The sequence below is a fragment of the Streptomyces sp. 8N114 genome (assembly GCF_052245835.1).
In the GTDB taxonomy this organism is placed as follows: Bacteria; Actinomycetota; Actinomycetes; order Streptomycetales; family Streptomycetaceae; genus Streptomyces.
This window is the reverse complement of record NZ_JBQQBT010000005.1, coordinates 286,463-449,894: the sequence shown is the minus strand read 5'-3', so window position 1 is coordinate 449,894 and position 163,432 is coordinate 286,463. Positions and strand designations below refer to the sequence as shown.

The window sequence follows — 163,432 nt, the reverse complement described above, 5'->3', positions numbered from 1 at the left end:
ACCTCTCGGACGGAGTCCCCCGGCCTCCGGCCGGGAGGTGCCCCCAGGTGAGCAGTTCCCCGCGCCCCTGACGGGGCGCGCCGCCCCTGAGTCCACCCGCAGGGTGTCCGGCGATGGGTACAGGGGCGCCTCAGGGTGTTCCCGGATGGAGCCGGGGCGCTCAGCCGCGAAGGTGAAGTCATGACTCCCATGCCGCTCTCCCCCAGCCGTCAGTCCACCCCCCACGCCCCCTCCCGCCGGACCCTGCTGGCGGGGGTGCTCTCCGGCGCGGCGGTCGCCACCCTCGGCACACCGGTGCCGGTCGCGGTCGCCGACAGCGAAGGCAGGGCCGGGCGCCCCACGCTGCCTCCGCCCGACGCCCGCGCGCTGCGGGCGGCCATCGACGATCTGGACCACCCCCGCGCCTCCGGCGTCCAACTGCGGGTCAGCGGCTCGGCCGGACGGTGGTACGGCACCTCGGGGGTGTCGGACCCGGCCACCGGACGGCCCGTCGGGCTGAACGACAAGGTACGCGCGGGCAGCGTCACCAAGGCGTTCGTGGCGACGGCCGTGCTCCAACTCGCCGACGAGGGACGGCTGAGCCTGGAGGCCCCCGTACGGCACTACCTCCCCGCCCTCCTCCCGGAGCGCTTCGGCTCGATCACCGTGGCGCAGCTCCTCAACCACACCAGCGGGCTGCCCGACCACGTCGGGCTGCCGGACATGAGCACCCCGCAGGACGTACTGCGTCACCGGTTCGACCGGTGGACTCCGCAGCAGATCGTGGCGACGGTCACCGGCGGCGAGCCGAAGTTCCGCCCGGGCACCAAGCAGGAGTACCGCGGCATCAACTACGTACTGGCGGCGCTGGTCATCGAGCAGGTGACGGGCCGGCCGTACGGCATCGAGATCCGGGACCGCATCCTGCGTCCGCTGCGGCTGGGGCACACCTCGTTCCCCTCGGCCGAAGGCAACCCGCGGCACATCCGCGGGCCGCATATGCACGGCTGTCTGGAGCTGAGCGACGGCTCGCTCACGGACGTCACCGAGTTCGACATGTCCGTCTCGCACGCGGATGGCGAGATCGTCTCCAGCACCGGTGACCTGCACCGCTTCCTGTCCGCGCTGTTCTCCGGCACGCTGCTGCCACAGCGGCAGCTGCGGAGGATGTTCACGCTGCCGCCCAAGCATGTGCGGATGCTCGACGGCAGCCCCGCGCGCTACAGCACCGGGCTGCAGACGGCCACCGTGAACGGGGTCACCCTGTGGGGCAAGACGGGTGAGCAGTACGGGTACGCCTCCGGCATGTTCGCCACCCGCGACCAACAGCGCCGCCTCGTCTGGTCGTTCACCCCCGTACGGCTTGGCGCGGACCCGTCGCCGATGAGCCAGCGGATCGCTGACGCGGCGACACTCCGCTAGGTTGGCCGCTGCTCCGGCGAGGGGGTGCCCCTGTCCGACGGTTGCGGACTGCGGGTCCGTCGTGGCCGCTCGCGCAGTTCCCCGCGCCCCTTACGGGGCGCGTCTCCCCGTGCTGCGAAGCTTGGGCAGTCTGCTCCCCCAAGCTCTTCGAGCAGGGGGTACCCCCAGGGCGCAGGGTGGGCAAGCGCAGCCCCCATGCGGGGCACTCAGGAACCGCCGACCAGCCGCTCCGAGAGGATCTGCTGAAGCTCCCGCGCTGCGCGGGTGGGGGAGACATCGGCGCGGTGGGCGACGGCGATGGTCCGGTGCAATCCCGGCGCGGCGAAGCGGGTGATCCGCAGGCCGGAGCGGGCGGCGACCATGCTGGGGACGACGGCCAGCCCGAGGCCCGCGCGGACGAACCCGAGGACGGCGTCCATCTCGCCGCCCTCCACACCGAAGACGGGTTCGAAGCCCGCGTCCCGGCACGCGGCGACGGTCAGCTCCCGCAGGTCGTAGCCGCGCCGGAACATCGCCAGCGGGCGGTCGCGCAGGTCCTCGACGCGGATCCGGGAGCGGCGCACCGGCGCAGGCCCGTCGGGGGACGAGACGACAACCAGCTCCTCACTGAGCAGCTCCGCCGTGGTGAGCACCGGCCCCTGGCCGGCCAGCGGGGTGATGATCAGCGCCAGGTCCAGCTCGCCCGCCGCCAGCACCCGCACCAGATCCTGGGAGCCGTCCTCGTGGACGACCAGCTCCACGCCGGGGTACCGGTCGTGGAAGGCGCGCAGCACGTCCGGGACCAGGCTGGCGCACAGGCTCGGCGGCGCCCCCAGCCGCACCCGGCCGCGCCGCAGCTGCGCCACCTCCTGCACCTCGCGGCGTGCCGTCTCGGTGTCGGCAAGCACCCGCCGGGCCAGCGGCAGCAGGGCCTCGCCCGCGTCGGTGAGCGAGATATGGCCGCGTGCCCGGTGGAAGAGCTCCGCGCCCAACTCCCGCTCCAGGGACCGGATCTGCTGGGAGAGAGAGGGCTGTGCCACGTGCTCGCGCTGGGCGGCCCGGGTGAAGTGACGTGCCTCGGCGACGGCGACGAAGTAGCGGAGCTGCTGTAGCTGCATACGGCAAGCATACGGATCGGCGATAGACAGTCTCTATCGTGCGCAGCCGTGCTATGTCTTGGACTGATGCCGGGCCCGGTCCCTACCTTCATGGCCATGGCGACGGTTACCCGCACTCCCACCTCCCAGGGCCCCGGTCCCGGCCCCCGCCCACCGGCCGGTCGGCGGCGGGGCGGCTTCCTGCGCACCCTGTGGGGCTCCACGATCGGCAAGAAGACGGTCATGGCGGTCAGCGGGCTGCTCATGCTGGCCTATCTGCTCGTCCACATGTTCGCCAACCTGAAGGTCTTCTTCGGCCCCGAGGAGATGAACGGCTACGCGCACTGGCTGCGCACCTTCGGGGAGCCGCTGCTGCGCCACGGCTGGTTCCTGTGGATCGCCCGCGTGGTGCTGCTCGCGGCCGTGGTGCTGCACGGCGTCAGTGCCTACCAGCTCAGCAGGCGCGACATCGCGGCCCGCCCCGTCAAGTACCGCCACAAGCGGGGCGGGGCCAGTTATGCGACCCGCACCATGCGCTGGGGCGGGATCATCCTGGCGCTGTTCATCGTCTGGCATGTGCTCGATCTGACGACCGGAACGGTGAATCCGCGCGGCCAGGAGGGCCACCCGTACGAGAACATCGTCGCCGGCTTCCAGAACTGGTACGCGAACGTCATCTACATCGTCGCCATGCTCGCGGTCGGGCTGCACATCCGGCACGGCTTCTGGAGCGCCGCGCAGACCCTCGGTGTGACCCGCCCCAGCGCCGCACGTCTGCTCAAGGCCGGCGCCAATGTGCTCGCGCTGGTCATCACGGCCGGCTTCCTCTCCGTACCGATTGGCGTCATGACAGGAGTCGTGAGCTGAGATGACCACCCCCTATCAGAGCTACCTGACCGGCGAGGAGATCGCCGACACCAAGGCGCCCGACGGGCCGATAGCCGAGCGCTGGAACCGGCGCCGCTTCACGGCGAAGCTGGTCAATCCGGCCAACCGCCGCAAGCACACCGTCATCGTCGTCGGCACCGGTCTTGCGGGCGGCTCGGCGGGGGCGACCCTGGCGGAGGCGGGCTACCACGTCGTCCAGTTCTGCTACCAGGACTCTCCGCGCCGCGCCCACTCCGTCGCGGCGCAGGGCGGAATCAACGCCGCGAAGAACTACCGCAACGACGGCGACTCGACCCACCGGCTCTTCTACGACACCGTCAAGGGCGGTGACTTCCGCTCCCGCGAGTCCAACGTGCACCGGCTGGCGGAGATCTCCACAGAGATCATCGATCAGTGCGTGGCCCAGGGCGTGCCGTTCGCCCGGGAGTACGGCGGGCTGCTGGACACCCGTTCCTTCGGCGGGGTCCAGGTCTCGCGTACCTTCTACGCCCGCGGCCAGACCGGGCAGCAGCTGCTGCTCGGCGCCTACCAGGCACTCTCGCGGCAGATCGCCGTCGGGAACGTGGAGATGCACCCCCGTACGGAGATGCTGGATCTGATCGTCATCGACGGGCGGGCCCGCGGCATCGTCGCCCGCGATCTGCTGACCGGCCGTATCGACACCTACTTCGCCGACGCGGTGGTGCTGGCGACCGGCGGGTACGGCAACGTCTTCTACCTCTCCACCAACGCCAAGAACTCCAACGCGACCGCCGTCTGGCGTGCGCACCGCAGGGGCGCGTACTTCGCCAACCCCTGCTTCACCCAGATCCACCCGACCTGCATCCCGCGCTCCGGCGACCACCAGTCCAAGCTGACGCTGATGAGCGAGTCGCTGCGCAACGACGGCCGGATCTGGGTGCCCAAGGCAGCCGGCGACGACCGCGCGCCGCAGGACATCCCCGAGGAGGAGCGCGACTACTACCTGGAGCGGCTCTACCCCTCGTTCGGCAACCTCGTCCCCCGCGACATCGCCTCCCGCGCCGCGAAGAACGTCTGCGACGAGGGGCGCGGTGTGGGCCCCGGCGGTCAGGGGGTCTACCTCGACTTCGCGGACGCCATCGCCCGGCTGGGCCGAGCGGCCGTCGAGGAGAAGTACGGCAACCTCTTCGAGATGTACGCGCGGATCACCGCCGAGGACCCGTACACCCGTCCGATGCGCATCTATCCCGCCATCCACTACACGATGGGCGGGCTGTGGGTCGACTACGACCTGATGACCACCGTCCCCGGCCTCTTCGCCGTCGGGGAGGCCAACTTCTCCGACCACGGCGCCAACCGGCTCGGTGCCTCCGCGCTGATGCAGGGCCTGGCCGACGGCTACTTCGTGCTCCCGGCGACACTGGGCGACTATCTGGCCCGTCACCCACACGAAGACGTCGATCCCGAACACCCCGCCGTCCACGAGGCGGTGTTCGCCGTCACCGACCGCCTCTACGCCCTGCTGTCCAACAACGGCGACCGCTCCCCCGACTCCTTCCACCGCGAGCTCGGCGAGCTGATGTGGGACGAGTGCGGGATGTCCCGTACGGAGGAGGGGCTGCGCAAGGCGCTGGAGCGGATCCCCGAGCTGCGTGCCGAGTTCTGGCGGCGGATCAGGGTGCCCGGTTCCGGCGAGGCGCTCAACCAGTCGCTGGAGAAGGCCAACCGGGTCGCCGACCATCTGGAGCTGGCCGAGCTGATGTGCCTGGACGCACTGCACCGCACCGAGTCGTGCGGCGGCCACTTCCGCGAGGAGTCCCGTACGGCGGACGGCGAGGCAGCGCGCAAGGACGAGGAGTTCTGCTACGCCGCCGCCTGGGAGTTCACCGGCGTCGGCGAGGCCCCCGTGCTGCACAAGGAGACCCTCCACTTCGAGTACGTCCACCCCACCCAGCGGAGCTACACGTGAACCTGACCCTTCGGATCTGGCGGCAGCCGGACGCCTCGGCGGACGGCGAGATGCGCACCTACGAGGTGGCGGACATCTCCCCCGACATGTCGTTCCTGGAGATGCTCGACACCCTCAACGAGACGCTGATCGAGCACGGCGAGGAGCCCGTCGCCTTCGACCACGACTGCCGGGAAGGCATCTGCGGCGCCTGCGGCATGGTCATCAACGGCCAGGCCCACGGGCCCGAACGCACCACCACCTGCCAGCTGCACATGCGGCACTTCACCGACGGCGACACCATCGACATCGAGCCCTGGCGGGCCGCGGCCTTCCCCGTCGTACGGGACCTCGTCGTCGACCGGTCAGCCTTCGACCGGGTGATCGGCGCCGGCGGCTACATCACGGTGCCGACCGGCGCCGCGCCGGAGGCGCACTCCACCGCCGTGCCGAAGCCCGTGGCGGACGCCGCCTTCACACACGCCGAGTGCATCGGCTGCGGCGCCTGCGTGGCCGCATGCCCGAACGGCTCGGCCATGCTGTTCACCTCCGCCAAGGTGAACCACCTCAACGTGCTGCCGCAGGGCGCCCCCGAGAGGGAGAGCCGGGTGCTCGGAATGGTGGAGCAGGTGGACGCCGAGGGCTTCGGCGGCTGCACACTCACCGGCGAGTGCGCCACGGCCTGCCCCAAGGGCATCCCCATGCCGTCCATCGCCGCGATGAACCGGGAGTACGTGCGCGCCGCCGCCAAGAGCTGATCTCCCCTTCCCTGTGGGGTGCACATACAGTGGGCGCGATGACCACCCAGCGGCCCACCCTCCCCGAACTGGCGCGCCAGGCGCTCTCCTCCGTACAGCGTGGCTACGACCTGCTGGCGCCGAAGTTCGACCACACGCAGTACCGGACCCCGGACAGCGTCCTGGACGCCACCACCCGTGCCCTGAAGACGATCGGCCCGTTCACCGACGGCCTCGACCTGTGCTGCGGCACCGGCGCAGGCACCCGCGTGCTCCGCGAGGTGTGCACGGGCCGGGTGGCCGGCGTCGACTTCAGCGCGGGCATGCTGGCGGAGGCCAGGTACAAGAACGCAACCGCGGCCCAGCCTTCCCCGCACTGGGTGCGGGGCGACGCGCATGCGCTGCCGTTCCGCCGCGCCGCCTTCGATCTGGTGGTCAGCTTCGGTGCGTTCGGGCACTTCCTGCCCGCCGAACGCCCGCATCTGTTCGGGCAGGTACGCGAAGTCCTCCGGGAGGGCGGCACGTTCGCGTTCCCGATGGCGGCCCCGCCGCGCCCGGGTACGGCGGCGTACTGGGCGCTGCTCGGGTTCGACGCCGCGATGCGCGTACGCAACGCCGTCTGGCGACCGCGCTTCGTCATGTACTACCGCACCTGGCCGCTGGCAGAAGTCCACCGCGATCTCCTCGAAGCAGGCTTCGACGTCGCCCTGCACCCGCTCACCGAACTGGGCCACCGCGACGACGGCTCCCCGCGCTGCCGCCTGGTTCTGGCGACAAAGCGCTGATTGTCAACTTGACCCGGCCCTGAAGGACCGGGCTTGGAGGTAGCGCCCAACTGGCTGCTGGGTTGGCTCCTCCGTCCAGACACCCCTATGGGGTGGCAGGGGCGCGTGACTCACGCCCCGCATTCCGCACGGTCTCGCCACGGGTGGCGATGTTGCGGGAAGCATTCCGGTCGGCGTGGGCAACGACCCCGCACCCCCGGCAGATGAAAAGCCCCTGGTCGACACGGTTGCGCTTGTCGACGTGGCCGCACTCGGCGCACGTTTGCGACGTGTACGCGGGATCAACGAAGACCAAGGGCACGCCTGCCCGCTTGGCCTTGTAGACGATGAAGTCTCCGAGCTGGGCGAATGCCCAGGAGTGGAGTGCGACCCTCCCCCAGCCTCCGGCCGGGAGGTACCCCCAGGGCTTGCGGAGCCGTACTCTCTGCCGGATTCCCTTGAGTTCTTCCAGAGAGATTCCGGCCGAGGTGCGTTCAGCCTCGGTCACGATCGTCTTGGAGACGCAGTGGTTGATGTCCCGCGCCCGGCGGGATTCCTTCCGGGAGCGCTGTTTGAGCCGCCGTTTGGCGGACTTGGTGCCCTTTTTCTGGAGCTTCTGGCGAAGATCGAGCTGTCGCTTGCGGTAGCGGTTGAGCTTGCGTCCGGCGGCCTGGTAGCCGGTGGAGGTGGTGGCGATGTTGACGATGCCCAGGTCCACACCGATGAAGCCGTCCGGCTCGTACTGCTCGGCCTCGGGCACCTCGCACGTGGCAACCAGATACAAGACGCCGTCCCGCTCGATGAGGTCACTCTCACCCTTGCGGTACTCCCGCAGGACCTTCAGGGCGCCCGGCGAGCAGACGAACGGTACGCCCTTCAACCGGCCGCTCGTGGTCCAGATGCTCACCGTCCGCGCGTCGTACTGCCAGCTCAGGCACCGGTCGTCGTACGGCTGCGCCGCCCCGGGACGAAAAGCAACCGGCTTGGAGGCAGCCCTGACGCGCCGCCGGGAGCCCTTCCGCCCGAGGTTCCCGGCGCGGAGATTGGCGTGCAGGGCTGTGTACGCATCGCGCACCTTCTTGATCACATGCTGCGCGGCCTGCGCCCCCAGCCCACGCTCTTTCAGCTGCGCGTAGGTGTGCCTGCGCAGCTCATACTCCCGCGGCACACCACGCTCAAAAGCCACGCCGGACACCCAGTTCGCCGCATCATTGACCGCACCCAGCGTCACCGAGACCGCCGCCGCCTGCACGGCATCCGGCACCAGCTTGACTTGCACCACGACCTTCACACCAGCAGCGTAGAAGCGACCACTGACAACGCCTCCACGCCAACCAAGCTGCGGCGCTCCCCGCCGCCAGCTCGGGACGCGATTCCTCCCGGGCATGAACGCTCGGGTTCCTCGCAAGATCACGCTGAACGCCGTCGGCGGGCTCGTCCTCACCCTGCTCGGCATCGGCGCTGCGGCGTTCCTGTTCCTGGGGCCGTGGAAACCACAGGACCACCTGGGCATCCTGCACGGCGCCGCCAAGATCGTCGCCATCGGCCTGGTGGTGGCGGGCACGACACTGATGGCCCGCCGACGCGGCAGCGCCGACAACGGCTGACCGCCCTACAGATAAATCCGCTTCTTGCACTTCGTGCAGTGCTTCGCCCCTCGGGGCACTTCGTGCTGACAGGGCCTCTTCAGGTTGTCGGCCAAGGGGTGCTCCCTTCGGGGATCAGTCACAGCCACGCCCCCGGTTCGAACCGGTACGGGCGCGTGATGATCTCCCGGTAGGTGAGGTGCTCCGGGTTGTCCTTCAGATGGCGGGTGACCCAGTTCTGGGGTACCGACTGGCTGGTATGTGGGTCGGCGGTCTGCTGGCAGACAGCGCACTGCATGGTGAAGGTCACCGGCTCGGCGTCCGGCTCCGTATCCGGCACGAGCCGGAACTCACAGAACCGGAAGGTCGCGCGGGTCACGTACGCACCACCGGCTTCCTCCTGTGCTCCGGGTGCCTCCGCAGCAGTACGGCACAGTCGGTGACCCGGCTCCAGTCCCCCACCATGCGCGCCACTTCCCACTCCCGCTCCAGCCGCGCACACTCCGCGCAGGCTGCGCTGTCCTTCGTGGTCACGATGCTGCCTCTGGTACGCGGCGCGCCTCCTCCAGCCGCCGCGCCACCGCGCGCGGGGGCTTCAACGTGTCAGACGGGAACGGAAGGTCGGTGACAGCCCGTTGAACCGCAAAGAGTTGGACCCGGACAGCTCTCCTCAGGCAGCTTTCGGAGCGCGCTTACGCAGCATGCGGGAGGCGCGCGGCTGGAAGCAGGAAGAGCTGGGAGAGAAGACGGGGTATTCCAGCACGCATATTTCAGCCGTCGAAACTGGTCGCAAGATGCCGACCTTGCGCTTCTCGCGCAGCGCGGACATTGCCTTCGGCATCGCGGACACGACGGACACGTTCGAGCGCCAGTACCGCGAACTCCGCCACGGCAGCCTGTTGGAGGGCTTCCCGCAGTACGTCGACTATGAGAGCCGGGCGGCGGAGATCCGGGTCTACGAAGTGGGAGTCATCCCCGGTCTGCTCCAGACTCCGGAATACGCAAGGGTGACCGCAGACAGTGTCGTGAAGCGCGGAGCGATCACAACGGAGCAGGCCGACGAGCGAGTCGCCCTCATTGCGCAGCGACAAGCAGCGCTCGTCCGGACACCTCCGCCGCTGGTCTCTGTCGTATTGGACGAAAGCTGCATCCGTAGGCCCATGGGGGAACCCGCCGTCCTCAAAGCCTAATTGGACAGAGTCATCGAGTTCGCAGAGCAGCCGAACACCATGCTCCAAGTCGCCCCCTTCACTATGGGCGCCCGCCGTCCACTCTCGCTGCCGCTCTACATCCTGACGATGGCGGACCGGTCGCTGATGTCGTACGCCGAATCCGCGCAACGGGGCCATCTCGAACGGGACAACAGGTTCGTGCTGCCCATACTGACGGCCTACCATCAGCTACAGGCCGAAGCCCCCTCCCAGGCGGAATCCATCGCCATGATCAGCCGGTTACGAAGGGACACGCTGTGACGACCGAAACCCCCCGCTGGCTCACTTCCTCCTACAGCGAGAACGGCGGCGCCTGCGTGGAGGTCGCCACCAACCTCGCCGCCTCGAACGGCACCGTCCCCCTCCGCGACTCCAAGAACCCCACCGGCCCCGCCCTCAACCTCCCCGCCAACACCTTCGCCACCTTCGTCGCAGGCATCAAGACCGGCGAACTCGGCACCGTCTGACGCAGCGCAGGTGGACGCGCCCCGAAGGGGCGCGGGGAACTGCGCGACCAGCCTGGGGGTACCTCCCTGCTCGAAGAGCTTGGGGGAGAACCCGCAGCCCGCAAGCATCCGACAGGGGCACCCCCTCTCCGGCGCACGCGTGTTTGACTAGCCGCATGCAGATGAAGATCGACAATCCATGGGGCATCAGCGTCTACGGCGCCGCAAGTGTGAACGCGACGCCCGATCTTGTGCGGCTGCGGATCGCCGTGGACCGCACCGAGCAGACGGCCGGGGAGGCGTTCGGCTCGGCGCGGGAGGGGGTGGCGGCGCTACGGCGGACGTTCCGGGAGCACGGCGTGCCGGACACGGCGGTCTCCTCGTCGCGGCTGGGGCTGCGCACGGAGTGGGAGGGCTACAACGCGAGCCGCAAGTTCCTGGGCTACCGCTGCCAGGCGGACTTCTCGGTGACGCTGACAGAGATGGACGCACTGGAGCCGCTGCTGGTGGCCGCCGTGGAGGCGGGCGCCAACCGGGTGGACGGGGTGGACTTCGACGTACGGGACAAGCCGGGGCTCCGCGCCCGGGCCCGCACGGAGGCGGTGGCCGCCGCCCGCCGCAAGGCCGAGCTGTACGCGGAGGCGGCCGGGGTCACGCTGGGCGCGGTGGTACACGTCGAGGACGTGGACCCGGAGGGCCCCCTCGCCTCCCGATACCGCGGCCACGCCGTCGACGCGCCATCGGGCGAGGGGGATCTGTCGCCGGGTCAGGTCACCGTCCAGGGCGCCGTCCTGCTGGGTTTCGCCCTGGCGTGAGCCCTCAGCGCACCGGGTGCCCCGCGTCCCGCAGGGTCTCCTTCACCTCGCCGATCCGCAGGTCGCCGAAGTGGAAGACGGAGGCGGCCAGTACGGCGTCGGCTCCCGCGCCGATGGCGGGCGGGAAGTGGTCGAGGCGTCCGGCGCCGCCGGAGGCGATCACCGGGATGGTGACGTGCTTACGGACGGCGGCGATCATTTCCGTGTCGTAGCCGTCCTTGGTGCCGTCCGCGTCCATGGAGTTGAGGAGGATCTCCCCCGCGCCCAGCTCCGCGGCGCGGTGCGCCCACTCGACGGCGTCGATGCCGGTGCCGCGACGCCCGCCGTGCGTGGTGACCTCGAAGCCCGCCCCCTCGGCACGGCGCCGGGCGTCGACGGAGAGCACCAGCACCTGGCTGCCGAAGCGTTCGGAGATCTCGCGGATCAGCTCCGCGCGTGCGACGGCCGCGGTGTTGACGCCCACCTTGTCGGCCCCGGCGCGCAGCAGCTTGTCCACGTCCTCGGGGGTGCGCACCCCGCCGCCGACGGTCAGCGGGATGAAGACCTGCTCGGCGGTGCGCCGTACCACGTCGTAGGTGGTCTCGCGGTCGCCGGAGGAGGCGGTGATGTCCAGGAACGTCAGCTCGTCGGCGCCCTCGGCGTCGTAGACCTTGGCCATCTCGACCGGGTCGCCCGCGTCGCGCAGGTTCTGGAAGTTGACGCCCTTGACGACCCGGCCGCCGTCCACGTCCAGGCAGGGGATGACTCGGACCGCGAGGGTCATGTTCCTTGTGCTCCTTGCTGGTCCCGGTACGCCTCGACCTCCACCTCGACCACGAGGCTGGGGTCGGCGAACCCGGACACGATGATCATGGACGAGACGGGCTTGACCTCGCCGAACAGCTCCTTGTGGGCACGGCCCACCTCCTCCACGTCCCGCGTGTGCGCGAGGAACATCCGGGTCCGCACCACGCTGTCGGCGCCGAGCCCGAGGCTCTTCAGGGCTTTCAGCGCGACACCGAACGCGTTGATGGCCTGCTCGAACGGTGCGCCCGCAGAGATGACGCCGTCCACGACCGAGGTGCAGCCGGCCACCAGCACCAGTCCGTTGGGCAGCTCCACGGCGCGGGAGTAGCCGAAGGGCTCCTCCCACGGCGCATCGGACGTGATCCGGTGTATCGAGCCCATCAGGCAACCGCCTCCAACGCCTCTTCAAGGGTGAACGCCTTGGCGTACAGGGCCTTACCCACGATCGCGCCCTCGACTCCTTCGGGCACCAGCCCCGCGATGGCCCGCAGGTCGTCGAGGGAGGAGACACCACCGCTGGCGATGACCGACCGGTCGGTACGCGCGCACACGTTCCGCAGCAGCTCCAGGTTGGGGCCTTGGAGAGTGCCGTCCTTGGCGATGTCGGTGACGACGTAGCGGGCGCAGCCCTCGGAGTCCAGCCGGGCCAGCGTCTCGTAGAGGTCGCCGCCGTCCCGGGTCCAGCCGCGGCCGCGCAGCGTGGTGCCGCGTACGTCGAGGCCGACGGCGATCTTGTCGCCGTGCTCCGCGATGACCTTGGCGACCCACTCGGGGGCCTCCAGCGCGGCCGTACCGAGGTTGACGCGGCGGCAGCCGGTGGCCAGCGCCGCCGCCAGGGAGGCGTCGTCGCGGATACCGCCGGACAGCTCCACCTTGATGTCCATGGCGCGGGCGACCTCGGCGATCTGCTTCCGGTTGTCACCGGTGCCGAACGCGGCGTCCAGGTCGACCAGGTGCAGCCACTCGGCGCCGGCGCGCTGCCAGGCGAGTGCCGCCTCCAGCGGGTCGCCGTAGGAGGTCTCGGAGCCGGACTCGCCGTGTACGAGGCGGACGGCCTGCCCGTCGCGGACGTCCACGGCGGGCAGCAGTTCAAGCCGGTTGCTCACGGCGCTCTCGCTCTCTCGGCTCACAGGGTTTCGATCCAGTTTCTCAGCAGCTGGGCTCCGGCGTCACCGGACTTCTCGGGGTGGAACTGGGTGGCCCACAGCGGCCCGTTCTCCACGGCGGACACGAACCGGTCGGCGTGCGTCGTCCAGCTCACCACCGGCGGCTTGAGGGCCGGGTTGGTGATCTCCAGCTCCCAGTCGTGCACGGCGTAGGAGTGTACGAAGTAGTAGCGCTCGTCCGCGGACAGCCCGGCGAACAGTTGCGAGCCTGCGGGCGCCTCGACGGTGTTCCAGCCCATGTGCGGGACCGGGTGCGCGGCGTCGTTCTTGAGCGGGCCGACGGTGCCGGGCCACTCGTCCATGCCGTCGGCCTCCTGGCCGTGCTCGATGCCCCGGGAGAAGAGGATCTGCATACCCACGCAGATCCCCATCACAGGCCGGCCACCCGCCAGCCGCCGTCCGATGACCCAGTGGCCGCGCGCCTCGACCAGCCCCTCCATACAGGAGGCGAACGCACCCACGCCGGGCACCAGAAGGCCGCCGGCGGACATCGCCTTGTCGTAGTCGCGGGTGATCTCGACATCGGCGCCGGCTCGCTCCAGGGCACGCTCGGCGGAGCGCACATTGCCGAAGCCGTAGTCGAAGACCACGACGCTCTTCCTGCCGTTCGTCGTCATGATCACCAGTCCACTCGCAGAATCCCCGCCACCAGGCACATGGCGGACGCCAGGGCGAGCAGCACGATCACGCCCTTGGGCAGCTGCTGCTTCCAGAACGAGATCGCCCCGCCCGCCAGAAACAACCCGACGAAGATGAGTAGGGCGGACAGCCCTGTCATAGCGCGCCCTTCGTGGACGGAATCCCCGTCTGCCGCGGGTCGATCTCACTGGCGTAGCGCAGGGCGCGGGCCAGCGCCTTGAACTGGCACTCCACGATGTGGTGCGCGTTGCGCCCGTACGGCACGTGGACGTGCAGGGCGATCTGGGCCTGGGCGACGAAGGACTCCAGGATGTGCCGGGTCATCGTGGTGTCGTAGCTGCCGATCATCGGGGCCATGCCCTCGGGCTCGGTGTGCACCAGATAGGGGCGGCCCGACAGATCGACGGTCACCTGGGCGAGCGACTCGTCCAGCGGCACCGAGGCATTGGCGAACCGCACGATGCCGCGCTTGTCACCGAGGGCCTGCTTGAAGGCGGCGCCCAGCGCCAGCGAGGTGTCCTCGATGGTGTGGTGGCTGTCGATGTGCAGATCGCCCTCGGTCTTGACCGTGAGGTCGAACAGGCCGTGCCGGCCGAGCTGGTCGAGCATGTGGTCGTAGAAGCCCACGCCCGTGGAGACGTCCACATCGCCCTTGCCGTCGAGGTCGATCTCGACCACGACAGAGGTCTCCTTGGTGGTGCGCTCCACCCGGCCCTTGCGCGTCATCAGTCGCTCTTCTCCTTCAGCTCCTTCGTCACGGCTCGCACCGCGTCGAGGAATGCGTCGTTCTCCTCCGGCGTGCCCGCCGTCACCCGCAGCCAGCCGGGGACCCCGTTGTCCCGGACCAGTACGCCGTGGGCCAGCAGCGCTTCCCACACGGCGTGTGATCCGGCCGCGCCGTCGAAGCGGCCGAACTGTACGAAGTTGGCGTCCGAGGCGGTGACCTCGCAGCCGATGGCCCGCAGTTCGGTCACCAGCCGGTCGCGTTCGGACTTCAGCTGCTCGACGTAGCCGAGCAGGGTGTCGGTGTGCTCCAGCGCGGCCAGCGCCGTGGCCTGGGTGACGGCCGACAGGTGGTACGGCAGCCGCACCAGCTGGACCGCGTCCACCACCGCGGGCGCCGCGGCCAGATAGCCGAGCCGCAGCCCGGCGGCGCCGAACGCCTTGGACATGGTGCGCGAGAGCACCAGCGTCGGACGGCCCTCGATCAGCGGCAGCAGCGAGGGGTGGTGCGAGAACTCGCCGTACGCCTCGTCCACCACCACGAGCGCCCCGCGATCGGGCCGCGCCGCCTGCGCGGCGTCGTACAGCGCCAGCACCGTCTCCTCGGACACGGCCGTGCCGGTGGGGTTGTTGGGCGAGCAGATGAAGACGATGTCCGGCTTGTGCTCGGCGATGGCGGCAACCGCGGCTTCGGTGTCGATGGTGAAGTCGTCGTTGCGCGGCCCCGACAGCCAGCCGGTGCCGGTGCCGCGGGAGATCAGCGCGTGCATCGAGTACGACGGCTCGAAGCCCAGCGCGGCACGGCCAGGGCCACCGAACGCCTGGAGGAGCTGCTGGATGATCTCGTTGGAGCCGTTGGCCGCCCACACCTGCCGGTGGTCGACGGTGTGACCCGCCGTACGGGACAGATAGCGGGCGAGCTGGGTGCGCAGCTCGACCGCGTCCCGGTCCGGGTAGCGGTTGAGCTCGCGTGCGGCCTCGGTGACCCGCTCGGCGATCCGCCTCACCAGCTCCTCGGGGAGCTGGTAGGGGTTCTCGTTGGTGTTCAGCCGTACCGGCACATCCAGCTGGGGCGCGCCGTAGGGAGACTTGCCGCGCAGCTCGTCCCGGATGGGGAGATCGTCAATGCCGGTCACGAGACCTCGGGGACCTTCCATGCGCTGTGCTTGTCTTGTTCGCCTCCGGCAAAACGTGCCTTCAGCGCTTGGCCGTGTGCGGGCAGATCCTCCGCCTCCGCCAGGGCGACGACATGGTGGGTGATCTCGGCCAGCGCGTCCCGGGTGTAGTCCACGACGTGGATGCCGCGCAGGAAGGACTGGACCGACAGGCCGGAGGAGTGGCAGGCACAACCGCCGGTGGGCAGCACGTGGTTGGAGCCCGCGGCGTAGTCGCCGAGCGAGACGGGCGCATACGGGCCGACGAAGACCGCGCCCGCGTTGCGTACCCGCGCCGCCCAGGCCGCGGCGTCGGCGGTCTGGATCTCCAGGTGCTCGGCGGCGTAGGCGTTGACGACGGCCAGGCCGGCTTCGAGGGAGTCCACGAGCACGATGCCGGACTGCCGCCCGGCCAGCGCCTCGGCGATGCGTTCGCTGTGCTTGGTAGCGGGCACCTGCGTCTTCAGCTCGGCCTCGACGGCCTCGGCCAGCGCCTCGGAGGGGGTGACCAGGACGGCGGCGGCCACCACGTCGTGCTCGGCCTGACTGATCAGGTCGGCGGCGACGTGGGCGGCGTCGGCGGTGTCGTCGGCGAGGATCGCGATCTCGGTCGGGCCCGCCTCGGAGTCGATGCCGATGACGCCCTTGAGCAGCCGCTTGGCGGCGGCCACATAGATGTTGCCGGGGCCGGTCACCAGCTGGACCGGAGCGCATTCCGCGGTGCCGTACGCGAACATCGCCACGGCCTGCGCACCGCCCACCGCGTACACCTCGTCCACGTCCAGCAGCGCGCAGGCGGCGAGGATGGTGGGGTGCGGCAGGCCGTCGAACTCGGCCTGTGCGGGCGAGGCGACGGCCAGCGAGCGGACGCCCGCCTCCTGCGCGGGCACCACGTTCATCACAACGGACGACGGGTAGACGGCGCGACCGCCCGGTACGTACAGCCCCACGCGCTCCACCGGCACCCAGCGCTCGGTGACGGTGCCGCCGGGCACCACCTGCACCGTGGAGTCGGTGCGCCGCTGGTCGCGGTGGACGATCCGGGCGCGCCGGATGGACTCCTCCAGGGCCGCACGAACGGCCGGATCCAGCTCTTGAAGGGCCTTGCTCAGCGCCTCTGCGGGCACCCGGGACTGGTCCAGGCGCACCCCGTCGAACTTCTCCGTGTACTCGATCACCGCCGCAGAGCCACGATGCCGTACGTCGTCGCAGATGGGCCGCACCTTCTCCAGGGCGGCCTCGACGTCGAGCTCGGCACGGGGCAGCAGGTCACGGTCGAGCACGCCACTCGCCTGGGAGGCGAGGGCAGCACCACGCAGATCGATTCGGGAGATCACGTACTCAAGTCTCTCAGACCCTCAGCGTGCCCCGGTCGTCCGTATCAGAGGCTGATACAGGTCACACGCGACGATCGTCGCCTCCCGCGTTCATCCGGTCACGGAGCGGGAAAGGGAGCGGTACGACCATCGTGTTCGAACACCGGGCGGGACGACCGCCGCGTTCGCACGCCAAGACACAAGTGACCGAGGATCAAGGGGGGACAAGCGTGAGCGAGCCAGCGGACTCCGGCGAGCCGCCTCCGGGGCTGCGGCTGACGACTGCCGAGTGGGGCCTGTGGCAGGCGTTCCGCAACGGCAGCGAGCAGGATCTGCGCAGCGGCGAACCGGAGCTGGACGACCCGAACGGGGACCACGAGTGGGGCCCGGATCGTACGGTCAGGGCCCGGGTGATCGCGCTGCTGCTGCTGCACGGGCCGCCGCCGCTGCTGGGCCGAGTGGCCTCGCTGCATCTGACCGGCGCGTTCGTGTCCGGCTGCCTGGACCTGGCGGGCGGCACCGTGGAGTCGTACTTCGAGCTGCGGCAGTGCCGGTTCGAGGAGGAGGTGCGGATGCCGGAGGCGCGGGTGAACACCGCGCGCTTCGTCGACTGCTACCTGCCCCGTCTCGAGGCGGCGCGGCTGACCACCGAGGGCGATCTGCACCTGCCCAGGTGCAGCATCCCGGAGGGCATCAAGCTGACGGACGCCACGATAGGCACCGACCTGCTGCTCAACGAGGCCACCGTGGGCAGCGGGCGACGGAACCGTGCCATCGCGGCGGACGGCGTCAGCGTCTCTCAAGAGCTCCAGGCCAGCCTGCTGGTCACCGACGGGCAGGTCAGCCTGCGCGGCGCCTCCGTCGGCAGCTCGCTGCACATGTTCGGCTCGGTGCTGCGCAACCCGCGCGGGCGCTTCGCGCTGTACGCGCCGCAGATGACCGTCGAGCAGGTGGCGAGCTTCGCCGACGCCGGCCGCGGCAGCGCCCCGCAGATATACAGCGCCACACCGCCGACCGGCACCCGCTACGGGCTCGGCTTCGCTCGGCCAGGGTGGGACCCCCATCGCACCAAGCACTTTCAGTGCACCGGCGGGATAGTGCTGGACGACGGACGGTTCGGCTCCTCGCTGGTGATCGAGAACGCCCGCCTGGAGATGCAGCGCGACCAGGAGCTGTCGCTGCGGCGCATCACCACTCCGGAGCTGACCTTCACCCCGCAGCTGCCCGAGCGCGGCCTGGTCGTGCTGTCCGGGGCGAGCGTGGAGAAGCTGATGGACCGCGCCTCCAGCTGGCCGGGCGACCACCGGCTGTGGATGGCGGGCTTCACCTACCAGCACGCCATCCCCAAAGAGGGCCACTTCAACGTCCGCGAGCGGCTCCAGTGGATCAACGCCGCCACCGCGGAGTACGCACCCGAGCCGTACGAGCAGCTCGCGGCGATGTACCGGAACAGCGGCGAGGACACCAACGCGCGCCTCGTCCTGCTGGCCAAGCAGCGCCGCCGCCGTGAGACCCTGCCGCTGCCCGGCAAGCTCTGGGGCGTCCTCCAGGACTGGACGGTGGCGTACGGCTACCGGCCGGGGCAGGCCGCGCTGTGGATGGCGCTGCTGTGGCTGACCGGGGCGATGCTGTTCCAGGCGCACCGCCCGCCCGCGCTCAAGGGCGACGAGGCACCGCACTGGAACGCCGCGCTCTACACGCTGGACCTGCTGCTGCCCGTCATCACCTTCGGGCAGGACACGGCATGGGACCCGGGCGGCGGCTACCAGTGGATCGCCGCGGGGATGATCCTGGCGGGCTGGGTGCTGGCGACGACAGTGGCAGCGGGCGCCACCCGGCTGCTGCGGCGGCAGTAGGCAGGGGTGTGCCCACCGGCCGCGGCGCTGGTGGGCGCGCCGGTCGCGGCGCGGGGGCGCGGCGGCAGCGCCGGGAAGGGCGCGGAAGGCGCTTCGTAAGGCGCACCGGGCCCCGCAGCGGGCGCCGGAGGCTTTAGGCTTACCCGTTGTGACAACCGCGCTTCCGCTCTTCCCGCTCAACTCGGTGCTGTTCCCGGGCCTGGTGCTGCCGCTGAACATCTTCGAGCCGCGGTACCGCGCGCTGATGCGTGATCTGCTCGCGCTGCCCGAGGACGCGCCGCGCCGCTTCGGTGTGGTCGCCATCCGGGACGGCCGCGAGGTCGCACCCGCGGCCACCGGTATGCCCGACTCGGCGCCCCCGCAGGGCACCGACCCGACGGCCGGCTTCGGCCCCGACCCGATCAAGTCGTTCTACACGGTCGGCTGTGTCGCCGACGCCTCCACCATCCGCGAGCGGGTCGCGGGGCTGGGCGCCCCGGAAACCGCGGACGCGCCCGAGGAGGCGGCGCCGGGCGCCGACCCGCGCACCAGCACCACCGGCTACGAGGTGCTGGCGACCGGCACCACCCGGTTCCGGCTGCTGTCGGTCGACTCCTCAGGGCCGTATCTCATGGGCGAGATCGAGGAGTTGCCCGAGGAGGAGGGCGACGAGGCGGGCGCGCTTGCCTCCGGGGTACTGCGTGCCTTCCGCGCGTACCAGAAGCGGCTGGCCAGCGCCCGCGAGCGCACCCTGGCCGCGGGTCAGGAGCAGGACCTGCCGGACGACCCGTCGGTCGTCTCCTACCTGGTCGCGGCGGCCACCGTGCTGGACACCCCGGCCAAGCAGCGGCTCCTCCAGGCGCCGGACACCGCGACCCGGCTGGCCGACGAGCTGAAGCTGCTGCGCCGGGAGACCGCCGTGATCGGCAAGCTGCCGTCGCTGCCCGCGGCGGACCTGACCCGGAACCCGACCAGCCAGAACTGAAGGCCCGTCCGGGGCGAGGGGCGGAGAGCATGGCGAAGAAGAACAAGCGTCAGGGGTCGGCGACCCCCGCGATCGTCGCGGCCACCGAGGCGGGCATCGCGTTCGAGACCCACGCCTACGAGCACGACCCGGCAGCTCCCTCCTACGGCGAAGAGGCCGCCGAGGCCATGGGAGTGCCGCCCGAGCAGGTCTTCAAGACGCTGGTGGCCGAGGTCGACGGCGCCCTGACGGTCGCCGTCGTCCCGGTGTCCGCCTCGCTGGACCTCAAGGCCCTCGCGGCGGCGGCCGGCGGCAAGCGCGCCGCCATGGCCGACCCCGCGGCGGCCGAGCGTACGACGGGCTATGTACGCGGCGGTATCTCCCCACTGGGCCAGCGCAAACAGCTCCCCACGGTGCTGGACGCTTCCGCTGAGGAGTACGCCGCGATTTGCGTCTCGGCCGGCCGCCGAGGGCTGGAAATCGAGCTTGCCCCCTCGGACCTGGCCAAACTGACCGGCGCCGTGGTGGCCCCGGTGGCCCGCACCTAGGGCTGACCCGCCCATGGGGGCTGCGCTTGCCCACCCTGCGCCCTGGGGGTACCCCCTGCTCGAAGAGCTTGGGGGAGCAGACTGCCCAAGCTTCGCAGGTGAGAGCGCCCCGTCAGGGGCGCGGGGAACTGCGCGCCCAGCCACAAACCCACCCGCAGCCTGCGGGATCGAGCAAGGGGCACCCCCTGCCCAGAAGCGGTCAGCTCTTCCAATGCTGCGGGGCCGCGACAACCGCGCCGGAGGCGTCATCGCGGGGGCCGAAGAAGGCGGTCACCAGCAGATGGACGAGGACGGCGGCGAAGGGCCAGACCAGCAGCAGGCCATAGGCGTGCAGCTCCAGCGGAGCGTCGAAGGTGGCGCCCTTGCCGGCTGCCTGCGCCGCCGCGGACAGGTTGGTCTCGGGGCCGAGCCAGATACCGGTCCGCCATCCCAGTACGGAGCCCAGCAGTCCGCCCACGCCGAGTCCGACGACGAGACCGACGCCGCCCTTTCTGCGGAGCAGGAAGACGGCGATGCCCGTCACGATGCCGAGTGCCAGGCCGAGCAGCCCGAAGACGCCCTCCGCGCCGATGGCTTCCTCGCCCTCGGGGTGCTTGAAGAGGACCAGCTTCCCGTCGGTGTAGAGCGGCACCCGGGGCGCCAGCCACAGCCACAGGATTCCCAGCAGCACCCCGACGACGGCGACGGCCACGGCGCAGACGGCGGCGTCCCGCAGCTCGCGGCGTACGAGCGGCCCGCCCTCGCCGCCGTAGCCCGCGCTCACCGCGTGCGGCGGCGCGGGGGGCGGGGCCGAGGCGGCGGTGCCGGGCTGGTCACCCGGTCCGGCCGGGGGCGCGGAGGGGTGCGAGTGGTCCGGGTTGTGAGAGGAGGGCGTCGGTACGGTCACCCCGCCATCGTGCCAGGCCCGCCCCGTACGGAAGGCCCCGGCCCGCTCAGCGCATGCCGCGCGGGGTCAGCGGGTGGCGGCCCAGCGGTAGGCGCGGGTGGCAAGGGCGAGCGAGAGCACCCCTACGGCCGCGCACACGGCCAGGTCGGCCACGACATGCCCCCAGTCGGGGTGCGGCTCGAAGGTGCGGGCGAAGGCTTCCACCCCGTACGTGGACGGCAGCAGATCCCGCGCCCACCGGACCGCCAGCGGCAGCCCGCCCGCGGGCAGCACTCCCAGCAGCAGCGCCGCCGACATTCCCAGCTGCCCGCCCAGTGTGGCCAGTTCGGGGCGCGGGGCGAGCAGTCCCAGCGCCGCTCCCAGCCCGGCGAGCGCGGCACCGGCGAGCGGGACGACGGCCACCAGCACCCACAGCCCGCCCAGCGGAAGCTGGAAGAGCACGCTGCCCGCCACCGCCGTCACCACCACACCGGGCACGGTGAAGGACGCGTAGGCCGCCGCGGCCCCCAGCACCACGGACGCTGCCGGTACCGGCAGCGTCGCGTAGTGGTCGAGCCCGCCGCCCGCGCGGAGCTGCCCGAAGTACTGCGCCAGCAGATTGAGGGCGACGAAGGCGACGACCAGCACGCTGGACCCGGCGACCACGGCCCGCGCCTCGGCGCCGCCGTCCACCACGCCGCGCATCAGAACCATGATCCCCAGCGACTGGAACGTCGCGACGAACAGCAGCGGAATCCGAGCCACCCGGGCCCGGGAGAGCTGCGCACGGTAGACGGCGCCCAGCGCGGGCCACAGCCGCGCCCGCGGCGCCAGCGGCACATCCGGACCATCCGGACCCTCACCGGCACCGGCGCCCACAGAGGAACCGCCACTCGCATCGGCATCGGCTCCGGCACCGGCGGCTGCGCGGTAACCGTCGATTCCCGCGACACCGTGCCTCACCGCGTCGCCGTCGGTCCTCGTAGGGCTCGTCACCGTCGTCCTCATCGTCGCGCCTCTCCCCCGGCTCCCGACTCCGGCTCCGGCTCCGGCTCCGGCCGGGGAGGTAGCCCTCTCCGCCCTCATGCTTTGACCAGGCCCTCGGCGCCGTCCTGGCCGACGGCCCGGCCGCCGAGCGCCACATAGACGTCCTCCAGGCTCGGGGTGGCGAGCCGGAAGTCGTCGAGCGCGGCGAACGCCGCCCCCGTGGTGACCTGCGCGACCGCCTCCCGAGCCGCCTCGGGCGACAGCCGCAGCGTCCAGCAGCGACCGGTGACGACGGCGTCGGCGGCGAGCGCGGCGACGTCCGGAAGCTCCACCGGAGCCCGCTCGCGCCACACCAGCTCCAGCCGCACCTCACCGCCGACGGTCGCCTTGAGCCCGCCGGGGGTGTCGCAGGCGATCACCCGGCCCCGGTCCAGCACGGCGACCCGGTCCAGCACGGTCTCGGCCTCGATCACGTTGTGGGTGACGAGCAGTACGGTCGCCCCGCGCTCGGCACGGCGCCGGTCGACGGCCGCCCACACCGCGCGCCGCGCGTGCGGGTCCATACCGGTGGTCGGCTCGTCCAGCACCAGCAGCCGCCGGTCCCCCACCAGCGCCGCCGCCACACACGCCAGCCGCCGCTGCCCGCCGGAGAGCTTCTTGATCGGCCGGCCTGCCAGCTGGGTCAGCCCCAGCTCGGCCAGCACCTCGTCGCGCGCCGCGCGGGCCGCCGCGGTCGCCATCCCGCGCAGCCGCGCGGTGGTCTCGGTGGCCAGCCCCACGGTCAGCTCGTCCAGCGCGGTGGACTCCTGGCCCAGATAGGCGAGCAGCCGTGCGGCCCGCTCCGGATGGCGTACCAGGTCGTGGCCGAGCACCTGGACCGCTCCGGCGTCGGGCCGCAGCAGCCCTGTGAGCTGGCGTACGAGGGTGGACTTGCCGGCGCCGTTGGGGCCCAGCAGGCCGAAGATCTCGCCCTGCCGTACCTCCAGGCAGATGCCGTCGGTGGCCCGGACGGCAGGGGCCGCCGGTGTGCCCCGCCGGGCCCGCACCGGGGGGTAGGTCTTGACCAGGTCCTCGACGCGCACGGCGGCCCGGGTCGGCGTCGTTCCGCTTGCCACCGAGCTGTCCACCGCCTGCCGAGTGCCCGTTCTCACGACCTATGAGGGTACGCGTCCGGGTTGCGGCGCCCCGCTGCGGGCCCTTCCGGCCCGGTCAGTCCCCGGCAGGGGCGTGTTCGGCCGAAGTGTCGGAACGGGCGTCGACCTCGCGCCAGAAGCCCGCGCGGATCGCGTAGCGGTCGTGTTCGTCGATCTGGTCGTCCTTGTGCGCGAGCAGCCCGAACCGGGCCGCGTAACGCAGCAGTTCGCCGTCGATCCGGTGCGGGATGCGCGGGTACTCGCCGGAGAGCTGTGCGAGATGGCTGTCGTTGGTCAGCCGCTCGATCCAGCGGCGGGCGAAGACCTGGCCGACCTCGAACGGGTCGCCGCTGACCGCGGTGATGTCCTCCTCGCGGTCCGCCCAACGCTGCTCGGCGGTGGTGAGCTGGGCGAGCATCGGCAGCGCCGCCGTCTCGGGCGACTCGCCGGGGGCGGCCCGCTCGACCCAACCGCGGTCGGACGACCAGCGCAGCGTGGCGCCCGGCGGCCCGGCCTGTGGGCCCGCCTGCTGACCGTGGCGGCCCAGGTCCGCCAGATCCTTGGGCGTGGGGACGCCCTCGGTGCGGTTGGGCGCCGAGCCTGCGGTCGCATGCCGCTTGTCGCCTTCGGCGCCGGTGTCCGGCTCGGCTCCCACGGCGTCCCCGGCCCGCGGCTCGGCCGGGGCAGGCGAGGGCGGCTGACCGGGCGGCCCGGGGGCCACGTGGGGTGCGGCCGGATGACGGTCCACGGCGTCGCCGTTCTTGGCCGTCTCCGGCAGCGGCGCGGAGAGGATCGCGGCGATCTCCGGGCGGGGCGCGGGCTGGGGTGCGCAGGGCGCCGTGAGGTCCTTGGCGCGGACGACGGGCGTGATCCACGTACGGTCCAGCACACGCCGCTCGTCCGCCTCGGCGACCAGGTCCTCGGACTGGTTGTAGTCCCCGTCGGCTGCCTGGACGGCCCACAGATGGACGGCGACGCCGTGCTCCTTCGCGGACATCAGGCCGGGCAGCAGATCGCCGTCGCCGGTCACCAGCACGATGTCGGAGCAGGCGCGGTTGCGGGCGAGTTCGGTCAGCTCCGCGTGCATGGCGGCGTCGACGCCCTTCTGCGCCCACCGCCCGTCACTTCGGGTGAGGGCGCCGAGCCGTACGGTCACCCTGGGCATCACGCGCAGCCTGCGGTGTTCGGGCTGGGGCACGCGGTCCGGGGCGCCGTCGAACCAGTAGATGCGCAGCAGCGCGCACTGCGTGTCCGCCTCGGCCTGCTGGCGCAGTGCCTGGATGAGACCGGCGTGGTCGACGGTGATCCGCGAGCGGGTGGGCTCCCGGGCCAGGAGGCTGGCGGCGGCGCCCAACAGATAACCGGCGTCCACCAGGACGACGCAGCGGTCCACGACGTTCCACCCACTCTCGGTCATGACGCACAGCCGAGGCTGTGCCTTCGCCACGCGGCGCGTGCCGGCCGGTCCCCCGTGTCCTTCGAGTCTGCCCGACCGTACGGGGGTTATCAGCCGGAACTCGATCATCGGCGTGGCGCCGCCCGGCACTCACTCGCGGTAATTGTCCGACATGCGTGGCATTTCGGGGCGTGCAAACCTGAACGAGAGGGCGGTCTTCCTCGCAGCCGGCCCTCGTCGCGGGAGGCGATCATGGCAAAGAACAAGAACCGTCAACAGCTCCGGCAAGGCCGCTCCGCCGAGGAGCAACGACGCGAGAGGGAACGCGCCAAGGCAGCCGCCGCCGAGCGCGCCCCCGCAGACCTCCGCAAAGTGCGGGAACGCCGCTTCGGCCACAACTGAGTGAGCCGCCTCAATGCGTGAGGGCCCAGCCTTGGGTCCTCACGCATTGTTGGGCGGGCCCCAGGGGCTACCCCGCGAGGCAGGAGGGACCCAGCAATTCCTTGAGGTCACCGAAGAGCGCGGGGTCAGGAGTTACCCGGTGCCGATCAAGCCGCAGCACCGTCGTCTTACGCGCCCCCTCCAAACGGACCCGCACCTCGCTGGACCCGCGATGCTGGGTAAGCACATACCCGAGCTTCTCAACAAGCGGCGGCGTCACCTTCACGGTCGGAATCGTGATGGTGACCGGCGCCGACGCCGACGCCTCACTCAGATCCGGAACCTGCAACTCCATCGCGACCAGCCGCGGCACATCCTCCCGCTTGTCAAGCCGCCCCTTGACGAAAACGATGGCGTCCTCCACCAACTGCGTGGAGACCAACTGATACGTGGCGGGGAAGAACATGCAGTCGATGGAACCCGCCAGGTCCTCCACGGTGGCAATCGCCCACGCATTCCCCTGCTTGGTCATCTTCCGCTGGAGCCCGGAGATGATCCCCCCGATGGTCACGATCGAGCCGTCCGAATAGTCACCGCCGGTCAACTGCGCAATGGCGGCGTCGGCCTTCTCGTTCAGTACGTGCTCCAGCCCGAAGAGCGGATGGTCGGAGACATAGAGCCCCAGCATCTCCCGCTCCTGGGCGAGCAGATACGTCTTGTCCCACTCCTCCTCGGAGAACTGGACATCCAGCCCGAAGCCGGGCCCCGAATCCGCCGCGTCGTCCCCGCCCAGATCGCCGAAGAGGTCGAACTGCCCCTCGGCCTCCTTCCGCTTCACCTGCACCACGTTGTCGATCATCGGCTCGAACTGCGCGGTGAGGCCCTTGCGGGTGTGCCCCATCTCGTCGAAGGCACCGGCCTTGATCAGCGACTCGACGGTGCGCTTGTTGCAGACGACGGCCTCGACCTTGTCCAGGAAATCGGGAAAAGAAGAGTATTTACCTTTTGCTTTCCGGCACTTGACGATCGAGTCCACCACATTCTGGCCCACATTCCTGACGGCCGTAAGACCGAAAACAATGGTGGAGTCGTCCTTCGAGGTGAAGTTCGCCTCCGACTCGTTGACATTCGGCGGCAGCACCTTGATGCCCATCTTGCGGCACTCGTTCAGATAGACCGCCGACTTGTCCTTGTCGTCCCGCACCGAAGTCAGCAGCGCGGACATGTATTCGGCCGGGTAGTTGGCCTTCAGATACGCCGTCCAGTAGGTGACCAGCCCATAGGCGGAGGAGTGCGCCTTGTTGAACGCGTATCCGGCGAACGGCACCAGCACGTCCCAGACGGCCTGGACGGCGGCGTCGGAGTAGCCGTTGTCCCGCATGCCCTTCTGGAAGTTCACGAACTCCTTGTCGAGAACCTCCTTCTTCTTCTTGCCCATGGCCCGGCGCAGCAGGTCGGCCTGTCCGAGCGAGTAGCCGGCCAGGACCTGGGCGGCCTTCTGCACCTGCTCCTGGTAGACGATCAGGCCGTAGGTGATGTCGAGGACCTCCTTGAGAGGCTCCTCCAGTTCCGGGTGGATCGGAGTGATCTCCTGCTGGCCGTTCTTCCGCAGCGCGTAGTTGATGTGGGAGTTCATCCCCATCGGGCCGGGGCGGTACAGCGCCGAGACGGCGGAGATGTCCTCGAAGTGGTCGGGCTTCATCATGCGCAGCAGGGAGCGCATGGGGCCGCCGTCGAACTGGAAGACGCCCAGCGTGTCACCGCGGCACAGCAGCTCGAAGGTCTTGGGGTCGTCCAGCGGCAGGTCCAGGAGCTTGAGGTCGACGCCCTTGTTCTTGCGGATCATCTTGACCGCGTCGTCCATGATGGTGAGGTTGCGCAGCCCCAGGAAGTCCATCTTCAGCAGGCCCAGCGCCTCACAGCTGGGGTAGTCCCACTGGGTGACGACCGTGCCGTCGTTCTTCGGCGAGAAGATCGGCGCGTGGTCGATGACCGGCTCGCTGGACATGATCACGCCCGCCGCGTGCATGCCCATCTGCCGTACCAGGCCCTCGATGCCCATGGCGGCGTCGATGACCTTCTTGACGTCCGGCTCGTTCTCGTACATCGACCGGACCTCGCCCGCCTCGCTGTAGCGGGGGTGTTTGGGGTCGGTGATGCCGGAGAGCGGGATGCCCTTGCCGAGCACATCGGCGGGCATCGCCTTGGTGATGCGGTCGCCCATCGCGTACGGGTAGCCCAGCACGCGGGAGGCGTCCTTGATGGCGGCCTTGGCCTTGATGGTGCCGTAGGTGCCGATCATGGCGACCTTGTCGGCGCCGTACTTCTCCGTCACATAACGGATCACATCGCCGCGCCTGCGCTCGTCGAAGTCGATGTCGACGTCGGGCATGGTGACGCGCTCCGGGTTGAGGAAGCGCTCGAAGATCAGCCCGTGCACCACCGGGTCGAGGTCGGTGATGCCCATGGCGTACGAGACGATGGAGCCCGCCGCCGAGCCACGTCCCGGGCCCACCGCGATGCCGTTGTCCTTGGCCCAGTTGATGAAGTCGGCGACCACGAGGAAGTACCCCGGGAAGCCCATGTCGATGATGACCTTCATCTCGTAATCCGCCAGCTCCTGGCGGTCCTGGGGAACGCCTTCCGGGTAGCGGCGGGCCATGCCGCGCCGCACCTCCTCGCGGAACCAGGAGATCTCGTCGTACCCCTCGGGCACATCGAACTTCGGCATCAGGTTCTTAGGCTCGAACATGCCCTCGGTCTCGATGCGTTCCGCGATCAGCAGCTGGGTGTTGCGGCAGCCTGACTGCCAGGCGTCCGAGGAGTCGATGGCGTACATCTCCTCCGCGGACTTGAGGTAGTAGCCGGCCCCGTCGAAGCTGAAGCGGTCCGGATCGGAGAGGTTGCTGCCCGTCTGGATGCACAGCAGGGTGTCGTGCGCCGCCGCCTCGTGCTCGTAGGTGTAGTGCGAGTCGTTGGTGACGACGAAGGGCGCGTTGATCTTCTTCGCGATGCGCTCCAGACCGTCCCTGGCGCGCTTGTCGATGTCGATGCCGTGGTCCATCAGCTCGACGAAGAAGTTCTCCTTGCCGAAGATGTCCTGGTACTCCCCGGCGGCCTTCAGGGCCTCGTCCTCCATGTCGAGGCGGATCTTGGTGCTCACCTCCCCGGAGGGGCAGCCGGTGGTCGCCATCAGGCCCTCGGCGTACTCGGCGAGCAGTTCGCGGTCCATCCTGGGCTTGCGGAAGAAGCCCTCCAGGCTGGCGCGCGACTGGGCGCGGAAGAGGTTGTGCAGCCCCGTGGCGTTCCTGGCCCACATCGTCATATGTGTATAGGCACCGTTACCCGACACATCGTCCCGCTTCTGGTGCGGGGTGCCCCACTTGACCGGGCGGGTGTTCCTGCGGTGGTCGGGCGCCAGATATCCCTCGATACCGATGATCGGTGTGACCCCGGCGTCCTTTGCGGAGTGGAAGAAGTCGTAGGCCCCGTGCAGGTTCCCGTGGTCGGTCATCGCGATATGCGACATGCCCATCTCGTTGCAGGCGTTGAACATGTCCTTCAGCCGGGCTGCGCCGTCGAGGAGCGAGTACTGCGTGTGCACATGCAGATGTGTGAAGGGCTTGTCGGTCACGACGAAGGCCACCTCCGGGCGCGGGCTTCTGGGGCGGCCTAGGAGTCTACGGCCCGCCACCGACAGCCGCGGAAGAACCGACCGGGCACCCCGCCACGTCAACGTACGTTAGACACTCGGTTCCTCGTACACCGGTCCATCCCTACCGCCTTACGGAGCGCACCCATGACCACGGCAGGCCAGGCAGCAGAGCGCGGCGAGACCATCCTGCGAGTCTTCGACACCGCTTTCGGCGACCTTCTCGCCGCCGACCCGGCGGCCTTCCGTACGAAGTTCCGCAAGATGGCCGCCTCCGCGTTCGCCTTCTACCGCGGCACGGCCTGCCTGTTCTATGCCGATCTGCACGAGGAACGGGACGGCGGCCCGTTCCTGGACGAGCGCACCAGCCGGGTGTGGATCCACGGCGACCTGCACGCCGAGAACTTCGGCACGTACATGAACGCCAACGGCCGCCTGCTGTTCAACGTCAACGACTTCGACGAGGCGTACGTAGGCCCCTTCACCTGGGACCTCAAGCGCTTCGCGGCCTCCGTGGCGCTGCTGGGCTACAGCAAGGCGCTCAGTGACGAGCAGATCACCGCGCTGGTGACCACCTACGCCGACGCCTACCGGGACCGCATCCGCGTCATGGCCTCCGGCACCGCCGAGAGCGAGCCGCCCACCCTCACCCTGGAGACCGCACGCGGCCCCGTGCTGGACGCGCTGCGCGCAGCCCGTGCCAACACCCGCTTCGGGCTGCTGGGCACCATGACCGAGATCCGCGACTGGGAGCGCGGCTTCAGCCCTGGCGGCGGGTCCATAGAGCTGGACAAGGAGACACGGGACGCGGTCCTGGAGGCGTTCGGCGCCTACCTGCACACCCTCCCGCCGCACGAGGGCCGTGAGCGGCACGGCGCCCACCGTGTCAAGGACGTGGTGGGCCGCCGCGGCATCGGCATCGGCAGCGCGGGGCTGCCCTCGTACAACATCCTGCTGGAGGGCCACAGCGACGCCCTCGAGAACGACCTGGTCATCTATATGAAGCAGGCGCAGACCCCGGCCGTCTCGCGGCACATCACCGACCAGGCCGTGCGCGACTACTTCCAGCACGAAGGGCACCGCACCGTCATCTCGCAGCGTGCCCTCCAGTCGCACGCCGACCCGTGGCTGGGCTGGACGGAGCTGAACGGCGCGGGCCAGCTGGTGGCCGAGGTCTCGCCCTACGCGGTGGACCTGGACTGGTCGGAGCTGTCGGACCCGGACGAGATCGCGCAGGTCACCGCCGACCTCGCCCGCGCGACGGCGACCATGCACGGCGCTGCGGACGAGGCGGAGAGCGGCCACAGTCTGGTGCCGTTCTCCACCGAGCGCGCCATCGACGCGGCGATCTCGGCGGACGAGGACGGCTTCCGCGAGATGCTGGTCGACTTCGCCCACACGTACGGCGCCCAGGCACGCCGCGACCACCAGATCTTCGTGGACCTCTTCCGCAACGGGCGCATCCCCGGGGTCTGAGCCCGATCGCTCCGAGCCCGATCACGGAAGCCCGACCGCAGAAACCCGACCGCAGAAGCCCCTCTCGCAGAGGCCCCGACCGCAAAGCTCCGAGCAATGCGGGCCACCGGATCCGGCCCTTTAGAGACCGCTTACGCAATCCCATGGCACACTCGGTCACCATGGGAGCAGCAGGGGTAAGGACAGCACGCGCGGGGCTTTTCACAGCCCTGTGCGTCACCCTGTCCTCCGGCGCCCATGTGCTGCTCTCCGGCTCCCCCGTCCCGCTGCGCCCGTTCCTCGTCGTCTCCGCGGTGATCTTCGCCCTCGCCTTTGCGCTGGCCGGGCGGGAGCGGAGCTTCGTGCGGATCGCGGCGCTGCTGATCCCGCTGGAGCTGGCGGCGGACACCGTCTTCACCACCGGCCAGCACGCCTGCTACGGGCAGGCCGGCGGACCGGTGACCGGGCCGCTGCGCTCGGTCGGCGTCGATCTGCTCTGCGGTGGCGGCAGCGTCGGCACGCCCCTGGCGCGGATGGCCGCGCGGGGCGGCGAGGCCGGCGCGTACCCGCTGGGCGTCCATGGTGTGCCGGGCGCGGCGCTGCCCTGGCTGCTGCTGGCCGCGCACGTAGGTGTGGGCCTGCTGGCCGCCCTGTGGCTGCGGCGCGGCGAGGCGGCCCTCGCCGGGCTGCTGCGCGCCGTGGCGGCCACTGCCTTCCGGCCGCTGCGGCTCGCGGTTGCCGTCCGCCGTACCTTCCGGGGCGGCGGCCCGGCCCTGCCGCGGCGTACGCCGGAGCCTGGTGAGCCCCGCACGCTGCCGCTGCTGACCCACTCCGTACACCGTCGCGGGCCGCCTGCGCTCGCCACCGCCGCACCGGCGGTCTGAGCAGGGTTTTCTTTCGCGTACGGACATACGGAGAAGAACAGTCATGAGCAAGCGCAACAGTTCGGAAGCCAAGCGCGCCGCCCGCGAGCGGCTGCGTATCGAGCGGGAGAAGCAGGCCAAGAAGGAGCGGACGCGGCGGCAGTTGCTGGTCGCGCTCTCGGTGGTCGGGGTGCTGGCCGTGGTGGCCGGTATCGGCGTTTTCGTCGCCAAGCTGAACGACCAGGACTCCAGCGGCGACGACTTGGCCGTCACCACCGGCGGCGCCAAGGCCGAGAAGACCATCGACGTCTACGAGGACCTGCGCTGCCCGGCCTGCGCCAGCTTCGAGCAGGCGGTGGGCGAGCCGCTCCAGAAGGGTGCCGAGGAGGGCAAGTACAAGCTGCGGATCCACCTCGGCGCGATCATCGACGGCAACATGGGCGGCACCGGCTCCAAGAACGCCGCCCGCGCCCTGGGCGCCGCCAAGGCCGTGAGCACCAAGGCGTTCGCGGACTACAAGGCGCAGCTGTACTCGGCCAAGTGGCACCCGGAAGAGCAGGGGCCCGACAAGTTCGCCGACAACAACTACCTGCTCAAGGTCTCGGACACGGTCCCGGAGCTGAAGGACAACAAGGCGTTCGAGAAGGCCGTCAAGAGCAAGAAGAAGTACAACAAGTGGGCCAAGGACATGATCGCCAGCTTCAACGGCGCCGAGGTCCAGAGCACCCCCACCATCAAGATCGACGGTAAGCAGGTGCAGCCGCAGGACGTGCCCGCCAAGCTCAAGGACATGGGCGTCGACCTGAAGTCGGGCAAGGAGAAGAAGAAGTAGCAGTAGCGGCCGGCAGCCGTACGCGTCGAGGGGCGGATCGCATCAACTGCGGTCTGCCCCTTGGTCTTACTGCTGCGTAACATGACCGCTCGTGACTTCTTCCGACTCCACGAGAACCACTTCGCCGAGAACCGACTCTTCGGATACCGAACACTCCCTGCCCGTAAGCCCCGTGGGCGCGGGGCCCGCGCCGCGGCGCCGTGCCGTGGTCGCCGCCGGCGCTGCAGGTGCCGCGCTGCTGCCGCTCACGGGCGCGCTGCCCAGCGCGAGCGCGGCCGACGCCGGTCCCTCGTTCGTGCACGGTGTGGCCTCGGGTGATCCCCTCCCGGAAGGGGTGCTGCTGTGGACCCGGGTCACCCCGGAGCCCGGCGCCGTCCCCGGCTCGGGCAAGGGCGCACCGGTCGAGGTGGCCTGGGAGGTGGCCGAGGACCGCGGGTTCACCACCACCGTGGCGCACGGCACCGTGAAGGCGGAGGCCGCCGCCGACCACACCGTGAAGGCCGATGTGCGCGGACTGCGCCCGGCCACCACGTACTACTTCCGCTTCACGGCCGGGGGTGTCCACTCCCCCACCGGCCGCACCCGTACCGCCCCCGCCGAGGGCACCGAGGTCTCCAACCTGCGCCTCGGGCTGGTCTCCTGCGCCAACTACGAGGGCGGCTACTTCGCCTCGTACCGGCATCTGGCGGCCCGTTCCGACCTGCACGCGGTGCTGCACCTGGGCGACTACATCTACGAGTACGGGCACGGCGAGTACCCCACGGGGGACGCCGTCGTACGGACCGTGCAGCCGCCGCACGAGATCGTCTCGCTCGCCGACTACCGGGTCCGGCACGGCCACTACAAGTCCGACCCCGATCTGCAGGCCATGCACGCGGCGCATCCACTCATCGCCATCTGGGACGACCACGAGTTCGCCGACAACGCCTGGTCGGGCGGTGCCGTCAACCACGATCCGGCCGCCGAGGGCGACTGGGCGGGGCGAATAGCCGCGGCGAAGCAGGCGTACTTCGAGTGGCTTCCGGTGCGGCCCTCCACCGCGGGCACCACCTTCCGCACGCTGCGCTTCGGGCGGCTGGCCGAGCTGCACCTGCTGGATCTGCGCTCGTACCGCGACGCACAGGCCAAGGTGGGCGACGGCACGGACATCGACGATCCGGACCGGACGCTGACCGGGCGCAAGCAGCTGGACTGGCTGAAGAAGGGCCTGGCGGACTCCCCGGCCCGCTGGAAGCTGGTCGGCAATCCGGTGATGATCTCCCAGGTGGCCTTCGGCTCCGTCCCCGCCGAGTTCCTCGGCCCGCTCGCCGAGTGCCTGGGCGTGCCCGAAGAAGGGCTGGCCATCAACACCGACCAGTGGGACGGCTACGCGGACGACCGGCGCGAACTCCTCGCGCACCTGCGCGACAACCGGGTCACCGACACCGTCTTCCTGACCGGTGACATCCATATGAACTGGGCCAACGAGGTACCACTGCGCGCCGCCGACTACCCCGAGGAGGCCCCGGTCGCCACGGAGTTCGTCATCACCTCCGTCACCTCCGACAACCTCGACGACACCCTGCACGTCGCCCCCGACACCCTCTCGGGCATCGCCGAGACGGCCGTCCGCGCCGCCAACCGCCATGTGCGCTGGGTGGACATGGACTCGCACGGCTTCGGGGTGCTGGACGTGGACGCGGCGCGGGCACAGCTGGACTACTTCGTCCTGTCGGACAAAGCCGACAAGCACGCCACCGCCACACTGCGCCGCTCCTACCGCACCGCCTCCGGCTCACAGCGCGTCGAGCGCACGTATCAACCGATACGCTGAGCCGCCGTCCGCCCGTACGCTGATCCCATGACAGGGGGCAGGCGCGGAAGGCGCGGGCAGGTCGTCGACGGCCGCTTCGAGCTGCTGGAGCGGCTCGGGGCCGGGGGCATGGGCACGGTATGGCGAGCGCGGGATGTCGCGCTGCATCGCGAGGTGGCGCTGAAGGAGGTCCGGCCCCCGGCCGCCGATCCGGACGACCCGGAGGCGGGGCTGGAAGGCTCGGAGGGCTCCCGGGCGCTGCGCGAGCGGGTGCTGCGGGAGGCCCGTGCCCTGGCCCGGCTCAGCCATCCGTACGTGGTGACGATCCATCACATCGTGGACGAGGGGCCCTACCCCTGGCTGGTGATGGAGCTGGTGGCCGGCCCGTCGCTCGAACAGCGGCTGACCCAGGGTCCGTTGGAGCCGCGCGAGGCGGCGCGGCTCGGCCGGGAAGTGCTCTCCGCGCTGCGTACCGCGCATGCGGCGGGCATCCAGCACCGCGATGTGAAGCCCGGCAACGTGCTGCTGCGCGAGGACGGTTCGGCGGTGCTCACCGACTTCGGTATCGCCGCGCTCCAGGGCTCGGCCACGGTGACGGCGACGGGCGAGTTCCTGGGCTCCCCGGAGTTCATCGCCCCGGAGCGGATCCGGGGCATCGACGACGACCCGGCGAGCGACCTGTGGTCACTGGGGCTGACGCTGTACCTGTGCACGGAGGGCCACAGCCCGCTGCGCCGCGCCACCACGCTGGCCACCATCGCCGCCGTGCTCGACGACCCGGTTCCGCCGCCGGTACGCAGCGCAGCCCTGGGGCCGGTGCTGGAGGCCGTACTCGTCAAGGACCCCGCGGCCCGGGCCGGCGCCGCGGAGCTGGAGCGGATGCTGACCGACGTGGCGAAGGGGCGGGAGGCGACACCGTATCTGCCGACCGAGACGTCGATGCCGATCCGCGCGCCCTTCGTGCCTCCCGCGCCGCCGACGCCTGCACCGTCAGCGTCACAGTCCGGCACACCCGCCACGGTGCCGATGAGCACGGACACCCCGGGGAAGAGCCGCAACCGCGTCGCGTTCGCTGTGCTGGGCGCCGTCGTGGCGGCCGCTCTCGTCGCCGTCGGCACCTTCCTGCTGACGCGGCCGGACGGGAGGTCCGCCGGCGCGGACGAGGGCAAGCGCAGCGCGCGGCCCGCCTCGTCGGCCAAGGGGCCCTCTCCCTCGGCCACAAAGCCCTCCCCGGCGGCCGAGGGGAGCACCGGGCCGACCAAGGACCCGGCGTCCAGCGCCTCCCCCACGGGCCCCGGCTCCCCCGCCAACACCTGGGTCGCCCAGCTCGGTTCGGTCGCCAAGTCGGACGGCACCGGCGAGCGCGACAAGATGCACGCGACCCTGGGCCGCCATGGATGGGGGGTGCGCTACATGGACAGCAGCCGCTATGCCTCACTGCGTCCGGGCTACTGGATGTTCTACGCCCCCGGCCCCTCCGGCGGCTTCCGAAGCGGTCAGGACGTGGCGGACTGGTGCGTCGCGCGCGGACTGACGTCGTCGAGCCAGTGTGTGGGCCGCTATGTCAGCGACGACGCCGCCGACCGCCGCTACATCTGCGCCCCGGACAAGAGCCGGGATACGGGGCGCTGCGAGCGCTGAGGCTGTCGCCTACAGCGTCTCCAGGAACCCCAGCACCGACCGCCAGGTGCGCTCCGCGGCCTCCTCCTCGTAGTCCTCCAGTCCGGCGTGGGTGTACAGGTGCCCGGCACCCGGGTATCTGTGCACCTCCACGTCGGCGCCGGCCCGCTGCATCCGCAGATACCAGGCGGTCAGCCAGTCGTGCGGCTCGAAGGCGTCGGGGTCCCCGACATGCAGCTGTACGGGCAGCTCGTCCACCGCTGCGTCCTCCGGAATGTCCGACGTCCCGGAGAACAGCACCAGGCCGCGCGCCTTCTCGTCGGCCAGTGCGAGGGTCTGGGCGATGGAGCCGCCCATCGAGAAGCCCGCGTAGACCAGGCCCTTGCCGGAGTGGGGTGCGGTGGCGGTCACGGCCCGCCGCAGCAGCTCGTCGCGGTCGGGGCTGCCCTCCTCCTCGCGCATCCGCATCCCTTCCTCGACCGAGGAGGCGGTCCGCCCATCGAAGAGGTCCGGGGTGATCACCTCGTGCCCCGCGGCGCGGAGCCGCTCCGCCGCGGCGTGCACGTCCGCGGTGAGCCCGCACACGGAGTGCAGGAGAACGATCGGTACGGGTGCCACAGATGTCACTTCCTTCACAAAGAGCCCCCGGCGAGAGCCCTGGAGCCGGGTACTCCACATGGTGCCAGGTACGGTCGTCGGTGGTCCCCGGGCGGTCGCAGCCGCCGCGCGGCCACCCTCCCCGGTGCCGCGACCGGGGCCTTTGCCAGGAGACCTAGGAGAAAGGCGACCATGGAGAACGTGCTTCGGCCCGTCATCGTCTTCGGTGGCGCGCTCGTGCTCTCGTACGTCCTCGCCTGGGCCGTCGACCGGCTGATGGTACGCCTCGACGTCCGCCACCCGGAGACCCCGATGTGGGGGCTGCTGCGCAGCGGTCGCTTCCCGTTCCAGGCTGTGCTGTTCGTCGCGCTGGTCAGCGCCTTCTTCGACAGCACGCAGCTGGCCAAGAACCACAGAAGCGGTGTCGACCGGTGGCTGACCATAGTCCTGATCGCGGCCTCGGCCTGGCTGATCCTGCGGATCGTCGCCGCGATAACGGAGACGATCGCCACCCGGTACGTGGGCGCCACCCACGACCCGGCGCGCGGGCGCCGGGTGCGCACCCAGCTCACGCTGATCCGGCGGCTGATCACCGCCGTGGTGACGGTGATCGCGGTGGCGGCGGTGCTGCTCCAGTTCCCGGGGATGAAGACGTTCGGCACCTCGATGCTGGCCTCGGCAGGCGTGCTGGGAATCGTCGTCGGTATCGCGGCCCAGTCGACGCTGGGCAACCTGTTCGCCGGGCTGTCGATCGCCTTCGGCGACATGGTGCGGATCGGCGACGAGGTCGTCGTGGACGGCGAGATGGGCACCGTCGAGGAGATCACCGTCTCGTATCTGGTGATCCTCACCTGGGACGAGCGGCGGATCACGATGCCGGTCTCGTACTTCACCAGCAAGCCGTTCGAGAACTGGTCGCGCGGCGGCCCCCAGCAGACCGGCACCGTCTTCCTCCAGCTCGACCACTCGGCACCGATCGCCGAGCTGCGCGCCAGGACGGAGGAGCTGGTGCGGGCCAGCGACGAGTGGGACGGGCGCAGCTGGAGCCTGGTGGTCACCGACAGCACGCCCACCACCATCGAGGTGCGGGTCGCGGTGACGGCACGCTCCTCGGACGATCTGTGGACGCTGCGCTGCTCGCTCCGCGAGGAGCTGATCACCTGGCTGAAGACCTACCACCCGGAGGCGCTCCCGGGCATCCGGCACATCCAGCAGGAAAAGCTGGTCTGAGGCTTCCCCGCGCCCCGAAGGGGCGCGGGGCTGTGTTCATGTGCGGCTCCGCCGCGTGGGCGCGACCAACCCGCAGCCCGCAGTCGACAGGCAGGGGCACCCCCTCCCCGCTCAGAGCCCCCGAAAACTCCGCACATCCAACTGGTGCAGCACCCGATCAACGACCTCCGGATCCACGCCGGCCTCACCGCGCGCGGCAATGACCTCATGCCGCGCAGCGGACAGCAGCTCGCCCTGGAGCCGCCGCATCTTCTGCGCCCGGGCCACGCGCTTGCTGTGCGCGGCCCGGCGCTCCTCGCCGACGATCTCGGGAGAGATCCGCGCGCCCACGTCCCAGGCCCTCCGCAGCAGCGCCTCGGAGACCTCTTCCGGCAGCTCCTCGACCTCTTCGATCTCCTTGAGCCGCTTGCGGGCCGCCTTGGCGACGCGCAGCGCCAGCTGCCGCTCCAGTTCCCGCTCGGCGGCGCTGTCGGACTGCACGTTGAGCCGCCTCACCAGCCGGGGCAGGGTCAGCCCCTGGAAGATCAGGGTGACGATCACCACCGCGAAGGCGATGAAGATGATCGCCTCCCGGCCGGGGAACGCGCCGCCCCCGGCCTCCGGCTCGACGGACAGCGGGACGGCCAGCGCCAGCGCGACCGAGGCCACCCCGCGCATTCCGGCCCACCACACGACGACGGTCTCCCGCCAGTTGCGCGGGATGTCCTCGTCCAGGTCCTTGCGCTGGTGCAGCCGCTGCGCCAGCCAGGCGGAGGGCAGCAGCCACAGCAGCCGCAGGATGACGACGACGCCGACGACCGCCAGAGCCGCGGGCAGCAGCTGCCGCCAGTCCTCCTGGACGGTGTCGAAGATGGTGTGCAGTTCCAGCCCGATCAGCCCGAAGGCGATCCCGGTCACCAGCGTGTCCACGATCTGCCAGAACGTCTGCCCCGCCAGCCTGCCCTGGACATCGTCCGCGTCCACGGCGTGCCCGGAGGCCAGATAGAGCGCCGTCGTCAGCACAGCCAGCACGCCCGAGCCCATCAGCTCCTCGGCGAGCACATAGGAGGCGAACGGCACCAGAAGGGTCAGCCCGGTCTGGAGCGTGGCGTCCCCCAGGTAGCTCATGAGCTTGTTGGCGAGCCAGCCCAGGGCGAGCCCGACGGCGAGGGCCACGACCCCGGAGAGCACCAGCTCGCCGGCGGCGACGGGCAGCGAGAACGAGCCGGTCACGGCGGCGGCGATCGCCACGTGATAGAGGGTGATCGCCGTCACATCGTTGAACAGGCCCTCGCCCTCCAGCGCGGAGACCAGCCGCCGCGGCAGTCCCACGTTGCCCGCGACAGCGGTGGCGGCGACCGGGTCGGGCGGCGCCACCAGCGCGCCCAGTGCCACAGCGCCCGCGACGCCGAGCCCGGGTACCAGCGCGTTGGCCACGGCGGCCACCGCAGCGGTGGTGACGAAGACCAGCGCCACCGCCATCAGGAAGATCGGCCGCTTGTTCGCCGCGAACTGCCGCCAGGACGTACGCTGCGCCGCCGCGTAGATCAGCGGCGGCAACACCAGCGGAAGGATGTACTCCGGCGGCAGCGTGACGTTCGGGATGGAAGGGATCAGCGCCAGCACTCCGCCGAAGATCGTCATCAGCACCGGCGAGGGCAGGCCCAGCTTGTCCCCCAGCGGGACCATGAGGACGGCGGCGAGCAGCAGTGCGAAGAAGAGGGCGAGCTGATCCATGAATCAGGAGCTCTCGGCCCGCACCTTGTCCAGTGCGGCCTCGAGGTCTGCCGGGTAGGCGCTCTCGTACTCGACCCAGCCCCCGTCACCGGGGTGTTCGAAACCGAGCCGTACCGCGTGCAGCCACTGCCGCTCCAGCCGGAGCCGTTTGGCCAGCGTCGGGTCGGCCCCGTAGGTGAGATCGCCGACGCAGGGGTGCCGGTGGGCTGCCATGTGCACCCGGATCTGGTGGGTACGGCCGGTCTCCAGCTTGATGTCCAGCAGGCTGGCGGCGCGGAACGCCTCGATCAGGTCGTAGTGGGTCACCGAGGGCTTGCCGTCGGAGGTGACGGCCCACTTGTAGTCGTGCTGCGGATGGCGGCCGATGGGTGCGTCGATGGTGCCGCTGAGCGGGTCGGGGTGGCCCTGGACCAGCGCGTGGTAGCGCTTGTCGACGGTGCGCTCCTTGAACTGCCGCTTGAGCAGCGTGTACGCCCGCTCGGACTTGGCGACGGCCATCAGCCCCGAGGTGCCCACGTCCAGCCGGTGCACGATGCCCTGCCGCTCGGCGGCGCCGGAGGTGGCGATGGTGTACCCGGCGGCGGCCAGCCCGCCGATGACGGTGGGACCGCTCCAGCCGGGGCTGGGGTGGGCCGCGACACCGACCGGCTTGACGATCACCACGATGTCGTCGTCATCGTGGATGATCTCCATGCCCTCGACCGGCTCGACGACGATCTGCACCGGCTGCGCCTGCCGGGGCATCTCGACCTCGATCCACGCCCCGCCCTGCACCCGGTCCGACTTGCCCGCCGGCGCCCCGTCCAGCAGCACCTTCCCGCCAGCGGCCAGCTCCGCCGCCTTGGTCCGCGAGAAGCCGAACATCCGGGCGAGCGCCGCATCGACGCGCTCGCCCTCCAGGCCGTCGGGTACGGGCAGGGTTCGGGTTTCAGGAAGCGTGCTCACCTGATCGAGTATGCCGGACGCCGCCGTACGGCCCACACGCCCGCACCCCGGCCCACGCTCACCCGGGCGGCTCGCCCCGGAGTGCGGCGCCCCCATCCGCGGCCGACGGTGTCACGTGAGCCTCGGGACACCGTCGAGCACCCCCGGAGGGAACGCCCGATGACGCCGCGCAGGACACCGAAGCACCCCGCGCCGGGCACCGGCACGGAGCCGGGCATCCGCCGCAGCCCAGCGCATCGCCGCGCCATAGCCGTGGCCACCGCCATGGCCACGGCGGCCCTCACCCTGGCGCCGGTCGAGGTCGCGACAGCCCAAGGCATCACGGGCCCCTGCGCCATAGCGCCGGGCAGCGGCACCGACGAGGGCCCGCTCAACCCCGCCTACGTGCGCCCCCACGGCCACAAGCGGGCGCTGATGCTGATGGTCGACTTCAGCGACCACCCGGCGGCGACCCCGGCCCACGAGCGCGCCCGCTTCTTCTCCCGGTACGGCGACCGCTTCTGGGACCGCGCCTCGTTCGGGAAGTACCGCCTGAAGACCGACACCAGCTCCGACTGGATACGCATGCCGCGGCCGTGGTCCTCCTACGGAATCACCCGCGGCATACCGACCGGCCTGATGCGCGGCTACGTCCAGGACGCACTGGAGGCCGCACAGCGCCAGGGCACCGATGTGCACGGTGCCGACCTGGTCTTCATCGTCGCCGACAGCAATCTGCCCGCTGCACCGACCGTCTCCCAGGCGCACACCTTCGACGGGCTCAGGGCGGCCGGCACCCGGGTGCACGGGGCGGCCCTCATCTTCGGCCGCGCCACCGACGCGGCGCTGTGGCAGCGCGGCAACTTCGTGCACGAGGCCCACCACCTCTACGGCCTGCCCGACCTCTACAACGTCGCCGAGAACGCCTCCGTCGAGTACGCGGGCGGCTGGGACACGATGAGCATGGCGGGGATCTCCGACCTGCTGGGCTGGCACAAGTGGAAGTTCGGCTGGCTGCCCCGCTCCCGGGTCGGCTGCGTCACCTCCGCAGGCACCACCGAGCACACCCTCTCCCCGGTCAGCACCGCCGACGCGGGCCTGACCGTCGTACGGACGGGGCAGCACAGCGCGATAGTCGCCGAGGCACGCACCCGCCACGGGCTTGACCGGGACATCTGTGCGGAGGGCGTGCTGCTCTACACCGTCGACTCCGGCAGACCCACCGGCGAGGGCCCCGTCCGCGTCGTCGACTCCCGGCCGCACAGCGGCGGCGGCGCTGCCTGCGCCGACCGGCTGCCGACCGAGCTGGCCGAGATGTCGGACGCACCCTTCACCCCGGGCGAGAGCCACACCTTCCGCGGCGGAATACGGTTCACCGTCACCAGGGCCACCGGCCACGGCGGCTACGGCATCCGCGTCCACGTACCGGACGACAGCGACTGAGGGCCGCGGCCGACGGCAGACGCGGGGCTCAGTCCCGGTGGACGGTCCCGTCCGGGTCCAGACCGCGGAAGGAGAGCAGCACGATCAGGATGCCGCCGCACACGATGGCCGAGTCGGCGAGGTTGAAGACGGCGAAGTGCTTGGGCGCGATGAAGTCCACGACGGCGCCCTGGAAAACGCCCGGCGCACGGAAGATCCGGTCGGTCAGGTTCCCGCACGCGCCGCCCAGCAGCAGGCCGAGCGCGATCGCCCACGGGGTGCTGTAGAGCTTCCGGGCGATCCGGGCGATCACCACCACGACGGCCACCGCGATCGCCGTCAGCAGGATGGTCAGCGCCTCGCCGATCCCGAAGGCGGCGCCCGCGTTACGGATGACGTTCAGCTGGAGCCAGGAGCCGAGCAGCTCGATCGGCGCGTGGTTCTCCAGCTTGGCGACCACGGCCAGCTTGCTGACCAGATCGAGCGCGAAGGCAAGACCGGCCACCCCGATCAGCACACCGATCCGGCGCCTGCGCTCTACGGGAGCGGCTGACTCCCCCTCGGGGCGCTCCCCTTCCGTGCGCTCGCGTTCGCCGCCGCCGGCCGCGCCTTCGTCGGGGCCATCGACAGGCCGCTCCACCTCAGTCACGCTTTGAGGGTACGACACGCGCGGACGGCGGCGTTCACGGCGTTCTCCGGCGGTCAGCGGCGCTCCTGCTTCTGCTTGCACTCCACGCACAGCGTGGCCCGCGGGAACGCCTGCATCCTGGCCTTCCCGATCGGCTTGCCGCAGTTCTCGCACAGCCCGTACGTCCCCGCGTCCAGCCGTTCCAGCGCCCGCTCGCTCTGGTAGAGCATCTCGCGCGCGTTGGCGGCCAGCGCCATCTCGTGCTCGCGGGTGATGTTCTTGGTCCCGGTGTCGGCGTCGTCGTCACCGGCGCCGTCGCCCGAGTCCCGCATCAGCCCGTTGAGCGCCTCCTCCGCGGAGATGATCTCCTGCCGCAGCCGCTCGGCCTCGCTCCGCAGCCCGGAACGTGCCTCCTCGACCTCTTCCGGGGACCAGGGGTCCTCGTCGGGGCGCACCGGCAGTTCACCGGGGGCCGCAGCGCCCTCCCCGTTCCGCGCCGAGGGCACTGCCTCGGCCTCCGTCACTGCCGGAGTCTTCTTCGCAGCCACCGTCCCTGCTCCCGTCGTCGTCTGTGCGGCCTGCCCGGCGGGCGCCTTCGCGGCGCCCTCCCGGCGGTCCGCTGCCGCTTCGGCCGCCGTCACTTCCGCGGCGGCCGCTTCGGCCCCCGCCCGTTCCCCCGCGGTCCTCTTCGCCGCGGCCTTCTTCGCCGGAGCCTTCTTTGCCGGTGCCTTCTTCGCCGGTGCCTTCGCCCCCGCATTCTTCGCCGATGTCTTCTTCGCCGGTACCTTCTTGGCGGCCGACTTCTTCGCCGGTGCCGCCTTACCGGGAACCTTCTTCGCTGCCGCGGTCTTGTCCGTGGTCTTCTTCGATGCTGCCGTCTTCTTCGCGGCGCTCTCCTCCGCCACCATGACCGCGGCCCCTTCACATTTTGTGATCTTGCTCGCGAAACGTGACCGGAACGATAAATCGACTTCAAGCACACGGCAACGGGGCACGCCGGTCTGCAACCTTTGTGCCCCGCCCGGGCGCTCGAAAACCGCTCCGTACCCGCGGGCGAATCCCCGTACACTAGGGGCGGCGAGAGGCGTTGATGGGGACGAGTAGCGTCCGTGAGCGGCCCAGAGCGATCCGGGGACGGTGGGAGCCCGGAGGCGAGCGCGGCGTGAAGATCACCCCGGAGCCGTCGGAAGAAAACCCGGAAGAAGAGGCTTCCGGGCGAGTAGAACCGGCAGCGCTGACCCAATGAGGGGACGGTGGGCACGGCCCGCCGTCAAGGAGGGTGGTACCGCGGGTCCGCCGCCGGCCAGGCAGGCGAGCTCGTCCCTCCGACGGAAGTGAAGACGCGCAGCATCTTCCCGATGTCCGCCGGAGGAAGAAGACCCGCCGATGCAATACAACCAGGTGCCCGCCCAGGTCGACCTGCCCGCGCTGGAGCGCGCCGTGCTCGACTTCTGGCGCGAGAGCAAGGTGTTCGCCCGCAGCCTCGAGATGTCCGAGGGCCGCCCCGAATGGGTCTTCTACGAGGGCCCGCCCACGGCGAACGGCATGCCGGGAGCACACCACATCGAGGCTCGCGTCTTCAAGGACGTCTTCCCCCGCTTCCGCACCATGCGCGGCTACCACGTGGCACGTAAGGCCGGCTGGGACTGCCACGGCCTGCCCGTCGAGCTGGCCGTCGAGACGGAGCTGGGCTTCAACGGCAAGCGGGACATCGAGGACTACGGCATCGCCGAGTTCAACGCCAAATGCCGCGAGTCGGTGACCCGCCACACCGACGCCTTCGCCGAGCTGACGACCCGGATGGGCTACTGGGTCGACCTGGACGACGCGTACCGCACGATGAACCCCGAGTACATCGAGTCGGTCTGGTGGTCGCTGAAGCAGATCTTCACCAAGGGCCTGCTGGTCCAGGACCACCGCGTCGCCCCCTGGTGCCCCCGCTGCGGCACCGGCCTGTCCGACCACGAGCTCGCGCAGGGCTACGAGACGGTGGTGGACCCCTCGGTCTACGTCCGGATGCCCCTCACCTCCGGCCCGCTGGCCGGCGAGGCGTCCCTGATGGTGTGGACGACCACCCCCTGGACGCTGGTCGCCAACCTGGCCGTGGCCGCGCATCCGGACGTCACCTACGTCGTCGCCTCCGACGGCAAGGACAAGATCGTCGTCGCCGAGCCGCTGCTGGACACGGCGCTCGGCGAGGGCTGGCACATCACCGGCGAGCGCTACACGGGCCGTGAGATGAACGGCTGGCGCTACCAGCGCCCCTTCGAGCTCATCGACATCCCCGGCGCCCACTTCGTCGTCAACGACACCTACGTCACCACCGAGGACGGCACCGGCATGGTGCACCTGGCGCCCTTCGGTGAGGACGACTTCCGGGTGGCCCGCGCCAACGGCATCACCCCGGTCGTGCCCGTCCGCGCCGACGGCACGTTCGAGCCGGACGTGGACCTGGTCGGCGGCCAGTTCTTCAAGAAGGCCGACGAGGCCCTCGTCGCCGACCTGGACTCCCGCGGTCTCCTGTTCCGGCACGTGGCCTACGAACACAGCTACCCCCATTGCTGGCGCTGCCACACGGCCCTCATCTACTACCCCCAGCCGTCCTGGTACATCCGTACGACGCAGGTCAAGGAAGCGCTGCTGCGGGAGAACGAGGCGACCAACTGGTTCCCCGACTCGGTCAAGAACGGCCGGTTCGGCGACTGGCTGAACAACAACGTGGACTGGGCACTGTCCCGCAACCGCTACTGGGGCACCCCGCTGCCCATCTGGCGCTGCGAGGAGGGCCACCTCACCTGCGTCGGCTCGCTGGCCGAGCTGAGCGAGCTGTCCGGCAGCGACCAGTCCGGCCTCGACCCGCACCGCCCCTATATCGACGCGGTCACCTTCGGCTGCCCCGCGGAAGGCTGCACGCTGGAGGCGGCACGCGTCCCGGAGGTCATCGACGCCTGGTACGACTCGGGCTCCATGCCCTTCGCCCAGTGGGGCTACCCGTACAAGAACAAGGAGCTGTTCGAGAAGCGCTACCCGGCGCAGTTCATCTCGGAGGCCATCGACCAGACCCGCGGCTGGTTCTACACGCTGATGGCCGTCGGCACCCTCGTCTTCGACAAGTCGTCGTACGAGAACGTCGTCTGCCTCGGCCACATCCTCGCCGAGGACGGCCGCAAGATGTCCAAGCACCTGGGCAACACCCTCGAACCCATCCCGCTGATGGAACAGCACGGCGCGGACGCCGTGCGCTGGTTCATGGCCGCGGGCGGCTCCCCCTGGGCCGCCCGCCGGGTCGGCCACGGCACCATCCAGGAAGTCGTCCGCAAGACGCTGCTGACGTTCTGGAACACCGTCGCCTTCCAGGCCCTCTACGCCCGTACGGCCGGCTGGGCACCCTCCGAGTCCGACCCGGCGCCGAACCTGCGCCCGCTGCTGGACCGCTGGCTGTTGAGCGAGCTGCACGCACTGATCGACCAGGTCACCCTCGCCATGGACAGCTACGACACCCAGCGCGCGGGCAAGCTGCTCTCCACCTTCGTCGACGACCTGTCCAACTGGTATGTCCGCCGCTCCCGCCGCCGCTTCTGGCAGGGCGACGCCGCAGCGCTGCGTACGCTGCACGACGTGGTCGAGACCGTCACCAAGCTGATGGCGCCGATCACCCCGTTCCTGACCGAACGCGTCTGGCAGGACCTCGTCGTCCCGGTCAGCCCTGGGGCCCCCGACTCGGTCCACCTGGCCTCCTGGCCGCAGGCCGACCTCAGCCGGATCGACCCCGAGCTGTCCCAGGACATGCTGCTGGTCCGCCGGCTGGTGGAGCTGGGCCGCGCCTCGCGCGCCGAGTCCGGCGTCAAGACCCGGCAGCCGCTGTCCCGCGCGCTCATCGCAGCGCAGGGCTTCGAGACCCTCTCCCCCGAGATGCGCACCCAGATCACGGAGGAGCTGAACGTCGAGCAGCTCGCCTCCCTCTCGGAGGTCGGCGGCTCGCTCGTCGACACCACGGCCAAGGCGAACTTCCGGGCGCTGGGCCGCCGATTCGGCAAGGAGACCCAGACGGTCGCCAAGGCCATCGCCGAGGCCGACGCCGCCGCGCTCTCGTTGGCCCTGCGCGAGGGCACGGCCACCGTGCAGGTGAACGGCGAGACCGTCGCCCTCAGCCCCGAGGAGGTCATCATCACCGAGACCCCCCGTGAGGGCTGGTCGGTGGCCTCCGACTCCGGGGCCACCGTCGCGCTGGACCTGGAGATCAGCCCCGAGCTCCGGCGGACAGGGCTGGCCCGCGACGCCATCCGGCTCATCCAGGAGGCCCGCAAGAACTCCGGGCTCGATGTCGCCGACCGGATCGAGCTGCGCTGGCAGTCCGACGACGAAGACGTGGCCCGTGCCCTCGCCGAGCACACCTTCCTGATCGCGGAAGAGGTCCTCGCCGAGGAGTTCGCCCAGGGCGACCCGAACGAGATCGAAGGCCCGGACTTCGAAGACGAGGCCCTGAACCTGAAGTTCCGCCTCCGCAAGCGCTGAGGGAAACAGCCCCCGGGCGGGGCCGCTCCCTGGGAGGGAGCGGCCCCACCCGGACGGCCGCAAACGGAAAGAGCACGGCCGCAAACCGTAAGAACATGGGCGCGGACCAGCGACAAACGGGCCGGGCCCCGAGAGCGGAAGATGCTCTCGGGGCCCGGCCCGTCAACAATGGGCGCTCAGCGCACCGACACCGGCGTCAGCTTTCGTCCTCGTCGATGAGGAAGCCCCGCATCGGTGAGGGCGCCTGCTGGGCCGCCTGCGGCCCACCCTGCGGCCGCACCGGCGCCATCGGCTGCGTCATGGCAGGCGACATCTGCTGCTGCCCGCCGTAGGACTGCCCGGCACCGCCCTGGGTGTGCGGTCCACCGCCGGGGCCACCACCGTGGCCGCCCATGGAGTGTCCGTTGCCGCCCATCGACTGGTGCCCGCCCATGGAGCCGCCACCGCTGGTGGCCGCTCCGGCGGGGGCACCGGCCCCGGCCGACGCCATCGACGGCGTGGGCGCGGGCAGCGACGCGGTCGCCGGCGTCCGCGGCGGCGCGAGCGAGTCGTCGGCCTGGTTCTCCAGCTGCCGCAGCTGGCTCTCCAGGTACGACTTCAGCCGCGTGCGGTACTCGCGCTCGAAGCCGCGCAGGTCCTCGACCTTGCGCTCCAGCGTGGCGCGGGCGGACTCCAGAGAGCCCATGGCCACGCGGTGCTTCTCCTGCGCGTCCCGCTCCAGCGCATCGGCCTTGGCGCGCGCGTCCCGCTCCAGACCCTCGGCGCGGCTGCGTGCCTCGCCGACGATCTTGTTGGCCTCGGAACGGGCCTCCGCGATCGCCTGGTCCGCGGTCTGCTGTGCCAGCGACAGCACGCGGGCCGCGCTGTCGTTGTTCTGGCCGCCGCCGGGCATCTGCGGGCCGCCCTGCGGGCCACCGGGACCCATGGGACCGCCCTGCTGCGGGCCGGGGCCACCGGGACCCATCGGACCGCCCTGCGGACCCGGACCACCGGGACCGCCGTGTCCACCGGGGCCGCCGGGGCCCGCGGGGAGCTGTGCCTGTCCGCCGGGAAGCTGCGGCGGGCCGCCCATGCCCTGCTGCTGGGGCGGGACGGGCTGCGGTCCGGATATGGCGGCGGGCACGGGGGCCCCGCCTTGCTGCTGCTGCCTGTCCTGAGGTTCAGGAGGCTTTCGCATGCCGCCCTGTTGCTGTTGCTGGTTCTGCGCGGCCGCGCGTGTGGCCGCAGCCAGCTTGGCGCGCAGGTCCTCGTTCTCGCGCAGCAGCCGGGTCAGCTCGGCTTCGACCTCATCGAGGAAGGCATCGACCTCGTCCTCGTCATAGCCTTCACGCAGACGGACGGTCGTGAACTGCTTGTTCCGCACGTCCTCGGGGGTCAGTGGCATCTCTTCACCTCAACGTAAGTCGTCGGCATATCGGCAAGACCATTCCGATCGTTCACAGCCTGGCCACGACGTTGATCAGGATGTAGACGATGATCATGAGTACGAAGAAGGACAGGTCGAGCGCCACGCCCCCGAAGCGCAGCGGTGGGATGAACCGCCGCAAAAGCTTGAGTGGCGGATCGGTGACAGTGTAGGCGGCCTCCAGAACGACCACCATCGCCTTGCCGGGTTGCCATGAGCGGGCGAACTGGAAGACGTAGTCCATCACCAGCCGGAAGATCAGCACGAGCAGGAAGCAGTACAGCGCAATTTGGACCACGTCCAGTGCGGTTCTCATCTGCGCGTCCCTCTCCCCTGGGGCTCTCGTGCGGCCTTGGCGGCCTGTTCCTGGATCCTGCGTCTCAGCTCTGGTTGAAGAACCCGCCCTCTGCGATGCGGGCCTTGTCCTCCGCCGTGACATCGACGTTAGCAGGAGACAGCAGGAACACCTTCTGCGTCACTCGCTCGATACTGCCGTGCAGACCGAAGACCAGACCAGCCGCAAAGTCGACAAGTCGCTTCGCATCGGTATCGTCCATCTCCGTCAGATTCATGATCACCGGAGTGCCCTCACGGAAGTGTTCCCCGATGGTACGGGCTTCGTTGTAGGTCCGAGGGTGCAACGTGGTGATCCGGTACGGCTCACGTTCGGACACGACCTTGGGCATGATCACCGGGGCACTCTTCTCGACATTCTGGCGTTCAGGTGTGATGGATGACACCGGAGCAATTCTCCCGGCTCGTCCGCTTTCTGCGGCAACCGGAGGGGGCGACTCCGGCTCCCGTTCCCGCTGCGCCGGAGGGTGAGCAACCCTCACCGGCTCCTCGGGTTCGGTCTTTTGGAGGGAATGGTGTGATTGTTCCGACTCGTACCGCCGACGGTCACGTTCGGGCTCGGGCTCGGGCTCGAACTCGTCGTCAGGGTCGAATCCCCGGCCGTCGTACCCATCGTCCTCCACGAGGCCGAGGTAGACCGCCATCTTGCGCATCGCGCCGGCCATTCTCTGCGTCCTCCGCTCTGTGGTGGATCGACTCCGCCCCCGTCAACCGGTGGCCCTGGGATGATCCACGCAGCCTCTCCGACCGGCCTTTTCCGGCGGAAATGACCATATATTCTGCTGTGGCCCAACTCGCTTCGCGACGTTACCGGAGCCGGGGTCGGTCTCCGAGTACCGCACTGCCGACGCGCACATGTGTCGCACCGGCAAGCACCGCCTCTTCGAGATCCGAACTCATTCCCGCCGACACCATCGTTGCAGCAGGATGCGCCGCTCGCAGGGCGGTTGAGATTTCCCACAGCCGGTCGAAAGCCGCCCGCGGCCGCCCGACCAGCGGTCCGGTCAGCGGTGCGACGGTCATCACTCCGTCGAGCCGCAGACCTTGGGCAGCTGCCACCGTCTCCGCGAGATCCGTCACACCGTCGGGTGCCACACCGCCGCGCTCCCCCACCGAGCCTGACTCGGCGTCAAAGGCGACCTGGATCAGACATCCGATCTCTCGCTCCGTGCGCACGGCGGCGTTGGAGAGCGCGGTGACGAGCCGGGCACGGTCCACGGAGTGGACATGGTCGGCATAACCGGCAACGGACCGCGCCTTGTTGGTCTGCAACTGGCCGACGAAGTGCCAGCTGAGCCCGGTGTCCGCACATGCGGCCGCCTTCGGCGCGGCTTCCTGGTCGCGGTTCTCCGCGACCTCCCGGACCCCCAGCTCGGCCAGCAGCCGCGCATCACTGGCGGGATAGGTCTTGGTGACGACGATAAGAGTGACGTCCTCGCGCTTACGCCCCGCCGCGAAACAAGCGCCTGCGATGCGCTCCTCCACCCGGGCGAGATTCGCGGCCAGCTCGGCCCTGCGCGCCGTCTCAGCGGATTCTGGCGACTCCTGGGACTCTGGAGCCCCAGACCGCCCAGAAGCCCCAGAGGGCGCAGCAGCGGACTCTGCGGACACGCTGGGCTCACCGGACACCGAGGACTCCGGAGGCTCAGGGAACATCTCTGCCGTCACTTCTCAGCTCGCCTCGATCCAGACATAACTCGCAAGCCTTCCCGTCGTCTTGTCCCGGCGGTACGAGAAATGATCAGCGGACTCCAGCGTGCATACGGAAGACTGTTCGCACCGGGTGACCCCTGCCCGGGCGAGCTGCGCCCGTACCCCGGCGGCCATGTCGACGGCGGGCGTTCCCTGCCGGGTCGTCGCGTACGTCTCGGGGACGGCCGCCGCGAGCTCGGCACGCATCTCGTCGGGCACCTCGTAGCATCGGCCGCAGACAGCGGGACCGGTGCGGGCGACGATGCGTCCCGGCTGCGCGCCGAGCTCGGCCATCGCCTCGACCGTCGCACCCACCACACCCGCCAGTACGCCGGGCCGCCCCGCGTGCGCCGCGCCCGCGACTCCAGCGACCGGGTCGGCCAGCAGCACCGGAGTGCAGTCCGCGGTCAGCACCGCGAGCGCGAGCCCCCGGCGCGCCGTCACCACCCCGTCCACGGGCGGCGCGTCCGCACCGAACGGGCGGTCCACGACGGCGACGTCGCGCCCGTGCACCTGATGCATCCAGACCACCTCGTCGGGCGACAGTCCGAGCACCCGCGCGGCCCGCTCCCGGTTGGTCCGTACAGCCTCGGGGTCGTCACCGACCGCGCCGCCGAGATTGAGCTCCTCATACGGAGCGGCGCTCACCCCGCCCCACCTGTCGGTGAAAGCGAAGTGCGCGCCGCTGACCGTCTCTTGCGCAGCTATCACTTCAGGAAGTCCGGCACATCCAGCTCTTCCGCCTGACTGTCGTGGTACGGGCGGGCCGGCGGCACCTGCGGGGTGGCGGCCGGAGGCGGCACCTCGCTCACCGGCGCGGGCTCCGGGCGGGGCGGGGCCTCATCCTCGCGCGGCGGGGCGACCGAGCCGAGACCGCTGAACGAGGGGCGGTCGGGCTCCGGGTCCGCGGAGGTGGCGGACGGCTCGTCCTTGTACGAGGACGAGGAGGAGGCGGCGGACGACGACTGGCCGAGCGCCTTCTCCCCCTTCTTGGAGGGCGGCTGTCCGCCGTCGAACCCGGCGGCGATGACGGTGACCCGCACCTCGTCGCCGAGCGCGTCGTCGATGACGGCGCCGAAGATGATGTTCGCCTCGGGATGGGCCGCCTCGCTCACCAACTGGGCGGCCTCGTTGATCTCGAACAGACCGAGGTCCGAGCCGCCGGAGATGGAGAGCAGCACGCCGCGCGCCCCGTCGATGGACGCCTCCAGCAGCGGCGAGGAGATGGCCATCTCCGCGGCGGCCACCGCGCGGTCGTCGCCGCGGGCCGAGCCGATACCCATGAGCGCCGACCCGGCCTCGGACATCACGGACTTGACGTCCGCGAAGTCGAGGTTGATCAGGCCCGGGGTGGTGATGAGGTCGGTGATGCCCTGGACACCGGAGAGCAGCACCTGGTCCGCCGACTTGAAGGCGTCCAGCACACTGACCTGACGGTCCGAGATGGACAGCAGCCGGTCGTTCGGAATGACGATCAGGGTGTCGACCTCGTCGCGCAGCCCCGCGATACCGTCCTCGGCCTGGTTGGCCCGGCGACGGCCCTCGAAGGTGAAGGGACGGGTGACGACACCGATGGTGAGGGCGCCGAGCGAGCGGGCGATGTTCGCCACGACGGGCGCGCCACCGGTGCCGGTGCCGCCGCCCTCGCCCGCGGTCACGAAGACCATGTCGGCCCCCTTGAGGACCTCCTCGATCTCCTCGCGGTGGTCCTCGGCGGCCTTGCGGCCGACGTCCGGGTTTGCGCCGGCGCCGAGGCCGCGAGTCAGCTCGCGGCCCACATCGAGCTTGACGTCGGCGTCGCTCATCAACAGGGCTTGCGCGTCAGTGTTGATCGCGATGAACTCGACGCCCTTGAGACCGACCTCGATCATCCGGTTGATGGCGTTCACGCCACCGCCGCCAATACCGACGACCTTGATGACTGCGAGGTAGTTCTGCGGTGCTGCCACGTCGAAGGCCTCTCGCCTCGAGTTACGTATCCCTGTGGGGCGGTTCGAACGCCGACCCGAACCCTAAGTCTGAAGTTTAGGGTTACCAGTGCCTGTCTTACTTGGACTCTTCGCAACGGACACTAAGTCGACAAGTGCTGGGTGTTCAACGAACACGCCGAACCTCCCGTTTTTCTTTTCACCCTATGTGATCAGACCGAGCAGTAGCCATCCAGGGTGCTCACCAGCAGCAATACGCGTCAACTGGGACGAGTGGCTCCCGGTGAGGACATCAGCCTGATCATGTGTGGCAGCTCGGGTCAACTGACACGGCCACGGAGCGGCGGAGTCCAACCGTTCGCCGAACCCGGCTGGAGGTACGGGGGTTACGGCTTGCCCGGCGCATCTCACATACCCGGAACGGGGCTGCGCCCACGAAGGGGCGCTGGGAACTGCGCGCCCGGCCATGGGGGTCCCTCCCTGCTCGAAGCAGCTTGGGGGAGCACCCGCAGTCTGCGGACATCAGGCAGAGGCACCCCCTCCCCCAGCACGAATTTGCGCCGGGGGCAGTCAACTGTCCGAGGCGGCGGGGGCGCTGGGCGCTGTGACGTCGAAATGGGTGGCGTTCTTGGCGGCTTTCATCAGGGCCGCCAGCGCCTTGGCCTTCGCCGCGCCGAGCTCCGCGCTTCCCCACCGCACCGTGCGACCCTCCGTCAGCTCCAGAGAGATGTCGTCGTAGGAGCGGACCGTTACGGTGCGGACAGCGCGGTGGACGGAATCGGGGAGCGAGTGCGTGACCCGTGCCGCTTCACGCCGTAGCCGCGCCGCTGAGAAGTACCGCTCGCCCTCCGGTTCCTTCGGTTCCAGCACGAGAAGCGGAACGCCTTTCGGCGGTTTGCCGACTGTGGCGAATCGCACGCCTTCGGAGTCCACTTCCCGGTATTTACCGGCGCTCTCCAGAAGCAGTTCCGGGCGTCTTTCGGTCACGGTGAGCGTGACGCCGTGCGGCCAGGACCGTTCGGCCGTCACCTCCCGCACGCGCGGCAGCGCCTGGCGTACGCGTCGCTGCACGGCCGCCTTGTCGACGGTGATGAGCGGCGCGCCGGTGGGGACCTCCGCTGCGCGGGAGACCGCGGAGTCGCTCAGCGCCCGGGTGCCGGTGACGGAGACGCTCTCGACGCGCAGCCACGGTGAGCCGTACAGGACCCAACTGCCGAAGCCGCCCAGTGGAACGGCGAGGGCGAGCAGCAGGACCAGGATGCGCCGCCACCGCAGTCGCGTCCTGAGCCCTGCCGGGCGCGGCGGATTCTCCCGGTCGTGGTCGCCGGTCCCGGAGCGGGCGCCGATGCCGGGGCCGGGGCGCCCGCGCTGTTCGGCGCCCCGGCCCCGCGGGCGCGGGGCACCCGCCTCGTCGGATACCTCGGACTCCCTGGACGCCTTGGGCATCTTGGACGCCTTCGGCTTCTTGGTCGCCTTGACGGCTTTGGCAGCTCGGACCACAAGGACCACCCTGCTTTCTGTGAGCCGCCGCTTCCGCGCCGCGCCGTATCAGCCCTGGCGGCGCGCGGCGATCGCCTCGTACACCATGCCGACAAGCAGTTCATCGGCGTCCGGACGGCCGAACTCGGCTGCCGCGCGCGACATGGCGGTGAGGCGCTGCGGGTCGGCGAGGACCGGGAGCACATTGCCCTGGATCCACTCCGGCGTCAGCTCCGCGTCGTCGACGAGGAGTCCGCCCCCCGCCTTGACGACCGGCTGGGCGTTGAGCCGCTGTTCGCCGTTGCCGATCGGCAGCGGGACGTAGGCGGCGGGCAGCCCGACGGCCGACAGCTCCGCTACGGTCATCGCGCCCGCGCGGCAGAGCATCATGTCGGCCGCGGCGTACGCGAGGTCCATCCGGTCCACATACGGTACCGGCACATAGGGCGGCATTCCGGGCATCTGGTCCGCGTGGGGGAGCTCGTTCTTGGGGCCGACCGCGTGCAGGACCTGGATGCCGGCGCGCTGGAGGTGCGGAACGACCTGCTGGACGACCTCGTTGAGCCGGCGGGCGCCCTGCGAGCCGCCGGAGACCAGCAGCGTCGGCAGGTTGGGAGACAGCCCGAACGAGGCGCGCGCCTCGGGCCGTACGGCGGCGCGGTCGAGGGTCGCGATGGAGCGGCGCAGCGGGATACCGACGTAGCGGGCGCCGCGCAGCTTGCTGTCGGGCGTGGAGACGGCGACCCCGTGCGCGTAACGGGAGCCGATCTTGTTGGCGAGCCCAGGGCGGGCGTTGGCCTCGTGCACGACGATCGGCACACCGGCGCGCTTGGCGGCCAGATAGCCGGGCAGCGCCACATAGCCGCCGAAGCCCACGACGCAGTCGGCCTTGGTGCGCTCCAGGATCTGCTCGGCGGCCTTGATGGTGCCGCGCAGCCGCCCGGGCACGGTGATCAGCTCAGGCGTGGGTTTACGCGGCAGCGGAACGGCCGGAATCAGCTCGAGTTGGTAACCGCGCTCCGGCACGAGCCGCGTTTCCAGGCCGCGCTCGGTACCGAGGGCCGTGATCCCCACGGTCGGGTCCTGCCTGCGCAGGGCGTCCGCGAGGGCGAGCGCGGGCTCGATATGGCCGGCGGTCCCCCCACCGGCGAGTACGACGTGCACGCTGTTTCACCGCTCTCCGGACGGCGGCCTTCCGGCGCGCCGTCTCATCGTCTTCTCTCTCTTCCGGCCGGGGGTGCTCCGCGAGCGCAGCACCCCTGCCAGCCCTCCCCGAGACGTGCGCTGCCACAGGGCGGGCTGCCGCACGGCCAGGGCAGCGCGTGCTGCCGGGTCGCTGCGCGCGAAGGCGATCAGCAGTCCGACAGCGAACATCGTCGGCAGCAGGGCGGACCCACCATAGGAGAACAGCGGAAGAGGGACTCCGGCGATGGGCAGCAGACCGAGCACCGCACCCACGTTGATCACCGCCTGCGCGATGATCCACGTCGTCACTCCTCCCGCGGCATACCTGACGAAGGGTTCCTCCGTGCGTCCGGCCACGCGGATACCCGCATAGCCTAGAGCCGCGAAGAGGGCGAGTACCGACAGCGTCCCCGCCAGTCCGAGTTCCTCCCCGGTCACGGCGAAGATGAAGTCGGTATGGGGTTCGGGGAGTTGCCCCCATTTTTCCACACTCGCCCCCAGTCCGGATCCGAACCATCCGCCGGAGGCCAGCGCATAGATTCCGTGGACGGCCTGCCAGCACTGGTCGTCGGGCCCGGGATCGGTGGCACCGATGCAGCCGAGCCGGGACATCCGGTTGGGGCTGGAAGTGACCAGCAGCGCGGCGGCGGTGAGCCCGGCCACGAGTACGCCGGTGAACAGCCGGGTCGGCGCGCCCGCCAGCCACAGCAGTCCGAACAGCACGGCGGCGAGGATGAGCGCGGTGCCCATGTCGCCGCCGAGCATGATGAGCGCGAGCAGCAGCAGCGCCCCGGGCACCAGCGGCACCAGCAGGTGCTTCCACTGGGTGAGCATCTTCCGCTCGCCCTTGCGCGCGAGCAGGTCGGCGCCCCACAGGACGAGGGCCAGCTTGGCGAACTCGCTGGGCTGGAGCTGGAACGGGCCGCCCAGATAGATCCAGTTCTGGTTGCCGTTCACCTCCTGCCCCACCCCGGGCACCTGCACCAGGATCATCAGGAAGACGGAGACGAGGAGCAGCGGATAGGCCAGCGCCCGGTGCAGCCGGACCGGCATCCGGGAGGCGGCCAGCAGCAGCACCGTGCCGAGCGCCGCGGCCACCAACTGCTTGCGGAAAAAGTAGGTGGAGGCCAGTCCGGACTGGAGGGCCTGGATCTGCGAGGCGGAGAAGACCATCACCAGGCCGAGGACGGTGATGAGGAGACTGCCGCCAAAAATCAGGTAGTACGCCGTGAGCGGACGGTCCCAGGCCCGCTTGGCGCGGGCGTAGAGCCGTTGCGGTCCCGAGGTGCCCGGAGGTGTGCCGGGGTGCCTCGGCGGACGCACTGGCGCGGGTTGGCGGCTCGCGCGCCGGGGCGTGGGCGGTTTGGCGGATCGCGCCGTCATCCGTATCCCCTCCGTCTCGCCCGCGTCCTCGGCTGGCGGGGAGCGGGGTCAGTGCTCGCTGTGGCCTGCGGCGGTGCTGTGACCTTCGGCGGCGGCGAGGGCCCTGACCGCCTCGGCGAACGCGTCGCCGCGCGCGTTGTAGTTGACGAACATGTCCATCGAGGCGCACGCGGGGGCCAGAAGTACGGTATCGCCGGGCCGCGCCAGCGACGTCGCTCGGCGGACGGCCTCCGCCATCGCCCCAGTGTCCGTGCGTTCGAGGTCGGCCACGGGAACATCGGGCGCGTGTCGCGCCAGCGCTTCGCCGATCAGCTGCCGGTCGGCGCCCAGCAGTACGACGCCGCGCAGCCGGGGTGCGGATTTGGCGACCAGTTCGTCGAACGTCGCGCCCTTGGCCAGTCCGCCCGCGATCCACACGATCGACTCGTAGGCGGCCAGTGACGCCTCGGCCGCGTGGGTGTTGGTGGCCTTGGAGTCGTCGACGTAGGAAACGCCGCCCACCTCGGCGACGTGGGTGATGCGATGGGCGTCCGGGCTGAAGGCGCGCAGTCCGTCGCGTACGGCTGCGGGCGGTACGCCGAAGGCGCGGGCGAGGGCCGCTGCGGCGAGGGCGTTGGCGATGTTGTGCGGCGCCGGGGGATTGATGTCGCCGGTCTCGGCGAGTTCCTGCGCCTGCTGCTGCCGGTCGGGGACGAAGGCCCGGTCGACCAGCACGCCTTCGACCACGCCGAGTTGGGAGGGCGCCGGGGTGCCGAGGGTGAAACCGATGGCGCGGCAGCCCTCGACCACATCGGCGGCCCGCACCAGGTCCTCGGTACGGGGCTTGCTGTTGTCAGCCACGTCGTCGGCGTTGTAGACGCAGGCGACCTGGTTGCCCTCGTAGATCCGGCCCTTGGCGGCGGCGTACGCCTCCATCGAGCCGTGCCAGTCGAGGTGGTCGGGGGCGAGGTTGAGCACGGCGGCGGAGTGCGGGCGCAGGCTCGGGGCCCAGTGCAGCTGGTAGCTGGACAGCTCGACGGCGAGCACATCGAGGTGGCCGAAGGGCTCCTGCTCCAGGACGACGTCGATGAGGGAGACGCCGATATTGCCGGCCGCGGCCGTCCGCAGCCCCGCCGCGCGCAGAATACTGGCGAGCATCTGGACGGTGGTCGTCTTGCCGTTGGTGCCGGTGACGGCGAGCCACGGCGGAGCGTCGGGGCCGCGCAGCCGCCAGGCCAGCTCCACATCGCCCCACACCGGTACGCCCGCCTCGGCCGCAGCGCGGAAGAGAGGGCTGGCGGGCTTGAATCCGGGGGTGGTGACGATCAGCTCGGTGCCCTCGGGGAGCGTACGGTCGTCGCCGAGCCGGACCGTGACCCCGAGCGCCTCCAGTTCGGCGGCCTGGCGGCGGGGGCCCTCGCCGTCGCCGCCGTTGACGGCCGTGACGCGGGCTCCCAGACGGTGCAGCACCTTGGCCGCCGGCATGCCGCTGACGCCGAGCCCGGCGACGGTGACGTGCTTGCCGGACAGCTCCTCGGAGAGCTTTGTCAGGTTCGTCCGGTTCGCCCTGTCGTCGGAGGTCACTTGCTCGCCGCCCAGCCCGCGTAGAAGATGCCGACGCCGACGATGGCGCACATGCCCTGGATGATCCAGAACCGGACCACCACAAGGACCTCGGACCACCCCTTCAGCTCGAAGTGGTGCTGGAGCGGGGCCATCTTGAAGACCCGCTTCCCGGTGAGCCGGAAGGAGCCGACCTGGATCACGACGGACATGGTGATCAGCACGAACAGACCGCCGAGGATCGCCAGCAGCAGTTCGGTGCGCGAGCAGATGGCCAGCCCCGCCAGCGCCCCGCCGAGGGCGAGGGAGCCGGTGTCGCCCATGAAGATCTTCGCGGGCGAGGTGTTCCACCACAGGAAGCCGAAGCAGGCGCCCATCAGCGCGGCGGCGACGACGGCAAGGTCGAGCGGATCTCGTACTTCGTAACAGCCGGGTCCTGCGGTGGCGATGTGTGCGCAGGACTCCTGGTACTCCCATACGCAGATGAACACATAGGCGCCGAAGACCATCACCGAGGCGCCGGTCGCCAGACCGTCGAGGCCGTCGGTGAGGTTCACACCGTTGGACATGGCCAGGATCATGAACAGCGCCCAGACCACGAACAGCACGGGCGGCAGGGCCCAGCCGAAGTCCTGGGTGAAGGAGAGCTTGGTGGAGGCGGGCGTGAGCTGACGCGCGTCCTCGAAGCTGAGCGCGAGGAGCGCGAAGGCGATACCGACGATCAGCTGGCCGGCCATCTTCGCCTTGGCGCGCAGCCCCAGGCTGCGCTGCTTGACGATCTTGATGTAGTCGTCCAGGAAGCCCACCAGGCCCATACCTGCGAACAGGAAGAGCACCAGCACACCGGAGAAGGTGGGCTGTTCGCCCGTGATGAGCTTGGTCAGCACATAGGCGAGCAGCGTCGCCAGGATGAAGGCGATACCGCCCATGGTGGGGGTGCCGCGCTTGCTGTGGTGGTTCTGCGGGCCGTCGTCGCGGATGAACTGGCCGTAGCCGCGCGAGGCGAGCAGCTTGATCAGCAGGGGGGTCCCGATCAGGGACAGGAAGAGTCCGATGACCCCGGAGAAGAGGATCTGCTTCATCGTCATCGGGCGGAGCCCTCACCCTCCCTGGTCCCGTCCTCGAGGAGGGCGGCCGCAACCTTCTCCAGGCCCACCGACCGGGAAGCCTTCACCAGTACGACATCCCCCGCGCGCAGCTGACCGCGCAGCAGGTCGACGGCCGCCTCAGTGCCGGACACATGCACCGACTCCTCACCCCACGAACCCTCGTTCTTGGCACCCATGTCGAGCCAGGCGGCCTCCCGGCCTCCGACTGCCACGAGCTTGCTGACGTTGAGCCGGACGGCGAGCCGTCCGATCGCGTCGTGCTCGGCGAGCGCTTCGTCGCCGAGCTCGGCCATCTCGCCCAGCACCGCCCAGGTCCGGCCCCCCCGGGCCTTCGCCGCCTCCCCCATGGCCGACAGCGCACGGAGCGCGGCCCGCATGGAGTCGGGGTTGGCGTTGTAGGCGTCGTTGACGACCATGACGCCGTCGGCGCGCTCGGTGACCTCCATCCGCCAACGGGAGAGCGTGCTCGCGGAGGAGAGCGCGTCGGCGATGTCCCCAGCGGGCATGCCCAGTTGGTGGGCGACGGCCGCCGCGGCGAGCGCGTTCGACACGTGATGCTCACCGTACAGGCGCATGGTCACATCGCCGCACCCGGTAGGTGTGTGAAGGGTGAAAGCTGGTGTGCCGCGTTCCGTCAAACGCACGTTATCGGCCCGTACGTCCGATTCCGGGTCCTCGCCGAAGAACAGCACCCTGGCCTCGGTACGCGCGGCCATGGCGCGGACGTACGGGTCGTCGGCGTTGAGTACCGCCACTCCCCCGTCGTCCGCCGCCGGCAGCGTCTCCACCAGTTCGCCCTTGGCCTGCGCGATCTGCTCACGGCCGCCGAACTCGCCGATGTGCGCCGTGCCGACGTTGAGGACGACACCGATCCGCGGCGGTGTCAGCTCGGTGAGGTAGCGGATGTGGCCGATGCCGCGGGCGCCCATCTCCAGCACCAGGTGCCGGGTGGTCTCGTCGGCGCGGAGGGCCGTCAGGGGCAGGCCGATCTCGTTGTTCTGCGAGCCTTCCGGCCACACCGTGGGGCCCAGCCGTCCCAGCAGCTGGGCGATGAGGTCCTTGGTGCTGGTCTTGCCGCTGGACCCGGTCAGCGCCACGACCTGGGTGCCGAGCTTTCGCACGGTGTGCCGGGCCAGGGCGCCCAGGGCGCGGGGGACGTCGTCGACGACGATCGCCGGGGCGCCGACGGGACGGGTGGCGAGCACGGCGACGGCACCGGAGGCGACGGCGGAGGCGGCGAAATCGTGGCCGTCGGCACGCTCACCGGCGAACGCCGCGAAGAGCGTGCCGGGGCCCGCCTCCCGGGAGTCGATCACCACCGGCCCGGTGATCCGCGCTTCCGGGTCGGTTATGTCGTGCTGCCGTCCGCCGGTGAGGGCGGCGATCTCTGCGAGGGAGAGGGGGATCATCGGTTCTGGTTGTCTGTCCGGTGATTCGTGGAGAGGGGGGCGGAAGAGCTGGAGGAGCAGGAGGGAGACGAAGGGGCGGGTGCCGCCGGTGCGGCGGCCGCGGAGGAAGCCTGGGGGTGCGTGTTGCCGGCCGCGGGGTGCTCGGCGGCCCGGGCGCGGATGGCGTCGTACAGGACCTGGACGTCGTCGAAGGGGCGCACCACGCCGGCGATGTCCTGGCCCTGCTCGTGGCCCTTGCCCAGGACGAGGACGGTGTCGCCGGGTTCGGCGCGGGCGACGGCGGCCCGGATGGCGGCGGCCCGGTCCTCCTCCAGGAGCACGGTGCCGCGCTCATGGGTCGGGACCTCGGCGGCGCCGCCGAGCATGGTGGCGAGGATCGCGAGGGGGTCCTCGGAGCGCGGGTTGTCCGAGGTGAGCACCGCCGTGTCGGACAGTCGGGCGAGCGCGGCGCCCATGGCGGGGCGCTTGTGCGGGTCGCGGTCGCCGCCGCAGCCCAGGACCGCGTGCACGGAGCCCTCGGTGACCTTGCGGACGGCGTAGAGCACGGACTCCACGGCGTCCGGTTTGTGCGCGTAGTCGACGATGGCGAGGTAGTCCTGCCCCGCGTCCACCCGCTGCAGCCGACCGGGGACGCCGGGGACCGCGCCGATGCCCTCGGCCGCCGTGTCCGGGTCGAGGCCGGCGGCGACCAGCGCGGTGAGCGCGGCCAGCGCGTTGGCGACGTTGAAGGGCCCGGCGATCGGAGCGCTGGCGAGCACTTCCCGGCCGCCGGGTCCCACGGCCGTGAACGTCGAGCCCAGCGGGCCGACCTCCACGTCCTCGGCTCGCCAGTCCGCGTCGGGGTGGCCCTCGGCGGAGAAGCTGGTGACGGGGAAACCTTCTTCCGTCAGCTCGCCCAGCAGCCGGAAGCCGTACTCGTCATCGAAGTTGACCACTGCGGCCCGCGAGCGCTCCGGGGTGAAGAGCTGCCGCTTGGCCTGGAAGTAGTCCTCCATGTCGGGGTGGAAGTCGAGGTGTTCGGGGCTGAGGTTGTTGAACACCGCGACGTCGAAGACACAGCCGTCGACCCGGCCGAGGACCAGTGCGTGGCTGGAGACCTCCATCGTCACCGAGCTGACGCCGCGCTCGCGCATCACCGCGAAGAGCGCCTGGAGGTCGGTGGCTTCCGGCGTGGTCCGCTCGGACTTGATCCGCTCGTCACCGATCCGCGACTCGACGGTGCCGATCAGCCCGGTCAGCCCCCCGTCCTTCTCCGCGGCCTTCCGCAGCCCGCCGTCCACCAGATAGGCGGTCGTCGTCTTGCCGGAGGTGCCGGTGATGCCGATCTGGAGCAGGTCCTCGCCGGGGGTCCCGTAAATGGTGGCGGCCAGCTGTCCCATCCGGCCGCGCGGGTCGGGCACGGTCAGCACCGGCAGCCCGGTGGCCGCGGCGCGCTCCGTGCCGCCCGGGTCGGTCAGTACGGCGACGGCGCCCAGGCTCTGCGCCTGCTCCACGAAGTCCGCACCGTGCAGCCGGGCGCCGGGCAGCGCGGCGTAGATGTCGCCGGGGCGCACGGCACGCGAGTCGTGGGTGATCCCGGTGACGGACGCCGCGGTGTCCCGTCCGGCATCGCCTTCCGGTGCACCGGTGGAGCCGGACGCCGGAGCGCCGGGCTCGTCGGCATCCAGCAGTCGGGCCAGCTCCGCGAGCGGGACGGGTACGACCCGCGCGGGGCGGGGCGGCCCGGGGAAGGACTCGGTGGAGGTCTGATCAGCTTGTGGCACGGCGGTGAGCGTACCGGGCGGGACGGTCGCGCCGCGAAGCGAGGGGCGTGGCGGCGCTGATCCCGCGGGGTTGTACGCGCTGTCAGTGATCGTTCTCACGTGGTGCATGGCTCAGCCGTTCCGGCCCTTGCCCGCGAGCACGGGGAGCCGCGCGGGCTTGGCCCCGGTCGGGGGGATCTGGAGGCTCTTGAGGGAGAACTTCATGACCTTCTTGTAGACGGGACCGCATACGTCGCTGCCGAAGTAGCTGCCCTTCTTCGGGTTCTGGACAGCGCAGTAGACGGTGATCCGCGGCTTGTCGGCGGGCGCGAACCCGGCGAAGGAGGCGGTGTAGCCGTGGTAACGCCCGGTCTTCGGATCCACCCGGTTGGCCGTACCGGTCTTACCCGCGACGCGGTAGCCGGGGATCTTGGCCGTGGTTCCGGTGCCCTCCATGTCGGCCACCACGGACTCCAGCATCCTGGCGAGAGTCCTGGCGGTCTTCTCGCTGACGACCCGGCGCTTCTCCGGCGGCTTCGCGGGCTCGTAGCGCCCGTCGGGGCCCGTGGTGCCGCGTACGACCGTGGGTTCGATCCGCTCGCCGCCGTTGGCGATGGTGGAGTAGATGGAGACGGCCTGGACGGCGTTGAGGGAGAGGCCCTGGCCGAAGGGGATCGTGTACTGCTGGGAGGCGCTCCACTTGCCGGGATCGGCCAGCAGGCCGTCCGTCTCGCCGGGGAAGCCCAGCCCGGTGGGCCGGCCGATGCCGAACTTCCGCAGATAGCTGTGGAGGACCTGGTTGGCCTGCCGCTGGGTCTTGCCGAGCTGCTCGGTGGCGAGGATGGTGCCGATGTTGCTGGACTTGGCCAGGACACCGTTGAGGGTCAGGTGCCAGGTGGGGTGGTCGATGTCGTCGGCGAAGGCGCGGTCGGCACGCTTGAGCCGGTTCGGGACGGTGACGGCCGTGGTGGGGGTGGCCTTGCCCTCCTCCAGAACGGCGGCCATCGACATGACCTTGCTGGTGGAGCCGGGCTCGTAGGCGTCCTGGACCGCGGGGTTGCCGAAGGAGTCCACCTTCGCGCTGCGGAGGTCGTTCGGGTCGAACCCGGGCGCGCTTGCCATGCCGAGCAGCTGGCCGGTCCTGGTGTCCTGGACGATGACGTAGCCGCTGTCGGCGTGCGACTTGGCCACCTGGTCGGAGATGGCGCGCTGCGCGGACCACTGAATGTCCCGGTCCAGCGTGAGCTCTATGTCGGAGCCCGGCCTGGCCACCTGCTCACGGACTCCCGCCGTGGGGACCTGGCGACCGCCGGACTGGGCGTAGGTGATCTTGCCGTTCTCGCCCACCAGCTTGTCGTTCAGCATCGCCTCCAGCCCGGCACCGCCCTTGCCGTCGGAGCTGACGAAGCCGAGCACGCCTGCGGCCAGGTCCTTGTTCGGGTAGACGCGCTTGGCGTGCTTCTCCTGGTAGATCCCGGCCAGCACATTGGGATTCTCGCCCTTGGGCGCCCCGCTCGCCTCGGTGGCGAGCCGTGCCTTGAGTTTCTTGATCTTCCGCCAGGTCTGCGGGGTCTGCTGGCGGGCGAGCAGCACATAGCGGGTGCCCGGCCGGGAGAGCTTCCCGGCCAGCTCCGCGCGGTCCTTGCCCAGCAGGGGGGCCAGGAGCTTGGCGGCCCGCTCGGGGGCGTCCTTGATCTTCGTCTGCTTGGGGCTGAACAGATACGGGTCGGCGGTGATGTCGTAGGCGTCCACGGTGCTCGCCAGCGCGGAGCCGTCCCGGGCCGTGATGGCGCCGCGCTCGGCGGCGAGCGGGACGGTGATGTAGCGGTTGACCGCGGCCTTGTCCGCGAACGCGCTCGCATCGATGGCCTGCACCTGGAGCAGCCGAACGGTGAAGGCCAGGATGACCAGCGTCAGCCCGACGGCGATCAGCCGCAGCCGGGGCCGCGGGTTCACCAGCCGCAGCGGCGCCGACCCGCCGCTCTGCGGGGGACGCCCCCCGCCACCACGCCGCGCCGCCGGCGGCCGGGCGCCCTTGGACGTCGTGCGGGCGGACGTACCCGATGTCGTACGGGACGTCGTACGGGAGGAGAGGGCGGCCGGGCGGCCGGGGTGGGGGAGGCGGCGCGGGGTGTCCTCCTGGCCGCGCTCGGCGCTGCGGCGCTGGTCCGGCGCCTGGCGAGGGGTCCGGCCCTGGTCCGGCGCCCGGCGGGGGGTCTGGCGGGCGCCGCGGCCCGGCTCGCGGGGGCGCTCGGTCACGGGCCCTCCTGCTCGGTGTCCCCGGCGGACGCGCTGTCCGGGTTGCCGCGCACGGTGCCGTCCGGGTTGAGGAAGACGGGGTTGCCGCTGGGGACCAGGCCCTGCTCGCGGGCGCGCTTGGCCAGCTGGTCGGGGGCCGAGTAGCCGTCCACCTCCTGCTGGAGGGCCTGCTGCTGGTCCGTCAGTTCCTCGGTCTCCTTCTCCAGCCGGTCCAGCTGGAAGGAGCCTTTGTTGAGGGAGGCGTTCAGCAGCAGCAGAGCCAGCAGCCCGCTGCCCAGCAGCAGGACGACCAGCAGGACGAACGGGGCGCGTGCCGCCGGGGTGTTCCCGACGGGCATCAGTCTGGCCAGCCGCGCGATGCGCTGCTGTGCGGTCATGTCGCCTCCCTCGTGCAGCGGGCGGTCATGTCGCCTCCCTGATGCGCTGGACGGCCCGCAGTCTGGCCGGTGCGGCTCGGCGGTTCTCGGCGATCTCCTCGTCGGTGGGCAGCTCGGCGCCGCGGGTCAGCAGCCGCAGCCGGGGCTGGTACTGCTCGGGTACGACCGGCAGCCCGGGCGGGGCCGAGTTGCGGGAACCGGTGGCGAACAGCTGCTTGACCAGCCGGTCCTCCAGCGAGTGGTACGCGAGGACCACCATCCGGCCGCCGACGGCGAGCAGGTCCAGCGCGTCGGGCAACGCCCGCTCCAGCACCGCCAGCTCCCCGTTGACCTCGATGCGCAGCGCCTGGAAGGTCCGTTTGGCCGGATTGCCGCCGGTGCGCTTGGCGGCCTGCGGCAGGGCTTCGCGGATCACCTCGACCAGCCGGGCGCTGCGGGTGAACGGTTCCTTCGCGCGTTCCCTGACGATGGCCTCGACGATTCGGCGGGCCTGCTTCTCCTCGCCGTAGGAGCGCAGGATGCGCACCAGATCGCCGGGCGGATAGGTGTTGAGCACCTCGGCGGCGCTGAGCCCCTTCGTCTGGTCCATGCGCATGTCCAGCGGGGCGTCCTGCGCGTAGGCGAAGCCGCGGTCGGCCTCGTCCAGCTGGAGCGAGGAGACGCCGAGGTCGAACAGGATCCCCTGGACGCGGGGGACGTCCAGCCGGGCCAGCACCTGCGGCAGCTCGTCGTAGACGGCGTGCACCAGGGTGGCGCGGTCCGCGTAGGGGGCCAGCCGCTCGCCCGCGAGTTCGAGCGCGGCAGTGTCCCGGTCCAGGCCGATGAGGCGGGCCGAGGGGAAGGTGGCCAGCAGCGCCTCGCTGTGGCCGCCGAGGCCGAGGGTGCAGTCGACGACGGTCGCTCCGGGCTCGGCGAGGGCGGGGGCGAGCAGGTCCAGGGTGCGCCGGAGCATCACCGGGTTGTGGAGTTCGCCGACGGGCCGCTCGTTGGTGGTCACTGTGCCCTCTCAGATCTGGCGGGCACCGTGCACATGCTCCTTGGTCCCCGCCCGCTCGAAGGGGAGCGGCCACCCGCGCCGAACGGGCGCCGGAAGCCGGGAGCGGGAGGAGGCCGAGCCGCACGTGCGCGCCCGCACACGCGAGGGGAATCGGGGTCCTTGGGGAGCGTTCGTCGCCTCCCACTTCGCGTCACTTTAGTCCACTCGTCCCCTCGGTCAACTACGGGACCAGGCGCGTCCACCTTCGGGATCAGGCCCATCCTGACAGCGGCTGACACCTGCTTCGTGACCGCGATGTGCGCCGGACGAGGGAGACGGGTGGGGGCCCTGTGGGTTACCTCACACCACGGTGAGCCGCCCGTTTTCGCCACTCTACGGACAGGCCGCCCGCCGCAGGAGCGTCTAACGTCGTACACATGTCGATATCCGCGCCCCGGCCCCAGCCCGCACCGTCCGTGATCGACGAGCTCGTCGCAGCGAACCTGGATTACGCGCACGAGTTCAGCGACCCCGGGATGGACGCCCGCCCGGTCCGCAAAGTGGCCGTTGTCGCCTGCATGGACGCCCGCCTGGACCTGCACGCCGCGCTCGGCCTGGAGCTCGGCGACTGTCACACCATCCGCAACGCGGGCGGCGTCGTCACCGACGACATCATCCGCTCCCTCACCATCAGCCAGCGCGCGCTGGGCACCCGTTCCGTGGTGCTCATCCACCACACCGGCTGCGGACTGCTCAACCTCACCGAAGATTTCCGGCACGAGCTGGAACTGGAAGTGGGCCAGCGGCCGTCCTGGGCTGTCGAGTCCTTCAAGGACCTGGACCAGGACGTGCGTCAGTCGATCGAGCGCGTACGGACCTCACCGTTCCTGCCCTACCGGGACGATGTACGCGGCTTCGTCTTCGACGTGACGACGGGTCTGCTGCGCGAGATCGCCCCGGCCTGAGCCCGGACCGAGCCGGTCCGGCTCTTGGGGGGCCGCTGCCCGGAACACCCGGGAGAGTGACGGGAGGCCCTGTCGCCGTGAAGAATACGCAACAGCGCACATTGCAGGGCCCGGTGGAGCGGACGCGGGGGCGTACGCGGCGGGCACGTACGAACGGGCAAACGGGGATGGGGCCGAGGAGGGCCGGTGACGACCTATGACGAGCGGGCGAACCTGAGCGATCTGAGCGCCACGGCGGGCGAGGTGCGCCGCTGTGTCGAGTCGGTGATCGAGGGAAAACCCGAAGTCGTCCGGCTTTCGCTGACGGTGCTGCTGGCGGAGGGGCACCTGCTGATCGAGGACGTGCCCGGCGTCGGCAAGACGATGCTCGCCAAGGCGCTGGCCAAGGCCATCGACTGCTCGGTACGCCGCATCCAGTTCACGCCCGATCTGCTGCCCTCCGACATCACCGGGGTCAGCGTCTACGACCAGCAGCGCAAGGACTTCGAGTTCAAGCCCGGCGCCGTCTTCGCACAGATCGTGATCGGCGACGAGATCAACCGCGCCTCCCCCAAGACCCAGTCCGCACTGCTGGAGTCCATGGAGGAGCGCCAGGTCACCATCGACGGGCAGACCTACGAGCTGCCCGATCCGTTCATGGTGGTCGCCACCCAGAACCCGGTGGAGATGGAGGGCACCTACCCGCTGCCCGAGGCGCAGCGGGACCGGTTCATGGTGCGCGTCTCCATCGGCTATCCGAGCCCGGCCGCCGAGCTGGAGATGCTCGATGTGCACGGCGGCGCCTCCCCGCTGGACGACCTCCAGCCGGTGGCGCACGCGCACGACATAGCCAAGCTGATCGAGACCGTACGGGGCGTGCACGTCTCGGACGCGGTACGGCGGTACGCGGTCGAGCTGGTGGCCGCCACCCGGGCGCACGCCGATCTGCGGCTGGGGGCCTCGCCGCGCGCGACACTGCATCTGCTGCGGGCCTCCAAGGCGTCGGCGGCGCTGGCCGGGCGCGAGTTCGCGCTGCCCGACGATGTGCAGTCGCTGGCGGTGCCGGTGCTGGCGCACCGCCTGCTGCCCACCGCGCAGGCGCAGTTGAACCGCCGTACGGCCGAGCAGGTGGTGACCGAGATCCTGGGGCGGGTGCCCGTGCCCGCCGTCGGCCCCGGCCCCGCCGCACCCGGAACGGCACCGGGCGGGCCCGGCATGCCGGGTCCCTACGGGCAACCCCAGCCACCCGGACAGCAGCCCCCGCCGGGTCGGCCGCACACCGGGCAGCCGCGGGGCTACTGATGGCCTACGGACCGGCCCCCAGCGCACCGCCGGCCCCCGGCGCGGAGCCGCACGGCGGTACGGGGCCGTACGGCGCCGGGCCCTATGGCGATGCGGGAGCGGCCGGTGGTCCGGGCGGTTCGGGCGGCGGCGCGGAGGGCGGCCGGGGCCGGGAGGAGAGCCGGGGTTCGCTGCGGCTGGCGTTCGGCGGGCTCACCACCCGCGGCCGCTCGTTCCTGGCGGCCGGTGTGGCGGCGGCGCTGTGCGCGTACGTGCTGGGCCAGGACGAACTGCTGCGCGTTGGCGCGCTGCTGGCGGTACTGCCGCTGGTGTGCGTACTTGTGCTGCACCGCACCCGCTACCGCGTGGCGGGCTACCGCAGGCTGTCGCCCTCCCGGGTGCCGGCCCGCTCGGAGGCCCGCGTGCATCTGCGGATCGACAACGTCTCGCGGCTGCCAACCGGGCTGCTGATGCTCCAGGACCGGGTCCCCTACGTGCTCGGCCCGCGCCCCCGGTTCGTACTGGACAGGGTGGAGCCGGGCGGGCGGCGCGAGGTCTCCTACCGGGTCCGCTCCGACCTGCGCGGACGCTATCCGCTGGGCCCCCTCCAGCTGCGGCTGACGGACCCGTTCGGGATGTGCGAGCTGACCCGCTCCTTCAGTACGTACGACACCCTCACCGTCGTACCGCCCATCGAGGCGCTGCCGCCCGCGCGGCCGGCCGGTGAGACCACCGGTTACGGCGAGGGGCGGCAGCGCGCCCTGGCGCTGTCCGGGGACGACGATGTGATCCCGCGCGGCTACCGGCACGGCGACGACCTGCGGCGGGTGCACTGGCGGTCGACGGCGCGCTACGGCGAGCTGATGGTGCGCCGCGAGGAGCAGCCACAGCAGGCCCGCTGCACCGTACTGCTGGACACCCGCCGCGCCGCCTACCCCGGCTCGGGGCCCGATTCCCCCTTCGAGTGGGCGGTCGCGGCTGCCGCCTCCGTCTGTATGCATCTGCTGGAGCGGGGCTATTCCGTACGGCTGCTGACCGACACCGGGGCCGCCGCGCCGGGGCCGGAGAGCGGGGGCTTCCTCTCGGAGACCTCGGACACGGCGGGGCTGCTCCTGGACACCCTCGCCGTCGTCGAACACTCGTACGAACAAGGGCTGTCCGGCGCCTATGACGCGCTGCGCGGCGGAACGACGGGGCACGAGGGACTGCTGGTCGCCTTCCTTGGAGCACTGGACGAGGAACAGGCACTCACGGTCGGCCGGATGCGGCAGCGCTCCAACCGCGCCGTGGCCTTCCTCGCGGTGCCCACCGGAGCCCAGCACGCGGGTGGCGCCGCGCCGCCGGCCACACCCCGGACCGAGGAAGCGACGGAGCGCGCACTGCGCGAGGCCGGGTGGAGCGCACTGCCCGGCGGGCCCGGAACGCCGCTGGCCACGCTGTGGCAAGAGGCCGACAACGCCGGTATGAGGGGGCTGGAACGATGAGCGGAAGGGGACGGCTCGCAATCTGCGCCGCGCTGGCGACCCTGGCCGCGTCCTGTGCGCTGCTGCCGCTGGTGGACCCGGCGACCTGGCTGCTCCAGGCCGCACTGCTGACAGCCGTACAGACCGGGGTGGGAGCGGCCACCCGCCGGGTGCCGCTGGCCCGGCCGGTGACCGTGCTGACGCAGGCCGTCATCTCCCTGCTGCTGCTCACCGTCGTCTTCGCGCGGGAGCACGCACCGGCCGGTTTCCTGCCCAGCCCGGCGGGGCTCGCACACTTCGGCACGCTGTTCGACCAGGGCATCCAGGACGTGAGCCGGTACGCGATACCGGCGCCCCTCACCGACGGCATCCGGCTGATGCTCGTCGGCGGCGTGCTCGTCATCGGACTGCTGGTGGACACGGTCGCCGTGACGTACCGCAGCGCAGCGCCCGCCGGGCTGCCGCTGCTGGCCCTGTACTCGGTGGCCGCCGGGCTCTCCCAGGGTGGCGCCCGCTGGCTGTGGTTCCTGTGCGCCGCGGGCGGCTATCTGCTGCTCCTGCTGGCGGAGGGGCGCGAGCGGCTGTCGCAGTGGGGCCGCGTCTTCGCCGACCGCTCACGACCGGGCGCGGCACCGCATCAGCCCGGCAGCGTCGGCGGCCCCGCCATGGCGCCGGTACGCACCGGGCGGCGGATCGGCGTGCTGGCGCTGGGCATCTCGCTGGTGGTGCCTGCCGCGCTGCCCTCACTGAGCGGCGGACTGCTCGACAACGTGGGCACCGGTGGCGGGGGCGGCGGCAACAAGGGCGGCGGCACGGTCTCCGCCGTCAACCCGGTCGTCGCCCTCAAGAACAGCCTCAACCAGCCGCAGAACCGCACCGCACTCGTCTACTCGACGGACAGCGACGAGAAGGACCTCTACCTGCGGATCGTCGCGCTCGACAAGTTCGACGGCGCCCAGTGGAAGCCTTCCGAACGGCGCATCGGCGAGATCCCGGACCCGCTGCCCAGCCCACGGGGCCTGGGCCCTGACGTACGGACCCGCACGGTCAGCAGCACCATCCAGGCCAGCGACGCGTACGCACAGGACTGGCTGCCGATGCCGTACCCCGCGAGCCGGGTGCAGGTCGACGGCAAATGGCGCTTCGAGCCCGAGGGCCGCACCCTCGTCGGCTATGACAAGCAGACCACCCGCGGCCTCCGCTACAGCGTCGACAGCCTCCGCGTGCAGCCCACCGCCGGGCAGCTGCGGAACGCCCCTGCACCGCCGCCGGCCCTGAAACGCGAGTACACGGCCGTCCCGGACTCGCTGCCGGCCGTCGTACCGAAGACCGCACGCAAGGTCACCCGCGGCGCGAAGGACGACTACGACCGCGCCGTGCTGCTCCAGGACTGGTTCGCCGGCAAGGGCGGCTTCACCTACGACACCGAGGTGGCAGCCGGCACCGGCGCCAACGCCATCGCCGACTTCCTGAAGCAGAAGGAGGGCTTCTGCGTCCACTTCTCCTTCGCCATGGCCTCCATGGCCCGCACCCTGGGCATCCCGGCCCGGGTCGCGGTCGGCTTCACCCCGGGCACGGCGCGCGGCGACGGCAAGATGGAGGTCGGCTTCCAGGACGCGCACGCCTGGCCCGAGCTGTACTTCGAAGGTGTGGGCTGGACCCGTTTCGAACCCACCCCCACCCGGGGCACCACCCCGCCCTACGCCCAGCCGGACTCGCCGGACACCGACCAGAACCCCAGCGAGGAACTGCCCGACCGCAGCCAGGACGACCAGCCCTCGGCCGGCCCGTCGCCCTCGGAGGAATGCTCCGCGCAGGAGAAGCAGTCCGATCCCGAGTGCGGGGCCGCGGCACCGCTCCCCCGCTCGGGAAGCCCCGACGAGGGCCCGCCCCTGGGCACCATCGCCGCTTTCGGCTCCGCCGGGCTGGCCGTGCTGGGGTTGCTGCTGCTCCCGATGCTGTTGCGGACGCGGAGACGCTCCCGGCGGCTACGCGCCCCGGGCGCCGGCAGCCCGGAGGCCGTACTGGTCGCCTGGCAGGAGCTCATCGACACCGGGTGGGACTACGGAATCCTCCCCGAGGACTCCGCCACCCCGCGCACGGCCGCCGCGCGGCTGGCCCGGATCGGGCAGCTCGGGCCTGACGACGCCGAGGCGGTGCAACGGGTCGCACTCGCGGTGGAGCAGGTGCTGTATGCACCCGTTCCGCGGGCGACCGCCGGGATCGCGGACGAGGTCCACCGCATCCGCGCCGGGCTCCGCGCCGCGGCTCCCCGCACCGTGCGGATCCGCGCCCTGCTCCTGCCGCCCTCGACGGCCCGGCTCCTGTGGTCCGCCTCCCGTCGGATCAGGGCCCTCCGAGCCCGCTGGACCCGAGCCCTGAGCCGCCGCCCCCGCCTCGCCAAGTAACTCTTGCCGGGTGGGCCCTTTCGGCCGCCGAACGCAAGTCAGCCGCCGGAACGCAAACAGCCCGGCGGTGCCGGACCCACCTCTACCGAGGAGTCCGGCACCGCCGGGCTGCTGCGTTGTGGCTGATCAGCGCTGCGGTGGAAAGGAGGCCGCCGCTGCGGTGGAAAAGGAGGCCCCTTTTGCCGCCCCCTCACCCCCGGTGGAGGGGCGGCAAAAGGGGCGGGGGGACGGATATGTGCGGCGTCAGTGGTGGCCGTGGCCCTCGTCGCGGCGGCGCTGCCACCGCTCCTCGATGCGGGCCATCATCGACTTGCGGCTCCGTGGCTGCTGCCGGCGACCGGATCCTGACCCCTGCGAGGGCTGGCCCTGGGCCTGCCCTTCGCCCTGCTTGGGGGCCTTTCGCCATCCTGTCACCGCGAGGACCGCGCAGCCCAGCATCACCAGGAAGCCCACGACGCTGACCCAGATCTGCTGAGCGACCATTCCGGCCATGAGGAGCGCGATACCCACCAGAAAGCCCGCAACCGCTTGGTAGACCCGCTTGCGGGTGTACCGGCGCAGCTCACTTCCCTCGAGCGCTGTCGCGAACTTGGGATCTTCGGCGTACAGCGCTCGCTCCATCTGCTCGAGCATCCGCTGCTCGTGCTCAGAGAGCGGCACGGAGTCCTCCTACTCGTCGGTCGCGGGGGCGACCGGATGCGACTCTTTCAGGATAGGCAGGGAATCGCCCCCGTGAAACCCGCCCCTCTACGCCAATTCCTCCCACCACACCCGATATAACGGACGGGGTGCCCACGGCGTGTTCCGTTCATTCCCGCACCACCTTTCCGCCATGCCGGACGGTGTGCCTCGATCATACGGCGCGTAGCGGTTGATCGGGCGGTCGCGAAGAGAGCCCCGTAGAGACCCGTTCAAAGCCCCCCGCGCAGCGCGGGTGCTCCTCAGCGGCCGGCGACCCGGGACGGGACCTCGGCGAGCACGTGCAGCTGGCTGGCGACCGACTGGAAGTCGGGCAGCTCGGCGGCGGCCGCCTCCAGCCTGGCGAGGGCCTCCAGCGCGTCCGGCTCGGTGTCCACGAGCGCGCCGGGCACCAGGTCGGCGAAGACCCGTACACCGTGGACGGAGATCACCTCCAGCCCGGTGCTGGTCACCAGCGCGGTGAGCTGCTCGGGGGTGAAGCGGCGGGGCATGGGGTCGTTCTCGCCCCAGCGTCCGCCGGGCGAGGTGAGGGCGTGCCGGGCCTCCGTGAAGTGTCCGGCCAGCGCCCGCGCCAGCACGGCTCCACCCAGCCCCGAGGCCAGCACACTGAGGGTGCCGCCTCCCTCACGCAGCGCGGCGACGGCGTTGCCGAGGCCCTCGGCGGGGTCGTCGACGTACTCCAGGACGCCGTGGCAGAGCACCACATCGGAGGCGCCGCGCTCGGCCACGTCGAAGAGGCCCCGCACATCGCCCTGGACGCCGCGTACCCGGTCGGCCACGCCTGCCTCGGCGGCGCGGCGCTCCAGCGCGAAGAGGGCGTCGGGGCTGGGGTCGACGACGGTGACGCGGTGGCCGAGCCGGGCGACGGGCACGGCGAAGTTGCCGGTGCCGCCTCCGGTGTCGAGCACCTCGAGCTCGGCGCGGTCCGCCAGTTTGGCGCGCTGGTCGAGGGCTCCCCTGAGGACGTCCCAGACCACTGCGGTCCGGAGGGTTGCGCTGGGGCGGGACATGCGGTGCTCCTCGGCTCAGGGACGGGCGGGTTCCACCCTATTGCCTCCGGCCGTGGCCCGCGGATCTCGGCCCTCGCTGTTCCGGTGAGGGGGTGCCCCTGTCCGTCATCCGCGGGCTGCGGCCGCTCCCCCAAGCTCTTCGAGCAGGGAGGTACCCCCATGGCTTGGCGCGCAGTTCCCCGCGCCCCTTCGGGGCGCGTCTCCCTGTGGCTCATCCCGCTCGCCGGTCCCAGGACGGGGAGGGGGGTTCGTCGGTGGCGGCCGTGCGGGGGCGGGGCAGGGCGGGTTGGGTGATCAGCATGCGTTCCACGAGGCGGAGGAACATCCCGGCGTAGTGGACCAGATCGTCGGCGTCCCGCCAGCTCGCGGCGCCGGCTATGCCGGCTTCGGCGCGGGCGCGGCGGGCGGCGCCGGAGGCGAAGAGGGCTGCCCACTCGGCGAGTTCGGGGGCGACCTCGGGCAGCACCTCCCAGGCGCTGCGGATGGCAGGGCGGCGCACCCGGCGGGGGCCGGATCCCCGCTTGCGGGCCGGCTCGAGCTCCGGCCTGCCGCGGACGGCGAGGACGGCGGCGGCTGTGCGCAGCGCGGCGAGGTGGGCCGTGGCGTACCGCTCGTTGGCGGTCTCCATGGCGATCGCCTCGTCCAGGCCGTGCTGGGCCTGGGCGAGCAGGTCGAGCGCGGCGGGCGGGGCGGTGGCCCTGCGGAGCACGGGGTGGATGTCGTGGGGGTCGCGAGTGGTGTCGGGGTGGCTGGTGGGCGGCGCTGTCGGCTGCGGGGGCACGGGGCGCGCTCCCGGAGAAGGTCGCATCACGTGAATCAACCTCCCGTCGGTTGATGCCGGTTCGAGAACCGGTCGTATGGGCACATCGTGCCGCATGCCACTGACAATCCATGCTGACCTGCGCAAACGCCGCGCGGGGCGACGAGGAGCGGGAGGCGATCGGCGGAGAACGGCCGCCGGTTGGCGTGCGGGCCACTGTCTGCGGCATACTTTGAACTGACCAGTCAGTTCAAAAAGCGCCGTGCCCGGCACCGGGGACCGGGCACGGCGCGCACCAGAGCGGGAGCGGGACTGCGATCGACTGCTGACGCGGCCGACAGACCCGGCACTGCGGTACGCGACATGGAGCGGGAGGGGCTGTGGCACAGCTGCGGGGAGCCGCCGTATCGGCGGAGGACTTCGGGCTCGACGGGCCGCGCGGCCCGGTCTTCGGCGGGGTGGGCTTCAGCGCGGAGGCAGGCTCACTGATCGCGGTGACCGGCCCGTCGGGTTCGGGCCGCACCTGCCTGCTGCTGGCGCTGACCGGCCGGATGAAGGCGAGCCGCGGCCACGCCGAGGTGGCCGGGCACCCGCTGCCCAAGCGGCTCGCGGCCGTACGCCGGATCAGCGCGCTGGGCCCGGTACCCGGCGTCAACGACCTGGACCCGGCGCTGACCGTCACCGAGCAGCTGCGCGAGCGGGTGCTGCTCCAGCGGCGGTTCGACAGCCCGCTGCGTGCGCTGCTGCGCCCCCGCAAGGAGCGGGCCGCGGCGAGCCGGGCGCGGCTGGAGGCGGCCCTTGGGACCGCGGGCCTCGATCTGGACGCCCTGCCCAGGGGCGGGCGCACGGCCGTACGGGATCTGGACCGGCCGGCGGAGCTGCGGCTGTCGGTGGCGCTGGCGCTGCTGGGCGAACCGCGGCTGCTGGCTGTCGACGACGTGGATCTGAAGCTGTCGGAGAGCGAACGCGAGGCCGTCTGGGGGCTGTTGCGGGCGGTGGCGGAGCAGGGCACCACCGTGCTCGCGGTGTGCAGCGAGCCGCCGGCCGAGGGCGCGGTGGTGGTCCGTACCGAGCAGGCCCGCGCGGTCGACGGCCGCAACACGCCCAGGACCGAGGCGGGTGCCGCCGGAGGGTCCGGCGACGCGCAGGACGACGGGGACGACGACGGGGAGAAGGAGGGGGCGGACGATGCGCTCGCCGAGGCTAGCCGCGCTTGAGCTGAAGCGGTTCGGCAGGGGACGGCTGCCACGGGCCGCGATGGCCGCGATGCTGCTGCTTCCGCTGCTGTACGGCGCGCTGTACCTGTGGTCGTTCTGGGACCCGTACGACCGTCTGGACAAGGTGCCGGTGGCGCTGGTGAACGAGGATCAAGGCGCCACCGTCAAGGGCGAGAAGCTGAGCGCGGGCGACGACATCGTCAAGGGCCTGCACGACAGCGACTCGTTCGACTGGCACGAGACCAGTGCGGCGGACGCGCGCAAGGGGGTCGAGGACGGGCGGTACTACCTGTCGCTGACGGTGCCCGCCGACTTCAGCAAGCGGGTTTCCTCCAGTTCGGGCGACTCCCCCGAGACGGGCGCGCTCAAGGTGCGCACCAACGACGCGAACAACTACATCGTCGGACAGATATCCCGCACCGTCTTCTCCGAGGTTCGCGCCAGCGCCTCCAGCAAGGTGTCGCGCGGCTTCTTCGACAAGATCTACGTCTCCTTCTCCACTCTGCACGGCAAGACGGCGAAGGCCGCCAAGGGCGCCGACGACCTGGGCGAGGGCATCGGCAAGGCGAAGAAGGGTGCGGGCAAGCTGAAGAACGGGCTCGGCGACGCGGAGGACGGCAGCGGCCGGCTCAAGAGCGGCACAGCCGAACTGCACAAGGGCTCCGGGAGCCTGAAGACGGGCGCGGGCCAGGTCGCCGAGGGCACCCAGAAGCTGGCCGACAAGGTGAACGGCGCCGCCGGCAAGGTGCGGCCGTTCCTCAACGCGCACAGCGGTGACATCGGCAAGGCCGCACGCGGGGTCGCCCGTACCAGCAAGACCCTCAAGCAGAACCTCGGCAAGCTGCCGGGCGCCGCACAGCGCGCGCAGACCGACTCACGCGCGGCCGCCGACGCGCTCTCGAAGCTGTACGAGGCGCGCTGCGGCAAGGGCGCCCCGGGCCCGGTTGCTCCGGGCGAGCCCAGCCCGGACGTAACCCCTCCAGGTGGTGACGGCGGTACGCAGCTGCCCGGAGGGGGTGACGCCTCGCCCAAGGCACCGCAGCCCTCCCGCTCCGCCCTCCCGCCCGGCTCCTGCCCGCAGTTGAAGAAGGCCGTGGGCGCGGCCGAGCGGTCGGCGCGGGTCGCCGCGAAGGTCAACGGGTACGTCAAGAACGAGAAGAACCTCGACGAGCTGGGCCGTAACCTCGGCGACCTCAACCGGGCGGCGAACGACGTCGCCAAGCGGGCCCCGCACCTCCAGCAGGACGTGGACAGCGCCGTACGGCAGATCAACAAGCTCAACAAGGGCGCCCACAAGGTCGAAAAGGGCGCCGGGAAGCTGCACTCCGGGCTCGGCACGGCAGAGACCGGAGCCGCCGCGCTCGACACCGGCCTGGGCAAGCTCTCCAGCGGTGCCGCCTCGCTCGACGGCGGCCTGTTCAAGCTGGCCGACGGCTCGGGAAAGCTGGCCGGCGGCCTGCACGACGGCGCCGAGCAGATCCCGGACTACGACAAGAAGCAGCGCGACGACCGTACGGGCGTGATGGCCGACCCGGTCGACCTCGCCTCGCACAAGGCCCACACGGCGCCCAACTACGGCACCGGCTTCGCGCCGTACTTCATCCCGCTCTCCCTCTGGGTCGGCGCGATGATCGCCTACATGCTGCTCCAGCCGCTCAACAAACGGGCGTTGGCGGCGGGCGCCCCGGCCTGGCGGATCGCGCTGGCGGGCTGGCTGCCGGTGGCCGCGATCGGGGTGGCGCAGGTGGCCGCGCTGATGAGCGTGCTGCACTGGGGGCTGGGCCTGCAGATGGCCCGCGGCCTGGCGACGGTGGGCTTCCTTGCGCTGGTGACGGCGTGCTTCACGGCCGTCGTCCAGTTCCTCAACGCGCGCTTCGGGCCCGCGGGCCGGATCCTCGTCCTGGCGATGCTGATGCTCCAGCTGACCTCGGCGGGAGGTACGTACCCGATCCAGACCAGCCCCGGCTTCTTCAACGCGCTCCACCCGTTCCTGCCCATGAGTTACGTGGTGGAGGGGCTGCGGCATCTGATCACCGGCGGGGAGCTGTGGCCGGTGTGGCGGGCTTGCCTGGTGCTGCTGGCCTTCACGGCGGGCGCCCTCGCGCTGACGGCCGTCACCGCGCGCCGTAAGCAGGTGTGGACGCTGGACCGGCTGCGTCCGGAGATCTCGTTGTGAGGGCAGGGTCGTTCCGAGAGGAGAATGGCCGCATGACGAGTGCCCGCACCACCACGCCACGCAGCCGCAGCGCCACCAGGGACAAGCTCTTCCAGGCGGCGGTCACCCTCATCGCCGAACAGGGGTTCTCCTCCACCACCGTTGAGGAGATCGCCGAACGGGCGGGGGTGGCCAAGGGCACGGTCTACTACAACTTCGCCAGCAAGACCGAGCTGTTCGAGGAACTGCTACGGCACGGGGTGGAGTTGCTCACCGCCGGTCTGCGGCAGGCGGCGGAGGAGACGGCGGGCCGGGGCGGCAGCCGAGTGGACGCGCTCGATGCGATGGTCCGCGCGGGGTTGCAGTTCATCGACCACTACCCCGCCTTCACCCAGCTCTACGTCGCCGAACTGTGGCGCACCGGGCGCGCCTGGAACGACACCCTGCTGATGGTGCGTAAGGAAGCGGTCGCCGTGGTGGAGGGCGTACTGCGCGCCGGCGTCGCGGAGGGAGAGCTCAGCGAGGAGATCGACATCCAGCTCACCGCCGCCGCGCTGGTGGGGATGGTGCTGGTGGCCGCGCTGGACTGGAAGGCGTTCCAGCCGGAGCGTTCGATCGAGGACGTGCACGGGGCGCTGTCCCTGCTGCTCCAGGGGCGCGTCGCCGGGAGCCGGCCCCGCTGACCACGGAACCGGCCCCCTGTGCGGGACGGCCCCCCTCTGCGCGGGGCCGCCCCACTGTGCGGGGGGTGGCTTCCGGAAGGGCGCCGAGCACCGTTCCGCGGCCCCGTGTCAGCGGTGCGGCCCCCTGCCCTTCCGTCGGGCCTCACTCTGCCGTCCGCACGGATGAGCGCCCATCCGTGCGGGTACTCAAGATCTCGCCTGAGTACGGGTACCTATTCCGTCCGGTAGGGGGTCCCCCTGGCCGCCGCGGGCGCCGGACAAGCTGGTCGGTAAGGTCGGGGGCATGGTGCGGGTTGTGGTGGTCGGGGCGGGGATGGGCGGGATGGCGGCGGCGGCGCGGCTGGCCGTCGCGGGGCACGAGGTCGCGGTGTACGAGCGGAGCGGGACGTACGGGGGCGCCGTACGGCAGTACGCGCGCGAGGGCTTCACCTTCGACACCGGGCCGGGGCTGCTGCATCTGCCGGCCGTCTACCGGGACCTGTTCGTCAAGACCGGCCGCGAGCAGCTGGAGGACCGGGTGGAGCTGGTCCAGGTGCCGGTCACCGCCCGCCATGTGTTCGCCGACGGCGGCGGTGCCGTATCGCTGCCCAACGCCTCCCGGGGCAAGGTGATCTCCGCTCTGGACGAGGCGCTGGGCACAGGCGCGGGCGAGCGCTGGGCCGGGATGCTGACCCGGGCCCGCGAGGCGTGGGAGGCCACGCGCCGCCCGCTGTTGGAGGAGCCGCTGCGCGACGAGCCCTCGTCGCGGGGCACGCTCAGCCGGGACGGCGCCTATCCGGCGCTGCGGAAGAGGGGCCTGCTTCACCGGCGTACGCCGACGCTGGCCGAGGCCGCGCAGGACGAACTGCGCGATCCACGGCTGGCTGCGATGCTGCGCGGCTGCGTCTGGGCGCACGGCCTGGACCCGGCGTCGGCTCCGGCGAGCGCCGCCGTACTCGCCTACATCGAGGACACCTTCGGCACCTGGTACGTACGCGGCGGCATGCGTGCCCTCGCCGACGCGCTCTACGAGCGGTGCCTGGAGCGGCGGGTGGCCTTCCACTTCGACAGCGCCGTGACCGGCGTACGGGAGAAGGACGGGCGGGCGGCCGGGGTGGACCTGGCCGACGGCTCGGTGGCCGACGCGGACGTGGTGGTCGCCGGCGGCGGTCCCGCCGCGCCCGGTGGTGAGGGCGGTACGGAACAGGGCACGGCCCGGTTCGCCGTGCTGCTCGCGCTGCGGGGCGCCCGCCCCGAAGGCACGGCGCACCGCACGCTGGTGCACCGCGCCGAGGCGCCGGGGCAGCCGGTGACGGTGCTGCGGCCGGACGATCCGGCGCTGCGCCCGGACGACGCGCACGAGACGGCGGTGCTCACGCTGCCGGTGGCTCCGGGCTCCGCTGCCGACGCCGCTGCGGCAGCGCGGCTCGTCGAACAGCTGCTGGCGGCGACGGACGCGGCGGGGCTGGGGCTGAGCGAGCGGCTGCTGTGGCACGAGGTGCGCACTCCCGCCGACAACGAGGCGGAGACCGGCGCTCCGGGCGGCCGGGTGCCGCCGCCCGCGCTGCCCGGCGCCCGCGGCGCCTTCCTGTACCCCGCCAACCAGACCCGGCTGCCCGGGCTCTACACGGCGGGCGGCTGGTCCCATCCGGGGGGCGGCCTGCCTGCGGCGGGCATGAGCGGCGCCATGGTGGCGGGGCTGGTGCAGGACCCGGAGTGGCGCGGCTCGGTCTGAGCTCGCGCCCCGCCTTGTAGCGGCCGGTCTGTTCCCGGACCCCACCTGCCTGGCTCGGCGCGCTCCCCGCCCCCGCCTGTCCCGGCGAACTCAGTACTGGCCGCTGCCGTAATAGTCCTGCGGATACTGCGGCGCCTGCTGCGGATACGGCTGCGGCTGCGGCTGGGCGGCCGGGTCGTCGCCGTACTGGTCGCCGTACTCGTTCCCGTAGCCGTACGGGGCGGGCGGCTCGGCCGGGGGCAGCGGTGCGCCGGCGTCCCGCTGCTGGGGGACCCAGACACCGCCGGGGGGCGTCTCGGGCACATCGGGGTAGTACGGCTGCTGGGGCGGCGGCGCCGGGTAGCCGTGCTCTTCGCCGTAACCGCTGTAGCCGCCGTACGGGTCGGCGTAGTCCTGGTAGGCGGGGTAGCTCTGGTACTCGGCGGATTCCACGGCCCCGGAGGGGTCCGCGTATCCGGCGTACTGACCGGCGTACTGCTCGCCGGTCCCGTCCCCGTAGGCGAACGCCTGGGTCTGGTCCGGCGCGGGACCGGGTGCCGATGCCGGCATGGGGCCCGGGGACTGGCCGAAGACCGAGGTCTCTTCCTCGTAGCCGTCGGTGCCGCCGTACGTGGGGTAGCCGGCGTAGGCGTATTCGGTACCGGTTCCGCTTCCCGCCCCGAACTGGGCGGCGGGCTCGGGCTGTCCGTAGTCCTGCTGGCCGTAACCCTGCTGACCGTAGTCGTCGACCGGGTCCGGCATGGGCATCGCGCCGGGGGCCGGGGGGATGCCGGGGCCGTAGGTCTGGAGGTCGGAGACCTGGAGCGAGGGGGTCTCCGGGCCGGGCGCGGCGCCTGTCCGGCGGCGCCTGCTGGAGCCGGGGCCACCGCCGAGCGACCACCCGGCGGTGAACCCGCTCCGCACGGAGAGGGTGACGAAGGTCTGGCCGACGGCGAAGGCCGCGATGCCGACGCCGATCACGATGATCGACGGCAGCACGGTGCCCACCACCACGCCCAGGAAACCGGTGAAGGCCAGCGCCCGCCAGCGCAGCCGGGCCTTGTACTGGAGCAGGACCTCGCCCAGCAGCCACAGCGCAACAACGCCGAACGCGATATAGAGGACCGTCCAGCCCATCTACGCCCCTCTTCCCGCTCCCGCCGCCCCATGGGCGGATCCGTGGCTCAAGCCCCCTTGCGAAGGCCCAGGTTAGCCCTCTCCCGAAGGCCGAGATTCTGGTGGATCTCCAGCGTCGCCGTGGAGTGGTTGAGCGTGATGAAGTGCAGCCCCGGGACGCCTTCGGCCATCAGCCTCGCACACAAGTCTGTGGCGTACTCGATTCCGACCGAGCGTACCGCTGCCGGATCGTCCTGGACCGCGTGGAGGCGCTCGATCATCTCGGTCGGCAGGGTGGCGTTGCTCAGCTGCGCGAACCGCTCGAGTTGCTTCACGTTCGTGACGGGCATGATCTCCGGGATGATGGGCGTGTGACAGCCTGCCGCGGCGACCTTGTCGCGCAGCCGCAGATAGTCCTCGGCCCGGAAGAACATCTGGGTGATCGCGTAATCGGCACCGGCTTTGCACTTGTTCACGAAGTGCCGGACGTCGCTTTCCCAGTCGGTGGAGCGCGGGTGCATCTCGGGAAAGGCCGCCACGCCGACGCAGAAGTCGCCGGACTCCTTGATCAGCTCGACGAGTTCGGAGGCGTAGTTGATCCCGTTGGGGTGCTTGACCCACTCCCCCAGCGGGTCGCCGGGCGGGTCGCCGCGCAGCGCGAGCACGTTGCGGATGCCCGCGTCCGCGTACTGCCCGATGACGTTGCGCAGCTCGGCCCGCGAGTGGTTGACGGCGGTGAGGTGCGCGACCGGGGTCAGTGTGGTCTCGGTGGCGATGCGCTCGGTGTTGCGGACCGTGCCCTCACGCGAGGAGCCACCCGCGCCGTAGGTGACGGACACGAAGGTCGGGGACACCGCCTCGATGCGCCGCAGCGCGTCCCACAGGGTCCGCTCTCCCTTCTCGGTCTTCGGCGCGAAGAATTCGAAGGAGAAGGACTGCTCTCCGCTCGCGAGCAGATCACGCACAGTCGGCGGACGGTCTGTCCTGGGAGCTGAGATACCGATGGCCATGGATGCAGGCTAGCGGCCTGACCTGTAGAGCGGCTCGACGCTGACACGTTAAGGGATGATCTGTCCGGTTCCCGGATGGCCGATGTCCACCTGTTGGACAGGCGGCCACCCCGTGCTACAGGAACGGCCGGCTCACTGCACGGAGAGGTACGGATCGCCCTCGGCCGCCTCCCGCAGCCGCTCCGCCAGCGAGGCGGCTGCAGCCCCCGGGTCGTCGGCCCGGGTGAGCGCCCGGACCACCACCACCCGGCGGGCCCCGGCCTCCAGCACCTGGTCCAGGTTGTCCGCGTCGATCCCCCCGATGGCGAACCACGGCCGTGCCGCCGGATTCGCGACGGTACGGGCGGCGGTGTGACGGACGAGATCCAGCCCCGGTGCGGGGCGGCCCGGCTTTGTCGGCGTCGGCCAGCACGGACCGGTGCAGAAGTAGTCGACGCCGGGCTCGGCCAGCGCCGCGTCCGCCTCGGCCGCGGAGTGGGTGGAGCGGCCGATCAGCACCTCCTCGCCGAGCAGCGCGCGGGCGGCGGGGACCGGCAGATCACCCTGGCCGAGGTGGAGCACATCGGAGCCGGCGGCGTGGGCCACGTCCGCGCGGTCGTTGACGGCGAGCAGCGCTCCGTGCCGGCGGCAGGCGTCGGCGAAGACGGCCAGCTGAGCCAGTTCCTCCGCGGCCTCCATGCCCTTGTCGCGCAGCTGGACGACATCCACACCGTTCGCCAGTACCGCGTCCAGGAACTCGGGCAGGTCGCCCTGCTCCTTCCGGGCGTCGGTGCACAGATACAGCCGTGCGCCGGCGAGCCGCTTCCGCGCTTCGGCAGACGGGGCGGAGCCGGTGGACGCGGCGGACGGGGCGGTGCTGCGGGACATGGTGCGGTGGTTCCCCCCATGAGGGGGTGCGTGGACCCGCGAGCGGGCCCACGCACCCGGTGGTGTCGTGTTCTTCAGCGGTGGTTCTTCTGCTGTGCCCGGGGCCGGACCCGGGCGGCGGCGTCAGACGGCGAGTGCCTGGGCGCGGCGCTTGACCTCCGTGCCCCGGTTCTCCCGCAGGGCCGTCACGGGCGAGCCGGGCAGGGACTCGTCCTCGGTGAACAGCCATTCGAGCATCTCTTCGTCGCTGAAGCCGTCGTCCTTCAGGAGCGTGATGGTGCCCGCCAGGCCCTTCACGATCCGGCCCTCACCGATGAAGGCGGCCGGAACCTGGAGCACCTTGTTTCCGGACTCCGCTTCCCGCCGTACGGCGAGCAGCTGGCCTTCCTTCACGAGCTGCCGTACCCGGGTCACTTCGACGCCGAGCTTCTCGGCGACGTCGGGAAGGGTGAGCCAGGCGGGGACGAGAGCATCGGTCTTTGCGTCAATCTCGGTCACGGGTTCCAGACTGCCATCTGGGACCGGCGGCCACTACCGCGCCGCCTGCTTCAACGCCACGGCCGCGTCGCGGACCAGCGCCGGGTTCACGGCCGTACCCTGCTGAATCAGCTTGCGGCCCTGCGCGAGATCGCGCGGACGGCCGACGGCCAGCAGCGCGGCCAGCCGCTCCCCGCGCAGCCAGCACACGCTCCAGGCGGCGCCCTCCGGAGAGCCGCGCCACACCAGTTCGTCGCCCGGACCGTGGTGGCCGATGTACTGCACGAAGCGGCCGAACTGCTCGGACCAGAAGTAGGGCACCGGGTCGTAGGCGACGCTGTCGGCCTCCCCGTCGGCGTGCCCCTCGGCCAACAGGTTAGCCGCGACCGTACGGGGGCCCTGCAGCGCGTTGTCCCAGTGGTGGATCAGCAGCCGCTCGCCGTAGCGAGCCGACGGGAAGGAGGCGCAGTCGCCCACGGCGTAGATGCCGGACACATGGCTGCCGTGGACCGAGGCGCGCAGCCGGGCGTCGGCGGCCACGGAACCGTCGGGGGCGAGGTCGACGCCACAGCCGCGCAGCCAGCCGGTCGCGGGGCGGGCCCCGATCCCGACCAGCACCGCGTCGGCCGCCAGCCGCGTACCGTCGGCGAGCAGCACCTCGCCGCGCTCGACCGCCTCGACGGCCACCCCGGTGCGCAGCGTCGCCCCGGCCTCCGCGTACCAGGCCCGCATCGGCTCGGTGACCTGCGCCGGGAGCGCGCCGGGCAGCGGTGTCCGAGCGGCTTCCACGACGGTGACCTCGCAGCCCCGCTCGCGCGCCGCCGTCGCGAACTCCGCACCGATCCAGCCGGCGCCGACCACCACGATCCGGCCCCGCTCGGCCAGCACCGGGCGCAGCCGCCGCGCATCGTCCAGGGTGCGCAGCATGTGGACGCCGGGCACCCCCTCGCTGCCGGGCAGGGTGACCGGTTCGGCGCCGGTCGCCAGCACGAGGCGGTCGTAGTGGACGGGCCCCGCGTCGGTGACCACCAGCCGTTCGTCACCGCTCAGACCGGTGACGGTTCTTCCCAGCTCCAGCTCGATGCCGAGCCCGGCGAAGTCGATCTCGAAGAGCGGCGCCTCCGCCTCCCCCGTACCGAGCAGCACGGCCTTGGACAGCGGCGGCCTGTCGTACGGCGCGTGCGGCTCGGCCCCGATGAGCCGCACGGAACCGGGCCAGCCCTGTTCGCGCAGCTGCACGGCGGTCTGCACGCCGGCCATCCCGGCGCCCACGATCACGATCCGCTGCTGTTTCTGACTGTCACTCACACGATCACTGTATGCCGGTCGAGTCGTGCGACCATCGGTCACCGGTCGTAGGCCCGCCGGTGGAGCGTCCCTGAGCGCACCGATGGCCCTTACCCGGCTCGCGCGCACCGCAGTAGGGTGGGTGCGGTAGTTACGGCATACGCGGGAGCCCGGACGCACTGGGCTGAGAGGGAGGCTGCGGCGGCCTCCGACCGTCCGAACCTGATCCGGGTCATTCCGGCGAAGGGAGCAGCAGCGCCCATGCGCGGCACGGCAATTCCGGCAGCAGCCCATCCGAGTCCCGATGTGCTCGTCCTGGGCGGCGGCCTCATCGGCCTGGTCACCGCCTGGCGCGCCGCAGGGCGCGGCCTGGCGGTCACCGTCGTCGACCCGGAGCCCGGCGGCGGCGCCGCACGGGTGGCGGCAGGCATGCTCGCGGCCGTCACCGAGCTGCACTACGGCGAGGAGACGCTGCTGGAGCTCAACCTCGCCTCGGCGGCGCGCTATCCGGACTTCGTCGCCGAACTGGAGGACGCCACAGGGCTGGAGACCGGCTACCGGGCCTGCGGCACCCTCGCGGTCGCGCTCGACGCCGACGACCGCGCCCATCTGCGCGAGCTGCATGCGCTCCAGCAGCGGTGCGGGCTGGAGTCCCAGTGGCTGACCGGCCGCGAGTGCCGCCGCCTGGAGCCGATGCTGGCGCCTTCCGTACGCGGCGGAGCCCGCGTGGACGGCGACCACCAGATCGACCCGCGCCGACTGGCGACAGCGCTGCTGGACGCCTGCGAACGCGCGGGAGTCGCCTTCCACCGCTCCCGCGCGCTGCGGCTGCTCACCTCGCGGGACCGCGCCCTGGGCGCCACTCTCGAGGACGGCACGGAACTGCACGCCGGGCAGACAGTTCTCGCGCTGGGCTCCCACAGCGGCACGCTGGAGGGCCTGCCCCCGGAGGTGGCACCGCCGGTCCGCCCGGTGAAGGGCCAGGTCCTGCGGCTGCGGATGCCGCCCGCCACCCGGCACGGCGCCTTCCTCTCCCGTACGGTCCGCGCCGTCGTCCGCGGCGGTCCCCTCTATCTGGTGCCGCGCGAGGACGGCGAGCTGGTGGTGGGCGCCACCAGCGAGGAGCTCGGCTGGGACACCACGGTCACCGCGGGCGGCGTCTACGAGCTGCTGCGGGACGCGCACGAACTGGTGCCCGGCGTCACCGAGCTGCCGCTGGCCGAGACCCGCGCCGGGCTGCGTCCCGGCTCCCCCGACAACGCGCCGCTGCTCGGCCCCACCACGCTGGCCGGGCTCCATCTGGCCACCGGCCACTACCGGCACGGCGTACTCCTCACCCCCGTCACCGGCGAGGTGCTGGCCGAACTGCTGACCACGGGCGCGCTGCCCGAGCCGGCCCGCCCCTTCACCCCACAGCGCTTCGCCTCCTCCCGCCCCCGTGCGCTCCAGGAGCAGCCCGTATGACCTCCACCACCAGGACGCTGACCGTCTCCGTCAACGGCGAGCCCCGCCAGGTGACCGCCGGGCTCACCCTCGACCAGCTCGTGGCCACCCTGACCACCGCACCCTCGGGCGTGGCCGCGGCGCTCAACGAGGACGTCGTCCCCCGGAGCAGCTGGGCCGCCACCCCGCTCGGCGAGGGAGACCGCGTCGAAGTTCTCACCGCAGTCCAGGGAGGCTGAGCCCAGCGATGGCCGACGATCCGCTGACCATTGGCGACACCACCTTCACCGCGCGCCTGATCATGGGCACCGGCGGCGCGCCCAGCCTCGACGTCCTGGAACGCGCCCTGCTGGCCTCCGGCACAGAGCTGACGACGGTCGCCATGCGGCGGCTGGACCCCTCCGTGAGCGGCTCCGTGCTCTCCGTACTCGACAAGCACGGCATCCGCGTGCTGCCGAACACCGCCGGGTGCTACACCGCCGGCGAGGCCGTGCTCACCGCGCGGCTCGCCCGCGAAGCCCTCGGCACCGACTGGGTGAAGCTGGAGGTCATCGCCGACGAGCGCACCCTGCTGCCCGACCCCGTCGAGCTGCTCGACGCCGCCGAGACGCTGGTCGACGACGGCTTCACCGTGCTGCCGTACACCAACGACGACCCCGTGCTCGCCCGGAAGCTGGAGGATGTGGGGTGCGCCGCCATCATGCCGCTCGGCTCCCCCATCGGCTCCGGCCTGGGCATCCGCAACCCGCACAACTTCCAGCTCATCACCGAGCGGGCCGGGGTGCCGGTGATCCTGGACGCGGGCGCGGGTACGGCCTCCGATGTGGCCCTCGCCATGGAGCTGGGCTGCGCCGCGGTGATGCTGGCTTCCGCGGTCACCCGCGCTCAGGAGCCCGTGCTCATGGCCGAGGGCATGCGCCATGCGGTCGAGGCGGGGCGTCTCGCCTTCCGCGCGGGCCGCATCCCCCGCCGCCACTTCGCGGAGGCGTCCTCGCCCAGCGAGGGAGTCCCCGTGCTGGACCCCGAACGCCCGGCCTTCCGATAGCTGAGGGCCCCACCCGCGGCGTGTCACTGTTCGGCTCCAGATCGCCCGCAACCCGCAACCACACGACCAAGCCGACGCAGCCCCCTCGTACACTCTGCGCAATGGACACCACCCTCAAGGACCCCCTGGTGGGCCAGGTTCTCGATGGCCGGTACCGCGTCGACGCCCGGGTGGCCGTCGGCGGCATGGCGACGGTGTACCGCGCCATGGACACCCGCCTGGACCGCGTGCTGGCCCTGAAGGTGATGCACACCTCCCTCTCGGCGGACGACACGTTCGTGACCCGCTTCATCCGGGAGGCCAAGTCCGCCGCGCGCCTCGCGCACCCCAACGTGGTCGGGGTCTTCGACCAGGGCACGGACGGCACGTACGTCTATCTCGCGATGGAGTACGTGGAGGGCTGCACACTCCGCGACGTCCTGCGCGACAGGGGCGCCCTGCGCCCCCGCGCCGCGCTCGACATCCTGGAGCCCGTCCTGGCCGCGCTGGGCGCCGCGCACCGTGCCGGTCTCGTGCACCGGGACGTGAAGCCGGAGAACGTGCTGATAGGAGACGACGGCCGGGTGAAGGTCGCCGACTTCGGGCTCGTACGCGCTGTGGACAGCCAGACGTCCGCGACGACGGACTCGATCCTGGGCACCGTCTCGTACCTGGCGCCGGAGCAGATCGAGGACGGCACGGCCACCACACGCACGGACCTCTACGCGTGCGGCGTGATGCTCTACGAGATGCTGACCGGAGCCAAACCGCACTCGGGGGCCTCCCCCGCGCAGGTGCTCTACCAGCATCTGAACAAGGACATGCCGGCCCCCTCCGCGGCGGTGCCGGGAATGGCGGCGGCGCTGGACGCCCTGGTCGCGCGGGCGACGGCGCGGGCGCCCGAGCAGCGCCCCGAGGACGCGGTCGCGCTCCTCTCGGAGGTGCGGACGGCCCGCGCGGGGCTGACCGACGCGGAGCTGGACGCGGTACCGCCGCAGGCCAAGGAAGACGGCGCCGCACCGGTCGGCATCGCTCCCGCGGAGAGCGCCGCGGAGAGCGTGGAGAACGTCGCCGCGGCAGCGCACTCCGCGAGCGCGAGCGCCGCCTCGCAGACCGAGGCCGACACCTATGTGATCCCGCGCCCGGTGGGGACCGCGGCCACCGGCCCGGTGCCGGACGCGGAGCCGATGGACCGCACGGCGCTGCTGAGCACTCCCCCGGCGGAGCCGCCGGGGGCTCCGCCGGGCGGCGTTGGCGGACCGGTCGACGGGGCCCCGCGCAGGCGTGCGCTCCAGCCGCGCTGGGTGCTGGTGACGCTGGGCGTGCTGCTGGTGGCGCTGGTAGGGGCGGGCGTCTGGTACGTCAATTCCGGGCAGTTCATCCAGACGCCTGCCGTGCTGGACCAGCCGCAGTCCAAGGCGACGAAGACGCTGTCGGACGCCGGGCTCGACGTCAAGGTGGAGCAGGACTACAGCGAGCGGGTCAAGCGCGGCCATGTCATCAGCAGCGACCCGAAGCCGGGCGAGCGCGTCCGCAAGACGGGCAGCGTCACCCTGACCGTCTCGCGCGGTCCCCATGTGGTGAAGATCCCCGATCTGAAGGGCACGCCGCTCTCGGACGCCCGCCGCAAGCTCAAGGACGCCGGTCTGGAGCCGGGGACGGTCAAGCGACGGTTCGACCAGGAGACCGCGCAGGGCTCCGTCATCGCCACCGACCCCGCGCCGGGCAGCAAGCGCAGGCCGGGCGCGGCGGTGGCGCTCACGGTCTCCAAGGGCGCGCCCGTGGAGGTGCCCGATGTGGTCGGTGACGACCAGAGCGACGCCACGGACGAGCTGAAGGAGGCGGGCCTGAAGGTCCGTATCGCCTCCGAGCGGGTCCACTCCGAGCACGACAAGGGCACCATCGCCCGCCAGTCCCCCACCGACGGCACCAGGGCCGCGAAGGGCGACACGGTGACGCTGACGGTCTCCAAGGGCCCCGACATGGTCGAGGTGCCGGACGTGGAGGACAGCAGCGAGGACGAGGCCACCTCGAAGCTGGAACAGGCGGGCTTCCAGGTGAACGTACGCCGCATCTTCTTCGGCGACACCGTCTTCAACCAGTCCCCCGACAGCGGCGAGAAGGCGCCCCGGGGCTCGGAGGTCACGATCTGGCTCCGCTGAGCCGGACCCCGCCTCTGCCCCTGCGCCCTTGCAGCGCCCAGCCCCGCGAGAGCCGGTCCGCCGGCCTTCGCGGGGCTTCTGCTGTGTAGCGGGCTGCTCACCCCGTGTGGGGCCAATGTCCGACTTGGTGCGCATATCCCGTCACGGGCAGTGGTGCCCATACTCGCGGCATGTGACCCCACCCATAGGACGCACATCACCTACGAAATGGAGTAGTGGAAAGGAATCCGCCGCTCGACCTGGAAAGCAGTGCATAAAACGGCGGTCGGTGTGACTTCCGGCAACGAATTCGGGTAGTACGTCACACCTTTGATTTCGCAAAACCGGCCCTTTAACAATTGCGGTCGTCGCACGGCGCCGAAACAGCACTCGGCGTTTCTCCCCGGCTCCCCGCCTCTGCGACACGACGCCAGCGATGAAAGGTCCGCACTGCCTTATGCCCAGCATCTCCAGTCTCAGTCTCAGCCCCAAGGCCAGGAAGTTCTCCGCCATCGGTCTCGGTGCGGTGGGCGCCGCGACCCTCGCCGTGACGGTGCTCCCCAGCACGGCGGCGCATGGTGACTCCGGCCAGGCCGCTGCCAAGAAGGTCACCGCCGAGAGCGTCGCGTTCAGCTCCCACTCCTCCGTGCTGCCCAAGCAGGGCAAGGACCTCACCGCCCAGCAGCAGTCCCTGGTGAAGGTGCCCGCCGAGGCAAAGCAGGTGGCCAGCGTCAAGGACGCCACCACCACCGCCAAGAGCTTCACCAGCACCGACGAGGCGGCTGCCGCGATAAAGGCCGATGCCCAGAAGCGGGCCGCCAAGGCCGCGGCCCAGGAGAAGGCCGAGGCAGCAGCGGCGAAGGAGCGTGCGGTCAAGGCCGCGGCGAACCGCTCCAAGCAGCGCGCCGCCGCGCCCAGCTACCCGAACAACCTGGACGGCTGGATCCGTGAGGCCCGCGCCATCATGGCCAAGCACGGCATCCCCGGCTCCTACGAGGGCATCAAGCGCAACATCATCCGCGAGTCCGGCGGCAACCCGCGCGCCATCAACAACTGGGACATCAACGCCATCAACGGCGTGCCCTCCAAGGGCCTGCTCCAGGTGATCAAGCCGACCTTCGACGCCTACCACGTCGAGGGGACCGCGTACGACCAGTACGACCCGGTCGCGAACATCGTCGCCGCCTGCAACTACGCGGCGGACCGGTACGGTTCGATGGACAACGTCAACTCTGCATACTGAGTGGTGTGACCACGAACGAGACGCAGCGCATGCGTAATCCCATTGGCGGCCATGTTCCCGTAGCCGGGGGCCTGGCCGCCACTGGCATTTCCTACGCCGCCGATATCGGCGCCGAAGCACTTCAGGTATTCGTCGCGAATCCGCGCGGCTGGGCGACGTCGGCCGGAAATCCGGACCAGGACGCCGAATTCCGCACCGTATGCGCGGAGCGTGGACTTCCCGCTTACGTTCACGCCCCCTATCTGATCAATTTCGGCTCGCACACCGAGGAAACGGCCACCAAGTCCGTGCTCTCGCTGCGGCATTCGCTGCGGCGCGGGCGGGCCATCGGCGCGCTGGGCGTCGTCGTCCACACCGGCGCGGCGACCGGTGGCCGGTCCCGGTCGGTGGCGCTCGCCCAGGCGCGCACATTGATGATGCCGCTGCTGGAAGAGCTGACCCACGACGACGATCCCTGGCTGCTGCTGGAGCCGACCGCCGGGCAGGGCGCCTCGCTCTGTTCCCAAATGCACGAGCTGGGCCCGTACTTCGAGGCGCTGGAGCACCATCCGAAGCTCGGCGTCTGCCTCGACACCTGCCATGTCTTCGCCGCGGGACACGACCTGGCCGCGCCCGGCGGGGTGGGGCGCACCCTCGAGGAGCTGGTGTCGGTGACCGGCCCGGGACGGCTGCGGCTGATCCACGCCAACGACTCCAAGGACGTGGCCGGCGCACACAAGGACCGGCACGCGAACATCGGCGCCGGTCACATAGGAACCGAGCCGTTCGCCGAACTGCTGGCCCATCCGCTGACGGCGGGCGTACCGCTGGTGATCGAGACCCCGGGCCGCAAGGAGGGACACGCAGCGGACGTGGCGATGCTGAAGAAACTGCGGGACCGCTGAAGGCGCACGGGCACTGGGAACCGCGCACGGCCGTTGGCGGAATACCCCTCAGGGGTATAGCGTTACGAATGTGCGACGGCACGATCCGCTCTGCTTCACGACGAGGTGTCCCATGACCCAGCACAGCCGGCACGACTCCGCCCACGCTCAGCACGAGCACGAGCATCACGGCGGACCTGAAGCCCACCAGCACGGTGACCACGGCTCCGTCTCCTGGGCCATGGCCGCCAAGGCCACCCTGCACTGCCTCGTCGGCTGCGCACTGGGCGAGATTCTGGGCATGGTGATCGGTACGGCCCTGGCCTGGCACAACGCACCCACCATGGCACTGGCCATCGTCCTGGCGTTCGCCTTCGGCTACAGCTTCACGATGTACGCGGTGGTACGCGCCGGCCTCGACCTGCGTACGGCGTTCAAGGTCGCCCTCGCCGCCGACACGGTCTCCATCCTGATCATGGAACTGGTCGACAACGGCGTCATCCTGCTGGTCCCCGGCGCGATGGACGCGCATCTGGACACGGGGCTGTTCTGGGGCGCCCTCGCGGTGGCCTTCGCCGTCGCCTTCGTGGTCACCACGCCGGTCAACCGCCGGCTGATCGCCGCGGGCAAGGGCCACGCGGTGGTGCACCAGTACCACTGACGGGACGGGGGGGGCGGGCGGGGCAGCTACAGCTCCGGACCGTCCCCCGGCTCCTCCTGGTAGGAGTAGCGCTGTTCCTTCCAGGGGTCGCCGATGTTGTGGTAGCCGCGCTCCTCCCAGAAGCCCCGGCGGTCCGCCGTCATGTACTCGATGCCCCGGACCCACTTGGGGCCCTTCCACGCGTACAGGTGGGGCACGACGAGGCGGACGGGGAAGCCGTGCTCCGCGGTGAGCAGTTCACCGGCCCGGTGCGTGGCGAAGACCGTCTTTTCGGATGTGAAGTCCGACAGCCGCAGGTTCGAGCTGAAGCCGTACTCCGCCCACACCATCACATGGGTGACGTCGGGCGCGGGCGGCGCCAGTTCGAGGATCGTGCGGGCGAGTACGCCGCCCCACTCGGCACCCAGCATGCTGAACTTCGCGACGCAGTGCAGATCGGCGACCACGGTCCGGTACGGCAGCGCGGAGAACTGCTCATGGTTCCAGCAGTGCTTTTCGCCGTCCGCCGTGGCGCCGAAGACCCGGAAGTCCCACCGCTCCCGGCGGAACTTGGGTACCGGGCCGTAGTGCGTGACGGGCCACCCACGCTGAAGCCGCTGCCCGGGCGGAAGCTCCGGTTGCTCCCCTTCGCGGCTTTGCGGCTGACCCATGCCCCCATGGTGACAGACCCCGGCCCCTGGTCTTGACCACCCCCCGAGCGGGTACTCGCCGGAGATGCCGTCACCGCTCACAACAGCAAATACGGGCACACCCGGTAAGCGTGCACTTACTGGACCGAGCCGGTGGGCGGTGACAGGATGCGCGATTGCGCTCCACGCGCACCCTGCGCCACGTGCGCACCTGCCCGATACATGCGTCATGCCCCTGGAAGGAGCCCGCCACCATGCAGGGCGACCCCGAGGTCATCGAGTTCCTCAACGAGCAGCTCACCGCCGAGCTGACCGCCATCAACCAGTACTTCCTGCACGCGAAGATGCAGGAGCACTTCGGCTGGACCAAGCTCGCCGAGTACACCCGCGCCGAGTCCTTCGACGAAATGCGGCACGCGGAGCGGCTCACCGACCGCATCCTCTTCCTGGAGGGGCTGCCGAACTACCAGCGGCTCTTCCATGTGCGGGTCGGCCAGACCGTCACCGAGATGTTCCGGGCGGACCGGCAGATCGAGGTGGAGGCGATCGACCGGCTGAAGCGCGGCATCGATCTGATGCGGAACAAGGGCGACATCACGTCCGCCAACATCTTCGAGGACATCCTCGCGGACGAAGAGCACCACATCGACTACCTGGACACCCAGCTCGACCTGGTCGACAAGCTGGGAGAGTCGCTGTACCTCTCTCGGCAGATCGAGCAGAAGGCCGCGAACGAGACCTGAGGCCGGACGTTGTGGTTGTGGCCGTCCTGGAGGCCGCCGGACCCTCGATGTCGTGGTTGCGCGCCGTCCCGGCGGGAAGGGGTCGCCGCTCGCGCGGCAGGCGCCGTCCCGGCGGGAAGGGTTACGCGGCGGCGGCCGGTGCCGTCAGCGCTGCTACCTCAGCCGGTTGCGGGGTGCCTGCCGTCGGGGACGACTGCGCCGCGAGCGGGGACTCACCGCGGTCCAGGGCTGCTCTGCGGGGGCACTGGCCGCGGCCGAGGATGCCCTGGATACGTCGGACGCAGGAGCCGCAGTCCGTGCCCGCCTTGCTGGCGGAGGCTATCTGGCGCGGGGTGCACGCCCCCGCGGCCGCGTGCTCTTGCACCTGCTCTTCGGTGATGCCGAAGCACGAGCAGACGTACACGCGGTCACCTCCGCCTCGGATCGATCCGGTCAGTCTCAGACTTGCTGAGGTTAACCTAACCTTACCCTCCTGAGCCTGTCCACATACGCCGCTGGGGCCCTCGTCACACAGGTGACGAGGGCCCCAGCGGTCAGGGACTGTGAGCTCGGCGGCTCACTGGTCGCGGTACATCTCCGCGACCAGGAAGGCCAGGTCGAGCGACTGGCTGCGGTTGAGCCTGGGGTCGCAAGCCGTCTCGTAGCGCTGGTGCAGATCGTCGACGAAGATCTCGTCGCCGCCGCCCACGCACTCGGTGACGTCGTCACCGGTCAGCTCCATGTGGATGCCGCCGGGGTGGGTGCCCAGGCCCTTGTGGACCTCGAAGAAGCCCTTGACCTCGTCCAGCACATCGTCGAAACGGCGCGTCTTGTGGCCGCTGGCCGCCTCGAAGGTGTTGCCGTGCATCGGGTCGCAGACCCAGGCGACGGTGGCACCGGAGGCGGTGACCTTCTCCACCAGCTCGGGGAGCCGGTCGCGGATCTTGTCGGCCCCCATCCGGGTGATGAAGGTGAGGCGGCCCGGCTCACGGTCCGGGTCGAGCCGCTCGATGAGGGCGAGCGCCTCTTCCGAGGTCGTCGTGGGGCCCAGCTTCACCCCGACCGGGTTCCGCACCCGGGAGGCGAACTCGATGTGCGCGCCGTCCAGCTGCCGGGTGCGCTCACCGATCCAGATCATGTGCCCGGATACGTCGTAGAGGTTGCCGCTGCGCGAGTCGACGCGGGTGAGCGCCGACTCGTAGTCGAGCAGCAGCGCCTCGTGCGAGGAGAAGAACTCGACCGTCTTCAGTTCCTCGGGATCCGTGCCGCAGGCGTGCATGAACTTCATGGCCTGGTCGATCTCGCGCGCCAGCGCCTCGTACCGCTGCCCGGAGGGGCTGGACTTGACGAAGTCCTGGTTCCAGGCGTGCACCTGGCGCAGATCGGCGTAGCCGCCGGTGGTGAAGGCGCGGACCAGGTTCAGCGTGGCGGACGAGGCGTGGTACATCCGCTTCAGCCGCTCCGGGTCGGGCCGGCGGGCCTGCGGGGTGAACTCGAAGCCGTTGACCGAGTCGCCCCGGTAGGAGGGCAGCGTCACTCCGTCGCGGGTCTCGGTCGCCTTGGAGCGGGGCTTGCTGTACTGGCCCGCGATCCGGCCGACCTTGACGACGGGCACCGAGCCCGCGTACGTGAGGACGGCTCCCATCTGCAGCAGCGTCTTGAGCTTGTTGCGGATGTGCTCGGCGCTGACCTGGTCGAACGCCTCGGCGCAGTCGCCGCCCTGGAGCAGGAACGCCTCACCGCGCGCGACCGACCCCAGCCGCTCCCGCAGCTGGTCGCACTCGCCCGCGAAGACGAGCGGCGGATAGGACTCGAGCTCGGCGAGCACGGTACGCAGAGCCTCGTGGTCCGGCCAGTCTGGCTGCTGTGCTGCGGGCAGGTCTCGCCAGGTGCGGGCACCGGCATCGGTGTGGGCGTTCACAGTCACGGGCCCAAGGTTACGGGGTTCTGCGGGGAACCCGTTCGAGTGCCCGCCATACGAGACCGTTATCACCGGCCGCCGGGCGGGGACTGCGACCGTTGCGCCGGTGGGGGGTGCCCCTACCCGAAGCACGCGGGCTGCGGGTACTCCCCCAAGCTCTTCGAGCTGGGAGGTACCCCCAGGCCGGTCGCGCAGTTGCCCGCGCCCTTGCGGGGCGTCGCGGTCGGATCGTCCGCTATGGTGTGCGGCATGCACGCGCTGTCGACCATGAACTGGTGGTGGCCCGCCCGCACGGCGGCCCGCCACGACGCGCGTATGCACTGAACAAGCTCAGTCACGTGCCAGGCCGCCCGAGGGGCGGCCTTTTTGCGTTTTCGCGGCCGTTCCTCCCGTACACCTCGTACACCGCGAAGGGACTCCGCATGGACCGCACCGCCACCGCCGCATCCGAACCCGCACCCGCCGCCCTGATCGAGCGGCTGACCGGCGCTGACGCGCCGCCGTTCGCGCTGTTGCGCAGGCGTACGCCCGGCCGGGACGCCGATCTCGTCGAGGTGCTCACCGGCAGCGTGCGGGAGGTGGAACGGCTCGCCGACCTGCCCGTGCGCCCGGACGGGGAAGCGGGCGCGCTGGCGCTCGTACCGTTCCGGCAGATCCGCGAGCGGGGCTTCGACGTACGGGACGACGGCACACCGCTGTCCGTGCTGCTGCCCGACGAGCGCTACGAGCTGCCGCTGACCGACACGCTCGCCGCGCTGCCCGACCGCCCGGTGCGGGTCGAGCAGGGCGCGTTCGATGTGGCCGACGGCGTATACGAGGAGATCGTGCGCCGGGTGGTCACGGACGAGATCGGTGCCGGTGAGGGCGCCAACTTCGTCATCCGGCGCGACTACCAGGCCCGCATCCCGGGCTTCTCCCGCGCGGACGCGCTGGCCCTCTTCGGGCGGCTGCTGAGGGGTGAGCAGGGTGCCTACTGGACGTTCGTCGTGCACACCGGCGACCGGGTACTGGTGGGCGCCAGCCCCGAGGTCCATGTACGGATGAGCGGGGGCACGGTGGTGATGAACCCCATCAGTGGCACCTACCGCTATCCGCCGCAGGGCCCGGACGTGGCGGGGCTGCTGGACTTCCTGGCCGACCGCAAGGAGGGCGAGGAGCTGTCCATGGTCGTCGACGAGGAGCTGAAGATGATGTGCACCGTCGGCGACGAGGGAGGCGTCGTCGTCGGGCCGCGGCTGAAGGAGATGGCGCACCTGGCGCACACCGAGTACGAGCTGCGCGGACGCAGCACGCTGGATGTGCGCGAGGTGCTGCGCGAGACGATGTTCGCCGCGACGGTGACCGGCTCGCCCGTGGAGAACGCCTGCCGCGTCATCGAGCGGCACGAGGCCGGCGGGCGCGGCTACTACGCGGGGGCGCTCGCGCTGCTCGGTCACGATGCGGGCGGCGCCCAGACGCTGGACTCCCCCATCCTCATCCGTACCGTCGACATCGACGCGTCCAGCGGCCGGCTGCGGGTGCCGGTCGGCGCCACGCTGGTGCGCGCCTCCGACCCGGCGAGCGAGGTCGCGGAGACACACGCCAAGGCGGCCGGTGTGCTGGCCGCGCTGGGGGTGCGCGAGGCGCCGGCCCGTACGCCGGGCGGTCCGCGCCCGAGGCTGGCGGACGATCCGCGGGTGCGGGCCGCGCTGGAGGGGCGGCGCGCTTCCCTCGCGCCGTTCTGGTTGCGGATGCGGGTGGGGCGTCCGGAGCGGACCGACGCGGCACAGGTGCTGGTCGTGGACGGCGAGGACACCTTCACCTCGATGCTGGCGCACCTGCTGGGCTCGACGGGGCACCCGGTGCGGGTGCGCCGCTACGACGAGCCGGGGCTGGCCGAGGCAGCGCTGCGGCACGAGGGGCCCGTGGTGCTGGGCCCCGGGCCCGGCGACCCACGCGATGCGGGCGACCCGAAGATGCGGCTGCTGCGCGGCCTCGCCGCCGAACTGGTACGCGCCCGGCGGCAGCCGCTGCTGGGCGTCTGCCTCGGGCACGAACTCCTCGCGGCGGAACTGGGTCTGGAGCTGGTCCGCAAGCAGCACCCCTATCAGGGCGCGCAGGAGACGATCGAGTTGTTCGGGCGGCAGGAGACGGTGGGCTTCTACAACTCCTACACCGCACGCTGCGATGACGAGACCGCCGCCGAACTGGCCCTGCACGGCGTCGAACTGAGCCGTGACCCGGCAAGCGGCGAGGTCCACGCGCTGCGCGGACCCGGCTTCGCGGGGGTGCAGTTCCACCCGGAGTCGGTGCTGACGCTGGACGGGGTGACGGTGACCGCACAGCTGCTGGCGGCGGCGAGCGAGGGAGCCGCGAGCGCGGGACGGGCGTGAAGGAGCCGACGGAGAGGGGACGGGCGGAGCCCCCGAGGGGGCTCCCTTCTCCGTCGTCAGCCGATCTCCGTCGTCAGCCGATCTCAGTCGTCAGCCGAAGAAGACGCCGGCCTCCTCGTAGAGCGCCGGGTCCACCGTCTTCAGCTTCTCGGTGGCCTTGGCGAGCGGGACGCGGACGATGTCGGTGCCGCGGAGGGCGACCATGCTGCCCCACTCCTGGTCACGCACCGCGTCGATGGCGTGCAGGCCGAAGCGGGTGGCCAGCCAGCGGTCGAAGGGCGTGGGGGTGCCGCCGCGCTGGACGTGGCCGAGGACGGTGGTCCTGGCCTCCTTGCCGGTGCGGGACTCGATCTCCTTGGCCAGCCACTCGCCGACGCCTGACAGTCTGACGTGCCCGAAGGAGTCCGTGGAGCCGTCCTTGAGAACCATCTCGCCGCCCTTGGGCATCGCTCCCTCCGCGACGACGACGATCGGCGCGTAGCTCGCCTTGAAGCGGGAGGTGACCCACTCGCAGACCTGGTCGACGTCGAACCGCTGCTCGGGGATCAGGATGCAGTTGGCGCCGCCCGCCAGGCCCGAGTGGAGGGCGATCCAGCCCGCGTGCCGTCCCATGACCTCCACCACCAGCACCCGCATATGGGACTCGGCGGTGGTGTGCAGGCGGTCGATGGCCTCGGTGGCGACGGTGACCGCGGTGTTGAAGCCGAAGGTGTAGTCAGTGGCGGAGAGGTCGTTGTCGATCGTCTTGGGCACGCCGACGCAGCGGATGCCGTACTCGTCCGTCAGCCGCGCCGCCACGCCCAGGGTGTCTTCGCCACCGATCGCGATCAGCCCGTCGACCTCGTACTTGGCGAGGTTCTCCTTGATCCGGCGGACGCCGTTGTCCTCCTTGAAGGGGTTGGTGCGCGAGGAGCCGAGGATGGTGCCGCCGCGCGGCAGCATGCCGCGCACCGCCGGGATGTCGAGCCGGACCGTCTCCCCCTCCAGCGGCCCCCGCCAGCCGTCACGGAACCCGGTGAACTCGTAGCCGTACTGCTGGACTCCCTTACGGACCACTGCCCGCATGACCGCATTGAGACCGGGGCAGTCGCCGCCGCCGGTCAGCACTCCGACCCGCATGGGATCTCCCTTCTCCGCGTGGACTCACCTGGACGTTGCGCCGTGTGTTCGCGGCGCAACGTCCGTCACGCTAGCGGTGATCCACGTCACACGGGATGCGGCGAGCAGTGGATTTCCTTGGGAGAGACGGGATTTGAGGCTCGGGCAATCACTCGTACGAAGGACATGCGTGCGCGGCGCCGCCCGATCTTGACCGCCTCGCCTGCTCTGGGCAGGGGATGCCCCTTTCTGCCCGTCGCAGGCTGCGGGTGCTTTGTGGCTGGTCGCGCAGTTCCCCGCGCCCCTTCGGGGCGCTCCCTCTAGTCGTCCAGGCCGCGCTCAATGGCGTAGCGGACCAGCTCGACGCGGTTGTGCAGCTGGAGCTTGCCCAGGGTGTTCTGGACGTGGTTCTGCACAGTGCGGTGCGAGATGACGAGGCGCTCGGCGATCTGCTTGTAGCCGAGTCCCTTGGCGACCAGGCGCAGCACCTCCGTCTCGCGCTCGGTCAGCTTCGGCACGTCCGGGGCGTCCTCGGCGGCCGGAGCCGGGTCGGCGGCCAGCCTGCGGTACTCGCCCAGCACCAGCCCGGCCAGCCCGGGGGTGAAGACGGGGTCGCCCAGCGCGGTGCGGCGTACCGCGTCCAGCAGTTCTTCGGGGCCCGCCGACTTGACCAGATAGCCCGTGGCCCCGGACTTGACGGCCTCCAGCACATCGCTGTGCTCGCCGCTCGCCGACAGCACCAGCACTCGCAGCGCCGACTCGGGCCCGACCAGCTCACGGCAGACCTCAACGCCGGGCTTGCCCGGCAGGTTCAGGTCCAGCACCAGCACGTCGGGGGAGGTGGCGCGGGCCCGGCGGACCGCCTGCTCGCCGTCGCCCGCCGTGGCGACGACCTCGAACCCGGCCTCGGCCAGGTCCCGTGCGACGGCCTCGCGCCACATCGGATGGTCGTCGACGACCATCACCCGGACGGGTTGTGCCTCAGTTGTCATGTTTCGGAACCCTCATCTCCACTTCCGTTCCCTGGCCGGGCACCGACACCAGCTCCGTCGTGCCGCCCAGGTCCCGCAACCGTCCCCGGATGGAGAGCGCGACGCCCATCCGGCCCTCGGCCTCCGCGTCCGCCAGCCGCCCCTCGGGGATGCCGGGCCCGTCGTCCCGTACGGTCACGAGCACCGCGTCCGGCTCGTCCTCCAGCAGGACCCACGCGTGCGCCTCGCCTCCAGCCCCGTCGCCGGCGTGCTTGGCCACATTGTCCAGGGCGGCTCCGACAGCAGCCGCCAGCTCGGTGGCCACCCGGGCGGGCAGCGGCACCGGTGCCCCCGGCTCGACGAAGGTGACCAGGGACCCGGCGTAGGAGGAGAGCAGCGCGCGGACGTCGCAGGGGGCGGCGTCGGTGCCCTCGGTGCCGTCCGTCCCGGCCTCGGCGACCGGGCCGGTGGCGGTGCGGGCCGCGCCGTCCCTGGTGAGCGCGGGCCGACGGGCACCGGTGGGGGTGCGCCCCGGCTCGGGTACCACGCCGCTGGAGACCAGGGCGCGCAGGGCCACTTCCTGTTCCCCCGCCATCCGGCCGAGCTCCGCCGCCTCGCCGCCCAGCGCCGTACCTCTGCGCTGCACCATGGCCAGCACCTGGAGAACGCTGTCGTGGATGTCGCGGGCCAGCCGTTCCCGCTCCCGGGTGGCGGCCTCGATCTGGAGGGCGCGCGCCAGGGTGCGTTCACTGGCGCGGGCGACCTCGATGACGTAGCCGATGGCGACGCTCGCGACACAGACGAGCAGCACGTTGTGGAAGGTGGAGCGGGTGATCATGCCGCGCTCCACGATGTTGGCGATCCCCACCAGCACCGAGGCGCCCGCGGCCCACCGCCAGCCGCCCTTGAGCGCGAACGCGAGGACGGGGCCCGCCACCCAGATGGACGGCAGGGTCGGCCCCACCAGGTCGTGGCCGTCCACGACCGGGGAGAGGAGGATGCCGACGACGCCCAGCACGATGTCCGTGACGAGGAACGGCAGCGTGCAGCGGTCGGCCGAGCCGAGGTTGCGCAGGGTGCCGAACGTCCAGCAGGCGAGCACCAGGAGGTAGATCCCGCCCGGCACCGGAGCGCTGTACTCCCGGTAGCTCCAGAAGAAGACGCCGAGGACGTAGAGGACGGCAAGAATGCGGTAGCCCGTCAACGCCCGCCACAGCGGCTGCTCCACGGACATCAGCTTCGGCGCCATGGTTCCCCCTACCTTCCCGCCGCGACGTCGCGAACCCGGAACGGCGCGAGTCCGGCAGTCCGACGACGGCCGGTCAAGCAGCCCTGTTGCCGCCCGTCTCATCCTGATCGGGCCGCTTCTTCGCGGCTCCCTCTCTCTTGGCGGCCTCCGCGATCTTCGCGGCCTTCGCGGCCTCCGCGATCTGCCGTTTGGCCGCCGTCGCGTACATGTCCACGTACTCCTGGCCGGAGAGCTTCAGGATGGCGTACATCACCTCGTCGGTGACGGCGCGCTGGATGAACCGGTCGTTGTCCATGCCCTGGTACCGGCTGAAGTCCAGCGGGGTGCCGATCCGGATGCCCGGGCGCATCAGCTTGGGGACGACCTTGCCGGGTGGCTGGATCTTCTCCGTATCGATCATCGCCACCGGGATCACCGGCGCGCCCGAGCGCAGCGCGACCCGGGCGAGGCCACCGGGCTTGCCCCGGTAGAGGCGGCCGTCGGGCGAGCGCGTGCCCTCCGGATAGATGCCGAAGAGCTCGCCGCGCTCCAGCACTTCGAGTCCGCTCCTGATCGCCGCCTCACCCGCGCCGCGCGCGCCGGAACGGTCGACGGGGAGCTGGCCGACGCCCTTGAAGAACGCGGCCGTCAGCTTGCCCTTGACTCCGGGCGAGGTGAAGTACTCGGCCTTCGCGATGAAGGTGACCTTGCGGTCGAGGACGGCGGGCAGGAAGAAGGAGTCGGAGAAGGAGAGGTGGTTGCTCGCCAGGATGGCGGGCCCCTCCGCGGGCACGTTCTCCAGGCCCTCCACCCAGGGCCGGAACGCGAGCTTCAGCGTGCTCCCGACCGACAGCTTCATCGCGCTGTAGAACAACCTCGACCTCCTTGGTGGGACGCACCGACCCTATCCCGCCACCGCGCCGCCGGACCCCCGCCGCCCACCGTCCGGCCGCGGGGTGCCCGTCCCGGCTCGTTCACACCTTCACAACGATCTTCCCGGTGTGCGCGTTGGACTCCATCAGACGGTGGGCGTCCGGCATCGCCTCCAGCCCCTCGAAGACCTCGAAGATCACCGGGGCAAGCGTCCCGTCGGCCAGGCCCGCGCTCAGGAAGGCGGCGGCGCGGCCGCGGAATGCCGGCTCGGTGGCGAGGAGGCCGGCGGCGAAGGTACGGACGGTGAGCGGCCAGTTCATCGACAGCTGGACAGGGCGCGCGTCCAACCAGCCGTAGAGCACCGCCGTACCGCCGGGAGCGAGCGCGTCCCCGACGGCAGCGAAGCCCGGTCCGCCGATACCGTCGAACGCCAACGGAACGCCCGCACCGCCGGTGAGGTCCCTGACCGCCGGTGCCAGGTCCTGGGAGTCGGTGTTGATCACATGCGCGGCTCCCAGCTCCAGCAGTCGCTGCCGCTTGGCCTCCCCGCGAGTGGTGGCGAGGGGTACGGCGCCCATCCGCAGCGCCGTCTGGATCGCGGCCGTGCCGACGCCGCTGGATGCTCCGGTGACCAGGACGTGGTCGCCGGGTGCCAGCCCGCCGACCTCCACCAGGCCACCATAGGCCGTCGCGTACGTCAGCCAGGCAGCCGCCGCCGTCACGGAGTCCACCCCCTCGGGCGCACGGACGAGCGCACTGTCGGGCAGCACCACATGCTGGGCGTACACGCCATGGACGCCGAAGTCGAAGTTGGCGACGGACAGGACGCGCTCGCCCGGCGCGAATGCGTCCACCTCGGCGCCGACCGCCTCGACGACTCCGGCGGCCTCGTAGCCGAGCCGGGAGCCCGGGAGCGTGGGCTGGTAGTAGTACGTGCCGGAGCGGAACATGGCCTCCGCCCGGTTGAGGCCGATCGCCTCGACGCTCAGGAGGACATCGCGCGGGCCCGGCGCGGGCAGCGGCACCGTCTCGGTCTTCAGCACCTCGGGGCCGCCGAGCTCGTGGAAGAGGACTGCTGTGGTGGTGGTCGTTGTCATACGGATGACCGTAGAGAGCCCGGCTGCGACGACCAATATCCCTGAAGCTCCGATCCATGTCCGTGCGTCTCTCACCGTCTCTCGTCATGCGCGGAAGAGTCGGTTACCGTACGGCTATGGACGTGCTGAGCGACGCGATCGCCGTCATGCGTGCGGGGCGCCCGCACTCCTCCCGTACGGTCGAGCGCGCGCCCTGGGGGGTCCGGTTCCCGGCGTCCGAAGGTGCGGGCTTCCACGTGGTGCTCCAAGGCTCGGCATGGCTGCTGCCACCCGAGGATGCCGGGCCCGTCCAACTGGGCCCCGGCGATGTCGTCTTCCTCCCGCACGGAAACGGCCACGGGCTCGCCGACCACCCCCGGACGCCGCTGGAGAACTTCCGGCTGGAGCCGGACGGCTCCTGGCCGGTACCGCACGACCCCGGCCCCGCCCGCGGCGACGAGACGCTACTGCTGTGCGGCGCCTACCAGCTGGACAAGGCCAGGGCCCACCCTCTTCTGACGGACCTGCCGCCCTACCTCCACATTCCGGTCCGCGTGGGCGCCCACGACCGGCTGCGCTCCGCCGTCGATCTGCTGGGCGCCGAGCTGTCCGATCCCCAGCCCGGTTCCGACGCCGTCGTCCCGGCCCTCCTGGACACCCTCCTGCTGTACCTCCTGCGCACCTGGTGGCTGGCTGGGCGGACCGAGGCCGCTCAGGGGCCGTCCGGCTGGGCAGGCGCACTGAGCGACCCCGGCATCGCGGCGGCGCTGCACGCCCTCCACGACGACCCGGCCAAGCCCTGGACCGTCGAGGGGCTCGGCGCACTGGCGGGGCTGTCCCGCGCTGCCTTCGCGCGCCGCTTCACCACCCTGGTGGGACGCCCGCCCCTCGCCTATCTGACCTGGTGGCGCATGACCAGAGCGGCCCAGTTGCTGCGGACGACCGACACACCGCTGCGCTCCGTCGCGGAGCGGACGGGCTACACCTCGGAGTTCGCCTTCGCCAAGGCGTTCAAGCGGGAGTACGGCGTGGCGCCCGGGCACTACCGCAGGGCCGGGGCCGCGCTCCGAGCGGGGTGACCCCGTGGGGCCCCTGGACACTGCCGGAGTACCGGACGACGAATTAGGGTGGCAGCACTCCTTGTCGAGCCCCGACCGCTGAGCCTCTGGAGGCCCACCGTGCCGCCCATCCTCCCCGGAGCCGAGCCATTCCGCCGCGACGGATCAGCGACCGGTGTGCTGCTCTGCCACGGCTTCACCGGGTCCCCGCAGTCCCTGCGCCCCTGGGCCGAGGACCTGGCCGGGCACGGGCTGACCGTCTCCCTGCCGCTGCTCCCCGGGCACGGCACCCGCTGGGAAGACCTGGCGATGACGAGCTGGGAGGACTGGTACGCGACCGTGGACCGGGAGCTGCGGCTGCTGCGCGAACGCTGTGACCAGGTCTTCGTCTGCGGGCTTTCGATGGGCGGCGCACTGGCGCTGCGGCTGGCCGCGCTGCACGGGAACGGGGTCCGCGGGATCGTCGTCGTCAACCCGGCGATGACCTTCCCCCGGGCGCAGGGGTACGTCCTGCCCGTCGGCCGCTTCCTGGTCCGCTCGGCGCCGGGGATCGTGAGCGACATCGCCAAGGAGGGCCGGTACGAGCTGGGCTACGACCGGGTGCCCACCCGGGCCGCGTACGCGCTGCGCAACTTCTTCCGCGTCGCCCGGCCCGATCTGCCGAAGGTGACGCAGCCGCTGCTGCTCCTGCGCAGCCGTGCCGACCACGTGGTGCCGGCCGCGGACTCGGCACTGGTCCTCAGCCGCGTCTCCTCCGTCGATGTGACCGAGACCGTGCTGGAGAACAGCTTCCACGTCGCCACCCTCGACCATGACGCGGAGCGGATCTTCGCCGACACCCGCGGTTTCATCGACCGGCTCACCGCCGAGCGCGAGCCGGCTCCCACAGTTCGGAGCGCCAGTGACGGGGCGTGACCCGGACGAGGGCGAGCCCCGCGACCCTGGTGAGAGCAAGTCGTCGCTGCCGCCCGAAGAAGAGGCTGCCTGGGCGGCGATCGTCGCGGCGTACGGGGACGAGCCCGCGGAGCCGCCGGGCGCGGACGGCTCGTCCGAGGTCCGGCGCCCGGACGGGGACGGTGACGGTGACGGCGAGGGGGCCGGGGAGCCGGACGGTGACATGCTCACCAAGCCGCGGCCCGCGCCGGACGCGGAACCCTCGGTGCGCAGCTTCACCGTCTACGCCGCCGGGACCGGGCCCCGCGACTGGGAGCCCGCCGAGGACGAGGACGGCGAGGGGCACTTCGAGCCGCCCGAGCCGCCGCCGCTGCCGCAGACGGACACCACGACAAAGTTTGCCTGGCTGGCCGCGCTGGGCGGGCCGCTGCTGCTGATCGGCGCCGTACTCGTGCAGGCCGATATGACGTGGTGGATCGTCACCCTCGGGGTCGGCGGCTTCCTCGGCGGCTTCGCCACACTGGTGACCCGGCTGCGGGACGGCCGCGACGACGATGACTGGGAGGACCCCGGGCGGGGCGCCGTGGTGTGAGCGGGGGCTATTCCCCCGGGACCCGCAGCGCCGCCAGGACCGGGAGGTGGTCGGTGGCGGCGGTCAGGTCGGCCGCGGTCACGCCTGGCAGCCCGCGGGGCACGCCCGCGCCCAGTACCTCGACGCCCTCCCCCGCGAAGACGGCGTCGATGCGCTGCACCGGTGCGGCGGGCGTCGAGGTGTACTCGGCGCCCCACGGCTCGACCGTCCACGCGTCCCGCAGTCCCGCCGCGTCCCGCAGCCCCTCCCCGAGCAGCCCGAACGTCCGGCCGCCCGCCCGCTCGTTGACGTCACCGGCAGCCACCACCCGGCGTCCGCCGAGCGCGGCGGCCCGCTCCAGCAGCGCCCGTGCCTGCTGCCGCCGTTCGCGGGCCTGGAGGCTGAGATGGAAGCTGACGACGCCCAGCCGCGCTGCCGGCCCGAACCGCAGCTCGGCCGTGGCGAACCCACGCTGGTGCAGCCCGGGGGTACGCGGCAGCAGCACGTCCTCGGTGCGTTCGACGTGGGCCCGCAGCGAGGCGAGGATCATCGGTCCGGCCGCCGTCGCGCCGCCGGTGACATAGGTGAGGCCGGTGCGGCGCGCCAGCCAGCCGGCCTGCTTGCGCCAGCGGAAGAACCGCGGCGCCTCCTGTACGCAGACGACGTCGGGGGCGCACGCCCGGATGACCCGGACGAGCGCCTCCCGGTCGTCCCGCAAGGAGCGGATGTTGTAGCTGAGCAGCCGGACGACGGCCGAGCCGTCGGGCTCGGTACGGGAGGGCGGCAGATCGGCGACCTGCGCGCCCCCTCCCGGCGTCGTCCCGCGCGTCTCCCCCGTCATCGTCCCCCTGTCATCGCGGCGGCCCCCCGGTGCGCTCAGCCCTGGCGGGCCAGGTCGGCGACGCCGACCATGCCGGCCTTGTTGCCCAGTTGGGCGGCGAGGACCTCGGCGTGCGGGCGCCAGCGGCTGCCGACCAGCCAGCGGCGGTAGGACTTGCGGATCGGGTCCAGCACCAGCTCGCCCTCGTCGGAGACGCCGCCGCCGACGATGAAGGCGCCCGGGTCGAAGAGGGAGGCCAGATCGGCGAGGCCGGCGCCCGCCCAGCGGGCCAGCTCGCGGAAGGAGTCGATGGCCACCGGGTCGCCCTGCCGGGCCGCCTCGCTGATGTGCTTGCCCCGGATGCCCTCGCTGGTGCCGTCACCCAGTCCCAGCAGGATCGCGGCGTTGTCCGGGGTGGCGGTGGCGCGCTGCTGGGCGTAGCGGAGCAGCGCACGCCCTGAGGCGTACTGCTCCCAGCAGCCCTGGTTGCCGCAGCCGCACAGCAGACCGTCGGGGACCATCCGGATGTGGCCGAACTCGGCGGCCACGCCGTACCGTCCGCGGTGCAGCTTGCCACCGATGATGGTGCCGCCGCCCAGGCCCGTGCCGATGGTGATGCAGACGACGTCCTCATGACCTGTGCCGACACCGAACTTGTACTCGCCCCAGGCGGCGGCGTTCGCGTCGTTCTCGATCACGACGGGCAGGTCGATGCGCTGCTCGACCTTGTCCTTGAGCGGCTCGTGCCGCCAGCTGAGGTTGGGGGTGAACAGCACGGTGGCGCGCTTGTCGTCCACGTACCCCGGGGCGCCGATCCCGACGGCCTCCACCTGGTACTCGGCACTGGCCTGGCGTACGGCGTCCGCGATGGCGTCGATCACGGCTTCAGGGGTGTCGGGTGTGGGCACCGTGCTGGTCTCGAGAATGGTGCCTTTCTCGTCCACAACGCCAGCCGCGATCTTGGTGCCGCCGATGTCGACCCCGATTGTGAGTCCCATGTGTCCCTCGGTCATCCGATGTGATCCCCGCCGCCGCCAACGGTACCGGAGCACGCCTGGGGAGAGGGCCTGCGCCTGCCCACCCCGCGCCCCGTAAGGGGCGCGGGGAACTGCGCGACAAGCCACGACGCACCGTGCACCCCGCGGACGCCAGACAGGGGCACCCCGTTACCGGAACGCGCTAGGCGCCGTCCTCGTCCTCGTCCGGGTCAACAACGACGTGCTCCTCGGCGGCCTGCTCCGCAACACGCGCGTCCAGGTCCGCCTGGTGGGAGAGGTCGGCGGCCTCCTCGACGTCGATCCGCTCGGTGCCGGAGGCACCCGGCGGTTCGGTCCAGCGGCGCTCGGCCTCCTGGACCACGGAGCGGTAGGCGTTCAGCAGTTCGCTGCCTGCTGCGGCGAGATGGTCGAAGAGCTGCGGGTTGCGCTCGACGACGGGCTCGATGGTCGCCCTGGCCTGCTTGAACAGCTGCTGCGCCACGCCCTGTGCGGCGGCCGATCCGGCAGCGCCCATCAGGGGCTTGCCGAATTCGGCGACCTTCTCGGTGACCGCGTCAGCCAGCCGGCGCAGCTCCTCGGCCGGGCTGGTGGGCGGCGGGCCGTACTGGGCGCGGCGGCGTGCCTTCTCGGCGGCCAGGTCCTCCTCGCACGCGGTGGCCCAGGCGTCGGGGTCCGGTGCGGCAGGGCGCTCGGCGGCATCGCTCATGGCGGGCTCCTACGGGCGACAGGTGGTTGCGTGGTGCGGGCCGTGCACTTTCCGACGTTACCCGAACGGCGGCACGGGGTTGAGGGCGACGGCGACGGCCCGGGGCGGGCCCCTGCTCCGTCAGCCGCTCCGCCCCGCGGGTTCGGAGCGCCCGCGCCGGCCGGGCCACAGGTCGGGGTCGGGGGTGAAGCGGACGCCCAGCACCCCGCCCTTGAGGCCCGCGCCGGAAACGCGGCAGCGGCGCAGCGCCGAGGGGAGCGGGAGCACCCTGCGGTAGGGGCCGACGCCGACGGTCAACTCGTCGCCGCGGCGCACCAGTTCCAGCTCGTCCCGCTCGGCGCCCGGCAGGGGCAGGTGCCACACCAGTTTGCCGTCCGCGGCCAGCCGGTCCTCCAGCCAGCCGTAGGCGATGTCGGTACCGGGGCCGCCCTCGGCCCCGGCGGGCGGGCGCAGGCCCTCCCCTGCTGTCCGGTCGGCGGCAACGGCGGTGCGGGCGGCGTTGGCGAGTGCTGTCAGGTCCTCGGGGCCGTGCGGGTCGCGGCCCAGATGCGGCAGCTCGCACAGCGGCACGGACTCGGCCTCGCACTTCTCGCGCAGCGCTGCCAGCGCGGTCTGCTGCTGTCCGGCCAGCGCGGTCAGCCAGGGGTCGGAGGAGCCGGTCGGCAGCAGCCGGTTGGCGACGACGGACTCCAGCGCGAGCCCGTGCAGCCGCACTCCGGCCCCGGCGGTGCGCAGGGACTCGGCGGCGAGCGGTCCGGGCTCGGTGACGAGCCGGACGAGAGTCGCCGGGGACTCCACGATCCGCTGCACCCCCGCCAGTTCGTCCGACCAGCGTGTGGCGGCGTCGTACAGCCACTGCGCGGGCATGGGGGCACCGGCGAGCTGGGCCAGTACGGGGCGCAGGGCGCGCGCGGCCTGGCGCTCGGCGGGTATGAGACGGCGCAGATAGCGGCGCAACTGTTCGGGCAGCACCAGCAGGTTGAGTCCCTCGGGCGCTGCCGGCATGTCGACGACGACGATGTCCCAGCCCTCGCCGTCCTCTCCCGTGCCGCCCGTGTGCGCGGTGTGCAGGGCGCGCAGCAGGGCGAAGGTCCCGGCGCCGGGGAGCTCGGTCAGCTCGTCCTCGTCCAGCGGCACGGCGCCCAGCAGGTCGAGCACGGTCTTGCCGCGCGACTGGAGGGCGACGGCCTGGCTGCGGAACTCCTCGCCGGAGTCGATGCGCAGCAGCCACAGGCCGGCCGCACCGGCGACGGGTTCGGGCGTGCCCGACCGGAAGCCTTCGCCGGAGGCAGCCGAAGGCCGGGCACCCGCTCCCTTGTCCGGCGCTGCCGTGCCCAGCAGCGCGGCGAGCCGGCGTGCGGGCTCCGCGCTCAGCAGCAGGGTGCGGTGCCCCTGGGCCGCGGCGGCGCAGGCGGTGGCGGCGGCCACCGTGGTGCGTCCCGTCCCGCCCGCGCCGGTGACCAGGACGGTCTGCGGGCCGGGGCGCTGCGGTTCGGGGCTGTGGGGGTCGGGGCGCTCGGGCCCGGCGCCCGCTCCGCCGGTCAGCTGCCGGCTCCGGACGCCTCGGCGCCGCCCGCCTCGACGCGCTTCTTCAGCCCGTCGAGCGCCCGGTCGATGATGACCTTCTCGGCCTTGCGCTTGATCATTCCGAGCATGGGGATCTTGACGTCGACGGTGAGCTGGTACATGACCTCGGTGCGCTCGCCGCCGCCGACCGGGGTGAGGCGGTAGACGCCGTCCAGGGAGCGCAGCATCTGGGACTTGACCAGGGACCAGCGCACCTCACGGACCTCAGGGTCGCCGATCCACTCGTAGGCGAGGGTGTGCTCGTCCTTGATGGCTCCGGCGTCCAGCAGCAGGCGCACCTGCTCGGCGCGGCCCTCCTCGTCCCGGCCGAGCACCTCGGCCTCCTTCACCTCGCCGGCCCACTCCGGGTAGCGGGGGAAGTCGGAGATCACGTTCATCACGGCCTCGGGTGCCGCGTCAACGGTGATGCTCGAGCTGGTGTGTTCCGCCATCGCCATGGCCCTCCGATATACCCGTGTCCGAAATGCCCGCCGTAGGTGGAATGACCGCGCGGGATGCCCGCCGTGGCGCGGGGAAGCGTCTGCGGTGGAAGGCTACCGCGCGGCTGTCCGGCCCGGCGCCGCGCGGGTCACCACTCCGGTCCCGAAGACCCCGGCCCTGTCACCACTCCAGCACCCAAGGCGTCCCGGTCGCGTTGAAGTGGCCGACATTGACGCACTCGGTGGCGCCGATCCGCATGCGCTGGGCCAGCGGCTGGTGGACGTGACCGAAGAGGTGGTACCGCGGGCGCAGCGTGTGCAGGGCCTCCAACAGCTGCGGGCTGCCCCGCTCGAAGCGGCGCGCGACGGTGTCGTAGCACAACTCCGGTACTTCGGGCGGAATATGGGTGCACAACACGTCGATCTCGCCCAGCGCGGCGACCTTCGCCGCATAGGTCTCGTCGTCGATCTCGTACGGCGTGCGCATCGGTGTGCGCAGTCCGCCGCCGACGAAGCCGAAGCGCCACCCGCCGATCACCACCGTCTCGCCGTCGAGCACGTTCACGCCTGGACGCGCGTATTCGGGCCACAGCGGCGGCATGTCGACGTTGCCGTACGTGGCGTACGTGGGAGTGGGGAAGGCGGCGAACAGTTCGGCGTACTGCTTGCGCACCGCCGTCTCCATCGCGGCGTCGCGGTCGAGCCCCGCCCACAGTTCCCGGGAGAAGGCGCGGGCCTCGGTGAAGCGGCGGGCGGTACGCAGGGCGACGATGCGGTCCGCGTTCTCGACGCCGAACAGATCGGGGAAGATGCCGCGCGAGTGATCGGCGTAGTCGAGGAAGAGGATGAGGTCTCCCAGACAGACCAGCGCGTCGGCGCCCTCGCCCGCCTTCGCGAGGTCCGCACTGTTGCCGTGTACGTCGCTGACCACGTGGACTCGCATACGCCCACCCTAGATTGCCGTGCAGGTCACGGGGAGGGGGAGCAGGCACCGATGCGGGGGCGCCGCAGCACGGCGCGCTCCGGGACGCCGGCCGAAAAGTGCCGTACGCCCGCTCTTTCCGCTCTCTCCCCTCGCGGCTTCCGTGTCCCCGAACGCCTCGACTAGGCTGCTATCCGCCCATCTCCACCTGTGACGCACAAGACATCTCCGCGTCACCCTCTACCCCCGCCCCCATACCGATGGGTAACGTCCGGGCCGTCATTCTTCCGGGATCGCTCGCCGACCCTGGACCGAGCCAATGGAGGCCGATCCCCGCGGCCCCCATTGGCGCGCCGACGAGGAGCAGCAGTCTTGCGCGAGTACAGCCTTCCGGCACTCTACGAAGTCCCCGCAGAGGGCAACCTGACGGACCTCATCCGCCGGAACGCTGCTCAGCACCCCGATCTCCCCGTCATGGGGCGCAAGCGCGACGGCCGGTGGGAGGACGTGACCTCCACCGCGTTCCTCGCCGAGGTGCAGCAGGCGGCCAAGGGGCTGATCGCGGCAGGCGTGGAACCCGGCGACCGGGTGGGCCTGATGTCCCGCACCCGTTACGAGTGGACGCTGCTGGACTTCGCGATCTGGAGTGCGGGCGGCGTCACCGTACCCGTCTACGAGACCAGCTCCCCCGAGCAGATCTCCTGGATCCTCGGCGACTCGGGCGCCGTCGCCTGCCTGGTGGAGACCGACACCCACGCGGCGGCCGTGGACTCCGTCCGCGACCGGCTGCCCGAGCTGCGCGACGTATGGCGGATCGAACCCGCGCCGGGGACCGACGAGAGCGGGACCGCCATCGCGCAACTCGCCGCGCTCGGCGCCGGGATCAGCGACGAGAAGGTGGAGGAGCGCAGCTCCGTCGCCGACGCCGACTCGCCCGCCACCATCGTCTACACCTCGGGCACCACCGGCCGCCCCAAGGGCTGTGTGCTCACCCACCGCAGCTTCTTCGCGGAGTGCGGGAACGTGGTCGAGCGGCTGCGCCCGATGTTCCGGCCCGGCGAGGGGTCGGTGCTGCTGTTCCTGCCGGTCGCCCATGTCTTCGGGCGGCTGGTGCAGGTGGCGGCCGTGATGGCGCCGATCAAGCTGGGGCACGTCTCGGACATCAAGACCCTCACCGAGGACCTCGGCTCCTTCCGGCCGACGATGGTGCTGGGCGTCCCCCGCGTCTTCGAGAAGGTCTTCAACTCCGCGCGGGCAAAGGCCGTCGCGGACGGCAAGGGCAAGATCTTCGACAAGGCAGCCCAGGTGGCCGGCGCCTACAGCAGTGCCCTGGACGATCCGGCGGGCCCCTCGCTCAAGCTGCGGATCCAGCACAAGGTCTTCGACAAGCTGGTGTTCAGCAAGCTGCGTGCCGTCCTCGGCGGCCGGGCCACCCACGCCATCTCCGGCGGCGCACCGCTGGGAGAGCGGCTGGGCCACTTCTTCCGCGGCGTCGGCTTCACCGTGCTGGAGGGGTACGGGCTCACCGAATCGTGCGCCGCGACCGCCTTCAACCCGTACGACCGGCCCAAGATCGGCACCGTGGGGCAGCCGCTGCCCGGCTCCGTCATCCGGATCGCCGACGACGGCGAGATCCTGCTGCACGGCGAGCACCTGTTCACCGGCTACTGGAACAACCAGCAGGCCGGCGACGAGGCGCTGGCCGACGGCTGGTTCCACACCGGCGACCTGGGAACGCTGGATGTGGACGGCTATCTGACCATCACCGGGCGGAAGAAGGAGATCCTGGTGACCGCGGGCGGCAAGAACGTCGCCCCCGCCGTCATCGAGGACCGCATCCGCGCCCACGCGCTGGTCGCCGAGTGCATGGTCGTCGGCGACGGCCGGCCGTTCGTCGGCGCGCTGCTGACCGTGGACGAGGAGTTCCTGCCGCGCTGGGCCGCCGAGCACGGCAAGCAGGACCTCAGCCACACCCAGCTGCTGGCCGACGCCGAGCTGCTCGCCGAGCTCCAGACCGCCGTGGACGAGGGCAACAAGGCCGTGTCCAAGGCCGAGTCGGTGCGCAAGTTCCGGGTCCTCCAGGAGCAGTTCACCGAGGACTCCGGCCACGTCACCCCCTCCCTGAAACTGAAACGGGGCGTGGTCGCCAAGGACTTCGCCGACGAGATCGAGGCCCTCTACACGGCGTAACGCGCCACTTCCTCCCGCTCCCCGGCCGCAAGCCGGGCCGCCAGCTCGGTGACCGCCTGGCGCGCCGCGGCCTCCGATTCGGCGGCGAGCGACCGGAGCGGCGCCATCGCCGGCACGTCCCAGGCCCGGGTCAGCTCGGCGGTCACGAAGTGCAGCTGTTCCTCCGGAACTCCGCGGTCGGTGAAGTACCCCCGCAGATACGGCACCTGGAAGTCGAGGCCCTCGCGCGGGGCACCCGGCCCGTAGCCGCCGCCGCGCGCGCTGACGACCACCACCTGCTTGTCCCGCAACCGGCTGGCTCCCGTCTCCGGATCGAGGAGCGCGCCCGGAAAACTGATGCGGTCGATCCACGCCATCAGCGCGGCGGGCACCGTCAGATTGTACATCGGCACTCCCAACAGCAGTACGTCCGCCGCCAGCACCTCGTCGATCAGCGGCAGCGTCACCCGCCACACATCCTCGTCCGCGGCGTCCCTGACCAGTGAGGCCACCTGGTCCACCGGTACGGTGCCGTGCCGCTCCACCCAGTACCCGAACCGGGCGTAGTCAGCGGTCACGTAAGGAACGGGCTCCGCCGCCAGATCCCGGTAGCGGTAACGGTGCCCGGCAGCGTCCCGGGACCGGCGCCAGCCGTCGGCGAACAGCGCGGTGAGCCGCCTGCTGACGGACTCGCCGGGCGGACTCGCGCTTGCGTCGATATGCAGCAGACACGGCGTCGTCGCATCGTGGCTCATAGCGGGCTCTCCCCTGTCACTTCTCTCGCGTGGGATACGTCGATGAAGGTGACGGAACACGCGAGGGAAAGGTGACCGATGGACGAGCTGACCGGGCTGGCCGAGCGCTTCGAGGAGAGCCGCGGCCCGCTGCTGGCGGTCTCCTGCCGGATGCTGGGCTCGCTCAGCGAGGCGGAGGACGCCGTGCAGGAGGCGTGGCTGAGGCTGAGCCGGTCCGACGCCGAGGCCATCGACAACCTTGCCGCCTGGCTGCGTACCGTCGTCTCGCGTATCTGCCTGGACATGCTGCGCGCCCGCGCCGCCCGCCCCGAGGAGCCGGTGGGACAGCAGGTGCCCGACCCCCTCCCGCCGGGGGACGGCCCCGGGCCGGAGGACGAGGTGCTGCTGGCCGACTCGGTGGGCAGGGCACTGCTCGTCGTGCTGGACACGCTGGGGCCCGCCGAGCGGGTCGCTTTCGTGCTGCACGACATGTTCGCCGTCCCGTTCGAGCAGATCGCGCCGCTGGTGGAGCGCTCACCCGTCGCCACGAAGAAGCTCGCCAGTCGTGCCCGTCAACGCGTACGCGGCACACCCGCCGTGCCCGCAGCGGAGCTGGGGGAGCAACGGGCAGCGGTCGAGGCGTTCCTGTCCGCCGCACGCGGCGGTGACCTGGCGGGGCTGCTGGAGGTGCTCGCTCCCGACGTGGTGCGCTCCGCCGACCCCGCGGCGCTGCCCGCCGGCGTCCCGGCCCGGCTGCGGGGCGCCGACGCCGTGGCGCGGGGCACGGTGCTGCTGGCTCAGCGCTCGCGGTATGCGCAGACCGCGCTGGTGAACGGCGCTGTGGGGGCCGTTCTCGCACCGCACGGCAGGCTGCGGGCAGCGCTCACCTTCACGGTCGAGGGCGGCCGGATCGCGGCGTACGAGGTGATCGCGGACCCGGCGCGGCTGGCCGGGCTGGAGCTGGCGCTGCTCGACCCGGTGCCGCCCGCGCCGCCCGCGCCTGCCACGGGGCCCCGCTCACAGCAACTCGCGTAGCCGTTCGGCGATCAGATCCCAGCGCCACCGCTCCTCGACCCACTCGCGGCCCCTGGTGCCCATCCGGGTACGCAGTTCGGGGTCGCGGAGGAGTTCGGTCAACCGGTCGGCGGTCTCCCCGGGGTTGCCGCCGGGGACGACCCAGCCGGTCTCGCCGTTCAGTACGGCGTCCGGCGCCCCGCCGGAGTCACCGGCGACGACCGGCAGCCCGGTCGCGGACGCCTCCAGATAGACGATGCCGAGCCCCTCCACATCCAGCCCGCCGCGCCGGGTGCGGCACGGCATGGCGAAGACATCGCCCGCGCCGAAGTGCGCGGGCAGCTCCTCCCAGCTGACGGGACCGGTGAAGCGCACGGCGTCGGTGAGCCCCCGGGAGGCGGCCAGCTTCTCCAGATCCGCGCGGTAGGGGCCGCCGCCGACGATCAGCAGCACCGCGTCCGGCACGGCCTCCAGCACCCGGGGCATCGCCTCGATGAGGGTGTCCTGGCCCTTGCGGCGGACGAGACGCGAGACACACACCACCACGGGCCGCTCGGTCAGCCCCAGCCGGGCGCGGATCTTGTCGCCGCCCGATCCGGGGTTGAAGGTCTTCTCGTCAACGCCGGGAGGCAGCTGCACCATCCGCGCGGCGGCCTCGGGGGAGAGCGCGGCAGCGATCCGGCGGCGCGTGTAATCGCCGAGGTAGGTGAGGGTGTCGGTCTCCTCACCGATCCGCCGCAGCAGGCTGCGGGCCCCGGGGAGCTGCGCCCAGCCCGCTTCGTGGCCGTGCGTGGTCGCCACGATCCGCTCGGCCCCGGCCCTGCGCAGCGCGGGCGCCATCAGCCCCAGCGGCGCGGCGGCGCCGAACCACACCGCGCGGCAGCCGTGCTCCCGCAGCAGCGAGACGGCACGCTTGGTCACCCGCGGAGTGGGCAGCAGCATCGTCGTACGGTCACGGACGACCGTGAAGGGCTGCTCGGCGTCGAACGCCGCGGTGGCTTCCGCACCCTCCCGGCCCCGCTTCCAGGTCGAGGCGTAGACGACGACCTGGGACGGGTCCAGGCGCAGCGCCATGCTGTGCAGGAACGCCTGGATGCCGCCGGGGCGGGGCGGGAAGTCGTTGGTGACGATCAGGGTTTTGTGCATCGTCTTGCGCATCGCCGCCGACAGTACCGCGTGCCGGTACGGGCGGAGCGGCCGGCCGATCGGCACATACGAGGAAGGACAGATGTGCGGGGCGAGGCGAGGAGAGCCCGCGGTGCGGTGGCGCTCGTGCTGGTGTGGACGGTCACCCGGGCGGTGCTGCTGCTCTACGTCTTCAAGGTCTTCACGGTCCCCGGGGGCATGGACATCACCACCGACGTCTCGGTGATCTACCACGGCTGGTACGGACAGCTGAGCAGCGGAACGTTTCCGTCCGACGATGTGACCTGGCAGTATCCGCCTGCTGCGGCGCTGGTGATCCTTTCCCCCGGGCTGCTCACCGGGCTCGGCCTGCTCAGCTACGCCTCCGCCTTCTTCGTGCTCGCCTGCGCCGCCGACGCGGTGGTGCTCGGGCTGCTGCTGTACGCGGCGCGACGGCGCGGACCGCGCGATCCGGGGGCCGGATCCCGCAGCCGGGCCGGGGTGTGGGCGTGGGTGGCCGGGGTCCCGCTGCTGGGGCCGACGGCGTATGCGCGCTACGACCTGATGGTGACCGTGCTCGCCGTCGCCGCACTGCTGGCAGCCGCACGGCATCCCCGTGCGGCGGGGCTGCTGGCCGGGCTGGGCGCGCTGGTGAAGGTGTGGCCTCTCCTGCTGCTGCTCGGCACCCCGCGCGGCCGGGCGACGCGGGTGATCTGGCTGAGCGCGCTGGTGACCGTGCTGGTGGTGACGGCGGGCTTCGCCGCCACCATGCCGGGTGCGATGAACTTCCTGTCCGCACAGGGCGGCCGGGGCACGGAGGTGGAGTCGGTCGGCTCGCTGGCGCTGCACGCCGCGCGGCAGTTCGGCTGGGAGGGGCAGGTGCTGCTGCGGTACGGCTCCATGGAGTTCGTGGGGCCGGGGGTACGGACCGTGAGCAATGTGGCCGTGGTGCTGACCGGGGTGGCGTTCGGATGGCTGCTGTTGTGGCGGCTGCGGGCGCGGGTGTGGACCTCGGCGACCTTGGCGGACGCCGCGCTCGCCGCTGTGCTGGTCTTTGTCGTCACGAGCCGGGTGCTGAGTCCGCAGTATCTGGTGTGGCTGGTGGGGCTGGCCGCGGTCTGTCTGACCCTGCGGGCCAGTTGCCAGCGGGTGCCTGCCTGGTCGGTGCTCATGACGGCCGGGCTGACGCAGTTGGAGTTTCCGGCCTGGTTCGCGGATGTGGTGGCCAGCGAGGGGGCGGGCACGGTGGTGCTGGCCGTGCGCAACGTGGTGTTGGTTGCGGCTGCTGTTGTCTCTTGTGTGCGGTTGTGGCGGTCGGCGGTCGCGGACGAGCCTGCGGTGCCCCGGCCCCGCGAAAGCGCCGGGGTCTCCGTTGTGGCGAGCCCCCGGCTCAAGGGCGGAGTTGCTGCAGCACGTAAGTCCGCCAGCGGCCGGTGAACTCCCTCTCGCTCACGCCCAGGACGGAGCGCAGGGCCGCATTGTCGTTCTCGCGGCCCGCCCGGTCGTAGAGGGCGATCAGTTTGCCGGGGCCCCACTGTTCGGCGATCATCCGGCAGGCCAGCCAGCCGCCTTCGTAGGCGCGGGCGAGTTCGGTGGGGTCGTTGCCGAAGTGGAAGTCGTCGTCGGAGGGCAGGGTGCGCGGCGCGGAGGCCGCGCGGGCCAGCTCAGGGGCCGCCTCGCGGGGGGACAGGTGCGAGTGGCGGTAGCCCGCCCAGTCGGCGATGCCCTCGGAGAGCCACAAGGGGGTGCCGGAGGTGGTCTGCCGGCGGGTGGCGACATGGGTGGTCTCGTGGGTCAGTACGACCTGCCGGCCCTCTTCGCTGAGCAGCCCGTACGCCTTCGGGTTGACGACGATACGGTCGCCGGGCCCGGAGGCGCCGCCCGCTTCGCCGGTGGTGACGGCGGCTATCCCCGCGTACGTATGGGAGTTCGCGGCGGGAGAGCCCAGCAGGCGGGCCATCTGCTTCGTCGAGGCGGGCGCCTCCAGCACCGTCCTGCGGGTCCATCCGGACGGCCAGGTCTTGGCGACGCCGGGTACGGCGCGGTCGGCGGCGGTGGCGAGCGCGCGGAGCTCGGAGCGGTCCCGGCCCACGCCCAGCACCAGGCTGTGCCGGCCTCGGACGACCGTCATGGCGCCCTGCTCCCACAGCTGGGTGTCGCTGCCCGACGCTTCGGAGGCGATACGCCAGGCGCCGTCGCGCCGTACGAAGCGCAGCCGTTCGGTGGCGGTAGTGGAGGCCCGGTCGTAGCCCGCGAGGCGGTAGCGCAGGGTGGCCTCGACGGTCGCGGCGCGGTCGCTCTTGTCTGTGACCTTCCGCACGTCGTACGACCAGGCGGAGAGCGGCAGCCGGCGCAGATTGCGGAAGACCTGGCGCTGTTCGCCGCGGTGGCCCGCGTCGACGGCGGTGAGGTAGCCGGACTCGTCGCCGGTGCGCAGTGCCGTGGCCTGCTGGTCGAGGGTCCGCTGGAACGGGACGTGGTCCGGGTCGTGCCCGGCCGTGCGGGCCGAGGCGCCGAGCCCACACAGCAGAGCGAGCGCTGCCGTACCGCTCAGCGCTCGCCCGTACCGCGTCGGTTGCCGCTTCTCGCCCACCCCACCGAGGGTACGGGCGCAAGGGCGGGGCCGATCAGGGCCTGGTGACCGAGGAGACCGGCATCATGCCGACCGGGTCGTAGCGCACCGGCGCACCGGGATGGGGCGCGTGCACCACCTGGCCACCTCCCACGTACATGCCCACATGGCTGGCGTCGTCGCGGTAGACCACCAGATCGCCGGGGCGGGCCTGGCTGAGCGGGACCTGCTGCCCCGCCGAGCGCTGGGCCTGCGACGTACGCGGGATCGACGTGCCCGCCTGCTTGTACGCCCACTGTGTGAGACCGGAGCAGTCGAAGGCGCCCGGCCCGGCCGCACCCCACGCGTACGGGCGTCCGACGGCGGACTTGACGGCGGCGACGGCCGCGGCGGCGCGCTGGGAGGACGGCTTGGAGCCGCCGATGCCGCCGCCGTGCGCTTTCCCGCTCCGGTGGCCGTCGCGGGCTGCGCGCTCCTGGGGCGAGAGCTGGTGGAGCAACCGCCGGGCGGCGGCGAGCTTCTTCTGGACGTCCTTCTTCTGGCGCTTGAGACTCTTCTGGAGTCCGTCGAGCTGTTCCAGCTTGCCGGCCGCCTCGCTGCGCTGCTGCTTGAGGTGGCGCTGGGCCGACTGGAGTTGGCGCAGCTTGGTCAGCTGACGGCTGCCGATGCGGTCGAGGGTGGCGGCCTTGTCGAGATAGCTGTCGGGGTCCTCGGTGAGCATCAGCTCCACGGTCGGGTCGATGCCCCCGGAGCGGTACTGCGCGCCCGCGAGGGAGCCGAGGGAGTCGCGCAGCCGGTTCACCTTGGCCTGGCCACGGGCCACACCGTCCTGGGCGTTGGCCACCTGCTCGCGCAGCTTGCCGGTGCGCTCGGCCACCCCGTTGTACTTCTCCGTCGCGACTTCCGCCTGCTCGTAGAGCCGGTCGATACGGGAGTTGAGGCGGGCCGTCGGCTTGTCGTCGGGCTTGGCGCCCGCCGGTGCCGCGGGGACGAGCGCGGCTGCCGCGCCCGCAGCGGCGGCGGACAGCACGGTGACCCGTGCCGTCCAGCCCTGCCCTGGCTGCGGGGTGCGTCGAGGGGACCGGTGCGATGCCACTGGAGGAGGCGTTCCTTCCGCTAGGCGACTTGCGCCCGCAGAATCTAGCCCCGCCCATACAGGGGGCAAAGGACCGTCCGCCGTCGTTAAATCCCGCACCACGCCGTGGCGTTCGCCGATCTTGCAGGTCACCGGCCGGGTTCCGGGGTCATCCGGACCCGGGGGGTTTCACCCGGACGAAGGACGTTTAGCGGTCATCACACTGGCTGGTGATCAGCTGGGAATGGGCCCGCCGCCGGGCATCACACCCGGACGCCGAACTGGAAGGGCATGTTGCCCATCGCCTCGAAGCGCACGTTTGCACCGGGCTTGGGAGCGTGCAGCACCTGACCGTTCCCGGCATAGAGGCCGATGTGGTGCAGGTCGTCGTAGAACAGCACCAGGTCGCCCGGCTTGAGCTGGCTCTGGCTGGAGATCCGGGTTCCGGCATTGGCCTGCGCCTGGGAGGTACGCGGCAGCGAGGCACCTGCCTGCTTGTACGCCCACGAGGTCAGCCCCGAGCAGTCGAAGGAGCTGGGCCCGGTGGCGCCCCACACGTACGGACTGCCTACCTTGCCCTTGGCGGCGGCCAGCGCGGCGGCGGCGCGGCCCGAGCCCGCCGGGACGTCGCCCAGGTCGGCGCGGTCGCTGGAGGCGCGGTCCGCGCGCTCCTGCTTCTCGGCGAGCTTCGCCTTCTCCTTGGCTGTCAGCGTGTTGAGCAGCCGCTGGGCCTCGGAGAGCTTGCCCTGGATCTCCTTCTTCTTCTTGCCGAGCTCCTTGCGGGTGCTGGCGAGGTCCTTCAGCTTCCCGGAGGCTTCCTTGCGCTGCTGCGCGAGGCTGCGCTGCTTGGCCTGGATCTTCTTGAGCGCGCTGGCCTGCTTGGTGCTCAACTGGTCCATGGCCGAAGCCTTGTCCAGGTAGTTGTCCGGGTCGGACGAGAGGAAGAGCTGCACCGAGGGGTCGACACCGCCGGAGCGGTACTGCGCCGTGGCCATCGAACCGAGCTTGTCGCGCATGCTGTTGAGCTCGCCCTGGCCACGGGCGACGCTGCCCTGGAGGTTCTCGACCTGCTTGGAGAGCTTGGACTGCTTCTCCTTGGCGCCGTTGTACTTCTCGGTGGCGGCCTCGGCGTCCTCGTAGAGCTTGTCGACCTTCTCCTTGACGCCCTTCTTGGAGGACTGCGGGTCGGCGTGGGCCGCCTGGGAGGTGAGAGCGACTGCCGCGGCAGCGGTCATGGTGAAGACACTGACACGTGCGCGACTCGGCTGCTTGGGACGACGGTGGGACGCCACTGGGGCGAGCTCCTTCTTCCTCAGCCGCCTGCCGGTCGGTCATCTCCGGCTCCGCTTCACGGGACTGGGCGATCCCGGTCGTACGGAACGAGGCGGTCCTCCGCTGTCACCCGGGATAGGCGATCAACCAAGCGAAGGTTCGGGCCTGAGAGTAGCCACGGGTAGTGATCCGATCAAATCCCTCAGGAAAAAAGAGGTCCCACAGCCGCATTCTTTACTCGATGTACACGTTGGGCGAGCACAGTCTCACCCAGCGCTTACCGCGCCGCCCGGCACAGCGAGCTCGATGTCCTTTATGTGGCAAGGAGTTGGGATCGTGCCGCTTTCTCAGCTGCGGGCCAGCCGCTTGAGGAGGAGCGCCGAGGCCACCGGCCTGGCCCCGGCCGCCGCGCAGCCGTCGGCGACCTCGCGGTCGCTGGAGACCACCACCACGGCGCGGCCCGGCGGTTCGGCGCGCACCAGCCGGCGGATCAACTCGTCCGCGGTCTGGCCCGGTTTGGAGAACAGCACCCGCACCCCGCGCGGCGGCGCGAGCAGCACGGGAGCCGCCAGTTCGGCACCGTCGAACACGCAGGTGACCTCGGCGCCCGACTGGGCCGCCAGTACCGCGAGTCCGCCCAGCAGCCGCAGCCGCTGCTTCTCCAGCGGCAGCGTGGGATAGCCGGTCTTGGTGACGTTGTAACCGTCCACCACCAGATGGGACTGCGGCAGCGCCAGCAGCTGGTCCAGCAGCGCCGGATCGGTCTCCGAAAGCGCCCGGGCCGCCACGTCCTTGGGCGACATCCGGCCCGGCTCCACGGCGTCGACCGTATCGGCCGGGCGGGTGTCGGACGGCGGGAGCGCCAGTTCGCGGCGGAGTCCCTGGGCAGCGTCGAGCACGGTGTCGAGCAACAGGCGCACCCGCATGTCCTCCACGCTGCGGCCCTCACGCGCCGCACGCCGCCCGGCCTCCAGCGCGGACTCGGTCTCGGAGAGGCGGGACTTGAGCCGGCGTACCTCGCTGTCCAGCGCCGTCTTCTCCGTACCGGCGGCGGAACGTACCGCGTCCAGCTCCTCCTGGAGCTTGCGCAGCGACGCCTCGCGGCGGCGCACATCGGCCTGCGCACTGCGCAGCTTGCGCTGGGTGCCGTCCAGCTCCTTGCGCAGCGCCTCCAGCTCGCGGCGGCGCTGCTCGGTCTCGTCCCGGGCCGCGTCCTTGGCATGGGCCAGCTCCTCGCGCAGCCGGGCCAGCTCACGCTGTGCCTCCTCGCCCGCGCGTTCGGCCTGGGCCCGCTGGGCCTCCTCGCCCGCCGCCGCGACCAGTTTGGCCCAGCCGGGCGGGCGCAGGATGTACGCCGCCGCCGCCACGTCCACCGGGTCGGCGGCCGGGGGCGGAGTGCCCTCGTCGAGGGCGCCCGCCAGCTCGGGGAGCTGTTCGCGCACCCGGGAGGCGATGCGCTGCCGGAAGGGGGCGTCGCTCTCCAGCGCCGCCGCCATGGCGTTCCCGCCGAACTTGGCGCGGCGCTGCGGGGTGAAGCGGGCGTACTGCCGCAGCGGGGGCGGGAGTTCGGCGACGGTCAGCCCGCCGAGAGCATCACCGGTGAAGGCGACCACCCGCCGCCGCACCTTCTCCGGCAACGGCCGCTCGAGGCTCTCGCCCGGGCCGTCGGGCCCCTCCGCGCCGGGGTCCGGGGCCTGCTGCGCCTCCGGGCGCCGCCCCTCCGCGCCGCCCGGGCGGCCCTCGGTGTGGTCCGGGTCCGTCCGGGCCGCCGGGTCCTCGGCCGCCGCGCGGGCAGCGGGACCGCTTTCCTTCCCGGCAGCCGGTTCCGGCTGCCGAGGGTCGCCGCCCGTCCGTTCCACCACCGGTCACACCTGCCGTCTCTGAGCCCTGAGCCCTATACCTGAGCGCTGGGCCGGTCCACCAGTTCGACCTGGTCCACGGCGTTGCACCATCTGCAGCGCACCGACTCGATGCTCTCACTGAGCACGTCCCGCTCCTCGACCTTCGGCGCCCCGGCCAGGTCCAGATGGACGTACTCGACCACCTTGCTGGAACGCGTCACATCGAACCGGGTGAGATTGCCGCACAGGGTGCAGCGCCAGCGGGTCTCGGCCGTCGGCGTGGGGACCGCCATCGTCTCGTCCTCATCTCTTCGAAAGTCCCAGCCCCGAAGTTCCCGATCCCGGAAGTCCCGGTCCCGAGGGTCTCGGTGCTGTCGATTCCGCGGAACACATCACGGACATGCGGCGCGGGGTCACGTCCCGTAAACCCTACGGCCTGGGACCGTCCGCGTGCCTCCACGTGTGTCGAGGAGCATGCCCGGCCACCGAGCGGTCATGATCCGCTCATGGACGGCACCGACCGCGCCGATGCCCCGGCCCCGGACCCCGGCGAGGGGCCACGGTCCTGGACGCGTCCCCGGCTGCGGACCCTGCCGCGGCTCCTGACGCGCCCCCTGATGACGTACGCCCTGATCGGCTGCTGCTGCCTGATCTTCCTGATCGGACCGGCCTCCGGCTTCTTGCCCTCGTACGGTACGGGGCAGGCGCTGGAGCAGGCCCGGTCGGCCTACTTCGACCGGTGGGGCGTGGTGCCCCGCGCGCTGCTCAGCGGTGCCGCACGTGAGCTGCCGGCGCCGCTGACCGCACTGTTTCTGCACGGTAACTGGCTGCATCTACTCGGTAACCTGATCTTCCTCCACGTCTTCGGCGGGCTGGTCGAGCAGCGCATGGGCCCGGTGCGCTTCGTCCTCTTCTATCTGAGCGCCGGCTATGTGGCCATGTCGTGCTACGCGGTGGCCCACCCGGCGTCCGGCGAGACGCTGGTCGGCGCCTCCGGAGCGATCTCAGCGGTGCTGGGCGCCTTCCTCCGTCTGCATCCGCACACCCGGGTGACCAGTGTCTTCCCCTTCCTCTTCTTCCTGCCGCTGCGCTTTCCCGCATGGGTGGTACTCCTCTTCTGGCTGACCGTGCAGTGGCTGGCCGCCCGGCAGGACGGCGACGGACCCGGCGTCGCCTACCTGGCCCATGTGGTGGGTTTCACGCTGGGCTTCCTGTATGCCTGGCTCCACTGCCGCCGGGCTAGAGTGACCGGGCCAACCCCGGCGTCAGAGGGAGAGACCGAACCGTGATCACTTCCATCGTCCTCATCCGGACGAGCACCGAACGCATCCCCGAGATCGCCGAGCAGATCGCCGCCATCGAGGGCGTCAGCGAGGTCTACTCCGTCACCGGTGCGCACGATCTGATCGCCATGGTCCGCGTCGCCCAGCACGACGACCTCGCCGACATCATCCCGGGCCGGATCAGCAAGGTCCCGGGCGTCCAGTCCACCGAGACCCATATCGCCTTCCGCACCTACTCCCAGCACGATCTGGAAACCGCCTTCGCCATCGGGCTGGACTCCTGACGGCCTCGTTGATGAACGTTTCTTCATCCACGCTTCATCGGACGTAACCGGCAGGCACGGCAGCGTGGCCCGTATGGCCTTCTCACACCGCATCGCGACGCTCACGGCAGTCGTGGCGATCCCGCTGGGCATCGCCGCCACCAGTTACGCGCTGACCGACAGCCCGGACCCGCCCAAGCCGCCCGCGAAGGTCGAGCTGGACAGCGAGAGCCCGTCCGCCGGGAGCCCGTCCGGCAAGAACCAGGAGCCGTCGTCCGGTCCCTCCAAGGGGTCTTCCCGGCCGTCCGGGGACGAGACGGTGCGGCCGCCCGCCACCGACGACACGAGCGACGATGACCGCAGCGAAGAACCGGACGACCGGAACGACGACAGCGGCCGGGACGACCAGGACGACGGGCCGGGCGACGACGGCTGAGACCGGCTCGGGCCCCGCGCGGCGGCCGTGGATCTCGGCCCGGGTCCGCATCCTGCTGTGGCTGCTGGCGGTGATGGCAGTGGCGCTCGGCACCGTCGCCACCACCACCAGGTCGATCCTGGCCCGCGATGTGGAACACCGGATGACGCGGCTGCTGGAGCAGGAGACGGGCGAGTTCGCCAACTTCGTGGAGCGCGGTCGGGACCCGGCGACCGGACGCCCGTTCACCGAGGCCAGACGGCTGCTGAAGGTCTTCCTGGAGAGGCAGTACTCCGACCCGGACGAGGAACTGCTGGGTGTGGTGCGGGGCAAGGTGATCCGGCAGAGTCGCGACATCCCCTCCGCGCTGCCGCTCCACAGGGACAAGTCGGCGCTGGCCCGTATCACCTCGGGCGAGCGGCGCAGCGGCGTCCTGCACAGGCCCCAGGGCGAGGTGCGCTGGGCGCGCGTCCCGATCGAGCCGGGCGGCGGTTCGCCGTCGGGCACCTTCATCGTCGCCATCCACGCCGACCGCGAACAGGCCGGGCCGCAGACGGTGTTCCGCATCCTGCTGGCCATATCCGGCGTCGCACTGCTGCTGACGTGCGGCATAGGCTGGGCCGTCGCGGGCCGCATCCTGGCTCCCGTACGGCTGGTACGGACGACTGCCGCGCAGTTGACCGAACAGGATCTGACCCGGCGCATCCCGGTACGCGGCCGGGACGACATCTCGGCGCTCGCCGAGACCTTCAACGCCATGCTGGACCGGCTGGAGCGCGCATTCGCGGCACAGCGGCAGTTCGTGGACGACGCCGGGCACGAGCTGCGCACCCCGATCACCATCGTGCGGGGGCATCTGGAGCTGATGGGGGACGGGCCCCAGGAGCGCGAGGAGACCGTCCGGGTCGTCACCGACGAGCTGGACCGGATGAGCCGCATCGTGGAGGACCTGCTGCTCCTCGCGAAAGCCGAGCGGCCGGACTTCGTCACCCCCGAACCCGTGGAACTCGCCGAGCTGACGGCCGATGTCTTCGTCAAGGCACGCGCTCTGGGCGAGCGCGCGTGGCAGCTCGCCGAGGTGGCCGAGGGCACGGTGCGGCTCGATGCGCAGCGCGTCACCCAGGCGATGGTGCAGCTGGCGCAGAACGCCGTCCAGCACACGGCGCGGGGCACGGCCGTCCACATCGGCTCCCGGCGCTCCGTCACCCGGCGCGCGGTGGAGCTGTACGTCGCCGACGGCGGACCCGGCGTCAGCGAGACGGACGCCGAGCTGATCTTCGAACGCTTCCGCAGGGGCACGGCCCGGCGCGGCGCGCGCGGCAGCGGCGCCGGGCTCGGGCTCGCGATCGTGAAGGCCATAGCGGAGGGCCATCCCGGTGGCCGGGTGGAGCTGCGGTCCACGGCGGGTGGCGGGGCCACTTTCGTGCTCGTCCTGCCCGAGTCGGGGGCTGCCCAGGTGGAGCAGGAGGAGGAAGACGGATGACGCGGGTGCTGATCGTGGAGGACGAGGAGCGGATCGCCGCTTTCGTGGAGAAGGGGCTGCGCGCCAGCGGCTTCACCACGACGGTCGCCACCGACGGGGACACCGCGTACGACTACGCCCACACCGGCGGTTTCGACCTGATCATCCTCGACATCGGACTGCCGGGCCGGGACGGTTTCACGGTGCTGCGGCAGCTGCGCGAGGCCCGGATGACGGTGCCGGTGATCGTGCTGACCGCACGGGACTCGGTACGTGACACGGTCGCAGGGCTGGAGGGCGGCGCCGACGACTGGATGACCAAGCCGTTCCGCTTCGAGGAGCTGCTGGCCCGCGTACGGCTGCGGCTGCGCACGGCGGCACGCGAACCGGAGACCACGGTGCTGCGCAGCGGCGAGCTGTCGCTGGACCTGCGCACCCGGCGGGCCCGGGCGGGCAGCAGGACGGTGGACCTGACGGCGCGGGAGTTCGTCCTGCTGGAGCTGTTCCTGCGGCACCCGGGGCAGGTGCTCTCCCGGGAGCAGATCCTCTCGCACGTGTGGGGCTACGACTTCGACCCCGGCTCCAACATCGTGGATGTGTACGTGCGGGCCCTCCGCAAGAAGCTGGGCGCCGAGCGGGTGGAGACGGTGCGGGGGATGGGGTACCGGCTGCCCTGAGCGGCAGGACGGGATGAAATCCCCTTCATCACACGCTCATCGAGGGCTCACCGCCGGCCCGAAGACTCGTCCGCATGACACCGTCCGTCACGACACCGCCCGCCCGGAAGGCCCTCTCCCCCGCCTCCCTCTGCGTCCTGTGCCTCGCGTTGAGCCTGTGCGCGCTGCTCGCCGTGCCCGGGAACTTCCCCGGGCTGAGCGGGGACGCGCGCGTGACGCTGGCCGTCTTCGCCCTGACGACGTGCGCGTGGATCGGTACCCCGATCGACGACACCTACGTCGCGCTCGGCGGCGGGCTGGCGCTGGCCGTGACCGGGGTGATCAGCTCCGACACGCTGTTCGGCACCCTCGGCGACGCCACGGTCTGGCTGCTCATCTGCGCGTTCGTCCTCGCGGCAGCGGTCGCGCGTACGGGCCTGGCGGCCCGGGCAGCCGCCTTCCTGGTCAGCGGCGCGCGGTCGGTGCGGCAGCTCGTTCATCTGACGACCGCGGCACTGGTGGTGAGCGCGTTCGCGATACCCGCCACCTCGGGCCGGGCCGCGCTGGCGCTGCCCGTCTTCCTCGCGCTCGCCGCCGTCCTGCGGGAACGCAAGCGGCTGGTGGTGATGCTCGCGCTGCTCTTCCCCACCGTAATCCTGCTGTCCGCCGTGGCGACACTGATCGGCGCGGGCGCACATCTGATCACCGTGAGCGTGCTGTGGGAGTCGACGGGCCGGCACATCGGCTTCACCCAGTGGCTGCTGCTGGGCCTGCCGCTGGCCGTCGCCTCCTCGCATCTGGCGGCCGAGGTGGTGCTGCTGACCACCACGCGGCGGGCCGACCGGCGTGACGGTGTCCGCGTCACCGTCGAGGACATCCAGCAGCACTCCACGACCCAGGTCACCGGACCGCTGTCGCCGCCGGAGGCCCGCTCGGCGCTGCTGCTCGTCACGGTCGTCGTCCTGTGGTGCGCGGAGCCGCTGCACGGGGTGTCGCCCGCGCTGGTCGCGCTGATCGGCGCGGTCGTCGCCGCCTCGCCCGCGCTGGGCACGGTCGGGCTGAAGGACGCGCTGAAGACGGTGCCGTGGTCGCTGCTGCTGTTCATGGCGGCGACGATGGCGATGGGCGTCGCGTTGTCGGCCTCGGGCGCCGCCGCGTGGCTGGTCAGCGGGCTGCCCGGAGGTGACGCCGTACCGCCGTGGGCGTTCCTCGCGGCTGTCGTGGTCGTGAGTACGGGGGCACATCTGCTGCTCCAGTCACGGTCGGCCCGCTCCAGTGTGCTGGTGCCGCTCGTGGTCGCCGCTGCGGCAAGCGCGGACGTCAATCCAGTGTCGGCCGCGCTCGCCTCCACCGCGGCGGCCGGCTTCTGCCACACGCTCCCCGCCTCGGCGAAGCCCGTGGCCCTCTTCGCGGACGTGCCCGGAACCCCCACCTACACGCCGGGCGACCTGCTGCGGCTGTCCGCCGTACTCGCGCCGCTGACGGCGCTGCTCGTCCTGCTGTTCGCGCTGGCGGTCTGGCCACTGCTCGGCGTTCCCGTGCGCTGAGCCGTACCGCCCCCGCCTTTCCTTCGTCGCTCTCTCACTCTGCGCTCTTCACAGGAGATCCGGATGCCCTTCCACTTCGTTCTCGCACCCAGCGGATTCAAGGAGTCCCTCTCCGCGCGGCAGGCCGCCGAGGCCATGGCCGAGGGCGTCCGGCGGGTCGCCCCGCAGGCCGCACTCGACCTGATACCGCTGGTGGACGGCGGCGAGGGCACGGCCGAGGCGCTGGCCCTGGCGACCGGTGGCCGGCTGGTGCACCGTACGGCGACCGGGCCGGTGGGCGAGCCGGTGCCGACCCACTTCGCGCTGCTGGGCGGGGCCGGTACGTTCCGCGCACGTCCCACGGCTGTGGTGGAGATGGCGGCGGTCGCGGGTCTCTCCCTGGTTCCGGCCGACCGCCGCGATCCGGGGTCGACGACCACGTACGGCGTCGGGGAGCTGATCCGTGCGGCGCTGGACGCGGGGGTTCGCCGGGTGATCGTGGGGTGCGGCGATTCGGGCACCTCGGACGGTGGTGCCGGAGCGCTCCAGGCCCTCGGCGCGCGGCTGCTGGACGCCGACGGGGTGGAGCTGCCGCGCGGCGGAGACGCTCTGGCGTCGCTGGACCGGATCGACCCGTCGGGCCTCGACCCGCGGCTGGCGGAGACCGAACTCATGGCCGCCTGCAACCCGTTCAACCTCCTTTGCGGGCCGTCGGGTGTCGCCCGGGTCTTCGGCCCGCAGAAGGGCGCGACGCCTGCCCAGGTCCGGTCGCTGGCGGCGGCGCTGGAGCGGTGGGCGGCGGTGCTGCGGCGGGACATGAGCCGGAGCACAGCGGCAGTCGATCTGCGCACCGGACCCGGAACAGGCGCATCCGGCGGTCTCGGCGCCGGTCTGGCCGCGCTCGGCACCCGGCTGCTGCCCCGCTTCGAGGTGCTGCTCGACCACCTCGACCTGGACGCCCGGCTCTCCCGCGCCGACCTCGTACTGACCGCCGAAGGCTCCCTGGACCGGCAGACCGCACGCGGCAAGGTGCCCGCCGAAGTGGCCCGCCGCGCCAAGGAGTTCGGCAAGCCCGTACTGGCCCTGGCCGGCACCCTCGGCGAGGGTGCCGACGAGACCCGCGCCACCGGCATCGACGCCTACCGCTCCATCCTCCCCGCCCCGCTCACCCTCTCCGACGCCCTCACGCTGGCCCCCCTCCACCTTGCCGACGCCACCGAACACGCCGTCCGCATGGTGCTGCTGGGCACCAGGCTCCCCGCGCAGCGGCACCCCAGCGGGGCCGATAGCGTGGGGGCATGAGCACGGGGCAGGTTGCGACGACCACACTGTGGCGGCCCACCGGGCCGACGGAGCTGGAGCTGGTACGGGAGCTGGAGTGGCGGGCCTGGCCGCCGCGGCTGCCGGAGCAGCCGATCTTCTATCCGGTCCTGAACGAGGACTACGCCATCCGGATCGCCCGCGACTGGAACGTCAAGCACGACGGTGCGGGGTACGTCACGCGCTTCGAGGTGGACGCGGAATTCCTCCGCCGGTATCCGGTACAGCAGGCCGGCGGGGAGACCATCCTCGAACTGTGGGTCCCGGCCGAGGAGCTGGCGGAGTTCAACGCGCACATCGTCGGGCAGATCGAGGTCGTGCACGAGTTCCGTTGAGACAACGGCACGCCGGGGTGGACTCTCCCTCCCTGGGAGAGTCCATCGTTGTCCCCGTGAACGACGACCACCTGCTGTCCATCGGACAGTTCGCCCGCCTGGCCCGGCTCAGCGTCAAACAGCTGCGGCACTACGCCGACCTCGGCCTGCTGCCGCCCGCCCGGGTGGACCCCGCCACCGGATACCGCTACTACCGCGCCGGGCAGGCCCGCGACGCGCTGACCGTCGGGCTGCTGCGCTCCCTCGATGTGCCGCTGCCCGTCGTGGCGGAGGTGCTGCGCGGGAAGCCCGAGGCCACCGGCGCGCTGGCCGCCGTCCGCGACCGGCTCGACGAGGAGCTGGCCCGGCGGCAGCACAGCCTCGCCGCACTGGAGCGGATCCTGGAACGGGGACTGCCCAGCGCCGAGACCGCCCACGTCGCGCTCCGCGAGGAGAGCCCGCAGCGCGTCGCCCTGGTACGGGACCTCGCCACCTCGCCGTACGACATCGGCCGGGCCACCTCCCACTGTGTGGCCCGGCTGCTGCCGCTGCTCGACAGCGCTCGCCCTCCCCGGCTCACCGGGCTCTTCCCCCTCGACATGGACGAGCAGGTTCCCGTCGCGGTCGCCGCTGCGCTGGACGACGGGGTCCGCGCGCCGGAGTCCACGGCCGTCGATCTGCTGCCCGGCGGGGTGTTCGCCTGCGCCACGCATCTCGGCCCGTACGCGCAGGTCTCGCTGACCGCGCACGCCCTGCTGGCCTGGTGCGCCGAGCGCGGGCACGACCTCGCCGGGCCGCTGCGGGAGGTCTATGTCAACGACCCCGCCACCACCCCGCCCGACCAGCTCGTCACCCGGCTGATGGTCCCGGTGGGAGAGACGAAGGAGACAGCGTGAAGACCGATACCGCTTCCTGGTACACCGCCGACGACGAGCCCGGCTCGGCCGAGTACGGCCCCGTGCGCGGTCTGGGCGTCACCGGGCAGGGAGAGCCCGGCGGGGAGGAGTACGGGATCTGCGTACGTGCCCTGTACTCCGTCGCCGGTGCGCTGCCGGGCGCCGGGCCGGTACCGCTGGAGGGCCGGTGGTGGGTGGAGGACCCGCGCCCGCCGCTGGAGGTGGAGCGGGCGCTGTGGCGCTGGCACCTCTTCCTGCGGCTGCCGGACGAGCTGGACCCCGCGCTCGTCGATCAGGCCCGGGAGGCGGCGCGCCCCTCCGGAGCGGCAGTCGACCGGGTACAGCTGGTGACCTTCACCGAGGGCCGCTGCGTACAGCTGGTCCACCACGGGCCCTACGCCGACGAACCGGCCTCCCTCGCCCGCATGGACCGGTACATGAGGGAGCGTGGCCTCGTGCCGAACGGGCTGCATCACGAGATCTATCTGTCGGACGTGGCGGAGACCGACCCCGCGAAGATGCGGACGCTGCTGCGCCAGCCGTGCCGCCCCGCCTGACGTCAGGACCTCGTCAGTTGGGCTGGCCCACCGGGCGGACCACGACGGTGTTGACGTCCACGCCCTCCGGCTGACCGAGTGCCCACGCGATGGACTCGGCAACCTGCTCGGCAGTCAGCATCGGGCCGTCCGGGGCGCCGCCCCGGCCGTCCCAGAACGGGGTATCGACCCGTCCCGGAGCGATCAGGGTCACCCCGACACCGTCCCCGGTGACCGCGCGGCGCGTGCTCTCGGCGAGCCCGGTGACCGCCCACTTGGTCGCCGCGTACAGGTTGCCACCGTGGGGATGAAACCGGCGACGCTGCCGACCAGGACGATCCGCCCCCGGGTGGCCCGCAGTTGCTCCGTGGCCACCCGGACCAGGAGGGCCGGGCCGAGGACGTTGGTGAGGACCATGTCCCGCCAGCCCGCGGGGTCGCCCTCGACCACGGTGCCGTCAGTGGCGAACCCCGCGTTCGCCACGGCGTTGTCCAGCCGCCCGAACCGTTCGACGGTGGCGTCCACGGCGGCCTGGACCGCCGTGTGGTCGGCAGCGTCACCGGCCACCGCCAGCAGCCCTTCGGGCTCCCCGACGTCCTTCGCGAACCGCGCCAGCCGCTGCTCGTCGCGTCCGGTGACGGTCACGCGGTGACCGAGCTCCAGCAGACGGCGTGCTGCCGCGGCCCCGATACCGGCGGAGCCCCCTGTGATCAGCGTGACGGGCGAGTCGCTCATGGCTCCTCCAAGAGACGCGAAGGCGGACGGACAGTGGAACGGCACGGCTCCGGATCACCGGCCCCGAACCGTTCCAGCGGATCCCACCACTTCGAGTGCGCTCGAACGCAAGCCACGCTGGGCTGGGGGTGGATGCGGTGAGAGTGCGGAAGCCGTGCGAGGGCTCGGCAGTGCCAGTCCCCCCATGCCGCCAGGAAGTCAGCCAACTCGGCGTCGTCCAGGTCGGCATACGGGGTGTCGGCAAGCATCCCGGCCCTGGGTGAACTGAGGCAATCGCCGATACGTAGTTGGGGCATGAAGACCTCTCTTGCGGTCGGCCCCGCTGTCCGGATCGTTAGCATCTGCGTCAGTCCCGGAGGAACGGAGCGTTCACCTGTGAGTAGTCCGCGCATCGGAGTCGCCATCTTGACGATGGGCAACCGACCAGCCGAACTGATGGAGCTGCTGGAGTCGGTCGCCGAGCAGGAGACGCCTGCGCAGCGGGTGGTGGTGGTCGGGAACGGGGCGCCACTGCCCGCGCTCCCGGACTGGGTGACCGCCCTCGAACTGCCGGAGAACCTGGGCGTGGCCGGCGGCCGGAACGCGGCTCTCGCCCGCCTGGCGGAGTTCGGGGACGTCGATGTGGTGGTGGATCTGGACGATGACGGTCTGCTGATCAGCCGCGATGTCTTCACCCGCCTGGCCACCCTGTACGACCAGGACGAGCGGCTGGGCATCGTCAGCTTCCGGATCCGCGACGAGCGCGGCCGTACCCAGCGGCGCCATGTGCCGCGGCTGCGGGCCGGTGACCCGATGCGCGGCGGTCTGGTCACCACCTTCCTCGGCGGTGGACACGCCCTCTCATCGAGGATGCTGAAGCAGACCGGTGGCTGGCCGGACGCGTTCTTCTACGCCCACGAGGAGACCGACCTGGCCTGGCGCGCCCTGGATGCGGGATGGAAGGTGCTCTACGAGCCCGCCTTGGTGCTCCAGCACCCGTGGACATCGCCGACCCGGCACGCGGTCTTCCACCGCATGGTCGCCCGGAACCGGGTGTGGCTGGCCAAACGCCACCTGCCCGCGCCGCTCGTCCCCGCCTACCTCGGTGCCTGGACCCTTCTCACCCTGGCCCGGACCCGCTCGTGGGGCGGGCTCCGCGCCTGGTTCGGAGGATTCGCCGAGGGCGTGCGCACGTCGTGTCCACCACGGCGGCCGATGCGGTGGGCCACGGTCTGGCACATGACCCGCCTTGGCCGCCCGCCGGTGCTCTAGACACCCGAGGCCCGCTCGTCGCTGCGCCCCGCAGACACACACACGCCCCACCGTCCAAGCCCTCGTCTCCGGCCTGCTGCTCTCGGGGCGTACGACACCCGACCTGCGCGGCCTCGCCTCCCGAGTCGGCGTCCTACGCGCCTAGCCGGCCCGCAGCTCCGGATCACCGGCCCCGCACCCGCCCGTGGCCCTCACTCCTCCGCGTCCCCCTCTCCCTCCCCCACCCCCAGCTCCCGCAGAAACGCGGCCCCCGCCGGGGTGAGGCGGGTGGCGCTCCAGACCAGGCGCTCCTCGCGTTGGGGGCCTTCGTGGACGGGGAGGACGCGCAGGCCGGAGAGCTGGGAGACGAAGGCGGAGGGGAGGAGGGCGATGCCCATGCCGTTGCGGACGAGGCCCGCGAGGAACTCCCAGTGGGAGACCTCGAAGGCGACATCACGGTGCAGTCCGGCCGCGGCGAAGATCTCCTCCGTCTGGGCCCGGGCGTGGCTGCCCGCGGCGAAGTCGACGAAGGTCTCCTCGGCCAGCCGCGCCAGCTCCAGCGGGCCCTGCGTACCCTCCGCCGCGAGGGGGTGGTCGGGGGCGACCATGACGACATGGCGGTCCCGCACCAGGGTGCGGGACCGGACGCCCTTCGCGCGGAAGGCCGGGGTGACGCCGAGGAACGCCAGGTCGAGGGTGCCGCGGCGGACTTCCTCGACCAGCAGCTCGCTGCGGCCGGCGGTCATGCTGATGCGCACCTGCGGATAGCGGTTGTGGAAGTCGCGGAGCAGCCGCGGCAGGTCGACGGAGGCAATGGTGCTGATCGCGCCGAGGGCGAGGGTGCCGCGGATCTCGCCGGTGGCCGCCGCGACCTCGGCGGCGGCACGCTCGGCGGCCTCCAGGGACTGCCGGGCAGCGGGGAGGAACGCCTCACCGGCGGGGGTGAGCGCCACCCGGCGGCTCGTACGGTCGAACAGCCGGGCGCCCAACTCCTTCTCCAGCTTGGCGATCTGGTGGCTGAGCGCGGACTGGACGACATGGCAGCGCTCGGCGGCACGGGTGAAGCCGCCGGTCTCGGCGACGGCGACGACGTAGCGCAGCTGCTGGAGTTCCATGCTGCTCAGCGTAGGCCCATCGATCGCGTTCTGCGATTGCTCACATGACAAGGATGCGTTGGACTCATCGACCTCTCCGGCCGCAGCCTGAACGCATGACCGAAACCGCTGCCGACGCCCGGCCCTCGAGGCCCGCCGAGGCCGACCCCGCAGCCGGAGTCGCCGCGCCCAGCCGCAGGCTGCTGCTCCTGATGGCGGTCGCCACCGGACTCTCCTGCGCGGGCAACTACTTCGCCCAGCCCCTCCTCGACCTCATCACCCGCGATCTGCACATCGGCACCACCCTCGCGGGCCTGCTGGTGACCGCCTCACAGGCCGGATACGCGCTCGGCCTGCTGCTGATCGTCCCGCTCGGGGACGTGCTCGACCGGCGCCGCCTCGCGGTCGGGCTGCTGGCGGCGACCGCGCTCTTCCTCGCGCTGACGGCCGCCGCGCCCAACGGCCCGCTACTGCTGGCGGGCACCGTGGCCGTGGCGCTGACGGCAGTCGGCGCGCAGGTCGTCGTCGGCTACGCGGCGGCCCTCGTCCCGGACGAGGCGCGCGGGCGGGCCGTGGCCACCGTGATGTCCGGGGTGCTGCTGGGCGGACTGCTCGCCCGCACCGTCTCCGGCGCGCTGGCCGGGCTCGGCGGATGGCGCACCGTGTACTGGGCCAGCGCGATACCCGTCGCCGTGATGGCCGTAGCGCTGCACCGCTGTCTGCCGCGCGTACGGTCCACAGCCCAGCTGTCCTACCCCGCGCTGCTGCGCTCCGCCCTGGCCCTGCTGCGCGAAGAACCCCTGCTGCGCCGCCGCGCGGTGCTCGGCGGCCTCTCCCTCGCCTCGTACAGCGTGCAGCTCACCGCGCTCACCTTCCTGCTGGCCCGGCCGCCCTTCAACTGGTCGGAGGGAGCGATCGGCCTCTTCGGACTGCTCGGGGCCATCGGTGTACTGGCGATGACTTTCGCCGGGAGGCTGAACGACCGCGGATTCGTGCAGTACGTGACCGGATCCGGCATCGTCCTGCTCGGCGGCGGCTGGCTGCTGCTCCTGGCAGGTGAACGCTCCCTGCTGTGGCTGTCGTTGGGCATCGTCGCGCTGAACGTCGGCCAACAGGCCGTGCTCAACAGCAGCCAGACGGTGCTGTACGCGCTGCGCCCCGAGGCCCGTAACCGCCTCAACTCCGTCTTCATGACCAGCTTCTTCATCGGCGGCGCCACCGGCTCGGCGCTGACCGCCGTGGTGTGGACGCACGCGGGCTGGAGCGGGGTGTGCCTGCTGGGAGCAGGGCTGGCGGCCGGTGCGCTGGCGGTGTGGGGACTGGAACGGGTCGCCACCACCCGCCGCACCGCCACCAACTGACCACACATCGTCCAACCGACTTATCGATAAGGCACCCAAAGCACCACCGCATCCCAGGAGTTGAACACCATGCGCATAGTCGTCTTCGGCGCGGCAGGGAACGTCGGCAGCCGGGTCGTCACCGAGGCCCTCTCGCGCGGCCACGAGGCCACGGCCGTCGTCCGTGACCCGGTGCGCTTTCCCGCCCTGCACCCGGACGCCGGTCACCGGGTGGGCGACGCCGCCAACGCCGGGGACGTCGCGGCCCTCAGCGACGGCCAGGACCTGGTCATCAGCGCAACCCGCCCCGCGCCCGGCAACGAGAGCGGGCTGCCGCTCGCCGCACGCGGCCTGCTGACCGGGCTGGGGCGTACCGGCGTGCGGCTGCTGCTCGTCGGCGGCGCGGGCAGCCTCACCGTGCCCGGCACCGAGGGCCGGACCCGGGTGAGCGAGGACCCGCGCTACGTTCCCGAGGAGTGGCGCCCCATCGCCGAGGCGTGCAACGAGCAGTACGCACTCTGCCTCCGGCACGCCCCCGACCAGCTGGACTGGGCGTACGTCAGCCCGCCCGCGCTGCTGGAACCGGGACGGCGCACGGGCCGTTACCGGGTCGGCGCCGACGAACTGCTGCTGGACGGCGAGGGCCGCTCCGCGATCTCCATGGAGGATTTCGCCGTGGCTCTGATCGACGAGGCGGAGCGGCCCAAGCACCACCGGGCGCGGTTCACGGTGGCGTACTGAGCTCAGCTCCCGGCGTGCCCGGGTGTCTCCGGGACGCAGCGGCCGTCCTCCGTACGGTAGGTCCAGCGCGCGCCGTCCCGCACCAACTCCCGTACGGCGGCCACGAACCGGTCCACGTGCTCGTCCGGCGTCCCGGCGCCGAAGCTGACGCGGACCGCGTTGAGTGACCGCTCGCCGGGCGCTGCCTCGGGCGCTCCGCACTCGCCGGGGGTGTCGCCCTCCTGCCCGAGGAGAGTACGGAGCAGCGGGTGGGCGCAGAAGAGGCCGTCGCGGACGCCGATCCCGTACTCGGCGGAGAGCGCCGCCGCGAAGTGCGAGCTGTTCCAGCCCTCGACGACGAAGGAGACCACGCCGACCCGGTCGGCGTCCTCCCCGAAGAGGGAGAGGACCTTCACCTCGGGGACGTCGGCCAGGCCGGTACGGAGCCGGCCCAGCAGCTCCTCCTCGCGGGCGACGAGGCGGTCGAACCCGGCCTCGGTCAGCGCCCGGCAGGCGGACGCGATGGCGTACGCGCCGATCACGTTGGGCGAGCCCGCCTCGTGCCGGGCCTCGTTGTGCTGCCACTCCACCTCTACGGTGCCGTCCGCGCTGCGGGTCACGCGGCGGCTCGCGCCGCCACCCGCCAGATACGGCTCCGCAGCGCGCAGCCAGTCGGCGCGGCCGGCCAGCACGCCCGCACCGAAGGGCGCGTACAGCTTGTGCCCGGAGAACGCCACCCAGTCCGCCTCCAGTTCCGTCAGGCTGACGGGGCGGTGCGGGGCGAGCTGCGCCGCGTCCAGTACCAGCCGCGCGCCGTGCCGGTGCGCGGCGCGGGCCAGCTCGCGCACCGGCCACACCTCGCCGGTGACGTTCGAGGCGCCCGTCACGCAGACCAGCTTCGGCCCGGCGGGCGCCGCGTGCAGCGCCGACTCCAGTGTGGCGACGGCCCGTTCGGGCGAGCGGGGCGCGTCCAGATACGTCACATCGTGCGCCCGCCACGGAAGGAGGGAGGCGTGGTGCTCGGTCTCGAACACGAACACCCTGGTGCCCTTGGGAAGTGCCGCCGCAAGGAGGTTGAGGGAGTCGGTCGTCGCCCGGGTGAAGACGACCTGGTCGCCCTCGCGGCAGCCGAGGAACTCGGCGACGGTCTGCCTGCTCTGCTCGAACAGTTCCGTCGACAGCTGGGAGAGGTAGCCGGCGCCGCGGTGCACGCTGCCGTAGTACGGCGCGTACGCCGCCACGTCGTCCCATACGCGCTGCAGCGCGGGGGCGCTTGCCGCGTAGTCCAGCGCCGCGTAGGGGGCTTCGCCCCCGGTGACGAGCGGTACCTGGACGTCGCGGCCCAGCACGGGGAGGGCCTCGTCACTGTGGGAGGGGGTACAAGAGGGGGCAAAAGTGGCGGTGGACGACATAGCAGACTCCGGGCAAGGTGAAGAAGTGAGTGGCAAGGGGAATCACGGCATGGCAGTGCCGTGTTCGCTGGTCGCGTGTGTACTGGTCGCCTGACGGCGGAACAGTGGGAGGGCCGGGGCGGGGAGAAGTGCCGCCCTTCGGCCCTAGCGCATTCGCTTGCTCACAGAAGGCTCCCTCGTAGACCAGGACCCCTGGCGGAGAGGGATCCGCGCTTGCCGTAGACCTTGCTGTCCTACGGCCTGGTCATCACCCGGGGCACCCCGCCACGGACGGAGGGTTGCCGGACAGCGGGCCGGGGCCTTTGTCGCTGTCGCTCGTGACCTGCGAGGGAGTATGCCACAGCCGTTGCGGCCCCAGCATTGGTCCGTCCACCATGTGGACGGGCCTCCCCTCTGCGCTCCGGCCGGGCCCCTCAACCGGCCGCGGCGCCGACCCAGGTGAGGGCCCTCCCGGCGAGGGTGGCCGTCACAGCCGGGTGCGCCCCCAACGGCGCGGCCACGGCATCGGCGCCGGCGGCCTGGAGCCGGTCGGCGAACAAGCCGGGCGCCAACAACCAGGTGGCGACGGCAACACGCGCGGCGCCGGCACTCCGCAGACGAGCCACTTCCTCCGCGACGGCGGGCTCCGCGGTGGCGGCCCAGGCGACGGGAACCGGGCCCCGCAGAAGGCGGCCGAGACGGCGGGCCATGGCGTGGGCCTCGGCGCGGGCCCCCGCGTCGGAGGACCCGGCGGCGGCCAGCACCACGGCATCCCCCTCCCGTACCCCCGCCTCGGCGAGCCGGTCGACGAGGGCTGCCAGCAGCGCGGGGTCGGCGCCCAGAGCGGGGGTCATCGTCACATCGGCAGCCCTCCCGGCGGCGGCGACCTGCGCGGGTATGTCGGCCCGCACGTGGTAGCCGGAGGCGAGGAAGGCGGGGATCAGAGTGACGGGGCCGGGCAGCGCGGCGAGGGCCTCAGCGACGGTCGGCCCCCGTACGTCCGCGTAGGCGACGGTGACCGGCTGCCCCAGCCGGGCGGCGACCCCGTCGGCCAGCTCCCGCACGGTGCGCGCACCCGCGGGGCGCCGGGTGCCGTGCGCCACGAGCAGCACCGTCATGCGTCGGCCTCGCAGACCGACGAGACCGACGCCGGGTCGAGGGCGATGCGATAGCCGCGCTTGGTGACGGTCTGCACGACGGAGGAGACGCCCAGTGAGGTGCGCAGCCGGGCGACGGCGGCTTCGACGGCGTGCTCGTCGGTGCCGCCGCCGGGCAGATAGGGCAGCAGGTCGGCACAGGACATCACCTGGCCCGGGTGGCGGGCCAGGGCCCGCAGGATGGCCATCGGCCCGGGGCTGACGGGCCGCAGCTCGCCGTCGAGCAGCGCCGCGGTGCCGCGTACCTCCAGCATGTGCCCGGCGGCGGGCAGCGTGGGCGCGGTGGCGGGCAGCCGTTCGCACAGCAGCCGGACGAGGGCGCCGACCCGGAACCGCTCCGGCCAGTAGGCGGGGATGTCCCGGGCGAGCAGCGGCGCGGCCGTGACGGGGCCGACGCAGGCGACCTGGGTGCGGCCGCGCAGCGCCCGGGTCAGTTCCTCGGTGAGGCCGCCTTCTTCCGCGCGGGCGTAGAGCCCGGCGGCGGCCAGGGCGCTGGTGAAGGTGAGGGCGTCCACGCCGCCGCCCAGTACGGCGTCGATGAGCCGGTCGAGAGGGCCGGGGTCGACCGGGCCCGTCCACCGGTAGACGGGCACCGGTACCACCTCGGAACCGGCGCCGCGCAGCGCGTCGATGAAGTCCCGCAGCGGTTCGCCGTGCAGCTGGACGGCGATCCGCAGCCCGTCCAGGTCGTCGCGGGCCAGCAGGCGTTCGAGGACCTCGGTGGAGGACTCCGAGGCCGGAGACCAGGCTTCCCGCAGGCCCGCGGCACGGAGCGCGCCGCACGCCTTGGGGCCGCGGGCCAGCAGTTCGCCGACCGCGAGGGCGCTGCGCAGGGCCTCGCCCTCGCCCCAGCCGTCCGCGGCCTCCATCCAGCCGCGGAAGCCGATGCCGGTGGTGGCGACGGTCACGTCCGGCGGGCGGGTCACCAGCTCCTTGGTGGCGTCCCGCAGTTCGACGTCGTCCGCGAGGGGGACGATGCGCAGGGCGGGCGCGTGGACGACCTCGGCGCCGCGCCGCTCCAGCAGCGCACCCAGCTCCTCGGCCCGGCGCGCTGCAGTGACCGCGACGGTGAACCCCGCCAGCGGGGGAACGGATCCCGTACGGCTCCGCGACGGGTCAGGTGCCGACACCGCGTCTCCTCTCAGTCCTCACGTGGGGGCTTCGTGCTGTTCATCGTCCCCCGACCAGCGTTTCCACCGTGTTTCGCGGGGCCGAGACCTCGATCACTCGGCCGGTCAGCCGCACTTCGTGGACGGGGAGCCGGACGGCCTCGTCGTCCAGGCAGCGGCCGGTCGCCAGCTCGAAGGTCTCCTTGCCCAGCGGCCCGGTGACGACGGGGACGCCGTTCCGGTCGCCGACGATCCCGTGGCAGATGACGGGTGCCCCGCTGAAGGGGTCCAGATTCCCGACCGCGTAGATCTCGCCGGTGTGCAGCCGGAAGAGGGCGACCGCGCTGCCGTCCGGCAGCAGTGCCGCGCGGCCCTGCTCGACGGGGAGGACCTCCAGCGGGCAGACGGCGGACCAGTCGGCCCGGTCGGTCGTGGGGCTGGTGGGCATGGCGGTCGTCATGGCGGTCACCTTTCGGCTCGTACGGGCAAGGCTGCTCATCGGGCGCTCACGCCCTCGGCGGCGGGCATCTTCGGCATGCCGAGGGCCACCGGGCCGGGCACCGGGACCGGCTGCTCCCGCTCGACGGCGAAGGAGATCGCCGGGTCGGGGGTCTCGGGGGCGTTGACGAAGGAGGTGAAGCGAGCCAGCTTCTCGGGGTCCTCCAGGACGCCGCGCCACTCGTCGTGGTAGTCGGCGACGTGCCGTTCCATGGCCGCGTCGAGTTCGTCGCAGATGCCGAGCGAGTCGTCCATGATCACGGCCCGCAGGTGGTCGAGGCCGCCTTCGAGGGCTTCGAGCCAGGCGGCGGTGCGCTGGAGGCGGTCGGCGGTGCGGATGTAGAACATCAGGAAGCGGTCGATGGTGCGGACGAGCGTCTCGTGGTCCAGGTCGGACGCGAGGAGTTCGGCATGGCGGGGGGTGAAGCCGCCGTTGCCGCCCACGTAGAGGTTCCAGCCCTGCTCGGTGGCGATGATGCCGAAGTCCTTGCTGCGGGCCTCGGCGCACTCGCGGGCGCAGCCGGAGACGCCCGCCTTGAGCTTGTGCGGGGCGCGCAGCCCCCGGTAGCGCAGCTCCAGTTCGATGGCAAGGCCGACCGAGTCCTGGACGCCGTAGCGGCACCAGGTGGAGCCCACACAGGACTTCACCGTACGGACGGCCTTGCCGTAGGCGTGCCCGGACTCGAAGCCGGCGTCGGTGAGCCGGCGCCAGATGGCGGGGAGCTGTTCGAGGCGGGCGCCGAACAGGTCGATGCGCTGCCCGCCGGTGATCTTGGTGTAGAGGTCGAAGTCGCGGGCCACCTCGCCGAGCACGATGAGGCGGGCCGGGGTGATCTCGCCGCCGGGGACGCGGGGCACGACGGAGTAGGTGCCGTTGCGCTGCATATTGGCCAGGTAGCGGTCGTTGGTGTCCTGGAGGCCGCCGCGTTCGCCGTCCAGGATGTGGGTGCCGCTGTCGCGGGAGGCGAGGATCGCGGCGACGGCGGGCTTGCACACGTCGCAGCCGCGCCCGCGCCCGTGCTCGGCCACCAGCTGCGAGAAGGTGGTGATACCGGTGGCCGCGACGATCTCGAACAGCTCGGCCCGCGAGTGGTCGAAGTGCTCGCACAGCGCCTTGGACTGCTCGACGCCCGCCGCTTCGAGTATCTGCTTGAGCGCGGGTACGCACGAGCCGCAGCCGGTACCGGCCTTGGTGCAGGACTTGAGTGCGGGGACGTCGGCGCAGCCCTGTTCGGTGATGGCCTCGGTCAGCGCGCCCTTGGTGACGGCGTGGCAGCTGCAGATCTGCGCACTGTCCGGCAGCCCGGCCACCCCTCCCCCGGCTGCCGCGCCGCCCGCGGACTCGGGGGCCAGCAGCGTCGCCGGGTCGGCGGGCAGCGCACTGCCGACCAGCGGGCGCAGCAGCGGGTAGCCGGAGGTGTCGCCGACGAGGATGCCGCCGAGCAGCGTCTTGGCGTCGTCGGAGACGACCAGCTTGCCGTAGGTGGCGGCGACCGGGTCGTTGAGGACGACCTCCAGCGCGCCCGGCGTGGTGGCGTGCGCGTCGCCGAACGAGGCGACGCCGACGCCGAGCAGTTTGAGCTGGGTCGCGGTGTCCGCGCCGGGGAAGCCGGCCTCGCCGCCCAGCAGCCGGTCGGCGACCGTCTCGGCCATGGCGTACCCGGGCGCGACCAGGCCGAGGGTCCGCCCCTCGATACAGGCGACCTCGCCGACGGCCCACACCCGCGGGTCGGTCACCGACCGGCAGGTCTCGTCCACGACGACGCCGCCGCGCTCCCCCACCTCCAGCCCTGCCTCGCGGGCGAGTTCGTCGCGGGGCCTGATGCCTGCGGCGAAGACCACCAGATCGGTCTCCAGGAAGGTGCCGTCGGTCAGCTCCACGCCGCTCGCCGCGCCGGTCTCCGGGTCGGTGACGACCTGCTTGGTGCCGGTTCCGGTGTGCAGGGCCACGCCCAGCTCGCCCACCATGCGGCCGAGCAGCGCGCCGCCGCCCTCGTCGAGCTGGACGGCCATCAGATGCGGGGCCATCTCCACGACGTGGGTGGTCAGCCCCAGCAGCCGCAGCGCGTTGGCGGCCTCCAGGCCGAGCAGTCCGCCGCCGACCACCACACCGCGACCGGTGGTGGACTTGCCCGCCGCGGCGCGGATGGCGTCGATGTCGTCCAGGGTGCGGTAGACGAGGCAGCCGGGGGCGGTGGAGCCGGGCAGCGGCGGCACGAACGGCCGCGAGCCGGTGGCCAGTACGAGCGCGTCGTACGGCACCTTCTCGCCGGACGCGGTCAGTACGGCGTTCGCCTCGCGGTCGAGCCCGGTCACCGGGTCGCCCAGCCGCAGGTCGATCCGCTCGGTGTCGTGCTCGGGCAGCCGCAGGGCACTCTCGTCGGCACCGTCGAAGCAGGAGGAGAGGGCCACCCGGTCGTAGGCGGGGCGCTGCTCCTCGGCGAGCACGGTGATCTCCCACTGCCGGTCCGCGTCGCGGGAGTCGAGGGCTTCGACCAGCCGGTGGCCGACCATGCCGTGGCCGACGACGACGAGCTTGCGCGGGGCTGCAGAGTGCGAGTTGGTCATGGGGTTCACCTCGGGGCGGTCGTGGCAGGGGTGTCACGGCTGGAGAGCGGGTCGGTCTCGGCGAGCCATGCGGCGAGCTTCTCGACGGCGCCGCGGCAGCCGCCGCAGCCCGTGGTGGCGCGGGTGGTGTCGGCCAGTTCGCGGGCCGAGCGGGCGCCGTCGTACCAGGCCGAGCGCAGGGCGCCCTTGGTGACGCTGTTGCAGCGGCACACCATCGCGTGGTCGGGCAGCGCCTCGCCGGTCTCGCCCGCCGTCTCGGGCGGCAGTGCCCGGCCGAGCATGAGGGCGAGCCGGTCGGAGGGGGCCGGGGCGCCCTTGTCGTAGAGCTGGACGAGACCGGCGGCGGCGTCGGGCACCCCGAGCAGGATGGCGCCGGTGACCCGGTCGCCGTGCAGTACGAGCTTGGCGTAGCGCTCGCGGGTGGGGTCCTCCAGCCGCAGGACCTCGGGGCCGCCGTCGTCCGCGAAGTCTCCCCCCGTGAAGCCGTCGCGGGCCGGGCCGCCACCGGCCGGGGCGTGTCCCGCGAAACCGTCGTCGGCCACGAACGGGTCGCCCAGGCAGGCCAGTTCGATGCCCGCCGCCTTCAGCCGGGTCACCCGCGGGCTGCCGAGGTAGCGCGCGTACGGGTCCTCGCCGGTCAGCCGGTCGGCGAGCACGGCCGCCTGTTCCCAGCCGGGCTGTATGAGCCCGGGTTCGGCGTCGGCGCAGTCGCCGAGCGCGTAGATGTCCGGGTCGGAGGTGGTGAGGGTGTCGTCGACGGCGATCCCGGCCGGGCCCACGTCCAGCCCGCACTGCTCGGCGAGCCCGGTCTCGGGCCGCGCACCCGTGCACAGCAGCAGCCCGGCGGCGTTCAGCACGCTGCCGTCGTCCAGGTGCAGGCCCTTGCCGGGCTCCCAGCGCACCGCCATCACACCCAGCCGCTGCTCGATGCCGGTACGGCGCAGCGCCCGGCCCAGCACCCGCCCGGCGGGCGCGTCCAGCTGCCGGTCCATCACATGCGGCGCCGGGTGTACGACGGTCACGGCGACGCCGCGGGCCACCAGCGCGCGGGCCGCCTCCAGCCCGAGCACGCCGCCGCCGAGCACCGCGATCCGTGCGCCGACGGCCCGGGCCCGGTCGGCGAGGCGGCGCAGCCGGCGAGCGTCGGCGAGCGTGCGCAGCGCGGTGACGCCACGCGACAGCACTCCGCTCCCCTCGTCCGTGTCGTCACGCAGCCCGGGCAGCGGGGGTACAGCGGTGGCGGCGCCGGTGGCCAGTACGAGCCTGTCGTACGGGAGTTGCCGTCCGTCGGCGGTGCTGACGGTGCGGGCCGCGCGGTCGATGCCGGTGACGGTGGTGCCGGTGGCCAGCGGGCTCTCGCCGGGCGCTTCCGGCGCCAGGTCGGCCTCCGTCAGCGAGCCGGACAGCAGCCCGGGCAGCAGCACCCGGTTGTAGCCGCCGACCGGTTCGGCGCCCAGCACGGTCATCCGCACCCGCCTGCTCCGAGGGTCGCGCCGCAGCGTCTCCTCCTGCAGCCGCGCGCCGACCATTCCGTTGCCGACGACCACGACGTTCAGTGCCCGGTTCACGCTGCCTCCCTCTGGCCGGCGGCGCCGCGCCCGTCGGCGCGCTCCAGCCGTACGGCGCTCAGCTTGAACTCCGGCATCCGGCTCACCGGGTCGAGCGCGGGGTTGGTGAGCGCGTTGGCGGCCCCGTCGCCCGGGAAGTGGAAGGGCAGGAAGACGGTGTCGGGGCGCAGGCTCGCAACGCAGCGGGTACGCGCGAGGACGGCCCCGCGCCGGGAGACGATCCGTGCGGTGTCCCCGTCGGCGAGCCCGGCGCGGCGGGCCGTGTCCGGGTGCACCTCCACGTACGGCTCGGGCGCGGAGGCCAGCAGTTCGGGCACCCGGCGGGTCTGCGCTCCGGACTGGTAGTGCTGCAACTGCCGCCCGGTGGTGGCGTACAGCGGGTGCTCGGCATCGGGCAGCTCGGCCGCGTCCCGGTGCTCGACGGGCAGGAAGCGGGCCCGGCCGTCGGGGTGCGCGAACCGGTCGAGGAAGAGCCGGGGCGTGCCGACGGTGTCCGTGCCGCCGCTGGGGCTCTTGCGTATGGGCCAGTAAACGGCCTCGCCCGCGTCCAGCAGTTCCGGTGCGGCGCCCGCGTAGTCGGCGGTGCCGCCGGCCGAGGCGCGGCGCAGTTCGTCGAAGACCGGCGCCGGATCGGCGGGGAACTCGTGCTCGGCGCGGCCCAGCCGCACGGCCAGCCCGTGCAGCACCTCCAGGTCCGTCCGTACGCCCGGCGGCGGGGACTGTGCCGCGCGGCGCCGCAGGATGCGGCCCTCCAGATTGGTCATGGTGCCGGACTCCTCGGCCCACATGGTCACCGGCAGCACCACGTCGGCGAGTTCGGCGGTCTCCGAGCGGAGGAAGTCGGCGACGACGAGGAAGTCCAGCGCCCGCAGCCGCTCGACGGCGCGGCGTGCCCGCGGCGCGGAGACGGCCGGGTTGGAGCCCATCACCAGCAGCGCCGCGGGGCCGTCCGGCGTGCCGAGCGCGTCCAGCAGTTCCCAGGCGCTGCGTCCGGCACCCGGCAGCGACTCGGCGGGTACGCCCCAGATCCGGGCCATGTGCTCGCGGGCAGCCGGGTCCTCGATGTGCCGGTAGCCGGGCAGCTGGTCGGCCTTCTGGCCGTGTTCCCGGCCGCCTTGCCCGTTGCCCTGCCCGGTCAGGCAGCCGTATCCGGAGCCGGGGGTGCCGGGCAGGCCCAGTGCGAGGGCGAGATCGATCCAGGCGGAGACGGTGTCGACGCCCTTGCTGTGCTGCTCGGCACCGCGTCCGGTGAGGATGTGGGCGCGCCGGGCGCGGGCCAGCGTGGCGGCGGCGCGGCGCAGATCGGCCGCTGCGACCCCGGTCAGCCGTTCCGTACGCTCCGGCCACCAGCGCGCGGCGCACTGCCGCACGTCCTCCCACCCCACGGTGCGCTCCGCGCGGTAGGCGGTGCGCTGCGGGGTGTCCAAATAGCCCTCCACCAGCGCGACATGGAGCAGCCCGAGCGCCAGCGCGAGGTCCGTACCGGGAGCAGGCTGCAGGTGGATGCCGCCACCGTCCAGCGCGGCCTGCGCGGTCGCCGTACGGCGCGGGTCGACGACGATCAGCCGTGCGGGGTCGAAGTGGCCCATCAGCGGCGGCATCGTCTCGGCGGGATTGGCGCCGACCAGCACCACGGCCTCGGAGTCGTCCAGGTCGGTGACGGGGAACGGCAGCCCCCGGTCGAGCCCGAACGCCTTGTTCCCGGCCGCCGCGGCCGACGACATGCAGAACCGTCCGTTGTAGTCGATCTGCGAGGTGCCGAGCGCGACCCGGGCGAACTTGCCGAGCGTGTACGCCTTCTCGTTCGTCAGCCCGCCGCTGCCGAAGACGGCAACGGAGTCCGCGCCGTGCGTCTCGCGCAGCGCCGCGAAGCGCCGGGCCACCAGGCCGAGGGCCTCGTCCCAGCCCGCCTCGCGGAGCGGAGCGCCCTTGGCGTCCCGCACGAGCGGGGTGGTCAGCCGCTCCGGCGAGTCCAGCAGGTGTGCGGAGGTCCAGCCCTTCTGGCACAGACCGCCCCGGTTGGTGGGGAAGTCCCGCGGGGTGACGGCCAGCCGGGCGTCGGCCTCAGGGGTCAGGGTCATGGCGCACTGGAGGGCGCAGTACGGACAGTGGGTCGCGGTGCCGGTCCCGCTGCCGGTCGTGGTGCCGGTCGCGGTCACGGGGCCGGCGGCGGCCGTGGTCATGTCAGGCCCCCCGCTCGGAGCCTGCGGGCTCCGGCTGCCGCGTACCGACTGTCCGGTCGGTACGTTCGGCCGCGGGCCGCCGCACGTAGCCGATCAGGGTCACCACCAGGCACAGCAGGTAGAAGGCGAGGAACGCGCCGATGGCCGCGTCCGCGCCGCCCGTCGACTGGTACGACTGGCGGAAGGCGAGGTTGATGGCCACGCCGCCCAGCGCGCCCACCGCGCCGGAGATGGCGATGACGGCACCGGAGAGCCGGCGCCCCCGGGCGCGGGCCTCGGCCGGGTTGTCGCCCGCCTCCACCGCGCTCTCGGCCCGCGCCGCGTAGATGGCGGGGATCATCTTGTAGGTCGACCCGTTGCCCAGCCCGGTCAGCACGAACACCACCGTGAAGACGGCGACGTAGGCGGCGAACGAACCGGCGGCCGAGGCGATCAGCACACATCCGGCGCCGACCGCCAGCGCGAGGAACGTCCACGCTGTCACCCGCGCCCCGCCGAACCGGTCGGCCAGCCGGCCGCCCAGCGGCCGGGAGAGCGAGCCCAGCAGCGGCCCGAGGAAGGTGAGCGCCGCGGCCTGGACGGGGGTCTTGCCGAACTCGTTCTGCAGCACCAGCCCGAAGGCGAAGCCGAACCCGATGAAGGAGCCGAACGTCCCGATGTACAGCAGCGAGACGGTCCAGCAGTGCCGGTCCCGCAGGGCGATCCGGTAGGCGCCGTAATCGGTGCGGTTGGTGGCCAGGTTGTCCATGCCCCGGCGGGCCAGCAGCGCGGCCAGCAGCAGGGCCGGGACGAACAGCAGCGGCAGGATCTCCGGGTGCGCGACCCCGGCGGTGGCCAGCACCGCCAGTCCGAGTATCTGCACCATGGCGACCCCGAGGTTGCCGCCACCGGCGTTCAGCCCGAGCGCCCAGCCCTTCTCACGCTCGGGGAAGAACTGGTTGATGTTGACCATGGAGGAGGCGAAGTTGCCCCCTCCCAGACCGGCGACGGCGGCGCACAGCAACAGCACCCACAGGGGTGTCTCCGGGCGCTGCACCAGCACGGTCGCCAGCAGAACCGGTACCAGCAGCACCAGCGCGGAGCACACCGTCCACGTACGCCCGCCGAACCGGGTGACGGCGAATCCGTACGGCAGCCGCAGCAGAGCGCCGATCAGGGAGACCACCGAGACCAGCAGGAACTTGTCGTCCGGGGTCAGCGAGAAGCCCGCTTCGGGGGTCATGAACAGCACCAGCACCGACCACAGGCTCCACACCGCGAACCCGATGTGCTCGGCGAACACGGACAGCCACAGGTTCCGCCGCGCCGTGCGCCGCCCCTCGCGCTCCCAGAACCCCTGGTCCTCGGGCTCCCATCGAGTGATCCACCGTGCGCTCACGTCGTCTCCTGTCCGCTGGAAGGAAGACCGACGCTAGGAGCCCGCTGTTTCGACCTGCGTGTCCTCCCGTAACACGCAGGAAAGGGACTGCTCACTTCGGCGCAGGCTGCGATGTGAGAACCCCGGCCCGCTCCCGGAGCGCAGCCAGCCCGGCGGCGACGGCGGCCTGGCGCTCGCTGCCCCGCCGCACCACGGTCAGCACCCGCCGGAACGGCGGCGGACTCCCCTGCACGGGCACCCGGACGACCTGCGGAAAGCCCGCGGTCGACATCAGCCGCGGCACCAGGCACACCCCCAGTCCGTACCCGATCATCGCCAGCACGGCGGGCCACTCGTCGGAGTGGTGCACCCGGCGCGGTGCGAAGCCCGCGGCGGCGCACAGCGCCTGGACGAGCCGGTCCTGGTCGTGGTGCGGGGTGATCCAGTCCTCCCCCGCCGCGGCGGCCAGATCGACCGGTTCCCCTCCGGCCAGCGGGTGCCCGAGCGGGACGACGAGGTCCAGGAAGTCGTCCATGAGCGGACGCTGCTCGAAGCGGGGGTCGTCGGCCGCGGGGCTGTCGGAGTGCGGCGTCAGTACGGCGATGTCCGCCTGGTCCGCCAGCAGCCGCTGGTAGCTGCGCCGGGTATCCGACTCATGGATACGGACGCGGACGGGCGGCCGTGCGTGCAGCAGCTCGGAGGCCGTGGGCGCCAAGAGGGAGGCGATGGTGGTGGTGAACCCCTCGATGCGCAGCGTCCGCCGTCCCTCCCCGCCGTGTTCGGCCAGATCGGCGCGGGCCTGTTCCCACTGTGCGTGCAGTACGTCCGCGTGGCGCAGCAGCACCCTCCCGGCGGGGGTCAGCCGCAGAATCCGCCCGTCCTGGCGCAGCAGTTCGGCGTCGGCCTGCTGAGCGAGCTGCCGCAGCTGCTGGGAGACCGCGGAGGGGGACAGATGCAGGGCCCGCGCCGCCGCGGTCACGGTGCCCTCGGAGTGGAGTACGCGCAGCGTGTGCAGGAGCCGTAGGTCGATCATGCACCAATTCAAAACGATCCCGTGCACAAAGATGCGATGGACGTGCATGCTGACCGCGCCTGACGCTGTCCGTATGGACAATCTCCGCAACCCTGGCGGCGGACGGTGCGCAACCTGCGGCTGGCCGCTGCACGACCCGTACGAGACCGTCTCCTGCCACCCGGTCACCGAGGGAACCGTCGTCTACTCCCGTTGCGCGTGCGGGACGCTGCGCGTCTGGCTCCGCCGGACCGAAGGCACCGACCAACTGCTCATCGGCGCCCACCGCACCCCGGACTCCGGCGACGCCCAGGCCGGATCCGATGGCCTCGGAGACTGAACCGGCCCCCTCCCCCTCCGGGCCACGACCGCGCAGCCCAGCGGTCCCCGCACCACTGCTCGTCCTCGGCAGCGTCGTCAGCGTCCAGACGGGACAGGCCCTGGGCAAGGGCCTGTTCGACGCGGCGGGCGGCCCGCTCGGCGTGGTGACACTGCGGCTCGGACTGGCAGCCCTGGTCCTGCTGGCACTGTGGCGCCCCCGGCCGCCCACCGACCGCCGCACCCTGCTGCTCGTCGTGGCCTTCGGCACGGCCATCGCCGGGATGAACCTCTCCTACCTCGCCATGGCGCACCTGCCCCTCGGGGTCGCCATGACGATCCAGCTCGCGGGCCCGATCACCGTCTCCCTGCTGATGTCGCGCCGCTGGACGGACGCGGGCTGCGGCCTGCTGGCGGCGGCCGGCATCGCGCTGTTCGCGCTGCCGGGCACGGGAGGCCGGCCGCTCTCCCCCGTCGGCCTGGCCTGGGCGGTGGCGTCCGCGCTCTCCATGGGCGCCTACCTGCTCCTCAGCAGACGGGCCGGCGCCCGGATGACAGGCGGTGGCCCGCTCGCCCTCGCCGTGTGCTGGGCCGCCGTACTGACCCTGCCGTTCGGGCCGGCCCAGGCCGGAGAGCGGCTCGCCGAGCCCCACGTCCTGCTCGCCGGACTCGGCGTCGCCCTGTTGTCGGCCGCGGCCCCCTACTCCCTCGAACTCGCCGCGCTGCGCCGCCTCCCCGCCCGCGTGGTGGGGGTCCTCCAGTCCCTGGAGCCGGTCGCCGCGGGCTGCGCGGGGCTCCTCCTGCTGGGCGAGCACCTGAGCGCGGCCCAGTGGCTGGCGGTCGGCTGCATCACCGTGGCGTCGACCGGAGCGGTCCTCGGCCACTGGGCCGGTGGAGTGGGGCGCGACGAATCCTCCGCGTACCGATGAATTCCCGCACCGGGACAGGTCTGTACTGACAAGCGTCGTATCGCCGCACACAGGGAGGCATCACCATGAAGCAGCCGCAGAAGATCAAGACGTTCCTCTGGTACGACGGGAAGGCCGAGGAGGCCGCGAAGTTCTACACCTCGCTCTTCGACGACTCCCGCATCGTGGAGGTCACCCACTACAACGAGGCCCACAACGAGGTGGCTCCCGGCAAGACCGGTGCCGTGCTGACCGTCCTCTTCGAGCTGGCCGGACAGCAGTTCGTCGCCCTCAACGGCGGCCCCGAGTTCCAGTTCACCGAGGCGATCTCGCTTCAGGTGGACTGCGGCTCCCAGGAGGAGGTGGACACCCTCTGGGCCAAGCTGACCGCTGACGGCGGCGAGGAGGGCCCGTGCGGCTGGCTCAAGGACAAGTACGGCGTCTCCTGGCAGATCGTCCCCCGCCGCCTGTTCGAGCTCCTCGACGAGGGGGCCCCGGCCCAGGCCGAAGCCGTCACCAAGGCCATGCTCGGCATGCACAAACTCGACATCGCCGCCCTGGAAGCCGCCGCCAAAATGTGAGGGCCCCGCTACGCATCCGCTTGTGGGCCACACCCACTGCTGCGCTTGGGCAGTCTGCTCCCCCAGCCTCCGGCCGGGAGGTGCCCCCAGGGCGCAGGGTGGGCAAGCGCAGCACCGGCCACGGGGCCGCAGACGAACGGCGCCCACGCTGCGGCGCGGGGTGCCAGCCGGTGCGCGGCTGCGGCCCGCTTGTGCCCACCCGTCCCGCCCTGCGGGACAGATGCCCACAAGCGGGGCGATACCCCCCAAAACCGGATCAGCGATTGCTCGCGGCAACCCACCGCTCCAGCACCGCGCGGGCCGCCCCCGAGTCGATGGACTCGGCGGCCCTCTCCATGGCCGGCGCGATCTGCTCGCGCAGCGACCCCGCCCCGGGCGAGAGGGCCACCAACGCAGCGGCGGCGTTCAAGAGCACCGCGTCCCGCACGGGCCCGCGCTCCCCCTCCAGCAGCCGCCGCGCGACATCCGCGTTGTATGCGGCGTCCGCGCCCCGCAGCGCCTCCACGGGCACCAGCTCGATGCCCACGTCGCGCGGGTCGAAGCTCTCCTCCCGTACGGCACCGTCGCGGACGATCCACACGGTGGATGTCGCCGTGGTGGTCAGCTCGTCCAGCCCGTCGTCCCCGCGGAAGACCAGCGCGGAGGAGCCGCGCGCCGCCAGTACCCCGGCGATGATCGGCGCCATCCGCGCATCGGCCACCCCGGTGGCCTGCGAGGCGACCCGGGCCGGATTGGTGAGCGGGCCGAGGAAGTTGAAGGGGGTGGGAACCCCCAGCTCCTTGCGGGCCACGCCCACATGCCGCAGCGCGGGGTGGAACTTGACCGCGAAGCAGAAGGTGATGCCCGCCTCGTCCGCCATCGCGGCAACCTGCTCGGGCGGCAGCTCCAGGTTGACGCCCAGCTTCTCCAGCACGTCCGAGGCGCCGCTGGCGCTGCTCGCGGCGCGGTTACCGTGCTTGACGACCTTGGCGCCGGTGCCCGCGACGACGATTGCCGACATGGTCGAGATGTTGACGGTCTTCGCCCGGTCACCGCCCGTGCCGACGATGTCGACGGTGGCCCCGGGAACCTCGATCGTCCGGGCGTGCTCGTACATCGCTTCCACGAGACCGGAGATCTCCTCGACGGTCTCGCCCTTGGCCCGCAGCGCCACCGCGAAGCCGGCGATCTGCACGTCGCTGGCCTCACCGCGCATGATCCGGTCCATCGCCCACGCGGTGGCGTCCGCGCTCAGGTCCTCGCCCGCGAGCAGCGTGCTCAGCACGTCGGGCCAGGTACGCGCCGCCATGGTGTCGCCTCCGGCGGGGGTAGCAGCGCTCATGGTGACCACTTCCTGGCAATAGGACCGACGCATTGGTGCCGCCACCCTACCGAGTCCGTGGGCCGAACCGGCGGGCTGTTCAACCCAGCTGTTCAACCCATGAGCAGGTGCGTCCCCCGGCGGCGCCCACAAAGCCGGGAGGGGCCCACGGGACGTACCCGTGAACCCCTCCCGATGTGGCGGACTCAGCTGATTCAGCTGTGCGAAGTGCGAACCGGTCAGTGGTGCCCGTGACCGCTCTCGATCTCGCGGTACTCCTCCCGGGTCGGCTTCGGGATCTGTCCCGACTCCCCGTAGTAGCCCTTCGAGAGCTTGGCCCGCAGCTTCTGCCCGCGGGAGACCTTCCGCACGACGCCGTTCACATCCTTCACCGGACCGATCTCCACCGGCTCGTACTGGTCGTGCGCGGTGAGCGAGTGCAGCTGCTCCTGGGAGAGCGGCTCGTGGATCTCGACGAACTCACCGTGCGGCAGCCGCTTGATGGTGCCGGTCTCGCGGCCGTGCAGCACCTTCTCCCGGTCCTTGCGCTGGAGGCTGAGGCAGAAGCGCCGGGTGATCCAGAAGACCAGGACAGGCATGACGAAGAACGCAATCCGCACGAACCATGTGATCGCGTTGATCGACAGATGGAAGTGCGTCGCCCACAGGTCGTTGCCACCGCCGACGAGGAGCACGAAGTACCAGGCGATCCACGCGGCGCCGAAGGCCGTACGCGTAGGTGCGTTGCGCGGCCGGTCGGCGATGTGGTGCTCACGCTTGTCCCCCGTCACCCATGCCTCGATGAACGGGTAGACGGCAATCGCGACAAGCACCAACGGGAAGATGATCAGCGGGATGAACACGCCGAGCACCAGCGTGTGACCCCACAGGTTGACTTCCCATCCCGGCATGAACCGGATCAGGCCCTCGGAGAAGCCCATATACCAGTCGGGCTGCGCGTTGGTGGACACCTGGTCGGGCCGGTAGGGCCCCAGCACCCAGATCGGGTTGATGGTGAACAGCGCCGAGATGGCCGCGATCACACCGAAGACCAGGAAGAAGAAGCCTCCGGCCTTGGCCATGTACACCGGCAGCAGCGGCATGCCGACCACGTTGGTGTTCTTCCGGCCGGGGCCCGCGAACTGGGTGTGCTTGTGGTAGAAGACCAGGATCAGATGCGCCACCAGCAGCCCGAGCATGATGCCCGGCAGCAGCAGGATGTGGATCGAGTAGAACCTGGCCACGAAGTCGTGCCCGGGGAACTCGCCGCCGAACAGGAACATCGACAGGTACGTGCCCACGATCGGCACGGACAGGACCGCGCCCTCCATGAACCGGACACCGGTGCCGGAGAGCAGGTCGTCCGGGAGCGAGTAGCCGGTGAAGCCGGTGAACATGCCCAGGACGAAGAGCAGGAACCCGAAGACCCAGTTGACCTCGCGCGGCTTGCGGAAGGCCCCCGTGAAGAAGACGCGCATCATGTGCACGAACATCGCCGCGAGGAAGATCAGCGCCGCCCAGTGGTGGATCTGCCGCACCAGCAGACCACCGCGTACGTCGAAGCTGATGTCCAGCGTCGAGGCGTACGCCTCCGACATCCGCACCCCGTGCATCGGGGTGTAGGCGCCGTGGTACTCCACCTCGTTCATCGACGGGTGGAAGAACAGCGTCAGATAGACGCCGGTCAGGATGATGATGATGAAGCTGTAGAGCGCGACCTCACCCAGCATGAAGGACCAGTGGTCCGGGAAGATCTTGCGCATGTTGGCCTTGGCGAGGCTGTAGATGCCCAGCCGTCCGTCGGCCCAGTCGGCGACCCGCTCGCCCGCGGGTGCCTTCTTCTTGCCCTCGGCAGCCGCGCTGCCCGCGGGCTCGGTTCCAGTACTCATCCGCGCTCCCAGAAGGCCGGACCGACGGGCTCCGCGAAGTCGCCCTGCGCTTCGAGGTAGCCGTCCTTGTTGACGCTGATGTTGAGCTGCGGCAGCGGGTGGCCGGCGGGTCCGAAGAGCACGCGCGCACCGTCGGACAGGTCGAACGTCGACTGGTGGCACGGGCACAGGACGTGGTGGGTCTGCTGCTCGTAGAGGCTGACGGGGCAGCCGACGTGCGTGCAGATCTTCGAGAAGGCGACGATCCCCTCGTGCGACCAGTCCAGCTCGCGCTTGTCCTTGATGTCGTTCGGCTCCAGCCGCACGATCATCAGAGCCGCCTTGGCGATCTCCTTCGCGAACTCCTCGTCGCCGTGCTCGAGGCCCTCGGGCTTGGCGAAGGTGAGCGAGCCGACGGCGATGTCCTCGGGACGCAGCGGCTCGTCGGTGTTCTCGTTGACGAGCAGCTTGCCCTTCTTCCAGGCAGTGTGCCGCAGCTTGTCCTCGGGCAGCGGACCCAGATCGCGCAGCAGGACGACGCCGGAGAGCGGCACCAGGGCCACGGCACCGAACATCGTGTTGCGGATGAGCTTCCGGCGGCCGAGGGCCGACTCCTTGGCACCCTGCCTGAAGTCGGACATGACCTTCTCGCGCACCTCCGGGGAGGCGGCGATGGCGTGCCGCTCGTCGACCATCTCCTCGTCGGACATCAGCGTGCGGGCCCAGTGGACCGCACCGGCGCCGATACAGAAGAGGGCGACGCCCAGGGTGAGGCCGAGTGCCAGGTTCAGCGCGCTGACGTTCCCGATCGGCCAGACATAGACGATCTCGTCGATCGGGAAGGCCACGAAGGAGGCGATGAAGCCCACCGTGGCCAGCATGGACAGCGTGAAGAGGAAGGCGACGGTGCGCTCGGAGCGCTTGGCCGCCCGCTCGTCGATGTCCTGGATGCGGTGCTCGTGCGGCGGCAGGCCCGGGTCCGCGAAGGGGTCGGTCTTCGCCACCTCCGCACCGTGGGATTCCTGCTCTGCAGGCAGGTTCTCGTCTGACACGTTCTCGTCTGGTCCAGTCTGGCTACTCATGACTTCTTGGCCTTTGCGGTCCGAGCGGCGACCCAGACAGCGACGGCGATCAGCGCGCCGAGACCGAAGATCCAGGCGAACATGCCCTCCGCGACGGGGCCGAAGCCACCGAGCTTGAACCCGCCGGGGCTCTCCGACTTGTCGCTGTTGACCTCCTTCACGTACGCGACGATGTCCCGCTTGTCCTTCTCGGGAAGCGCACCGTCGGTGAAGGACGGCATGTTCTGGGGGCCGGTCTGCATGGCCTCGTAGAGGTGCTTGGGATCGACATCTTCGAGGTCGGGCGCGAACTTGCCGTGCGTGAGGGCACCGCCCTCGCCGGTGAAGTTGTGGCACTGCGAGCAGTTGGTGCGGAAGAGTTCCCCGCCCCTGGCGACGTCGGCACCGCTCGGGTCGTACATGTCCTTGGTGGGCTTGCTCGGGCCCGAGCCCAGGGAGGCGACGTACGCGGCGAGCTGGTTGATCTCGTCCTGGTCGTAGATCCTCTTCTTCTTGGGCACCTGGGCGCCGGGCTGCTGGGCAGGCATCCGGCCGGTGCCGACCTGGAAGTCCACCGCCGCGGCCCCGACACCGACCAGGCTGGGACCGTCGCTGGTCCCCTGGCCGCCGGTCCCGTGGCAGCTGGAGCACCCGGTGGCGTAGAGCTTCTTGCCCTCCTCGATGGCGAGGGACTTACTCGACTCCTGCTCGGCCTTGGCCTCGCCCGCGGGAGCGAACGCGGTGTACAGCCCCCCGGTGGCCGCCAGCGCGAAGAGTAGAACGACAAGCGCCGCCAGCGGATGGCGCCGTCGTGCGGAGAGCTTTTTCACGGATTACCCCGGTGTCAGGATCTTCTCGTCGATGCTGTGTCTGTCCGTCTGTTCCGTAGTCCGCCTGTGCGGTACGGCGCGCGGCGGTGCCGCGCCCGCTCGGTTACCGGATCAGGTAGATCGTGGCGAAGAGGCCGATCCAGACGACATCGACGAAGTGCCAGTAGTAGGACACGACGATGGCGGCGGTGGCCTGGTGGTGAGTGAACCGCCTGGCCGCGTAGGTGCGCCCCAGGACGAACAGGAAGGCGATGAGACCGCCTGTCACGTGCATCCCGTGGAAACCGGTGGTCAGGTAGAACACCGATCCGTACGGACTCGAGGAGAGTGAGGTGCCCTCCTTGACCAGCTCCGTGTACTCGAAGACCTGGCCGCCGATAAAGATCGCACCCATGACGAAGGTGACGATGAACCACGCGCGGAGCTTCTTCACGTCACCGCGCTCGGCAGCGAAGACGCCGAGCTGACAGGTGAGCGAGGAGAGCACCAGGATCGTGGTGTTCGTCGCCGAGAAGGGAAGGTTCAGCTCAGAGGCATGCTCCTTCCAGTACTCGGCTCCGGTCACCGACCGAAGGGTGAAGTACATCGCGAAGAGGGCCGCGAAGAACATCAGCTCGGAACTCAGCCAAATGATGGTTCCGACACTGGTGAGGTTCGGCCGGTTGACCGACGGGTGCGCGTGCCCGGTTTCTACTGCTGTTGCTGTCGCCACGACCGACATTATGTCGGTCGCTTATCCCGGCCTCACTTCGGGGGGTCCCGTTCGGTGTGTCCGTACCCGGCTCCTGCGCTGTGCCCTGGGAAGACGGCGCTCCCCCGGCCCTCTTACGGCCAAGTATCAGGGTGTGCTGACCGGTGTTGACGGTGCGTCGGAGGGAGTAGCATCCGAGCGGCGCCACCGCGAAAAGCGGCTTCTTGCCGCCCGGTGCGTCACGGTTCGCCCGATACGGACGCGGAGGAACAATGCAGCCGACCGCCACGGTGCTGGTCTACAGCGACAACGCCACCACCCGCGAGCAGGTGCGGCTCGCAGCAGGCCGCAGGCCCGCCACCGATGTGCCCGAGGTCCGCTACGTGGAGTGCGCCACCCTCCCCGCGGTGCTCGCCACGCTGGAGGAGCTGCACGTGGACGCGTGTGTGCTGGACGGGGAGACCGCCCCGGCCGGCGGTATGGGCGTCTGCCGGCAGATCAAGGACGAGATCTTCGAGTGCCCGCCGGTGCTGCTGCTGATCGGCAGGCCGCAGGACGCCTGGCTGGCCACCTGGAGCCGGGCCGAGGCCACCGTCTCGCACCCGATCGACCCGGTGGCACTGGCCGACGCGCTGGCCGGGCTGCTGCGGGACCGCACCGGCGACGGCACCCTCGCCCCGGCCTGAAGCCCGCCTGACGCTCCCGCCCTCCCCCAGCCTCCGGCCGGGGGACCCCAGCTGAGCACCGGGCCGGAAGGCCCGCCAGGAGAAGCGCCGCGCCCGTCTGCCCCCTCGGCCGGGGGACAGACGGGCGCGGCTTTCTGTTCACAGATTTCTGGTTGTTTCACAGATTTCCGGTCGCACCGGGGACAGGTCATACCTGGGGACGCAGCCGCGCGGCGTCCGCGGGGCTGCTTCCGGGGGGTTTGCCGTGGTTGACGGCGCTGCCGGCGCGCCACTTCTTCCAGCCCAGGTTCCAGTCCCCGAAGCCGTTGCCGAAGGGGGCCATCTTCTCGCCCGCCGAATTGACGTGCTGGACGATGTCGCCCTGGCGGACGTTGTCGAAGAACCACTTGGCGTTGGCGCTGCTCATGCCGGTGCAGCCGTGGCTGGTGTTCGACACGCCCTGGGAACCGACCGACCAGGGGGCACCGTGCACGTACTCACCGCTGTTGGTGAGGCGGGTGGCCCAGTGGACGGGCAGGTCGTAGAAGTCCGAGGCACCGATGCTGGCGCTCGTCATCCGTACGAAGGGCTCCTTGGTGAGGATCACCTTGATGCCGTTGCGGGTCTCGTAACCCGCCTTGCCCGTGGTGACGGGTATGGAGCGGATGGTTCTGCCGTTCTTCCTGACGGTCATCACGTGCGAGGAGGCGTCGGTGATCGCTTCTATTCGGTCGCCGGTCTTCAGCCGAACGGATTCGGCCTTGCCGCCGTAGAGGCCGTCGCGCACCTTCAGCCCTTTGAGTGACGAGCGGAGGGTGACGGAGGCGTGCGCGGGCCAGTAGGAGCTGGGCCGGTAGTGCAGCTCCTTGCTGTCCACCCAGTGCCAGGAGCCGTCCACATAGGGCTTGGACTCCACCTTCAGCGCCCGCTCGACCAGCTCGCGCTGCTTGCGGCCCTTGACGGGGTGGCTCAGCTCCGCCGTGAGGGGCTGTCCGACGCCATAGGTGCCGCTGTCCGGGCCCAGCTTGACGTCCAGATGCCTGGAGGCGGGCTTGGTCTCGAAACGCAGTGTGCGCCGCCCTGGGGCACCCTCGTCGTTCTCCGTGCTCACCTGGAGGGTGTAGCGCGCGCCGGCGGCCAGCGGCCCGGTGCTGTGCCAGCGCTTGCCGTCGGCGGACAGTTCGCCCGGCACCACATGGCCGGAGGCGTCGGTGGCGAAGATGTCGGTGAGGGAGTCGCCGTGCTGGGCGGTGACTTCGAGCGGCTGGTTCGGGTCGACGTCCTTGCTGTCGGCGTCGGCGTTGACGGCCACGGCGTCCGTGGCGTCGTAGGGGGTGGAGGCGAGCGAGTTGCCGCCGCTGCTGCCGCTGCAGGCGGCGAGCCCCACGGAGAGGGGTGCCAGCAGCAGGGCGCAGCTCTTCACCACCCGGCGCTTGTACTTACGGGACAGGGTTCGGGGGGTGAGGACCCCCTGTGCTATCGCAGTGCGTGGGCTGTGGCTCATGGGCCCAAAATATGAAGAATCGTCATTTCGGGCCCGCTGAGTGCGTACAAACGGGTCGGCCCCCCGGAGTGTCGGGGGGCCGATCCTTGCCTTTTCGGTTGTGTGGTGCTGCCGGTGGTGCGGCGCTGCGTCCGGCTACTGGGTGCGGTTCTGACCGTGGTAGTACTCGAACACCCAGCCGAACAGGCCGATCAGCAGCACCGGGGCCGAGACGTACACCAGCCACCAGCCGAGGGCCACGCCCAGGAAGGCGAAGGCGCCTCCGAGGCCCAGCACCAGCGGCTGCCAGCTCCACGGGCTGAAGAAGCCCAGCTCGCCGGCGTCGTCCGCGACGTCGGCCTCCTTGTTGTCCTGGGCGCCGGTGTCGACCCGGCGCGCGGTGAACGCCAGGTAGTAGCCGATCATGATGGACAGACCGAAGGCCAGGAAGAGGCCGGTGGTACCTACCGGCTCCTTCGACCAGAGCCCGTAGGTGATGGCGACTGCCAGCAGGAAGACCGACAGCCACAGGAACATCTTGCCCTGGATCTTCACTTCCCGGCCTCCTTGCTGCCGGCGAGCGCCCTCTGGTCCCTGTCCACGTTCTCCAGCTCGTCGAGCGCGGAGATCTCCGGGTGGTGCAGGTCGAAGGCCGGGGATTCGGAGCGGATACGGGGCAGGGTGAGGAAGTTGTGCCGTGGGGGCGGGCAGCTCGTCGCCCATTCGAGAGAACGTCCGTAGCCCCAGGGGTCGTCCACCTCGACCTTCTGACCGTACTTGTGCGTCTTCCAGACGTTGTAGAAGAACGGCAGCAGCGACATGCCCAGCAGGAACGAGCTGATGGTGGAGATGGTGTTCAGCGCGGTGAAGCCGTCGGCCGCCAGGTAGTCGGCGTACCGGCGCGGCATGCCCTCGGCGCCCAGCCAGTGCTGCACCAGGAAGGTGCCGTGGAAGCCGATGAACAGCGTCCAGAAAGTGATCTTGCCGAGCCGCTCGTCCAGCATCTTGCCGGTGAACTTCGGCCACCAGAAGTGGAAGCCGGCGAACATCGCGAAGACCACGGTGCCGAAGACGACGTAGTGGAAGTGCGCGACGACGAAGTACGAGTCGGAGACGTGGAAGTCCATCGGCGGCGAGGCCAGGATGACACCGGTCAGACCACCGAAGGTGAAGGTGATCAGGAAGCCGATGGTCCACAGCATCGGTGTCTCGAAGGACAACGAGCCCTTCCACATCGTGCCGATCCAGTTGAAGAACTTCACACCTGTCGGCACGGCGATCAGGAAGGTCATGAACGAGAAGAACGGCAACAACACGCCGCCCGTCACGTACATATGGTGCGCCCAGACCGTCACCGAGAGGCCGGCGATGGCGATGGTGGCGCCGATCAGACCGATGTAGCCGAACATCGGCTTGCGGCTGAAGACCGGGATGACCTCGGAGACGATGCCGAAGAACGGCAGCGCGATGATGTACACCTCTGGATGGCCGAAGAACCAGAAGAGGTGCTGCCACAACAGCGCCCCGCCGTTGGCCGAATCGAAGATGTGCGCCCCGAACTTGCGGTCCGCCTCCAGGGCGAACAGCGCGGCGGCCAGCACCGGGAAGGCCAGCAGCACCAGCACACCGGTGAGCAGCACGTTCCAGGTGAAGATCGGCATACGGAACATCGTCATGCCGGGTGCGCGCATGCAGATGATCGTGGTGATGAAGTTGACCGAGCCGAGGATGGTGCCGAAGCCGGAGAGGGCCAGGCCCATGATCCACATGTCGGCGCCGACACTTGGCGAACGGACCGCGTCCGAGAGCGGCGAGTAGGCGAACCACCCGAAGTCGGCCGCGCCCTGCGGGGTGAGGAAACCGCCCACCGCGATCAGCGAACCGAAGAGGTAGAGCCAGTAGGCGAACATGTTCAGCCGCGGGAAGGCCACATCGGGCGAACCGATCTGCAGCGGCATGATCCAGTTCGCGAAGCCGGCGAACAGCGGGGTGGCGAACATCAGCAGCATGACCGTGCCATGCATGGTGAACGCCTGGTTGAACTGCTCGTTCGACATGATCTGCATGCCGGGACGGGCCAGCTCGGCGCGCATGAAGAGCGCCATGACGCCGCCGATGCAGAAGAAGACGAACGACGTGATCAGATACAGGCTGCCGATCTTCTTGTGGTCCGTCGTCGTCAGCCAGTCGACAACGATCTGTCCTGGCCGCTTGGGACGCCCGGGGGTTGTCGCCTCAGCCGTCGCGGCGGCGGCACCCTGGGGTTCGTTGAGGATGCTCACGGGTTATTCGTCTCCGCATTCTTGGCGCCGCCCGTGGTGGCGGTACCCGCCGGGATGTAGCCGGTCTGGCCCTTCTTCGCCAGATCCTCCAGGTGCTTTTGGTAACGCTCCGGGGAGACGACCTTCACGTTGAAGAGCATCCGGGAGTGGTCGACGCCGCACAGCTCGGCACACTTGCCCCTGAAGGTGCCCTCCCTGTTGGGGGTCACCTCGAAGCGGTTGACATGGCCCGGGATGACGTCCTGCTTCATCAGGAACGGCAGGATCCAGAAAGAGTGGATGACGTCACGGGAGGTCAGGATGAACTGGACCTTCTCCCCCTTGGGCAGCCACAGGGTCGGACCCGGGTTGCCGTTCTGCGGGTTCTTGTCCGCCGGAGTGCCGGCCGTGTAGACGCCCTCGGCACCCTTGGGGAAGCCCTTGGTCATCCGGTCCGGGATGGCGCTCAGCTCCTTGTCCAGCGCCTTGTCCGTGTTGACGTCCGTCTTGGGATCGCCGTCCACGTCCTCGACGTAGTTGAAGCCCCAGCTCCACTGGTAACCAACGACGTTGATCACGTGGGTGGGCTTCTTGGAGGTCGCCAGAAGCTTGGTCTCGTCCCGGGCCGTGAAGTAGAACAGCACCGCGATGATGATGATCGGGACCACGGTGTACAGGGCCTCGATGGGCATGTTGTACCGGGTCTGCGGCGGGATCTCGACCTTGGACCGGGAGCGCCGGTGGAAGATGATGCTCCACAGGATCAGACCCCACACCAGCACGCCCACGGCGAGCGCGGCCGCCCAGGAGCCCTGCCACAGGGAGAGGATCCGCGGTGCCTCGTCCGTTACCGGGGTGGGCATACCGAGGCGGGGGAAGTCCTTTGATGTGCAACCGGTCGCGGTCGCCAGGACCAGGCCCGCGGCCAGCGCCTGCTGCAGCTTCCGCCGCATCGGGCGCCGCGACGTGGTGGTACCGCCCACGGCGCCCGAAGGGCGCCCGTGGGGGAGGTCGGAGCCGTTGGGACTCACGTAGCGCCTTCCCGAGAGTCTCGCCCGCGTCGGTCGGGCGCGGCCCTCTTACGTGGTCGGGCGCCGGCCCAGGCGCGGGCAGGGGTTTGGATGTTTATGCGGACCAAACCCTAGCCGACGCCATTTGGGGTCGCGCGGGGAGGGGGCGTAACGCGCCGCGCGCCACCCTGATGGGGTGGAATGCCGCCTGGGAGCCGCTGAACTGACGCTGTGCAGGCCGGTTCCCGGCTGATTGCGGCGCCGGATTCGCACGGTGCGGATGCGGCGGTAGCGTACAAGTGTGTCCTATTTTGATGCCGCTTCTTCGCTCCCGCTCCATCCCGTCGCACGACAGGCGCTGCTGGCGTCGGTGGACGAGGGGTGGGCCGACCCGGGCCGCCCGCACCGCGAGGGCAGACGGGCGCGGATGCTGCTGGACGCCGCGCGCGAGACCGCGGCCGAGGCCGTCGGGTGCCGTCCCGACGAGCTCCGTTTCACTTCTTCGGGTACGCAGGCGCTGCACGCCGGGATCACCGGGGCGCTCGCCGGACGGCGCCGGGCCGGACGGCGGCTGGTCGTCTCGGCGGTGGAGCACTCCGCGGTGCTGCACACCGCCGAGGTACACGAGCGGGCCGGTGGTCCGGTGCGCCAGGTCGGCGTCGACCGTACGGGGCGGGTGGACGCACAGGAGTGGGCCCAGGCGCTCGGCGACGACTGCGCGCTGGCCTGTCTCCAGTCCGCCAACCACGAGGTCGGCACCGTCCAGCCGGTGGAGGAGGTGGCCGCGGCCTGCGCCGAGGCGGGCGTCCCGCTGCTGGTGGACGCGGCACAGTCGCTGCCCTGGGGACCGGTCGAGGGGGCCTGGTCGCTGCTGACCGCCAGCGCCCACAAGTGGGGCGGTCCTGCGGGCGTCGGGCTGCTCGCCGTACGAAAAGGGGTGCGCTTCGCTCCGCAGGGACCGGTGGATGAACGGGAGTCCGGGACCGCGCCCGGCTTCGAGAACATCCCCGCCATCGTCGCCGCGGCGGCGGCGCTGCGGGCCGTGCGGGCCGAGGCCGACGCCGAGGCCGCCCGGCTGCGGGCGCTCGTCGACCGGATCCGGGCCCGGGTGCCCGAGCTGGTGCCGGACACCGAGATCGTCGGCGATCCGGTACGGCGGCTGCCGCATCTGGTGACCTTCTCCTGTCTGTACGTGGACGGCGAGGCCCTGCTGCACGCGCTGGACGCCGCGGGCTACTCGGTCTCCAGCGGCTCGTCCTGCACCTCCAGCACGCTGACTCCGAGCCATGTGCTGCGGGCCATGGGCGTGCTGTCGGAGGGCAACGTAAGGGTGTCGCTGCCCCCGGGGACGACGGAGAGCGATGTGGACCGGTTCCTGGAGGTGCTCCCCGGTGCCGTCGAGGGCGTACGGGCACACCTGGGCGCCGGGGCCGGCACCGCCGCCGGGCCCGCGCCGTCCGGTGCCGCGTCCGAGGTCACCGTCGATGCGCTGGGCAAGCTGTGCCCGCTGCCGGTGATCGAGCTGGCCAAGGTCATCGAGGGCGTGCCCGCCGGGGGCGTGGTCCGCGTACTGGCCGACGACGAGGCGGCGCGGCTCGACATCCCCGCCTGGTGCGAGATGACGGGGCACGCCTTCGAAGGGGTGGAGGGCGTCGAGTACCGGGTGCGGCGGGCGGAACCAGACGCCGGTTGAGCCGCACCGGCCGCCCTCAGAGGAAGGCGCCGGACGGGATGTACGGCGACGGGGGCCTCAGTCCGCGGAAGCAGACGAAGCCCTCGGCGCGGAGTTCCAGCCCCGCGCGGAGTCCGACGTCGACGGCCCACTGCTGGTCCGCGGTGATGTCCTGCACCTCCACGACGACGCCCTCTGGTACGCCGAGCAGTGCCGCGCTCAGCACC

Annotated in this window: 148 protein-coding genes, 2 pseudogenes and 2 riboswitches (1 of these 152 only partly in view); of the genes and pseudogenes, 62 read left to right on the top strand and 88 right to left on the bottom strand. The window is 71.4% G+C overall.

Annotated features, from left to right (window positions below; all coding sequences use genetic code 11):
* Nucleotides 1-180 precede the first annotated feature (180 nt).
* Complete coding sequence (locus tag ACTWQF_RS14865) at nucleotides 181-1,401, top strand: serine hydrolase domain-containing protein (protein ID WP_443279827.1); 1,221 nt, start codon at nucleotides 181-183, stop codon at nucleotides 1,399-1,401.
* 206 nt (nucleotides 1,402-1,607) lie between these two features.
* Here ACTWQF_RS14865 and ACTWQF_RS14860 read toward each other — a convergent pair whose 3' ends face one another.
* A complete protein-coding gene (locus tag ACTWQF_RS14860; RefSeq protein ID WP_443279826.1) occupies nucleotides 1,608-2,498 on the bottom strand; it encodes a LysR family transcriptional regulator in 891 nt (296 codons plus the stop codon).
* 96 nt (nucleotides 2,499-2,594) lie between these two features.
* Between ACTWQF_RS14860 and ACTWQF_RS14855 the strand changes: the two genes are divergently transcribed.
* Genes ACTWQF_RS14855 through ACTWQF_RS14840 form a run of 4 tightly spaced genes read left to right on the top strand, consistent with a single transcriptional unit; the run spans nucleotide 2,595 to nucleotide 6,796 of the window.
* Nucleotides 2,595-3,344 (top strand): succinate dehydrogenase cytochrome b subunit, encoded by a 750-nt coding sequence (locus ACTWQF_RS14855; protein ID WP_443279825.1) that lies wholly within the window; start codon nucleotides 2,595-2,597, stop codon nucleotides 3,342-3,344.
* Between the two features lies 1 nt (nucleotide 3,345).
* Entirely contained in the window at nucleotides 3,346-5,295 is a 1,950-nt protein-coding gene (locus ACTWQF_RS14850) for a fumarate reductase/succinate dehydrogenase flavoprotein subunit (RefSeq protein WP_443279824.1), read from the top strand.
* Nucleotides 5,292-6,032: a succinate dehydrogenase/fumarate reductase iron-sulfur subunit gene (locus tag ACTWQF_RS14845; RefSeq protein ID WP_443279823.1), complete on the top strand. Its 741-nt coding sequence runs from the start codon at nucleotides 5,292-5,294 to the stop codon at nucleotides 6,030-6,032. Before ACTWQF_RS14850 ends, ACTWQF_RS14845 begins: the two co-directional genes overlap by 4 nt.
* Before the next feature lie 38 nt (nucleotides 6,033-6,070).
* A complete protein-coding gene (locus ACTWQF_RS14840) occupies nucleotides 6,071-6,796 on the top strand; it encodes a class I SAM-dependent methyltransferase (protein ID WP_443279822.1) in 726 nt (241 codons plus the stop codon).
* A gap of 85 nt (nucleotides 6,797-6,881) precedes the next feature.
* On the opposite strand, the gene ACTWQF_RS14835 is transcribed toward ACTWQF_RS14840, so the two are convergent.
* On the bottom strand, nucleotides 6,882-8,066 hold the full coding sequence (locus ACTWQF_RS14835) for an RNA-guided endonuclease InsQ/TnpB family protein (RefSeq protein ID WP_443279821.1): 1,185 nt from the start codon (nucleotides 8,064-8,066) through the stop codon (nucleotides 6,882-6,884).
* 94 nt (nucleotides 8,067-8,160) lie between these two features.
* Here ACTWQF_RS14835 and ACTWQF_RS14830 point away from each other — a divergent pair, with 94 nt between their 5' ends.
* A complete protein-coding gene (locus tag ACTWQF_RS14830; protein WP_443279820.1) occupies nucleotides 8,161-8,382 on the top strand; it encodes a hypothetical protein in 222 nt (73 codons plus the stop codon).
* A 118-nt stretch (nucleotides 8,383-8,500) separates the two neighbouring features.
* Here the strand turns inward: ACTWQF_RS14830 and ACTWQF_RS14825 are convergent, their stop codons facing one another.
* Both ACTWQF_RS14825 and ACTWQF_RS14820 read right to left on the bottom strand, forming a co-directional pair.
* Nucleotides 8,501-8,740 carry a DUF7848 domain-containing protein gene (locus ACTWQF_RS14825; protein WP_443279819.1) on the bottom strand — a complete coding sequence of 80 codons (240 nt, stop codon included), beginning with the start codon at nucleotides 8,738-8,740 and terminating at the stop codon, nucleotides 8,501-8,503.
* On the bottom strand, nucleotides 8,737-8,895 hold the full coding sequence (locus ACTWQF_RS14820; protein WP_443279818.1) for a hypothetical protein: 159 nt from the start codon (nucleotides 8,893-8,895) through the stop codon (nucleotides 8,737-8,739). Before ACTWQF_RS14820 ends, ACTWQF_RS14825 begins: the two co-directional genes overlap by 4 nt.
* A 101-nt stretch (nucleotides 8,896-8,996) precedes the next feature.
* Between ACTWQF_RS14820 and ACTWQF_RS14815 the strand changes: the two are divergent.
* From ACTWQF_RS14815 to ACTWQF_RS14805, 3 genes and pseudogenes are all read left to right on the top strand, one after another.
* Nucleotides 8,997-9,833, top strand: a pseudogene (locus ACTWQF_RS14815) (helix-turn-helix domain-containing protein).
* Nucleotides 9,830-10,039, top strand: coding sequence for a DUF397 domain-containing protein (locus tag ACTWQF_RS14810; protein ID WP_443279817.1), 210 nt, complete (start codon nucleotides 9,830-9,832; stop codon nucleotides 10,037-10,039). The pseudogene ACTWQF_RS14815 and the gene ACTWQF_RS14810 overlap by 4 nt, the downstream one beginning before the upstream one ends.
* Nucleotides 10,040-10,194: 155 nt before the next feature.
* Complete coding sequence (locus tag ACTWQF_RS14805; protein ID WP_443279816.1) at nucleotides 10,195-10,833, top strand: SIMPL domain-containing protein; 639 nt, start codon at nucleotides 10,195-10,197, stop codon at nucleotides 10,831-10,833.
* Nucleotides 10,834-10,837: 4 nt separating this feature from the next.
* Here ACTWQF_RS14805 and hisF read toward each other — a convergent pair whose 3' ends face one another.
* Genes hisF through hisD form a run of 8 tightly spaced genes read right to left on the bottom strand, consistent with a single transcriptional unit; the run spans nucleotide 10,838 to nucleotide 16,638 of the window.
* Entirely contained in the window at nucleotides 10,838-11,596 is a 759-nt protein-coding gene (gene hisF / locus ACTWQF_RS14800; RefSeq protein WP_443279815.1) for an imidazole glycerol phosphate synthase subunit HisF, read from the bottom strand.
* Complete coding sequence (locus ACTWQF_RS14795; protein ID WP_443279814.1) at nucleotides 11,593-12,000, bottom strand: RidA family protein; 408 nt, start codon at nucleotides 11,998-12,000, stop codon at nucleotides 11,593-11,595. Before ACTWQF_RS14795 ends, hisF begins: the two co-directional genes overlap by 4 nt.
* Nucleotides 12,000-12,725 (bottom strand): bifunctional 1-(5-phosphoribosyl)-5-((5-phosphoribosylamino)methylideneamino)imidazole-4-carboxamide isomerase/phosphoribosylanthranilate isomerase PriA, encoded by a 726-nt coding sequence (gene priA, locus ACTWQF_RS14790; RefSeq protein ID WP_443279813.1) that lies wholly within the window; start codon nucleotides 12,723-12,725, stop codon nucleotides 12,000-12,002. The genes ACTWQF_RS14795 and priA overlap by 1 nt, the downstream gene beginning before the upstream one ends.
* A 20-nt stretch (nucleotides 12,726-12,745) precedes the next feature.
* Nucleotides 12,746-13,402, bottom strand: a complete 657-nt coding sequence (gene hisH / locus ACTWQF_RS14785) for an imidazole glycerol phosphate synthase subunit HisH (RefSeq protein ID WP_443279812.1) — start codon at nucleotides 13,400-13,402, stop codon at nucleotides 12,746-12,748.
* A gap of 2 nt (nucleotides 13,403-13,404) precedes the next feature.
* Nucleotides 13,405-13,563, bottom strand: coding sequence for a hypothetical protein (locus ACTWQF_RS14780; protein ID WP_443279811.1), 159 nt, complete (start codon nucleotides 13,561-13,563; stop codon nucleotides 13,405-13,407).
* Complete coding sequence (hisB, locus tag ACTWQF_RS14775) at nucleotides 13,560-14,150, bottom strand: imidazoleglycerol-phosphate dehydratase HisB (RefSeq protein WP_443279810.1); 591 nt, start codon at nucleotides 14,148-14,150, stop codon at nucleotides 13,560-13,562. Before hisB ends, ACTWQF_RS14780 begins: the two co-directional genes overlap by 4 nt.
* The gene (locus ACTWQF_RS14770) at nucleotides 14,150-15,304 is read right to left on the bottom strand and encodes a histidinol-phosphate transaminase (protein ID WP_443279809.1); all 1,155 of its coding nucleotides are present in this window, start codon (nucleotides 15,302-15,304) and stop codon (nucleotides 14,150-14,152) included. Before ACTWQF_RS14770 ends, hisB begins: the two co-directional genes overlap by 1 nt.
* Nucleotides 15,280-16,638 carry a histidinol dehydrogenase gene (gene hisD, locus ACTWQF_RS14765; protein WP_443279808.1) on the bottom strand — a complete coding sequence of 453 codons (1,359 nt, stop codon included), beginning with the start codon at nucleotides 16,636-16,638 and terminating at the stop codon, nucleotides 15,280-15,282. Before hisD ends, ACTWQF_RS14770 begins: the two co-directional genes overlap by 25 nt.
* Nucleotides 16,639-16,847: 209 nt before the next feature.
* Here hisD and ACTWQF_RS14760 point away from each other — a divergent pair, with 209 nt between their 5' ends.
* The 3 genes from ACTWQF_RS14760 (at nucleotide 16,848) to ybaK (ending at nucleotide 19,964) form a co-directional block, all read left to right on the top strand.
* Nucleotides 16,848-18,473: an oxidoreductase gene (locus tag ACTWQF_RS14760; RefSeq protein ID WP_443279807.1), complete on the top strand. Its 1,626-nt coding sequence runs from the start codon at nucleotides 16,848-16,850 to the stop codon at nucleotides 18,471-18,473.
* Nucleotides 18,474-18,621: 148 nt separating this feature from the next.
* Complete coding sequence (locus ACTWQF_RS14755) at nucleotides 18,622-19,437, top strand: LON peptidase substrate-binding domain-containing protein (RefSeq protein WP_443249981.1); 816 nt, start codon at nucleotides 18,622-18,624, stop codon at nucleotides 19,435-19,437.
* 29 nt (nucleotides 19,438-19,466) lie between these two features.
* Nucleotides 19,467-19,964 (top strand): Cys-tRNA(Pro) deacylase, encoded by a 498-nt coding sequence (gene ybaK / locus ACTWQF_RS14750; RefSeq protein WP_443279806.1) that lies wholly within the window; start codon nucleotides 19,467-19,469, stop codon nucleotides 19,962-19,964.
* 199 nt (nucleotides 19,965-20,163) lie between these two features.
* Here ybaK and ACTWQF_RS14745 read toward each other — a convergent pair whose 3' ends face one another.
* The 4 genes from ACTWQF_RS14745 to ACTWQF_RS14730 all read right to left on the bottom strand — a co-directional run bounded on the left by ACTWQF_RS14745 (nucleotide 20,164) and on the right by ACTWQF_RS14730 (nucleotide 24,366).
* Nucleotides 20,164-20,850 carry a hypothetical protein gene (locus tag ACTWQF_RS14745; RefSeq protein WP_443279805.1) on the bottom strand — a complete coding sequence of 229 codons (687 nt, stop codon included), beginning with the start codon at nucleotides 20,848-20,850 and terminating at the stop codon, nucleotides 20,164-20,166.
* A gap of 66 nt (nucleotides 20,851-20,916) precedes the next feature.
* Complete coding sequence (locus ACTWQF_RS14740; protein ID WP_443279804.1) at nucleotides 20,917-21,837, bottom strand: ABC transporter permease; 921 nt, start codon at nucleotides 21,835-21,837, stop codon at nucleotides 20,917-20,919.
* A gap of 74 nt (nucleotides 21,838-21,911) precedes the next feature.
* The gene (locus ACTWQF_RS14735; protein ID WP_443279855.1) at nucleotides 21,912-22,943 is read right to left on the bottom strand and encodes an ABC transporter ATP-binding protein; all 1,032 of its coding nucleotides are present in this window, start codon (nucleotides 22,941-22,943) and stop codon (nucleotides 21,912-21,914) included.
* An 82-nt stretch (nucleotides 22,944-23,025) separates the two neighbouring features.
* Nucleotides 23,026-24,366 (bottom strand): NYN domain-containing protein, encoded by a 1,341-nt coding sequence (locus ACTWQF_RS14730; protein ID WP_443279803.1) that lies wholly within the window; start codon nucleotides 24,364-24,366, stop codon nucleotides 23,026-23,028.
* A gap of 231 nt (nucleotides 24,367-24,597) precedes the next feature.
* On the opposite strand from ACTWQF_RS14730, the gene ACTWQF_RS14725 reads away from it, so the two are divergent.
* Nucleotides 24,598-24,747 carry a hypothetical protein gene (locus ACTWQF_RS14725; RefSeq protein WP_443279802.1) on the top strand — a complete coding sequence of 50 codons (150 nt, stop codon included), beginning with the start codon at nucleotides 24,598-24,600 and terminating at the stop codon, nucleotides 24,745-24,747.
* A gap of 67 nt (nucleotides 24,748-24,814) precedes the next feature.
* Here the strand turns inward: ACTWQF_RS14725 and dnaE are convergent, their stop codons facing one another.
* Nucleotides 24,815-28,360 (bottom strand): DNA polymerase III subunit alpha, encoded by a 3,546-nt coding sequence (dnaE, locus tag ACTWQF_RS14720; protein ID WP_443279801.1) that lies wholly within the window; start codon nucleotides 28,358-28,360, stop codon nucleotides 24,815-24,817.
* Between the two features lie 165 nt (nucleotides 28,361-28,525).
* Here dnaE and ACTWQF_RS14715 point away from each other — a divergent pair, with 165 nt between their 5' ends.
* The 5 genes from ACTWQF_RS14715 to ACTWQF_RS14695 all read left to right on the top strand — a co-directional run bounded on the left by ACTWQF_RS14715 (nucleotide 28,526) and on the right by ACTWQF_RS14695 (nucleotide 34,961).
* Entirely contained in the window at nucleotides 28,526-29,854 is a 1,329-nt protein-coding gene (locus ACTWQF_RS14715; protein ID WP_443279800.1) for a DUF2252 domain-containing protein, read from the top strand.
* A 161-nt stretch (nucleotides 29,855-30,015) separates the two neighbouring features.
* Nucleotides 30,016-30,717, top strand: a complete 702-nt coding sequence (locus ACTWQF_RS14710; RefSeq protein ID WP_443279799.1) for a hypothetical protein — start codon at nucleotides 30,016-30,018, stop codon at nucleotides 30,715-30,717.
* A gap of 43 nt (nucleotides 30,718-30,760) precedes the next feature.
* The gene (locus tag ACTWQF_RS14705) at nucleotides 30,761-31,528 is read left to right on the top strand and encodes a thioredoxin domain-containing protein (protein WP_443279798.1); all 768 of its coding nucleotides are present in this window, start codon (nucleotides 30,761-30,763) and stop codon (nucleotides 31,526-31,528) included.
* A 172-nt stretch (nucleotides 31,529-31,700) separates the two neighbouring features.
* Nucleotides 31,701-33,341, top strand: coding sequence for an alkaline phosphatase D family protein (locus tag ACTWQF_RS14700; RefSeq protein WP_443279797.1), 1,641 nt, complete (start codon nucleotides 31,701-31,703; stop codon nucleotides 33,339-33,341).
* Nucleotides 33,342-33,368: 27 nt separating this feature from the next.
* Complete coding sequence (locus ACTWQF_RS14695; protein WP_443279796.1) at nucleotides 33,369-34,961, top strand: protein kinase domain-containing protein; 1,593 nt, start codon at nucleotides 33,369-33,371, stop codon at nucleotides 34,959-34,961.
* A 9-nt stretch (nucleotides 34,962-34,970) separates the two neighbouring features.
* Here ACTWQF_RS14695 and ACTWQF_RS14690 read toward each other — a convergent pair whose 3' ends face one another.
* A complete protein-coding gene (locus ACTWQF_RS14690) occupies nucleotides 34,971-35,558 on the bottom strand; it encodes a dienelactone hydrolase family protein (protein WP_443279795.1) in 588 nt (195 codons plus the stop codon).
* A 171-nt stretch (nucleotides 35,559-35,729) separates the two neighbouring features.
* Between ACTWQF_RS14690 and ACTWQF_RS14685 the strand changes: the two genes are divergently transcribed.
* Nucleotides 35,730-36,767: a mechanosensitive ion channel family protein gene (locus ACTWQF_RS14685; RefSeq protein ID WP_443279794.1), complete on the top strand. Its 1,038-nt coding sequence runs from the start codon at nucleotides 35,730-35,732 to the stop codon at nucleotides 36,765-36,767.
* Between the two features lie 111 nt (nucleotides 36,768-36,878).
* Here the strand turns inward: ACTWQF_RS14685 and ACTWQF_RS14680 are convergent, their stop codons facing one another.
* Together ACTWQF_RS14680 and ACTWQF_RS14675 are read right to left on the bottom strand one after the other, a co-directional pair.
* Nucleotides 36,879-38,483, bottom strand: a complete 1,605-nt coding sequence (locus ACTWQF_RS14680) for a Na+/H+ antiporter (RefSeq protein ID WP_443279793.1) — start codon at nucleotides 38,481-38,483, stop codon at nucleotides 36,879-36,881.
* Between the two features lie 3 nt (nucleotides 38,484-38,486).
* Nucleotides 38,487-39,428: an RluA family pseudouridine synthase gene (locus tag ACTWQF_RS14675; RefSeq protein WP_443279792.1), complete on the bottom strand. Its 942-nt coding sequence runs from the start codon at nucleotides 39,426-39,428 to the stop codon at nucleotides 38,487-38,489.
* 159 nt (nucleotides 39,429-39,587) lie between these two features.
* Here ACTWQF_RS14675 and ACTWQF_RS14670 point away from each other — a divergent pair, with 159 nt between their 5' ends.
* Nucleotides 39,588-40,850 carry a peptidase M6 gene (locus ACTWQF_RS14670; RefSeq protein WP_443279791.1) on the top strand — a complete coding sequence of 421 codons (1,263 nt, stop codon included), beginning with the start codon at nucleotides 39,588-39,590 and terminating at the stop codon, nucleotides 40,848-40,850.
* Nucleotides 40,851-40,878: 28 nt separating this feature from the next.
* Here the strand turns inward: ACTWQF_RS14670 and lspA are convergent, their stop codons facing one another.
* Together lspA and ACTWQF_RS14660 are read right to left on the bottom strand one after the other, a co-directional pair.
* Nucleotides 40,879-41,478, bottom strand: coding sequence for a signal peptidase II (gene lspA, locus ACTWQF_RS14665; RefSeq protein ID WP_443279790.1), 600 nt, complete (start codon nucleotides 41,476-41,478; stop codon nucleotides 40,879-40,881).
* A 53-nt stretch (nucleotides 41,479-41,531) separates the two neighbouring features.
* Complete coding sequence (locus tag ACTWQF_RS14660) at nucleotides 41,532-42,365, bottom strand: TraR/DksA family transcriptional regulator (RefSeq protein ID WP_443279789.1); 834 nt, start codon at nucleotides 42,363-42,365, stop codon at nucleotides 41,532-41,534.
* A gap of 478 nt (nucleotides 42,366-42,843) precedes the next feature.
* On the opposite strand from ACTWQF_RS14660, the gene ileS reads away from it, so the two are divergent.
* Entirely contained in the window at nucleotides 42,844-45,972 is a 3,129-nt protein-coding gene (gene ileS / locus ACTWQF_RS14655; protein ID WP_443279788.1) for an isoleucine--tRNA ligase, read from the top strand.
* 196 nt (nucleotides 45,973-46,168) lie between these two features.
* On the opposite strand, the gene ACTWQF_RS14650 is transcribed toward ileS, so the two are convergent.
* From ACTWQF_RS14650 to rsmH, 16 genes are all read right to left on the bottom strand, one after another.
* Complete coding sequence (locus ACTWQF_RS14650; protein ID WP_443279787.1) at nucleotides 46,169-47,356, bottom strand: DivIVA domain-containing protein; 1,188 nt, start codon at nucleotides 47,354-47,356, stop codon at nucleotides 46,169-46,171.
* 52 nt (nucleotides 47,357-47,408) lie between these two features.
* On the bottom strand, nucleotides 47,409-47,693 hold the full coding sequence (locus ACTWQF_RS14645) for a YggT family protein (RefSeq protein WP_173869241.1): 285 nt from the start codon (nucleotides 47,691-47,693) through the stop codon (nucleotides 47,409-47,411).
* Nucleotides 47,694-47,757: 64 nt separating this feature from the next.
* On the bottom strand, nucleotides 47,758-48,396 hold the full coding sequence (locus ACTWQF_RS14640; RefSeq protein WP_443279786.1) for a cell division protein SepF: 639 nt from the start codon (nucleotides 48,394-48,396) through the stop codon (nucleotides 47,758-47,760).
* A 142-nt stretch (nucleotides 48,397-48,538) separates the two neighbouring features.
* Nucleotides 48,539-49,237, bottom strand: a complete 699-nt coding sequence (locus ACTWQF_RS14635; RefSeq protein ID WP_443279854.1) for a YggS family pyridoxal phosphate-dependent enzyme — start codon at nucleotides 49,235-49,237, stop codon at nucleotides 48,539-48,541.
* Nucleotides 49,238-49,402: 165 nt separating this feature from the next.
* On the bottom strand, nucleotides 49,403-50,134 hold the full coding sequence (gene pgeF / locus ACTWQF_RS14630; protein WP_443279785.1) for a peptidoglycan editing factor PgeF: 732 nt from the start codon (nucleotides 50,132-50,134) through the stop codon (nucleotides 49,403-49,405).
* Nucleotides 50,131-51,372, bottom strand: a complete 1,242-nt coding sequence (gene ftsZ / locus ACTWQF_RS14625) for a cell division protein FtsZ (protein WP_443279784.1) — start codon at nucleotides 51,370-51,372, stop codon at nucleotides 50,131-50,133. The genes pgeF and ftsZ overlap by 4 nt, the downstream gene beginning before the upstream one ends.
* A gap of 549 nt (nucleotides 51,373-51,921) precedes the next feature.
* Nucleotides 51,922-52,851 (bottom strand): cell division protein FtsQ/DivIB, encoded by a 930-nt coding sequence (locus tag ACTWQF_RS14620; RefSeq protein ID WP_443279783.1) that lies wholly within the window; start codon nucleotides 52,849-52,851, stop codon nucleotides 51,922-51,924.
* 48 nt (nucleotides 52,852-52,899) lie between these two features.
* Nucleotides 52,900-53,994 (bottom strand): undecaprenyldiphospho-muramoylpentapeptide beta-N-acetylglucosaminyltransferase, encoded by a 1,095-nt coding sequence (gene murG / locus ACTWQF_RS14615; protein ID WP_443279782.1) that lies wholly within the window; start codon nucleotides 53,992-53,994, stop codon nucleotides 52,900-52,902.
* Between the two features lie 6 nt (nucleotides 53,995-54,000).
* Nucleotides 54,001-55,398: a putative lipid II flippase FtsW gene (gene ftsW, locus ACTWQF_RS14610; protein WP_443279781.1), complete on the bottom strand. Its 1,398-nt coding sequence runs from the start codon at nucleotides 55,396-55,398 to the stop codon at nucleotides 54,001-54,003.
* Between the two features lie 48 nt (nucleotides 55,399-55,446).
* Nucleotides 55,447-56,862 carry a UDP-N-acetylmuramoyl-L-alanine--D-glutamate ligase gene (gene murD, locus ACTWQF_RS14605; RefSeq protein ID WP_443279853.1) on the bottom strand — a complete coding sequence of 472 codons (1,416 nt, stop codon included), beginning with the start codon at nucleotides 56,860-56,862 and terminating at the stop codon, nucleotides 55,447-55,449.
* A gap of 95 nt (nucleotides 56,863-56,957) precedes the next feature.
* Nucleotides 56,958-58,022: a phospho-N-acetylmuramoyl-pentapeptide-transferase gene (gene mraY / locus ACTWQF_RS14600; protein WP_433108750.1), complete on the bottom strand. Its 1,065-nt coding sequence runs from the start codon at nucleotides 58,020-58,022 to the stop codon at nucleotides 56,958-56,960.
* Between the two features lie 2 nt (nucleotides 58,023-58,024).
* A complete protein-coding gene (locus tag ACTWQF_RS14595; protein WP_443279780.1) occupies nucleotides 58,025-59,458 on the bottom strand; it encodes a UDP-N-acetylmuramoyl-tripeptide--D-alanyl-D-alanine ligase in 1,434 nt (477 codons plus the stop codon).
* The gene (locus ACTWQF_RS14590; RefSeq protein ID WP_443279779.1) at nucleotides 59,455-61,329 is read right to left on the bottom strand and encodes a UDP-N-acetylmuramoyl-L-alanyl-D-glutamate--2,6-diaminopimelate ligase; all 1,875 of its coding nucleotides are present in this window, start codon (nucleotides 61,327-61,329) and stop codon (nucleotides 59,455-59,457) included. The genes ACTWQF_RS14595 and ACTWQF_RS14590 overlap by 4 nt, the downstream gene beginning before the upstream one ends.
* 3 nt (nucleotides 61,330-61,332) lie before the next feature.
* Nucleotides 61,333-63,459: a penicillin-binding transpeptidase domain-containing protein gene (locus tag ACTWQF_RS14585; protein ID WP_443279778.1), complete on the bottom strand. Its 2,127-nt coding sequence runs from the start codon at nucleotides 63,457-63,459 to the stop codon at nucleotides 61,333-61,335.
* Complete coding sequence (locus ACTWQF_RS14580; protein WP_443279777.1) at nucleotides 63,456-63,836, bottom strand: septum formation initiator family protein; 381 nt, start codon at nucleotides 63,834-63,836, stop codon at nucleotides 63,456-63,458. Before ACTWQF_RS14580 ends, ACTWQF_RS14585 begins: the two co-directional genes overlap by 4 nt.
* A gap of 25 nt (nucleotides 63,837-63,861) precedes the next feature.
* On the bottom strand, nucleotides 63,862-64,833 hold the full coding sequence (rsmH, locus tag ACTWQF_RS14575) for a 16S rRNA (cytosine(1402)-N(4))-methyltransferase RsmH (RefSeq protein WP_443279776.1): 972 nt from the start codon (nucleotides 64,831-64,833) through the stop codon (nucleotides 63,862-63,864).
* A gap of 416 nt (nucleotides 64,834-65,249) precedes the next feature.
* Between rsmH and ACTWQF_RS14570 the strand changes: the two genes are divergently transcribed.
* The 4 genes from ACTWQF_RS14570 (at nucleotide 65,250) to ACTWQF_RS14555 (ending at nucleotide 70,908) form a co-directional block, all read left to right on the top strand.
* Nucleotides 65,250-65,777, top strand: coding sequence for a beta-class carbonic anhydrase (locus ACTWQF_RS14570; protein WP_443279775.1), 528 nt, complete (start codon nucleotides 65,250-65,252; stop codon nucleotides 65,775-65,777).
* Between the two features lie 186 nt (nucleotides 65,778-65,963).
* Nucleotides 65,964-67,058 carry an AAA family ATPase gene (locus ACTWQF_RS14565; protein ID WP_443279774.1) on the top strand — a complete coding sequence of 365 codons (1,095 nt, stop codon included), beginning with the start codon at nucleotides 65,964-65,966 and terminating at the stop codon, nucleotides 67,056-67,058.
* The gene (locus ACTWQF_RS14560; RefSeq protein WP_443279773.1) at nucleotides 67,058-68,521 is read left to right on the top strand and encodes a DUF58 domain-containing protein; all 1,464 of its coding nucleotides are present in this window, start codon (nucleotides 67,058-67,060) and stop codon (nucleotides 68,519-68,521) included. The genes ACTWQF_RS14565 and ACTWQF_RS14560 overlap by 1 nt, the downstream gene beginning before the upstream one ends.
* The gene (locus tag ACTWQF_RS14555) at nucleotides 68,518-70,908 is read left to right on the top strand and encodes a transglutaminase TgpA family protein (protein ID WP_443279772.1); all 2,391 of its coding nucleotides are present in this window, start codon (nucleotides 68,518-68,520) and stop codon (nucleotides 70,906-70,908) included. The genes ACTWQF_RS14560 and ACTWQF_RS14555 overlap by 4 nt, the downstream gene beginning before the upstream one ends.
* Nucleotides 70,909-71,151: 243 nt before the next feature.
* Here the strand turns inward: ACTWQF_RS14555 and ACTWQF_RS14550 are convergent, their stop codons facing one another.
* The 3 genes from ACTWQF_RS14550 to ACTWQF_RS14540 all read right to left on the bottom strand — a co-directional run bounded on the left by ACTWQF_RS14550 (nucleotide 71,152) and on the right by ACTWQF_RS14540 (nucleotide 73,398).
* Entirely contained in the window at nucleotides 71,152-71,568 is a 417-nt protein-coding gene (locus tag ACTWQF_RS14550) for a DUF3040 domain-containing protein (protein ID WP_443279771.1), read from the bottom strand.
* Nucleotides 71,569-71,849: 281 nt separating this feature from the next.
* Entirely contained in the window at nucleotides 71,850-72,617 is a 768-nt protein-coding gene (locus ACTWQF_RS14545; protein WP_443279770.1) for a methyltransferase, read from the bottom strand.
* Between the two features lie 211 nt (nucleotides 72,618-72,828).
* The gene (locus ACTWQF_RS14540; RefSeq protein ID WP_443279769.1) at nucleotides 72,829-73,398 is read right to left on the bottom strand and encodes an SAV_6107 family HEPN domain-containing protein; all 570 of its coding nucleotides are present in this window, start codon (nucleotides 73,396-73,398) and stop codon (nucleotides 72,829-72,831) included.
* Between the two features lie 359 nt (nucleotides 73,399-73,757).
* Between ACTWQF_RS14540 and ACTWQF_RS14535 the strand changes: the two genes are divergently transcribed.
* The 4 genes from ACTWQF_RS14535 (at nucleotide 73,758) to ACTWQF_RS14520 (ending at nucleotide 79,146) form a co-directional block, all read left to right on the top strand.
* The gene (locus ACTWQF_RS14535) at nucleotides 73,758-74,594 is read left to right on the top strand and encodes an ATP-binding cassette domain-containing protein (RefSeq protein ID WP_443279768.1); all 837 of its coding nucleotides are present in this window, start codon (nucleotides 73,758-73,760) and stop codon (nucleotides 74,592-74,594) included.
* Nucleotides 74,566-76,770 (top strand): YhgE/Pip family protein, encoded by a 2,205-nt coding sequence (locus ACTWQF_RS14530; RefSeq protein WP_443279767.1) that lies wholly within the window; start codon nucleotides 74,566-74,568, stop codon nucleotides 76,768-76,770. Before ACTWQF_RS14535 ends, ACTWQF_RS14530 begins: the two co-directional genes overlap by 29 nt.
* A 32-nt stretch (nucleotides 76,771-76,802) precedes the next feature.
* Nucleotides 76,803-77,432, top strand: coding sequence for a TetR/AcrR family transcriptional regulator (locus tag ACTWQF_RS14525; protein ID WP_443279766.1), 630 nt, complete (start codon nucleotides 76,803-76,805; stop codon nucleotides 77,430-77,432).
* Between the two features lie 283 nt (nucleotides 77,433-77,715).
* The gene (locus tag ACTWQF_RS14520) at nucleotides 77,716-79,146 is read left to right on the top strand and encodes a phytoene desaturase family protein (protein ID WP_443279765.1); all 1,431 of its coding nucleotides are present in this window, start codon (nucleotides 77,716-77,718) and stop codon (nucleotides 79,144-79,146) included.
* Between the two features lie 90 nt (nucleotides 79,147-79,236).
* Here ACTWQF_RS14520 and ACTWQF_RS14515 read toward each other — a convergent pair whose 3' ends face one another.
* From ACTWQF_RS14515 to ACTWQF_RS14495, 5 genes are all read right to left on the bottom strand, one after another.
* A complete protein-coding gene (locus ACTWQF_RS14515; RefSeq protein WP_443279764.1) occupies nucleotides 79,237-80,262 on the bottom strand; it encodes a hypothetical protein in 1,026 nt (341 codons plus the stop codon).
* Between the two features lie 47 nt (nucleotides 80,263-80,309).
* Entirely contained in the window at nucleotides 80,310-81,251 is a 942-nt protein-coding gene (metF, locus tag ACTWQF_RS14510; RefSeq protein ID WP_443279763.1) for a methylenetetrahydrofolate reductase [NAD(P)H], read from the bottom strand.
* A gap of 132 nt (nucleotides 81,252-81,383) precedes the next feature.
* Nucleotides 81,384-82,118 (bottom strand): thiamine phosphate synthase, encoded by a 735-nt coding sequence (gene thiE / locus ACTWQF_RS14505; protein ID WP_443279762.1) that lies wholly within the window; start codon nucleotides 82,116-82,118, stop codon nucleotides 81,384-81,386.
* A 123-nt stretch (nucleotides 82,119-82,241) separates the two neighbouring features.
* Nucleotides 82,242-82,616 (bottom strand): Rv2175c family DNA-binding protein, encoded by a 375-nt coding sequence (locus ACTWQF_RS14500; RefSeq protein WP_443279761.1) that lies wholly within the window; start codon nucleotides 82,614-82,616, stop codon nucleotides 82,242-82,244.
* A 33-nt stretch (nucleotides 82,617-82,649) separates the two neighbouring features.
* Nucleotides 82,650-83,855 carry an NAD(P)/FAD-dependent oxidoreductase gene (locus ACTWQF_RS14495; RefSeq protein ID WP_443279852.1) on the bottom strand — a complete coding sequence of 402 codons (1,206 nt, stop codon included), beginning with the start codon at nucleotides 83,853-83,855 and terminating at the stop codon, nucleotides 82,650-82,652.
* 179 nt (nucleotides 83,856-84,034) lie between these two features.
* Nucleotides 84,035-84,148, top strand: a riboswitch (TPP riboswitch).
* Here ACTWQF_RS14495 and thiO point away from each other — a divergent pair.
* From thiO to ACTWQF_RS14460, 7 genes are all read left to right on the top strand, one after another.
* A complete protein-coding gene (gene thiO, locus ACTWQF_RS14490; protein WP_443279760.1) occupies nucleotides 84,144-85,346 on the top strand; it encodes a glycine oxidase ThiO in 1,203 nt (400 codons plus the stop codon). It overlaps the preceding riboswitch by 5 nt.
* Complete coding sequence (thiS, locus tag ACTWQF_RS14485; RefSeq protein WP_443279759.1) at nucleotides 85,343-85,564, top strand: sulfur carrier protein ThiS; 222 nt, start codon at nucleotides 85,343-85,345, stop codon at nucleotides 85,562-85,564. The genes thiO and thiS overlap by 4 nt, the downstream gene beginning before the upstream one ends.
* Before the next feature lie 8 nt (nucleotides 85,565-85,572).
* Nucleotides 85,573-86,370 (top strand): thiazole synthase, encoded by a 798-nt coding sequence (locus ACTWQF_RS14480; RefSeq protein ID WP_443279758.1) that lies wholly within the window; start codon nucleotides 85,573-85,575, stop codon nucleotides 86,368-86,370.
* 101 nt (nucleotides 86,371-86,471) lie between these two features.
* Nucleotides 86,472-88,511: a Stk1 family PASTA domain-containing Ser/Thr kinase gene (gene pknB / locus ACTWQF_RS14475; RefSeq protein WP_443279757.1), complete on the top strand. Its 2,040-nt coding sequence runs from the start codon at nucleotides 86,472-86,474 to the stop codon at nucleotides 88,509-88,511.
* A gap of 436 nt (nucleotides 88,512-88,947) precedes the next feature.
* Nucleotides 88,948-89,733, top strand: a complete 786-nt coding sequence (locus ACTWQF_RS14470; protein WP_443279756.1) for a transglycosylase SLT domain-containing protein — start codon at nucleotides 88,948-88,950, stop codon at nucleotides 89,731-89,733.
* A 29-nt stretch (nucleotides 89,734-89,762) separates the two neighbouring features.
* On the top strand, nucleotides 89,763-90,617 hold the full coding sequence (locus tag ACTWQF_RS14465; protein ID WP_443279851.1) for a deoxyribonuclease IV: 855 nt from the start codon (nucleotides 89,763-89,765) through the stop codon (nucleotides 90,615-90,617).
* Nucleotides 90,618-90,729: 112 nt separating this feature from the next.
* Complete coding sequence (locus ACTWQF_RS14460) at nucleotides 90,730-91,257, top strand: DUF4396 domain-containing protein (RefSeq protein ID WP_443279755.1); 528 nt, start codon at nucleotides 90,730-90,732, stop codon at nucleotides 91,255-91,257.
* Nucleotides 91,258-91,283: 26 nt separating this feature from the next.
* Here the strand turns inward: ACTWQF_RS14460 and ACTWQF_RS14455 are convergent, their stop codons facing one another.
* Nucleotides 91,284-91,907 (bottom strand): sulfite oxidase-like oxidoreductase, encoded by a 624-nt coding sequence (locus ACTWQF_RS14455; protein ID WP_443279754.1) that lies wholly within the window; start codon nucleotides 91,905-91,907, stop codon nucleotides 91,284-91,286.
* A gap of 233 nt (nucleotides 91,908-92,140) precedes the next feature.
* Here ACTWQF_RS14455 and bfr point away from each other — a divergent pair, with 233 nt between their 5' ends.
* On the top strand, nucleotides 92,141-92,629 hold the full coding sequence (gene bfr, locus ACTWQF_RS14450) for a bacterioferritin (RefSeq protein ID WP_443247071.1): 489 nt from the start codon (nucleotides 92,141-92,143) through the stop codon (nucleotides 92,627-92,629).
* Nucleotides 92,630-92,750: 121 nt separating this feature from the next.
* Here the strand turns inward: bfr and ACTWQF_RS14445 are convergent, their stop codons facing one another.
* Nucleotides 92,751-93,032, bottom strand: coding sequence for a (2Fe-2S)-binding protein (locus ACTWQF_RS14445; RefSeq protein ID WP_443279753.1), 282 nt, complete (start codon nucleotides 93,030-93,032; stop codon nucleotides 92,751-92,753).
* A gap of 153 nt (nucleotides 93,033-93,185) precedes the next feature.
* Complete coding sequence (locus ACTWQF_RS14440; protein ID WP_443279850.1) at nucleotides 93,186-94,529, bottom strand: class II 3-deoxy-7-phosphoheptulonate synthase; 1,344 nt, start codon at nucleotides 94,527-94,529, stop codon at nucleotides 93,186-93,188.
* A 422-nt stretch (nucleotides 94,530-94,951) separates the two neighbouring features.
* On the opposite strand from ACTWQF_RS14440, the gene ACTWQF_RS14435 reads away from it, so the two are divergent.
* Entirely contained in the window at nucleotides 94,952-96,901 is a 1,950-nt protein-coding gene (locus tag ACTWQF_RS14435) for an anthranilate synthase family protein (protein WP_443279752.1), read from the top strand.
* A gap of 90 nt (nucleotides 96,902-96,991) precedes the next feature.
* Here ACTWQF_RS14435 and ACTWQF_RS14430 read toward each other — a convergent pair whose 3' ends face one another.
* The 5 genes from ACTWQF_RS14430 to ACTWQF_RS14410 form a co-directional block, all read right to left on the bottom strand.
* The gene (locus tag ACTWQF_RS14430) at nucleotides 96,992-98,020 is read right to left on the bottom strand and encodes a 6-phosphofructokinase (protein WP_443279751.1); all 1,029 of its coding nucleotides are present in this window, start codon (nucleotides 98,018-98,020) and stop codon (nucleotides 96,992-96,994) included.
* Between the two features lie 299 nt (nucleotides 98,021-98,319).
* A complete protein-coding gene (locus ACTWQF_RS14425) occupies nucleotides 98,320-98,991 on the bottom strand; it encodes a response regulator (protein WP_443279750.1) in 672 nt (223 codons plus the stop codon).
* Nucleotides 98,981-100,219, bottom strand: a complete 1,239-nt coding sequence (macS, locus tag ACTWQF_RS14420) for a MacS family sensor histidine kinase (RefSeq protein WP_443279749.1) — start codon at nucleotides 100,217-100,219, stop codon at nucleotides 98,981-98,983. The genes ACTWQF_RS14425 and macS overlap by 11 nt, the downstream gene beginning before the upstream one ends.
* A 73-nt stretch (nucleotides 100,220-100,292) precedes the next feature.
* Complete coding sequence (locus tag ACTWQF_RS14415; RefSeq protein ID WP_443279748.1) at nucleotides 100,293-101,072, bottom strand: lysophospholipid acyltransferase family protein; 780 nt, start codon at nucleotides 101,070-101,072, stop codon at nucleotides 100,293-100,295.
* A gap of 100 nt (nucleotides 101,073-101,172) precedes the next feature.
* Nucleotides 101,173-102,168, bottom strand: a complete 996-nt coding sequence (locus ACTWQF_RS14410; protein WP_443279747.1) for a zinc-dependent alcohol dehydrogenase family protein — start codon at nucleotides 102,166-102,168, stop codon at nucleotides 101,173-101,175.
* A 116-nt stretch (nucleotides 102,169-102,284) separates the two neighbouring features.
* Here ACTWQF_RS14410 and ACTWQF_RS14405 point away from each other — a divergent pair, with 116 nt between their 5' ends.
* The 3 genes from ACTWQF_RS14405 (at nucleotide 102,285) to ACTWQF_RS14395 (ending at nucleotide 104,691) form a co-directional block, all read left to right on the top strand.
* On the top strand, nucleotides 102,285-103,226 hold the full coding sequence (locus ACTWQF_RS14405) for an AraC family transcriptional regulator (protein ID WP_443279746.1): 942 nt from the start codon (nucleotides 102,285-102,287) through the stop codon (nucleotides 103,224-103,226).
* Between the two features lie 99 nt (nucleotides 103,227-103,325).
* Nucleotides 103,326-104,120 carry an alpha/beta hydrolase gene (locus ACTWQF_RS14400; protein WP_443279745.1) on the top strand — a complete coding sequence of 265 codons (795 nt, stop codon included), beginning with the start codon at nucleotides 103,326-103,328 and terminating at the stop codon, nucleotides 104,118-104,120.
* Nucleotides 104,107-104,691, top strand: coding sequence for a hypothetical protein (locus ACTWQF_RS14395; protein WP_443279744.1), 585 nt, complete (start codon nucleotides 104,107-104,109; stop codon nucleotides 104,689-104,691). The genes ACTWQF_RS14400 and ACTWQF_RS14395 overlap by 14 nt, the downstream gene beginning before the upstream one ends.
* 7 nt (nucleotides 104,692-104,698) lie before the next feature.
* Here ACTWQF_RS14395 and ACTWQF_RS14390 read toward each other — a convergent pair whose 3' ends face one another.
* The 6 genes from ACTWQF_RS14390 to ACTWQF_RS14365 form a co-directional block, all read right to left on the bottom strand.
* Nucleotides 104,699-105,511, bottom strand: coding sequence for an endonuclease/exonuclease/phosphatase family protein (locus ACTWQF_RS14390; RefSeq protein ID WP_443279743.1), 813 nt, complete (start codon nucleotides 105,509-105,511; stop codon nucleotides 104,699-104,701).
* Between the two features lie 35 nt (nucleotides 105,512-105,546).
* Entirely contained in the window at nucleotides 105,547-106,488 is a 942-nt protein-coding gene (locus ACTWQF_RS14385; RefSeq protein WP_433105739.1) for an ROK family glucokinase, read from the bottom strand.
* Nucleotides 106,489-106,669: 181 nt separating this feature from the next.
* On the bottom strand, nucleotides 106,670-107,194 hold the full coding sequence (locus ACTWQF_RS14380; protein WP_443279742.1) for a DUF5304 domain-containing protein: 525 nt from the start codon (nucleotides 107,192-107,194) through the stop codon (nucleotides 106,670-106,672).
* A gap of 120 nt (nucleotides 107,195-107,314) precedes the next feature.
* Nucleotides 107,315-108,658, bottom strand: coding sequence for an ArsA family ATPase (locus tag ACTWQF_RS14375; protein ID WP_443279849.1), 1,344 nt, complete (start codon nucleotides 108,656-108,658; stop codon nucleotides 107,315-107,317).
* 77 nt (nucleotides 108,659-108,735) lie between these two features.
* Entirely contained in the window at nucleotides 108,736-109,212 is a 477-nt protein-coding gene (locus ACTWQF_RS14370) for an SRPBCC family protein (RefSeq protein ID WP_443279741.1), read from the bottom strand.
* Between the two features lie 169 nt (nucleotides 109,213-109,381).
* The gene (locus ACTWQF_RS14365) at nucleotides 109,382-110,143 is read right to left on the bottom strand and encodes a metallophosphoesterase family protein (protein ID WP_443279740.1); all 762 of its coding nucleotides are present in this window, start codon (nucleotides 110,141-110,143) and stop codon (nucleotides 109,382-109,384) included.
* 351 nt (nucleotides 110,144-110,494) lie between these two features.
* On the opposite strand from ACTWQF_RS14365, the gene ACTWQF_RS14360 reads away from it, so the two are divergent.
* On the top strand, nucleotides 110,495-112,312 hold the full coding sequence (locus ACTWQF_RS14360) for an AMP-dependent synthetase/ligase (protein WP_443279739.1): 1,818 nt from the start codon (nucleotides 110,495-110,497) through the stop codon (nucleotides 112,310-112,312).
* On the opposite strand, the gene ACTWQF_RS14355 is transcribed toward ACTWQF_RS14360, so the two are convergent.
* On the bottom strand, nucleotides 112,300-113,046 hold the full coding sequence (locus tag ACTWQF_RS14355; RefSeq protein WP_443279738.1) for an FMN-dependent NADH-azoreductase: 747 nt from the start codon (nucleotides 113,044-113,046) through the stop codon (nucleotides 112,300-112,302). The genes ACTWQF_RS14360 and ACTWQF_RS14355 overlap by 13 nt on opposite strands.
* 78 nt (nucleotides 113,047-113,124) lie before the next feature.
* Here ACTWQF_RS14355 and ACTWQF_RS14350 point away from each other — a divergent pair, with 78 nt between their 5' ends.
* The gene (locus tag ACTWQF_RS14350; RefSeq protein WP_443279737.1) at nucleotides 113,125-114,060 is read left to right on the top strand and encodes a sigma-70 family RNA polymerase sigma factor; all 936 of its coding nucleotides are present in this window, start codon (nucleotides 113,125-113,127) and stop codon (nucleotides 114,058-114,060) included.
* On the opposite strand, the gene ACTWQF_RS14345 is transcribed toward ACTWQF_RS14350, so the two are convergent.
* On the bottom strand, nucleotides 114,043-115,185 hold the full coding sequence (locus tag ACTWQF_RS14345) for a glycosyltransferase family 4 protein (RefSeq protein ID WP_443279848.1): 1,143 nt from the start codon (nucleotides 115,183-115,185) through the stop codon (nucleotides 114,043-114,045). The genes ACTWQF_RS14350 and ACTWQF_RS14345 overlap by 18 nt on opposite strands.
* A gap of 117 nt (nucleotides 115,186-115,302) precedes the next feature.
* On the opposite strand from ACTWQF_RS14345, the gene ACTWQF_RS14340 reads away from it, so the two are divergent.
* Nucleotides 115,303-116,601: a glycosyltransferase 87 family protein gene (locus ACTWQF_RS14340; protein WP_443279736.1), complete on the top strand. Its 1,299-nt coding sequence runs from the start codon at nucleotides 115,303-115,305 to the stop codon at nucleotides 116,599-116,601.
* Here ACTWQF_RS14340 and ACTWQF_RS14335 read toward each other — a convergent pair.
* The 5 genes from ACTWQF_RS14335 to ACTWQF_RS14315 all read right to left on the bottom strand — a co-directional run bounded on the left by ACTWQF_RS14335 (nucleotide 116,555) and on the right by ACTWQF_RS14315 (nucleotide 122,217).
* Nucleotides 116,555-117,757: a hypothetical protein gene (locus ACTWQF_RS14335; RefSeq protein WP_443279735.1), complete on the bottom strand. Its 1,203-nt coding sequence runs from the start codon at nucleotides 117,755-117,757 to the stop codon at nucleotides 116,555-116,557. The genes ACTWQF_RS14340 and ACTWQF_RS14335 overlap by 47 nt on opposite strands.
* 34 nt (nucleotides 117,758-117,791) lie before the next feature.
* A complete protein-coding gene (locus tag ACTWQF_RS14330; RefSeq protein WP_443279734.1) occupies nucleotides 117,792-118,832 on the bottom strand; it encodes an NlpC/P60 family protein in 1,041 nt (346 codons plus the stop codon).
* A gap of 242 nt (nucleotides 118,833-119,074) precedes the next feature.
* A complete protein-coding gene (locus ACTWQF_RS14325) occupies nucleotides 119,075-120,103 on the bottom strand; it encodes an NlpC/P60 family protein (RefSeq protein WP_443279733.1) in 1,029 nt (342 codons plus the stop codon).
* A 327-nt stretch (nucleotides 120,104-120,430) separates the two neighbouring features.
* On the bottom strand, nucleotides 120,431-121,720 hold the full coding sequence (locus tag ACTWQF_RS14320) for an NYN domain-containing protein (protein WP_443279847.1): 1,290 nt from the start codon (nucleotides 121,718-121,720) through the stop codon (nucleotides 120,431-120,433).
* Nucleotides 121,721-121,977: 257 nt separating this feature from the next.
* Nucleotides 121,978-122,217 carry a hypothetical protein gene (locus ACTWQF_RS14315; RefSeq protein WP_443247094.1) on the bottom strand — a complete coding sequence of 80 codons (240 nt, stop codon included), beginning with the start codon at nucleotides 122,215-122,217 and terminating at the stop codon, nucleotides 121,978-121,980.
* Between the two features lie 324 nt (nucleotides 122,218-122,541).
* Between ACTWQF_RS14315 and ACTWQF_RS14310 the strand changes: the two genes are divergently transcribed.
* From ACTWQF_RS14310 to ACTWQF_RS14265, 10 genes are all read left to right on the top strand, one after another.
* Nucleotides 122,542-123,213, top strand: coding sequence for a rhomboid family intramembrane serine protease (locus tag ACTWQF_RS14310; RefSeq protein WP_443279846.1), 672 nt, complete (start codon nucleotides 122,542-122,544; stop codon nucleotides 123,211-123,213).
* Entirely contained in the window at nucleotides 123,210-123,491 is a 282-nt protein-coding gene (locus tag ACTWQF_RS14305; protein WP_443247095.1) for an Lrp/AsnC family transcriptional regulator, read from the top strand. The genes ACTWQF_RS14310 and ACTWQF_RS14305 overlap by 4 nt, the downstream gene beginning before the upstream one ends.
* A gap of 73 nt (nucleotides 123,492-123,564) precedes the next feature.
* Nucleotides 123,565-123,906, top strand: coding sequence for a hypothetical protein (locus tag ACTWQF_RS14300; protein WP_443279732.1), 342 nt, complete (start codon nucleotides 123,565-123,567; stop codon nucleotides 123,904-123,906).
* Complete coding sequence (locus ACTWQF_RS14295; RefSeq protein ID WP_443279731.1) at nucleotides 123,824-125,368, top strand: sensor histidine kinase; 1,545 nt, start codon at nucleotides 123,824-123,826, stop codon at nucleotides 125,366-125,368. The genes ACTWQF_RS14300 and ACTWQF_RS14295 overlap by 83 nt, the downstream gene beginning before the upstream one ends.
* Nucleotides 125,365-126,024, top strand: a complete 660-nt coding sequence (locus ACTWQF_RS14290; RefSeq protein ID WP_443279730.1) for a response regulator transcription factor — start codon at nucleotides 125,365-125,367, stop codon at nucleotides 126,022-126,024. Before ACTWQF_RS14295 ends, ACTWQF_RS14290 begins: the two co-directional genes overlap by 4 nt.
* 74 nt (nucleotides 126,025-126,098) lie before the next feature.
* Nucleotides 126,099-127,550, top strand: coding sequence for an SLC13 family permease (locus ACTWQF_RS14285; protein WP_443279729.1), 1,452 nt, complete (start codon nucleotides 126,099-126,101; stop codon nucleotides 127,548-127,550).
* A 63-nt stretch (nucleotides 127,551-127,613) separates the two neighbouring features.
* A complete protein-coding gene (locus ACTWQF_RS14280) occupies nucleotides 127,614-128,831 on the top strand; it encodes a glycerate kinase family protein (RefSeq protein ID WP_443279728.1) in 1,218 nt (405 codons plus the stop codon).
* Nucleotides 128,828-129,184 (top strand): hypothetical protein, encoded by a 357-nt coding sequence (locus tag ACTWQF_RS14275; protein WP_443279727.1) that lies wholly within the window; start codon nucleotides 128,828-128,830, stop codon nucleotides 129,182-129,184. Before ACTWQF_RS14280 ends, ACTWQF_RS14275 begins: the two co-directional genes overlap by 4 nt.
* Before the next feature lie 56 nt (nucleotides 129,185-129,240).
* Complete coding sequence (locus ACTWQF_RS14270) at nucleotides 129,241-130,059, top strand: MerR family transcriptional regulator (protein WP_443279726.1); 819 nt, start codon at nucleotides 129,241-129,243, stop codon at nucleotides 130,057-130,059.
* Entirely contained in the window at nucleotides 130,056-130,616 is a 561-nt protein-coding gene (locus tag ACTWQF_RS14265; RefSeq protein WP_443279725.1) for a GyrI-like domain-containing protein, read from the top strand. Before ACTWQF_RS14270 ends, ACTWQF_RS14265 begins: the two co-directional genes overlap by 4 nt.
* Before the next feature lie 13 nt (nucleotides 130,617-130,629).
* Here the strand turns inward: ACTWQF_RS14265 and ACTWQF_RS14260 are convergent.
* Nucleotides 130,630-131,330: pseudogene (locus tag ACTWQF_RS14260) on the bottom strand (SDR family oxidoreductase).
* 411 nt (nucleotides 131,331-131,741) lie between these two features.
* On the opposite strand from ACTWQF_RS14260, the gene ACTWQF_RS14255 reads away from it, so the two are divergent.
* Nucleotides 131,742-132,581 carry a glycosyltransferase family 2 protein gene (locus ACTWQF_RS14255; protein WP_443279724.1) on the top strand — a complete coding sequence of 280 codons (840 nt, stop codon included), beginning with the start codon at nucleotides 131,742-131,744 and terminating at the stop codon, nucleotides 132,579-132,581.
* Between the two features lie 191 nt (nucleotides 132,582-132,772).
* Here the strand turns inward: ACTWQF_RS14255 and ACTWQF_RS14250 are convergent, their stop codons facing one another.
* Nucleotides 132,773-133,675: a LysR family transcriptional regulator gene (locus tag ACTWQF_RS14250; RefSeq protein ID WP_443279723.1), complete on the bottom strand. Its 903-nt coding sequence runs from the start codon at nucleotides 133,673-133,675 to the stop codon at nucleotides 132,773-132,775.
* 95 nt (nucleotides 133,676-133,770) lie between these two features.
* Between ACTWQF_RS14250 and ACTWQF_RS14245 the strand changes: the two genes are divergently transcribed.
* The gene (locus tag ACTWQF_RS14245; RefSeq protein ID WP_443279722.1) at nucleotides 133,771-135,015 is read left to right on the top strand and encodes an MFS transporter; all 1,245 of its coding nucleotides are present in this window, start codon (nucleotides 133,771-133,773) and stop codon (nucleotides 135,013-135,015) included.
* A 69-nt stretch (nucleotides 135,016-135,084) separates the two neighbouring features.
* Nucleotides 135,085-135,735 (top strand): NAD(P)-dependent oxidoreductase, encoded by a 651-nt coding sequence (locus ACTWQF_RS14240; protein ID WP_443279721.1) that lies wholly within the window; start codon nucleotides 135,085-135,087, stop codon nucleotides 135,733-135,735.
* A gap of 2 nt (nucleotides 135,736-135,737) precedes the next feature.
* On the opposite strand, the gene ACTWQF_RS14235 is transcribed toward ACTWQF_RS14240, so the two are convergent.
* The 9 genes from ACTWQF_RS14235 to ACTWQF_RS14195 all read right to left on the bottom strand — a co-directional run bounded on the left by ACTWQF_RS14235 (nucleotide 135,738) and on the right by ACTWQF_RS14195 (nucleotide 148,578).
* Nucleotides 135,738-137,126, bottom strand: a complete 1,389-nt coding sequence (locus tag ACTWQF_RS14235; RefSeq protein ID WP_443279720.1) for an aminotransferase class V-fold PLP-dependent enzyme — start codon at nucleotides 137,124-137,126, stop codon at nucleotides 135,738-135,740.
* Between the two features lie 204 nt (nucleotides 137,127-137,330).
* Nucleotides 137,331-137,449: riboswitch (SAM riboswitch) on the bottom strand.
* A gap of 90 nt (nucleotides 137,450-137,539) precedes the next feature.
* The gene (locus tag ACTWQF_RS14230; RefSeq protein ID WP_443279719.1) at nucleotides 137,540-138,223 is read right to left on the bottom strand and encodes a sirohydrochlorin chelatase; all 684 of its coding nucleotides are present in this window, start codon (nucleotides 138,221-138,223) and stop codon (nucleotides 137,540-137,542) included.
* Complete coding sequence (locus ACTWQF_RS14225) at nucleotides 138,220-139,392, bottom strand: uroporphyrinogen-III synthase (RefSeq protein WP_443279718.1); 1,173 nt, start codon at nucleotides 139,390-139,392, stop codon at nucleotides 138,220-138,222. Before ACTWQF_RS14225 ends, ACTWQF_RS14230 begins: the two co-directional genes overlap by 4 nt.
* A 40-nt stretch (nucleotides 139,393-139,432) precedes the next feature.
* Nucleotides 139,433-139,831: a nitrite reductase small subunit NirD gene (nirD, locus tag ACTWQF_RS14220; protein WP_443279717.1), complete on the bottom strand. Its 399-nt coding sequence runs from the start codon at nucleotides 139,829-139,831 to the stop codon at nucleotides 139,433-139,435.
* 35 nt (nucleotides 139,832-139,866) lie between these two features.
* Nucleotides 139,867-142,437 carry a nitrite reductase large subunit NirB gene (gene nirB, locus ACTWQF_RS14215; protein ID WP_443279716.1) on the bottom strand — a complete coding sequence of 857 codons (2,571 nt, stop codon included), beginning with the start codon at nucleotides 142,435-142,437 and terminating at the stop codon, nucleotides 139,867-139,869.
* A gap of 5 nt (nucleotides 142,438-142,442) precedes the next feature.
* Entirely contained in the window at nucleotides 142,443-144,005 is a 1,563-nt protein-coding gene (locus tag ACTWQF_RS14210) for an FAD-dependent oxidoreductase (RefSeq protein ID WP_443279715.1), read from the bottom strand.
* Nucleotides 144,002-146,188, bottom strand: a complete 2,187-nt coding sequence (locus tag ACTWQF_RS14205; RefSeq protein WP_443279714.1) for a molybdopterin oxidoreductase family protein — start codon at nucleotides 146,186-146,188, stop codon at nucleotides 144,002-144,004. The genes ACTWQF_RS14210 and ACTWQF_RS14205 overlap by 4 nt, the downstream gene beginning before the upstream one ends.
* Before the next feature lies 1 nt (nucleotide 146,189).
* Nucleotides 146,190-147,566: an MFS transporter gene (locus ACTWQF_RS14200; RefSeq protein WP_443279713.1), complete on the bottom strand. Its 1,377-nt coding sequence runs from the start codon at nucleotides 147,564-147,566 to the stop codon at nucleotides 146,190-146,192.
* Nucleotides 147,567-147,657: 91 nt separating this feature from the next.
* Nucleotides 147,658-148,578, bottom strand: a complete 921-nt coding sequence (locus tag ACTWQF_RS14195) for a LysR family transcriptional regulator (protein ID WP_443279712.1) — start codon at nucleotides 148,576-148,578, stop codon at nucleotides 147,658-147,660.
* Nucleotides 148,579-148,651: 73 nt separating this feature from the next.
* On the opposite strand from ACTWQF_RS14195, the gene ACTWQF_RS14190 reads away from it, so the two are divergent.
* The 3 genes from ACTWQF_RS14190 to ACTWQF_RS14180 all read left to right on the top strand — a co-directional run bounded on the left by ACTWQF_RS14190 (nucleotide 148,652) and on the right by ACTWQF_RS14180 (nucleotide 150,364).
* On the top strand, nucleotides 148,652-148,897 hold the full coding sequence (locus ACTWQF_RS14190) for a hypothetical protein (RefSeq protein ID WP_443279711.1): 246 nt from the start codon (nucleotides 148,652-148,654) through the stop codon (nucleotides 148,895-148,897).
* Complete coding sequence (locus ACTWQF_RS14185) at nucleotides 148,881-149,804, top strand: EamA family transporter (RefSeq protein WP_443279710.1); 924 nt, start codon at nucleotides 148,881-148,883, stop codon at nucleotides 149,802-149,804. The genes ACTWQF_RS14190 and ACTWQF_RS14185 overlap by 17 nt, the downstream gene beginning before the upstream one ends.
* 65 nt (nucleotides 149,805-149,869) lie before the next feature.
* Nucleotides 149,870-150,364, top strand: a complete 495-nt coding sequence (locus ACTWQF_RS14180; RefSeq protein WP_443279709.1) for a VOC family protein — start codon at nucleotides 149,870-149,872, stop codon at nucleotides 150,362-150,364.
* A gap of 256 nt (nucleotides 150,365-150,620) precedes the next feature.
* Here ACTWQF_RS14180 and trpD read toward each other — a convergent pair whose 3' ends face one another.
* The 5 genes from trpD to ctaE all read right to left on the bottom strand — a co-directional run bounded on the left by trpD (nucleotide 150,621) and on the right by ctaE (nucleotide 156,144).
* The gene (trpD, locus tag ACTWQF_RS14175; RefSeq protein ID WP_443279708.1) at nucleotides 150,621-151,685 is read right to left on the bottom strand and encodes an anthranilate phosphoribosyltransferase; all 1,065 of its coding nucleotides are present in this window, start codon (nucleotides 151,683-151,685) and stop codon (nucleotides 150,621-150,623) included.
* A gap of 218 nt (nucleotides 151,686-151,903) precedes the next feature.
* Nucleotides 151,904-153,553 carry a cytochrome bc1 complex cytochrome b subunit gene (gene qcrB / locus ACTWQF_RS14170; protein WP_443279707.1) on the bottom strand — a complete coding sequence of 550 codons (1,650 nt, stop codon included), beginning with the start codon at nucleotides 153,551-153,553 and terminating at the stop codon, nucleotides 151,904-151,906.
* Entirely contained in the window at nucleotides 153,550-154,614 is a 1,065-nt protein-coding gene (qcrA, locus tag ACTWQF_RS14165; protein ID WP_443279706.1) for a cytochrome bc1 complex Rieske iron-sulfur subunit, read from the bottom strand. Before qcrA ends, qcrB begins: the two co-directional genes overlap by 4 nt.
* Complete coding sequence (gene qcrC, locus ACTWQF_RS14160) at nucleotides 154,611-155,423, bottom strand: cytochrome bc1 complex diheme cytochrome c subunit (RefSeq protein ID WP_443279705.1); 813 nt, start codon at nucleotides 155,421-155,423, stop codon at nucleotides 154,611-154,613. The genes qcrA and qcrC overlap by 4 nt, the downstream gene beginning before the upstream one ends.
* A gap of 103 nt (nucleotides 155,424-155,526) precedes the next feature.
* Nucleotides 155,527-156,144 carry an aa3-type cytochrome oxidase subunit III gene (gene ctaE / locus ACTWQF_RS14155; protein ID WP_443279704.1) on the bottom strand — a complete coding sequence of 206 codons (618 nt, stop codon included), beginning with the start codon at nucleotides 156,142-156,144 and terminating at the stop codon, nucleotides 155,527-155,529.
* Nucleotides 156,145-156,386: 242 nt separating this feature from the next.
* Here ctaE and ACTWQF_RS14150 point away from each other — a divergent pair, with 242 nt between their 5' ends.
* The gene (locus tag ACTWQF_RS14150; RefSeq protein ID WP_443279703.1) at nucleotides 156,387-156,800 is read left to right on the top strand and encodes a hypothetical protein; all 414 of its coding nucleotides are present in this window, start codon (nucleotides 156,387-156,389) and stop codon (nucleotides 156,798-156,800) included.
* A 187-nt stretch (nucleotides 156,801-156,987) separates the two neighbouring features.
* Here ACTWQF_RS14150 and ACTWQF_RS14145 read toward each other — a convergent pair whose 3' ends face one another.
* From ACTWQF_RS14145 to ctaC, 4 genes are all read right to left on the bottom strand, one after another.
* Nucleotides 156,988-158,283 (bottom strand): Ig-like domain-containing protein, encoded by a 1,296-nt coding sequence (locus ACTWQF_RS14145; RefSeq protein ID WP_443279702.1) that lies wholly within the window; start codon nucleotides 158,281-158,283, stop codon nucleotides 156,988-156,990.
* Nucleotides 158,284-158,418: 135 nt separating this feature from the next.
* On the bottom strand, nucleotides 158,419-158,817 hold the full coding sequence (locus ACTWQF_RS14140) for a cytochrome c oxidase subunit 4 (protein WP_209264814.1): 399 nt from the start codon (nucleotides 158,815-158,817) through the stop codon (nucleotides 158,419-158,421).
* Nucleotides 158,814-160,544 carry an aa3-type cytochrome oxidase subunit I gene (gene ctaD, locus ACTWQF_RS14135; protein ID WP_443279701.1) on the bottom strand — a complete coding sequence of 577 codons (1,731 nt, stop codon included), beginning with the start codon at nucleotides 160,542-160,544 and terminating at the stop codon, nucleotides 158,814-158,816. The genes ACTWQF_RS14140 and ctaD overlap by 4 nt, the downstream gene beginning before the upstream one ends.
* Complete coding sequence (ctaC, locus tag ACTWQF_RS14130; protein ID WP_443279700.1) at nucleotides 160,541-161,554, bottom strand: aa3-type cytochrome oxidase subunit II; 1,014 nt, start codon at nucleotides 161,552-161,554, stop codon at nucleotides 160,541-160,543. Before ctaC ends, ctaD begins: the two co-directional genes overlap by 4 nt.
* Before the next feature lie 280 nt (nucleotides 161,555-161,834).
* Between ctaC and ACTWQF_RS14125 the strand changes: the two genes are divergently transcribed.
* Complete coding sequence (locus tag ACTWQF_RS14125; protein WP_443279699.1) at nucleotides 161,835-163,226, top strand: cysteine desulfurase/sulfurtransferase TusA family protein; 1,392 nt, start codon at nucleotides 161,835-161,837, stop codon at nucleotides 163,224-163,226.
* A gap of 16 nt (nucleotides 163,227-163,242) precedes the next feature.
* Here the strand turns inward: ACTWQF_RS14125 and ACTWQF_RS14120 are convergent, their stop codons facing one another.
* Nucleotides 163,243-163,432 carry the 3' portion of a GNAT family N-acetyltransferase gene (locus ACTWQF_RS14120; protein ID WP_443279698.1) on the bottom strand. 674 nt of this gene lie beyond the right edge of the window, so 190 of the gene's 864 nt are visible here — the last part of the coding sequence; its start codon lies off the right edge, out of view — the gene reads right to left on this strand; its stop codon occupies nucleotides 163,243-163,245.

What these genes read in the sequence shown, in the direction of transcription:
- ACTWQF_RS14865 (WP_443279827.1), top strand. Translation starts at nt 181, where the DNA reads ATGACTCCCATGCCGCTCTCCCCCAGCCGTCAGTCCACCCCCCACGCC.
- ACTWQF_RS14860 (WP_443279826.1), bottom strand. Translation starts at nt 2,498, where the DNA reads ATGCAGCTACAGCAGCTCCGCTACTTCGTCGCCGTCGCCGAGGCACGT.
- ACTWQF_RS14855 (WP_443279825.1), top strand. Translation starts at nt 2,595, where the DNA reads ATGGCGACGGTTACCCGCACTCCCACCTCCCAGGGCCCCGGTCCCGGC.
- ACTWQF_RS14850 (WP_443279824.1), top strand. Translation starts at nt 3,346, where the DNA reads ATGACCACCCCCTATCAGAGCTACCTGACCGGCGAGGAGATCGCCGAC.
- ACTWQF_RS14840 (WP_443279822.1), top strand. Translation starts at nt 6,071, where the DNA reads ATGACCACCCAGCGGCCCACCCTCCCCGAACTGGCGCGCCAGGCGCTC.
- ACTWQF_RS14830 (WP_443279820.1), top strand. Translation starts at nt 8,161, where the DNA reads ATGAACGCTCGGGTTCCTCGCAAGATCACGCTGAACGCCGTCGGCGGG.
- ACTWQF_RS14805 (WP_443279816.1), top strand. Translation starts at nt 10,195, where the DNA reads ATGCAGATGAAGATCGACAATCCATGGGGCATCAGCGTCTACGGCGCC.
- hisF (WP_443279815.1), bottom strand. Translation starts at nt 11,596, where the DNA reads ATGACCCTCGCGGTCCGAGTCATCCCCTGCCTGGACGTGGACGGCGGC.
- ACTWQF_RS14795 (WP_443279814.1), bottom strand. Translation starts at nt 12,000, where the DNA reads ATGGGCTCGATACACCGGATCACGTCCGATGCGCCGTGGGAGGAGCCC.
- hisH (WP_443279812.1), bottom strand. Translation starts at nt 13,402, where the DNA reads ATGACGACGAACGGCAGGAAGAGCGTCGTGGTCTTCGACTACGGCTTC.
- ACTWQF_RS14780 (WP_443279811.1), bottom strand. Translation starts at nt 13,563, where the DNA reads ATGACAGGGCTGTCCGCCCTACTCATCTTCGTCGGGTTGTTTCTGGCG.
- hisB (WP_443279810.1), bottom strand. Translation starts at nt 14,150, where the DNA reads ATGACGCGCAAGGGCCGGGTGGAGCGCACCACCAAGGAGACCTCTGTC.
- ACTWQF_RS14770 (WP_443279809.1), bottom strand. Translation starts at nt 15,304, where the DNA reads ATGGAAGGTCCCCGAGGTCTCGTGACCGGCATTGACGATCTCCCCATC.
- ybaK (WP_443279806.1), top strand. Translation starts at nt 19,467, where the DNA reads ATGGCGAAGAAGAACAAGCGTCAGGGGTCGGCGACCCCCGCGATCGTC.
- ACTWQF_RS14740 (WP_443279804.1), bottom strand. Translation starts at nt 21,837, where the DNA reads ATGAGGACGACGGTGACGAGCCCTACGAGGACCGACGGCGACGCGGTG.
- ACTWQF_RS14730 (WP_443279803.1), bottom strand. Translation starts at nt 24,366, where the DNA reads ATGACCGAGAGTGGGTGGAACGTCGTGGACCGCTGCGTCGTCCTGGTG.
- ACTWQF_RS14725 (WP_443279802.1), top strand. Translation starts at nt 24,598, where the DNA reads ATGGCAAAGAACAAGAACCGTCAACAGCTCCGGCAAGGCCGCTCCGCC.
- ACTWQF_RS14715 (WP_443279800.1), top strand. Translation starts at nt 28,526, where the DNA reads ATGACCACGGCAGGCCAGGCAGCAGAGCGCGGCGAGACCATCCTGCGA.
- ACTWQF_RS14710 (WP_443279799.1), top strand. Translation starts at nt 30,016, where the DNA reads ATGGGAGCAGCAGGGGTAAGGACAGCACGCGCGGGGCTTTTCACAGCC.
- ACTWQF_RS14705 (WP_443279798.1), top strand. Translation starts at nt 30,761, where the DNA reads ATGAGCAAGCGCAACAGTTCGGAAGCCAAGCGCGCCGCCCGCGAGCGG.
- ACTWQF_RS14695 (WP_443279796.1), top strand. Translation starts at nt 33,369, where the DNA reads ATGACAGGGGGCAGGCGCGGAAGGCGCGGGCAGGTCGTCGACGGCCGC.
- ACTWQF_RS14685 (WP_443279794.1), top strand. Translation starts at nt 35,730, where the DNA reads ATGGAGAACGTGCTTCGGCCCGTCATCGTCTTCGGTGGCGCGCTCGTG.
- ACTWQF_RS14680 (WP_443279793.1), bottom strand. Translation starts at nt 38,483, where the DNA reads ATGGATCAGCTCGCCCTCTTCTTCGCACTGCTGCTCGCCGCCGTCCTC.
- ACTWQF_RS14670 (WP_443279791.1), top strand. Translation starts at nt 39,588, where the DNA reads ATGACGCCGCGCAGGACACCGAAGCACCCCGCGCCGGGCACCGGCACG.
- ACTWQF_RS14660 (WP_443279789.1), bottom strand. Translation starts at nt 42,365, where the DNA reads ATGGTGGCGGAGGAGAGCGCCGCGAAGAAGACGGCAGCATCGAAGAAG.
- ileS (WP_443279788.1), top strand. Translation starts at nt 42,844, where the DNA reads ATGCAATACAACCAGGTGCCCGCCCAGGTCGACCTGCCCGCGCTGGAG.
- ACTWQF_RS14650 (WP_443279787.1), bottom strand. Translation starts at nt 47,356, where the DNA reads ATGCCACTGACCCCCGAGGACGTGCGGAACAAGCAGTTCACGACCGTC.
- ACTWQF_RS14645 (WP_173869241.1), bottom strand. Translation starts at nt 47,693, where the DNA reads ATGAGAACCGCACTGGACGTGGTCCAAATTGCGCTGTACTGCTTCCTG.
- ACTWQF_RS14640 (WP_443279786.1), bottom strand. Translation starts at nt 48,396, where the DNA reads ATGGCCGGCGCGATGCGCAAGATGGCGGTCTACCTCGGCCTCGTGGAG.
- ftsW (WP_443279781.1), bottom strand. Translation starts at nt 55,398, where the DNA reads ATGACGGCGCGATCCGCCAAACCGCCCACGCCCCGGCGCGCGAGCCGC.
- murD (WP_443279853.1), bottom strand. Translation starts at nt 56,862, where the DNA reads ATGCCGGCGGCCAAGGTGCTGCACCGTCTGGGAGCCCGCGTCACGGCC.
- mraY (WP_433108750.1), bottom strand. Translation starts at nt 58,022, where the DNA reads ATGAAGCAGATCCTCTTCTCCGGGGTCATCGGACTCTTCCTGTCCCTG.
- ACTWQF_RS14595 (WP_443279780.1), bottom strand. Translation starts at nt 59,458, where the DNA reads ATGATCCCCCTCTCCCTCGCAGAGATCGCCGCCCTCACCGGCGGACGG.
- ACTWQF_RS14590 (WP_443279779.1), bottom strand. Translation starts at nt 61,329, where the DNA reads ATGCACCACGTGAGAACGATCACTGACAGCGCGTACAACCCCGCGGGA.
- ACTWQF_RS14580 (WP_443279777.1), bottom strand. Translation starts at nt 63,836, where the DNA reads ATGACCGCACAGCAGCGCATCGCGCGGCTGGCCAGACTGATGCCCGTC.
- ACTWQF_RS14570 (WP_443279775.1), top strand. Translation starts at nt 65,250, where the DNA reads ATGTCGATATCCGCGCCCCGGCCCCAGCCCGCACCGTCCGTGATCGAC.
- ACTWQF_RS14560 (WP_443279773.1), top strand. Translation starts at nt 67,058, where the DNA reads ATGGCCTACGGACCGGCCCCCAGCGCACCGCCGGCCCCCGGCGCGGAG.
- ACTWQF_RS14555 (WP_443279772.1), top strand. Translation starts at nt 68,518, where the DNA reads ATGAGCGGAAGGGGACGGCTCGCAATCTGCGCCGCGCTGGCGACCCTG.
- ACTWQF_RS14545 (WP_443279770.1), bottom strand. Translation starts at nt 72,617, where the DNA reads ATGTCCCGCCCCAGCGCAACCCTCCGGACCGCAGTGGTCTGGGACGTC.
- ACTWQF_RS14530 (WP_443279767.1), top strand. Translation starts at nt 74,566, where the DNA reads ATGCGCTCGCCGAGGCTAGCCGCGCTTGAGCTGAAGCGGTTCGGCAGG.
- ACTWQF_RS14525 (WP_443279766.1), top strand. Translation starts at nt 76,803, where the DNA reads ATGACGAGTGCCCGCACCACCACGCCACGCAGCCGCAGCGCCACCAGG.
- ACTWQF_RS14520 (WP_443279765.1), top strand. Translation starts at nt 77,716, where the DNA reads ATGGTGCGGGTTGTGGTGGTCGGGGCGGGGATGGGCGGGATGGCGGCG.
- ACTWQF_RS14515 (WP_443279764.1), bottom strand. Translation starts at nt 80,262, where the DNA reads ATGGGCTGGACGGTCCTCTATATCGCGTTCGGCGTTGTTGCGCTGTGG.
- metF (WP_443279763.1), bottom strand. Translation starts at nt 81,251, where the DNA reads ATGGCCATCGGTATCTCAGCTCCCAGGACAGACCGTCCGCCGACTGTG.
- thiE (WP_443279762.1), bottom strand. Translation starts at nt 82,118, where the DNA reads ATGTCCCGCAGCACCGCCCCGTCCGCCGCGTCCACCGGCTCCGCCCCG.
- ACTWQF_RS14495 (WP_443279852.1), bottom strand. Translation starts at nt 83,855, where the DNA reads ATGGCCGGCGTGCAGACCGCCGTGCAGCTGCGCGAACAGGGCTGGCCC.
- thiO (WP_443279760.1), top strand. Translation starts at nt 84,144, where the DNA reads ATGCGCGGCACGGCAATTCCGGCAGCAGCCCATCCGAGTCCCGATGTG.
- thiS (WP_443279759.1), top strand. Translation starts at nt 85,343, where the DNA reads ATGACCTCCACCACCAGGACGCTGACCGTCTCCGTCAACGGCGAGCCC.
- ACTWQF_RS14480 (WP_443279758.1), top strand. Translation starts at nt 85,573, where the DNA reads ATGGCCGACGATCCGCTGACCATTGGCGACACCACCTTCACCGCGCGC.
- pknB (WP_443279757.1), top strand. Translation starts at nt 86,472, where the DNA reads ATGGACACCACCCTCAAGGACCCCCTGGTGGGCCAGGTTCTCGATGGC.
- ACTWQF_RS14470 (WP_443279756.1), top strand. Translation starts at nt 88,948, where the DNA reads ATGCCCAGCATCTCCAGTCTCAGTCTCAGCCCCAAGGCCAGGAAGTTC.
- ACTWQF_RS14465 (WP_443279851.1), top strand. Translation starts at nt 89,763, where the DNA reads ATGCGTAATCCCATTGGCGGCCATGTTCCCGTAGCCGGGGGCCTGGCC.
- ACTWQF_RS14460 (WP_443279755.1), top strand. Translation starts at nt 90,730, where the DNA reads ATGACCCAGCACAGCCGGCACGACTCCGCCCACGCTCAGCACGAGCAC.
- ACTWQF_RS14455 (WP_443279754.1), bottom strand. Translation starts at nt 91,907, where the DNA reads ATGGGTCAGCCGCAAAGCCGCGAAGGGGAGCAACCGGAGCTTCCGCCC.
- bfr (WP_443247071.1), top strand. Translation starts at nt 92,141, where the DNA reads ATGCAGGGCGACCCCGAGGTCATCGAGTTCCTCAACGAGCAGCTCACC.
- ACTWQF_RS14435 (WP_443279752.1), top strand. Translation starts at nt 94,952, where the DNA reads ATGGACCGCACCGCCACCGCCGCATCCGAACCCGCACCCGCCGCCCTG.
- ACTWQF_RS14430 (WP_443279751.1), bottom strand. Translation starts at nt 98,020, where the DNA reads ATGCGGGTCGGAGTGCTGACCGGCGGCGGCGACTGCCCCGGTCTCAAT.
- ACTWQF_RS14425 (WP_443279750.1), bottom strand. Translation starts at nt 98,991, where the DNA reads ATGACAACTGAGGCACAACCCGTCCGGGTGATGGTCGTCGACGACCAT.
- macS (WP_443279749.1), bottom strand. Translation starts at nt 100,219, where the DNA reads ATGGCGCCGAAGCTGATGTCCGTGGAGCAGCCGCTGTGGCGGGCGTTG.
- ACTWQF_RS14410 (WP_443279747.1), bottom strand. Translation starts at nt 102,168, where the DNA reads ATGACAACGACCACCACCACAGCAGTCCTCTTCCACGAGCTCGGCGGC.
- ACTWQF_RS14405 (WP_443279746.1), top strand. Translation starts at nt 102,285, where the DNA reads ATGGACGTGCTGAGCGACGCGATCGCCGTCATGCGTGCGGGGCGCCCG.
- ACTWQF_RS14390 (WP_443279743.1), bottom strand. Translation starts at nt 105,511, where the DNA reads ATGACGGGGGAGACGCGCGGGACGACGCCGGGAGGGGGCGCGCAGGTC.
- ACTWQF_RS14385 (WP_433105739.1), bottom strand. Translation starts at nt 106,488, where the DNA reads ATGGGACTCACAATCGGGGTCGACATCGGCGGCACCAAGATCGCGGCT.
- ACTWQF_RS14380 (WP_443279742.1), bottom strand. Translation starts at nt 107,194, where the DNA reads ATGAGCGATGCCGCCGAGCGCCCTGCCGCACCGGACCCCGACGCCTGG.
- ACTWQF_RS14370 (WP_443279741.1), bottom strand. Translation starts at nt 109,212, where the DNA reads ATGGCGGAACACACCAGCTCGAGCATCACCGTTGACGCGGCACCCGAG.
- ACTWQF_RS14365 (WP_443279740.1), bottom strand. Translation starts at nt 110,143, where the DNA reads ATGCGAGTCCACGTGGTCAGCGACGTACACGGCAACAGTGCGGACCTC.
- ACTWQF_RS14355 (WP_443279738.1), bottom strand. Translation starts at nt 113,046, where the DNA reads ATGAGCCACGATGCGACGACGCCGTGTCTGCTGCATATCGACGCAAGC.
- ACTWQF_RS14350 (WP_443279737.1), top strand. Translation starts at nt 113,125, where the DNA reads ATGGACGAGCTGACCGGGCTGGCCGAGCGCTTCGAGGAGAGCCGCGGC.
- ACTWQF_RS14345 (WP_443279848.1), bottom strand. Translation starts at nt 115,185, where the DNA reads ATGCACAAAACCCTGATCGTCACCAACGACTTCCCGCCCCGCCCCGGC.
- ACTWQF_RS14315 (WP_443247094.1), bottom strand. Translation starts at nt 122,217, where the DNA reads ATGGCGGTCCCCACGCCGACGGCCGAGACCCGCTGGCGCTGCACCCTG.
- ACTWQF_RS14310 (WP_443279846.1), top strand. Translation starts at nt 122,542, where the DNA reads ATGACGTACGCCCTGATCGGCTGCTGCTGCCTGATCTTCCTGATCGGA.
- ACTWQF_RS14300 (WP_443279732.1), top strand. Translation starts at nt 123,565, where the DNA reads ATGGCCTTCTCACACCGCATCGCGACGCTCACGGCAGTCGTGGCGATC.
- ACTWQF_RS14295 (WP_443279731.1), top strand. Translation starts at nt 123,824, where the DNA reads ATGACCGCAGCGAAGAACCGGACGACCGGAACGACGACAGCGGCCGGG.
- ACTWQF_RS14290 (WP_443279730.1), top strand. Translation starts at nt 125,365, where the DNA reads ATGACGCGGGTGCTGATCGTGGAGGACGAGGAGCGGATCGCCGCTTTC.
- ACTWQF_RS14285 (WP_443279729.1), top strand. Translation starts at nt 126,099, where the DNA reads ATGACACCGTCCGTCACGACACCGCCCGCCCGGAAGGCCCTCTCCCCC.
- ACTWQF_RS14280 (WP_443279728.1), top strand. Translation starts at nt 127,614, where the DNA reads ATGCCCTTCCACTTCGTTCTCGCACCCAGCGGATTCAAGGAGTCCCTC.
- ACTWQF_RS14275 (WP_443279727.1), top strand. Translation starts at nt 128,828, where the DNA reads ATGAGCACGGGGCAGGTTGCGACGACCACACTGTGGCGGCCCACCGGG.
- ACTWQF_RS14255 (WP_443279724.1), top strand. Translation starts at nt 131,742, where the DNA reads ATGGGCAACCGACCAGCCGAACTGATGGAGCTGCTGGAGTCGGTCGCC.
- ACTWQF_RS14250 (WP_443279723.1), bottom strand. Translation starts at nt 133,675, where the DNA reads ATGGAACTCCAGCAGCTGCGCTACGTCGTCGCCGTCGCCGAGACCGGC.
- ACTWQF_RS14245 (WP_443279722.1), top strand. Translation starts at nt 133,771, where the DNA reads ATGACCGAAACCGCTGCCGACGCCCGGCCCTCGAGGCCCGCCGAGGCC.
- ACTWQF_RS14240 (WP_443279721.1), top strand. Translation starts at nt 135,085, where the DNA reads ATGCGCATAGTCGTCTTCGGCGCGGCAGGGAACGTCGGCAGCCGGGTC.
- ACTWQF_RS14235 (WP_443279720.1), bottom strand. Translation starts at nt 137,126, where the DNA reads ATGTCGTCCACCGCCACTTTTGCCCCCTCTTGTACCCCCTCCCACAGT.
- ACTWQF_RS14230 (WP_443279719.1), bottom strand. Translation starts at nt 138,223, where the DNA reads ATGACGGTGCTGCTCGTGGCGCACGGCACCCGGCGCCCCGCGGGTGCG.
- nirD (WP_443279717.1), bottom strand. Translation starts at nt 139,831, where the DNA reads ATGACGACCGCCATGCCCACCAGCCCCACGACCGACCGGGCCGACTGG.
- nirB (WP_443279716.1), bottom strand. Translation starts at nt 142,437, where the DNA reads ATGACCAACTCGCACTCTGCAGCCCCGCGCAAGCTCGTCGTCGTCGGC.
- ACTWQF_RS14205 (WP_443279714.1), bottom strand. Translation starts at nt 146,188, where the DNA reads ATGACCACGGCCGCCGCCGGCCCCGTGACCGCGACCGGCACCACGACC.
- ACTWQF_RS14195 (WP_443279712.1), bottom strand. Translation starts at nt 148,578, where the DNA reads ATGATCGACCTACGGCTCCTGCACACGCTGCGCGTACTCCACTCCGAG.
- ACTWQF_RS14190 (WP_443279711.1), top strand. Translation starts at nt 148,652, where the DNA reads ATGGACAATCTCCGCAACCCTGGCGGCGGACGGTGCGCAACCTGCGGC.
- ACTWQF_RS14185 (WP_443279710.1), top strand. Translation starts at nt 148,881, where the DNA reads ATGGCCTCGGAGACTGAACCGGCCCCCTCCCCCTCCGGGCCACGACCG.
- ACTWQF_RS14180 (WP_443279709.1), top strand. Translation starts at nt 149,870, where the DNA reads ATGAAGCAGCCGCAGAAGATCAAGACGTTCCTCTGGTACGACGGGAAG.
- trpD (WP_443279708.1), bottom strand. Translation starts at nt 151,685, where the DNA reads ATGAGCGCTGCTACCCCCGCCGGAGGCGACACCATGGCGGCGCGTACC.
- qcrB (WP_443279707.1), bottom strand. Translation starts at nt 153,553, where the DNA reads ATGAGTACTGGAACCGAGCCCGCGGGCAGCGCGGCTGCCGAGGGCAAG.
- qcrA (WP_443279706.1), bottom strand. Translation starts at nt 154,614, where the DNA reads ATGAGTAGCCAGACTGGACCAGACGAGAACGTGTCAGACGAGAACCTG.
- ctaE (WP_443279704.1), bottom strand. Translation starts at nt 156,144, where the DNA reads ATGTCGGTCGTGGCGACAGCAACAGCAGTAGAAACCGGGCACGCGCAC.
- ACTWQF_RS14150 (WP_443279703.1), top strand. Translation starts at nt 156,387, where the DNA reads ATGCAGCCGACCGCCACGGTGCTGGTCTACAGCGACAACGCCACCACC.
- ACTWQF_RS14145 (WP_443279702.1), bottom strand. Translation starts at nt 158,283, where the DNA reads ATGAGCCACAGCCCACGCACTGCGATAGCACAGGGGGTCCTCACCCCC.